The following is a 225,323-nucleotide window of genomic DNA, read 5'->3' on the forward strand; positions in this document are numbered from 1 at the left end:
CCACTCCAAAGCCATGAGCCTTGAGGAACTGGGGCAGGTGGAGCGGGAAGTGAACGCCTATATCCGTCAGAACTCTGCGGTGGATACGCGGATCATGACACCTGATGAAGCCCGCGAATTGGGTGCACAGGCGCTGTTTGGCGAGAAATACGGCGATGAAGTGCGCGTGGTTTCAATGGGCCAGCTTGAAGACAGCGGCAAGGGCAGTGACAAGCGCACCTATTCGCTGGAGCTTTGCGGGGGAACCCATGTGCGGCGCACTGGCGACATCGGCGCGTTTGTATTGCTGGGGGACAGTGCCAGCAGTTCCGGTGTGCGCCGGATCGAGGCGCTGACCGGACAGGCGGCGGAGGACTATCTGCGCGGGCAGGATCACCTGCTGGCCGAAGCTGCTCTGGCGCTGAAGGTACCGGCGAGCGATGTGCCTGCACGGATCAAAGCGTTGCAGGACGAACGCAAGGCGCTGCAGAACGAAGTGGCGGAACTGCGCAAACAGGCCGCTATGGGCGGTGCCGGTGGCGGATCGGACGCTCAGGAGGTGAACGGCGTTCCCTTCCTTGGACAGATACTGGCGGATGTTCCGGGCAAGGATTTGCGTGGCTTGATCGACGAACACAAGAAACGCCTTGGCAGTGGGGCAATCCTGCTGATCTCTGGCGCAGGGGGCAAGGCGGCGGTGGCTGCGGGGGTTACGGACGACTTGACGGACCGTGTGTCAGCGGTTGATCTGGTCAAGGCGGCTGCGGCGGCCTTGGGCGGCAAGGGCGGCGGTGGCCGTCCCGATATGGCACAGGCCGGTGGTCCGTCCGCTGACAATGCGGAGGCGGCGATCAAGGCGGCCAAAGAAATACTGGAGGATTAAATGACTGTTTACACAATGGCGCATATCGATGTGCATGACGAAGAAGAGTACGCACGCTACGCCGAACTGGCCGGTCCTGCGGTAAAACAATACGGCGGTGTCTTTCTGGCTCGCGGCGGGGAAACCGTTGTGATGGAAGGTCAGGCACGGTCGCGCAACGTAATTATCCAGTGGCCGGATATGGACACAGCCAAGGCGTTCTACAACGGCCCGGAATACCAGCGGGCGCTGAGCCACGGCCTGCCAGCGGCGGATCGCGACTATATCTTTGTTGAGGGCGTGTAATGGCGGCTTATGTGATCGCCCAGATCGAGGTTACGAACCTTGACGGCTATATGGAATATGCCAGCCAGACGGTGGCTTGTGCGGAAAAATTCGGCGGGCGCTTTCTGGTAAAGGGCGGTGCCGCGGAATGGATCGAAGGCGACGGGCCTGCGCGCAATGTGGTTATCGAATTTGACAGCACAGAGGCGGCAAAGACTTTCTATTATTCTGACGAATACCAGAAAATCCTGCCTCTCGCGCTGAATAATTCCAACCGCACGATGGTTCTGGTTGAAGGCGTTTAGGTCTTTAATCTTGAAACGGTTTAGGGAAGGCGGCTCTGAAAGGGCCGCCTTTCTTGATCTTCGGCCCCTCTCAGCGTAACAGGCAAGCCAGCACACACAGGAGTCCTTACATGTCCGGTACAGACCACGCCAAAGCCGCTGAATGGGGCGGCCCCCAACCAGCAATCGTTCTCGTAGAACCCCAGATGGGTGAGAATATCGGTGCGGCGGCGCGGGCGATGTGGAATTTCGGGCTGGAGCGGATGCGGATTGTGAACCCACGGGACGGTTGGCCGAACCAGAAGGCAGTGACCATGTCGAGCGGCGCGGCAAGGGTGATTGACGCGGTGCAGGTAACACAGACCACAGAGGAAGCGGTGCAGGACCTGAACTATGTTTTTGCCACCACCGCGCGAGGGCGGGATCTGACCAAACCTGTCGTGACACCGGAACGCGCTATGGAACAGGCCCGCGCTATGGTGGCCGAGGGGCAGAATGTGGGTATTCTGTTCGGGCCTGAACGCTCGGGCCTTGAAAACCCCGATATTGCGCGGGCGAATGCGATTATTTCCGTGCCGGTCAATCCGGCGTTTGCCTCTCTCAATCTGGCGCAATGCGTGCTGCTGCTGGCCTATGAATGGCACCGCCAGCAAGGCGATGCCGCCCCCGAGGTGCTGGAACTGGCGGGAACAAAACACGCCGAAGCCATCGAAATCCAGAAGCTGAGCGAAACTCTGGAGGCGCGGCTGGAGTCGGTTGGCTTTTTCTGGCCGGATCACAAGGCCGAAAGCATGGTAACGAACCTGCGCAACATGATCTCGCGCATGCCGCTGACACAGGCGGATGTGCGCATGTTCCACGGCGTCATCAAGTCGCTGGCTGACAAGCATCCGAAGTCCCGTTAACCATTGATCGCCCCTGCGCCACGTCCTAGATAAAGGCGAGCATTTTGAAAGGCGCGGCCCATGAGCAAGACACGCAGCATCTTTGAAGAGGTTTCCGGCGAGAAACCCGCAGGAGACCTTCCCAAAGGCGGATTGATCGACGCAGGCAAGACCGGTGCCAGACGGGCCATTGCGGTCTGGCTGATGGTCCTGTTTGCTATGGTGGCACTGATGATCCTTGTGGGTGGCATGACCCGCCTGACGGACAGCGGATTGTCCATCACCGAATGGAAACCAGTCACCGGCGCAATCCCTCCGATGGATGCAACTGTCTGGGAAGAAGAATTCACAAAATACAAGGCAACGCCGGAATACCAGCTTCAGAACAAGGGCATGAGCCTTTCGGAATTCAAAACGATTTACTGGTGGGAATGGGGCCACCGCCAGCTTGGCCGGCTTGTCGGGCTGGTCTGGGCGCTAGGCTTCTTTTACTTCCTCTTGCGCCGCCAAATTCCAAAAGGCTGGACCGGACGTTTGCTATTCGTCGGCGCTCTGGGCGGCTTGCAAGGAGCGATCGGCTGGTGGATGGTATCTTCGGGTCTGACAGGGCGTATGGTAGATGTGGCCTCGTACCGGTTGGCGACCCATCTGGGGTTGGCCTTTGTTATCCTAGGCGTTCTGGTCTGGTACGCATGGCAGCTTCAGCGCAGCGAAATGGAGCTGTTCCAGTCCCGCCGCACACAGGAAAAGCCGCTGGTGACACTGTCGACTGTAATGTTGGTACTGGTGTTCGGCCAGATCCTGCTGGGCGCACTGGTTGCCGGTATAGATGCGGGGCGCGGGTACATCGACTGGCCGATGATGAACGGGGAATTCCTGCCGTCGGAGTCCTTTGATTATGTTCCCTTCTGGACGAACTTTTTTGAGAACCCTGCGCTGGTGCAGTTCAATCACCGGATGCTGGGCTATCTGGTTCTTCTGGGGTCACTCTACCTCTGGTATTCAGCGCGCGGCTCGGCTATCGTGGCGACACGGCGCGCGGCTTTGATTGCTCTGGGCATGGTGGTAGCGCAGATGGTTATGGGGATCGTGACTGTGATGCATGCAGCCCCTGTCCATCTTGCGATTTTCCATCAGGTGGGCGCCGTGATTGTTATTGTAAGTATTTTGAACGTCCGGTTTTCAGCGCTCTATCCAAAGGCGCAAAAGCTTAGATAATTGAGGTGATTGAATGAATTCCAAGACAGCTTACACGGCGCTGGCCGACCATTTTCGGGATGTGGTCGCCTTGGGGCAGGTTTCCGGATTGCTCGGCTGGGATCAGGAAACCATCATGCCCAAAGGGGCCGCCGCGCAGCGGTCCGAATGGATGAGCGCCCTTGAAAAGCTGAGCCACAGCCAGCGCACCGATCCGCGTATTGCCGAATGGCTGGACGCAGTGGACGGGGCCGATCTGAACGCGGTGGAGGCGGCCAATGTGCGTCTAATTCGCCGCCAGTTTGAACGTCAGTCCAAAGTACCAGCGGCGCTGGCCAGCCAGATTGCGCGGGTCACATCGCAGGCCCAAGGGGTTTGGGCCAAAGCGCGGGAAGCGGGAGATTTTTCGGCTTTTCAGGATGTGTTGACCGAGGTTCTGGCGCTACGCCGCGAAGAAGCGGCGGCGCTGGCAGAAGGCGGGAACCTTTATGATGCGTTGCTGGAAGATTATGAACCCGGCATGAAGGAACCGGAACTTGCCGAACTTCTGGGCGGCTTGCGCGACGGGCTGGTGGACCTGCGGGGCAGGGTGGCCGAAAGCGCCGAGGTGATCCCAGATATTCAAGGCAGTTTCTCCCATGCGCAGCAAACCATGGTCGCCCATGAACTCGCCACGGCGTTCGGGTATGACTGGTCCCGTGGGCGGCTCGATTTCAGCGTTCATCCGTTTTCCAGCGGCAGCTTTAATGACGTGCGCATCACCACTCGCGTGTCCGAAACAGACCCGTTCAACTGTTTTTACTCCACCATTCACGAGGTGGGCCATGCCACCTATGAGCAGGGGATTTCACAGGATTACGGGCTGAGCATGCTGGGGCGTGGTGTGTCTATGGGCGTGCATGAAAGCCAGTCCCGTATACTGGAAAACCAGCTTGGCCGCAGTCGCGCCTTTACCGGATATCTCTATAACCGGATGACCGAGGTGTTCGGAGATTTCGGGATCGAGAATGCCGAGATTTTTTACCGCGTGGTGAACAAGCTCCATCGCGGGTTTATCCGGACCGAGGCCGATGAGGTGCAATATAACCTCCACGTGCTGTTGCGCTTTGATCTGGAGCGCAAGCTGATTGCCGGAGAACTGGAAGTTGCCGATCTGGAGGCGGCGTGGAACGAACGGTTCGAGCAGGATTTCGGCTATCCGGTAGACCAGCCCGCAAATGGCGTTTTGCAGGATGTGCACTGGTCGGTCGGGCTGTTCGGCTATTTCCCGACCTACTCTCTGGGCAATATCTATGCCGGAGAGCTGTTTGCCGCGATGTCCGGTGATCTGCCGGAGTTGCAGGCGGATCTGGGCAAGGGCGATACCAAGGCGGCGCTGGCGTGGCTGGGGGATAAAATCCACCGCTTTGGTGCCCTTTACGAACCCCGCGAGACTATCGCCCGTGCGGTCGGTCACGCGCCAACGGCCGAACCGCTTCTGGCCTATCTGAACGCAAAATTCGGCGAGATTTACAAGCTGTAGTACCGGCAGCCGGACAGGACGTTTATGTCTGCGACCAGTCCGGTTCGCGTTTTTCCAGAAAGGCCGCGATGCCTTCTTCGGTGTCGCGGTAGAGCATGTTTTGCGCCATGACATCGCCCGTATAGGCATAGGCCTGATCAAGCGGCATCTGTATCTGCTCGTAAAACGCCTGCTTCCCGATCGCAACCGCCGCGCCAAGCTTGGTGGCAATCTGTTCGGCCAGTGCCTGGGTTTCCTGTTCCACATCTGCAGGCGCCACGACACGGTTCACAAGGCCCAGTTCGCAAGCTTTATCGGCAGGGATGAACTGACCGGTTGTCAGCATTTCGAATGCGTGTTTGCGCGGTATGTTGCGGGACAGGGCCACCATTGGGGTGGAGCAGAACAGCCCGATATTCACCCCGTTCACACCGAACTTTGTCTCTGTATCCGTCACTGCCAGATCGCAGCTTGCCACCAGCTGGCAACCGGCTGCGGTGGCCAGACCGTGGGGTTGGCAGATCACCGGTTGAGGCAGTTTCGGGATAGTGGTCATCATCTTTGTGCATTTGGCAAACAGGTTAAGGAAATACTGTTTGCCACCATCCTCCGCCTGACGCGCAACGGTCATTTCCTTGAGGTTATGACCCGCGCAAAACGCCTTGCCGTTGCCTTTCAGGATTACAACACGAATGGATTTGTCCTGCATCAGCGCGTCAAACTGGCTCTGTAACGCGTCCAGCATGTCATCAGACAACGCATTCAGGGTTTGCGGCGTGTTTAGCGTCAGCGTGGCAATTGCGCCGGAGTCGTTGCGTAACAGGATGTCGGAATTCATGGTTTCCCCTTGTTTGGCGGTGCCCTTTGACCCAAACCTTAGACAAGACAAAAGGCCGAGGAAAGACCATGCCCCTGAAAATGACCATAGACGAACTGCGCGAATTCTTTGAAGAGGTTTTTCCGCAGGTCAAAGATGATTTTCTTATCGAAGAGATGAGCGATGACGAAATTACCGTGCGTCTGAAAGTAACGGAAAAACACCTGCGCCCGGGTGGCACGGTTTCCGGGCCGTCCATGTTCGGGCTGGCGGATGTGTGTTTCTATCTGATCATCATGGGGAACATCGGGCCCAAAGCCCTGACGGTAACAACCAACTGTTCCATCGATTTCATGCGCAAACCCGAACCGCGCGACATGATCGCCAAGGCGCGCCTGCTCAAGCTCGGGAAGGCTTTGGCTGTCGGGGATGTAATGCTGTATTCCGAAGGCATGGACAAACCTGTTGCCCATGCCAATGTGACGTATTCCATTCCGCCACGGGATGAATTCGTGCGTTAGAACAGACTGTCGGTGATGTAATCTCCGTCCTTGAAATCCGACAGATCGGCGCCCACCACCAGAACCGAGTGGTCTGCGTTTACTTTGAACAGAACGCCTGCGTCATTGTCGATGACCTTGATCGCAGGGGCTCCGGCTGTTTTCAGATTGTAGGCCGTGATGCTCATGTCCAGAACGTCTGTCCCGAATTCGAAGTCAAGGATCTTGTCCTTGCCGAAATCGGAATCCTGAAAGACGAAACTGTCTGCACCGTCACCGCCAAACAATTGGTCGTTGCCGTCGCTGTCATAGATCGTATCGTTTCCGGCGCCGCCATATTCCTTGTCATTGCCGCCGCCGGAATAAATATTATCGTTGCCCGCATCGCCATAGACTTTGTCGTTTCCTTCGCCGCCTTGAACAAAGTCGTTCCCGCCGCCACCGAAAATCTTGTCTTTTCCTTCGCCGCCGTAAATGTAGTCGTCGCCGTTTCCGGCTTTCAGAACATCGTTGCCGTCCTCGCTATTCAGCGTGTCAGAGCCACCTCCACCCAGCAGCACATCGCGGTCATTGCCACCAAACAGTGAGTCACCGCCACCGCCGCCTGTCAGTCGGTCTTTGCCGTCGCCACCATAAAGCTGGTCGCCGCCGCCATTGCCAAGCAGTTTGTCGTTGCCTTCGCCGCCATACAGAAAGTCTCCGCCACCGCCGCCGCGCAGGGTGTCATTGTCCTGACCGCCGTAAAGCGTATCATTGCCGGCATCGCCTGAAAGCACGTCATCTCCGGCTTCACCATACAGCAGGTCGCTTCCGTCACCGCCGGAGACAGCATCATCGCCGCTGCCCCCCTTGATGTAGTCGGCTTTCTTGCCGCCGGACAAATCATCATTTCCGGCCAGCCCCAGAAGAATATCCTCGCCTTCTGTGCCGGACTTCTTGTTGTCCTTGCCGTCGCCTTCCCAGAAGTAATCCGGTTCGGTCAGGTCCACCCCTTGCAGGGAATCCCCGTAGCTCAGCCATTTGAAGGTGCTGTCGTGCAGGGTTATAAAGAACTGACCGGTCTTGAGTTCATGGAAAGCTGCGTTGGACTGGTCTTCGATTTCGGGGTCTTCGTGGATCACCGCAGGGCCAAAGACAAGCTTGCCCGAAGGGGAGATAACCGAGAGATAGACATCGGAATCCGATTCATAGATTGAAATTTTCCGATAGCCGGTGAAAGTAACGGCCAAAAGGCCGCTTTCGGTTTCGGCGACTGCGAATTCGTTCGGTGTGACACTCTCACCGTCGATCTTGGAATCAAAGGTGACGGGCTTACCCTGGGCAACGCCGTTCTTGTTATACTTCTGAATGTGGACCAGATCCGTATCGGCGGTATGAGGATAGACGCCTACGATGGAATAGACCGCCAGAAAACCGCCGTCTTTGGTGGCGTGGATCGCCGGATCGGCGGCATAGTTTTCAATGTCGGAGTTATGGGGCATTTCAAACCGCGCGCCATCCGGTTTGCCTTTGCTGTTAAAGAACTGGCCGTATCGCGCACTTTCGCTGCCAAGGTGCCAGGTGGCCAGAAAACGTCCGTCTTCCATCTCTGTTAAAACCGGATTGGCGCGTGCAAATTCACCGGTGCCGCGGCCTTCGTCAAAGTTGTAAGTGGAAACCAGTTTACCCTTGTCGTTGAAGAACCGGCCAACGTATTCCAGTTCTGCTTCGGGTGCGCGGTCGCGATAGGCGACAAAAAAGCCGTCCTTGGTTTTGATGGCCGATTTCATTTCCATCAAATAGCCGCTGTCCAGAATCTTGGCATCCCCAATTTGGGTGCCATTTGCCTTGTAATCCATCAATACGATCCGGTTGTGATTGATGGTTTCGGCGTCTTCTTCCATTATGATGGAAAACTTTCCCTTATCCCCGGCCATTATCGTTGGAACTTTGTAGCCGAGAGCAAAAGTGCCCTGTGTAAACAGTTCTTCTGAAACTCCGGTTTTCGGGTTATAAAGGCTGACCCGTAAAAGGCCGCTGCTGCTGCCAAGATAGGCGCTTGCTACTTTGCCATTGCTGAGCACTGTACTGGTGTATGTTTCTTCAACCGAAACGCCTAGGCCGTCGCCAGAAAGGAGATGCTGATCTCCGATAAAACCAACCATGGAAATTCCCTCTGAAATAGGTGGTGTATTAAATGAGTTATTGGTGCACGATTTTTTCGCAAATCCACATTATTGAGGCTTTTAACAACTTCAAGAAATTTTTGAGGTTCCTATAGCCCGAAAAACCGTCTTTTGACCCGTTTTTGATGGGGTAAAATAATACCATAATTTTAAGTGTCTGTTTTTGTTGTGTTTTGCTGCGCTTTTTGCAATTGACTGCTGCGCTCAGGCGAGTAGAACAGGCGCAGAATTCGACAGGGCCTTTCGGCCTTGTTTTCACTTCCAGCAATTGGACTTAAAACCATGAAAACTTTCTCAGCAACGCCTGCTGATATCGACAAGAAATGGATCCTGATCGACGCTGAAGGCGTTGTTCTGGGCCGTTTGGCGTCGATCGTTGCCATGCGCCTGCGTGGCAAGCACAAGGCTTCTTTCACACCGTCAATGGACATGGGCGATAATGTTATCATTATCAACGCCGACAAGATCCAGATGACCGGTAAAAAACGCACCGACAAGATTCACTACTGGCACACCGGTTATCCGGGGGGGATCAAATCCCGCACAGCCGGTCAGATCCTTGAAGGCAAGCACCCTGAGCGTCTGGTTACACAGGCTGTCAAACGGATGCTGCCAGGTGGCCCACTGTCCCGTCAGCAAATGACAAACCTGCGCGTTTACGCAAGCGCAGAGCACCCCCACGAGGCGCAAAACCCCGAAGTGCTGGATGTCAAAGCGATGAACCCTAAAAACACGCGGAGCCAGTCATGAGCGACGAAATCAAATCCCTGGACGATCTGAAAGACGCTGTAGAAGCTTCTGACATGGTGATCGAAGACGCTGCTGGCGAATCTGCTGCTGTCACTCGCGAAGCTGTGCGCGACGAACTGGGCCGCTCCTATGCGACAGGCAAACGGAAAGACGCGGTAGCCCGCGTTTGGATCAAGCCTGGTTCCGGTAAAGTGACCATCAACGGCAAAGAGCAAAACAAATATTTTGCCCGTCCGGTTCTGCAAATGATCCTGGCACAGCCTTTCGAAATCGCTGGTGTTGTTGGCGAATTCGACGTGATGGCAACTGTTAAGGGCGGTGGCCTGTCCGGTCAGGCTGGCGCTGTTAAGCACGGTATTTCCAAAGCGCTGCAACTTTACGAACCATCCCTGCGCGCTCCTCTGAAAGCCGCTGGCTTCCTGACACGTGACTCCCGCGTTGTGGAACGTAAGAAATACGGTAAGCGCAAGGCGCGCCGGAGCTTCCAGTTCTCCAAGCGTTAAGCTTTACGAACAGATTATCGAAAAGGGGCGGTGTTTCACTGCCCCTTTTTTGTTGCAGCCGGTTCATTGTTACAATGCTGTCGTGCTGTTGTTATGCACTTGGGCTATCCGTCCGAGCAAAACGTTAAGACAGAGGCACAGATGAACCAGCAGATCAGCGGTGCGCAGGATATTTCCTATGCAACCTCGGTTCCAAGCAAAGCCGGACAAGTGGTAATCCGCACGGTGGAAACCCTTACAGGGCGCAACCGGCTCCTTCGCATGGCGCAGGGCTATGACAGTGCGGTGCAGCAGGGAGAGGATTTCTGGCAGGTCATCGCACGAAGCTACGGGCTGCGGCTCGATGTAATTGGTGGAAGTCTGGAGAATATTCCCAAGACAGGACCGCTGATCCTGATCGCCAACCACCCTTACGGTATCCTTGACGGGCTGGTGCTGGGGAATATCCTGTCCCGCACTCGGGGTGATTTCCGGTTTATGGCCCATCGTGTATTTTGCAAATCGGCAGAGTTGGACCGTGTGATCCTGCCAATCAATTTCGATGGCACCAGAGAGGCCGTGCAGGAGAACCTTGCAACGCGTAAGACCGCGCTTTCCTATCTGGGGCAGGGCGGTGCGATCGGCATATTTCCGGGGGGCACGGTTTCCACCGCGCCGCGCCCATTTGCGCGTCCGCTTGATCCGCGCTGGCGTTCCTTTACGGCCAAACTGATCGCCAAGACGAATGCCACAGTGGTTCCGGTCTATTTTGACGGTGCAAACAGCCGGTTGTTCCAGATAGCCAGCCATTTGAACTATACCCTGCGGATGTCGCTTTTGATCAACGAATTCAGGCGTGCGCGCAAGGAACCTGTGCGACTGGTGGTCGGAGAGCCACTAAAACGCAGCGATTTGGATGTATATTCCAAAGATGCGCGCGGGATGATGGATTTCCTGCGTGAATCAACCTATAGCCTGTCCCCGAAGCCTGTACCGCGTGGCGGTTACGGTTTCGAGTTTGAGGACAACCATCGGTAAAATCCATGCCTGTAGGCGTTTTTGATAGTGGACTGGGCGGCCTGACCGTCTTTGAAGCGATCCGCTCGCGGATGCCGGAGCAGCCTTTGGTCTATTTCGGTGACAATGCGATTGCTCCCATCGGGGTGCGCGATGCGGATGACATCTACGGGATTACCACGCGGGCTTGTGACCGTTTGTTCGATGAAGGCTGTAATCTGGTAATTCTGGCCTGCAACACGGCTTCGGCTGTGGCCTTGAAGCGGATGCAGGAAAATTGGGTGCCCAAGGACAAGCGGGTGCTGGGTGTCTTCGTGCCGATGATTGAGGCGATGACCGAGCGTATGTGGGGCGATACTTCCCCGCCGCGGGAGGTTGCGGTCAAACAGGTTGCCCTGTTTGCCACACCAGCCACCGTCGCCAGCCGCGCCTTCCAGCGGGAACTGGCGTTTCGCGCGGTCGGAGTCGATGTAGAAGCACAGCCCTGCGGTGGTCTGGTGGATGCGCTGGAAGACAACGATCTGGAACTGGCAGAGGCTTTGGCCCGCAGCCACGTGGCAGCACTAAAACGGCGGATGCCGAACCCGCAGGCTGCGGTTTTGGGCTGTACCCATTATCCGATACTGGAAAAGGTTTTTCAGGATGCTCTGGGGCCTGAAGTGTCCGTTTATTCCCAAGGGCGTCTGACCGCGGCCAGTCTTGAGGATTACCTGCAACGGCATCCCGATATGGTTGGCGCAGCAGGAGAGACCCGCTGTCTGACATCCGGTGATCCGGAGCGTGTCGGTACGGCCGCTACCCGGTTTATCGGGCGAAGAATGGTGTTTGAGGGCGTCTGAGCGCCCCGAACACCTGACCCACACAGTTTTCAAACCTTCAGGCAGATTGCGCAGGGATGCAATTTGTCTTAGTTGTTTCACCGAATTCCAAGGAGATGGCCTATGACCACGCATGTAGACACGCCGAAAAATATCGCGATTTTGGGGGCGTCCGGTTACACCGGCGCAGAACTGGTGCGATTGATCGCAACTCACCCCGGTATGGTTGTGCGTGCGATGACAGCGGACCGGAAGGCCGGCATGACTTACGGCGCAGTATTCCCCCATTTGCGGCATCTGGAGCTGCCTGAACTGTGCACAATCGAAGAAGTGAACTTTGACGAGATTGATCTCGTGTTCTGCGCACTTCCACACGCCACCAGCCAGAGCGTGATCCGTGAATTGCCCGAGACAGTGAAGGTGGTCGATCTCTCCGCCGATTTCCGGCTGCGCGATCCTGAGACCTATGCAAAATGGTACGGCGGCCCCCATACAGCACTTGAGTTGCAAAAAGAGGCGGTTTACGGGCTGACAGAATACTACCGCGAGCAGATCAAATCTGCCCGTCTGGTTGCGGGCACAGGCTGTAACGCCATGACCGGCCTGATGCCTATCCTGCCGTTGCTGGAAGCAGGGGTGATTGACAGCGACGACATCATCATTGATCTGGCAACCGGAGTCAGCGGGGCAGGGCGTTCACCTAAAGAAGGCATGCTGCATTCCGAAGTGTCCGAAGGATACCGCGCCTATAATGTTGCCGCGCACCGGCATCTGGCAGAGTTCGATCAGGAAATGTCCCTGATTGCCGGAAAGCCTGTAGAAGTGACCTTCACGCCCCATCTTCTACCTCAGAACCGTGGTATTCTCGCGACGATCTATGTGAAGGGCGAGGCACAGGCGATCTATGATGTGCTACGGGCAAAATACGACGACGAACCCTTCGTCTATGTGCTGCCCTTCGGGGAAGCACCGGCAACGCAACATGTGCGTGGTTCGAACTATTGCCATCTCGGGGTGATCCCGGATCGCAAGCCCGGTCGTGTAATGGTGTTCTCTACGCTCGACAACCTGACCAAAGGCTCCAGCGGTCAGGCGATCCAGAATGCCAACCTGATGCTGGGTCTGCCGGAAACCATGGGGCTTGAACTGGCACCCATGTTCCCGTGATTCATTCACCGTTCATTGCTGTCCCGCGTGATGCAGTGAATTCTTTCATCGCGCGTGGCGGGGATATGCAGGCGGGTTACATCGCCTATTCCCTGCTGCTCGCGATTTTTCCGTTTCTGATTTTTTGCGTGTCTTTGACCGGTATTTTTATCGGCGTGGACCGCAGCGCCGAAGCGGTTGGCGTTTTGTTTGATTTTGCGCCGCCCTATCTTGCCAAAGTGCTGGAACCGGCGGTTGTGGATGTGCTGTCACGAACGCATAGCCTGTTCACCCTGTTCATTCTGGTGGCGATTTGGGCAGCCATGCGTGGGGTTGAGGCAATAAACCGCGCCTTTGACAGCATCTACGGAGAGCGGGACGGAGGTGTCTGGCTGCTACGCAAAACCAAGGCGCTGGTGACTGTTTTCCTGTCAGCTATTTCGGCAGTCGTTCTGGGGTTGTCGATCCTTCTCGCTCCCGGATTGATCGTCGTAATAGAAGAGTTCACCCAGATTGAAATTCCGACCAACATTACTTTGATGCGATACGCTGTTGGTATCATTGTATTTTACTGCCTCATATGGAGCCTGCACTGGTTCCTGCCAAGCAATCACGCAGAGGGGTTTACCCGCTGGCCGGGTGCGGTGTTCACCACCATAAGCTGGCTCGGCATGGCGACCGGTCTGTCAATTTTCCTTGCAAACTGGGGGCGATATTCTGTCACTTACGGTGCATTGGCGGGCATTGTGATCACCATGTTGTTTCTGTACTTTTCCGCTGCAATCATATTGTTGGGGGCGGAACTGAACGCTGCGCTGCAACGCTATAAGAAAGAGCACACCTGATGGCCGGACTGAAGAAACAACGTCGTATCCAGCTTATCATCGCCGGATTTTCCTGCCTGTTTGCAGGGTTTGTTGTAATCTATCTCGCGGCGGGTGATGCGTTCCAATACTTCTACAGCCCGTCCGATCTGGCTGCCAAACCACCGGCGGAAGGTCAGATCATCCGTATCGGTGGATTGGTCGAGGTTGGTTCCATTGAAAAAACGGGCCAGACTGTTCGGTTCAGTGTAACCGATGGAGGTGCCACTGTTCCTGTGGTGTTTACGGGTATCCTGCCTGATCTGTTCACAGAGGAACAGGGCATGATTGCGACCGGCGTCCTGTCGGACGGGGTGTTCGAGGCGCAGGAAATCCTTGCCAAACACGACGAGGAATACATGCCCAAAGAGGTCATGGACGCCCTGAAGGAACAGGGTGTGTATAAAGACACGAGCGAGTAGCGTACGCCGGTGACACCGGACATTAGGGGATCTTCCCTGATGATTTCCGCCGATTGTAACAGACCGGCAGGAAGTCATGAAAACAGTAGATCAGATTGCCCGAGACATTGTGCGTCGTGAAGGCGGTTATGTGGATGATCCGGACGATCCGGGCGGAGCGACAAAATACGGCGTGACGATTCATACGATGCGCCGGTTGGGGCTGGATCTGAACGGGGACGGGCGGGTGGATGCGCAGGACGTGCGCGCGCTGAGCGAAGCAGAAGCCGTCGAGATTTTCAAATCCCATTATTTTGCGAAACCCGGTATCGGGGGGCTGCCCGCAGCTTTGCAGCCGAGTGTTTTTGACATGTATGTGAATGCGGGAAGCCACGGGGTGAGGATATTGCAGCGGTGCCTCGGCCAATTCGGCCAGAGCGTTGCAGTAGATGGCCTGATTGGCCCGCAAACACGCAAAGCAGCAGTGGCAGCTTGGGAAAAGGCGCCGGATTATCTGGTGGATGCCTACGGGATTGCACGCAGGAATTACTATTACGCTTTGGCGGACAAGCGGCCGGCCTCTCGCAAATACGCGCGCAGCCGTTCCGGCGGTAAGGGCGGCTGGATCCGGCGCGCCGAAGAATTTATCTCACCAAAGTACCACCTCAGCCTTGCGGAGCATAAACGGAGGTGCGCGTCATGGGGATAATCGGCGATCTGCTGGGGGTCGGACGCGCTGTGCGTGATGTGGCTGAAGTTTTCGTGCCGAACAGGACAGCAACAGCAGAGTTCGAGCATCTTGAACACAAGGCTTCGGTCGCCCAGTTCGGCGCGGAATTTACGCGGGAACGGGGCGGTTGGTTTAACAATTTTGTAGACGGGTTAAACCGATTACCACGGCCGGTTTTTGCGCTTGGGACTGTGGGTTTGTTTGTCTTTGCTATGTGGAACCCGGTTGCATTTTCCCAGCGGATGGCCGGTCTTGATGCTGTGCCCAGAGAGTTGTGGTGGCTGTTGGGCGCGGTTGTATCGTTCTACTTTGGTGCGCGGGAATTGCACTATGCACGCAGTCGGTTGGAAAAACGGACGGAAGCAGCGCAGATGTTCACGCCGCAGACTACGGAGAATGCCGCTGTGCGGGATTGGCAGGCGAAGCAGTAGAACGAAACGAGGGTTGGCGTTTAAGTGACTTAATAAAAACGATAAATTCAATTAACATACTGAGTATATGAAGCTTCTTAAATGAAGCTTCATATAACAAGCTTCATTTAAGAAGCTTCAAGGTTAGGGAAATCTTTACGAATTACCGCCAAAATTTGTGCAGATACCGTTCCCAACTTTAAAGGCGCATGATGCAAACCTACCGCCCCGACAAGTTTAAAACCACCTATGACACCATGCAGGGAGAGGCGCTTTGGAAATTCCTCAATGAAGCATCCACCATCGCTATTATGGAAACCGCCAGCTATCTCCGGCGTCCCGCGATCGAGCCCCTCTCGCCATTTCTGCAACACCGCTTTCCCAAGGTCCGCCGCTCTGCGCAGATGCGCCGTATGATTGGTCATATGGTCCGCCAAATTCTTGAGGAGCGTGGATTTGGCCTTTACCGCAGTAACCTGAGAATAAACAATCCGAGCAATATTTTTGCTTTCGGGTCGGCTTACTACCAACCGGAATCTGCCCTGTGACATTTCACGCAACTGTCTCAAGCTTAATTGAATTGTGACAGTAGCCGAGCGTGCTATAACCGTGCGGAGCAATAAGGGGCAGCACCATGTTCGCAGAGATCGGCCACTTTACAGTCCTTCTGGCCTTCACCGTATCCATTGTGCAATCCGTCGTGCCTCTGATCGGAGCACAAAAGAACTGGGCCGGCTGGATGCGTCTGGCTGACACGACCGCACTGGCGCAATTTATTCTGATCGGGATAAGCTTTGTTGCCCTGACTTACAGCTTTGTGGTTTCGGATTTTTCTCTCGCCATAGTTGCTGCGAACTCCCACTCTGCCAAACCGATGTTGTATAAGATAACAGGGGTGTGGGGGAACCACGAGGGGTCGATGTTACTCTGGATCCTGATCCTCGTGTTTTATGGCGCGCTGGTGGCCCTGTTTGGCCGCAACCTCCCAAGCGCACTGAAAGCACGGGTTCTTTCGGTGCAAGCGATGATCTCGGCGGCCTTTCTGGCCTTTCTGATCTTTACCTCCAACCCGTTCCTGCGCATTTCCGTGCCTCCGGCGGATGGCAATGATCTCAATCCCTTGCTGCAGGACCCCGGACTCGCCTTTCATCCGCCGTTTTTGTATCTGGGTTATGTTGGGCTTTCGATGTCCTTCTCTTTCGCCGTCGCGGCTTTGATCGAAGGGCGCGTGGATGCCGCTTGGGCCCGTTGGGTCCGGCCCTGGACCCTGCTGGCTTGGGTCACGCTGACAATCGGCATCGCGCTCGGGTCTTGGTGGGCCTATTACGAATTGGGCTGGGGCGGCTGGTGGTTCTGGGATCCGGTTGAAAACGCGAGCTTCATGCCGTGGCTGATTGCCGCCGCACTGCTGCATTCTGCGATTGTGGTCGAAAAGCGGGATGCACTCAAAAGCTGGACGGTCCTGCTTGCGATCCTTGCGTTCTCATTTTCCCTGATCGGAACCTTCATCGTGCGTTCAGGCGTCATTACTTCTGTCCACGCCTTTGCCAATGATCCCGAACGGGGCGTCTTCATCCTAGCCATCCTGACGGTTGCCATCGGCGGTGCGCTTACGCTTTACGCCGCACGGGCCGGTCAGTTGCGCACAACTGCGGTCTTCGGGCTGATCAGTCGAGAGAGTGGTCTCGTGCTGAACAACCTGTTGCTGGTCGTGGCGACGGCTGTCGTTTTCTTCGGAACCATCTGGCCATTGGTGGCAGAGCTGACAACAGGGCGCAAACTCTCGGTTGGGGCGCCGTTTTTTGATGCTGCTTTCACCCCGTTTATGATCGTGTTGGTGGCGATCCTCCCCCTTGGGGCGATCCTGCCCTGGAAACGGGCGCAGGTGGGAAAATCCTTCAAGAACCTGCGCGGGGCATTGGCGCTTTCTATTGCCCTTGGTGTATTGGTCTGGAGCCTGCAAACCGGCGGACGGATGCTCGCGCCCTTTGGTCTGGCACTGGCTGCGTGGCTGGTGCTTGGGGCTATTCTGGATTTGCTGGTACGGGCGCGGTATCGGGAGAACCCTATCGGCACCACGTTGCGCCGCTTGCGCAACCTGCCGCGGTCCGATTGGGGTAAGGCTGTGGCTCACGCAGGGCTTGGGCTTACCGTCTTCGGCATTGCGGCCATTACCGCCTGGGAACAAGAGGACATCCGCGTGGTAGAGCTGAACGAACGCTTCGTCGTGGGGGCTTATGAGTTCCAGTTGAACAAAGTCGTGAACCAGAAAGGCAAAAACTACTCCGCGCAGATTGGGTCTGTCACAGCGTACAAGAACAACCGCGAAGTTGCTGAACTGCGACCTGAAAAGCGGTTCTATCCGGTACAACAAATGCCAACCACCGAAGCGGCGATTGATATCGGGCTGACACGGGATCTCTACGTTGTTTTGGGGGATAAACAGGGCGACAGCGGATGGACGATCCGAACCTATATCAAGCCGTTTTCCAACTGGATCTGGATTGGTTCACTGGTCATGGCGCTTGGCGGCTGTCTTAGCCTGACGGACCGGCGTTACCGTGTGGCAGGGGCTGCACGACCTTCAGCGCGCCGTGTCGCGCAACCGGCGGAGTAGTGATGCGAAATCTGTTTCTGATACTGGTACTTCTGTTCGCCACGCCTCTTTTTGCGGTGGAGCCGGATGAGATACTGGATGATCCGGTGCTGGAACAGCGGGCGCGGGATATTTCCAAAGGTTTGCGCTGTCTGGTGTGCCGCAATGAAAACATCGACAGTTCCAATGCGGGGATCGCCAAAGATTTGCGTCTGCTGGTCCGCGAACGTCTGGTTGCAGGGGACAGCAACACGGAGGCCGTGGATTTTATCGTAGACCGCTACGGTGAATATGTGCTGCTGAAACCCCGTATGTCACGGGAAAACGCGGTGCTTTACCTGACCGGTCCGGTGCTTCTTGTGCTCGGAGCAATCGGAGCGTTTCTATACCTGCGGCGGCGCTCCCGCCGTCCTTCTCAGCCGCAGGGGGAATTGTCCCGCGAAGAAGCAGAACGTCTGGCACAACTGCTGAAAGACTGAGCCGAGTTTGTGCTTTCTGCTACCTGTCCTGCGCGATAGGATAACGCCAAACAGCGGAGCTTTACCCTATGGACTATGAAACCCTTCTCTACGACCTGTCCGAAAATATTGCGACAATAACGCTTAACCGGCCTGACGTGCTGAACGGTCTCACATCGCAGATGCGTGCTGAACTGCTGGATGCGGTCAAGCGTGGAGAATCCGAGGCTCGCGTGCTCGTCCTGACCGGTGCAGGACGCGGTTTTTGCGCGGGACAGGATCTTGGAGACGCCGCCAAAGTTTCCGACATAGATATGGAAGGCACCCTTCGGGATGAATACGAACCCATGTTGCGGGCCATATTTGATTGTCGCATCCCGACGATTAGTGCGGTGAACGGAATGGCCGCCGGGGCGGGGGCCAATCTGGCGCTGGCTGCGGATGTGGTGATTGCGGCGGAAAGCGCTACTTTTCTACAGGCGTTTTCGCGCATAGGGCTGATCCCTGATGCGGGTGGTACTTACTGGCTGCCAAGACAGGTTGGCTTTGCCCGAGCCATGGGCGCGGCCCTGTTTGCCGAGCCTGTTCCGGCCCTGAAAGCGGCGGAATGGGGCATGATCTGGGAGGCCGTTCCGGACGGCAGTTTTGCTGCAGTGGTACGCACCCGCGCTTTGCATCTCGCAAACGGACCGACCGAGGCCTACCGCCTTATCAAACGGGCCATGCGCATGAGCGTGGATCAAACGCTCGACGAACAATTGGAAACAGAGGCACATCTTCAGGGCAAGGCCGGTCGCACGGCCGATTTCAAAGAAGGGGTCATGGCCTTCCTTGAAAAGCGCAAAGCCCAGTTTGAAGGGCGTTAAACACGCGATCCGTCAAACATCACTACCCATGAAAAAACCGCCCCGAGGGGCGGTTTTCTTTTTGTCAGTGACAAAGGTCGGATTTACCGGTCTTCGACGTTCACGTAATCGCGCAGCGGCTCGCCTTTGTAGAGCTGACGTGGACGGCCGATTTTCTGGGTCGGATCGCCAATCATCTCTTTCCACTGGGAAATCCAACCCACTGTACGGGACAGGGCAAAGATCGGAGTGAACATGGAAGTCGGGAAACCCATCGCTTCCAGAATGATACCGGAATAGAAATCCACGTTCGGGAACAGCTTTTTGGAGGCGAAATAATCGTCTTCCAGAGCAATACGTTCCAGTTCCTTGGCAACCTGAAGCTTCGGGTTGTTTTCCACACCCAGCAGGCTCAGCACTTCGTCTGCGGATTCCTTCATCACCGTCGCGCGGGGATCAAAGTTCTTGTAAACGCGGTGGCCAAAGCCCATCAGACGGAACGGATCGTCCTTGTCTTTTGCGCGAGCGATGAATTCCGGAATACGATCGACAGAGCCGATTTCTTCCAGCATTTCCAGACACGCCTGATTTGCGCCGCCGTGGGCAGGGCCCCAAAGACAAGCAATACCGGCTGCGATACAGGCGAACGGGTTTGCACCCGAAGAACCGGCCAGACGCACAGTCGAGGTAGAGGCGTTTTGCTCGTGATCGGCATGCAGAGTGAAAATACGGTCCATCGCGCGGCTGAGGATCGGGTTCACTTCGTAATCTTCCGCAGGAACCGCAAAACACATGCGCAGGAAGTTGGATGCGTAATCCAGATCATTGCGCGGGTAAACAAACGGCTGGCCGATGGAATATTTATACGCATAAGCCGCGATAGTTGGCATCTTGGCGATCAGGCGGATAGAGGCCACTTCGCGCTGCCATTCGTCGTTGATGTCAGTGCTGTCGTGGTAGAAAGCAGACATGGCACCAACCACGCCGGTCATAACAGCCATAGGGTGCGCATCGCGACGGAAACCACGGAAGAAATTCATCATCTGCTCGTGCAGCATGGTGTGGTTCGTTACGCGGTTTTCGAAATCTTCCAGCGCTTCAGCACTTGGCAGATCACCGTAAAGCAGAAGGTAACACACTTCGAGATAGTGGGATTCACTGGCAAGCTGGTCGATCGGGTAACCGCGGTGCAGCAGCTCGCCCTTGTCACCGTCAATAAAGGTGATTGTGCTGTCACAAGCAGCGGTGGATGTAAAACCGGGATCGTAGGTGAAAACCTGCCCCTCCGCATAAAGACGACGGATATCAATCACATCCGGTCCGGCTGTTGCGGAATACATTGGCAGGTCCAGCTCTTTATCGCCAAAAGTAAGTTTTGCTGTTTTTGGACTATCTGTCATGCGACCTCTCTATCATTATTGGCAGGGCGGGGCCTGCGCATATTTATCCTCGGGACTAGCGTAGGCTTCAGGCTGGCGACGTCGCATCCTGAAGGCGGCCGAGGGTTTCCTCCTTGCCCAACGCAGCCATCATGTCAAAAACCGACGGCGACACTGTGCGCCCGGTTAAGGCCGCGCGTAACGGTTGCGCAATCTTTCCGAGTTTTAGATCTCTGGCTTGAGAAAACTCCTTCAAACAGGTCTCAAGTCCTTCGTGCGACCATGTAGCATGCTGCAATGCAGCGGTCAATTCTTTCAGTATGCCAAGGGATACCGAATCGAGCAGCTTTGCCGCTGCGGCATCCGGCGAAAACGGGCGAGAGCCGAGCACAAAGTAGGCTTTCTCCAGTACATCCGTCAGTTTTTTCGACCGGTCCCGCAGCAAAGGAAGCACTTCTTTAACACGGGCCAGTGAATCGGCGTCCAATTCGCCCTGTCCGGTGGCCTGCAGATAAGTTTGCAAATCCCCCAGCAAAACGTCATCCGGTGCGATTCCGATCTGATAGCCGCCGACATGATCCAGCTTTTTAAGGTCCAGACGGGCAGGGGATTTACCCAAACCCTTGAAATCAAACCATTCAACGGCCTGTTCGGTGGTGAACAGCTCGTCGTTGCCGTGGCTCCAGCCCAGTCGAGTCAGATAATTGCGCATGGTCGCAGGGGTATAGCCCATCTCGCGGTAGGCTTCCGCCCCGAGCGCGCCGTGCCGTTTGGACAGTTTCTTGCCATCATCCCCGTGGATCAGCGGGATATGGGCAAAAACGGGGATTTTCCAGCCCATCGCACGGTAGATCAGGCTTTGGCGGCCTGCGTTGATCAGGTGATCATCCCCGCGGATGATGTGGGTCACACCCATGTCGTGGTCATCAACAACCACGGCCAGCATGTAGGTCGGTGTCCCGTCAGAGCGCAGCAGCACCATATCGTCGAGCGTATCGGCCTGCCATTTCACATCTTTTTGAACCTTGTCCTTGATCCGGACCTCGCCCTCGCGAGGGGCTTTCAGGCGTACCACAGAAGGAAGATCCGGTGCATCCGCAGGATCGGCATCCCGCCACGGGCTTTTGAATAGCGTTGATTCCCCTTTGGCGCGGGCAGCTTCGCGGAAGGCTTCGATTTCGTCCTGTGTGGCATAGCAGCGATAGGCTGTGCCATTGTCGAGCATCGATTGCGTTACTTCTGCGTGACGGTCGCGGCGTTCAAACTGGCTGATCGCTTCGCCATCCCAATCCAGCCCAAGCCATTTCAGCCCGTCGTAAATTGCAGCCGTTGCCTCGGGAGTCGAACGTTCGCGGTCCGTGTCTTCAATGCGCAGCAAAAATTTTCCGCCCTGATTACGGGCGTAAAGCCAGTTGAACAGCGCGGTACGTGCGCCACCGATATGCAGGAATCCGGTGGGGGACGGGGCGAAACGGGTAACTACGGGAGTGTCGGACATCAGCAATCTTAACCTTTTGGAAACCAAGCGGGTGCAGGGTTGGCACTACTTATTCCATAACGGCGGTAAAGGACAAGGCAACGATGGGCGGCGATGGGGATTGATCATCTTTCAGAGGCATTGTTTGCGCAACGTCACCGTTTTGGCCTATGGGTTCCGGTGTGGTTGGGATTAGGGGTTTCTTGCTATTTCTCTCAACGATTTGAACCGGATATCTGGTTTCTTTCAAGTTTATCCGGTTGTGTTCTGTTGGCCGTTTTTTTCAGCCGGATGGGGCCGGATCTATTGCGCATTCTTGTTTGGGTGCCTGCTCTGATTGCGCTGGGATTTCTGGTAACAGCAGGGCGAGCCCGTCAGGTTGCTGCCCCGAAACTCGGCTGGCATTACTACGGCGCGGTAGAAGGAACGATCGTTCATCTGGACCGGTCCGGCTCTGACAAACCGCGGGTAACACTGGCGGACCCCGTGCTGGAGCGGATGAACCCGCAACGGATGCCAAAACGGGTGCGGGTATCACTACATTCCGAACTTGCGGGAACGGCGTTGAGACCGGGGGCGCGTATAATGCTCACGGCCAGCCTGTCACCCCCAGCCGGTCCGGTAGAGCCGGGTGGTTTTGATTTCCAGCGCATGGCGTGGTTCAACCGGCTTGGCGCCGTCGGGTATGCCCGCGCGCCGCCTGTGCTGGCTGTTCCACCTAACAACCGCGCCTTTGACCTGCGGGTCTTTGCGCTTCGGATGAAAATATCCGCACATATACGGCAAAAAATCCCCGGTCGGACCGGTGCATTTGCCGCTGCGATAATCACCGGAGACCGGTCGCAGATTGATCCAGTGTTGCTGGCGGATCTTCGACGATCCAATCTGGCACATCTGCTTGCGATTTCTGGCTTGCATATGGGGCTGTTGACGGGGTTTGTCTTTGCGCTGATCCGCTTTGGCATTGCGGCGGTTCCCTACCTGTCCGTGCGCTTGCAAGCCAAGAAAATCGGTGCCGTTGTGGCATTGGTTGCCGGTGCCGGATACCTTCTGGTGTCAGGCGCGAATATTGCCACACAGCGCGCCTTTGTGATGGTGGCGGTTATGCTTGTGGCAGTGTTGCTGGAAAGGCCGGCGATTACCCTGCGCGCGGTTGCCATTGCTGCAACCCTGATCCTTTTGTTCCGCCCTGAAAGCCTGACAGGACCGGGTTTCCAGATGTCCTTTGCCGCAACCACTGCGCTGGTGGGCACCTTTGAAGTGCTGAACAGGACACATGGATGGCATGCGCTGCGCCAAAGCAGGTTCCGGTTGCTTGCACCCTTTGCCTCCCTGTTTATCGCCTCTGCGGTGGCTGGCGCTGCCACCGCACCATTTTCTGCGTTCCATTTCAACCAGATGGCACAATACGGACTGCTTGCCAATCTGGCTTCGGTTCCGGTGATGAGCCTGATCGTAATGCCTGCCGCCGTAATTGCAGCTGTATCGTCGCTGATCGGTTTGGAAGGCGGCGCATTTTGGGTTATGGGGCAGGGAATTGACTGGATTCTCGGCGTTGCACATTTTGTGGCGGTGCAGGAGGGCTCGGTTCTGCGAATAAAATCAGGGCCGGTCTGGGCGTTGGGGCTGGTAACAATCGGCGGATTGTTCGTGATCATTTGGCAGGGAGCGTGGCGCTGGTTCGGGTGTCCCGTGGCCGTTTTGGGGGTCGTATGCTGGGCGCTATCCGTGCGACCGGACCTGTTGCTGACCCATAACGGGCGCTTGGCCGGGGTGCTTGCAGATCAGGGACGGGCTGTATCACGGGCCAAAGGCAACGGGTTTGCAGCTCTGAACTGGTTGGAAAATGACGGGGACGGGGCGGATCAGAATCAAGCCGCAGCGCGGTTTGAACAGGACGAGGACGACTGGCGACTAAGGCTTGAAGGTGGAACTGTCGCTTACCTTTGGGGAAAGACACGGACCAGAGCCGAGCTTCAATCCATTTGCGAGACCGCAGAAGTACTTATTGTGCCGCTATGGAGCGAGGATGTCACAGGCCCGTGCCGGGCGTTCAATGCCGCAGATTTGCGCGCAAGCGGGGCGCTGGCTATCTGGTCCGGACCGGAAGGTCTGAAAATACAAACCGCGCGACAGGCTTCCGGCGCGCGGTTGTGGAACATGCAATAAACGACCCCGCGTTCAGTAGGTGCGGATCAATCCAACCAGCTTTCCCTGAACCTTGACCTGATCGTCCCTGTAAACGCGGGTTTCATAGGCCGGGTTGGCCGCTTCCAGTGCAATGGCCGAGCCTTTTTTGCGCAGGCGTTTCAGGGTGGCCTCCTGATCTTCGACCAGTGCTACGACGATATCCCCGTTTTCTGCATCGGACTGTTCATGGATTACGACGATATCGCCCTCATTGATGCCAGCTTCAATCATTGAGTCGCCCTTGACCTCCAACGCGTAGTGGGAGCCTTGGTTATGCATCATCCCGCCGGGCACAGCCACATGGCTGGTCACGTGCTGGATCGCCTCAATCGGGGTACCCGCAGCGATCAGGCCCATAATCGGCAGTGAATGGGAATCCGTCTTGGAAACAGGAAGGGCTTCGCGGGGCGGCGGTGGTGGCGCAGAACCTTCGATCACACGGGGGTTGAAGCCGCCAGCGTCAATCGAATCCGGCAAACGCACGATTTCGATAGCACGGGCGCGATGGGCCAGCCGTCGGATGAAGCCCCGTTCTTCCAGCGCGGTAATCAGGCGGTGAATGCCAGACTTGGAACGTAGGTCGAGTGCTTCCTTCATCTCGTCAAAAGAGGGCGGAACACCGTCTTTTTGCATCCGCTTGTGAATGAATTCCAGCAAATCCATCTGCTTGCGAGTGAGCATGATACCCTCCTGTTTCGCGCGTTTGTTCGCTTCTGTTCCCGTCTGTTCTACAAGCGTTCCCGTTTTGTGTCAAAACCTATTTTTGTGACAGAATCGCCGGATGAGCAGGGAAGCAAGTCTAGAGGCGAATAATGGGAACGGTTTCACCTGCCTTGCGCGGGGGATCATTTGCATCGCGCACCAGAAGGGCGTTTGCCCGCGACAGGACTGACAAAAGGGAACTGTCCTGCCGTGTTTCAGGTGTGCAGGTCAGCACACCGTCCATGATTGAAAGTTGCGCGCGCATGTAATGGCTGCGCGGGCCGTTCTGTCCCATATCAGCCCCCAGACGTGCAAGCTCGCGAGGCATTGCGTGTTTGCCAAGGCCAAGCATGGCCCTGAGAGCAGGGACAAGAAACACGGTACCACAGACCATGGAACTGACAGGATTTCCAGGCAGACCGATCATGGCGGTCTTGCCAAGCCGCCCTGCCATGAGCGGCTTACCCGGACGCATGGCGACCTTGTAAAAGGCTTGTTCCATTCCGGCCTCTGACGCGACCTGACGGACCAGATCATGATCCCCGACAGATGCACCGCCAAGGGTTACAATTGCATCAGCGTCCGAACCAAGATCCAGCACAGCGCGCAGGGCTTGGGGATCGTCTTTAGCAATCGGTAGAATGCGGGCGATTCCGCCATTCGCTTCAATAAGGGCTTTCAAGCCGAAATTGTTGCTGGAAATAATCTGGCTGGGACCGGGCGTTTCACCGGGCATGACCAGTTCATCGCCTGTTGCAACCAGTGCGATTACGGGTTTGCGCCGAACAACGACAGTTGCGCAGTTCATCGAGGCGAGCAGGGCAATATCACCAGCGGACAGGACACGGGGCGCGGCCATTACATCACCGGCTTTGAAATCACCCCCAGCAGAACGGATGTAAAAGCTCGGGTCCAGATTATCGCCCACTGTGATGGTGTCGCCTTCGCGGGTGCAATCTTCCTGAATAAGGATACGGTCTACACCTTCAGGAACCGGTGCGCCGGTAAAAATCCGAACGGCCTGACCGCTGTTGACGGTGCCGTTAAATCCGCCACCTGCAGCGCTCTCTCCGATGACAGTCAACTGTGCGCCGGTCACCAGATCATTTGACTGCACCCCGTACCCGTCCATCGCGGACGAGGGAAACGGCGGTTGACTGAATGCGGCGACGGCATCCTTCGCCAAAACCCGACCGGAGGCGGCGCGCAGTGGGACAGTTTCACTTTCCAATGGCTCAAAAAGGTTGAGAACCTTCTCAAGTGCCTGTTCAACGCTGATCATTCGGATTCAAACCGGCCGGACTTGCCGCCATCTTTAAGAACAACCCGTACATCACTGATTTGCATTGTTTTATCAACAGCCTTCACCATGTCGTAGACGGTTAAGGCGGCCACGTTCACGGCTGTCAGAGCTTCCATTTCAACGCCGGTCTGTCCGGTGGTTTTGACCGTTGCCTCTATCATGACTCCATCGTCTGTCACCTCCAGATCCAAGGAAACCTTGGATATGGCCAGAGGATGGCACAGCGGGATCAGATCAGAGGTTTTCTTGGCCCCCATAATGCCTGCGAGCCGCGCAACCGCAAGAACGTCGCCTTTTTTGGCACGGCCTTCTTCAATCATGGCGCGGGTTTCGGCATTCATGATGACACGGCCTTTGGCCACGGCAACGCGGCTGGTAACAGGCTTTTCCGATACGTCCACCATATGGGCGGCGCCGGAATCGTCAAAGTGGGTCAGTTTCGCCATGATCCGCCCGTTACATTGCCTGCGGAGCCCAAGGGCTGCCGATCAGGTCGCGGGTGGCCATGGCAACATCGTCCTGCCGCATCAGGGATTCCCCGATCAGGAAGCAGCGCACGCCAAATTTGGCGAGGTTTGCGAGGTCGTCCTTGGTATTCAACCCGCTTTCAGAGATCAGCAAACGCTCTGCAGGTGCGTAACGCGCCAGTGTTGTTGATGTCTCTAGCGAGGTTTCGAATGTCTTCAAGTCGCGGTTGTTGATCCCCAGCAGGGGCGAGCGCAGGTGCGCGGCACGATCCAGTTCAGCACGGTCGTGGATTTCCACCAGAACGTCCATCCCGTAATCAAAGGCAGCGTTCTCCAGTTCCAGCGCCTGAGCGTCTGAAACACTTGCCATGACGATCAAGATACAATCCGCACCCCAAGCCCGCGCCTGGGCAACCTGATAGGTGTCATACATGAAATCCTTGCGTAAGCAGGGCAGATCGCAGGCTTCGCGGGCCTGTGTCAGAAACTCCGGTGCGCCTTGAAACGATGGTGTGTCGGTCAGCACGGACAGGCAGGTTGCGCCGCCATCGGCGTAGGCTTTGGCCAGCGTAGCCGGATCGAAATCCTCGCGGATCACGCCTTTGGACGGGCTGGCCTTCTTCACTTCCGCGATCAGGCCGTAACCTCCTGACTGCGCAGCAGATTTCAATGCATCGGCAAAACCGCGCGGCGCGGTCTGGTCTGCGGCCAAGGATTCAAGCTCGCCAAGAGAGATCTCTTCTTTGGCGGCTTCGATCTCTTCCAGTTTGTAGGCTTTGATCTTTTCGAGAATATCAGTCATCTGCTGCCTCTGTCGTTATTTTTGCCAGCGCGTCCAGCTTGGCGGCTGCTGCGCCACTGTCTATGCTTTGAGCCGCGACTTCAACGCCTTCACGCAGATTTTCTACCTTATCTGCAACGACTAACGCGGCGGCAGTGTTGAAAAGCACTGCATCCCGATAGGCAGAGGTTTCCCCCGCCAGCAAAGCCTTCAGTGCAGCGGCATTTTCCGCAGGTTCTCCGCCGACAATGGATTCAAACGGATGAACTGGCAGCCCTGCATCTTCGGGCGAGATTTCTGTTTCAGTAACCGTGCCGTTCTCGAGTTTGGCTACCCATGTGGGCCCCGCGATTGAAATCTCGTCAGTTCCATCGGACCCGTGGACCAGCCACGCCTTTTCAGAGCCGAGTTGCAGCAGAACTTCGGCCATCGGCCGGATCATTTCGCGGGAAAATGCTCCGGTCAACTGACGTTTTACACCGGCTGGATTGGTTAACGGGCCAAGGATATTGAAAATCGTACGTGTTCCAAGGGCTTGGCGCGCGGGCATCACATGTCGGGTCGCAGGGTGGTGCATCGGCGCCATCATAAAGCCGATTCCGACGGTGTTAATTGCTCTTTCTACCACTTTCGGGCCGACCATGACTTCTACGCCCAAATGCCCGAGCGCATCCGCCGTACCGGATTTGGAGGACAGGTTCCGGTTGCCGTGTTTGGCAACGATCACCCCGGCACCTGCGGTCACAATTGCGGTGGCAGTCGAGATATTCAGTGTGGATTTGCCATCACCACCGGTTCCAACGATGTCGATCGCGCCTTCGGGGGCGCTTACTTTCAGACATTTGGCGCGCATGACTGCGGCAGCTGCGGCATATTCTTCTACGGTTTCACCACGCGTGCGCAACACCATAAGAAGCCCGCCGATCTGTTCAGGCGTCGCGTCGCCTTCCATAATGGTGGTAAATGCGGCTTCTGCGTCTGTACGGCTGAGAGGGGCGTCGATGGCTTTTGCAATCAGGGTCTTTAGCGGCGTGCTCATGCGGGTTCCATTGCAGTCTTCAGAAAATTGTTCAACAGCGCGTGCCCGTGTTCCGAGGCAATGCTCTCGGGATGGAACTGAACGCCGTGGATGGGCAGGGTTTTATGGGCAAGTCCCATAATGGTGCCGTCTTCCAGCCAGGCGGTGACTTCCAGTTCATCCGGCAGGCTGTCCCGCTCCACCACCAGAGAGTGATAGCGCGTGGCTTCGAAGGGGGCGGGCAAACCGGCAAAGACCGAGCGGCCTTCGTGATGCATCCTGCCCATTTTACCGTGAACGATTTCATGACAGCGGATTACCTTGCCGCCAAAAGCCTGACCGATCACCTGATGGCCAAGGCACACCCCCATCAGCGGGGTTTCGGTTTCGGCCGCGGCTTTCACCAGATCAAGACAGATTCCAGCCTGATCCGGATCACAAGGCCCCGGAGAAAGCAGGATCATGTCAGGTTGCATGTCCATTGCATCCTGCACAGTGATCTCGTCGTTGCGTTTGACCACGGTTTGCGCCCCCAGTTCCCCCACATAATGCACCAGATTATAGGTGAAACTGTCGTAATTATCGATCAAAAGCAGCATTTTGCCCGTCCTCAACATCGGTGATTTAGGGGGATGATCCCTGTTGCGAATTGCGCTATACATTGCTCACGGGCGTGCGCAGAGGTCAAGAGCAGCGAGCCAAGAAAAGACGCGCATGATTGCGGACAAATGAGAGAACAGGCGCAAGAGGCTAATAATGGCAAACTGGGGTAAAACCGCAGGAGTTCTGTCCGGTTTGGCGGTCGGGGTTACATCAGGCGTCTTTCTGGCCGCGCTAAATCCGATCCTGCCAAAAACAGATACAACAACCGTACCAAATGCGCCCACACAAGCCGGTGGGGTGCCCACTTCTCCTTCCGACACGTCGCAAGGGCCGGTGGCACAGGGGGAGGTCTCTCGTGGCACTACCGCCGGAGCAGATCAATCTCCGACGCAGGCTTTGGAAAAGGTTGGCGAAACCGATCAAATATTGCCCGACCAAACTCCCAGCGAAATTGTGACCGCAGATGCGCGTGATAGTGCGCCTTCCAGTGTAGATGCAGCACGGCAGCGTCCCGTGAACACCGAAGTTGCAGTTCTGACTACAAAGACACAGGTTCCGCCCGAAACCGAACTTTCCATTGCGATGCCGATCGAAGCCGATACGCCTCTCACGTCGCGTCTTGCACTGATCAATCCCGACGACGGGGCTGAAATTCGTCCTTCGGTGTCATCCGATCCTGCAGAACCCGTTGTGATGCAGCGTCCTTCGGCGGAAACGTTAGGACCGGATGCGCTGGTTCCCGATGCAGCGGATGGCGATGCCGCCATGCCCAGTTTGAACGCGGACGGAACGGTTGAACGTCAAGACGCCAGCAGCGAGCGCACCATCGGAGTACTTGACGATACTGACAACCGGTTGCCCCGCCTTGATACGGAACCGGACGTTGTTATCGCAACAAGACCGGCACGCAATGCAGCGGAAAAGCCGTTGCGCATCCTGCCTGTTCTGCCGGAACCCGAAAACAAAAATGAAGCAGCCGAGCCGCAACCCCGCGGTGACGGGGTGCGCAGCGCGGCCTTCAGCCCTGCAACCCAACCCAATACCTCGGGCACTTTCGCCACGCTTGGATCCCGTTTGCCAACGATCGGGGACAGTGGCGAAAACGGCATTTCGACTTTAGGGAAATCAGCGATTAGCAAACGGATCCCGACGATCGGGGACGACGAACCGGTGCTGTCAGGTCAGATTGCAACGCCGGCGGTAGGGGCATTGCGGGCAAATGCCAATGATTTCACGTCGACCGGAAAACCGCTGGTATCGGTTGTACTGTTGGATAACGGTCAGATTGAGGGAAATCTTTCAAAATTCTCTAGGCTTGGCCTGCCAATGGCAATCGCTATTCCGGTTGACCAGCCCAATGTTTCAGCAAAGGCGCGGGCATACCGGAACGCCGGATTTGAAGTGCTCGCGCTCAGCCCGCGTGATGTAAAACTGTCGTTACCCGGGGGGCAAACTGATGAACAGGTTGCCGAGCTGTTGGACCGGTTCTTTACGCTCATGCCCGAAGCGATCGGGTTGATCGACCGTCCCGAAGCCCTGATGCAGCGTGACCAGCGGTTGGTGCGCTCGGTCGTCGGGTATTTTGCGCAGTCCGGCCACGGGATCATCACCTATGCAGGCGGCCTGAACGCAGCGCCCCGTCTGGCCGATCAACAGGATGTAGCCTTTGGTCTGGTCAGTCATATTCTGGATGGTGCGGAAGATACGGAAACAGTGGTTTCGGGGTATCTGAACCGTGCAGCGCGAACTGCGCGCAGCAAGGGGAGTTCGATTGTGCTGGCGATGCCGAATGATGAAACTCTGGCTGCACTTCTGAACTGGTCCTTGGGGATCAACGCGCGCACTGTCAGTTTTGCGCCGGTGTCTGCAGCACTGATGGCGGGCAACCCTTAGGGGTGCGCCGCCTTTTCAAAATCTGAGTCGCTTTAGTAGTTGCCGTTGGACTTTACAAAAGTCACGGCATCCTTGGCTGCCTTGCGTAATGCGTTGGATTTATTGACTGTTTCCTGAAGCTCGGCTTCCGGATCGCTGTCATATACAACCCCGCCGCCAGCTTGGATGTGCAGTTTCTGGTCCTTCAGAACGGCCGTTCGCAGGGCAATACAAATGTCCATCTCGCCTGTAGCGCTGAAATAGCCGACACCGCCGCCATAAACGCCGCGTTTCTCTTTTTCCAACTCGTCAATGATCTGCATCGCACGGACCTTGGGCGCACCGGACACAGTGCCCGCAGGTAATCCGGCGAGCAGGGCCGACAGGGCGTCCTGATCCTCTGCCAGTTCGCCAACCACATTGGACACGATGTGCATCACATGGGAATAACGCTCGATAATGAACTGTTCGTTCGGATTCACTGTGCCGATTTTGGAAACACGGCCCACATCATTGCGCCCCAGATCCAGCAGCATCAGGTGCTCGGCCATTTCTTTCGGATCGCCCAGCAGATCGGCTTCGAGCGCACGGTCTTCGGCCTCGTTCGCGCCGCGATGGCGGGTGCCTGCGATAGGGCGGATGGTGACTTCCTTGTCTTTCACCCGCACCAGAATCTCGGGGCTGGCACCGATGACCTGAAAGCCGCCGAAGTTGAAGAAAAACATGTAGGGCGACGGATTGGTGCGACGCAACGCGCGATACAATGCGAAGGGCGGCAGTTTAAAATCCTGCGTCCAGCGCTGGCTTGGGACCACCTGAAAGATGTCACCGGCACGGATGTATTCCTTGGCCTTTTCCACAAAGCCGAAATATTCCTCGCGGCTGGTGTTGGAGACAGGTTCGCCCACGGCGGTTTCCGGATCCGCCACAGGCGTGGCCATAGGGGCAGGGCGTTCAAGATCGCGCACCGCATCCATTACCCGTTCCGCAGCCTGATTATAGGCCGCACGGGCCGACAGGCCACCAGTGGCCCAAACCGGAGAGACAACGGTGATTTCATCCTTCACGCCGTCCACGACCACAACCACCGAAGGACGCATCATCACAGCATCCGGCAGGCCGAGCGGATCGGGATTCACGTCGGGCAGCTTTTCCACCAGACGGATCATGTCATAGCCGAGATAACCGAACAGACCCGCTGCAATCGCCGGCAGGTCTTCGGGTAGGTCGATATGGCTTTCTTCCAGTACAGCCCGCAGGCTGGTCAGCGGATCGGCCTTCATGGGTTCGAACGCATTGGCGTCGAAACGCGCCTGACGGTTGATCCGCGCGCTATCCCCGTGGCACTGCCAGATCAGATCGGGCTTCATTCCGATACAGGAATAGCGACCACGGTTTTCGCCCCCTGTCACGCTTTCCAGCATGAAACTGTCTTTTTGTGCCTGTGCCAGTTTCAGCATCAAGGACACAGGGGTGTCGAGATCGGCCACAAGACGGGTGTACACCACCTGATTGTGGCCGTCTTTATGAGCCTCTTCAAAGGCTTCGTAGGAGGGTATTAAGGTGCTCAAAATCCGGTAACCTGTGTATTGACCTGACTGATGATCGGGCGGTTCAACTGCACACCGGCCTGCGATTGCACGGCATCAGTGTAATAGCTCAGCAGGTCGAGCGAGATCTGCGCGTTCAGTTGGCCGTTGATCTGCTCCAGAAGCTGGTCGTTGTTGCCAAGATCGGGGTCGAAAGCGGTAATGTTGGTCAAACGGGCCAGCACCACGCGGTCGCCTCCGTCAACAATCGCAACACCACCGTCTTCCAGTTGGTAAACCTCCGGAACCGTCGTCGGGGGCAATTGTTCCAGATAGGTGTTGCGCTTGATACCATCTACGGCGGTCATTTCCAGACCGAGTTCGCTGACATCCACGCCTTCTTCCAGCTCTGCCTTCAGGGTTTCTGCAAGAGCCTTCAGTGCGGTGTTCACCTGATCGGCGCGCCAGTCTGCGGCAACTTTTTCGCGGACTTCTTCAAGAGGTATGGCTTGGGGCTGGTCGATACTGTCAAGACGCAGAGCAAAGACGCCACCGTCAGACAGGTCGATCACTTCGGGGAAATCCCCTTGTTCTGCAGCCAGTGCAGCTTCGCGGAACGCATCGTATCCGGCAATTTCTTCCGTGGAACCGGCTGAGAAGGCAATCGTGCCAAGGGTCATTTCGGTTTCATTTGCCAGAGCTTCCAGCTCTGCACCACCGGCGAGCATATCGTCGATATCCGTCACACGATCGGAAACCAGACGGCGCGCGGCTTCGCCTGCAAGTTCGTTACGCAGTTCGTCGCGAACTTCCTCAAACGGTGTGCTGTCTGCATCCAGTACAGCATTGATGCGGAACAGGGCAGGGCCGAGATCGGAATTCACCGGACCCACGATGCCAGGCTCTTTGGAAGCAAAGAGCAGTTCTGCTGCCTCGGAAGATACATCGCTGCGGCTGATTTCGCCTATATCCACGTCGGCTTCTTCCAGCCCCCGTTCTCCGACGATTTCACCGAAGGTGGCTTCCTGTGCGTCAATACGGTCGCGGGCGGCTTGAGCGTCTTCCATCGAGGAGAACACGAGGCGGTCGACCGCACGTTGCTCTACCTTGTTGAAACGGTCGCTTTGTAGTTCATAGCTCTCACGGATTTCGGCTTCATCCACATCCACCGCATCCAGCAGCGCTGAAGGGTTCAGCCATGCATAAGTGATGTTGCGGGTTAGGGGCGACATGTAGTTTGAGGCTTGTTCCTCGTAATAGGCTTGCAAGTCCTCGTCGCTCGGTTCCGGAATAGTGGTGTCCAGATCATCCTCGCTCAGCGCGACCCATTCAAAGGAACGTTCCTGTTGTGCAAACTCCATCAGTGCAGTGGGAACGGTCAGATCGCTTTTGACGCCGGTCACGATGGTGTTTTCCAGAAGGGCGCGGGCGTTTTCCTTGCGGATCAGGGTTTCAAATTCTGTTGCGGTGATCCCAAGCTGGCGTTCCAGATAGAAATCATAGCCCTCGCGGTCGAATGTGCCGTCAAGACCTTGAAACTGCGGGCTCTCCAGAATTGCATTGCGAACTGTTTCGTCACCTACAGACAGGCCCCGTTCCGTAGTTTCGTTGCTGAGTGCAGCCTGTCCGACAACAGCATCAAGAACCTGATCCTGCACGCCGAATTGTTCCAGTTCTGCTGCTGTCAGAGTGCGACCGGCCTGTTGGTTGATCCGGCTGGCAGCATTTTGATAGGCTCGGGCGTAAGTGTTGACCGGAATGGGTTCGTCACCCACCTTACCGATAGAGCGCACAGTGCCGCCGCCAAGGCCGCCGATGCCAAACCCCGTCAGACCGAGCATAAGCAGCCCCATGATTACCCACATGACCTTGCTTTGGCCTTTTCCGCGCATTGAATCGAGCATTTACCGGACCTTTTTTTCCCTTGTCTGAAGGCTGGTTTTAGGCAGCAAAAGGCCGAAGGGCAAGCGTCAACACGGGGCAGGACGGCCTCGGATGCGCTCTGGGGCGATAATAAAGGTGTTATCCCATCGAAAATGCTGCAAGGCGGGTGAAAAGCGTGGCGATCCCTTTGCGGTCTGCGTTGGCAAAGGCGATCCGGATATGGCGCTCTGCATGACCGTTGCCACCTTCGGATTTACGGGGGCTGAACATGGTGCCGGGCAGGGCAAGGACGGCGGATCTTTCGACGAGCGCTTTGGCCACCTGATCGGAAGGCGCTTCAAAGGGGTGGGACACATAGGCGAAATAAGCGCCGCAGCCTTTCAATTCCCATCCGTCCAGTTGTGGAAAGCCTTCTCGCATGGCACTTGCCCGGTCAAGAATCTCGGCCCGTTCCCGCGCCAGCCAGCTTCCCAGATTGCGCATTCCAAACAGGGCGCCGCGCTGGCCAAGCTGGTTCGGGCAGATGGTTAAAGTGTCGAGGAACTTCTCAATCTGGACCATGCGCTGCTCTGAGCAGACAACAGCTCCAACCCGGTGGCCGGTCAAACGATAGGCTTTCGAGAAAGAGTAAAGCTGGATTACTGTTTCCTGCCACTCCGGATCGGTAAAAAGGCTGTGGGGCGCGCCATTGACGGAATGAAAATCACGATAGGTTTCATCGATCACCAGTGAAATCCGGTTTTGCTGTGCCAGTTTGTAAAAAGCTGTAATCAACCCGTCGGGATATTCCATGCCGGTCGGGTTGTTCGGCGTCACAAGAATGATTGCCTTCACCCGATCGTCGATCATCGAAGCCGCCTGTTGCGGGTCGGGCAGCATATCGTCACCGCACATAAGGACGCGGCATTCGATTCCCGCCATATCCAGCCACATCTTATGGTTAAAATACCACGGAGCCGGCAGAATCACCGCATCCCCCGGACCGGCGAGCGAGGAAATCGCAGCGCAGAATGCTTGGTTGCAGCCGGATGTAATACCCACATTGCCTGTCGAAACATTGCCGCCATAGGTCATGGTACAGTGGCGGGCCACAGATTCGCGCAATTCCGGCAAGCCAAGCACGGGGCCGTAAAGATGGGCGCTTACATCATTTAAAACCGACTCGGCCAATGCCTGACGCATCGGGGCCGGAGGGGGATCAACTGGCGCGGCCTGACTGACATTGATCAACGGCAGGTCTTCGGAAAACGTAACATTCTCGACCCAACTGCGGGATTCCACGATAGGAGATGTAATGGTCCCTGTCAGAAGCGGGTTCATCGGGCTGGACTTGGCTGCCGTCATAATAGTTTTCCTTTTGAATTCGGGGGACCCTAGCAAGCGCCCCTTGACGGCGCAATCCGCATAACCGATAGGGGCTGCATGGCTAATCCTCCTGTACTGACCCTCTCCGATATCATGCTCACCTTTGGCGGCAACCCGTTGTTTGACGGCGTTGGGCTGACTGTTCACGAAGGCGCGCGCATTTGCCTTGTGGGGCGCAACGGCTCTGGCAAGTCCACGCTGCTTAAAGTGATCGCCGGTCTGGTGGAGCCCGACGCGGGAAACCGCTTTGTGCAACCCGGTGTTTCTGTCGGTTATATGGACCAGCATCCGGATCTGTCCGGTTTTGCGACACTGGGCGACTTCGCCATGTCAGGCCTGCAACAGGGTGAGGAATATAAGGTCGAGATGGCTGCCGAAGGGTTGAAGCTGAACCTTGAACAGGCACCTTCTGCCGCATCAGGCGGGGAACGCCGCCGTGCCGCACTTGCCAAAATTCTGGCCGAGGCGCCGGATTTGATGCTGTTGGACGAGCCGACCAACCACCTTGATATCGAAGCGATCAAATGGCTCGAGGATCACCTGCGCCAGACCCGCGACGCCTTTATTCTGATCTCTCACGACCGCGCGTTTTTGCGCTCGCTCACGCGGGATACCATGTGGGTGGACCGCGGTATCGTCCGCCAGCACCCTAAAGGTTTCGAAGCCTTTGAAGAATGGCGCGACAAGACCTTTGAAGAAGAAGACCAGCAACGCCACAAGCTGAACCGGCTGATCAAGGCCGAGGCCCGCTGGGCCGTGGAAGGCATATCCGCGCGGCGCAAACGCAATCAGGGACGTGTACGGCGTCTTGCGGATTTGCGTGCAGAACGGGGCGCGCAAATCAAACGGGCAGGGGCAGCGGCAATGGCTTTTGACAGTGGTCAGAAGTCTGGCAAACGCGTGATAGAAGCGACGGGAATTTCCAAAACCTTCGGAGAGAAAACCATCGTTCGGGATTTCTCCATCCGCGTCGCACGCGGGGAGCGGATCGCGATGATCGGGCCGAATGGTGTCGGTAAAACCACGTTGTTAAACATGCTCACCGGAGCATTGGAACCTGACACCGGATCGGTCAAGCTCGGCACCAATCTTTTGCCTGCGATTTTCGATCAGAACCGCGCCGTGCTCGACCCGAAAGTCTCGCTCTGGGATACGCTGACCGAGGATAAGGAACTGGGGGTTTCAGGCCAGAACGACCAGATCATGGTGCGTGGCACGCCCAAACATGTCGTGGGCTATCTCAAAGAATTCCTGTTTTCCGAAAATCAGGCCCGTGGTCCGGTTTCGGCATTGTCAGGCGGGGAAAAAGCACGGCTGCTTCTGGCGCGTCTTATGGCAAAAGAAAGCAATCTTCTGGTGCTCGACGAACCGACCAATGATCTGGACGTTGAAACACTGGACTTGTTGCAGGAAATTCTGGACGATTATGAAGGCACCGTTCTTCTGGTCAGCCACGACCGTGACTTTCTGGACCGCGTCGCCACCACTTCCATCGTGATGGAAGGCGATGGCGAGGCCACGATCTATGCCGGCGGCTGGTCGGATTATCAGGCCCAGCGCAAGGAAAACAGCAAGACAGAAAAGGTTGACCGGGAATCTCGGAAACCTGCATCCAAAGCGCAACCGACGGAAAAGCCCAAAGCTGCATCCAAAAAGATGAGCTTCAAGGATGAACACAGGTTGAAAGAACTTCCACAAGTGATTGAACGGCTGGAAGCGGAAATCGCCAAGCTGCACGAGTATCTGTCCGATCCCGAGCTCTATACAACGGCCCCTGTGAAATTCCAGAAAGCAACCGAAGCTTTGACCGAACGGGAGACCGCTCTGGAAGCGGCAGAAATGGAGTGGCTTGAGCTGGAAGAACAGGCTCAACAATCCTAAGTTGCTGACTCCGTTTCGCTTTTTGCAAGTAAACTTTGTTTCTGTTCCATTTTATTGTTTCCATTTCGTGAACGGAATTGTTGAAATGTGTTAACGATTTCTTAATCTTGCCCAATTTCAAACTTATTTTGAGACCAATTCCCCGTGAGAAGGATTACACGTTATGAGTGAAATCCCCCCTTATCGGGACCATCTAGGGGGAGCTACCTAGAGTGGAGAGGTATGAAAATGAGAGCATTGGCCGTAGATGACGATCCCCTGATCCTCGAAGTCCTGAAGAACAATTTCGAAGAAATGGGTATCAAGTCCCTAACTTGTGCTGAATCCGGTGCCGTTGCACTTGCGATTCTGAAAAAGGCGTCCACTCCCTTTGACGTCATCCTTCTGGATATAGAGATGCCGGGTATGGACGGGATCGAGGTTTGCCGGAAAATCCGGACGATACCGGAATACAACTCCACTCCGATCCTGATGGTGACGACTGTGACCAAGGAAGACAGCGTTCGCGAGGCTTTCACCGCAGGGGCCACCGATTATGTCTGCAAGCCGGTCAAGCCACTGGATCTGGCCGCGCGTATCCAGTCCGTTACCCATCTGCTACGGGAACGCCGCCGCGCGGAAAGCAATTTCGAAGCGGCGCAGTCGCTTAAGGTCCAGATCGAACAGGACATGAAGCTCACCCGTGAAAAAGGACTGAAGGTCGATTTCGTTCCAAACATGATCGACAAGCTGGAGATGGAAAATTACATACTCCAACTCTCTCGTCTGCAAATTTCGCGTACGCAGGTCTATGCTTTCGGAATTAAGGAATTCAACGAGATTTACGACAGGACCACGGCTTTTGATCTCTATTATACAATCGGGGATGTCGCATCAGCCTTGCAGAGCTGTTTCTCTAGCGAGAAATCTTTGCTGTCCTATTGCGGCGCAGGCCGGTTTGTTGTGGTGTCCCGCGAAAGTGACAAGGAAAACCGCTATAACATTGCGCAGATTGTCCAGAAGGCAGTGAACGAGCTGGAACTGGTCTATAACAATGGCAGCCCGTGTAAGGTCACCATGGTGACGGGGGAGCCGGTTCAGGCATCCTTCTGGTCTATGGGCAGTTCGCTGCGGCTGATGGAACGTGCGCTAAACTCGCTCGATATGGCACGAGGCGGGCACGACACCTATGCCGAAACCCGCAAGTACAAATCCCTGTTGCGGGAATGCCTTGACGTTGCCTGAGCTTGCAACCTCGGAATTTCAGAACGGCGCCTTCGGGCGCCGTTTCTTTTTGGTGAACTAGAACAAATCCATATCGCGGCGCAGGAATTTCGCAGTTTCCAGTGCAAAATAGCTTAGGATTCCGTCACAGCCGGCCCGTTTGAACGCCATCAGGCTTTCCAGCATGGCTTTGTCGCGGTCAATCCAGCCCTGATCGCCTGCGCCCGCTATCATCGCGTATTCGCCGGATACTTGATAGGCATAGGTCGGCACGGAAAACTCCTGCTTCACCCGCTGACAAACATCAAGGTAAGGCATACCGGGTTTGACCATGACCATATCGGCCCCTTCGTCGAGATCCCGCGCCACCATGCGCAAGGCCTCGTCCGAATTGGCCGGATCAAGCTGGTAGGTTTTCTTGTCGCCTTTCAAAGCGCCCGATGCGCCAACCGCATCGCGGAAAGGTCCGTAGAAAGCCGAAGCGAATTTTGCGGAATAGGCCATGATTGCAGTGTCGGGGAAATCGTTCTGTTCCAACGCACGACGAATTATGCCAATGCGTCCGTCCATCATGTCAGATGGGCCAAGAATATCCGCGCCTGCTTCGGCCTGCGTCAGCGCCTGTTGTTCCAAAGCGCCAAGGGTTTCGTCGTTCATGACGACGCCGTCGCGGACGATCCCGTCATGGCCGTCCGAATTGTAGGGATCAAGAGCCACGTCGAGCATGATACCGATGTCAGGCACTTGCGCCTTGATCGCGCGGGTCGCTGAATTGACCAGATTCTCCGGATTCCACGCCTCTGCGGCATCAGGAGTTTTCTTGTCCGGATCCGTATAGGGAAACAGCGCAATCAGCGGGATACCGTAGTTGGCCGCCTCATTTGCGGCCTCGACCGCGCGGGAAACGCTCAGGCGGTTCACACCGGGCATGCTGTCAATCGGTTCTACCACATCATCACCTTCGCGCACGAAGATCGGCCAGATCAGATCAGAGACCGACAGGCTGTTCTCCCGCGTCAAATCGCGCATCCAGTCGGTGCGGCGGTTGCGGCGGGGGCGGGAAACCGGAAACGGCGGCGGTGTGTGTACCATAAGTTGATCCTTTTGACGGGTTCCTCCAAATGCGCCATAAAAGCCCCAAACTGCAATTGGAATTTTTGACGCAATAGGCTAACACCGCGCCCAGACCAGACAGAAGGGCCGGTGATGGAAGGCTTTTATCAGGAAGTAATCGGCTCTCGCAGTTTTGCCAGTATCTGGTACTGGATTGTATTTGCTGTTGTCTGGACCCGAACAACCCATTGGACACTCGGCGTACCGTATGAAGACGCACGCAACGCCAAACGCTTTGGCGGGCAGTACCAGATGGACTTTGAAACCCAGATTGAAATCAACATCCGCAAGACGCTGGAAGTATTCGAGGGTCATTCCGTTGCCCTGACAGGGCTGGCTGCGTTCTTTCTGGCTACGATTTTCATGCTCGGCTTTTCCTTTAATATCCAGTTTATGCAGGCGGGGTTTTTGCTGATCTTTCCGCTGACCATTGTGTCCGGCCTGTCGATCCATCTGGCCCGGAAACTCCGTGACGAAAAGCTGGAGGGCGAAGCCCTTTATTCGGCCTATGTTTGGCATCGCCGGATCAAGCAGGGAATCGGGGCGTTTTCGATCTTTTTCGCAGCTTTCTGGGGCGTGTCGCAAATTCTGTTTTCCCCTTACGCGGGCACCTTCTAGGCTGGCTGGGTTTTCCGCCTTGTCCGAAGTCACCCGCTGCGCTAAATCCGCCTGATGGCACAGCAGTACAACGAAAAACACCGCACGATCGGGGGCGCCCCCGAAGGATTTGACGCACATCTGCTGGCCAAAGCGCTTGCAGAGGGCAAAGGCCCTGTGATGCATATCGCGCGCGATGATGCCCGACTTGCAGCAACGCGCACCGCTCTGGGTTTGTTTGCGCCCGAGATTCCCGTGTTTGTCTTTCCGGCGTGGGACTGTCTGCCTTATGACCGTGTTTCCCCCAACGCCGAGATCTCTGCTGCACGAATGGCGGTTCTTGCTGCACTTGCGGCGGGGTTCGACCGTCCCTTTATTCTGCTGACAACCGTTGCCGCCATTACGCAACGGGTGCCTGCGCGTGAAACCCTGCAATCGGCAAGTTTTGTAGCCGAAGTGGGGCGCCGAGTGGACGAAAAGGCGCTGCGGGATTTCTTTGCCCGTATGGGATTTGTTCAGGCGCCTACCGTGACCGAACCGGGCGATTTCGCGATCCGTGGCGGTTTGATTGACGTCTATCCACCGGGGGAAAGCGGGCCTGTCCGTCTCGATCTGTTTGGCGATGTTCTGGACGGGGCACGACGGTTCGATCCTGTTACCCAGCGTACAACAGAATCCCTGCAACGGCTCGAATTGGCCCCGGTCTCTGAGGTTATTCTTGATGAACCTTCAATCCAGCGGTTCCGCCAGAATTATCGCATCGAATTCGGGGCAGCGGGTACGGATGATCCGCTTTATGAAGCCGTAAGTGCGGGGCGCAAGCATCAGGGTATCGAACATTGGGCACCGTTCTTTCACGATAAGATGGAAACACTGTTCGATTATCTTCCGAACGCACAGGTCTTTCTGGATGACCGCACCACGCAGGCGCGTTTGTCGCGCTGGGAAAGCATTGCAGATCAGTATGATGCCCGCAAAGAGGCGCTGAGCAACAAATCCCGCATGGACAGCGTGTATAAACCCTGTCCGCCCCAACTGCTCTATCTGGATGACGCCGCATTCGAAGTGGAAATTTCCGATCTGACGGTAAAACAGTTCTCGGTCCTTCCCCAAGGCACCGGACCGAATGTCACAGATGCGGGCGGGAGACTGGGGCGCAGTTTTGCGCCGGAACGCCAGCAGGAAACCATCAGCCTGTTCGGGGCGTTGGCTGATCATATCAGGGAGCGCCAGAAGAGGGGCAATGTTGTGATTGCCAGCTACTCTGAAGGCGCACGGGAGCGTCTGGGCGGCTTGCTAGCGGATCAGGATATTAACGGCGCGGTAGAGATTGCCAAACTGGGCGATCTCAAAGGCTCCGGTACTGTTGCGCTCGCTGTTTGGCCGTTAGAGCAAGGGTTCGAAGTCAAAGACCTGACGGTTATCTCTGAACAGGACGTGCTGGGGGATCGTTTGATCCGCAGCCCGCGGCGCAAACGGCGGGCGGAAAACTTCCTGACCGAAGCTCAGAGCCTGACACCGGGGGATCTGGTGGTGCATCTGGATCACGGGGTCGGCCGGTATCGCGGTCTGGAGACAGTATCGGCGGCGGGTGCGCCCCATGATTGTATCCTGCTGGAATACGCCAATAACGACCGTCTGTATCTGCCGGTCGAAAACATCGAACTGCTGTCCCGCTTCGGCCACGAAGAAGGTATGCTTGACCGACTGGGGGGCGGCGCATGGCAGGCCAAGAAGGCGAAGCTGAAGGAACGCATCCGCGAAATGGCGGACAAGCTGATCCGGATTGCAGCAGAACGGGCCTTGCGCAAGGCCGAGGTGATGGAACCGCCGGTCGAGGCCTGGGATAAATTCTGTGCCCGTTTCCCCTATGCGGAAACCGACGACCAGCTGCACGCCATTGAGGATGTTCTGGCGGATATGGCTTCCGGTTCACCGATGGACCGTCTGATCTGCGGCGATGTGGGCTTTGGCAAGACCGAGGTTGCCTTGCGTGCGGCCTTTGTAGCGGCCTCTGCGGGCACACAGGTGGCGATCATCGCGCCAACCACATTGCTGGCGCGCCAGCACTATAAATCCTTTGCCGAACGGTTCCGTAATACCGGCATCCGGGTGCGCCAGCTTTCGCGCTTTGTCAGCGCCAAGGACGCAGAGGCGACCCGTCAGGGCATGGCCGACGGCGGTGTAGAGATCGTGATCGGCACCCATGCTCTGTTGGCAAAAGGCATCAAATTCGCCAACCTCGGCCTGCTTGTGATCGACGAAGAGCAGCATTTCGGCGTGACACACAAAGAGCGGCTGAAACAGTTGCGTTCCGACGTGCATGTGCTGACCCTGACCGCAACACCGATCCCGCGCACTTTGCAGATGTCCCTGTCCGGCGTGCGCGAACTGTCGATTATCGGCACGCCGCCGGTGGACCGTCTGGCGATCCGCACCTATGTCTCCGAATTTGATACGATCACCATCCGCGAGGCCTTGTTGCGCGAACACTATCGCGGCGGGCAGTCCTTCTTTGTGGTGCCCCGCGTGTCCGATCTGCCCGAGCTTGAGGAGTTCCTGAAAACGCAGGTGCCAGAGGTCAGCTTTATCACTGCGAACGGCCAGATGGCCGCCGGAGAGCTGGACGACCGGATGAACGCTTTTTACGACGGCAAATACGATGTGTTGCTGGCAACCACGATTGTGGAGTCGGGGCTGGATATTCCCACAGCCAATACGATGATCATCCACCGCGCCGATATGTTCGGCCTGTCGCAGCTCTACCAGATTCGCGGGCGGGTGGGCCGCTCCAAAACCCGCGCCTATGCCTATCTCACCACCAAGCCGCGCAAGCCTCTGACGCCGAATGCTGAAAAGAGGCTGCGGGTGCTTGGGAGTCTGGATTCGCTGGGCGCGGGCTTTACGCTGGCGTCACAGGATCTCGATATTCGCGGGGCAGGGAACCTTCTGGGGGACGAACAGTCGGGGCATGTGCGCGAAGTGGGGTTCGAGCTGTATCAGGAGATGCTGGAAGAGGCGATTGCCAAGATGAAGGCGGGCGAGATGGAAGGGCTTTCTGATGACGGTGGCACATGGTCGCCGCAGATCAATCTGGGCGTGCCGGTTCTGATCCCCGAGAGCTTTGTTACCGATCTGGACGTACGGCTTGGCCTGTACCGCCGCCTGTCCTCCCTGACCACCAAGGTGGAACTGGAAGGCTTCGCGGCCGAACTGATCGACCGGTTTGGCAAGCTGCCTTCCGAGGTGAACACGCTGTTACGGATTGTGCGGGTGAAATCCATGTGCAAACGGGCCGGTATTGCCAAGCTGGACGGCGGGCCGAAAGGCGCTGTGATCCAGTTCCACAACGACAAATTTGCCAATCCGGCAGGGCTTGTGGAGTTTTTGCAAAAACAGAACGGCACTGCGAAGGTGAAGGACAACAAGATCATCGTGCGCCGTGACTGGTCCAAGGATGATACAAAGATTAAAGGGGCGTATATCCTCGCCCGCGACCTCGCCGCCCAAGCCAAAGCATAATTCCACCGTAGGTCGGGCTTTAGCCCGACCAAAACCGCCCGCTTAGACCGTGCGTTTAAACCGTGCGCGGATTAACCAAATTCAACAGGAACCCAATTGCAGCGCAGATACCGACCCCGAACATCAGGGGCAGACCGGTGCCGTCAAACATTTGCCCGATCGGAACTGCGATCAAGATGCTCGCCAATGTGGACAGTGAACCGATAATTGCGCTGGCAGTGCCCGCAATATGGCCCATCGGTTCCATCGCGAAGGCGTTTACGTTGGAAAACACCAGCCCGCTGAGAAAGAACAGCATCATCGACCAGCCGATCACCACGTAAAGCAAAGCATCGCCGGAAATCACTCCCGACGCGATGAGGGTTCCGACGCTGATCGACCCGACCGCAAGCAGGGCCAGTCCGATCGTGCTAAGCAACCACATGCCCAGACGCACCACCAAGGCCGCGTTCAACGCACTGGCAGAGCCGGACACCAGCGCGATGATGGCAAAGTAGAACGGAAAGCGTGCGCCCGCATCAAGCCAGACCACAAAAAGCTGTTGGGCGCTGGAAATGTACGAAAACACAATGGCATAGGACATGCACAAGACCAGAAGGGACACCACAACACGTCTGGATCGTGCCATTTCCTTGGCTGCCGAAACCAGTGTGGACACCTTCATCGGGCGGCGTCTCTCGGGAATATGTGTTTCTTCCTGACGAAGCCACAACCAAAGCCCCGCACCACAGCCCAGAACGACAAAAGACATGAAAATTGCCCGCCAGCCAAAAGCCAGCATGATGCCCTGTCCGATCAGCGGCGCAACGGCGGGCACCAGTACGAACATCATCATCGCCAGTGATACAACGCGGGCCATCTGGCGGCCGGTATAAAGGTCACGCACCATAGCCATACCGACGGTACGGGGCGCGGAAATGCCCAACCCCTGAATAAAGCGGGCCAGTAACAGCATTTCGAGGGACTGGCTGCCCCAAGCCCAGAAGCTGGTGAGGATAAAAACACCGATCCCGCCAAGCAGCACCGGTTTGCGCCCGATGGCATCTGACAGGGGGCCGCTGATCAACTGTCCGCAGCCTGTACCAAGAACGAAAGCTGCCACAACAAGTTGCACGCGGTTGGCGTTGCTTGTGTTCAGGTCTGCTGCCATCTCGCCAAAAGCGGGCAGCATTGCATCCGTCCCAAAGGCGATGAGCGAGAAGAGCAACGCGGTCAGCAGGATGAATTCAGGCAACGCGAGGCGTTTTCCCATGAGAGGACTCCAACAAACGGGGCAGGCAAGGCTACCCCGTGATACCGATTAACAATTTACGGAGACCGCCTGCTTTAGGAAGCGGCCTTGTCGTGGGCATCACTGATTTCTTTAATCACTTTTTCCCATAATTCGGTGGGCTGTGCGCCCTGAACTACATAATGCTTGCCGATAATGAAACAGGGAACGCCGCTGATACCCCGCTCGCGGGCGGAGGCATCCCGTTCCTGAATTTCTTTTGCGTCCTGATCCCCGTTCAGCAGGCGGCGCACCATTTCGCCGTCCATGCCGACACCGGAAGCGATTCCGACCAGCACATCCATGTCGGAAATATCCTGACCGTCCTTAAAGTAGGCTTTGAACAAACGGTCCACCACAGCGTTCTGGTGGCCTTCCAGAGCGGCCCAATGCAACAGGCGGTGTGCGTTCAGCGTGCTGGGTGTGCGTTTGATGCCTTCGAAATTGATGTCGATTCCCGCGTCTTCTGCGGCCTGAGCAATCGCGCCGTAGGTTCTGACCGCTCCTTCCTTGCCACCGAATTTGGTTTCCAGATATTCGCGGCGGTCCATACCTTCGGCAGGCATCGTAGGGTTCAACTGGAAAGGATGCCATTCGATCACCAGATCATGATCCGGATGTTTCTCCAGTGCGCGATCCAGTTTGGTTTTGCCGATAAAGCACCAAGGGCAAATCGGATCAGAGATAATGTCGAGTTTGGTCATGTCTTTTCAATCATCTGAGTGCGGCGGGCCGGTTCAGTTCCGACAGGCCGCGATGTTTCGCATTTTAAGGTTTGCGCTGAAAGGTACCGCCGGGCGCCTAAGCCTTCCAGTCGCGCAACGCCTTGCGCTGCACCTTGTTGTTTGCCCCCGTAGGAAGCGTTTCCATTCGCACAAACATACGCGGCTGTTTGTATTTTGCCAGCGCTTGCGCGCAATTTTCTGCGAGCTTTGAGTCCAGATCACTGGCGGCGACATAGAAACCGGCGATCACGCGGACACCGGCACGGACCTCAACCTCTGCGGCAGCGGCCTGTTCGACCCCGTCACAAGAGAGCATGGCTGCTTCAACTTCAAGCGGGGAAACACGATAGCCGCCTGCATTCATCATGTCGTCGTCCCGCCCGAGATAGGTAATATAGCCGTCCTGATCCATCGATACTGTATCACCGGTGACAAACCAGTCGCCCTGAAACTTGGCAGCTGTTTCTTCGGGTTGCCCCATATAGCCCAGCATCAACCCCGGATCGGAACGATGCACTGCAAGGACACCGGGTTGCCCGAATTCAACCGGACCATCAGCGCCCATCACTGCTACGCGGCGCCCGGTTTGCACCCGACCGGACGTGCCGGTCTTCGGGGGGACATTCGGGCTGGAAGACACAAATGTGGACACCTCGCTCATGCCTAAGGCTTCGTAGACCTGTTTACCCGTCTGTTCCTGCCACGCGGCAAGAACCGCGGCAGGCATCTTTTCCCCAGCGCTCAGCCCGTGGCGCAGACCGTCGAACCCTTGTGCACCGGATTCAACAATCTGGCGGTACACTCCGGGGGCGGCGGCAAAGATTGTAGCGTGATGCTCGGCCACCAGTTTCCCCCAGATACTGCGATCCGGCGGACCGGTGTAGACCATTGCGGTTGCACCGATGGCCCAGGGGTCCAGCAGGCCGGTGCCCAGCGTGTACGTCCAGTTGAACGCACCCGCGTGTAGCATTCTGTCGTCCGGCCGCAGCCCGTACCAGCCCTCCCACATCATTCGCCGCGCCCAAACCGCGCGATGGGCGTGCATCACGGCGCGGGGTTTTCCGGAAGTGCCGGAGGTGTAAATCATATAGGCCAGCCGGTTCGGATCACCGGTGACAGGGGCCGCAGGATCGGCGCTGCGCAACCGCGCAACTCCGGCGGCATTAAGTGTTGGGGCACCAAGATTTGCAATTGGCTCCAGCCCGCCAGCAAAAGCCACAAGATCCGGTTTCAGTTCTGCAACGATGCTACGCACTTCGGGTTCTGTCAGAAGGGCAGAGGTCGGCACAGGGACGATCCCGACAGCAATTGCAGCAAGAAACAAAACAGGAAAGGCTGCATCATTGCCAACGCGCAGCAACAACCGGTCGCCTTCCTTCAAACCGGTATCAAGCAAGCCCCCAGCCGTACGCCAGACTGCATCCCGCAGATCGGCGTAACGCCAGCGGGTGGTGGTATCGCCAATAATTTCAAGCGCAATGGCATCATCCGCTCCCGCTGTTAGTACATATTGTGCGAGATTGAAGGGCGTGGGGCAGGGGGAAGGCGATCCTTCGTCGAAAATTGCAGCATGGGACATGGAACCGGCCTGTGTGAAAGGAAGTTAGACGGAACGGGAATAAGGCCAGCGCGGAACATGTTCAAGCGGATCGCCAGATCCGCTCATGGTGTAGCGGATTCCCATAGTTCGGAAGAACGGGAGTGTTCCGGAATGGGGGAGCTTCCACTCAGCCCTTTAAGACTCTGTTAACCAAAGAAAACAGTTCGAAATTTCACGAATTTCAACCATAGGTATTTACGAAAAATTCTTTCAAAATTTTGTGAATCAGATCTATCAGCCAACCGTTGACGAGAGAGAATCGATTCTCCAAAAGGCGATCTGGCGGGGATTTTATCCGGTTTTGGTTAACCCGCGCATGGGGGTAGGTGCTGACCAGAAAAGTTTCCAAAGCCGACTTTACGTCAATGTAATAAGGGCGATTCCTGTGTGGACCTTCGTTTCTGTCTGAAAAACGGACCAAAAAAAACGCCCTCACGAGGAGGGCGTTAAGTTATTGAGGCAGGTTTCATACAGGCAAGAAACCTATCGAGCAGTAAGGATGTTATACAAAATCCCAATCCCTGCGCCAAGCAAAATTTTGAAGTATTTCCCCGACAGGCTTGATACATATGGAAAAACGCCAAACCGAGAGTGTATTGTTGCGCCGATGTCACGTCTGATCTGTAGAACCCGTAGAATTGTTTCCATTATGGCAGGACTTGCCTTGGTTACACCGCATTTGGCCATGTCAGCGCCCCAACATGGCCTTGCCATGTACGGTGAACCAGCCCTTCCAGCGGGGTATGAGTCGCTGCCATACGCGAATCCCGACGCGCCGCAGGGCGGAACCATCGTTCTGGCCGAACCTGGCAGCTTTGACTCCCTAAATCCGTACATTCTGAAAGGGCAGGCCCCTTGGGGGATTCGCACCCATGTGGTCGAGAGCCTGCTGGGGCAGAGCTATGACGAACCCTTCACGCTTTATGGTTTGCTCGCTGAAACGGTAGAAACCGATGATGCGCGTTCTTGGGTCGAATTTACCTTGCGCGAGGAAGCGCGGTTTTCCAACGGGGATCCGGTTACGCCGCAGGATGTGATCTGGTCTTTTGAAACCTTGGGCGAAAAAGGGCATCCCCGTTATCTGAACAGTTGGGGTAAGGTCGCGAAGTCAGAGATCACCGGCCCGCGCAGTGTTAAGTTCACGTTCAACACGCCGGATCGGGAACTGCCAATGATCCTTGGTCTGCGCCCTGTGCTACGCAAGGCGGATTGGGACGATCGCCCATTTGATGAAAGTGGTCTGGTGCCAATCACCGGAACCGGGCCTTATGTTATCGGTGATTTTGAGGCTGGACGCTATATCAGCTTCCAAAGGAATCCAGATTACTGGGGCAATGATCTGGGGTTCAATGCGGGCAAGCACAATCTGGATGTGGTGAAATACGACTATTACACAGACCAGAGCGTGATTTTCGAAGCGTTCAAAGCCGGTGAACTCTCGGCGTTTCGAGAAGGCAATGCGCTACGCTGGGCCGAGGAATACAACTTTCCCGCAGCGACCTCCGGCGAGATCGTAAAGTCCGAGATTCCCCATGCAAGACCCACAGGCATGACCGGTTTCGTTATGAACACGCGGCGGGAGATTTTTTCGGATATTCGCGTGCGCGATGCGATGATGCATGCGTTTAACTTTGAATTCATAAATCAGGCGCTTAATGGCGGTGGCTTGCCACGGATTACCAGTTACTTTGCCAACAGCCAGCTTTCCATGAAGGACGGCGCGGCGGATGAAATGGTCAGCGGGTTACTGGAACCGTTCAGGGACAGCCTGCCTGCGGATGCGTTGACGGGATATCAACTGCCAAAGTCTGACGGTTCGGGGCGCAATCGTGCGAACCTGCGCAAAGCCGGAAAGCTGCTGGAGCAGGCGGGCTGGCAGGTGAAGAACGGGGTATTGGTGAATGATGCCGGGAAACCTTTTACATTTGAAATCCTCTTGAAAAACACCGCTACCGAAAACGAAGCCATTATGGGAATCTTTGTAGATGCACTTAAACGGCTCGGCATTGATGCGCGGCTGAAGCTGATCGATCCTGTGCAACACCGCGAGCGGTTGAAAGACTATGATTACGATATGGTCTATTTCACGCGTTACATGTCCCTGTCACCGGGCAACGAGCAGCGGCTGTATTGGGGGCGGGACGGGGTGACGACTCCGGGCACTCGGAACTATATGGGGATGGACAGCGAGGCGGCGGAAGCGATGATTGACACCATGCTCGAAACCCGCGACGCCGAGGAGTTCAATGCGGCTGTGCGGGCTTTAGATCGCGTGTTGACCGCCGGGCGTTATGTGATCCCTATCTGGTACAACCCCGTGAGCTTTCTGGCTCATGACGCGAATTTGCACTACCCCGAACGATTGCCCATCTACGGGGACTGGACCGGTTTTCTGCCGGACGTCTGGTGGTACGAGGAATAGGTAGCAGGATTGCTGTCCCAACAAAAAAGCCCGCCGGTTTAAGAACCTTGCGGGCTTTTCGCTGATTTTGTGCCGAATGTATTTTAGGGGATGATCCGGTTGTACTTGGAACCTTCGATCGAAAGCCCGAGCAGGATACCTGCCTGATTGAAGACAACCGCATAAACAGCATCATCGATGGTGTTGTTGTCCACACCGGCTGCGCCTGCGTTGTCGATCAATGTGTATTCAACATCTGCGCCAAGGGTCCAGCCCGGCCGTTCCCGGAATTTGCGCAGGTGATCGGAATCCATGAAGAACAGAGCCGAGGAATACTGCTGAGCACCTGCCTGCAATCCGTAGCTTGCCGCAAACACTTCGTAATAATCGACAGGGGCCTGACCGATCAGAAGGGAGCCTTTACCATAGGCGCCGCCTACGATCAGACCGGCTTTGGTGACGGTCGGCATCATCAAAACGCCTGCCGCATTGTCCATAAGGGACCGTGTAAAGGGAAGCTCACTTTGCATCTGCTGTACGGCAGCGCTGACATTATCGTCGATTTCAAACCGTGCGTTGCTGCGTGTTCCGCCTGAACAGGCGCTCAATCCGCCTGCGGTTGCACCCATCAAAAAGGTGCGCCTGCTCCATCCTGTCATTGGATGTCTCCTGATTACTGCTCAACCGGTCTGTTGCCGGCCCTGCGGCGAATTATACCCGCTTTTCACAGCCCTGTCATCCCAATGAACCGTAAGCCGCAACGTTAATAGCAGGAAACTGCTTTTAACTGGCTGGTGTCGGGTAAAAGAGCTATCGAATCGAAGATCAGAAGGAAGAAAACGATGTCGAACGGTCCATTACACGGAGTAAGAATTGTAGAGTTTGCGGGACTGGGACCAACGCCTTTTGCAGCGATGACGCTGGCAGATATGGGGGCAGAGGTCATCCGCATTCAGCGGCCCGGTCTGAAACACCTGATGGGGCTGGAATACGACATTCTGGATCGGGGGCGCGGTTTTGTAGAACTAGATCTTAAGAATGGAGATGACATTCAAACAGTTAAGGCGCTGCTGTCAGAGGCGGACGCCCTGATTGAAGGGATGCGCCCGGGTGTGATGGAACGCCTCGGGCTTGGGCCGGACGAGATTGCTGCAATCAACCCGCGGCTGGTCTACGGGCGGATGACTGGCTGGGGGCAGAGCGGACCACTGGCCAATGCAGCAGGGCATGACATCAATTATATCGCGCTGTCCGGAGCGCTCCACGCCATCGGACCGGATGATACGCCGGTTATCCCTTTGAATCTGATCGGAGATTTTGGCGGCGGCGGGATGTACATGGCCTATGGTATCGTCTGCGCTTTGCTGGAAGCCACGCGCTCCGGACTGGGGCAGGTGGTGGATACAGCGATCACGGACGGCACTGCGCATTTGATGTCGATGATCTACGCCTTGCAACAAGGAAACGCTTGGGCCGACCGGCGCGAATCCAACATTCTCGACGGGGCCGCGCCCTTCTATGGCGTGTATAAATGTGCCTGCGGAGGGCACGCCGCAGTTGGCGCGATCGAGCCGAAGTTCTATGCAGAACTGCTTCAGCGGATCGGGGCAGATATAGAACTGGCGAAAACACAGATGGATCGTAGTACATGGCCCGCCGTGCGCGAGATCTTTGCAAAGATTTTCGCAACGAAAACCCGTGATGAATGGAGCGATCTGCTGCTGGGAACGGACTGTTGTTACGCGCCGGTGCTATCCATCGCGGAAGCCTACAAAGCCCCGCACAATACGGCGCGCGGGCATTTCGACGCAACAAGCGGAATTGCCGAGCCTGCCCCCACACCCAAGCTTTCGCGTACCCCCGGTTCTGTGCAAGACTGCTCGCAGAGTGTTCCATTAAACGTGAAGGACGTGGTGACGAAATGGCAGGAAACGCGCAAAAACTAACCGTTTCGCTGGGCGAGATCGAAGCCACGGCGAAACGGGCAATGGTTGCTCATGGTGCTGTGGATTGGATCGCAGCGGAGGTGGCCAAAGCAGTGCGAAAGGCCGAGGCGACAGGTAATCTGATTTGCGGATTGTACTATCTGGAAAGCTATTGCACGCAGTTGCGCTCCGGTCGTGTGAACGGGAGTGTGGAGCCACAGGTCTCGAAACCTAAACCTGCAAATGTCAAAGTGGATGCGGGGTTGGGTTTTGCCCAACCCGCTTTTGCGCGCGGGCTGCCGGTTGCAATTGAAACAGCGAAAGGCATGGGAACGGCGAGTCTTGCGATCTGTCATTCCCATACCTGCACATCGCTTGGCTATTTCACAGAGCAGATTGCACAGGCCGGACTGATCGGGATCGGGTTCACCAACGCGTCAGCGGTTGTCTCTCCGCCCGGCGGAAATGCAGCGGTGCTCGGGACCAACCCGATGGCTCTGGCGGTTCCAGCCAAGGGCGGCGGTGTCGCCTTTCAGTTCGATCAATCAACTTCGGCGGTGGCTTTGGGCAAGATCACTATGGCGGCAAGTGCAGGGGAACAGATTCCGCTCGGCTGGGCGGTGGATGCGGAAGGCAATCCGACGCAGGACCCAAATGCTGCGCTTAAAGGTTCGCTGGTGTCTACCGGCGGATATAAGGGCTGGGGCTTCGGGCTGATGGTGGAAGTTCTGGCAGCAGCAGTAACCGGATCGGTAAATTCGCTTGATGTCAAAGGTCTGAAAGCTGCCGACGGTCCGCCCCATGATTTGGGACAATTCTATTTGCTGATTGATCCGACAGGCTATTCCGGCGATGCCTTTTATGACCGGCTTGCCCGTGTAGCCGATGCGGTTGAGGCCCAACCCGGGGCCCGTTTGCCAGGCACGCGACGGGCTCTGCTCGAGGAGGTCTCAATAGATGCGGCGTTATGGGAAAATTGTCAGGCGCTGGCGCAGTAAGCGACAAGGCGACAGGGATCAGTTGCGCTCTGCGTTCCGTTTGGCGATGCGGCAGGTTTCCACCACAGGGCTTAGCGCCTTGCTGGATCCGCGCAGCGGGAAACGTTCTGTCGTGCCATAGGCCAACAATTTGATATCGGCGTAATTGCCTGAAATCAGGCGGCTGAATACCGGGGAAAGGGGTTCTTTTTCCTCAATCTCCCAGTCTTCCAATGCCGGATCGTAATGGGCGACGCCTGTGTAGCCGAAAGAGCTGAAATCCATAAAGACCATTTCTGCCGGTCCGTCATCCGTGCCGGAGGGGATGGTTTTGATCCCGCTGTCTTCGTAAGGAATTGCAGCAACTATTCGGGCCGCTTCCTGATCTTCCGGGCTCAACAGATCGCCAGCCTGTCCGCCGGTATTTTCGTCTTCTTCCAGCTTAGGCGGCGTGTAGTCAAATCCCGGACGGTAGCGCACCACCATGCGGACATTTTCCACATCGCATTCGATCCGCATGGCGAGCCATTTTTTGTCTTCACGGTTGCAAAACAGAAGGGCTGTAGGGGCGGTGCCAAGTGTGTCAGAAGCGGGAATATGTTCCCAGACGTCGCATTCGTCGCGACGGTTGACGATGTCGGCTTGCACAGAGGTGGCCGTCATAACGGCAAGGCATCCGGCACTCAGCAGCGTTTTCATAGATCAGTCCTTCTTCAACCCTGTCGCAGATCACTCAATTCTGCGGCAGCGCAAAAGCTAGGCTGTATAGCGCCGGAGATAAAGGGGTTATTGCCAACTATACCGTAGCAGAGGCCGAGTCGTTGTTTTTGTGCCGCGCCAGTCGCGTTAACCGGCAGGGGGCGGCAGCATTTTGTAGCAGCCGGTGCCTGAGAGGGTGCTCGACACCACACGGTTGTTTTGCAGATCGGCCACGTAGAGACATTTCTGGTTCACGATCTGGTTGTCGTATCCCACCAGCAGCATAACGCCACCAATCCGTTCATATTCCGGATGACGCACCACATAGCTGTCCGTCCGCTCCCACACTGCCTGTGTCGGTGTGCGGCTGACCGGTGTACCAAGGGAGGCAATGACTTGTTCCACCGTCTTGCCGTTGTGCTGGGTCAGGCGTTGCTGTTTTTCCGCCGGGGTTTCACAGGCCGCCAGCGCCAGTGCAATCAGACCAAACAGAGCAGGTTTTAGGATATTTGTCATAGGAGGTTCCGTTTTAGCACAACTGTCCCTGATATAGGTCGTATCAGAGGCAGGGCAATCCGGCTGCCCTGCACATTGTTTAAAGGTCGAGTTCTTCCACGAATTGCGCATTCTGTTGAATGTACTCAAACCGCAATTCGGGTTTTTTACCCATCAGTCTTTCTACCAGATCCGAAGTTTCCCCGGGTTCGTCATCATCCACGGAAACGCGGATCAATTGGCGGGTTTTCGGGTTCATCGTAGTTTCCTTCAGGTCGATGGCGTTCATCTCGCCCAGACCTTTAAACCGCGACACGTCAATCTTGCCGCGTCCACCCAGACCTTTTTCCAGCAGCCGATCCCGTTCGGCCTCGTCCAGCACGTAAACTGTTTTTGCCCCTTGGGTCAGTTTGAACAGAGGCGGACAGGCAAGGTAAAGATGCCCGCCATCAACCAGCGGGCGCATCTGGGTGAAGAAGAATGTCATCAGCAGGGCGGCGATATGGGCTCCGTCCACATCCGCATCGGTCATAATGATGATTTTTTCGTAGCGCAGGTCTTCGATATTGAAACGCGGTCCCATGCCAACCCCGAGAGATTCGCACAGGTCGCTGATCTCCTGATTGGACGTCAGTTTGCTGCTGGCCGCGCCCAGAACGTTCAGGATCTTACCTTTCAGTGGCAAGAGAGCTTGTGTTTTGCGGTCCCGCGCACCTTTGCCGGATCCCCCCGCAGAGTCGCCCTCTACGATGAACAGTTCAGTGCCGCTGCGGTCTTTGTTGGTGCAATCCACCAGTTTGCCCGGAAGGCGCAGTTTCTTGGTGGCCGACTTGCGTTGCGTTTCTTTCTCCGCGCGGCGGCGCATCCGCTCTTCGGCTTTCAGCACCATATAATCGAGAATGGCACCGGCTGCTTTGGTATCGGCCGCGAGCCAGTTGTCGAAGTGGTCCCGAACCGAGTTTTCAACAAGTTTCTGGGCTTCGACCGTGGCCAGCCGGTCCTTGGTCTGGCCGACGAATTTCGGTTCACGAATAAACACAGAAACCAGCGCACAGCCGCCGCCCATCACATCGTCTCGGTTGATCTGGGTGGCCTTCTTGTTGCCGACCAACTCGCCATAGGCTTTGATGCCTTTCAGAACTGCGGCCCAGAAACCGGCCTCATGGGTGCCCCCTTCAGGGGTGGGAACGGTGTTACAATAGGACTGCGTGAAAGCGTCCCGCGCCGGTGTCCAGTTGATCGCCCAGTCCACATTGCCAACTTCGCCCGCGCCGAACTTTTCGGAAAAGTTCACATGACCGGCAAAAGGACGTTCGGAATAGGTAGATGATCCTTCAAGGCGCTCTGCCAGATAATCGGCAAGCCCGTTCGGGAAGTGGAAACTGTCGCTCGTCGGAGTGGTGTCATCCTTGCCAAGGCAAGCCGGATCGCATTTCCAGCGGATTTCAACGCCGGAAAACAGATAGGCCTTGGATTTCGCCATATCGTACAGCCGCTTGGGCTTGAATCTGGCAGCGGCACCAAAAATCTGGGCGTCGGGGTGGAAGGTCACAGAAGTGCCGCGGCGGTTTTGAGTCGGACCCAGTTTTTCCAGCGGGCCTTTGGGCACACCCCGGCTGAATTCGATTGCAAAGAGTTCGCGGTTGCGCGCGACCTCGACACGGACGTGATCGCTCAGTGCGTTCACGACCGAACTGCCGACCCCGTGCAGACCGCCCGAGGTTTCATAGTTGTCGCCGTTGAATTTACCGCCCGCATTCAGGGTGCAGAAAATAATTTCCAGCGCGGATTTGCTTGGGTCTTTGGGGTGGGGATCAATCGGAATACCACGCCCGTTGTCCCGCACTGTAACCGAAAAATCCGCGTTCAGTTCAACTTCGATCCAGTTGGCGTGGCCGGCAACCGCCTCATCCATGGAGTTATCCACGATTTCGGCAACCATGTGATGAAGCGCGCGGTCGTCCGTGCCACCGATATACATGCCCGGACGCAGGCGTACGTGCTCCATGTCTTCCAGCACCTGAATGCTGGAGGCGTCGTAAGCTTGTTCCGCTTTTTCGCGAAAGAGATCATCTGCGGCCATAATTGCTCGATTCCTGCTGGCTCTTTGGTTGCGTGCATTAGACCAAAGAGGGCGGGGCGGCGCAAGATGCAGAGTGAGACGTCAGAGGGTGATTAGAACTCTGCCACCAGATCCCGACCAACAGAGCGATAGGCAATTGCGCCGATCCATCCGGCCAGTGCCAGTGCGCTCAGACCAAGGCAGAGGTAAACCAGCGGGTAGCTGTCATTAAATTCTTTCAGAACAAGTACACCGACCAGATGCAAACCGGCCCACAGAAAAGCAGTGGTGGTAAAAATCGGTGCAAGCCACGCTTCCAGTTCTTCGGATTCAGTCGTGGCAGTGCGCATTGCTTCCCCAAGACGCCCGGGAACGAACCCGACAAGAATGACAATCACGGCGCAGCAGTAGGACGGCAGCAGCATCAGGCGTACCAGAAGGTTGAGCGGATTGCTTTCGTCGCCCCAAGGCATCAAAACCAATACGGGCAACATCAAAGACATGGCAAAAAAAGCGTAGTATCTAAAGAACAGGCTCATACTAACCTCGGGTACGTGAATTAACTTAATCGCTAAATTTGTATTGAATGTGTGGCGCCTTTTAAGGGCCAGACTGTGGCAATTATAAGAAACCATTGCACCTTTTTTCCAGTTGCGCCAAGACACCCTGATGAAAAAAGCTGCTGTGTGTATCTTCTTTGTTCCTCCGCTCTTGCTGGCTGCAAGTGCAGGTGGTGCTGTGCATCCGCTCGGGGACAGCCTTGCGGTGTTCCGTTTGCACCTTGGCATTTTCTCTCTTGTTTGTGGTATCGGGCTGTTTCTTCTGGAATGGCGTCGCAGCGGTATTGCCGCTGTCCTTATGGCGTTTGCAGCCAGTGGCGCAATTCTGTGGAGCTATCACGCACCGCAGCCGGACGGTGATCTGCCCTATACTCACTACCAGAAAAACCTGCTGTATGTACTTTACGATCCCGCTGAAATAATCGCGGACATCCAGAAGCAAGATCCTGATTTTATTACGATTCAGGAAATGACACCGCGCTCCAACGGGCTGATGGTAGCACTGGAAGAGGACTATCCGACGCGAAGCGTCTGTCTTGGTGAGAACGGTCGGGGGATCGCCCTTGCGAGCAAGTTTGACACGATCCGCGACAGCCGGATCTGCATGCCCGGCCACGGTTTGCTGGCGGTTCAGGTCAGCGCGCCAGATGGTCCGGTCTGGCTGGTGACACTACATCTGCGCTGGCCGTTCCCGCTGGAACAGGCCGAACAGGTGACACGAATCCTGCCGGTGCTTGAAGGGCTTAAAGGGCCGGTGGTGCTGGGGGGCGATTTTAACATGGTGCCATGGTCGGACACGATGACACGGATCGAAACTGCAACGCGTACAAATCGGGTTGGTCGGACTGTCGATACTTTTCTGGTTGAAGGACAAGTGATGGTGCCCATTGATCACGTGCTTGCCCCGAAGGGATGCAAGGGACGGGTTTCAACTCTTGATCTTCTGGGGTCCGATCACCATGGTGTGCTGGCACACTATCCGATAGGTGCCTGTCCCTAGCCGCAGTCGGGAATATTCTTCCGACGGGCCGGTTACAAATACGAAACCAAAACAGAGCCAGCCCTATGAACACGACTCCCCCCATGACATGGCGAGCCCATATCCGCGCATCTCTACTGCTCGGGTTGCCACTGGTCGGGAGCCATATTGCACAGATGCTGACCCATATCACCGACGTGGCAATGCTTGGCTGGTATTCGGTTGATGCGCTTGCTGCGGTGGTGCTGGCAACGCAGGCTTATTTTGTGGTGTTTATCGTCGGCGCGGGTTTTGCCTTTGCCGTTATGCCGCTCTGTGCCGCAGCCATTGGGGCAGGAAACGACAGACAGGTCCGCCGCTCCGTCCGGATGGGGGCGTGGCTGGTCACGATTTACGGCCTGCTGCTGGCCGTGCCTCTCTGGAACATTGAGACGATCCTCCTGTTTCTGGGGCAGCAGGAGAATCTCGCGCAGATCGCGTCGGACTATATGCGAATCGCGGTCTTCGGATTGTTTCCGTCCTTATGGATCATGGTATTCAAAAGTTACCTTTCAGCCCTGGAGCGGGCGCAGGTTGTTTTGATCGCGACACTTGTGGCTGCAGGGGCAAATGTGGTCTTTAACTATGCCTTCATCTTCGGAAATTTCGGATTTCCGGAAATGGGCGCACGCGGGGCAGCTTGGGCCTCTATCCTCACCATCACAATCGATTTCCTGTACCTGCTGTTTTACTGCTGGGCCCTTCCTGCGCTGAAAAAATATGATTTGTTCCTGAACCCGTTCCGCTTTGATCGAGAGGCCTTTGTCGAAACGTTCAAGCTTGGCTGGCCCATCTCGCTGACCCTGCTGGCGGAAACAGGGCTTTTCTCTGCAGCTACTGTTATGATCGGCTGGTCTGGTACTGTCGCACTGGCGGCCCATGCTGTGGTGCTGCAAATCACTTCTGTCGGCTTTATGGTGCCACTTGGAATTTCTAACGTGGGTACAATCCGCGCCGGGCGTGCGCTGGGGCGCAAGGACAAATTGGGGCTTTCCCGTGCAGCCGCTGTGGTAATCTGGGGGGCGTTCCTGTTTTCGCTGGTGACGATGACGCTTTATCTGACCATTCCGCGCACGTTGATGCGGCTGTTTCTTGATCCGTCCGAACCCAATCTTCCCGCGATCATCGAAATGGGTGTCCTGCTGTTGATGATATCGGCTGCCTTTCAAATCGTTGACGCCACGCAAGTGGCAGCGCTTGGCATGTTGCGGGGGATCAAGGACACCACGGTGCCGATGGTGCTGGCCGTAATCAGCTATTGGTGTGTTGGCGCGCCAATGGCCTATATCCTCGGGTTTCCGATGGGATACGGCGCTCAGGGCGTCTGGGGGGGGCTTGTGATCGGCCTTACACTGGCGGCCACCACGATGTTGGCGCGGTATTACAAACTCCAGCGGGAACTGGATTTCTGAAAAAGAAAACGCGCCACAGCTATTCCCTGTCGCGCGTCTCTTTTTGGTTCAAATATCCCCGCGCGGAGCGCAGAGAAATCACTTTACGGGATCATTCCCATTCAATTGTGCCCGGAGGTTTCGACGTGATGTCATAGGTCACACGGTTGATTCCTTCGACTTCATTGATAATGCGCGTCGCTGTTTCACCAAGGAATTCATGGCTGAACGGATAATAATCCGCAGTCATCCCGTCCACGGAAGTTACGGCGCGAAGCGCACAGGCGTAATCATAAGTCCGCCCGTCGCCCATAACCCCAACGGTTTTCACCGGAAGGATGGCGACAAAGGCCTGCCAGATTTCGTCGTAGAGCCCGTGTTTGCGGATCTGGTTAATGTAAACCGCATCCGCTTTTCGCAGGATTTCCAGTTTCGGGCGGGTGATTTCACCGGGGCAGCGAATTGCAAGACCGGGTCCGGGGAAAGGGTGGCGGCCGATAAAGCTTGTTGGAAGGCCCAGTTCTTGGCCCAGCGCGCGGACTTCGTCCTTGAACAATTCGCGCAAGGGTTCCACCAGTTTCAGACCCATTTTTTCGGGCAGACCACCCACGTTGTGGTGGCTCTTGATGGTAACGGAAGGACCGCCCGAGAAAGATACGCTTTCAATAACATCGGGGTAGAGCGTGCCCTGCGCCAGAAACTTTGCGCCGCCCACTTCGCTGGCGTGTTTCTGGAAGACGTCAATGAACAATTTGCCAATGATCTTGCGCTTGGTTTCCGGATCGGACTGGCCTTCCAACTCGCCAAGAAACAGCTCCTGTTCGTCGGCGTGGATCAGCGGCATATTATAGTTGTCGCGGAACATTTTTACGACTTCTTCAGCCTCGCCCTGACGCAATAGGCCGTGGTCTACGAACACACAGGTCAGTTGGTCGCCAATGGCTTCGTGGATCAGTACCGCTGCAACCGAGCTGTCAACGCCGCCCGAAAGCCCACAGATTACCTTTGCATCTCCCACCTGTTCGCGGATCGTCGCAATGGCCTGTTCGCGGTAAGCTTCCATTGTCCAGTCACCGCTAAATCCGGCGAGCTTGACGAAGTTTTCATACAAAGTTGCACCATTGGGCGTGTGGTGTACCTCGGGGTGGAATTGCACCGCAAAAAAGTTCCGCTCCAGATCGGCCGTAATCGCGAAGGGCGCATTAGGGGAGGTGCCATAAACCTGAAAACCCGGGGCAATCGCGCTGACGTGATCGCCGTGGCTCATCCAGACCTGTTCGCGCTCTTCCAGGAACCAGCCGTTCAGAAGATCAATCCGCTCCTCGCTTGGCGTGACATAGGCTCGTCCGAATTCGGCTGTGCCGTGACCGCGTTCCACCGTGCCGCCGAGCATATGCATCATAACCTGTTGGCCGTAACAGATGCCAAGGATCGGGACGCCCAGATCAAAAACCTTTTGCGGCGGACGGGGCGAACCTTCGGTCATCACTGAGGCCGGCCCGCCCGAAAAGATCACCGCCTTGGGAGCGAACTCTTCCAGAAATTCATCCGTCACATTCTGGAACGGGTGGATTTCACAATAGACGTTAAGCTCGCGCAGGCGGCGGGCAATTAGTTGCGTGACCTGAGAGCCGAAATCAATAATCAGCAGCTTCTCGTGGTCAAAGGTTTCGGCGGGGAGGGGGGCATGATCTGTCATGGCAAGCCCATAGTAAATAGCTGGGATTCGCGCAAGGTCACATTCGTCGCGGGCAGGCTGCAATAGGGGCGAAATGACAGGATTTTTACGCGCCGGAGCCTAAATCCGACCCGCCATGTCGCTTTGTGCCAGAAACGGGCGAATTTACACCTTATCGCCCGCAAGAAAACGCTAAACCAGCGTTTAATGATGTGAACAGAAGGTGATCCCAGATGTCAGAAGCTGCGCCAGCAACCCGTCGTAGAACCCGTGGTGGTGGAGGCGGCGCGGCCCGTCGCGCCGATCGCACTGCTGTGCGGCTTGAGGTGGCAAAATATATAGAGCGCAATATCCCGAACTTCGAAGTTCTGACCGAAGAAGCGTTGGAAATTATCGAAAACAACGCGGAAATCATCCTTGAAGAAATCGGCGTTCAGTTCCCCGACAATCCGGCGGCGTTGAAACGCTGGGCGGATGCCGGTGCCGATGTGGATGGCGAACGGGTACGTATTCCGCGCGGTCTGGCGCGTGAGCTGATCAAAACCGCCCCGTCCGAGTACATCCAGCACGCCAGAAATCCCGATCGGAATGTTCGGGTCGGTGGCAACTCTATGGTGCTTGCCCCTGTATATGGTCCGCCTTTTGTGCGCGATGTGAACGGCGGGCGCCGGTATGCAACCTTGGCAGATTTCCAGAAGATGGTGAAACTGACCTATATGTCGAAATGGTTGCACCACTCCGGCGGAACTGTCTGCGAGCCGACCGACGTGGCGGTGAACAAACGGCATCTGGACATGCTATACGCCCATATGACCCTTTCAGACAAACCGTATATGGGGTCGGTGACTGCGCCGGAACGGGCGGAAGATTCGGTCAGAATGTCGGAAATCCTGTTCGGTCAAAGCCTTCAGGACAAGACGGTTATGACATCACTGATCAACATCAACTCTCCGCTGGTGTTTGATGACATCATGATGGGTGCGATGGAGGTTTATGCCAAAAACAACCAAGCCTGTATCGTTTCGCCCTTCATCGTAGGCGGTGCAATGGCGCCGGTTTCTGTGGCCGGAACGCTTGCACAGGTTCTTGCCGAAGGTCTGGCCGGTGTCGCCTATAACCAGCTTTGCAATCCGGGCGCACCGGTGATTTTCGGTGCTTTCGTGGCATCGATTGACATGAACTCCGGTGCGCCCACTTTCGGAACGCCCGAAGCTTCGAAAATTCTCTACGGTGCAGGCCAGCTGGCCCGTCGTCTGGGGTTGCCGTTCCGCTCCGGCGGGGCGCTGTGCGGCTCCAAACTGCCGGATGCGCAGGCGGCTTATGAAACTGCTAACACATTGAACGCGGCTTTGCTGGGCGGCGTGAATTTCTGTCTGCATGCAGCCGGTTGGCTGGAAGGCGGCCTTGTCACTTCGTTTGAGAAATTTGTGATGGACGCGGACCAGCTTGGCGTGCTGCATTCTCTGGCGAATGGTGTGGATATGTCCGAAAACGGGCAGGCGCTTGATGCCGTGCGCGAGGTTGGACCGGGCGGGCATTATCTTGGCTGTGCCCATACGCAGGCGAACTTTAAGGACAGTTTCTGGAAATCACAGCTTCTGGATTACAAACCGTTTGAGACATGGTCCGATGAAGGTTCCAAAGACACCATGCAACTGGCAAGCGAGCGGGTCGAGCGCATGATGAGCGAATACACCCAGCCCCCGATTGACCCTGCCGTTGATGAAGCGCTGCAAGCCTATATGGCAGAGCGGAAAGCCTCTGAACCGGATTCCTTTATCTAAGTGACTGTCGTGGCGGCGGGTGTTCAGTGAAAGACGCCCGCTGCAACTTCGTGCCGTGCCCTAAAAATGCGATACTGGAACTGCGTGAAGCCATTCACGCAGGCTGTACTATACTTACGGCGGTAAGGATTGCTCTGCCTTGCGCTGTAGGGTTTCGGACAGGGTGCGGATCAACACGCTTTTGTTCAACGGTTTGGAAAGATGGCCGTCCATGCCCCCGTCAAGATATTCTGCAATCTGATAGGCCATGGCATTGGCTGTCAGCGCGAGGATCGGGGTGCGTGGGCGCGCGGTTTTATCTTCCCATTGCCGGATTTTTTCTGTTGCTTCCATCCCGCCAAGCACCGGCATGTTGATGTCCATCAAAATCAGATCGAATGGGCGTGCCATTGTAATTTCAACCGCTTCTGTTCCGTTTGCGACCAGAACCAGATCAAGGTCCAGATTTTTCAGCTGTTTTTCCAGAACCAGCCGGTTTGTCCGGTTGTCTTCCGCGACAAGGATGCGCCAGTTCCGAGACGCCAAAAACTTGAACGCTTCATCGTCGTGCTGCGGCACCGGCTGAATTGAACGGACAGCGGGGTCAACTTTAATCCGTGCCGTAAATTCCGACCCTGCGCCAAAGGTGCTGCGAACAGTCAGATCGCCGTCCATCAGACGACAGATCTGGCGAGAGATCACGAGCCCGAGCCCGCTGCCGCCGAAGTTTCGGGATATACTGGCATCCGCCTGTCTGAAAGGCTGGAAAAGCTGCTTCACTCTGTCCTGACGGATGCCGATCCCCGTATCAATCACGCGGGTTGTCAGGAACGTTCCGGTTTTCGACTCTTCCAGTTCCACACGAACACAAACCTTTCCTTCGCTCGTGAATTTAAGGGCATTTGAAACCAGATTCCCTACAATCTGGCGCAGCCGGACCGGATCGCTTTTGATCCAGCCCCGCGCGGAAGGGGCGAGCTTAATGTCAAACAGCAGGTTTTGTTTGACAGCTTTCATACGGTAGAGTTGCTTGGCAGCATTGAAATGGGCAACAAGATCAAACGGGATTTTTTCTATCGTCAGTTCACCCGCCTCGATCTTTGACACATCCAGAATGTCGCTCAGCACCGAAAGAAGCAAACCGCCACTTTCAAGAATAGTGTTGGTCATTTCCTGTTGTTCAGCCGTCAGGTTTGTATCCGTCAGCGATTCCGCCATACCAAGAACCCCGTTCAGGGGGGTGCGGATTTCATGGCTCATATTGGCGAGAAAGACGCTTTTGGCCCTGTTGCTCGCCTCGGCAGCCTCCATTGCATTATGCAATTCGGTGGTGCGTGCTGCTACCATTTTTTCAAGCTCGTTCGCCTGTCTTGTCAGCCTTTGGTTGGCTTCCCAAAGAGCACGGCTTTTCACATCAAGCAGGGATTCCGCCTCCAGCCGTGCAGCCTTTTCCCGTTCATAGCGCTGTCGCGACACGGTGTCTTTTACGAACGGTGGAGTCATTAAGTCCATTAGGCAGCCAGTTGCGTTGTCAGGCGGATGGTAAAAGTTGCACCGGAGCCTTCTGCGGTGGAGAGCGGTGAGCGGGATATGAACGCGGTTTCCCCGAAATGTTCGATGCAGGCCTCAATCATGCCCTGGCAAAAATCCACAAGGGGGCGTTCGGAAAGATAAACCATTTCGAAACTTTGCGCCGATAGGTAACGGGTGGCAAACGTCGGCAGTTCCGCATCGGGATAGAGTTTGCGCACCTCTACGTGGACTTCACCTTCAATTGAGTCCAGCATCTGAAATGCGGTCGTTTTCCCTTCCATAAAAGTGAAATGGGTCTGGGCGAAACGGCGGAATATCCATTTTCCAAAATTTGTTTGTAAATTCTCGGGTGTTGTACCGGCGTGATGTGAAAGCGCGTCGAGTAACGCCATTAGTTCACGACAGGGGTAGTTTCCCACAGCGGAATAGGCACCACCTGATGCCAGTTTTGTAGAATTTAGCACGTCGTCAACGGCATCTTCCCCGATCAGGGAGTCGGCCAATGACAACAGTTCAACAAAAACGACACCTTTCATCCGGTCCTCTCAAGCTGCGGCAAGCACAGCTTAGGAAGCAGATGTTAACATGTACCTAATTGTGAAAGATTTAATAGCCGCGCCAGATCCAGCCGCCGCCCCAGATACGGGTACCTTCGGTTTCGTAGAAAACGCAGGCCTGACCGGGGGCCACGCCCTCTTCCGGGGAAAGCAGTTCTACCTCGGCTTCTGTAGCTGACAGCGGCCGCACGATTGCCTCTTTGGGGGCACGGGTGGAGCGTACCCGCACGGAAACGTGCCATTCCTCGCGGCTTTCAAAAGGTTCGTCGCCAAGCCAGTTGATTTCGCGCACCGGTACCTTGCGCGTTGCAAGGGCCTCTTTCGGGCCAACAATGACGTGTTTCTTGTCCACGTCCAGCTTGACCACGTAAAGCGGTTCACGCCCGCCGATGCCAAGTCCGCGTCGTTGGCCGACTGTGTAGTGGATCACACCTTTGTGTTCACCCAGTACTTCACCATTCAGATGGACAATCTGGCCCGGATCCGCCGCGCCCGGGCGCAGTTTCTCGATCACTGCGGCGTAAGATCCGTTTGGAACAAAGCAGATGTCCTGACTGTCCGGTTTGTCCGCTACAGGCAGGCCGAACTTGCGCGCGAGTTCACGGGTTTCTGCCTTGCTGCGCAGGTGGCCAAGCGGGAAACGCAGATAATCCAGTTGTTCCTGTTTTGTCGAAAACAGGAAATAGCTTTGATCGCGATCACCATCAGCAGCCTTGTGAAGTTCGGCTTTGGTTTCGCCCATAAAGCGTTGGATATAGTGGCCTGTCGCCATGCAATCGGCGTCCAGATCCTTGGCGGTTTCCAGAAGGTCGCGGAATTTCACCCGCTCGTTGCACCGGATGCAAGGCACGGGTGTAGCACCCGCAAGGTAGCTGTCGGCAAATTCGTCGATCACGCTTTCGCGGAATTTGTTTTCGTAATCCAGCACATAATGGGGAAAGCCCATTTCTTCGGCCACGCGGCGGGCATCATGAATATCCCGACCGGCACAACAGGCCCCTTTCTTGGCTAGGGCCGCGCCGTGATCATACAGTTGGAGAGTGATCCCAACCACATCATAGCCTTCCGACGCGAGTTGCGCGGCCACCACAGAGCTGTCAACGCCGCCCGACATGGCAACGAGCACACGGGTGTCTTTCGGCTCTTTGGCAAAGCCCATCGAATTCAGTTCGGTTTTTGGAGTGTCGAGTGCCATTGCATCGCCGGAGTTTTGGAGCTGGTCCTCAGGGCCAAACCGCAGTGCCGGCCCGATAGATCAGGTTTGATATGGAATATAGTAAAACCCTAAGCGTTCTCAAGGGGCAGGGTTCACCGGTTATTAGGGGTTTGCGCAGAGTTTGGCCACAGTGAAAATAGTCAGAAGGTGCGCCATGTACATAAGAAAGGACGCAGGACCCGTATTCGTGACACTGCCGGATGGAAGTCGTCTGAGCAGGTCTGATCTTCCGCCGAAGAATACATCTCGATGGGTGGCGCGGCGTAAGGCGATAATTGTGTCCGCAGTGGAAGGCGGATTGATCACCGCGAGGGAAGCCTGTCAGACATATGATCTTACGCAGGACGAGCTGACCAGCTGGATTAGCGCGGTGAAAAGCCATGGTCCGGCGGCCCTGCGCGTCACCGCAATCCAGAAGTACCGGAGCTGACGGATTTCTGACAAGGGTTACATTATATGGACAACCTTAACGTGTATTGATATGTTTCTTCAGAGCGTAACGCATATTTAACTAAGTTGTGGAACACTGAGCTTACAAAAAAAACTGAACGATCTGGAGACTGTTATGCGTGTTCTACTAGTTGAAGATGATCCTACGACCTCCCGAAGTATCGAATTTATGCTCTCTAATGCCAACCTGAATGTCTACGCTACAGATCTGGGCGAAGAAGGCATCGACCTTGCGAAACTCTACGACTACGATCTTATTCTGTTGGATTTGAACCTGCCTGACATCAACGGCCATGAAGTGTTACGCCAGCTACGTGTTGCCAAGATCCAGACGCCGATTCTTATACTGTCCGGAAATGACGACGCTTCGGAAAAGGTGAAAGGTCTCGGTTTTGGCGCCGATGACTATCTTACCAAGCCGTTCCACCGCGAAGAACTTGTGGCCCGTATTCATGCAATTGTGCGCCGCTCGAAGGGGCATGCACAATCTGTGATTGAAACAGGCAAGATTGTTGTGAACCTTGATACCAAAACCGTGTCTGTGGGACAGGACACAGTTCACCTGACAGGGAAGGAGTATCAAATGCTGGAACTGCTTTCCCTGCGCAAGGGAACCACGCTTACCAAGGAAATGTTTCTGAACCATCTTTACGGGGGCATGGATGAACCTGAACTTAAGATCATTGACGTGTTTATTTGCAAGCTCCGCAAGAAATTGGCCGAAGCCACGGGTGGCGAAAACCTTATCGAAACGGTCTGGGGGCGGGGTTATGTTTTGCGGGATCCAGATGAGGCACCGGATTCAGTTAAGATGGTCGCATCAGCCTGACGGGGTGGTATTCCATCTCAAAATCTGAAACCTCAATCCGTTCTGACCATGCTCTGATTGGGGCTTTGAAGTTTTTCCTGCAAAATACCAATTGGCCCAAATGCCCACTGGACCCGACACAGACAGCCAAATAGAACGGTTCGGTATCATCAGGTATTGGGGATTATCGGATCATGGCAGTCGAACGCTTGGTATCGCAGTTATCTGCTGAAGAAGCTGAACAGGAACTGGCCCGTCTGGCCGGGATTCTGGCAGAAGCAAACACCGATTATCATACCAATGACGCGCCGAAACTTAGCGATGCGGAGTATGACCGGCTTCGTCTACGTAATGCAGAAATCGAATCTCGTTTTCCGGAATTGAAGCGAAAAGACAGCCCGTCCGATCAGGTCGGTGCGCCTGTTTCAGAGGCCTTTGCAAAGGTAAAACACAGCCAGCGTATGTTGTCGTTGGGAAATGCATTCTCGGATGAAGATGTAGAGGATTTTACCCAACGGGTGCGAAAGTATCTCGGGCTGCGCGACAATGATGCAATCGCTTTTACTGCCGAACCCAAGATCGACGGATTGTCGCTGTCCTTAAGGTATGAGGACGGTGTACTGGTACAGGCCGCAACGCGGGGAGATGGTGAGGTTGGTGAAAATGTAACCAACAACGCGCGCACCATTGCAAATATTCCCCAAAGGCTGAAGGGCGCGCCTGCCATTCTGGAGGTGCGCGGCGAAGTTTACATGAGCCATCAGGATTTTGAAAAGCTGAACGAAAGTCAGCTCGAAAAAGGGGCAAAAACCTTTGCCAACCCCCGCAACGCCGCGGCGGGATCCTTGCGACAGCTTGATGCAAATATCACAAGGCAACGCCCGCTACTTTTCTTCGCCTATGCATGGGGCGAAGTTTCCGAACCACTTGCAGAGACGCAGTTTGATGCCATCAAGCGGCTGGAAGGGTTGGGATTTTCAACCAATCCACTTACAAGACGCTTGGAAAATACCGCCGCGATGTTGGCGCATTATCACGACATCGAAGAACAGCGGGCCACGCTTGGCTATGATATTGACGGGGTGGTTTACAAGGTGGACGATCTTACCTTGCAATCCCGATTGGGCTATCGGGCAACGACACCCCGCTGGGCCATTGCCCATAAATTTCCCGCCGAGATTGCCCACACTATTCTTGAGGCGATCGAGATTCAGGTTGGTCGGACTGGCGCATTGTCCCCTGTGGCGCGGTTGCATCCCGTAACAGTGGGCGGAGTTGTTGTGTCCAATGCAACTCTTCACAACGGGGATTACATTTCAGGGCGGGATAGCAAAGGAGAGCCGATCCGTGAAGGCCGTGACCTGAGAGTCGGGGATTGGGTCGAGGTATACCGTGCGGGGGATGTTATTCCCAAGATCCGCGATGTGGACCTGTCCAAACGCCCCGAAGAAGCCGTTCCTTTTGAGTTCCCGACACAGTGCCCGGAATGCGGCTCTGACGTGGTGCGCGAAGAGGGAGACAGCGTTGCCTATTGCTCCGGTGGGTTGATTTGTCCCGCGCAAGCTGTTGAAAAACTGAAACATTTCGTATCACGCTCGGCCTTTGATATTGATGGTCTTGGTGCGAAACAGGTAGAGATGTTCTTTAACGACCCCAGCCTGCCAATAAAGGAACCAGCGGATATCTTTACGCTGGCAAAGCGGGATGCCGCCAATCTGGCCAAGTTGAAAAACCGTGACGGGTTTGGTGAAAAATCCGCGAGCAAACTGTTTGCCGCGATTGAAGAAAAGCGGGTGATACCGCTGAACCGGCTTATTTTCGCCCTTGGTATTCGCCATGTGGGGGAAACCAGTGCTGCAATGCTTGCGCGGCATTACACAAGCTGGGACAATTTCTTTAACGCGATGACCAAGGCGCGGGAAAAGACGGGCGAAGCCTGGGACGATCTGTTGAACATTGACGGCGTTGGCACTGTCATGGCCGAGGCATTGGTGGATGCCTTTCACACGGAAACAACGCGCGAGGCAATGGCAAGGCTGGTTGGTGAACTAGACGTGCAGGACGTTTCTGCGCCTGACACCTCGGGCAGTGCGGTTGCTGGAAAAACAGTGGTTTTTACCGGAACGCTGGAAAAGATGACCCGTGCGGAAGCAAAAGCACGGGCGGAAGCTTTGGGGGCCAAAGTGTCCGGTTCTGTCTCAGCCAAAACCGATTTGGTGATCGCCGGGCCCGGCGCGGGCAGCAAAGCAAAGAAGGCCGAATCCCTCGGGGTTGAAATGATTTCCGAAGATGATTGGCTCGAACTGATCGGCGCGACAGGATAGGGTGGCAGGATGAGCCGCCGTCCCGAAATTCTTTTCCCGCTTTTTGCGGATCTGACCGTTCTTGACGGGATCGGTCCCAAGACTGCGCAAAATTATGCTAAAATTGATATCACCCGTCCTCGGGATCTGCTGTTCCTGCTTCCTCATAGTCTGGTGAACCGGCAGTTACAGTCCAGCATTCTGAACGTAGAGCCTCCTGCGGTGGTGACGGTTGAGGTTGTCGTGGGTATTCACACGCCGAACGCGGTGAAGGGACGGCCGTATCGGGTGACGGTGCAAGACAGTCAAACCAGCTTTCAACTGGTGTTTTTCCACGCACGTTCCGACTGGTTGCGCGAACAACTTCCAAGCGGGCAGAAGCGGGTGGTCTCCGGCAAGGTTGAAATGTTCGACAGCATCGCACAGATGGTCCACCCCGACTATATTTTGCCTGTGGATGCGGCGGGAACGATCCCCGCGAACGAACCTCTCTATCCGCTGACAGCAGGGGTCAACCAGAAGCAGGTTTATCGCGCTGCCCGCTCTGCCTTGCGTATTTTACCGGACCTTGCCGAGTGGATTTCGCCTTCGGTTGTTACCAAATTTAATTGGCCCGCTTGGAAAGACGCAGTTGAAGCCGCCCATGCTCCGGAGTCACAAAATGATGTTCAGACCACTTCGCCCCCTCGCGCACGCTTGGCCTATGATGAAATGTTCGCCCATCAAATCACATTGGCGCTGGCCCGGAATTCGCAGCGGCGCGCCAAGGGGTTGGAAACCAAAGGAACTGGGGTTCTGCGGAACAAGGTTCTGAAATCACTGCCTTATGCACCTACCAATGCACAATTGCGGGCCTTTACGGAAATTACCGAGGACATGGCAAGCAAACGCAAGATGAACCGCCTTTTGCAGGGGGATGTCGGGTCCGGTAAAACGCTCGTTGCCTTGATTGCCCTTCTGGCTGCGGTGGAATCCGGCGGGCAGGGCGTTTTGATGGCCCCGACCGAAATTCTTGCGCGTCAGCATGTGGAGGGTTTGCAACCGCTGGCGTCCGAGGCCGGCGTGGTGCTCGAACTCCTGACGGGGCGGGATAGCGGGGCAGAGCGGCGCAAAAAGCTGGAAGCTCTGGCAAAGGGCAATATCCAGATTCTCGTCGGAACCCATGCGGTGTTTCAAAAGGATGTTCAATTTAAGGATCTCCGGCTTGCGGTAATCGACGAGCAGCATCGCTTCGGGGTGCGCCAGCGTCTTGATCTCGGGGAAAAGGGGGCTGCCGTTGATGTTCTGGTTATGACAGCCACGCCGATTCCGCGCTCTCTGGAGCTGGCGAATTACGGGGATATGGACGTATCTGTGTTGGATGAAAAACCCGCCGGGCGCAAACCGATTGAAACGGTTCTGGTGTCCAACAAACGGCTTGAAGAAGTGGTGTCCCACTTGCGAAACGCGATTGCAGAGGGACGGCAGGCGTATTGGGTGTGTCCCCTTGTCGGGGAAAGTGAAACCAAGGACTGGGCCGCCACCGAAGAACGGTATCGTTTGTTGCGACTTGCATTGGGTGACGGGAATGTCGGCATGGTTCACGGTCAGATGCCACCGGCGGACAAAGACGCGGCTATGGCGGATTTCGTCGCCGGACGTACGAAGGTACTGGTCGCGACAACGGTGATCGAAGTGGGCGTGAACGTCCCAACGGCAAGCATCATGGTCATCGAGCAGGCCGAGAGCTTTGGTCTGGCGCAACTGCACCAGTTGCGCGGGCGGGTCGGCCGTGGGTCCGAGGCTTCGACCTGTCTGCTGATGTACGGAACGCTTGGCAAGACCGCTGAACGCAGGTTGAAAACGATGCGGGACACCAACGACGGATTCCGTATTGCCGATGAGGATTTGAAGATTAGGGGAGCGGGCGACGTTCTGGGAGTTGCCCAATCGGGGTTGCCACGTTTCAGGATAGCGGATCTTGAACGACAATCCGAGTTGATGAAAACAGCGCAGGATGACGCGCGTCTGTTGCTGGCGGAAGACCCGGATCTGACATCAGAGCGCGGGAAGGCTGCGCGTGTTCTCCTGTATCTGATGGAGCAGGAAAAATCTTTTCGTTATATTTCAGTCGGTTGATGCCATTAAAGTTTGAGACACTTTAAATGTTCTCATTTAGTTCTTGCAATGATGGAACATTTGCGGAACATTACAGGAACTGACGAGAACATAACCACTGAGGTCTCCTGATGATCCGCGAAATGATCCGAATTCTGAATGCAAACTCCGCAACTGTACTGGAAGACGTTGTCGGGCTTTCCGCAATTTTTGTGATGCTGGTCGTTGTGTTGCACCTCCCCGGTTACAACCTCTGAACTCTGTCCGCGGTCGCTCGGCTGCACATGGGTATCCGGATGCCTCGTCCCTGCGATACCTGCCGTTTTTTAAACGGCCCCGAAACGTTGCCCCGTTTCCGATGTGCCCGAATTTCGACACCGCACACCTTTAACGCCGCGCCCTTACAGGTTGCGGCGTTTTTTTGTTTCGTGATTACACGGATTTTATGCCGCCTGGGACAGGCTCTCTAAAGCTGCGACAGTCGCGTCGAAGGCAAGAAGGATCGAAGCGTGGCGGTTTTTATAGGCTTTGGCAGGTTGTAGAACTTCCAGCCCATCAAATGGCGCATCCGGTACGGGGCCATCGGATTTAAGCATTGCGGCCAACTGGTCCCGTCCGGTTCTGATCGTGTCCAGCGACTGCCCCAGAACTGCGCCGCCCAGTACACTGGCCGAAGCCTGTCCCAATGCGCAGGCCTTCACATCCTGACCAAAGTCGGAAACCACACCGTCTTTGACGCAGACATCCACCGTTACAGTAGAACCACATAAGGGTGACCGTTTCATCTCGCTCGCCTGAGGAGAGGCCAGCCGGTCGGCATGGGGAATATCTGCCGCCAGTGCCAGAATCCGGTTCGAGTAGAGTTTTACCATATCGGATGCGTCAGTCATCGCGCAGCCCTTCTATTTCTTGTGTTACCTCTATAACTAGGCCCCAACCCCTGTTTTGAAAAGAGGAACCGGCCCGAGATGGAAAAATTTGATCCAGCCACACTAAAATTTGACGATCGTGGATTGCTGCCCGTGATCGCCCAGCAGCACGATACCGGAGAGGTTTTGATGCTGGCTTGGATGAATAAACAAGCAGTGGAGAAAACCCTGGAAACCGGTCGCGTCACCTACTGGTCGCGCTCGCGTTCATCGTTCTGGATCAAGGGGGAAACATCAGGACATACGCAAAAGCTGATGGACATGCGGATCGATTGTGACAGGGATTGCATCCTAGTGTTGGTCGATCAGGAAGGACCGGCCTGCCACACCAACCGGCGCAGTTGTTTTTATACCAGTGTGACCGAAGGTGAAGTAGAGCTTTCAAAACCTATGGTTTGACCGCCTCTCGGACATCATCTGGTGTCCAGCCTGATCCCCGCAGCGTGCGGAGCGCGAGCGCGTCATGGCGTTTTGCCAGCCGTTTTCCGGTGTCGTCGCGGATCAGGCGGTGATGCCGGTAATTGGGTGTCGGCAGGGACAACAGGTTCTGAAGCAAGACATGTATCGGGGTTGCCGGAGCCATATCCGCGCCCCGTGTTACATGGGTCACGGCTTGGGCCGCGTCATCTACCACGACAGCCAGATGGTAGGAGGTTCCAATGTCCCGCCGCGCCAATACGATATCGCCGCATCGCTCCACAAGGTAATCAGACGACAGTGATTTCCAACCGACATTTTCACCCAGTTCGGTATAGCCCGTTCCGGACAAAACACCGAGCGCTGCAACCGCTTTGCGCATGTCCAACCGAACAGCGTCCGTATCGGATTTCTGCGCCATCGAGCGGGTGCAGCAGGTTCGGGGGTAGATCGCTCCGTCCGGACCAAACTGCTGTTCCGAACCCTCCTGCGGAGCGGAAAGCGCCTCTATAATATCACGTCTGGTGCAGGAACAGGGGTAACACAGCCCCATATCCGTCAGTCTTTCCAGTGCAGCGTTGTAATGGTCCATCCGCTCCGACTGGCGTAGGACCGGTTCTTCCCATTTTATGCCAAGCCAGCGCAGATCTTCATAAATCGCGTCTTCGTATTCCGGTTTGGAACGCGCGGTATCGATATCCTCTATGCGCAAGAGGAAACGGCCCTCCTGCGCGATTGCAGCGTCATACGCTGTTAACGCAGAAAAACCGTGGCCCAAGTGCAGGTACCCGGTGGGCGAGGGGGCGAATCTTTCAACAACCATATTCTCCACCCGCATTTGAAGTGCAGAACCCTTCGGATCAGGTTCCCGTGCCAAGCCATCCCTGCCAGTCCGCTTTTGCCCGATCTGTATAGGCCTTGTAGCGGTCTTTGCGGTTCCGCCGACCGCCTTTAACATTGTCTACGGGCGGGAACAGGCCGAAGTTTACATTCATCGGCTGGAAGGTTTTGGCATCCGCACCGCCGGTAATATGGGTGACGAGCGCCCCCATTGCCGTTGTTTGCGGGACCGGATCTAGAGGCACGCCTTTGGCTTCGGCTACAGCGAGGCGGCCTGCCAGCAGCCCCATGGCGGCACTTTCTACATAGCCTTCCACACCCGAAATCTGCCCTGCAAAGCGGATGTCCGGCCGGTTCTTCAAGCGCATCTGATGATCGAGCAGACGTGGTGAGTTGATAAACGTATTCCGGTGGATGCCGCCCAAACGCGCAAACCGCGCATTTTCAAGGCCGGGTATCAGGGCAAATGCCGCGGCTTGCTCGCCGTATTTCATCTTTGTCTGGAAGCCGACGATATTGAACAGCGTCCCCAACGCATTATCGCGCCGCAATTGCACGACCGCGTAGGGTTTTACATCCGGTTGATGCGGATTGGTCAGGCCCACCGGCTTCATCGGTCCGAAGCGCAGGGTTTCGCGCCCGCGTTCGGCCATAACCTCGATGGGCAGGCAGCCGTCGAAATAAGGAGTGTCCTTTTCCCAATCTTTGAATTCCGTTTTTCCCGAATTCAAAAGCGCGTCGATAAACGCCTCATAGGTCTCTTTATCCATCGGACAGTTGAGATAGGCCGTGCGTTCTTCTTCGGTTTCCCCTTTGTCATAGCGAGATTGGAACCACGCTTTGGACATGTCGATGCTATCGGCATAGACAATCGGTGCGATGGCATCAAAGAAGGCAAGCGAGCTTTCGTCTGTGACCGACAGGATGGATTGTGCAAGCGATGAAGATGTCAGGGGACCGGTCGCTATGATCGTCTGCCCCCAGTCCTGAGGTGGAATTTCAGTTACTTCGCCTCGTTCCAGCGTGACCAGCGGATGGTTCAGCAAACGTTCGGTAACGGCTTGTGCAAAGGGTTCGCGGTCCACCGCAAGGGCGCCACCGGCGGGGAGTTTGTGTTTCTCTGCCATCTCCATGATCAGGCTGCCCGCAGCGCGCATTTCCCAATGCAACAGGCCAACCGCGTTGGCTTCGTGATCGTCGGAGCGGAAAGAGTTGGAACAGACCAGCTCTGCCAGATTGTCGGTTTGATGCGCGAAGGTGCCAACCTTGGGGCGCATTTCATGGATGACGACGGGCTGTCCCGCCTGAACGGCTTGCCAGGCTGCTTCGCTGCCGGCCATACCGCCGCCGATGATGTGAATAGGTTTGCTCATGCTTGGCATTTAGGACAGGCCGGCGGGAATGGAAAGGGGTTAGTGTTCCCACTGCGGTAGGGGTTCGCAGTGGGAACGGGTAAACTGCCCTAAAAGGCAGATTTGGACCCAATAGATGGGTAGCGGGTCCAATTACCCTCCTAACAAGACGGGATACTGACGCAAGGGTAAAGCGCTAAAAATGCAAAGGCGGGTTTGCATTTGTCGCTGTTGCGCACACGAAGCTAAATTCTTCGTTTTAAAGCGTAGGGAAACCGGAACAGCCTGTCAAATAGTTCAATACTTCGTTTCTATTCAAATACGGATGCAAAAGAGTCTTCCAACCAACGGCAGGTACTGCGCAATACGGCATCTTCCTTACGGGTTTCATGATACAGAAGCCAGAGTTCCCGAAGGCGCATTTCCTCATGGGGCTGGAGGCATTGAAGGTCCGGTTGGTCTTTTGCCATGATCTCCGGCAGAATGCCGGGTTGGCCGGTAGAGCGGATGGCTTGTAATATCCCTTGGAACGAAGATGTCCGCAGCTTTGGTTCCCGTGAAAAGAACGCCAGACCGTTTTTCATTTCGGGCGTCCAGTCGAGATCGAATGTCAGGCCGATCCAGTCTTTTGATGTGCAATTCTTAGGTCCGTAGATCCCCATACGAATGTCGGCGATGCGATGTGCCACCAGACGGCCTTCGGTTGGGCGGGTCAGGCGCAGGGCAATATCTGCTTCGCCATAAGCAAGGCTGACGCGGTTGTTGCTGCCGCTAAGTTCCAGAGTGACATTAGGATGCCGCGTTGTGAACGCGTTAAGGGATTTGCTCAACACTGTAGAAATCAGAAAATCGAGTGCGGTGACGCGGAGCGTTTGGGTTGTTTGCAAGCCCGAAGGGGTGGTTGCGTGGAAGGATCGCAAGTCGTCGCTGAAACCGGCCGCCATTTCAAACAGTCTGCGGCCTTCGGTGGTCAGTTCCCACTCGGAACCGGACTTCTGGAACAAAAGTGTGTTTGTGGTTTCGTGCAGCCGTTTGATCCGACGGGATACCGTAGCTGTGTTGGTCCTGAGATAGAGAGCGGCTTTGGACATGGTTCCGTAACGCGCCAAAGCCACCACGAACCGCAAATCATCCCAATTTTCCATAACGCAACCGCCACACACACGAGTACCGCCAAACCGAGGATACACATCTTAGGGCTCGTCCGGCAGCCCGAACCTAGGCGGGGATCGTGAAACGGTCAAGAAAAGGAGCCGGTTTCAGCCCCTTTTCTTCATTTTTGCAAGTATTACTGCACTTATTCTTCCGAGGAAGCAGCAGAATCCCCGTTTGTGTCGTCCGTTTGACCATCTGGTCCGGCAGTCTCTTCGTCGCCCTGTTCGGCAATATAAGCAACCGATACGACCTTTTCGCCTTCGGCCGTGTTGAAGACTTTCACGCCGGAGGAGGTACGTCCCTGTCGGGAGATACCAGAGACCGGGCAGCGGATCGACTGGCCGGTCGAGGTGGCGAGCATGATCTGGTCGTCTTCATCCACCGTGAAGCTGGCAATGATCCGGTCGTTGCGCCGGCCAAGATTAGCCGCAGCAATACCCTGACCGCCCCGACCGGCGACACGGTATTCATGGGCGGAGGAACGTTTGCCATAGCCGCCGGATGTGACCGTCAGGATCCATTGTTCCAGCGCACCAAGTTCAGCGTAGCGTTCCTGTGAAATATCGCCTTCAGTTGCGTCTTCTGCACTTCCTGCTTCTTCGCCGGTTACGGCGCGTCGCATTTTGAAGTATCCGGCACGCTCTTCGGCGCTGGCATCCACGTGGCGGATCACAGCCATGGAGACAACGGAATCGCCTTCTGCAAGACGGATACCTCTGACGCCCGTACTGTCGCGGCCTTTAAAGACGCGCACATCGGTGACGGGGAAGCGGATTGCCTTGCCAAGCTCGGTCGTGAGCAGGAAGTCGTCGCTTTCTGTGGCGATGTTCACATTCACGATGGACACATCTTCGGGCAGTTTCATTGCAATCTTGCCGTTGGACTTCACGTTGGTGAAATCGCTCAGCGCGTTGCGACGAACATCTCCTGCGGTGGTGGCAAAGACGATGTGGAGGTTGTCCCATTCGTCCTCTGGCACATCTACAGGCATGATCGCTGCGATGGATACACCTGTCGGGATTGGCAGAATATTGACGATCGCCTTGCCGCGGGAATTGCGCCCGCCCGGAGGCAGACGCCAGGTCTTGATCTTGTAGACCATTCCGTCCGAGGTGAAAAACAGCAGCGGAGTGTGGGTGTTGGCAACGAAGAGATTGGTAACAAAATCCTCGTCCTTGGTATTCATTCCCTGCAAACCTTTGCCGCCGCGTTTCTGAGCACGGTAATCTGCAAGAATGGTGCGTTTGATATAGCCGGAATTGGTGATGGTCACGACCATATCTTCCCGCTCGATAAGGTCTTCGTCTTCCATGTTGTCCACATGTTCGACAATTTCTGAACGGCGCGGCACGGCGAACATCTCGCGAACTTCGGTCAGTTCTTCTGTGATGATCCCCATGATCCGTTCCCGCGAGCGCAGGATTTCAAGATAATCTGTAATTTTGGCAGCGAGTTCTTCCAGCTCGTCCGTGACTTCCTTCACACCGATTGCCGTCAACCGTTGCAGCCGCAGGTCCAGAATGGCGCGAGCCTGAACTTCCGACAGATGATAAGTACCATCTTCGTTTATCGTGTGGCTCGGATCGTCGATAAGCTTGATATAAGCGGCGATATCCTGCGCTGGCCATGCGCGGGTCATCAGTTTTTCCCGCGCTTCGGCGGGGTCGGCAGAACTGCGGATCGTTGCGACCACTTCATCCACGTTGGAGACAGCCACGGCAAGGCCACACAGGATGTGAGAGCGTTCACGGGCTTTGCGCAATTCAAATGCGGTTCTGCGTGCGACGACTTCTTCGCGGAACTTGATAAAGCTCGAAAGGAAACCGTGCAGGGTCAACTGCTCCGGCCGCCCGCCGTTCAGCGCCAGCATGTTGCAGCCGAAAGAGGTTTGCAGGGACGTAAAGCGGAACAGTTGGTTCAGTACCACCTCGGGCGTTGCATCCCGTTTCAGTTCGATCACCACGCGCACGCCGATCCGGTCGGATTCGTCTTGTACGTGGGCGATTCCCTCGATCTTTTTGTCCCGCGCCAGTTCCGCGATTTTTTCGATCATTGTGGCTTTGTTCACCTGATAGGGAACTTCGTCCACGACAATGGCGTAGCGGTCCTTGCGGATTTCCTCGATCCGGGTTTTCGCACGGATGATAACGGAACCGCGCCCTTCGGTATAAGCCTTGCGCGCACCGGACCGGCCCAGAATGATGCCACCGGTCGGGAAATCAGGGGCAGGGACGTGTTCCATCAACTGCACGCTGTCCATGTCAGGGTCTTTCATCAACGCAAGGGTTGCGTCGATCACTTCGCCCAGATTGTGCGGCGGAATATTAGTGGCCATACCCACGGCGATACCACCTGCACCGTTGACCAGCATGTTGGGATAGCGGGCCGGCAGAACTGTCGGTTCGCGGTCTTTGCCATCATAGTTGTCCTGAAAATCGACTGTATCCTTGTCGATATCCGCCAGCAGGCTGGCAGCCGGCTTATCCATGCGGACTTCGGTGTAACGCATCGCAGCCGCGCTGTCGCCGTCCATAGAGCCGAAGTTGCCTTGACCGTCCAGCAACGGCAGCGACATGGAGAAATCCTGCGCCATCCGCACCAATGCGTCATAGATCGCGGAATCGCCGTGGGGGTGGTATTTCCCCATCACGTCGCCAACAGGGCGGGCCGATTTGCGATAAGACTTATCGTGCGTGTTACCCGTCTCGTTCATGGCGTAGAGAATCCGGCGGTGCACCGGTTTCAAACCGTCGCGCAGGTCGGGGATCGCGCGACTGACAATCACGCTCATGGCGTAATCGAGATAGGAGGTTTTCATCTCCTCCTCGATAGAGATTGTCGGGCCGTCGTGGACCGGGCGTTCTGGTGGGGTTATCGGCTGATCTTCGGTCTCGTCGCTCACGTCTGGCCGCCTTGCTTCTTTACACAATATCTAGTGGGCCATCTATAAACCAGCCTCAGCATAAGGGCAATCTTTCTGCCCCGATTTCACACGATTTCGGCAAAAAATTCACCCTGTTTCGCTGTCATTGACCCTGTCTTCAGCGCTGGTTTGGGGTCTGTGTTACATTGGGGGCCAAGACCGCCTGTTCTGGCGTGACGGAAACTTCGGAAGCGCAAAAAAAATGGTCCCGCAAAGGGGACCATTTCGTGTTGTTTCTCGATTGGCTTTGACCGTAAATCAGAACGGGATTTCGTCGTCCAGATCGGAGTTGCCGCCCCCTTGGGAACCGCCGCCCTGAGAGCCGCCGCCATAGCCGCCACCCTGATCGTAACCGCCACCGTAGCCGCCGCTACCACCGCCCTGATCGTAGCCGCCGCCCTGTGATCCGCCACCGCCGGCGCCATCGCGTCCGTCCAGCATGGTCAATGTGCCGTTAAACCCTTGCAGAACCACTTCGGTCGAATACCGGTCGTTCCCGCTCTGGTCCTGCCATTTGCGCGTTTGCAATTGGCCTTCGACAAATACTTTCGAGCCCTTACGCAGGTATTGTTCACATACGCGGATCAGACCTTCGCTGAAAATGGAAACCTGATGCCATTCCGTGCGCTCGCGGTTTTCACCGGTGTTCTTGTCGCGCCAGCGTTCAGAAGTTGCGATGCGCAGGTTGCACACCTTACCGCCATTTGGAAAGCTGCGCACTTCCGGATCACGGCCCAGATTGCCGATCAACATAACCTTGTTCAAACTGCCAGCCATAGGCGTTTCTCCCTAAACTCGAATCTTTTGTCGTTTCTTGCGTGCGTGGTAGTTAACCATCTTCTCTGTGCCCTGCAACCAATGAACAAACCACTAACACGCCTCCGGTTTGGGGGATATCTTTTCAAAACTCTAAAAACCCTGTAAAGGCTGTGCTGGAGTTTTATCGGGCAGGGGCACGAGAATGAGGAAACTACTTGCAGGAAGTCTTGCGCTGGCGTTGGGGTTCGCACCCGTTGCTACCGTCGCGGACGTGACGAAATCGTCCAAATCCCGTCTTGGTATATCCTCCAGCCACTCCAAGCTGATCGACAAAAGACTGTCCAGCCAATACTCCAGCTCGGCCCGTCTGCTGCCCAAAGAAAACCGGCTGGATCTCATCCCGCGCTACACCGGTTCCTATAAAGGTGTCTACAAACCGATGGCAGAAGCCGCAGCGCGCAGGCATGGCATACCGGTGGACCTGTTCAACCGTCTGGTGCAGCAGGAAAGCAACTGGAACCCCAAAGCCAAAAGCCACGCAGGTGCAATCGGTCTGGCACAACTGATGCCGTTCACAGCGCGTCTGCTGGGGGTAAATCCCCATGATCCCGCACAGAACCTTGAAGGCGGTGCACGCTACCTGAAAGAGCAATACGCAAAATTCCGCAGCTGGCGTCTGGCACTGGCGGCCTATAACGCAGGTCCGGCAGCCGTTGAGAAATACAATGGCGTGCCGCCCTACAAGGAAACGCGGAATTACGTAAAAGTCATTCTGGGCAAATAAACGGCAGCTCTGTCTGCTCTCCTGCCGCTTCCTGTCAGTAGAACATCGCGTTCCCTTGGTGTTCACATAATGTTCCTGCTTTTCTGTTGGCAATCCATTGCGGATGACCTAGATATTGACGGGTCTGATCGGCAAGTTAGGGCAGAGCATTGGCTGAACTGAAAAATATCGAAATCCGTGGCGCGCGAGAGCATAACCTCAAGTCCATTGACGTGGATATTCCGCGTGACCAGTTGGTTGTTATCACGGGTCTTTCCGGCTCGGGGAAATCTTCTCTGGCCTTTGACACGATCTATGCAGAAGGCCAGCGCCGGTATGTAGAATCGCTTTCGGCTTATGCGCGGCAATTTCTGGATATGATGCAGAAACCGGATGTGGATCACATCTCCGGTCTGTCTCCTGCCATTTCCATCGAACAGAAAACCACGTCCAAGAACCCGCGCTCCACCGTGGGTACCGTGACAGAGATTTACGACTATATGCGGCTGCTGTTTGCCCGCGTCGGCACACCTTATTCACCAGCCACCGGTTTGCCGATTGAGGCACAACAAGTGTCTGAAATGGTGGACCGGGTGATGCTGATGGAAGAGGGCACGCGGGCCTATTTGCTGGCGCCGATTGTGCGGGATCGCAAGGGTGAATACCGCAAGGAGTTTGCCGAGCTGAAGAAAACCGGCTTCCAGCGGGTCAAGGTAAATGGTGAATTCCACGATCTGGATTCGCCGCCCGTGCTGGATAAGAAGTTCCGCCACAACATTGACGTGGTGGTCGACCGGATCGTTGTGAAGGAAGGGCTGGAAACGCGGCTTGCGGACAGTTTGCGCACTGCACTGGATCTGGCAGACGGTATCGCAATTCTCGAAACGGCCCCGAAAGAAGGAGAGCCGGAGCGTTACACGTTCTCTGAAAAATTCGCCTGTCCTGTCAGCGGCTTCACTATCCCTGAGATCGAACCGCGGCTGTTCTCTTTCAACGCGCCTTTCGGCGCTTGTCCGGAATGTGACGGGCTGGGTGTGGAATTGTTCTTTGATGAACGTTTGGTCGTGCCGGACCCGTCTTTGTCTCTGTATAAAGGGGCGCTTGCGCCTTGGGCGAAGGGGAAATCCCCCTATTTCCGCCAGACGATCGAGGCCATTGCGCGGCATTACGAATTTGACAAGGACCTGCCCTGGCGTGAACTGCCAGCCCATGTGCAACAGCTTATGCTGCATGGTTCAGGGGATGAGGAAATCAAATTCCGCTATGACGAAGGCGGCCGTGTGTATGAAGTGTCCCGCGCTTTCGAAGGCGTGATTCCCAATATGGAACGCCGCTACCGCGAGACGGACAGCAACTGGATCCGCGAAGAGTTCGAACGCTATCAGAACAATCGCCATTGTGGTGTTTGTGACGGTTACCGTTTGCGCCCCGAAGCGCTGGCGGTGAAAATCGGCGGGCTGCATGTGGGGCAGGTGGTGGAAATGTCCATTGCCGAGGCGCATGACTGGGTGGATGGAATCCCTGCGGAACTTTCAGCTCAGAAAAACGAGATCGCCCGTGCCATTCTCAAGGAAATCCGCGAGCGGTTGGGCTTTCTGGTGAATGTGGGTCTGAACTATCTGACCCTGTCACGCAATTCTGGCACGCTCTCGGGCGGCGAAAGCCAGCGCATCCGGCTGGCGAGCCAGATCGGCTCCGGCCTGACGGGGGTGCTCTATGTGCTTGATGAACCGTCGATTGGTCTGCACCAGCGGGATAATGACCGGCTGTTGACCACGCTGAAAAACCTTCGGGATCAAGGCAATACAGTGATTGTCGTCGAACATGACGAGGAAGCCATCCGAGAGGCGGACTATGTTCTGGATATCGGTCCCGGTGCTGGCGTGCATGGCGGGGAAATTATCGCCAAGGGAACGCCCGCCCAAATTGCGAAAAATAAAAAATCCATCACCGGCCAGTATCTTACCGGGAAGCGCAGCATTCCTGTTCCTGCCGAACGGCGCAAGGGCAACGGCAAGTCATTGGTGGTGGAAGGGGCGACGGGCAACAACCTGAAGAATGTTACCGCCAGCTATCCGCTGGGCACTTTTTGCTGCGTAACCGGCGTTTCAGGCGGCGGGAAATCCACGCTAACCATCGAAACCCTGTTCAAAACCGCCTCCATGCGCCTGAACGGCGCGAAACAGACACCGGCCCCCTGTGAGGCGATCAAGGGATTGCAATATCTCGACAAGGTGATCGACATCGACCAGCGGGCCATCGGGCGCACACCACGCTCCAACCCTGCGACTTATACGGGGGCCTTTACCCCGATCCGTGAATGGTTTGCCGGATTGCCCGAAGCCAAAGCGCGGGGATACAAGCCGGGGCGGTTTTCCTTCAACGTGAAGGGGGGGCGCTGTGAAGCCTGTCAGGGTGACGGAGTGATCAAGATCGAAATGCACTTCCTGCCGGATGTCTATGTGACCTGCGAAAGCTGCAACGGAAAACGCTACAACCGCGAAACGCTGGAAGTCCTGTTCAAGGGCAAAAGCATTGCTGACGTTCTTGATATGACCGTCGAGGATGCTGAAACTTTTTTCCAAGCGGTGCCTGCCATTCGCGACAAGATGACAGCACTGCTGCGGGTCGGGCTGGGCTATATCAAAGTGGGCCAGCAGGCGACGACCCTATCGGGTGGTGAAGCGCAGCGGGTGAAACTGTCCAAGGAACTGTCAAAACGGTCAACCGGACGGACGCTTTATATTCTGGACGAACCCACCACAGGCCTGCATTTCGAAGATGTGCGCAAGCTGCTGGAAGTGCTGCATGAACTGGTGGATCAGGGGAATTCGGTGCTGGTAATCGAACACAACCTCGACGTGATCAAAACGGCGGATCACATCATCGACATCGGCCCCGAAGGTGGCGACGGCGGTGGCGAGATTGTCGCCACAGGTACGCCGGAAGAGGTCGCGCAGGTAGAGGCAAGCCACACGGGTCGGTATCTTGCAGATATGCTGGGGATCAGTCGCGTCGCGGCGGAATAACGCCTCCGGCGGGAGTGTTTTGGGAACATTGAAACGGGGGCTTCGCGGTGGAAGCCCCCGTTTTACTTAAAAAGCCCGGCTATCAGTTCAGAAGGTCGGCGGCCAAGCCGATCATAGCCACCACCTTAAGTGTGTCAGGGTCCATCCGGTAGATGCGGTCACCGGCGAGGTAGTAAGGAAAGTTCGGGTTCAAACCATATATTTCAGGGTTTCTGACCCGTTCGTAGTTGCTCTGGATCAGGTCGCCGTCACGGTAGACGTGCTGGTGTACAGTCGTTTTTTCGATCACTTTTGTACGTGGGACAGTGGTCACATAGACGTGGTCTCTGTCGCCATGGGCCTTACGCCATTCCTTGTTGGCTTTTGCCTGTGCTTTATAGGCTTTTTCCTGAGCCTTGTGAGCTTTCTTATGAGCCTTTTGGTGCTCTTTATGGGCCTTTTCGATCCGTTTCTCGACCTTTTTGTGGTCGTCTTTTTTCGCTTCGGCAATGACCGGCATCATCGCAACGGCGGCGGCAATCAGGGTGGTTGTCGTTTTACGCATCGGATTTCCTTTCGCTTGTGCGGTCTATCGGGAGTTCAACGCGGAGCCGAGGGATAAAGTTCGCAATCTTTTTCTGCTTGGCGGACTATTGCCGAAACACCGGTGCATCGGCGGGACCCTGCCAGGTGGTCCGCCGTACTTTCCAGAAGGCCATTCAGCGATGCTGCAGGCCTATTGCTGCAAGAACTGCTATGGCAGAAATCGCGATGAGTTCCGGCTGGAGACCACCACGCCGGTCGGGGCCGACATTTCCGTGACGGGCATGGCCCTGTGAAACGATCTGCTTGTTTTGACCCTTTTTCTGAACAACTTCGACAACGGGTCTGTCGTTCTGGGTGTAGCGGGATTGCGCGGTCGCAGTTAGGGGCAGGCTCAGTCCGGCAGCGAGCAAGGCAATCATTGAGAGTTTACGCATGGTTTTTCCTTTCGGGGGCGTTTGTACAGATGATACGTCCCCGAAAGATTTTTCAGTCGCAGGATGTGCGACTTATTTTATTTAACCGCGTCCGCGTTTTTCAAAGCGGGGCAGCATGGCAGAGAAATCCTTGCCGTTTCCGTCTTCTTCTTCAACGAACTTCTGGTAAAGCTCCATCGCGTGCTGGCCGAGCGGAGTATCAGCATTCGAGGATTCAGCCGCCTGTTGGGAGAGCCGCAAATCCTTGAGCATCAGTTCCGAGGCAAAGCCCGGACGATAGCCGCGATCCGCAGGAGATTCCGGTCCGACACCGGGGGCGGGGCAATAGGCGTTCATGCTCCAGCTGTAGCCGGAGGATGTGGACACAACATCAAACATTTTCTGGCGGTCGAGGCCGAGCTTGTCGGCAAGGGCAAAGGCTTCGCAGGTGCCGATCATGGTGATCCCAAGGATCATATTGTTGCAGATTTTCGCGGCTTGTCCGGCGCCACTGTCCCCGCAATGCACGGCTTTCTGTCCCATGATTTCGAACAGGGGTTCGGCCTTGGCGAAAGCTTCGGCAGAGCCGCCGGCCATAAAGGTCAGCGTACCATCCGTTGCACCACCAACGCCCCCTGATACTGGCGCGTCCACGGCCAGCAGGCCAAAAGCCGTAGCGGCCTCGGCCACCTGACGGGCAGAATCCACGTCTACGGTGGAACAGTCGATAAACGCGGTGCCTTTGCCCATTACCTCGATAATCTCGCTGGCAACATCGCTAAGGATCTTGCCATTGGGCAGCATGGTGATCACCGCGTCCTTGTCCTGTGCTGCCGCTGTCGCGCTGTCCGCTTTGGTCACGCCTTCGGGCATCTCCGCTGCCAGATCAAAGCCCTGGACCTGATGGCCCGCCGCTGCAAGATTGGCTGCCATCGGGCCACCCATATTGCCCAGTCCGATAAATCCGATTTTCATTGCTTCCTCCTACAGCTGTTCTGTGTTGAGCGGTTTGAGCATACGCTCCACATCCGCTTCCGTCACCGATTCCAGATCGGGGCGGGTCCAGACCGGGGTATGTGACCGGTCAATAATCGTGCCTTTGATGCCTTCAACAAAATCCCCGTGTTCGGCGGCGCGGAATGTGAACTGGAATTCCTCTTTCAGCGCGCGTTCGATCGTGTTTCCGGTGCGTACCCTCTGGACAATGATCGGGGTGCAGCAAACGGAGATCGGGCTTTTCTTGCGAAGGGTGGCGATGGTGTTCTGCGCAAATTCCGAACCATCCCGATTGAGGGAGTCCAGAATATCTGTCACAGCTTCCCATGCGAAATGATGGTCAATCTCTGCCTGTTTCCCTTGCAAGGACGGGGACGGGGCAGGGCGAGCGGCCCGTTCAATCGCGCCTACATCGCCGGAGTTGGCAAGTTTTTCGATAAGCGCGGGCCAGTCGTCACGCGGGATGAAACTGTCGGCAAAGCCAGCATAAATGGCGTTGCCCGCGTCCATGCGCTCTCCGGTCGTTCCAAGATATTCGCCAAGCCGTCCGGGGGCGCGGGCGAGGATCAGGGAGCCACCCACATCAGGCACGAGCCCGATGCCGCATTCGGGCATGGCAATCTGGCTGTTTTCACACACGATCCGGTGGGAGCCGTGACAGGAGACGCCAACACCGCCGCCCATAGTGAAGCCTTGCATGAAGGCGATATAGGGTTTGGGGTAGTTGAAAATCTTCTCGTTCAGGCGGTATTCATCGCGCCAGAACTGGCGGCCATAGTCGTGATCACCCGCGCTTGCGGTGTCGTAGAGTTTCTGGATGTCACCACCGGCACAAAAGGCCTTGTCGCCCTCCGCGTCGATGATCACCAGAGAGACGTCGCTGTCATCCCGCCAGTCGTCCAGCGCGGCTTCGATATCCAGACACATCTGATAGGTTAGCGCGTTCAGAGCTTTCGGACGCTGCAGTGTGATGCGACCGGCCTGACCTTCCTTGCGAATATGAATATCCATTAGTCGCGCTCCGCCAGAAGGTGACGGGCGGTGATCAGGCGCATGATTTCGTTGGTGCCTTCAAGGATCTGATGTACCCGCAAGTCACGGACCAGTTTCTCCATCCCGTAATCCGCCAGATAGCCGTAGCCGCCGTGCAATTGCAGAGCGTCATTGGCGACTTTGAAGGCGGTGTCGGTGACAAACCGTTTGGCCATAGCGCAGTGTTTGGAAGCATCCGGAGCACTGTTATCGAGCTTCCATGCAGCCTGACGCAGGAAAACGCGGGCGGCCTGAAGTTCGATTTCCATATCCGCCAGTTTGAACTGCAGGGCCTGAAACTGGTCGATGGTCTTTCCGAAGGCCTTGCGCTCTCCGGTGTAGTTCAATGCCGCAGTCAGTGCAGCCTGCGCGCCCCCGAGCGCCCCTGCGGAGATGTTCAATCGTCCGCCGTCCAATCCGTTCATAGCATAAGCAAAGCCGCGGCCTTCCTCGCCGATCAGATTGTCCGCGGCGATCTTGCAATCGTCAAACTGGACTTCGCTGGTGGGTTGCGCGCGCCAGCCCATTTTATCCTCAAGGGCGCCAAAAGACAGACCTTCCGCCCCGTTTTCCACGACAACTGCCGAAATACCCTTGGGGCCATCCTCGCCGGTGCGGCACATCACGATATAGGCGTCCGAATAGCCGCCGCCGGAGATAAACGCCTTGGTACCGTTCAGCGTGTAGCCTTCGTTGGTGCGTACTGCTTTGGTGCGCAGGGCGCTGGCGTCGGAACCGGAACCGGGTTCGGTCAGGCAGTAGGAAAACACCTTGTTGAGCGATGTCAGGTCGGGTAGCCATTTGGCTTTCTGCTCGGCCGTGCCGAACTTGTCGATCATGCCGCCAACCATGTTGTGGATCGACAAGAACGATCCGACAGAGGGGCAGGCCATGGCCAGTGCCTCAAACACGAGCGTCGCATCAAGACGGGTCAGACCGGCGCCACCGGAGTCTTCCGAGACATAAAGCCCGCCAAAGCCGAGCTCGCCGACCTCGCGCCAGAGATCTTTAGGGATTGTACCGTCTTTTTCCCATTGCTGGGCATAAGGGGCGATCTTTTCCTGCCCGAAGGCATAGGCCATATCAAAAATTGCGGTTTGTTCTTCGCTCAGGGCAAAATCCATGAAAGGCTCCGGTTTTGGGGAATTGAACGTGCGTTAACTTTCAATTGTTACAAAAGTTTTGCAAGGGGAAAGAAACCGGAAATTTCTTGAATTTCCTGACGTTATTTCGCGGCCCAGTGCCGGCTCCCCCCGTGCTCTGCACAAAAAGGGCGGGGAATAACCCCGCCCGATTTTAGTCTGTTTATTCCATAGTCGGGATAGAGAAATCCGCCCCTTCTTTGGTGCCCGAAGGCCAGCGGGAGGTTACGGTTTTGGTGCGTGTGTAGAATTTGAACGCATCCGGTCCGTGCTGGTTCAGGTCGCCAAAGGCAGATTTCTTCCAGCCGCCAAAGGTGTGATAGGCCAAAGGCACGGGGATTGGCACGTTCACGCCAACCATGCCGATGTTGATCCGGTTGGCAAAGTCACGCGCTGTGTCACCGTCACGGGTGAAAATCGCGGTGCCGTTGCCGTATTCGTGGTCCATCGCAATGCCAAGGGCCTCTTCATAGGATTGCGCCCGTACGGTGGACAGAACCGGACCGAAGATCTCTTTCTTGTAGATGTCCATATCTGTTGTGACATTGTCAAACAGGCAGGCACCCACAAAGAATCCATCCTCATAACCTTGCAGGCTGAAGTTGCGGCCATCAACCACCAGATCGGCCCCGTCTTTCACGCCGGTTTCCACCAGCCCGAGGATGTTCTCTTTTGCAGCAGCCGTGACAACCGGACCGAAGTCTACGTCGTCGCCTGCTGTATAAGGCCCGATTTTTAGCGCTTCGACCCGTGGGGCCAGTTTCTCAATCAGACGGTCGGCCGTTTCATCGCCAACAGGAACAGCAACGGAAATCGCCATGCAGCGTTCGCCGGCAGCGCCGTAACCGGCACCGATCAACGCATCAACCGCCTGATCCATGTCGGCATCCGGCATGATGATCATGTGGTTTTTTGCGCCGCCAAAGCACTGGACCCGTTTGCCGTTGGAACACCCGCGACCGTAGATGTATTCGGCAATCGGGGTGGAGCCAACAAAGCCCACGGACTGGATTACGTCATTGTCAAGGATCGCATCAACCGCTTCCTTGTCGCCGTTCACCACCTGAATGATGCCCTTGGGCAGACCGGCTTCTTCCATCAGGGCCGCCAGCATCATCGGAACAGAAGGATCACGTTCGGACGGCTTCAGGATAAAGGCGTTGCCGCAGGCAATTGCAGGCGCAAACATCCACATGGGGATCATGGCAGGGAAGTTGAACGGGGTGATACCCGCCGTTACGCCCAGAGCCTGTTTCATGGAATACATGTCAATGCCCGGACCTGCGCCGTCGGTGAATTCACCCTTAAGCAGTTGCGGCGCGCCAATACAGTATTCCACAACTTCCAGACCACGGATCACGTCACCTTTGGCATCGGGGAAGGTTTTGCCGTGCTCACGGGACAGGGTTTCGGCCAGTTTGTCCATGTCGCGGTGCAGCAGGGAAACCATTTTCATCATCACACGGGCGCGAACCTGCGGGTTCTTGGCAGCCCATGCGGGTTGCGCGGCTTTTGCGATTTCGACAGCTTTCGCCATCTCATCGTTGCTGGCCAGTGCGACCTGCGCCTGAACTTCACCTGTGGCGGGGTTGTAAACATCTGCGGTACGACCGCTGGTGCCTGCAACATGCTCGCCGTTGATGTAGTGTCCGATCTGTTCCATATTCGATCTCCCGTAAGTGTTTCAAAACAGTTGCGCAGAGATTAACCCCGCAAAATTGCACGGTCTATAGGTTAATCACCAAGACCATTTTGCATTTTTGCAAAATGATCAGGCCTGTGCTACGTCTTTGCCGTGATGCGAAAAAGGGAAACACGCCGTGGCAAAAGATACGAACTGGGACGATTTGAAAGTGTTCTTTCACGTAGCGCAGGCCGAAAGCCTGACCGCCGGTGCAAAGGTTCTGCGAATGGACCCTGCAACCCTGTCCCGCCGGATTGCACGGCTGGAAGAAGGCATGGGCGCGCGGCTGTTCGCCAGAAGCCCGCAAGGCTATCATCTGACGGAGCGGGGGCAGCGCCTGCTGGCACATGTCGAGCAGATGGAACTGGCCGTTCGCTCTGCTCAAGGGGAGGTGGAAGATCAGGACGACACCCTGTCCGGTTCTATCCGGATCGGTGCACCGGACGGGGCGGCAAATTTTCTGTTGCCACAGGTTTGCGCCGAGATTTGTGACGAGAACCCCGGGCTCGACATGCAAATTCTTGCGGTTCCGCGTGTGCTAAACCTGTCAAAGCGGGAGGCTGACATGGCGATTACTGTCTCGCCTCCAAAAACAGGGCGGTTGAGCGTCCAGAAGATTTCGGACTACACACTTCACCTAGCGGCGACGAAAGACTACCTCGCCAGTCACTCGCAAATCAGGGACAAAGCCGATCTGAAAGATCACCGGCTTATCGGCTATATTAACGATCTGATTTTCGACGATGAACTCGACTATATGGGCGAAATGGGCGAGGCCATTCGTGCACCGCTGACGTCAAACAGCTTTTCGGTGCAGATGAACTGGGCGCGGCGCGGCGCCGGTGTTTGTATTGTACACGATTTCGCCATCCCCACATTCCCCGAGGTCGAGCGTATCCTGACGGACCAGATTTCCCTGACCCGTTCATTCTATCTGGTGCGTCACAGTGATGACCGGCGGGTGGAACGGTTGAACCGTGTCGCGCAGCTGCTAACGGGAAAAATCCGGCAGGAGATCAAGCGATTGCAAGCTGCGGCTTGACAGAACGAGCCTGCGCAACGCACGATTGAATTCTGAGTTAAGAGGAGGTTACGCCCATGTTGATCAAACAGATCCTTGCCGGAAAATCTGCGGGAAAGATTGCCACTGTGAAACCCGATGACAAGGTAAGCGAGGCGGCAAACCTGCTGTCCACTTACGGAATCGGGGCATTGGTGGTGTCCAAAACCGGATCGGATGTGTTGGGAATTCTGTCAGAACGGGACATCGTTCGGGAACTGGGTAAACGGGGCGGCAGCTGCATGTCTGATGTGGTGGGCGATCTGATGACCTCGGACATTATAACCACAACGCCTGCGGAAACAGCCGAGAGCGTTCTGCAAACCATGACAGACAAGCGCTTCCGCCACATGCCTGTGATGGAGGATAATGCGATGGTGGGGATCGTTTCTATCGGGGATATTGTCAGCGCCCGCCTTGCAGAGGTCAGTTCTGAAAAGAACGCCATGCAAGACATGATCATGGGCCGCTAAAGCGCAGCCTGACATTCAAACAGGCCAGTCCGGCGGGCTGGCCGCCTGTTCACTGGCGCAACTTTGTAACGCCACGTTTTATCTTGCATTTTTCAGGACCACAGATCATCCAATGTGGGACTAACGCGAAAAAAGGCCTAATCCATGCGCACAGGACTCTATCCCGGCACCTTCGATCCCGTCACTCACGGCCATCTGGATATTTTCAGACGGTCCTGCTCTCTGGTTGACCGGCTTGTGATCGGGGTTGCCATCAACCGCGACAAGGGCCCTTTGTTTACGTTGGAAGAGCGGGTTGCAATGGTAGAAGCCACCTGCGGAGACATTGCACGGGATATGGGTGTGGAGATTGTCGTCCATCCGTTCGAAAACCTGCTGATCCACTGCGCGCAGGAAGTTGGAGCCTCGGTAATTATTCGCGGATTGCGGGCGGTTTCGGATTTCGAATATGAATTCCAGATGGTCGGTATGAACCGCGCTATGAACGACGACATCGAAACCGTGTTTCTTATGGCCGAGGCGCAGCACCAGTCTATTGCCTCGAAACTTGTCAAGGAAATCGCCCGTCTCGGCGGCGATATCGATGGTTTCGTCCCCAAAGATGTGGCTGCCGCTGTGCGCGAAAAATACGCGTGATCCTGCCAATTTAACGGGCAGGGGGTGAAACCGCTCTTTCCCTTGGGATTTTCATCTATTAGGGTGCCGCAAAATCAAACTGCGGAGGCCCGAATGGCTGATTTCAAAGATCCCGAAAACGGTATCATCATCAAACTGAAAGACGGCGATGTAAAAATCGACTTGCTCCCCGATGTTGCACCCCAACACGTTGCACGCATGAAAGAGCTCGCCCGCAGCGGCCAGTATGACGGCGTTGTATTTCACCGCGTGATCGACGGCTTCATGGCGCAAACCGGCGACGTGAAAAACGGCAATGCAAATAACGACTTCAACCTGCGCATGGCAGGGACCGGTGGTTCTGACCTGCCAAACGTTCCGGCTGAATTCTCCAAGGTTCCTCACGCACGCGGTTCTATCGGTGCTGCCCGCAGCCAGAACCCTGACAGTGCGAACTCCCAATTCTTTATCAACTTCAGCGACAATGACTTCCTGAACGGTCAGTACACCGTTTACGGTCAGGTCATTGAAGGCATGGAACATGTTGACGCGATCACACGGGGCGAGCCACCTGCGCAGCCGGATCAGATGATTTCCGTCAAAGTGGCGGCAGACGTATAATGCGGCTGTTTAAAACGCTTCTGGCGGTGGCAACCCTTGCCGCCGCACCGCTGTTCGCCGCCGAGGATGAGAATATCCTCGTCATCGAAGTTGCGGGCGAGACCAGCGGCACAGTCGAGATCGAACTGTTGCCAGAGGTTGCCCCGCGCCATGTAGAGCGGATCAAACGGCTGACCCGTGACGGTCTCTATGACGATGTGGTGTTCCACCGTGTGATTCCCGATTTCATGGCCCAAACCGGCGATGTTGAGCACGGCCAGCGTGAAGGCTTCAACCTGCGCTATGCCGGCATTGGTGGTTCGGCGTTCCCCGACCTTCCGGCAGAGTTTTCGGACATCGAGTATGAAACCGGTGTGGTTGGCATGGCCCGTTCGCAAGACCCGAACTCGGCTAACTCCCAGTTCTTCATCATGTTTGCACCGGCTCCTTTCCTGAACGGCCAGTATACGGTTGTTGGTAAAGTGCTTTCGGGGCAGGACGTGGTAGACAGCATCAAAAAAGGCGATCAATCCGCCAATGGTGCCGTGGCAGAGCCCGACTATATGGAAACGGTCCGCATCAAGGCCGATATCGAATAATTCCGGTGCGCCCCTTTTATGGGGCGCCCGCTACACTAGGTGGCTGTGTGATCTGCCTGAATACACACAGAAACAGCCTTCACTTCTCCACGTAGAACCCGTTTTTATACAATGCCGCGCAGAGGGGTTGCAGTACCCCCGCCTGTGTTACCCAATCCGCACGGTCAGGCACCAGAACCGATCCCATACACTCGGCTTTAATGCGCAAGGCATCCGCCTGCTGCTGGGATGTTCCCGAAAGCCAGATCCGGCCGCTGACATAGCCGCAGTTATAATCTTTGTATCGTTGGAGAAAACCTTCGTAGGGGGCGATCAGAACTGTTCCCGGCCGCGCCGTGCTACAGATATGGCGTTCCAGTTCTATCAGGAGTTCCGGATTGGCGATGGGCTGGTAGAAGTAGATTACATCATAATCGTTGTAACGTTCAAAGGTTAGCGCATCGCCCCGATGGATATTGCAGGACGGCGGCGCAACCGACTGCATCAGCTTGCGAGCGGCAGCTTCGTAATTCGGGTCGTATTCCAGCCCATCGGCACAGCCGAAATATTCCCGCGCAAGCAAAACCTTGGTGCCACCCCCACAGCCCACATCTAGAAACCGGACCGGCGCAGACAGGTCTTTTGCCAGACACACACGATAGGCGGCGTGGAGGTGCGCACCAAAGACAGAAACCGGCAACGGGATGTCCTTGAACAGACCCATACTTTCAGAGGTTTCGTCCTGCTGGTCGCGTGGGCTAACAAATTCGTGCATCCGCACCAGAAAACCGTCCAGCGCAGCCAGTCGTTGCGCTAGGGCAGAACCGTCTGGCAGGGGTTCCCCGTAAAGCGGGCTTGGGGCAGTTTCGGCACAAAGCCGCGTTGCCCGCATGATCCGGTTCCAGACCTCAAGCATCCGTTTGGGGTCCGCCCCGAAAACTGCCGTGTCTTTTGCCGCCCTGCGCTCGGCAAGCGGTAACTTTTTGAAGTCTTCCGATCCAAGGAACAACGCCCTGTCCCGAACCAGTCGGACCAGCTCTGCACGCAGTTTGGCCAGCGCCGCAAAACGGGATTCGATTATTTCGGGGTTACGGTCGCTGGCGGGTTTTTGCAACTCGTCGCCAAGACCCTGCGCATGCCCCCGTGCCGCCGTGCAGGCCCGCTCCGTTTTCCGGTGCAGGTCCTGCGGGCGTTCTGTCGGGGGCATGGCCTTCTCCTGATGCTGGCCCGTTAGTCCTTGAGGCGGGCCAGTGCGTGACGTTTCTTTCCGGCAGAAAGCTTAACAGACCCGCGCAATTTGTCAGCGGAAATGACAAGACCCGCATCGCTCAGCGCTTCATCGTCCAGCTTTGCCCCACCATCCGCGATCAGGCGTTTGGCTTCCTTGCCCGAACCGCTCAGGCCGGATTTGACCAGCAGTTGCACAATAGAGATACCGTCCCCGACATCCGCCGCTGAGAATGTGACGGTTGGCAGGTCGTCCCCGACACCGCCTTTTTCGAACACTTCCCGCGCCGTTGCTTCCGCTGTCGCAGCCGCGTCCGCACCGTGCGCCAGTGTGGTTACGGCATTGGCCAGAATCGACTTCGCCTCGTTGATCTCGCTGCCTTGCAGCGCGCCCAGACGGTCGCATTCATCCAGAGGCATTTCGGTGTAGAGCTTCAGGAACCGTCCCACATCCGCATCCGTGGTATTGCGCCAGAACTGCCAGAATTCATAAGGGGAGCGCATCGCAGGATTGAGCCAGATCGCCCCGTCAGCAGTTTTCCCCATCTTCTTACCATCAGATGTGGTCAGAAGCGGGGTGGTTAACCCGTAAACCTCGTTCGAGATCACACGACGGGTCAGGTCGATACCGTTCACGATATTACCCCACTGGTCCGAACCGCCCATTTGCAGAACACACCCGTAGCGCCGGTTCAGTTCCATAAAGTCATAAGCTTGCAGAATCATGTAGTTGAACTCGAGGAACGAGAGGCTCTGCTCCCGGTCAATCCGGCTTTTCACGCTTTCAAAAGACAGCATCCGGTTCACCGAGAAATGCCGCCCGATGTCGCGCAGGAATTCAAGGTAATTCAACCCGTCCAGCCATTCCGCATTGTTCAGCATCATCGCATCGGTGTCGCCGTCCCCGAAGGTCACATAAGACGAAAACACCTGTTTGATTCCCGCAATGTTGGCGTCGATCTGATCATCCGTCAGCAAAGGGCGCTCGTCCGCACGGAAAGACGGATCGCCCACTTTCGTGGTGCCGCCGCCCATCAGGACAAGGGGTTTGTTGCCGGTTTTTTGCAACCAGCGGAACATCATGATCTGGATCAGACTGCCAACATGCAGGGATTTTGCAGTGGCATCAAAGCCGATATAGGCCGGCACGATACCTTTGAGCAGGCGGTCGTCGAGCCCCTCCAGGTCTGTGCAGTCCTGTAAGAAGCCCCGGCTCTGCATCACGTGCAGAAACTCTGATTTGGGCTTGTAAGTCATCGGTCTTTGTCTTTCTTTGCTAGGAAATTGAGCGGCCACGTATAACGGTTGGCCGGGGAAAGGAAAGACCATTGGCAGATTTTAAACCGATCCGTGCGCTTGGGTTGATGTCGGGCACCTCTATGGATGGTGTGGACGGGGCGGTTCTGACCACTGACGGCGTCGGGATACAGGACTTCGGAGAAAGCGCCTTTCGCCCGTTCACCGAGACCGAAGCCGATACTTTGCGCGCCGCGCAAGGGTTGTGGCCGGGGGAACAGCCCGAGGTGTTACAGGCTGCGCTGGAGGTCATCCAGACCGCACACGCCGATCTGATAGGGGAATTCGAAGATATTGATCTGGTGGGTTTTCATGGTCAGACGCTTAACCATGATCCCGAAAACGGACGCACGTTCCAGCTTGGCGACGGGGATGATCTGGCGCAGCGCAGCGGTATCCCGACAGTTTGGGATTTTCGCAGCAACGATATGGTCATGGGCGGGCAGGGCGCACCGCTGGCGCCTTTTTTCCACTTCGCCTGTGCGAAATGGGCCGGACTTACCGCGTCTGCGGCGTTTCTTAATCTTGGCGGGGTGGGCAACGTCACGGTGGTTGATCCCTCCAAACCATCGCCTGAGACAACAGGCGCGTTGATGGCCTTTGACACCGGCCCTGCAAATGCGCCGTTGAACGATCTGATGACTGCGCGGCTGGGGCAGGGTTTCGACGAAGACGGGGCGCTGGCTGCCGCCGGCAACGTTGACGAAACTGTTCTCACGCGCGTATTCCAGCGGTCTTTTTTCGCACAAAAACCGCCCAAGTCACTGGATCGACACGATTTTCACGATGTGCTGGAGCTTGTAGACAGGCTGGGTGACGCGGATGCAGCGGCAACGCTCACGGCTCTGCCCGCTGCCTGTGTTGCTGCAAACCAGAGCCATCTGACCCTGCAACCGCAAAACTGGTACGTCTGCGGTGGTGGTGCGTCCAATCCGGTGATGATGCAGGAGCTGTCCAAGCGACTTACCGGACAGGTAGACTCTATCGGAGAACTCGGGCTCGACGGCGATATGCTTGAGGCACAGGCCTTTGCCTATCTCGCAGTCCGGAGCAAAAGGGGACTGCCTCTTTCAGCACCCGCCACAACGGGTTGCACGGCTCCGGCCACTGGCGGACGGTACAGCCAACCCTAAACCTGCATCTCTTTTTGGGAAAAATATCCCCCGAGCGGAGCGGGGCATCCTAAAGCCGCAAAGGCAGCGGCTTTAGGGAAATCTCTAGGTGACGCGCGGTTTAACGGGTTGTCTCTGTCAGGCGACGGCGGACATAGCCGTCAACTGTGTTGATCATCGTATCCATATGATCGTTTTCAAAGAAGTGACCCGCACCTTCCAGAACCTCGTGGGTGATGGTGATGCCTTTTTGCTCGTGCAGTTTTTCCACCAGATCCACCGTATCGGCAGGTGGTGCCACACGATCGCCCGATCCGTTGATAATCAGACCGGAGGCAGGGCAGGGTGCGAGGAATGAGAAATCATACATATTCGCAGGAGGTGATACGCTGATAAATCCCGAGATTTCGGGGCGACGCATCAGCAGTTGCATGCCGATCCATGCGCCGAAAGAGAATCCGGCGACCCAGCAATGTTTGGCATTGGGGTTCATTGCTTGCAGGTAGTCGAGCGCGGAAGCTGCATCTGACAGTTCCCCAACGCCTTGATCGTATTCACCCTGACTTTTGCCAACACCGCGGAAATTGAACCGCAGGACCGTAAAGCCCATTTTGTGGAATGCGTAATGCAGGTTGTAGACAACCTTGTTATTCATCGTGCCGCCAAACTGGGGATGCGGATGCAGGATGATCGCAATCGGCGCATCTTTTTGCTTCTGCGGATGGTAGCGGCCTTCCAAACGACCGTCTGGTCCGGGAAAAATTACTTCAGGCATAGGTGCAAACAGGCTCCGTTGGGGCAGGGTTTTCCGTATGATGGTGTTGTCTTTTACATGCCAGAGACATGGTTGACTATTCCCCTCGGAAAACCTAGAACAATTCTAAATTGGGCGCGGTGGCCGCACTCCAAGCTGAACAGGAGTTAAGGCCTCATATCCCGCGCGTCAACACTTGCAATGGTGGAACGGCCGTGAAACTCAGTACAAAAGGCAGATATGCCCTGATTGCCTTGGTTGACTTGGCTCTGGAATCCAAGGGCGGGCTGGTCTCGCTCGGGGAAATCGCGGGCCGCCAGGACATCTCACTGGCCTATCTGGAACAGTTGTTCGTAAAACTGCGCCGTGCTGGCATTGTCGAGAGCGTGCGCGGTCCCGGTGGCGGCTATCGTCTGGCAGAATCGGCTGATGCGATCCGCGTGACGACAATCCTAGAAGCTGTAGATGAATCAATGGATGCGCTGAGCAAAGGTGCCGGCGCCTCCGGTGCATCATCCGGATCGAGAGCGCAAAGCCTGTCGAACAGGTTCTGGGAGAGCCTGTCAGCACATGTCTATGTCTTTTTGCATCAGGCCCGTCTGAGCGATATCATCACCAACCAGATGGCTCCCTGTCCGGCGGTTCCATCCCTGTTCCAACTCGTCGACGAGAATTTGGAGCCGGAAAGTCAGGTCGAAGCAAAATGACCCGGGTGTATCTGGACTGGAATGCGACGGCCCCATTGAGGGACGAAGCCCGCAGCGCAATGCTCGCGGCGATGGATGCTGTGGGAAACCCGTCAAGCGTCCACGCCGAAGGGCGCAAGGCGCTGGCTATTGTTGAGCGTGCGCGGGTGCAGATTAAAGCCGCTTTTGGCGTCGGGTCCGGTGATCTGGTGTTTACCTCCGGTGCCACCGAAGGGGCTGCGCTGGTTCTGAACGGCCGCGAGATCAGCTGCGGCGCCACAGAACATGATGCGGTTCATGCCTGGTGTGATCCGAACCTGCCGGTCGACGGGCAAGGCAGGATTGCGGTTGAATCGCCGGAAAATTCAGCCCTTCAGGCCGCCAACAGCGAAACCGGTATCCTGCAGGGCGGGTTCGAAAATATTGCGCTATGTGATGCGGTTCAGGCCTTTGGCAAGATACCCTTTGCCTTTGAATGGTCCGGCGCGCAAGCGGCGCTGCTGTCAGCCCACAAGATCGGCGGCCCGAAGGGCATCGGCGCGGTCGTGCTGCAACAGGGGCAGGAGGTTCCGGCGTTGATCAAGGGCGGCGGTCAGGAGCAGGGGCGGCGTTCAGGCACGGAGAATGTGATCGGTATCGCCGGTTTCGGTGCAGCGGCGGAAGCGGCGCAGCGGGATCTGGACAGTGGTTTGTGGGAACAGGTCGCAATTCTGCGTGATGAATTGGAAGCCCGTCTTGCCGATGAAGCGCCCGATGCCGATATCATCGGAAGAACCACGCAGCGGCTGCCGAACACCAGTTGTATCGCTGTTGCGGGCTGGAAGGGTGAAACGCAGGTCATGCAGATGGATCTGGCAGGATATGCCATTTCTGCGGGATCAGCCTGTTCCAGTGGCAAGGTAAAGCAAAGTCGGGTGTTGAAGGCCATGGGCTTTGACGATACGACCGCAAGTTCTGCGATCAGGGTCAGCTTTGGCCCCGCCACCACCCGCGACGAAGTGATGGGGTTTGCCGAAGCTTGGCTGGCCCAATACAGGAAATTCAAAGCCCGCGCAGCCTAGCGGCGGGCAAAAAACAATGAGGACAGCAACATGGCTGCTTTAGACGACGTACAAGTCAAAGAAGGTGTCGATCAGGAAACCGTAGATGCGGTTCAATCCGTGGGTGGAAAATACAAATACGGTTTTGAGACAGACATTGAAATCGAATACGCCCCGAAAGGGTTGAACGAAGACATCGTGCGCCTGATTTCGGAGAAGAACAAAGAGCCGGAATGGATGCTGGAATGGCGTCTGGCCGCCTATCGCCGCTGGTTGCAGATGGAAGAACCCGATTGGGCGATGGTGGATTACCCTGAAATCGATTTTCAGGACCAGTACTACTACGCCCGCCCGAAATCCATGGCCGAGAAGCCGAAGTCTCTGGACGATGTTGACCCCAAGCTATTGGAAACCTACGCAAAACTGGGCATTCCATTGAAAGAGCAAGCGCTTCTCGCAGGTGTGGAAGCGCCCGAAGGCGACCGTCGCGTGGCTGTGGATGCGGTGTTTGATAGCGTTTCCGTCGGCACGACCTTCAAGGATGAACTGGCCAAGGCCGGTGTGATCTTCTGTTCGATTTCAGAAGCCATTCAGGATCACCCCGAACTGGTGAAGAAATACCTCGGTTCTGTGGTGCCGCAATCTGACAACTACTACGCCACGCTGAACTCTGCCGTATTCTCGGACGGGTCTTTTGTATACATCCCCGAAGGCACCAAATGCCCGATGGAACTGTCCACCTATTTCCGCATCAACGCTGAAAACACCGGCCAGTTCGAACGCACGCTGATCATCGCGGAAAAGGGCGCTTATGTGTCCTACCTCGAAGGCTGTACTGCACCCCAACGGGACATCGCCCAGTTGCACGCAGCTGTTGTAGAACTGGTGCTGCTGGAAGATGCAGAAATCAAATATTCCACCGTTCAGAACTGGTTCCCCGGTGATGAAGAAGGCAAGGGCGGTATCTACAACTTTGTGACCAAACGGGCCGATTGCCGTGGCGACCGTTCTAAAGTGATGTGGACCCAAGTCGAAACAGGTTCTGCCGTGACGTGGAAATATCCGTCCTGCATCCTGCGGGGCGACGACAGTCAGGGTGAGTTCTATTCCATCGCCATCGCAAACAACATGCAGCAGGCCGATACCGGCACGAAAATGATCCATCTGGGTAAAAACACCAAGAGCCGGATTGTCTCCAAAGGGATCAGCGCAGGCAAGGCGCAAAATACCTATCGCGGGCTGGTCTCCATGCATCCCAAGGCACAGAACGCGCGGAACTATACCCAGTGTGACAGCCTTCTGATCGGGGACAAATGTGGTGCGCATACAGTGCCCTACATTGAAGTGAAGAATAACTCCGCGCGGGTCGAGCACGAAGCGACCACCTCCAAAGTTGACGACGAACAACTGTTCTACTGCCGCCAGCGGGGCATGGACGAAGAAGAAGCCGTGGCGCTGGTTGTCAACGGGTTCTGTAAGGACGTGTTGCAGGCCCTGCCTATGGAATTTGCCATGGAAGCACAGGCGCTGGTTGCCATCTCTCTGGAAGGATCGGTGGGCTAAACAGCCTGCCAACCCCACGAAATTCGCCGTACCTGCGGGGCGGCACTGCTACAATCAAGGATAATAAAATGTTGGAAATCAAAAACCTGCACGTCGGTCTTGAAGAAGAAGACAAGCAAATCCTCAAAGGTGTGAACCTGACTGTGGAAACCGGCAAGGTTCATGCGATCATGGGGCCGAACGGCTCTGGCAAATCGACTCTGTCTTATGTTCTCTCCGGTAAGGACGGGTACGAAGTGACCGACGGTTCAGCGGAACTGGAAGGCGTGGACATTCTGGATATGGAACCGGAAGAACGCGCGGCAGCCGGTTTGTTTCTGGCCTTCCAATACCCTGTTGAAATTCCCGGCGTCGGAAACATGACCTTCCTGCGGACGGCCGTGAATGCACAGCGCAAGGCCCGTGGCGAAGAAGAACTGAGCGCGGCAGAGTTTCTAAAAGTGGTTCGTGAAAAAGCAAAATCCCTGAAAATCGACGCGGATATGCTGAAACGCCCCGTTAATGTCGGCTTCTCGGGTGGTGAGAAGAAGCGCAACGAGATCCTGCAAATGGCGATGCTGGAACCGAAGATGTGCATTCTCGACGAAACCGACTCCGGTCTAGATGTGGACGCGATGAAGCTCGTGGCGGAAGGTGTGAACGCCCTGCGTGATGCCGGTCGCTCTTTCCTTGTGATCACTCACTACCAACGGCTGCTGGACCACATCAAACCGGATGTGGTGCACATTATGGCAGACGGCAAGATCGTGAAGACGGGCGGTCCGGAGCTGGCACTGGAAGTTGAAAACAACGGTTACGCCGACATTCTGGCAGAGGTGGCCTAAATGTCTGCCAAGCTGAAAAACAAGGGCGTTGTGCCCTCTATTACTGTGCCGGATGGCGGTAAATGGGCCACCACGGCCCGTCAGACCGCCGCTGATCTGCTGTCGGAAACAGGTTTGCCCCATCGTCGGGATGAATACTGGAAGTATACCGACCCGACAACGCTGACCGCACCGGAAGCAACTCCTGCTGCGATTTTCAAAAGCGACGAAGCCCTGCCGTTTGACGGGGTGGATGCGGTAAAGATCGTGTTTGTGGATGGCGTCTATGACGCGGCGCAATCAGACGCGCTCGAACTGGCCGGTGTTGAAATCGAAACGCTGGCAGATGCAGCGCAGAAGGATATTCACTGGGCCGGTTCGGTCTACGGCGTGCTTGAGGGCAGGGGCCAGAACCCTGTGTCCCGTCCGCTGGCGTCCTATAATACTGCCGTGTCCGAACAGGGTTTCGTGATCCGTGCGACAGGTAAAGCGGCCAAGCCGATCAGCTTTATCTATCTGCACGAAAGCGAAACATCCGACGCGGTGATCCATCACACGATCAAGCTCGACGAAGGGGCGGATCTGACGGTGCTGGAAAACGGCCCTGCTGCGGCGCGGATCAATGCGGTTATGGAAGTCGAAGTTGCGGATAGCGCAGCGTTTCATCATGTGCGCGCCCAAGGGCGGGATCACGAACGCCGCACCGCCACCCATATCTTCGCGCGCCTTGGTACTGAAAGCAGCTTTAAGTCTTTCACTCTTACTGTGAACGGCATCCTGACACGAAATGATGCGATCATCGAATTTACCGGCGACAATGCCCATGCCACAGTGGCCGGTGCCTGTGCGGGGGATGGGGCGTTCCATCACGATGACACCGTTTTCATCACCCATGATGCGGTGAACTGTGAAAGCCGTCAGGTGTTCAAGAAGGTTCTGCGCAACGGTGCAGTCGGAGTATTTCAGGGCAAGATTCTGGTGAAACCGGATGCCCAGAAAACCGACGGCTACCAGATCAGCCAAGGTTTGTTACTGGACGAAAATTCCACCTTTCAGGCCAAACCGGAGCTGGAAATCTACGCCGATGATGTGGCCTGTTCCCACGGTTCTACCGTTGGAGCGATCGACGACACAGCCTTGTTTTACCTCACCTCCCGCGGGATTCCCCATAAAGAGGCGCAGGACATGCTGACTCTTGCCTTCCTTGGTGAAGCCATCGACGAAGTGGAAGACGAGGCACTGGCCGACGACCTGCGCAGCCTGCTTCAGGGCTGGATGGCGCGGCGGCACAGCTGATGTCGCTGCTGGCAGATATTGGCGCGGCCTATCGCGGGCCGCGCCGCGAAATGGCCCATCAGGTGTCCATTATGACGGAACCCCGTATTCTTATGCTGGGGTTTACCGCCTGCCTGTTGAATTACGTGTCCCGGATGCCGGATCTGGCCGCGATTTCCTTTCTGGCAGAGGATGATCCGGCAATGATGCGGGCACGCTTTGCAACGTTGTTTGTGTCATCCGTGATCATGGGGCCGCTGTTCCTTTATATCATTGCCGCCTTGTCCCATCTGGTTTTGCGCCTGTTTGGCGGGCAGGCGACATGGCAGGAAGCGCGTCTTGCATTGATGTGGGCGGCGCTGGTTGCATCACCACTGGTGCTAATCAGCGGCGCTTCCAAAGTCTTTGCCCCCCCTTCGGTTTTTTTGGTTGCCACACTGCTGACGGCTGTGGTCTTCTGCTGGCAATGGGCCTTATGTCTTGCAACAATTGAATTTCCCCGCAGGGTCACGGCCTGATTAAGTGTTGATAAACAACATAAAAAGCAGAGCGGGCACATGACACATTCAGAAGACGAATTCGAAGCCGGTCACGGCGTTTTCCAACTTGACCGCAATGGACTGGTTGATCGCGTAAGCGATGGCTGGCGCGACATGCGTGCCTCTACGCGACGTTTGTTGCGTGAAAAGCCCAGCGAAGGGCGGTTGATTTTCTACGTTCTCGTTTCTGATATGGTGTTCTTTGCCAGTTGGTCCCTGAAAACTCTGGTGGCACCGGCTTCCATCGCCGGTGGGATTATTTCCGCAGATAAAATCGGCCTTCTGATGATGGCTGCCCTGATGTTGCGCACCGCATTGATGTATCTGTTTTCGCTGCTGGTGCAAGTTGTCGCCAAAATCTTCAAAGGTGCTGCCAACTGGAAGGATACCCGTACAGCGGTTTTCTGGGGCGCATTTGTCTCTGCACCCTTCGGTTTGGCGGCGGCTGTGATTGCGGCCGTCATGGGGATGTACGAACCCGTGATGCCATTTCTGGGCAACAAATGGCTGGCTTTGCCGGTCTATTGGCTCGGTCTGATCCCTTTCGTGTGGTATATTGCAGCAGGTACCGCAGAAGCGCATAAATTCCGGATGACAAGCCCGACATTCATGGCTATGTCGTTGTTCGCACTCGTTTTAACCGTGGCAACATTGCTGGTCGGTGCAGGAGATATGATCGGATGACCCCACAGCGACTGATTGACTTTGTGCCATTGGCAATCCAGTCGCTGACCCAACCGAGGGCCACGTTGCGCCAGATTCTTGCGATTCCGGCCAACCGGAACGAAGTCGTCCTTGCGGGCTGGTTTGTAATCGTTCTGAACTTGATGTTTTCCCTGCTTGCGGGGCTCCTGATTTATCCCGAAGCGGTCGCGCAGGCCGAATCCCTTCCCCTTGGAAGCAGCGTTGTCATGCTTGCCCTGACATTGTTCGGCGGGGCGTTCTTGATGTACCGCGTCGGACGCGCATTTGGCGGCACCGGTGATTTCGACAGCAGTTTGAAGACCGTGATCTGGCTGAACTTTATCCTGTTTCTCGTTCAGATTCCGGTCCCGTTTGCCACACTTCACAGTGCTGAAACCTCCGGGCTCGTCATGCTTCTGGTGCTGGTTGTTGCGATGATACAAATTACCGCACAGGTTATGGAGCTTCACGGCTTTACCAAAGTCATGCCCGTGTTACTTGGCATTATCGGGGTGCAACTTGCGCTCGGGTTCGTGATGCTGGTGGTGTTCAGCATCATGGGCGCCACTCTTCCAATGCAAACGGTGAAATGACCATGTACGACGTCCAGAAAATCCGCGCCGACTTTCCTATCCTGAAGCGGGAGGTCAATGGCAAGCCGCTGGTCTATCTCGACAACGGTGCATCCGCCCAGAAGCCGCAAGCGGTGATTGATGCGGTGACGCGGGGCTATGCCGAAGATTACGCAAACGTACACCGTGGCCTGCATTACCTGTCGAACCTGTCGACCGAGAAATACGAGGCAGTGCGCGGAACGGTTAAGACCTTCCTGAACGCAGCCCATGAAGATGAAATCCTTTTTAATTCCGGCACAACCGAGGGGATCAATCTGGTCAGCTACGGTTGGGCAGCACCCCGTTTGCAGGCTGGTGACGAAATTATCCTGTCGGTGATGGAACATCACGCGAATATCGTGCCTTGGCACTTTCTACGCGAACGGCAGGGCGTGGTTCTGAAATGGGTAGATACCGACGTTAACGGTGATCTGGATCCGCAGGCGGTGATTGACGCAATCACGCCGAAAACCAAACTGATTGCGATCACCCAGATGTCTAATGTGATGGGCACGGTGGTAGATGTGAAAACCATCACAAGGGCCGCCCGTGAAAAAGGTGTTCCTGTGCTGGTAGACGGATCACAGTCTGCTGTGCATATGCCGGTTGACGTACAAGACATCGGCGCGGATTTCTTCGCGATTACCGGTCACAAGCTTTATGGCCCGTCTTCTTCCGGTGCGATCTACATCAACCGCGCGCGTCAGGCCGAAATGCGTCCCTTCTTTGGCGGCGGTGATATGATCCGCACGGTGGCCAAAGATGCTGTGACCTATAATGATCCACCTCACAAATTTGAGGCCGGTACGCCCGGGATCGTCCAGATGATCGGCCTCGGGGCCGCGCTTGAATATATGATGGGTGTGGGGATGGAGAATATTTCCGCCCATGAGACCGCCCTCCGGGATTACGCGCAGGAAAAGCTGAGCGGGCTGAACTGGCTGAACATCCAAGGCAATTCAAAGACCAAGGGCGCGATTTTTTCGTTCACTCTGGAAGGTGCGGCCCATCCCCATGACATTTCAACTGTTGTGGACCAGCGGGGGATCGCGGTGCGGGCAGGGCACCATTGTGCGCAGCCATTGATGGAGCATCTTGGCGTGTCAGCCACCTGTCGCGCCTCTTTCGGGATGTATAACACCACCGAGGAAGTGGACAAACTGGTGAGTGCGCTGGAACTCTGCAACGAGCTTTTCAACTGATCAGACTGTTTTCGCTGCGTGTGCCTGATTTGGATGTTTGAACCAAAAAGAGACTCCGTCAATCCTTAACGTTAAGCGACTTGCGTGACGTGTTTCTAACGGTGTAATGCTGTTAAAAGTATTACACGTTAGGACAGATCATGGCGCGCAGGCCGACCCTCAAAGATATTTCAGAGCTCGCAAATGTAAGCGAAATGACGGCCAGCCGTGTTTTGCGGGGCAAGGGGGAAGCCTCTGCTGTTACACGGGAGCGTGTTCTTGCGGCGGCAAAATCAGTTGGTTACGTGCCAAACCGGATCGCCGGCTCTTTGAGTTCCAAATCGGTGGATCTTGTCGGAGTAGTGGTTCCCTCTATCAGCAGCTTTGTTTTTGCCGAAGTGTTAACAGGTCTGTCTAACGTACTGAAAACCACAACGATGCAACCGGTGTTTGGTGTTTCGGATTATGATCTGGAAACCGAAGAAACCGTTATCCGTGAGATGCTGAGCTGGCAGCCGAAGGGGCTGGTCGTGGCCGGGTTGGAACATACGGATGCAGCGCGCAAAATGATGCAGAATGCCGGTATTCCTGTCGTTGAAATCATGGACGTGGACGGAGAGCCGGTGGACCTGAATGTCGGGGTTTCCCACAGGCGGGCCGGATACGAGACGGGTAAGGCCATTCTGGAGCGCGGATATAAGAAGCTTGGCTTTATCGGAACGAAATATCCGCTGGATCATCGGGCGGCTAAACGGTTTCAGGGGTTTCAGCAGGCTCTTGCCGAAGCAAATGTTATGCTGGCGGATCAGGAGCTTTATACCGGCGGGTCTACCCTGTTACTCGGGCGGCAGCTTACCGAAAAGCTGCTGGAGCGGACACCGGATCTGGATATGATCTATTATTCCTCTGACACTATGTCCTGTGGGGGATTGATGCACTGCATCATGAATAATATTTCCGTGCCCGACCAGTTGGGGCTGGCCGGATTCAACGGGCTGGACCTGCGGCACGGAATGCCGATGCTGACCGCCACGATGAATGCATATCGCTTTGAAATCGGGAAACGGGCGGCGCAACTGATCCTTGAACATGAACAGGCTGACTATCGCGCGGTGCGTCAGGTGATCGAGTTCAAGCCGGATGTGGAGCTTGGCGACACGCTCTGACCTTATCCCACAAAAAAAGGCGCCCCGATGGAGCGCCTTTTCTTTTAATGTCAGCAGATTAGCAGCTGTAGTACATACCGAACTCAACAGGGTGCGGAGTGTGCTCGTAGTTGTAAACTTCTTCCCATTTCAGCGCGATATAACCATCGATCTGGTCGCGGGTGAAGACGCCGCCTTCCAGCAGGAAGTCCATGTCTTTTTCCAGCTCTTCCAGAGCTTCACGCAGGGATGCGCAAACTGTCGGGATTTCGGCCAGTTCTTCAGGTGGCAGATCATAGAGGTCTTTGTCTTGCGCTTCGCCCGGGTTGATCTTGTTTTTGATACCGTCAAGGCCGGCCATCAGCAGGGCAGAGAAGCAGAGGTACGGGTTTGCGGCCGGATCAGGGAAGCGGGCTTCAACACGTTTCGCTTTAGGGGATTCTGTCCATGGGATCCGCACACAACCGGAACGGTTGCTTGCAGAGTAGGCGCGCAGAACAGGGGCTTCAAAGCCCGGGATCAGACGCTTGTAGCTGTTGGTGGACGGGTTGGTGAAGGCGTTCAGCGCTTTGGCGTGCTTCAGGATACCACCAATGAACCACAGGGCCTCATCAGACAGGTCGGCGTATTTGTCGCCTGCAAACAGAGGCTTGCCATCTTTCCAGATGGACATGTTCACGTGCATGCCTGTACCGTTATCGCCGGAAATCGGCTTTGGCATGAAGGTTGCGGATTTTCCGTAGGCGTGTGCCACGTTGTGAACGATGTATTTGTACTTCTGCAGTTCGTCCGCTTGCTTGGTAAGCGTGCCGAATACAAGGCCGAGCTCGTGCTGACAGGATGCAACTTCGTGGTGGTGCTTGTCCACTTTCATCCCGATGGATTTCATGGTGGACAGCATTTCGGAGCGCAGATCATGGGAACTGTCGGTCGGGTTCACAGGGAAGTAGCCGCCTTTGATGCCCGGGCGGTGGCCCATGTTGCCCATCTCGTAGGATGTGTCGGTGTTCCAGGACGCATCAGCCGCATCAACTTCGTAGGATACTTTGTTGATTGTGTTGGAGAAACGCACATCATCAAACAGGAAGAATTCAGCTTCCGGTCCGAAGAAGGACTGATCACCAATGCCGGATGCTACAAGGTAAGCTTCTGCACGTTCAGCAGTGGAACGCGGGTCGCGGCCGTAGGATGCGCCAGTGTCAGGCTCGACAATGGAGCAGTGGATGCAAAGTGTTTTTTCTGCGTAGAACGGATCGATATACGCGGAAGTCGTGTCCGGCATCAGTTTCATGTCGGAATCATCGATGGATTTCCAGCCAGCGATGGAAGAGCCGTCAAACATGAAGCCTTCTTCGAACCATTCTTCGTCAATTTCGTCAATGATCACAGTGACGTGCTGCAGTTTACCGCGCGGATCGGTAAAGCGGACGTCGACGTAGGCCACGTCTTCGTCTGCGATCAATTTCATGACGTCGTTTACACTCATTTTAACATTCCTCGTTAGTGTTGTTCGTGTTGGATGGATCAAAGCCTCTGTCAGAGGGCTTCTGGTCCTTCCTCGCCTGTCCGGATACGGATGGCTTGTTCGACTGATGAGACGAAGATTTTGCCGTCGCCGATTTTTTCGGTCCGTGCTGCCGCGATAATCGCTTCAATGGCAGTTTCGACCTGATCTTCGGCGATAACCACTTCGATCTTAACTTTTGGCAGAAAGTCCACAACGTATTCGGCGCCACGGTAAAGCTCGGTATGACCTTTTTGGCGGCCGAAACCTTTGGCTTCAATTACGCTCAGCCCCTGAACGCCCACTTCCTGAAGCGCCTCTTTGACTTCATCAAGCTTGAACGGTTTGATGATCGCTTCGATCTTCTTCATAGAGCGGCCTCCTCAGTGCGTTTGTCTCAACTAGGGTACAAATAGGGTTTGCCCAGTCTTGGCAATTGAACGGGAATGGCGTGTAGTGGCATGGGAAATGAAACCTTGGTTGATGCCTATAAATTAGGCGAAGCGATTAAAATGTGTGCAGGTTTGGAAGGTGTATGCAGGAATTGGTAAGCGCTGCGCAAATGCGTGCGATCGAGAGGAAAGCAATCTCCGGCGGGGCCGTAACCGGACAGGAACTGATGGAGCGTGCGGGGGAAGGGCTGGTTTCTGCTGTGCTGGAATGCTGGCCGGTATTTACCAGCGGTAAACATAGGGCCGTGGTTTTATGTGGACCGGGTAACAATGGCGGCGACGGGTTTGTGATTGCACGTCTGCTGGCCGCGTTGAATTGGACGGTGGAGGTGTATTTCGAAGACGCGCCGGACAAAATGCAACCCGAAGCGCGTCGCAATCTGGAGCGGTGGTCCGAAATTGGACCTGTGTTGCCTTTGTCCGGATTAGACCAAAGCGCGTTACTGACGGATCACTCAGATCAGGGGCCAACTTTGATCGTGGACGCCATATTTGGCACTGGCCTGGCCAGGCCTGTAGGTGCTCCTTGGGCCGAAGCCTTTGAGTTCTTAACCTCTGCAGAATGGAGGTCGAACGTGCATGTGGTTGCTGTCGATATATCATCCGGCATCTGCTCTGACAGCGGCAGGGTTCTTGGGGCGGGCCTTCCTTCGGATCTAACCGTTACATTCCACGGGGCGAAGATCGGGCATTACCTTGCTGACGGACCGGACTATTGCGGGCGGGTCGACATTCGGTCTATCGGGCTTGACGATCGGACAGGTGAAGCGTCCAGTGGAATGACCGCTTTGGTTTCATACCCACGCGAGACACGTCTGTTTGAAAAGGGGTATGACGCCAGACAATGCGGAACAGCGGGGCAGGGACGGTCCCGTCACAAATTTGACTACGGTCATGCCCTTATATGCTCCGGTCCTGCCACCAAAACCGGAGCGGCCCGCCTTTCCGCACGGGCAGCCCTGCGCATCGGGGCAGGGTTGGTCACAATAGCAAGCCCGCAAGATGCTTTGACAGAGAATAGCGCCCAACTTACGGCAGTAATGCTGAAGCAGGCCGACACAGCTGAGGAAATCGAAAATTTGCTATCGGATGATCGGATCTCCTCTGTCTGTATAGGGCCCGGATTTTCCCGCCTGTCCGATGGTGGTGCGCTTGATCACGAACATACCAGGCAAGTCGTTAAAACTGTGTTATGCGCCAAGCGGAAAACTGTCCTTGATGCGGACGCGCTTTCCGCTTTTGCGGAGGACCCGCAAGACCTGTTTGCCGCCCTGCACGACCTTTGTGTTATGACGCCCCACGAAGGGGAATTCAGGCGGTTGTTTCCGGATATTCACGGGCAATTGCATTCACCCGCACAGAACGGGCCGGCCTATAGCAAGATTGATGCAGCCAGACAGGCAGCTTCAAGGGCGGGCTGCGTCGTTCTGTTCAAAGGGCCGGATACTGTCATCGCAGAACCAACAGGCAAAACAGCGATTCATGCAGCACATTATGACCGCGCCGCACCCTGGTTGGCCACTGCCGGGTCCGGCGATGTTCTTGCCGGATTTATCTGCGGCTTGCTGGCCCGCGGCCGTAGCGTATTTGAAGCTGCACAACAGGCAGCTTGGCTGCACACGGAATGCGCAAGATTTTTTGGGCCGGGACTGATTGCAGAAGACCTGTCAGAAGTCTTGCCCGACGTCCTGCGCAGGATCGGGGGCTATCAGCCAAAGAGCAGCGGTGATTCCCTTTAAAGATTCTTCGAGTTTGCTTGCGAAAGGTTAAAATTCTGCAAATTCTCGCCGCCCGTTGTTTTACAGGCTGTAATTGGCGGCCACCCGCCCGTTTTTGCGCATTTTCCACTCGCCAAGGGCAGAAACACTTGTTAGAAGGGCGCCGGAATTGCGGGCAGTCCTTGGGCTGCCCTTGAGTTTTGCGGGTGTGGCGGAATTGGTAGACGCACCAGATTTAGGTTCTGGCGCCGCAAGGCGTGGGGGTTCAAGTCCCTTCACCCGCACCAAAAGATACCCCGTTCCGCGGGTGTCAGACTATGGCTGACTGGCCCATGACCAGCACGTTGAAGGATGAAAAATGCAGGTAACAGAGACACTTAACGAAGGCCTGAAGCGCGGCTATTCGATCACCGTCACAGCGGCAGAGCTGGAAGAGAAAGTGAACGCAAAACTGGCCGAAGCGCAGCCAACCATCGAAATGAAGGGCTTCCGTAAGGGTAAAGTTCCGATGGCTCTGCTTAAAAAGCAGTTCGGCAAGTCTGTTCTCGGCGAAGCCATGCAAGAAAGCATCGACGGCGCGATGAACGACCACTTCGAAGCTTCCGGTGACAAGCCTGCAATGCAGCCTGACGTGAAGATGACCAACGAAGATTGGGTTGAAGGTAACGACGTAGAAGTTTCCCTGAACTACGAGTGCCTTCCTGAAGTTCCGGAAACCGATTTCTCCAAAATCAAACTGGAGAAACTGGTCGCGAAAATCGAGGACGCTGACGTAGACGAAGCGCTCGGCAATCTGGCAGAAAGCGCTCAGAACTTCGAAGACCGCAAAGAAGGTGAAAAAGCCGAAGACGGTGATCAGGTTGTGATCAACTTCCTTGGTAAAGTTGACGGTGAAGCCTTCGAAGGCGGAGCTGCTGACGATTACCCGTTGGTTCTGGGCTCCAACTCCTTCATTCCGGGCTTTGAAGAACAACTCGTCGGTGCAAAAGCCGGTGATGACGTTGAAGTGAACGTTAAGTTCCCTGACGAATACGGCGCAGAGCATCTGGCAGGTAAAGACGCTGTTTTTGAATGCAAAATCAACGCTGTAAAAGCACCTGCTGCTGCTGAGATCAACGATGAACTGGCGCAGAAGTTCGGTGCGGAAGATCTTGCCGATCTGCGCAAGCAAATTTCCGATCGTCTGGAAGCCGAATACGGCAACGCTGCACGTATGGTTATGAAGCGCAAGCTGATGGACGAACTGGCTGCCGCTGTTTCCTTCGAATTGCCACCAACTCTGGTGGAAAACGAAGCCAAACAGATCGCGCACCAGCTGTGGCACGAAGAAAACCCTGACGTTCAGGGCCATGATCACCCTGAAATCGAAACAACAGACGAGCATAAAGAACTGGCAGAGCGCCGCGTTCGTCTTGGTCTGTTGCTTGCAGAAGTTGGCCAGAAACAGGAAATCACTGTTACCGATCAGGAACTGCAACAAGCTGCGATGCAACAAGCCCAGCAGTACCCGGGCCAAGAGCGTCAGTTCTTCGAATTCCTTCAGCAAAACGAACAGATGCAGCAACAAATGCGCGCGCCGATCTTTGAAGACAAAGTGGTGGACTACATTATCGCCCAGTCAGATGTTTCTGAAAAAGAGACAACCAAAGAAGGCCTGCAAAAAGCTGTTGAAGAGCTGGAAGCCGAATAGTCCCATCCCTTACGGGGTGTTAGGAAAGGGCGCCAGCGGCGCCCTTTTTTGCTTTGGACCGTACAAAGTTTTCGTTAACGGAGTCTCAACTTCGCGGTGCTAGAGTAGCTTTCACAGGCTTGTGTCTTTCGTGTGTTTGCCAACCGGCTTGACCGCGGGGAATACGCATTTCACACCTTGAAGCCCCTCAATCCCCGAACTACAGTCACCCGAACCCAAGACACACAAGATACAGGCCTTCATAAAATGAGAGATCCCCTCGAAGTTTACGCAAATACGCTCGTCCCTATGGTGGTGGAGCAAACGTCCCGTGGTGAACGGGCCTACGATATCTTCTCGCGCCTGCTGAAAGAACGGATCATTTTCGTATCCGGTCCGGTGCACGACGGTATGTCCACATTGATCGTGGCGCAATTGCTGTTTCTCGAAGCAGAAAACCCCAAAAAAGATATCGCCATGTATATCAACAGCCCGGGTGGTGTCGTTACCTCCGGTCTTTCGATCTATGACACGATGCAATATATCCGCCCCAAAGTTTCAACACTTTGTGTGGGGCAGGCGGCTTCCATGGGGTCTCTGCTGATGGCAGCGGGTGAACCGGGCATGCGTTTCTCGCTGCCAAACTCGCGCATCATGGTGCACCAGCCTTCCGGCGGTTTTCAGGGGCAGGCTTCCGACATTGCCCTGCACGCCAAAGAGATTCTGGAACTGAAGGACCGTCTGAACAAGATCTACGTCAAACACTGTAACCAGGATATTGAAACGGTTGAGAAAGCGCTTGACCGGGACAATTTCATGACCGCCGAAGAGGCGAAAGACTGGGGTCTGATCGACGAAATCGTTCAGAAACGTGAAAACGAACCCGATGCGCCATAAGGCAGTCTAAGGTATTTATTCACACTTTCCTGTTATCCCTGCGGCGTGGCATAGCGTCATGTCGCAGGGTGTGCGACCAAATTTCAGTGCGGAATATTGGCATTGTACACAGGTAAATTCTGCCATACGGTGGGAAAAAGCCAGGGTGAACGCTGGTAAATTGTGCCAACTGGCGCGACGTTCGGGCAAAAATAGCGGAGTATAAAGATGGCAAATTCAGGCGGCGGAGACGCAAAAAACACGCTGTATTGCTCTTTTTGCGGCAAAAGCCAGCATGAAGTGCGTAAACTGATCGCGGGACCGACTGTATTTATATGTGATGAATGCGTCGAACTTTGCATGGATATCATCCGCGAAGAAGCGAAATCCGGTTTGGTGAAATCCGGTGAAGGTGTTCCGACACCACAAGAAATCTGCAAGGTGCTGGACGATTACGTAATCGGTCAGGCGACCGCAAAACGCGTGTTGTCGGTGGCGGTTCACAACCATTACAAACGGCTGAATCACGCTGAAAAGAATTCCGAGATCGAGTTGGCGAAATCCAACATCCTTCTGATCGGCCCGACAGGTTGTGGTAAAACACTGCTGGCCCAAACTCTTGCACGTATTCTGGATGTGCCTTTCACGATGGCCGATGCGACGACGCTGACCGAAGCCGGCTACGTGGGCGAGGATGTTGAAAACATCATTCTCAAACTGCTGCAAGCATCCGAATACAATGTAGAACGCGCCCAACGGGGCATCGTCTATATCGACGAAGTGGACAAAATCACGCGCAAGTCTGACAATCCGTCGATCACCCGTGATGTCAGTGGTGAAGGTGTGCAGCAGGCCTTGCTGAAAATTATGGAAGGCACTGTAGCTTCTGTTCCTCCGCAAGGTGGCCGCAAACATCCGCAGCAGGAATTCCTGCAGGTGGATACGACAAACATCCTTTTTGTCTGCGGTGGTGCTTTTGCCGGGCTTGAAAAGATTATCGGCCAACGGGGTAAAGGCTCTGCCATCGGTTTTGGCGCTGATGTGAAAGAGGAAGAATCCCGTGGTGTTGGCGAAGTGTTTACTGAGCTGGAACCGGAAGACCTGTTGAAATTCGGTCTCATTCCGGAATTCGTTGGCCGCCTGCCTGTCATCGCGACACTCACCGATCTGGACGAAGACGCCTTGGTAACGATCCTTTCCGAACCGAAAAACGCACTGGTAAAGCAGTACCAGCGCCTGTTCGAGCTGGAAGATGCGGAACTGACTTTCACACCGGATGCGCTCTCTGCAATTGCCAAACGGGCGATCGAGCGCAAGACAGGCGCACGGGGGCTGCGTTCCATCATGGAAGACATCCTGTTGAACACCATGTTCGAACTTCCCGGCCTTGAAAATGTTCGTGAGGTTGTCGTTAACGAAGAAGCTGTACGCCGTGAGGCAGAGCCTCTTATCGTTTACGCAGACGCAGAGGGTGAAGCCGCCACGGCGAGCTAACTCCCAATTAGAATTAAATGGCTAACGGCGGGGTTTTCCCCGCCGTTTTCGTTTCTGTGATAGAAAAAACATCAATTTCAATGCGTTCCTGTTTGCATAACGCCGTTATTTTTGATCACTCTCGTCCTGTGTCGAAGTGATTGAAAGTACCCCCATGCCACGCCATCTGGAAACCATCACCCAATCCAAGCTCTTTGTAGAACCGTGGTTAAAGCCTGCCACAAGCCGGCTGCCCGGTGTGAACCTGCTAAATTGGGACGACTGGTTATTGGTGGATGATGCGTTTGACCGGCAGATGGAGTATCGCGATCACCTGCTTTCCGAAAAACGGGCCGAAGTGTTCGGCTCCAATCCCAAAGCCGACAGCGCCAAGAAGGAGCTTCTCCGTAAAATCTGTGAGAACCTGAGTTCGAAGCAGGGGTACACCATGGAAACCGGCCGTGTTACCCGGCCAGACGGTATCACCGTGCCACTGAACGATGATGACCCGCTTGTTACAGCCGGAAGGCTCGTCCAACAGGATTTTTGCCTTCTGGAGCGGGGGGAGCACGAACATATCCTTCGCGCTGCGGTTCTGTGCTTTCCATCCAGCTGGCGATTGGCCGAGAAGATCGACAAACCTATGTCCGCAATCCATGTTCCGGTTCAAAGCTACAGCGCTGAACTGGCGAAACGGGTCCAGAGGATTTTCGACAATATCGGTGAAAATAATCCGGTGTGGCGTGCAAACTATCTCTATTACGCCACTGCGAATCTGTTTCAGCCCGAACGGGAAACGGGCATCGATTCCACGACAGGAAATTGGGTGAGGGTAGAGCGCCAGTCGCTCGTTTACCTGCCAGATAGTAAGTATCTGGCCTTTGGCATCCACACCCATGTCGTCCCGATTTCCTCTTTCAGCGCGGAAGAGAAAAAGGTCTTCCTAGAGGCTTGGGGCAACCACAAACATTACGCCGTCAGCGGGTCAGCATAGAGCCTAGCCGGAATTTTACCTTCGGCGCTTCGGCCATATGCCTGTTCAGGCGTTTGCTGACCAAGCCGAAAAAGCCGACGATCAACAGTGTGAAGAACACAAAATAGACTGCGATAATCGGGTAGGGCACGAACGGGTTGAACGTGGCTTCAGCGAAATAGCTTGCATAATAAAGCCCGTCCGCTTCCCTGCGCCATGCAGGGAAACCGGAAAAGAACACCAGCGCGGTGGAGTGAAACAGGAAGATGGCTTCGTTTGAATAGGATGGCCATGCCAGCCGGAGCATGGTTGGAAAGACAATGCGGCGGAACTTTTTGAATCCGGCCATGCCGAAAGCATCTGCTGCTTCTATATCGCCACGTGGAATGGATTTCAGGGCACCGGTGAAAATCTCGGCGCTGTAGGCAGACGTGTTCAGGAACAGCACCACCGTTGCGCCGAGCCATGCCTTGGTTAACCAACTGGTGCTGGCCGTCAATGTGGCAAAGCCCAAGGGGATTTCAACGCCGACACGGGGAAGTTGGACAAACAGTTCGTAGGCAAAGAAAAACTGGATAAACAGTGGCGAACCGCGGAAGACGAACACAAAAAAATCCGCAGGTAACCGTAGATAAGCTGGGCCGTTGACGCGCGCGAATGCCAGCATGGTTGCAAACACGAAACCGAACAGTATTGCGACCACAGCAAAGTATACGTTCCACATCATCCCGCTTCCGATGAGGATGATCTGATCGCAGAGGGTTATGTCTGATTTTGGCAATAGTCGCTCGCCAAAACCTATGGAACGAAAGGCATAGGAGGAGAAGGATTCTGCACAGCTCATTTTGCAACCGCCATTCCACGGGACGCACGCGCGAATACCCTGTCAAACACCCTCTGGCTGATCCAGGTCAGAAGAAGGTAAAACACCATAAGGGCTGCGAAATACCAGATACGCCAGTCCGGATGGGGGTAGGAATATGCCTGCGTTTTCATACCGCCCAGTTCTTTGGCCCAATACACGATGTCCTTGATCCCGAGCAGAAACAGCAAGGGTGTTGCTTTGATTAAAATCATCCAGAGATTGGAAAGGCCGGGCAGGGCATAGACCCACATCTGTGGCATGTGAACGCGCCAGAATGTCTGCCGTTCGGTCATCCCGAATGCACGGGCGGTTTCAAGTTGCCCTTTGGGAACCGCTGCCAGCGCTCCGTGGAGCGTATTTGCTGTGAAGGCCCCGAATACAATGGCGAAAGTAATGACGGCGAGCGTGAAGCCCCAAGCTTCGTGCATCCATTGAGGCGACGGACCAAGGGGCATTTTGGCCGCCTGACAGACAACGAAATCATTGCCCTGATAAATCGGGCCGACAACCTCCGGACATTTTACCTTGTGACGGAGAACCTCGACCGCTTGATCCAGCGCGATCGGGAAGAACAGGAAGAACACAATATCGGGCACACCGCGCACAATCGAGGTATAGCCAAGTCCAATCCAGCGGAACGGGGCGAACCCCGAACGTCGGGCAAGGGCGCCGGCAAAGCCGAGAAACAAGATTGGTGGCACCGCTGCTGCGAGCAAGGCAAGCACGGTCAGGATGCTGTAATACATCGCAGCGTGCTTAGGTGTGGTCAGATAACACGACAGCCATTTCAGGCCCTCAATCGCCTTGGGATCGGCGCAAAATTCAAACATCTTTCGCGGCCCCGTGCACCTGAAGGAAAGAAAAAGGGTAGGGTGGACAATGACTTGTCCACCCTGAAGGGTTTACCACTGAGGCGCGTCGCCTTCGAACCATTTCGCCAGCATGGTGTTAAGCGTACCGTCGGCTTTCATCGAGTCGATTGCCTTGTTCAGCGTGGCTTTCAGTTCTGTATCGCTCTCGCGAAGGCCGATACCGATGCCGCCGCCAATGGCTACATCCTCACCGATGAATTCCAGCATACCGTTGCTCTCGGCCACGATCGGCGCGAGATAGTCCTTATCTGCCAGAACAGCATCGGCTTCACCGTTGCGCACTGCGGCAACGGTTTCATCTGGCGTTGCGAATTCTACCAGAGTTGCGCCCATTTCCGACACATGGCCTGCCTGAATGGTGTTGGTTTGCGCGGCGATAATCGCGCCGGACAGGTCAACGTCCATTCCTGCCGCGCCAACAAAGGCAGACGGGGAAGGCGGGTAATATTCGTTTGAGAAATCAATGACTTCGTCACGCTCTGGAGTAACAGACATGCCAGCTATGATTGTGTCATAGTTGCCGGAAACGAGATTTGGAATGATGCTGTCCCAATCATTGGTAACCCATGTGCATTCCAGTTCGGCACGTTTGCAGATCTCATCTCCCAACTCCCGCTCGAAGCCGTCGACTTCGCCGGCATCGTTGATGAAGTTATACGGAGGGTAGGCGCCCTCGGTTCCCATACGGATCGGATCCGCTACAGCGGTTCCGGCTGCCAGTGCAGATAATGCGGCTGCAAGTACTAGTTTTTTCATCGTTTTCTCCTTGTTGGGCTGCGACCCGTTTAGTGAGTTGAGCTTAAGAATTGCTGCAACCTCGTTGATTTTGTATTTCCGAATACCTCATCCGGAGGGCCTTGCTCTTCGATAACCCCCTGATGCAGGAAAACTACGTGGCTCGCAACATCACGGGCCATCTTCATATCATGGGTAACCAATAGCATTGTGCGGCCTTCCGCGGCGAGATCTTTGATGACGTTAACAACTTCCGCCTCTGTTTCCGGATCAAGTGCGGAGGTCGGTTCATCAAATAGCATGGCCGTGGGTTCCATCGCCAGCGCGCGGGCAATGGCAGCACGCTGTTGTTGCCCCCCTGAAAGCTGGGAAGGATAACGATCCGATTTATCCCCGATACCAACCTTGTCGAGCAGGCGCTGCCCGAGTTCGATTGCCGCATTTTTCTCGGCACCAAGCACAGTTACGGGCGCCTCGATCACGTTCTCAAGTATTGTGAGATGGGACCAGAGGTTAAACTGTTGAAAAACCATAGAAAGATTGGTTCTGAACCGCCGCACCTGATCTTTGTCGGCGGGCATCCGGTTGTGAGAGGAATTTTTCCAACTGACAGGTTCACCCGCGATGACAATGTCACCTTGCTGGGCCGTTTCCAGCAGATTAACGCAGCGCAGGAGTGTGCTTTTACCAGAACCGGAAGAACCGATCAGGACAATGACATCCCCCTTGCAGGCGGTTAAGTCGACCCCTTTGATTACTTCAAGATCACCGTAACTTTTGTGGATATTCCGTAGCTCGATCACGGGCGCGGCAGAATCTGTCAAGACGAAGGTCCATTTTAACCAGTTTTAAGCGCCCCAAATTGTTATATGAGGCACAATAAGTCAATTGGTAGAAGCAGGTTTCCTTCTGGTCAATCAGCAGATTTTTCGTCTTTAAGCCAGCTATTTTCCTGCGGGTGTTCGTCCCGTTGGAAATCCGGCTTGAGTAAGGGCATGCAGGATCGAATGGCGTAGTTGCCGTTTGTCGACTTTTCTTTTCGCAATATAGTCTACGCATCCGGCTTTGAACGCCGAAGCCACCACATCGCCATCCAGATCACCGGCGATAAGAATAGGCGACGCATTTGCATTGTTTTCGTATTTTTCCAAGATCTTCAACGCTTCCAACCCGTTGCCTTCCGGAAGCCGGTAATCAATGAAAACAATATGAAATTTCGACTCTTGGATGAGTTTTTCAAATGCAATCAGGGAAGCACAACTCGTAAACTCAATAGGAAGACCGGTATGTTTGGCAATCCGGCGCAGCCGTTTTCGATCAAAATTACTGTCATCCAGAATCAAAGCCTGAACAATTGCTTCATTTTTGTAAATCAGGGGAGCTTGGTCTTCCGATTTAAGGGCGAAATCGTCTGCTGGCATTAATAGATCTCCGTTTGGGCAAGTAACGCAATATTGCTCGCAGATCTCTAAGAATTTATTAATCCGCTTGCTGCGTTCTTAACTTTTAGTCCTGAACCGATCGCGGGGTCCTTAAGGCAGGCCTTGACGCGCAGGCCCCGGCCGGTCTCCGGGAATGCAGTTTCCAGTAGCAGCGTGCCACGATAGGATTCCGCAATCTTCAGGGCAAGCGCCAAGCCGATGCCGCTTCCTTCAACTTCATCTTTGGATCGCAGCGAGGTCAAAAGCTGGGTGGCTTTCTCTCGCAGATGGATCGGGATGCCCGGACCATCGTCTACCATCACAACCTCAATCCGGTGATCCGTAGAAACGATTTTCAGTTCCAGGCACCTTGTTTTCTGATCGCTGTGCTTTACTGCATTTTCCAGCAGCACAAGACATAGGTTTGAAAAGTCCGGTTCGAAGGCTAGCAGCTGGTTTGTGTTATGGTGTGTTGTAAGCTTGATTGAGGACGGCAGGGCTACTGCCTGACGAAGTTCCTTCATTTTGGCGGGCAAGTTGATCACAGAGAGCTTCTGGTAAAGACCCACGCGGGAGTAGGTTTGAAGGCCGTTTATCAACTGTTCAAGCCGCGTGCCATTGACGATCAGTGCATTCAGATTCTCCTGAACCTCGGCAGATACTTCTGTTTGGGCCTCTGCAAGATCTTCGAAGATCCATTTCGGAAGCTCTACAAGAGCGCGGATGGTTTCCGATAAATCGTGCGTGACCTTATACAAGAGTTGGTCAGCCGACGATGCGCGCGTGTGTAACACAGTAATCTCATCCGTTTGGTTACCGGAGTTTGACCACGTAACATTTAATTTTTTACTAAGCAGGGACAAAATTTTTACGCGTGAAATAATCGCATAATGAATATTATGTTAATTTTACTATTGAGTAATATTGACCGTCTCCCCGAAACACCCGTTTCAGAGAAACGATAAATTAAGGAATAGCGCTTATGACTTCAGGATCACGTTCGGCGCAATATCATCAGGATCGATCATCAATTCGATCAAGGCGCCGTTGGTCTTCGTCTTTGCTGCCGCGAAAGCGTCGGCGAAGTCTTCCGTTTTCTCTACGCGCTGGCTCCAGAAGCCATAGGCTTTGGCAAGTTGCGTGAAATCGGGATTTATGATCTCTGTGCCACTGGGCCGCCCTTCGTAGCGGCGCTCCTGATGCAGCCGGATTGTGCCGTACATCCCGTTGTTCAGCAGCAGGATAATCGGTTGCAAACCGTATTGCAGCATGGTGCCAAGTTCTTGGGAAGACATCTGAAAATCGCCATCGCCCGCAAAGCAGACGACCTGACGTTTCGGATCCGCAGCCTTGGCCGCCAGTGCTGCCGGAAGACCTGCACCCATAGCGCCGGATTGCGGCCCAAGCAACCGCTTGTCACCGTGATACTGGATGTAGCGACCGGACCAGATTGCAAAGTTTCCAGCGCCGTTGGTCAGGATCACATCATCGTCCAGAACCGCACGCAGGTGTTCGCAAACCTTGGCCATATCCACCGGGCCTTTGGCCGGCTTGGGTGTCAGAGTTGCAAGGTATTTGGGTTGAATTTGGCTTAAATGATCGTTGTAATTTGCTGTTATCAATGGGTTTAATGCGTTAATGAATGCGTGTGGCGCAGATTGGATTGCAACGTCAGGCTGGTAAACCTTGCCGATCTCATCCGCCGAGATATGGCTGTGAATGATCTTCTGCTTTGCATTGGGAACATCCAACAAGGTCCAACCGTCTGTCACGGTTTCGCCAAAACGGATGTTAACGGCTAGAATAACATCCGCGTTTGAAATGGCCTCGCGGATATGGGGAGCCATACCGAACCCCGCATCACCGATGAAGTTCGGCCCGCGGTTGTCGATCAGGTCCTGACTGCGAAAAACAGAGGCGACGGGAATAGAAGTTTTCTGCGCAAATTCGGACAAGGCGTCCCTGCCCTGTTGTGTCCAGCCGCCACCGCCAACGATCATTAGTGGCGTTTTGGCGTTGTTCAACACGTCCGCCGCAGCCTGAACTGCAGCAGGATCAGGCGCAGGATGGAAGGGTTTTATTGGCTTGCACGGCTCTGCGTCGGTCATATCCGTCAGCATGTCTTCGGGCAGAGCCACCACAACCGGACCCGGACGCCCCGATGTGGCCATCTGGAATGCACGCGCCACGATTTCGGGAATTCGGTCCGCATTGTCTACCTCGGTCGCCCATTTGGCGATCGGCCCAAAGAACGCACGGTAATCCACTTCCTGAAAAGCTTCCCTGTCGCGCATGTCACGTCCGATTTGCCCGACGAACAGGATCATGGGGGTGCTATCCTGCATGGCGGTGTGCACCCCGATAGAGGCATTTGTCGCGCCCGGTCCGCGTGTGACAAAACAGATGCCGGGCTTGTTCGTCAGTTTGCCGTAAGCTTCTGCTGCGAAAGACGCGCCGCTTTCGTGGCGTGTTGTGATCAGGCGCATCTGGTTTTGCACATCGTAAAGCGCATCCAACACGGCAAGATAGCTTTCGCCCGGGACTCCGAAAGCCGTATCAACGCCTTGTTCCAAAAGACATTTAATCAACAGTTCTCCGCCAGTCCGTGCCATGCCAGCCTACCCTTTTTCCGTTTGCTGCAAATTTATGCGGAATGTGTGACAGAACTCACTTATTTTACAATCGAAAAATGGGACAGTTGTTTCAGCCAAACGCGAAAGCAGTTTGACTTGCAGGTTCGGAGGGTCGTTCTTCCCGGTTCAATACGCTTCGAACCTGCTTTAAATCCTTCCGCATTTCCCAAAAAAAAGCCCCGCCGGATGGCAGGGCTTTCAAGAACTAACAGTGTCGCGGGTTTAGCCGCCCATTGTCTTTGCAACTTCCGCTGCAAAATCTTCTTCTTTTTTCTCAATGCCTTCGCCTACTTCCAGACGTACAAAAGATACGATTTCCGCACCGGCGTCTTTGGCAGCCTGACCAACTGTTACGTCAGGGTTGATGACGAATGCCTGGTTGTTCAGGGTCACTTCGGAGTAGAACTTCTTCATCCGGCCTTTGATCATGTTTTCAATGATGTTCTCAGGCTTGCCGGATTCACGGGCTTGCTCGGTCAGAACGTTTTTCTCACGCTCGATTACGGCAGGGTCCAGATCTTCTTCGGACAGGGAGGCAGGGTTGGTCGCTGCAACGTGCATGGCAACCTGCTTGGCAAACGCTTCGTCGCCGCCTTTCAGCGCAACCAGAACACCGATCTTGCCCAGACCGTCAGCAGCCGCTGCGTGGATGTAAGAGCCGACAACATCGCCGGTTACTTTGGCCATGCGGCGCACGGACATGTTTTCACCGATTGTGGCGATCGCATCGGTCACAACGTCAGTGACTGTCTTGCCACCCATATCAGCAGTTTTCAGCGCTTCAACGTCATCCACGGAAACAGCAGCGGCAACGATGCCGTTTACCATTTTCTGGAAGTCGGCGTTTTTGCCAACAAAATCGGTTTCCGCGTTCACTTCAACGGCAACACCAACGCCGCCTTCAACTTTAACGCCGACCAGACCTTCAGCCGCTGTACGACCGGATTTCTTCGCCGCTGTTGCCAGACCTTTGGTGCGCAGCCAGTCCATTGCGGCTTCCATGTCGCCGTCGGTTTCTGTCAGGGCTTTTTTGGCGTCCATCATGCCTGCGCCGGATTTTTCGCGCAGTTCTTTAACGAGTGCAGCTGTGATAGCCATCTTCATCTCTCCTAAATGCGGTAAGAGTCGGGGATGCGTTTACACCCCCGAGGTATCAGTAATGTGAAAGCCGATCAGGCTTCTGCAACAGCTTCTTCAGCTGGCGCTTCTTCCAGGGACCCGATGTCGATACCTGCAGAACCCATAGCAGCTGCCATACCGTCCAGTGCCGCACGGGCGATCAGGTCGGTGTAAAGCGCAATCGCACGAGCCGCATCGTCGTTGCCCGGGATCGGGTAGTCGATGTTCTCTGGTGCAGAGTTGGAGTCCAGAACAGCAATCACAGGGATGCCCAGCTTGTTGGCTTCCTGAACTGCAAGGGATTCTTTGTTGGTGTCGATGACAACGATCAGGTCGGGAACACCGCCCATTTCGCGAACACCACCCAAGGATGCTTGCAGTTTAGCCTGCTCGCGTTCCATACCAAGACGTTCTTTCTTGGTCAGGCCTTCAGCGCCGCTTGCCAGTTTCTCGTCGATGTCTTTGAGGTGCGCAATACGCTTGGAAACTGTCTGCCAGTTTGTAAGCGTGCCACCCAGCCAGCGGTGGTTCATGTAGTATTGCGCGGAACGCTCGGCAGCTTCTGCAACTGCGTTTGCAGCCTGACGCTTGGTGCCTACGAACAGGATACGGCCGCCTTTGGCAACAGTTTCGCGTGTCACTTGCAGGGCCTGATCCAGCAGAGGAACTGTCTGTGTCAGGTCGAGAATGTGGATGCCGTTGCGCTGGCCATAGATGTACTGACCCATACGTGGGTTCCAGCGGTGTGTCTGGTGGCCGAAGTGTACGCCTGCTTCAAGCAGTTGACGCAATGTGAACTCGGGAAGAGCCATTGGATTTTCCTTTTCCGGTTTAGCCTCAGCGGGAGAAGGAATGGCACCTGCCGTTCCAACCGGTTGGAGCTTTGGGGATGTCTCCCCCAAAACCCGCAGACCCCGCCTGTGGATTTAAGTGAGGTCGCTATAGGGGGCATATCTGTGCTTGGCAAGGGCTTTCGCACATAAATCGCCGCCTTTAGCGGGCGAAAGGGTGTGATTTGCGCGGGACAGCGGGATTAGTAACTGTAGAAGCTGATAAACGGGGTTGTTTAAGTGTATAACAGCATTATTCCCCCTTGCCAGCCCGCGCCGCACAGATCAAAAGGACGCCATGACACCCCCTGCCCCCATCCTCTGTATCGGTTCCGTTCTCTGGGACATTGTTGGCCGCTCCGAACGCGCTATGAAAGCAGGGCACGATGTGCCCGGCCGGATCATCCGCATTCCCGGCGGCGTTGCCATGAATATCGCAATGGCCCTGCGCGCCCATGACGTGCCAGTCTCGCTTCTCACTGCCTTGGGCGATGATGCAGCGGGACGGGAATTGCTGATGGAAGCCACCGCACGGGGCATGGAAACGGCTTTTGTGCATGTGTCCAAATCCTATCCGACAGACCAGTATATGGCGATTGAGGGCAGCAACGGTCTGATCGCGGCGATTGCTGATGCCCACTCCCTTGAAGAACAGGCCGACGCGGTGATCGCACCACTCGGCGACGGGCGGTTGGGCACGGCGGGCGATCCGTTTGACGGGCTTGTTGTGTGTGAAGGCAACCTGCCCCGCGACACACTGGATTACATCAGCAGCGCTGCCGAGTTCCGCGTCGCTGACATCCGTCTAGCACCCGCATCACCCGGCAAGGCAGAACGGCTGAAACCTTTTGTCGGTCACGGCCATGCGACGGCCTATGTCAACCTGATTGAAGCCAATATCCTCCTGAACACCAAACTCGACAGCGCCGCCGAGGCCGCCCGCCAACTGGCCGCCACCGGACTTTACCGCGCTGTCGTAACGGATGGTCCGAACGCAGCCGCTGTGGCGGATGCCAACGGGGTTTTGTCCCAAACGCCGCCCGTTGTTAAAGTCCTGCGTGTCACCGGTGCGGGTGACGTGTTCATGGCCAGCCATATCGTTGCCGAAAGCCGCGGTTTAACCGGCGCAGAAGCGCTGGATTTCGCGCTCGACTACACTTCTAAATACATATCCACGGAGACCCCGCTTTGACCCTTCCTCTCGTCTATTCCGCAGAAGTCAGCAAAGCCATGGCCGAGGGCGCCCCTGTCGTGGCGCTGGAAAGCACAATTATCACCCATGGCATGCCCTATCCGGCCAATCTGGAGACCGCTCGGGAGGTGGAACAGGTAGTGCGCGACAATGGTGGGGTACCGGCTACAATCGCGATTATCGATCACAAGATCCATATCGGTCTGGAAGCAGACACGCTGGAAAGCCTCGCACAAGCCAAAGACGTCATGAAACTCTCCCGCGCGGATCTGGCAGTGGCGGTTTCCAACGGGCGCACGGGTGCAACAACTGTGGCGGCAACGATGATCTGCGCTGAACTGGCCGGCATTGATGTCTTCGCAACCGGTGGGATCGGTGGCGTTCACAAAGGGGCAGAAACCAGCTTTGACGTTAGCGCCGATCTGACAGAACTGTCCCAAACCGCCGTCACTGTTGTTTGCGCCGGTGCCAAGGCGATCCTTGATCTGCCCAAAACACTGGAAGTGCTGGAAACCAACGGGGTTCCGGTCATCGGCTATCAAAGCGACGATTTTCCCGCCTTCTGGTCCCGCGTCTCCGGCCTTGCCGCGCCACTGCGCATGGATTCCCCCGAAGAAATCGCCAAAGCCCATAAAATGCGCGCAACCCTTGGCCTTGAGGGTGGACAACTCGTCGCCAACCCGATCCCTGAAGAGTCAGAAATCGACGCGGATTACCTGAACCCGATCATTGCTCAGGCCGTGGCCGAGGCCGACGCCCAGAATATCGGCGCAAAACAGGTCACGCCTTTCCTGCTGGGTCGTATTGTTGAACTGACCGAAGGCAAGTCGCTGAAATCCAACATTGCGCTGGTGAAGAATAACGCAGCGCTTGGTGCGAAAATCGCCCGCGCTCTGAAAGATCTGTAATGACGTCTCCGCTGATCACCCGTATCGAGGCTGCGCTGGAAGAGGGTAAACTTTCTGCCGACCTGCTGCGCAAGGCGCAGGCGAGCAAGGATATCTCGGAACGCGCACTCGCCTATATGGTGCTCAGCGAACCGCATCTGCGCGAAAGCCTTGGCAATTTCAAGCCCCGCAAAGCTGACGCGCAGGCCATTCTTGCCTATCTGCTGGACTGTATAAAACTCGATCTCGACTGGGATGAGGATTACGCCAACTCCCGCGAGGATGCGCTCTACGAACTGACCGCGCCACTGGATCCGTACTGGCACAAAAACGGTGCCGGTATCAGCGAAGACGCGTTCTGGGACCGGATTGAAACCTTTCTGAAGAACGATCTTACGGAATATTGCGAAGATTTCGCGCCGGAATTCCTGCAGGAACAGGCTGACTCCCCGGCCTTCAAGGCCCGTATCTCCCGCTGGAAACAGGACCCGAAGCTCAATCCCTACATTGACGCACTGGAAACAGAGGAGCGCTGAGTTCACCCGACGCTTCAATGTTCCCGAAATACTCACCCAACAGAGCGGGATTGCACCCCCGTAGCAGAAGTCTTAGATATTCTTCTGTATTATAGAGCGAACGAACCATGGCCCGAAAACCAAACACTCCAAGGCGCAAACGCCCCGGCCTTCTGGTTCGGGTGCGCGGCAATTTTCTGACCGGACTGGCCATTGTGCTGCCCGTGGCGCTGACCATCTGGATGATCTGGGCCTTTGTCGGGTTTGTGGACAGCCGCGTACTGCCTCTGGTGCCGGAGGCTTATAAGCCTTCAACGGAATGGCGCGGGTATGGTGTCATCGTGTTTCTGGCTTTCACCACCGTTGTCGGGGCCAGCTTCAAAGGGCTGTTTGGCCGCCAGCTTCTGAAATACATCGAAAGCCTTGTGGACCGGATGCCGATCGTGCGCACGATCTATAACGGCGTGAAACAGATCGTTGAAACCATCCTGAACCAGTCCAACGCCAGCTTTGAAAAAGCCTGTCTGGTGGAATACCCCCGCAAGGGCATCTGGGCCATTGCCTTTGTCTCGACTTCCTCCAAAGGTGAAATCTTGACCAAGACAGGACAGGAGTCGATGATGTCGGTCTTTCTGCCCACCACCCCGAATCCGACATCGGGCTTTTTGCTTTTCGTCCCGAGTGAAGATGTAATTTACCTTGATATGGACGTGGAAGCCGCCGCGAAACTTGTGATCTCTGCCGGGCTGGTCATGCCGCCCAGCAAAGAGGAAATTGCCGCGGGGCGTGCGCAATCCGTCAAGGTTAGACACAGTTAATGCTCTCCGCTGCTCTGACCGGATATTTCACTGCATTTTCCCTGATTCTTGCTATTGGTGCGCAAAATGCTTTTGTGCTGCGTCAGGGGCTGTTGCGCAGCCATGTCTTCCTCATCTGCCTGTTTTGTGCAGTGTCCGACGCACTTCTGATTACAGCAGGTGTAGCAGGTTTTGGTGCGATGGTCGGTTATTTTCCCCGCCTGCCCTTTTATCTGTCCCTTTTCGGCGCCGCCTTCCTGCTGTTCTACGGCGCTACCCGTTTTCTTGCCGCATGGCGCGGGGATTACACGATGGAACTATCCGGCAAAGGGCTGGACCTGTGGCCTGCCCTTGGGGTGGTCTTTGCCTGCACATGGCTGAACCCTCACGTCTATCTCGACACGCTCGGCCTGATCGGTGCGGTCAGCACGCAGTTTGAACCGGCAGCCGAAAAATGGGCCTTCGGCATTGCGGCGGCGTTGGCATCGTTCAGCTTCTTCTTCGGACTGGGCTATGGTGCGCGTCTTCTGGCGCCGGTCATGCAGACCACTGCAACCTGGCGGGTGCTCGACATTGGAATTGGTATCGTGATGTGGCTGATCGCCTTCGGACTGATCGCCAGCCTTGGCACATATTAAAAAAGGCGCGTAAACCGCGCCTTTTCAGCTTATTACCCGTTAAACCTAAAGCGGTTTATCCACAGGATTTGCGGATCGCCGCGATATTCTCGCCATAATGCTGTGGCGTACCGCCTTTGAACACGGCAGACCCCGCAACCATCGCATCTACTCCGGCCGCGCGAGCCAGAGGCGCTGTTTCCGGCGTAACGCCGCCGTCAATCTCCAGCCAGATCGGACGGTCCCCGATCATCTTGCGCACCCGTTCCATCTTGGGCAACTGGCTGTGCAGGAACTTCTGCCCGCCAAAACCGGGGTTTACCGTCATCACTAGGATCAGATCGATCTTGTCGAGACAGTATTCGATCACGCTCTCCGGCGTGGATGGATTTAGCGCAACGCCAGCCTTACATCCAAGCGAGCGGATATACTGCAAGGAGCGGTCCAAATGGGGTCCGGCCTCGGCATGGATGGTGATAATATCCGCACCCGCCTTGGCAAAGGCCTCAAGATAGGGATCGGCGGGTGATATCATCAGATGGCAATCCATCACCGTTTTGCAATGGGGGCGCAGCGCGGCGACAACATCAGGTCCGATGGTGATGTTGGGCACGAAATGTCCGTCCATAACGTCAATATGTACCCAGTCACAGCCCTGTTCCTCAATCGCGCGGACCTCTTCACCCAATCGGGCGAAATCCGCAGAAAGGATCGAGGGCGCAATTTTCAGGTCACGGGCAGGGTCAAATTCCACAGGCATGGCAGCAGTCCTTCGGTTAAGCAGCTCGCCTTCTGATACGCAGAAAAGGCCAGCTGTAAAAGACCCGACGCGAGGTTTTTATACAAACTTCTGGACGGGCGGGCATCCCCACCCCAAGCTTAACCTGTGTGTTAGGAGACGTGTAATAAACAGTACATAAACCGCGCGTATAAAGCGGACACATTTTGGGAGAAGACAATGAAAATGAACAAGACAAGCCTCGGCGTGGTGCTTGCCACTGCTGCGGTCGTAACAGGAGCCCCGTTGATGGCGGAAAACCGGATTGACACCCAAAGGCCGGACGCGCCTGCTCTTGCTGCTTACGGCAGCCATAAAGTTGGTGTGCGCCAGATCGAAATGACCAATCCTAACCAGATCAATATTCTGGCCATTGATCCGGCGGCCGACAAACCGGGTGAAATGCCCCGCTATGATCGCGACCTGACCGTCGAAGTCTGGTATCCCGCCGCCGATGATGCCAGCGGCGATACTGTCCTGAAGGCAGAAATCCGCGATGGTAAAACTGTGGTGGACCTTCACGGACAGGCCATGCGGGATGCAGCGCCGAAGGACGGTAAATATCCGTTTGTCCTGATCAGCCACGGCTATCCGGGGAACCGGTTTCTGCTGTCCCATCTGGCAGAAAACATTGCGTCTAAAGGCTATGTCGTCGCCTCTGTCGATCACACCGACAGCACCTATTCGGATAAAGCCGCATTTGGATCGACACTGGTTAACCGCTCGCTGGATCAAAAGTTCGTTCTGAATCAGATTGCAGCCCTGTCTGAAGGGGGGGACGGCTTCCTCTCCGGTCTGGCGGATACGGACAACAGCGCATTGATCGGATATTCCATGGGCGGCTACGGCGCGGTGATTTCTGCGGGTGGCGGGGTCACACAGGCAGCGGTGGATTACGCTTGGGGCGGTCCGCACGGAACGCTCGGTGTACATCTGTCAGGGTCCGAAACCCACAATGCCCTGCCCGACCCGCGCTTTAAAACCGCGGTGGCTTTTGCCCCATGGGGGCTGACCTACGGCTTCTGGGATGCAGAGACCCTGAAAGGCGTGCAAATCCCGATGTTGTTTATCGCCGGTTCGATTGATGATGTATCAGGCTATGATCCGGGCGTGCGCTCTATCTGGCAGGGAGCTGTGAATGTAGACCGCGCGCTTTTGACCTTCGAGAATGCCAATCACAATGCCGCCGCCCCTTATCCCGCCCCGCAAGAAGGCCGCGAGGTGGATGTGGAACTCGGATTTGCAGCCTTTGACCACTACGCAGATCCGGTCTGGGATACAGCGCGGATGAACAATATCGCGCAGCATTTCGTCACCGCATGGCTTGGCAAATATCTCGGGAATGATGGGGATATGGAGCCGTTTCTGTCGCTGGAGCCAAACGCCAAGGATGGCGTCTGGTCCGCAAATGAAGATGGCAGCTTCAAGGAAGACCATACCTATTGGGCAGGTTTCCCCAATCGCACAGCCGCAGGGCTGCGCTATGAGGTTCTGCCAAAGGCCGAGTAAATCCCGGCCCTTTTATCAGGAGGCTGCCTGCGCCCCGGATGCTTTGCTGCGTCTGGGGCGTTTGCCTTTCGGTGCGGCTGCACCTTCGCTATTGGCGCTGCGCCGCTTGTGCCAGGGGCGTTTGTTTGGGTTACCACCCTCCCCCGCCGCATCACCGGATTTCGCAGGACCACGGCCCCGACCGCCGCCATTGCCGCGACGGGCACCGCCCGCAGGTTTACCCCGTGGCGCATCCATCACCGGCGCAGGAGATCCGTCCGCCATGCTCGCTGGAATGGACTTCTTGATGATCTTCTCGATGCCGCGCAGCAGCTTTTGTTCTTCCGGCGAACAGAATGTCACGGCAAAGCCGGAAGCACCGGCCCGCGCTGTGCGCCCGATCCGGTGAACATAGGCTTCGGGAACCTGTGGCAGATCATAGTTCACAACCAGTTCGACGTCGCGGATATCAATACCGCGTGCCGCAATGTCTGTGGCGATCAGAACCGGTTTATCGCCCTTGCGGAAGGCATCCAGCGCACGTTGGCGCTGGCCTTGGGATTTGTTCCCGTGGATCGCATCCGCGCCAATTCCCTCAGCTCCGAGCTTTTTGGCGACTTTATCCGCACCGCGTTTGGTCCGTGTAAAAACGATGACCCGTTTGCCCGGATGTTTCTGGATCAGCTTGAAAATCGCAGTCGGCTTGGCCGAAGCATCCATATGCACAACTGATTGCTCAATCCGCTCTGCTGTGGAAGACACCGGTGTAACTGATACTTCGACCGGATCGGAAAGGTGATCTTCAGCCAGTGCCGCAATTTCTTTTGGCATGGTTGCCGAAAACAGCAAGGTCTGACGGGACTTTGGTGTCAGGGACAGAATCCGGCGGATCGCGGGCATGAACCCGATGTCGAGCATCTGGTCTGCCTCATCAAGTACAACCGTTTCGATGTGCTTCAGCGTAACGGATTTCTGCGCGATAAGATCTTCAAGCCGGCCCGGTGTGGCTACAAGGATATCAATCCCCTGAGCCAGCTGGCGCTGCTGCTTGCGGATCGGAACACCGCCGATCACAAAGGCGCTTTTCAGCCCGAGACCTTTGGAATAGGTCCAGATCGCATCATTGATCTGTGTCGCGAGTTCACGCGTCGGCGCAAGGATCAGCGCGCGCAGTTTGCGCGGCTCGGACGGTTTGGTGGCAGACAGACGGTGCAGAACCGGCAATGAAAACGCTGCGGTTTTGCCGGTGCCGGTCTGCGCCAGACCGATAAGGTCCTTGCCGTCCATGACGGGCGGAATGGCCTGTGCCTGAATAGGAGTGGGGGTGGAATAGTTGCTGTTAGACAACGTTTTAAGGATCGGCGTTGACAAGCCGAGGTCGGTGAAATTCACGCAATTCTCTTTTCATGTGATGCGCTGGGGCGATCAAATGAAAGTCCGGCGCGGTTGCGAGCATAAGAGCCCATTCGCGCCCTTATGCACAGAAAGCATAGCAAAGGTCAAACCCTATCGCTGCATTGCAGCAAACCGGCTCTTTTTGGCGCAACTATCTCGGGGTCCGGGGCAGCGCCCCGGCCTGACCTATTTCAGACGCCGCATCAGGCTTGAGGTATCCCAGCGCCCGCCGCCCATTTTCTGGACATCGTGATAAAACTGGTCAACAAGAGCCGTGACCGGCAGGCTCGCATCATTTGCATTCGCTTCTTCCAGCACGATTCCAAGATCCTTTCGCATCCAGTCCACCGCGAAACCGAATTCGAATTCATCCTTCAGCATGGTCTTGCCACGGTTTTCCATCTGCCAGCTTCCTGCCGCGCCCTTGGAAATCACGTCTAGTACCGCCTCTCCGTCAAGACCGGCTTTCTGCGCAAAATGCATCCCCTCGCTCAGCCCCTGAACAAGGCCGGCAATACAAATCTGGTTCACCATTTTGGTCAGTTGCCCTGCCCCCTGTTCGCCCATCAGACGGCAGGATCTGGCAAAACAGGCAATATATTCTTCAACACGGGCGAAGGTATCCGCATCGCCTCCGCACATTACTGTCAGCACACCGTTTTCCGCACCGGCCTGTCCGCCCGACACAGGCCCGTCGATAAAGCCGATTTTTTGACCGGCGGCGGTTTCAGCCAGTTCCCGCGCGACTTTGGCGGATGTGGTTGTGTGATCGACAAACACCGTACCTTCGGCCATTCCGGCCAGCGCGCCATCTTCCCCCAAAACCACCGAACGCAAATCATCATCGTTTCCGACACAGGCAAAAACCACCTCAGCACCTTCTGCGGCGGCGCGGGGGGTATCGGCAGAACGGCCACCGTGTTCTTCAACCCAGGCTTCGGCTTTCGCGGCTGTCCGGTTGTACACCGTTACCTCGTGCCCCTTGGCCGCAAGATGCCCCGCCATCGGGTAACCCATTACACCCATTCCCAGAAACGCCAGTTTTGCCATAATCCATTCTCCCGTTACTCTTTCGTCGCCGGACAGCAACGAAGCTGTTGAATTCCGCCGGTTCTCGGGCGGCTTATATTGTCAGTTCGGGTTTGGACTGTTACGTCCAACGGGTCAAGATACGAGGATTGTATGGCTGTTGCGTTTCGCTGGTTGCTGCGGGGATTTCTGGGGCTCGTCCTGATCATCGCGCTTGTTCTCTCGCTTATTTACTATTTTGCGACCCGCTCTTTACCCGATTACGATGCAAGTTTCCGCTTGCGCGGGCTGGACGGGCCTGTGGAAATCGTGCGTGACACCAATAATGTCCCCCATATTTTCGCAGATCAGGCCGAAGACGTGTATTTCGGTCTCGGATTTGCCCATGCGCAGGACAGGTTGTGGCAGATGACAATGCTCCGGCGTACGGCGCAGGGCCGTTTGAGCGAACTTTTCGGGGCCGAGACAGCCAAAATTGACGATTTCGTAAGGCGCCTAGATCTGGCTGAATTGTCCCGCGCTTCTTTTGAGTACCAGACCGAAGAGGTAAAAGCGGCACTACGGGCCTATGCTGCGGGTGTGAATGCCTGGCTTGGCGTTGTGCAAAAGGATGCTCTGGGCCGTGGCGCGCCGGAGTTTTTCCTGTTTTCGCCTGAAATAGAACCCTGGACGCCGGCGGACAGTCTTTCGATCCTGCGGGTCATGGCCTTGCAGTTGTCAGGCCATCTGCGAAATGAAGTCGTGCGGGCACAGGTTACTCTTGCAGTGGGTAAAAACCGGGTGCGCGACATCCTTCCCGATGCCCCGGGCCAAGGGCGGGTCGCATTGCCGGAGTATGCCGATCTGTTTAAAAATCCCCCGACGGAATTTGCTGCCCTTACGCCACAACACCCGCTGGACCCTGTCGCGCCGTTTGATATGGCCGGAGCCAGCAACGCCTGGGCCGCGGCGAGCACGCGATCTGCCACAGGGGAACCGATCCTTGCCAATGATCCTCATCTTGCGCTCTCGGCGCCTTCGATCTGGATGCTAGCACGGATGGAGTTTCCGGACGGTGGTGTGATCGGTGGCTCTATACCGGGAATGCCGCTGATCCTGTCGGGACGCTCGGCTGCTCTCGGCTGGGGGCTGACCACCAGCAATCTGGATGATCTGGATGTCTATGTTGAAAAACTGAACCCCGACAATCCAAATGAATATCTGACACCAGACGGCTACAAACCGTTCCGCACCCAGCAGGTTCTGATGCGGATCAAGGATCAGCCGCCCCGTACAATTCAAATGCGCTGGACCGAAAACGGGCCTGTGATCCCGCCTAGCCACTATGATCTCGGCACGATTACACCGCCCGACCATGTGACCAGCATCCACTGGGCCGCGCTTGATGCGAATGACCAGTCGATGACCGCTGCAATTAATCTGATGCGTGCAAAGTCTATCCCCGCTGCACGGGCTGCCCTGTCGTTTTTCAAATCACCAAGCCAGAATGTTACCCTTGCAGACAGGAACGGCGTCATGTTGCAAATGATTGGCAAGCAACCGGCCCGCGATCCGGGCCACCGCAGTCAGGGACGCTATCCGTCACAAGGCTGGCTGCCGGAAAACCGCTGGAACAGCTATCTGCCGTTTGAAGACAACCCGAGCGTGCGCGATCCGGCCAGCGGCATTGTGGCGAATACCAACAACAAGATTACAGATGAACCTTTCCCGCGCCATGTGTCCCACAGCTGGGGCGATACCTACCGCTTCTTGCGGCTGTCCTCGCTTATGAACGACCGCGAGGTCCACACACGGGACAGTTTCATTGAGGCACAGTTGGACACGGGTTCTTTCGCGGCTGTGTCCCTGTTGCCGCTGGTGGCCAAGGAACTGTGGTTCACGGGCGAATCCGCCCCAGCGGGTACGCCGGAACGTCAACGACAGATCGCGCTTGAGATGCTGGCTGCGTGGAATGGCCAGATGGACGAACATATTCCCGAACCGCTGATCTATGCGGCCTGGATGCGCCAGTTGCAGAACCGTTTGATCCGCGATGAACTGTCAAACCTCGCCGATCATTTCCCCCGCCCCGATCCTGTGTTTCTTGAACGGGTCTATCGCAATGTGGAAGGCGCAGGTGTCTGGTGTGATATCCGGCAATCGACCAAAGTAGAAACCTGTGCAGATATCGCGCGGATGTCCCTTGATGCTTCCATTTTGGAACTGACCGAGAAATACGGAAGCCATATTGACAGTTGGCGTTGGGGACAGGCCCATCAGGCCCGGCATGATCATCAGGTATTGGGTGAAGTGCCGATCCTGTCGTGGTTTGCAAACATCCGGCAGGAAACTTCGGGCGGCGACCAGACACTGATGCGGGCGCGTACCAACGGCACCGGCTCCGAGCCTTATGCAAATGTGCATGCTGCCGGCTTCCGGTCAGTCATTGATTTTTCCGATCCGGACAGTTCGGTCTATGTGATTTCCACCGGTCAGTCTGGGCATTTCCTGTCCCGCCATTATGACGATCTGGCCGGATTGTGGCGGCGGGGAGAGTACATCCTGATGTCCCTTGATCCCGATCTTGCGCGCGGCGGTGCTGTGGGGATCAACCACTTGCTGCCGGTTGAATAGCAAGCCATTTGTACGTTGGGATCGAGCACCGTCATCGGGCGGAATTGTGCCGGTTTGCCACATTATGCCAGCGGATCTTCGGCCCGTTGAAGTGTGATCACCCTTCATTTTCGACGCTTCATATATGAAGCTTCATTTATGAAGCGTGTTATATGAGGCGTCTTGTATGAAGCTTCATATTTGCAGGGTGATAAACGGGAAAATCATTGGACTTCAGGATAATACTGTCCTGCACATTTACTGCTCGTATGTTGCGGCCCAACAAGACAGCCCCCTTACAGCGTGGACAAAAGAAAACCACCGGACCTTCCGGTCCGGTGGCGGCTCGTCTTGTTCAAACAGGGCGGTCAGACCGCCCTGCCGTTTAGAAGTTCAGGGAGATATCCCGATGCTCTGCCGAACAGGACGCAAGATAAAGCGCCTGTTCGCGGTTCAGTTTCGGTTGGACGCGGGTGCCAAGCGTACCCCTGATCGCGTCAAGGTAGCTCGCCAGACCTACACGCAACTCGGCTTCAGCCGCATCGCGCCATGCCTTGCCCTCGTCGTAAGCCACGAGCGCATCTGCATATTCCTCAAGCGCTCCGTCCACGTCCGGTGTGCGGGATTTCAGCTTGCGCCGTGTCTTGCTGAGCGCAGAGCGTACCTCGTCTGTTCCACCAATCTCGGAGAACTTGCGGGACAGATCGTTGACCTGTTCCTCTGTTTCCTCGGGCGCGCCGTTGGCGATGATGGTTTGCAGATCCCGCAACTCTTGTTCCAGCGCCAGATAGGCTTCTGTGCCGTTCATCGCTTCCAGCGCTTCTGCTGCCGTTTCATAGGCTGCATCGGCTTTCCGACGATACGTGTTGCGTGCATCGGTTTCCGCTTTCGTAAGCTTGGCAAAAGTATTGTGGGTCTCTTCCCAGCTTGCGGGAATACTGGCTTGCAGTTCAGCGATATTTGCCTCGGCTTGTGCGATCTCTGCTTCCAGTTCCGCCCGCCGCGTGTCGTTGTCTTCTTGCAAACGACCAAGCAGCTTTCGTGCTTCCTGAAGGATTTCATCCTCGTGGCGGATCTTCTTCTCGATGCTGCGAACCAGTCGGAGGTTCGGGCGGTAGTCCTCGCTCGCCACCTGAACCGATTGTTCCGCTACGAAAGCAGCTTGCAGTGAATCCAGAGCCTCTTGCGCACCAGCGACATCGCTTTCCAGGGACGACGCCATCTTCTCCGGCAGGATAGAGAAGTTAAGCCCCTGTGCCGTTTGAACAGCTTGCTCGACCGCTCCGTTGCTGCTGGCGATCACACCACCCACGTATTCCTCCATGCAATATTGCAGTTTCGGGTTGCGGGGCGGCGGCGATGTCTCGGACAGATAGCTCACACGATTGGGCAGGTAGTTCACCAGTGGCGGATAGAACCCGACGATACCCAGCGCAATCAATTGCAGTGTGATGAAGGCAATAACCCCTTTGTACATCTGAACGGTTTTCACAGCTGCCGGAGCAACCCCGCGCAGATAAAACAAAGCAAACCCGAAAGGAGGTGTAAGGAACGAAGTCTGGATGTTCAGACCGATCATTACCCCGAGCCAGACTGCAGTGATGTTTGCTTCCGGATCAGCCAGCAAGATCGGTGCCACGATGGGCACAACCACAACTGCGATTTCGATGAAGTCGAGGAAGAACCCCAGAACAAAGATCACCGCCATCACGATGATGAACTGGGTCCAGAACCCACCCGGCAGGGAGTTCAGGAACTCGCGTACCAGTTCCTCGCCGCCAAAGGCGCGGAAGGCAGCTGTCAGCATCGCAGCGCCCAGAAGGATGATGAACACCAGCGATGTGGTTTTTGCCGTTTCCAGCATCACGCCGTGCAGCGTGTTGTCAATTTTCAGGGTGCGCCAGCCGGACCAGATCAGCGAAACGATCAACGCAGCAGAGGCCGCCAAACCGATCATCACACCAAGACGGTCGTTGGCTGTCTGCACACCTTTGATGTTCATTTCAAAGTTGGACAGGCAGAAGGCTATTACACCAAGCGACACCAGCGCGATAATCGCTGGAACATAGGTCGTCTTGCGCCCCGCTGCCAGACGATACCCCGCCATGATCATCGCACCGGCGGCACCGATGGCGCCTGCCTGATTCACCGTGGCAATACCGGCAATGATCGAACCGAGCACCAGAAAAATCAGCGCGAGTGGCGGGATCAATGTCAGGGCCACATTGCCCCAGAATGCCGCGTTGAACTTGCCTGCGTATTTCACTGCGGGGGCCGAAGCTGGACGCAGGATTGCATAGACAAGGATATACAGCATATAAAGCGCGACCAGCACCAGACCGGGAATAAACGCCCCAAGGAACATTTCACCGGCAGAGGTTGAAGCCACATCAAAAACGGATGGCATCGACAGTTCGCCGGTTGCCTCTTTATACAGCGCCTTACGCGCCGTGGAGGCTTGGTCGGTGGCGCTGGCAAGCTGGTCTGCCAGAATAATCAGAACGATCGAAGGCGGAATGATCTGCCCCAAGGTTCCGGATGCCGCAATCGTCCCTGTTGCCAGTGATGGTGAATAGTTGTTGCGCAGCATGGCTGGAAGGGAAATCAGCCCCATTGCCACCACAGTCGCGCCGACAATCCCTGTTGTCGCGGCCAGCAGTGCGCCCACAAAGACAACCGAAATCCCCAGACCACCCGGAACTGGACCAAACAGTTGGGCCATCGTCACCAGAAGGTCTTCGGCGATTTTGGAGCGCTGCAGCATGATGCCCATGAAGATGAACAGCGGAATCGCAATCAGCGTATCCCGTTCTACCTCCCAATAGACGCCGCGAAGGTTCGTGACCCCTGCGGACAACCACTGTTGCGGCCCGCCGGAGTGGAAATAGGCATCGGTACTGCCATCAAACAGATAACCGGCACCGGCAGCCAGTCCGATGGTTATAATTGCGGCGCCGGGCAGTGCAAAGGCCACCGGATAGCCCGAGCCAAGGGCCGTGGCCATGATAAGGACCAGTATGGCGAGAAAGAGAATTTCCATGATATTCGGTCCTTAGTGGGCCACAGGCGCGAGTTCTCGCTTGCCCGGTTCGCTGCGGTAGTCAGCGACTGCTTCGAAAAAATAGCTTACAAACTGGATCAGCATCGTGATCGCAAACATCCCGAGGAAACCGGCCATCTGATATTTCACAAACATGCCAACGCCCCCTGTCTGGGTGATTTCAAAGTTCATAAGCGGTGCGTTAATGATGGACTGTTTTCCGTTCAATCCGATGTAAAGGATGACCCATGCAGTCGCCGCCCCGAGGAACAATGATCCGAAGGCATTTACAAAGCCACGCGTCCGGTCGGTAAAGCCCGCATATAGCACATCAACCCGAACATGGCCTTCTTCATAAAGCGTATAGGCCGAAGCAAAGAGAAACAGCGCGGCATACCAGTAGCGCACCAGATCCCCCATCAGCGCCTGTTCGTAAGAAAAGACAAAACGGGAAATCACGATCAGAAGCTCTGATGCAACGATCATGAGCGTTAACCACGTAAAGCCGAGTGTGCGTGTGAACAGCGCGATGATGAAGCTCAGCCCGATGAGGGGAAGGTGAACATAGCTGCCAACATAGCGTGACAGTCCGAGAGAACGGACCGTATCTTCGCTAAAGAAGAAATCCAGCCCCTTTTCAACACGCAAAATCGCAATAAGCGAATCCGCGATACCGACCAGAAGGACCGACCAGAAACAGACGCGAATGATATAGAGGTTGAACCGGTGTATCCGGTCCGCATCCCAGCGCAGAGCCACATCTTTGGTCATCAGGACGAAGATGACCGCACAGGCGATGAAGGCAGCATACATGCCAACAGCCAGTGCACCGCCCTGCCCCTGGATGAAATCCATCACCCGGGCATAGCCGAAGCCTACGTTCAATATGTTGTTAATCAGGAAAGCAGCAAGACAGGCAAGAACCGTCCAGCCGATGATACGCACCAGCGGTGCTGGCGTTCCATATTTTCTAAGTACGACGGGTTGTTCTGCGTCGGCCATATGTCCCCCCCGGGATCAAGTATTAGTGTTGCCTGTATCCGGTCATTCCGCCCGCATCTGATGTGCGGTGTCGGAGAAAGCGTTTGAATACGGGAAAAGAGCGGGGCCGTTAAGCCCCGCCCCTGATCGCCTGTGTCGCACCCTTAAATCAGGCCGAGCACACGGTTGCGTTGGTTGATGAACGTCCCTTCGAAGGCCGCTAGCATCGCACCTTGTGCGCGCAACGTTTTCTGGAAGTGGTCGTCCACCTCTGTCGCCAGCGAAGAGTGGGCACGCGCGTCCTCGAAGACCTCTGCGGAGGCTTCGCCGAAGGCATCCCAGACATCATCGTTAAACGCACGAACCTGAACGCCGTGGTCATCGACCAGTTTGCCAAGATACTCACCGTTTTTCGCGATGGCTTCTTCGTGGGACAGGGCCAGCTCTTCGGAACAGGCTGCTTCGATGATGGCTTTCTCATAATCGGACAGACCGTCCCACCATGCTTTGTTCATACCAAAGGCAATACCACCGCCCGGCTCGTGCATACCACCGGTATAGTAGTATTTGGCCGCTTCGTAGAACTTCATGAAGTAGTCGTTGTAAGGACCAACCCATTCTGTCGCTTCGATGGAACCGGAAACAAGGTTTTCGTAGATCTGGCCACCAGGCAGGGACACTGTAGAAGCGCCCATTTTGGACAGAACCTGACCACCAAGGCCCGGAATACGCATTTTCAGACCGTTGAAATCATCCGGAGAGTTGATTTCTTTGTTAAACCAACCACCGGCTTGCGTGCCTGTGGAACCACAAGCCAGAGCCTTCAGACCGAATTCACCGGAAAGTTTGTCCCAGAGAGCCTGACCGCCTGCGTGTTTGATCCAGGCGTTCCACTCTGGTGTGGACATCCCGAATGGCACGGAGGTGAAATAGTTGAATGCTGGGTGCTTACCGCCCCAGTAATAGTCCGCACCGATATAAGCTTGGCTGTTGCCGGATGCGACTTCGTCAAAGGAGTCAAACGCACCAACGCGTTCGCCTGCTGCGAAGTATTCCACGTTGAACGCGCCATTGGACAGAACGGCGATCCGTTCGGCAAGACGCTGTGCAGAAGTCCCCAGACCCGGGAAGTCCCGCGGCCAGGTAGATACGATTGTCAGTTGTTTTGCGTGGCTTGCCGCGACTGCAGGGCTGGCCAGCGCCGCAGCACCGGCACCAAGCGCCGCACTCGTTAGAAACTTACGACGTTCCATTTAAAGATTTCCTCCATGTTATTTTTTGCATTTTCTAACGGATCGGTAATCTCTCCCAAGCGATCCGCTGTATGCGGGACCACCATGCAATGGACGCCCTGAAAAAAGCAACAAATAATCAAAGCAACCATAAGAGGTGTAATAAAATAAGGGGAAAGCAGTGGATGGTGACACGTCGGGTGGAAAATTAGTGTCCGACAATGCAAAAAAAATCGGCAATTCCGACAGGCTTCAGGCTCCGAATCTGCATTGGTATGCAAAAACGAATCTCAGGAGATTCTCTCTCCCGCTCTGGACAGGTTTTATTGGGGTGAAAGCTGCTTGGTTTTCCGAATGTTTCAAAAATCGGTTCTAAAACGACATTTTCTTGGCAAAAGCCCTTGACCCTCCCAATCACCGTCCATAATGTCGCCGCCATGAGAACGGAAATGGTATATATTCTAGTCGTGGTGACTTAGCGCATGGCGCGGAAACGGTAACAATCGTTCCTACACCCATGCGCGCCCCCCTGATCGGGGGTTTTTTTATGCCTGATCCTATGATGTGAAGCTGGAGCAAGATTATGACACGTCAGATGAGTGGAGCCCAAATTGTTGTTAAAGCCCTGAAGGATCAGGGTGTGGACACAGTCTTCGGATACCCCGGTGGCGCGGTGCTACCGATTTACGATGAAATCTTCCAGCAAAACGATATTCGCCACGTTCTGGTGCGCCATGAACAGGCAGCCACACACGCGGCGGAAGGCTATGCCCGTTCGACAGGTAAACCCGGCGTGGTTCTTGTAACATCTGGTCCGGGCGCGACAAATGCTGTGACCGGTATGACAGATGCGCTGATGGACAGCATTCCGATGATCGTGCTCACCGGTCAGGTGCCTACCTTCATGATCGGGAACGACGCCTTTCAGGAAGCCGATACAGTTGGCATCACCCGCCCCTGCACCAAGCATAACTGGCTTGTGCGGGACACGAACGAACTGGCAAAGACCATGCATCAGGCGTTCCATGTTGCGACTTCGGGTCGTCCCGGTCCGGTTCTGATCGACATTCCCAAGGATGTGCAGTTTGCCAATGGGACCTATGTTGCACCTGCAAAGGCGGACAAAGGCCATTACAACCCGCGCGTCAAAGGTGACATGGACAGGATCACCGAACTGGCGGCACTGATGGAAACCGCGAAAAAGCCGGTGATCTATTCGGGTGGCGGTGTGATCAACTCCGGCAAGGCAGCATCCATGCTGCTGCGCGAACTAGCCGAAGCGACCAAGTTTCCGGTGACGTCTACCTTGATGGGGCTTGGCGCCTACCCTGCCAGTGGCGACAATTGGATCGGTATGCTGGGGATGCATGGCACCTACGAAGCAAACATGACGATGCACGACTGCGATCTGATGATCTGCATCGGCGCACGGTTTGACGACCGGATCACCGGACGGGTGGACGCCTTCAGCCCGAATTCGAAAAAGGTCCATATCGACATCGACCCGTCTTCCATCAACAAGGTGATCCACGTTGATGTGCCGATCATCGGCGACATCGGCCATGTGCTTGAGGATCTGTTGAAGATCTGGAAATCCCGCGGACGCAAGACCGAGGCCGGGGCGATCTCCAAATGGTGGGGCAAGATCAACGAATGGCGCGCCAAGGATTGCCTTGCCTACAAGCAGGAAGGCAAAATCATCAAGCCGCAATATGCGTTGCAACGGCTTGAGGCGCTGACCAAAGATCACGACCGCTATATCACGACCGAAGTCGGTCAGCACCAGATGTGGGCTGCACAGTTCCTCGGGTTCAACGACCCGAACCGCTGGATGACATCAGGCGGGCTTGGCACCATGGGGTACGGCTTCCCTGCCTCTATCGGTGTTCAGATGGCCCATCCTGAATCACTTGTTATCAACATCGCAGGGGAAGCAAGCTGGCTGATGAATATGCAGGAGATGGGCACTGCCATGCAGTACCGCCTTCCAGTGAAACAGTTCATCCTGAACAACGAACGCCTTGGTATGGTGCGCCAGTGGCAGGAACTGCTCCATGGCGAGCGGTATTCCAGCAGCTGGTCTGAATCCCTGCCCGATTTCGTAAAACTCGCCGAAGCTTTTGGTGCCAAGGGTATTCAGGTGTCTGACCCGGATGATCTGGACGATGCAATTCTTGAGATGATCAATTACGACGGTCCGGTTCTGTTCGACTGTCTGGTTGAAAAACACGAGAACTGTTTCCCGATGATCCCGTCAGGCAAGGCACACAATGAAATGCTACTGGGCAACGCCTCTACCGAAGGTGCGATTGAATCCGGCGGCGCGGTGATGGTTTAACCCGCGCCCTTTGCAAAAAAGGGGATCGGGAAGTAAACTGAACGGTATAGATAAAGGAGGAAAATAATATGACAGTCTATGCATTGACCAGCTATTTTCCGCTGGAAGTTCGTTCGACCGATCCCCATCTTGCCAAATTAGACGACATTTCTTTCGGAGCGGTTTACCTAGGTGAGACTGATAAACTGCCTATTGCGATTGGTACTGCGATAAGTTCGAGCGACCCTGTTTCGGTGTTAATGAGTAACCTAATTCAATATGTGATTTACGATGAAACAATCACCGTGGACTCGATACTTGAAGCCGGTGATCCCAAAAACAACAACTTTACGATCATCAACCGTTACGAAGTGAATGACGATCTTTCTTTGGAGTTTCTGGGGAGCGTGAACACTCATGTCCATTCTGGAAGCGACGGGCGAGACAGGTTGATTGGTTCTCTCGAAGTAGATCTTATGGAAGGTGGCGATGGCCGTGATATCCTCAAAGGCAAAGCGGGCTACGACGAACTGAATGGCGGTCGTGGCAACGACCGCATATTCGGCGGCTCGGACGCAGGAATCTATAAAGGCGGCGCTGGGAACGACATTTTAATTGATGACGGTTCAAGCTGGAGCGAATTTTATGGCGGGGCAGGAAACGACAAGATAACCGGCGGCGGGATGCTATATGGTGGGGGCGGACGCGACAAACTAATCGCCAACCATCTGACAGCTGATCTATACGGCGGGCGGGGAAACGACATTCTGAGAACGGGCGATAGTGCAATTAACATGGACCTGTTCGGAGGCAACGGGCGCGACAAGTTCATAATCGAAATGAAAACGGATTCTCTGCATGTGACTGGCGGCAAAGGTGCTGACAGGTTTGTTGTCGTCGCTCCCGAACATTCCACGAGTTACGATGTCTACATCAAGGATTTCGAAGACGGAAAAGACAAGTTTGACTTCAGTCGATTTGGGGAAGACTTTGACGTATCGGCCCTGAACATCAGAGAATTTCGCGGAGACCACGATATTTCCTATGTAAAGCGAACCGTCGAAGACCTTTTCAGGATTTCGTTTCACTTTTCAACGGAAGATGAAACCGTAGTGATTGACCACAATGATTTCATTCTTTGAAGCTGGAGCGTTCTAAATCTGGTATGCCTACATCCCATCCGACAGTAGCTTTGGAGAACTACAATCCTTGATCTCCAAATGAGTAAATGATCCCTAACGACTAACCCCTCACAACAATAACAGGCCAAAATGAACGCACTACGGATAAAGAAAGGCGCCTCTCGCAAGAGCGCTTATGACCTGAAAAGCACCTATGGTGACGAAATCGAAACCCACACGCTCGCCGTGTTGGTGGACAACGAAGCGGGCGTTCTGGCCCGTGTGATCGGCCTGTTTTCAGGTCGCGGCTATAATATCGAAAGCCTCACCGTGGCGGAAACCGATCATGCAGGGCATCTGTCGCGGATCACGGTTGTCACCACGGGGACACCGCAGGTGATCGAACAGATCAAGGCACAGTTGGGCCGTCTGGTGCCGGTTCACGATGTGCATGACCTGACGGTTGAAGGCCCGAGTGTTGAACGGGAACTGGCGCTGATCAAAGTGGCGGGTGTCGGGGAAAAGCGGGTCGAAGCGATGCGCACATCCGAAGTGTTCCGCGCCAATGTCGTGGACAGCACGCTTGAAAGCTTTGTTTTCGAGATCACCGGTTCTCCGGAAAAAATCGATGCCTTTGTGGAAATGATGCGCCCACTCGGTCTGGTGGAAGTGGCCCGCACGGGTGTTGCTGCGATCATGCGCGGCAACGCGACCTGATCAAATTTGAAGACAAAAAAAACGGGCATGTTACCGACGTGCCCGTTAACCGTTCCAGGTTCCTAGCAAAGGGCGTTCTGGCCCCGCAGCCTGTGAATAGCGGCAACTTTGGTCGAGCTCACACCCTCAAACGCGTTGTAGTCGATCTCTGCACCGCTTGGCACGCCACTCAACCCAAAGGCGTCCAAAGCATCTTTTGGCAAGAACACATCTGCGCCGGTATCTGCCTGACGGATAAAGCCGTAACCACGGCTGGCATCATACCAAAGCACGCGTCCTTTTTTTACTTCTACTCCCATGCGCGCCACTTTGAATCCCCCTCTTAAAAGTTTTGGATACCTGTCAAAATTTGTATTTTCTTCCCACAGGTGATGTTGCAAGCAGCACCTTTCAGTCCCTTATTTATATAGGATGTTCACATTTTTTGATAGAGTCGCGCCAAAAGTATTATCCGTTTAAGTTCAGGAAGTTGACCCAACAACAAAAAATAAAGTTTACGCGCGGAAACGTTTAACGATGCGCTAGACAAGAAAACGAATCACTTTTCTTTCAGAAAAGTTATCAAGGCTCTCAGGGAAGCAGGCATGTTCCTTTTTTGTGGATAAACAACGTTTACGTCGCCTTGCGGGAAGTCGTATGCGGTCAGAACCGCTACCAGTTCTCCGGTCTCAAAGCCGTCACCGATCAGGAAATCCGGCAACACAGAGAGACCGAAACCGGCAACTGTAAGGCGACGGTTATACGCGCCAGAGTTGCTGGAGAACCGCCCTGTAATCCGTTTTCGAACTTCCTGCCCGTCTTTGCGGGCGACCCATTCTGAACCCGAAGTCAGGTTGTTATACCGCAGGCATTCATGGGCAGACAGTTCGTCAAAACTCCGAGGAGCGCCAAATCGTTCGATATAGGATGGTGCGGCACAGCATTGCAGTCGGGTCACGCCCAACTTGGTGGCATACAAGCCACTGTCATCAAGGTGTCCGATCCTTATGGCCGCGTCGAACCCGTCCGAGATCAAGTCCACGCGCTTGTCCGACAGCTGTATCACCAGTTCCACATCTTTGTACCTGCTGGCGAACTCTTCTAGTTTGGGGGCCAGCACTGCTTCGGTGTAGGCAATCGGCAGGGACAGGCGCAATCGCCCGCCCACCGTGGCGCTGCTGCATTTGGCAGCCTCGTTCGCAGCGTCAATCCGCGCCAGAATATCAAGACAACTGTGATAATAGTCCTGCCCCAGATCCGTAGGCACAACCGAACGGGTAGACCGGTTAACCAATTGGGCACCAAGGTCGGTTTCAAGATCAGTAATCCGGCGGGAACAGACAGATTTCGCAATTCCAAGTCGCGCAGCGGCAGCGGTAAAACTGCTTTCTTCGACCACAGCGATCAGGGTTTTCATGTGAATGATGTCCATAGCCGGCCCTCGGGTTCTCCAGACAGAAAAGGGCCTCTGCCAACGCTGGCAAAGGCCCTTTCCGTGATTTAGCAGTTCTTAGCTGTTGTCAACGGCACGCCCTGCCATGACCGACACAAGATGGGCACGATATTCTGCCGATCCGTGAATGTCAGAGAGCATGTCATCCGCATCGGTTGCGACACCCTGCGTGGCATCGGCCGACCAATTCGCCCCCAACGCCTCTTCCAGCGCGTTGTGGCGGAACACACCGTCATTGCCAGCGCCCGTGACCGCAACACGCACGCCATTTCCGGTTTGAGCTGCCATCACACCAACCATCGCGTAACGGGACGCGGGGTTCGGGAATTTGGCATAACCGGCTTTGGTAGGTTTGGGGAATTTAACCGCCGTCACCATTTCGCCTTCATCAAGGGCCGTTTCGAACATTCCAACAAAGAACTCGTCCGCCGGAATTTCCCGCGTATCTGTCACGATGGTTGCCCCAAGGCCCAGACAGGCCGCTGGATAATCCGCCGCCGGGTCATTGTTGGCGATGGACCCGCCGATGGTGCCACGGGCCCGCACGGCGGGATCCCCGATGCCACCCGCAAGACTGGCCAGCGCAGGGATAGCCTGCGCCACCTCGGATGATCCGGCCACCTGCGCATGGGTACAGGCTGCGCCAATTGTCACCACCTCCCCGTCTACGCTGATGTTTTTCAGGGCATCGATCCCCGAAACATCCACCAGATCGGAAGGGGCAGCGAGTCGCTGCTTCATGGTCGGGATAAGAGTCTGGCCGCCAGCCAGAAACATGCCGTCTTCGGTTCCTGCAAGTTTCGATGTCGCATCCGAAACAGAGGACGCACGGTAGTAAGTTGTATCATACATGGTCATTCACTCCTTATTCGGCCGCTTGCGCCGCAGAGACTTGTTGCAGGGCTGCCCAGACCCGCGACGGGGTAGCTGGCATGGACAGGTTGTTGTTGCCGATGGCATCGGTGATGGCGTTGATCACCGCTGGCGGGGACCCGATGGCTCCGGCCTCGCCGCAGCCTTTCATGCCAAGCGGATTGCCCGGACATGTGGTGCTGTGATGGCTGACAGTGTAGTTCGGCACATCGTCGGCGCGGGGCATACAATAGTCCATGTAAGAGCCGGACAAGAGCTGCCCGTCATCGTCATAGACCGCATGTTCCATCATGGCCTGTCCGATCCCCTGCGCAATACCGCCGTGAACCTGACCTTCCACAATCATCGGGTTGATGATGGTACCAAAGTCATCCGAAGCGGTGAATTGCACGATTTCGGTCACACCGGTTTGCGGATCGACTTCCACTTCACAGATGTAACAACCGGCAGGAAAGGTAAAGTTGGTCGGGTCATAGAATGCCCCTTCCTTCAATCCCGGCTCCATGCCTTCGGGCAGGTTGTGCGCGGTATAGGCGGAGAGGCCCACTTCATGCCACCCCATTGCCTTGTCGGTGCCTTTGACTTTTACCTCGCCGCCCTCAATGACAATGTCATCCTCAGAGGCTTCCAGAACATGGGCTGCGATCTTTTTGACCTTGGCTTCAACCTTGTCGAGCGCCTTGGAAATCGCGGACATCCCCACCGCGCCGGAGCGCGAACCGTAGGTGCCCATGCCGAATTGCACTTTATCCGTGTCGCCGTGAACGATCTGGATATTGTCGGTCGGCAGGTCGAACCGTTCTGACACAAGCTGGGCAAAGGTGGTTTCATGCCCCTGCCCGTGGCTGTGCGATCCCGTGAGGATTTCGATGGTGCCTACCGGGTTCACGCGCACTTCCGCGCTTTCCCACAGGCCGACACCGGCGCCAAGTGATCCGACCGCTGCCGAAGGTGCGATGCCACAGGCTTCGATATAGTTGGAATAGCCCAAGCCGCGAAGTTTACCCCGTTTGGCAGCTTCTTCCTTGCGGGCGGGAAATCCGGCCACATCCGCAGCCGCTTTGGCCTGATCGAGGTTTCCGGCAAAATCACCGCTGTCATAAGCCATGATCACCGGCGTCTGATGCGGGAATTCCCGCACAAAGTTCTGACGCCGCAATTCGCCCGGATCAACACCCAGTTCCCGCGCAGCCGTTTCGATCATCCGTTCGATCAGATAGGCCGCTTCCGGCCGCCCTGCCCCGCGATACGCATCGACCGGAACTGTATTGGTGTAATAGGTCTGCACATCGCAATAGACATTGGCGATATTGTACTGACCCGACAGAAGCGTTGCATAAAGATAGGTTGGCACCGAAGAAGAAAACAGGGACATATACGCCCCGAGGTTCGCCTTGGTGTTCACCTTGAAGCCGACGATATTGTTGTCCGCATCAAAGCCCATTGTCGCGGTCGAGACATGATCCCGCCCGTGAGCATCCGTCAGGAAAGCTTCGGAACGGGTTGAGGTCCATTTTACCGAACGGTTGGTCTTCATCGACGCCCAGAGACAGACGATCTCTTCGGGATAGATGTAGATTTTGGCACCAAAACCTCCGCCCACATCTGGTGCGATCACCCGCAGCTTATGCTCTGGCGCTACATTGTAGAAAGCCGAGAGCACAAGCCGCGCGACATGGGGGTTCTGGGAGGTTGTATAAAGTGTGTAGTGATCTTCAGATTCATCGAAAGTCGCCACAGCAGAACGAGGTTCCATCGGGTTCGGCGACAGACGATTGTTGGTGATGTCCATCGTAGTGGTGTGATGGGCAGAGGCGAGCGCCGCATCGGTTTCATCCTTGTTGCCGATCTCCCAATCAAAAATCAGGTTGCCCGGCGCGTTTTCGTGGATTTGCGGGGCACCCTCTTTCATGGAGGCGAGCACGTTGGAGGTAGCGGGCAGAACTTCATACTCCACCATCACCGCTTCGGCAGCGGCCTGTGCCTGCGCCTTGCTGTCGGCAATCACAACGGCGACTGCATCGCCCACGTAGCGCACCTTATCTGTGGCCAGCGCCGACCATGCGCCCATATTCATCGGGCTGCCGTCTTTGGATGTGATCCCCCATCCGCAGATGATGTTTCCGATGCCGTCCCCTGTCAGTTGATGACCGTTCAGTACCGCTTCAACGCCTTCCATTGCTTCGGCGGCGGAGGCGTCAATGCTTTTCACATTCGCATGGGCATGGGGCGAACGCACAAAAGCCGCATAGGCCTGATTGGGTTGGACAATATCGTCCGTATATTTCCCCTTGCCGGTAATAAAACGTTTGTCCTCTTTGCGCAGGACACGGGCGCCAATTCCTTGATCTGTCATGATATTGCCCTCCCTTATGCCATTTTCGATGCGCCGTCGGCGATCGCTTTGACAATGTTATGATACCCAGTGCAGCGGCAGATATTACCTTCCAGTTCCTCGCGGATGGCATGTTCGTCCAGCGTCTTGCCAGCTTCCTTATAGCGCGAGACCATATCGGTGGCGGTCATGATCATGCCGGGCGTACAGAAGCCGCATTGCAGACCGTGGTTTTCCTTGAAGGCGATCTGCATGGGGTGCAGATCGTCCTTGCCTGCTGCGACACCTTCAATGGTTGTTACTTCAGCACCTTCGGCAGAGGCAGCAAGCATGGTGCAGGCTTTGACCGCCTGTCCGTTCACATGAACAACGCAAGCCCCGCATTGGGACGTGTCACAGCCCACATGGGTTCCGGTCAGGCGCAGGTTCTCGCGGATGTAATCCACCAGCAACGTGTTGTCGGGCACCTCGGCGCTGCGCGCCTTCCCGTTCACGGTCATTGTTACTTTTGTCATGATTTCCTCCCAGAATTGACGGGCAAACCGGCCCGGAATATGTAATTTACGTGTTAACTTTCTTCCAGTTCATCCCGCAGGTTGGCAAAGAACTTGTCAGCAAGTTTCGCTGCTGTTGACTGGATCAGCCGAGAACCAAGCTGGGCGATCTTGCCGCCCACCTGCGCTTCGGCCTGATAGGTCAGGATGGTTTCGTTACCGTCTTCGGCCAGTTGCACATCCGCGCCGCCCTTTGCAAATCCGGCGATGCCGCCCTTGCCTTCCCCTTCTATTTTCAGGGAATTTGGCGCGACCAAATCTTTCAGCGCAACCTCGCCTGCGAATTTGGCTTTCACGGGGCCGATTTTCAGGGACACTTTGGCAGACATTTCCGTCTCGCCGGTTTTCTCCAGTTCTTCGCAGCCCGGTATGGCGCCGCGCAAGATTTCAGGGTCCTGAATTGCGTCCCAGACCGTTTGAATGGGGGCAGCAATGCGGTATTCACCTGACATATCCATGTGATGTAATCCTCCCGTATTTTTAAAAATTAGACTGCAGAAGGCTTCATTCTGTCAACGATCGCGCCGTGTCCGGCACGGGCGCAAGGATAGAATACTGTTGCAAACTGTCTCATGTTTGCGACAACCGGCGTCAGGAGGACAACTGGTGCTTTTTCAGAAGGCGGTAAAAGGTTGCCCTGCTGACGCCCAACTGTTTCGCAGCAAGGGTCGCGTTGCCCCGTGCCGCGGCCATGGCGCGGCGGATGGCGGCCCGTTCTGCATCTTTCAGACCCATTGCGGGGGCTTCTTCCGGCAGGATTTCTGTACGTGGCAGGGGAATATCAAAGGTTTCGTGCTGAAGCCCGTACAGCCGCCGCGCCGCGCGGTTCGCCCCGATCACCAGATCATCCCGATCCGACGCCAGCAGCGGCGTGCCAAGGGCCGTAACCTCATCCGCGACGATGATCCGCGCCCCGTCAAAAGACGCACGGAAATATTCGGTTTCGATCCGGTTGGCCGCACTGATGACCAAAGAGGCCATCATCTGGGCAAAACTGTCGTTCATATCATCCCGCGCGCTGGAAATATCCAGAACCGCAATCAGATCGCCGCTGGCATCGAAAATCGGCGCACCGGCGCAGGACATGCCGATGATTTCCTCGAGATAGTGCTGGTCTTTGTAGATCAGCACGGGGCGTTCTTCCAAAGCACAGGTGCCAACCCCATTAGTACCCACGCGCTGCTCGCTCCAGATTGCGCCAGAGCGGGCGCCCAGCACATTCAGCGGACGTTCATCCACGTCATGAATTAGACGGTGCAGCACCACGCTGTCCTTATTGGTCAGCATCACGCAGCAGCCGGTTTTCACCACCGCCGTAAACAGGTTCTCCATGATTGGTTTGGCAATATGCAAGAGCCGGTCAAGCCGCTGTTGCTCAAACCGCAGTTCGGACTGGCTGAGCAGATCCTGCGGCCGGCGCAAATCCGGCTCCAGCCCGTGATGGAACATGGACCGCGCCCAGGACGCGGCAATGGCAGAGCGTGCAGGCGCGCGCCCTTCGACTTGTGCATGTACTTTTTCCACATGGCTGGCGTATTGCTGCGCTGGCATGATGGATCCTCCCACCGCAACCAGACCACGGGTCTGCACAGAAATCAAGCGGTCAGGTAGAGTGCCGACCCGCAAGCCAGTCATCCCAGGCTTCGGGCGTGTCCAGATCGACCAAGACCCCCGCCCCCCGAGGCACCAGATGCAAATTGTCGGATTCCGCTTCGATCAGGGATTTCGCGCCGCTGTCTCCCTCAAGGCTGGCCAGTGATTCAAAATAGCGTTTGTCAAACAGCACCGGATTACCCCGTTTCCCGTTCGGGGCCACTGGTGCCACGATTGCAGCCCCCCGCGCAGGGTCATACCCGTTGATCAGCGCGTCGATGTCACCGGCGGTAACTTCTGGCATATCGGCAAGGGCTATGATTACGGCTCCGGCCTCGGGGGGGAGCGCGTTGATACCGGCCCGCAGGCTTGCCGCAAGTCCGCTTGACGCATCGCGGGCCGGCACCAGTTGCGCCTTGCAGCCCTTCAGAACCTTTTCTACGGCAGCGTTTTGCGGATTGATAACGATGCTGATCCCACCGGCGCGGGACTTGAGCAAGCGTTCAGCTGTGCGCCGAACCAGCGGAACCCCGTCAATTTCGCGCAGCAGTTTGTGCTGCCCCTTCATCCGGCTGGACTGACCTGCGGCCAACAACAGGATATGGGGGGCAGCAGATTTACCTGATCTGCGAATGCGGCGGGGTTGCGGGCGGGCCGGAACCTCTTTCAACAGGCCGCCCACCCCCATCACGGCAATGTCGTCATGGGTCACGGGAAGTCCGGCCATCAACCGTTCCAGCACCCAGTCCACCCCATTCAAGGCGGGGGAACGGCAACATCCGGGCAGTCCGACCACCGGCTTGCCCGCAAGCTCCCCGAGAAACAACAGGTTTCCCGGATCAACCGGCATGCCAAAACGGGTAAGCCTGCCGCCCGCATCTACCAGCCCGGCAGGAGCCACATCATTACTGTCTGACGTAGCAGACGCCCCGAGGATCAGCACCATATCCGCAACACCGGCCCGCCGGATCGCATTTGCGATGTCGTTTTGCGTGTGGGGTACCGTTTCGACGCTCTCAAGCGACAGTCCCAGCGCAACCGCCCGTGCGCGTACAGCCGCTTCACCCTTTTCCAGCAGGGACGGTTTGAAACCGGAGGTGCGCGTCAGGATCAGTCGCGCGGTTTTCGGGCGGAACGGATGCAGCGTCAGACTATCGGCGGACAGCTTCGCTGCAGCTTGTTCCACCTTGCCCCGCGGCACCGCGTAAGGAATGATCTTGATCGTGGCAACCATTGTGCCCTCGCTCACACGGGCATAATCCGGCAGGGTCGCGATGGTGATGGAGGGGTCTACCGTGTTAAACGCCGTGATCGAGCCGGCATCCAGCCGCAGCACTCCGGCCCGCGCTGCGATTAGATTGACCCGTCCGTTCAATGGCTCTGTCACGCGGATCAGCGGCGCGGCGAGCCCCGCAGCCAGTTCTGCCGCCGCAGCATTTTCTTCAACATCGTCAGGCGCGAACTGCGCCACTGTCAGTTCTCCCACCGAAAGCGCGTCCAGTCTTGCTATATCCTCGGCACGGATCACATGGCCCTTGGCCAGCCGCAGCCCGTCCTGATGAAAGGAATGGGCCAGCGTGTGACCGAGCGTGTCGCGCAGGGGAAGCGGTCCGAATTTCATTGCTTGCGCAATGTTTGGGTCATCTCTGCCATAACCGACAGGGCAATTTCTGCCGGAGTGGCCGCGCCGATGTCCAGCCCGACCGGGCCGCTGATCCGGTCGATCTGTTCTGACTCAAAGCCCAGTTCTTCCAGTTGCGCCCGCCGTTTGGCATGGGTGCGACCGGACCCGAGGGCGCCAATGTAAAACGCATCCGATTTCAAACCGGCCGCCAGCGCGGGCGTGTCGAGTTTGGGATCATGGGTCAGTGTGACAAGGGCGGTGCGGGCATCAAGGCCAAGCTGTTCAACGGCAGCATCCGGCCAGTCGTTCAGTATAGTTTCATCCGGAAACCGCGACTGGCTGGCAAAACTGTCCCGCGGGTCCACCAAAAACGGCGCATATCCCGCAATTCTTGCCATCGGCAGCAGGGCTTGGGCGATATGAACCGCCCCGACAACCACCAGCCGTAATGGCGGATTCTGGATCACAGTGAACACATCCCCGTCCATGCCGGATTTATCCGAGGCAAACCGTGTCTGTGCATCCGCAGGCCCGATCAACCTGCGGTGCCAGTTTGTCAGGTTGGTCTGGATGCCCACGGGACGGCGTGCCTTGCGGGCCTGTGCAATCGCTTCAATGTCCGACACATCCGGCCCCTGCCCGATGCCGACAGGTTCTACCAGCACTTTGATTGTCCCCCCGCAAGCAAGCCCAACAGCGAAAACTTCCTCATCCGACACGCCGTATTCCAGCAGACGGCAATCCCCCGCATCAAGCGCCTCCAGCGCCTCGGCTACCACAGCACCTTCGACGCAGCCCCCCGAAACCGAGCCCTGAAATTCACCATCATCGCGGATCGCCAGTTGGGCGCCCACAGGTCGCGGCGCACTGCCCCAGGTTTCAACCACTGTGGCAAGGGCGGCGCGATGGCCCTGATTGATATAGTCGAGCACCACTTCGGGCATATTGTCGGAATTTGTCTGTGTCATAGCATCGCCATCAATCGTTGTTTTTCACCGGATCCGCCCGTGGACAGGGCCTCTGTCAGATCACGCAGAGCATTCAGACTATGACAGGAATGGAAACTGTCAACATGAGGCAAGAGCGCACGGATGCCTGCGGCTTGCGGTGAAAACCCGTCCCAGCGCATCAGCGGGTTGAGCCAGATCACCTGACGGCTGGACAGGCGCAGGCGGCGGGCCTCGCGGGACAGTTCTTCGGGGTCCTGCCGTTCCAGCCCGTCCGTCACCAGCAGCACCACCGCCCCGCGTGAAAGCACACGCCGCGACCAGTTCTTGTTAAAATCCGCAAGGGATTCCCCGATCCGCGTGCCCCCGTCCCAGTCCTTGGCCAGTTGCCCGACCGTTTTCAGTGCAGCATCCGGATCGCGCTGAGACAGGCTGCGGGTAATGTTGGTCAGACGGGTGCCGAAAGTAAAGCTGTGTACCTGCGCCCAACCCTGCCCCTTGGCCAGAGAAACCGAATGCAGAAAGTGCATGAACAATCGCGAATATGTAGACATGGAACCGGAAATATCACAGAGCGCCACGAGATCGGGGTTGCGATGCCCTTGGGTTTTGCGGGGCAGTTTCAAAACCTCCCCCCCTGTGCGCATGGCCCCGCGCAACGTGGCACGGGCATCGATGCGGCTGCCGGAATGGCTTGGCGTCAGGCGTCGACTGCGGATCGGTTTGATCGGCAGCCGCATCTGCGCAATCGCCTGTTTCGCCTCGGCCATTTCCGCGTTGCTCATCTGTTCGAAATCCATGGATTGCAGCTTTTCGTTGGCTGAGAGGCTGAATTCTGCGTCCAGTTCCACTTCCTCTCTGGCATCTTCAACATCCGGCTGTGCAGGAGGCGGTGCGCCCTCCAACATAGCCTCCGCCGCCCGTTGCTCTGCGGTTTTCGGGGCTTTGGGTGCGTTTTGTGTCTGGATCATCGGCAACATGGTCTGGATCATGGTCTCGATAAACTCGGGGTCGCGCCAGAACATGGAAAACACCCGTTCGAACACATCAAGATGTTCGGCGCGGGACACCAGACAGGCCCGCAGTGTAAAGAAGAAATCCCGCCGTTCGCTAAAACCCGCAGCTTCCACAGCGCGGATCGCGCCCAGTGTTTGGGCTGGTCCCACCGGTACACCGGCACGGCGCAGGGTGCGCACGAAATAGATGATGTTGCGCGACAGCCGCCCCTGCGGCGGAAGGTTTCCGTTTGCGCGGTTCATCCCCGGCTCATTGTGTAGACAGGCGCGCGCGGGCCGTATCAAGTATCCGCGTCGCCTCTGATCCGGCCAGTTTCGCAATATCGTCCTGATACTTCAGAACCGCCCCGAGCGTATCGGCAATCACCTCGGGCGAGAGCGCCACAGCGTCCAGCGCCACAAGGCATTTGGCCCAGTCAATGGTCTCCGCAACACCCGGATTTTTGAACAAATCCGCTTCACGCAGGGACTGGACAAAGGCCACAACCTCGCGGCTAAGGGTTTCGCTGGCTTCCGGCGCACGGGCTTGTAGGATTTCAAACTCCCGCTCGAACGACGGGTAATCCACCCAGTGATAGAGACAGCGCCGCTTCAACGCGTCATGCACTTCACGGGTACGGTTGGAGGTGAGGATCACAATCGGTGGCTCGGGCGCCTTGATGGTGCCCAGTTCGGGGATCGTCACCTGATAGTCCGAAAGCGCTTCCAGCAGAAATGCCTCGAACGGTTCGTCGGTACGGTCGATTTCATCAATCAGCAGGATCGGCGGGCCGTTTTCATGGGGCTGCATCGCTTCAAGAAGCGGTCGGCGGATCAGGTACTTGTCGCTGAACAGCGCCTCCTCCGCCAAACCGCCCTCGCCTGCGGCACGCAGGGCAATCATCTGGGCGGCGAAGTTCCATTCGTACACTGCCGAGGCAGCGTCCAACCCTTCGTAACACTGTAAACGGATCAGATCCCGCCCCAGCGCCTTGGCCAGCGTTTTGGCCAGTTCGGTTTTCCCGACACCGGCTTCGCCTTCTAGAAAAACGGGCCGTTTCAGCGTCAGGGCCAGATATACCAGTGTGGCAAGCGACCGGTCGCAAATATAGTTTTCATCCGACAGCATTGCTTGGGTTGCGTCGATGGATTGGGGCAGTGATGGCATTGCGATATCCTTGGTTCAGCAAAATGTAGCAGCTTCCAGCGCAAGGGAAAGAGGCCGCCTGCCTAAAGTCAGCGCACTGACCACGAGTTTACCGGCAAATCTGTTGCAAACCCGAGACTCCTGCCCAGCACCGCAGGTGTTGCGGCCTCCGGCGGGAGTATTTGGGGAACATTGAAAACAGAGACTAGTGGGTTCGTTAAACCTGGCATCCGAATTCTGCGGACCATTCGAAGGGACGAGAGGCCTTGGGACTGGTGCGGGTTTGCACTTGATCAGAGTGCGCTGTGTATCCCGCCCGGCAATCTGTTCGAATTGCCGGACGGTTAACACCATTTTCAGAGTCATACTGGCTGGCGGCCTGCCAGAGTTTGCTTATGTCTCGTTCCAGGCCCGATCCCCGTTAACATCCTTGACGCGTGTGGGCAGGCCGATTGTATCGAGCAAGGTAAACAGCGGCTTGGGATCCAGTTCCTCTACGTTCAGCATTACGCCTTTGTCATAGGTACCATCCGCGATCAGCATGGCCATTGCCACGGGCGGGACACCTGCGGTGTAGGAAATGCCCTGACTGCCCACCTCGTTATAGGCGTCCTTGTGATCGGCCACGTTGTAAACGAAGACTTCGACCTCTTCGCCGTTTCTGGTGCCCTTCACCAGATCACCGATGCAGGTTTTGCCAGTATAGTTAGGGGCAAGGCTGGACGGGTCCGGCAGGACGGCCTTCACTACTTTGAGCGGCACAACTTCGAGCCCTTCGGCAGTTGTCACAGGCTGTTCGGACAGAAGTCCGAGGTTCTGGAGCACCGTGAATACATTGATATAATGATCGCCGAAGCCCATCCAGAAGCGGATGTCTGCCTCCGGATAGTTCGCCGCAAGCGAGTGCACCTCGTCATGGCCCGACATATAGGCTTTCTGTTTGCCAACCACGGGCAGATCCCACTCCCGCCCCACCTCGAACATACGGTTTTCCTGCCACGCGCCCTGTTGCCAGCTGTAAACCGTGCCGGTGAACTCGCGGAAATTGATTTCAGGATCGAAATTTGTAGAGAAATACTTGCCGTGGTTACCGGCGTTGATGTCCACGATGTCGATTGATGTCACCTTGTCCATAAATTCGTCTACCGCGAAACGGGCGAACGCATTCACCATACCGGGATCAAAACCGGCGCCCAAAATCGCCGTAACGCCTGCAGCGGCGCAATCGTCCTTGCGCTTCCATTCGTAATTGGCATACCACGGTGGGGTTTCGCAGATTTTGGCCGGATCTTCGTGAATCGCCGTGTCGATATAGGCCGCACCGGTCTGGATGCAGGCCTCCAGAACTGTCATATTCACAAACGGCGATCCCACATTGATCACAATCTGTGCGCCGGTGTCCTTGATAAGAGCCGCCACAGCACTGGTATCCATTCCGTCAACGGCATGGGCTTTAAATACGGCGTCCTGCTTCATCGCCTTCTTGTCATGCACGGTTTTCAGGATCGCTTCACATTTCGCGATCGTCCTGCTCGCGATATGCAGATCACCCAAAACGTCGTTGTTTTGAGCACATTTATGGGCGACTACCTGTGCAACGCCACCGGCGCCGATGATGAGAACATTGCGTTTCATGTATCCAAGAGACCTCTTTTGACTGTGATTTATGATAATGCCGCAGCAAAATCGTCGTAGTTAAAGTCCCGCACCATGCGGGTCCGACCATCCAGTTCACGGATCGCAATGCTTGGCATCTTCACCCCGTTAAACCAGTTTTTCTTGACCATCGTGTAGCCTGCTGCATCCTGAAACGAAAGCCGGTCGCCCGCTTTTAGAGGCGCGTCGAACCGGAACTCGCCGAATATATCTCCGGCAAGGCAGGATTTTCCGCAGATCATCCACTCCTCCTTACCACTGTCCGGCGAAATCTTTGCCGGTTCGCGGTAAATCAGCAAATCAAGCATGTGCGCCTCGATGGAGCTGTCCACGATTGCAAGGTTTTTTCCGTTGTGCATGGTATCCAGAACTGTGACCTCCAGCGTGGCAGCCCCTGTAATGGCTGCTTCGCCGGGTTCGAGATAGACCTGAATCCCGAAGGTTTCGGCAAATGCCTTCAGCCGCGCAGCGAGACGTTCAAGGGGGTAGTCCTGCCCTGTGAAATGAATGCCGCCCCCCAGACTGACCCATTCCATCTTGTGGATCACATTACCGAAACGGTGTTCGATCAGGGTCAGCATTTCATCAAAGCGTTCGAAACTGTCGTTTTCACAGTTGTTATGGAACATCAGGCCGCTGATCTGGTCCGAAACCGCTTCAATCGCGGCAGGATCGTGTTCCCCGAGCCGGCTGAAAGGGCGCGCCGGATCGGCCAGATCAAAACCGGATGTTGAAACCCCGGGGTTGACCCGAAGGCCGCGAATGTGATCGCGCGATTTTTCACGGAATTTGGTGAGCTGTCCGATGGAATTGAAGATAATCTTGTCGGAGCATTCCAGAACCTGATCAATCTCGTGATCCGCATAGGCCACGGAATAGGCATGGGTCTCGCCCGGGAACTTTTCACGCCCCAAGCGCACTTCATAAAGGGATGAAGATGTCGAGCCGTCCATATATTCGGCCATAAAGTCGAAAACGGACCAGGTTGCAAAACACTTGAGCGCCAGCAGGCATTTGACCCCGGACTCCGCCCGCAGCCATGCGATCTTTTCAAGATTGGGAAGAAGGCGGGACTTGTCGATAAGATAATAGGGAGTTTGCACAGCAAGATCTTTCTGCGGGTCCGTAACAACGGCTTGATCCATGGGCAGGGGAAAGACTTTGCCCCTTCGTTTTCAAGGCGCTCCATTGCATACTCTGTGCGGTTCGCACAACCACAAAGGTGAAGAAATTCCGGTTGGGCGCCGGTTGGCAAGGAAATGAACAGCAGCATTTTGCCGGTTTCCCATTCCGGCTTTTGCGGGTTAGAATTTTCGGAGGATCACAGGGCTAGGGCGCAATCGCTTAAAACTTTTCATTTCCGCCTCCGGCGGGAGTATTTGGGGAACATTGAAAGCCTTGGCGGCACCCAAGGCTTTGATCTGTTCAGCTTCCGTATTTTTCAAACTGGGCAGCTTGTTTAGCGGTCCATGTTACGGTGATTTCATAGCCCTGATCCCAGAGCTCTTCCCTATCGATGACATTCTGTTCGAAAAGCCATGCGCGGCGGGCACCTTCGGAGAAGGCCAGCTTCAGGGTTTGTGTGGTTTTCGGATCGTCGAGCGCTTTGGCGACACTCTCTAACAGGGTGTCGATGCCCTGCCCTGTTACCGCCGAGAGAATTTCGATGTTGTCTGTACGCTCCGCTGTGTTGCGGGCGGTCTCATAGGCCTCTGGTGGCAGAAGGTCTACTTTGTTCCAGACCTCTATCATCGTATCACTGGCGGTTTGGCTGATCCCGAGATCCGCTAGAATATCCTTCACGTCCTCGGCCTGCGCTTCGGTTTCGGGATGGGCAATATCGCGCACGTGAAGGATCAGGTCCGCATCCAGCACTTCTTCCAGTGTGGCGCGGAAGGCGGCGACCAGTTGGGTTGGAAGTTCCGAAATGAACCCCACCGTATCCGAAAGAATGATCTTGCGCCCCTCGGGCAGTTCGAGTTCCCGCATGGTCGGGTCAAGCGTGGCAAAGAGCATGTCTTTGGCCATCACATCCGCGCCGGTCAGTTTGTTGAACAAGGTAGACTTGCCCGCGTTAGTATAGCCTACAAGCGCGACAATCGGATAGGGAACCTTGGCGCGGGCCGCACGGTGCAATTCACGCGTCTTGACGACTTTAGAGAGCTGCTTCTTCAGCCGCACGATCGCATCGTCAATGGCGCGGCGGTCAGCCTCGATCTGGGTTTCCCCCGCTCCGCCGACAAAGCCCAGTCCACCGCGCTGGCGTTCAAGGTGGGTCCATGCGCGGACCAGACGGGTTTTGGAATAGCTCAGCGCAGCGAGATCAACCTGCAAAACACCCTCACGGGTGGCTGCGCGATCCGAGAATATTTCAAGAATCAGACCAGTGCGGTCCAGTACCTTTACCTTCCAGTGCCGTTCGAGGTTGCGTTGCTGGATCGGCGTTACCGGACCGTCGATGATGACAAGTGTCACCTCTTCGGCCTTGATCCGTGCCTCAAGCTCTTCCAGTTTGCCTTTACCGAACAGCAAACCGGCCTGCGGTTTTCGCAGGTTTACAACTTCGCCGTAAGCCACATCCAGTCGCAAGGCATGGGCCAGAGACACGGCCTCTGCCAGAGCATGCTCTGGCGCGCGGCGTGTTTCCTGATTGGCAATATCGGGGTGAAGGACGCAGGCGCGTTCCAAGGATCAGCTTTCCTCGCCGTCGTACAACTGCACGGCCTGCGCCGGCATGATGGTCGAAATGGCGTGTTTGTACACAAGCTGGCTCTGGCCATCACGACGCAACAAAACACAGAAGTTGTCAAACCAGGTGATCATGCCCTGAAGTTTAACTCCGTTAATCAGAAAGATCGTAACCGATACTTTCTGTTTGCGAACATTGTTGAGGAATGCGTCCTGCAGATTCTGTTTGTCGCCAGCCATTTTTGTCAGCTTTCAGTTTTATGCCCCGCATTGATTGGCGCGGGATATTGTTTTCGTTCCGAGGGAGACTAAGAGACAAGGGCGGGGTTTGACCAGCAGAAAATTCCGCTTTTTGGCCAGTTGTGGTAATTTATCGCCAGTAGTTGGGGTTTAGAACCGCGATCACGGCCAAAGCCTCCAAACGGCCGAGAATCATGGCCACACAGAGGATCAATTTGCCTAAATCCGAGATATTGGCGTAGCCGGTAAAGCTCTCACCGGCGGCATGGGCCAGCGGTCCGGTGTTGGACATTCCCGCAGTGGCAAAAAGAAGGCTGTCAGCAAAGCTGATTCCCGTAGCCGAGAGCGCCAGTGCCACCAGCCCGAGCGAAATGACAAACAGCATCAGGAAGATCCAGGCGATTTGTGCCCCTTCCCGACGGATCAACCGGACCCTGCGGGACGAACCGGCGATGGAATTCGGATGGTTAAGCCGCTGGATTTCCCGCTGGCTGTGTTTGTAGAGCGCATAAACCCGCAGCAGCTTCACCCCGCCAGCCGTGGTGGCGATCCCTCCGCCCATGACAGAGAGGCTCATTAGGATCAGACCGGTTGTCCCCAGACCGGACCAGTTGCGCGCCCCTTCCCAAGCCGCGCTTTCAAAGCCGGTGGTTGTCAGGAAAGACATCACCATGAACATCGCTCCCCAAATTGCTGCGATGACACTTGGCACCTCTGCCCCTGCCGAAACCTCGTAGGCTGCGGTCCAGTGGCGTAAAAACAGTAGGAACGGAATAATGATCAAACAGGCCAGCGTCAGGTTGATTTCCTTGTCGAGCTTGATGTTTTGAAGGAACTCCCGGTCGCTTGCAAAAAAGAAAGAGTGGCGGGACACGGCGAAAAACAGGAACAGGAACATCAGGACTTCCCCGACATAGCCGCTGGAGCCTCCTTTCAGTCCACCGACCGGAGAAATCCCACTGGTCGAGACAATCGACATCGCATGGGAGACGGCCACAAGGGTGCGATCGCCTGCAACCAGCAAAGCCAGCGTCAAAGCCGCCGTGATCGCAAGATAGATCGGGAAAATCTGCTCCCCGTAGCGGGTCAGGCGCTGTTTCGCATCCGCGCTTGCAATCTGGTTGCTCGATTTCTGCAAACCCTTACCGGCTGCAAATATCTCAAACCCGCCGATGTTCAGCGGCGCAAAAATGGCCATAGCCACCACAAGGATGAAGAACCCACCGATCCAGCCTGCAATCGCCCGCATCAGATGCAAGGGAGCGGGTACAATTGACGGATCGTCAAAGAGCGTCGCACCTGTCGTGGTAAGGCTGCTCAGCATCTCGAAATAGGCCTGAAAATAGGTGATCGAGTTGACAAGATAGTTGAAAGGCAAAGCCAGCAGCGCCGGTATCACCAGAAATGACGCGAAAACTGTCACAAGATAGTTGCGCGCTGTATTCGGCGGAGAATACCCTGACACCGCAATCCCCACGAGCGACAGCAGGACCAGCAGGAACGTGGTGTAGTAGAAAAACGTCCGCGCGACGTCCCAGTCTTCCAGCCGGATGGCAAAGGCCATCGGCAGGTACATCATCGCAACCGCAAAGCCGAGCAGCTGAACGAAAAGAGGAAGGGAGCGCAGCCAGGTCATGGGGCTAGAAAAAGTCTATCTGAACTTGCAGCAGCCGTTCCACGTCTTCGATGTAGCGGGCCAGAGAGAAGATCACCACCACATCACCATCTTCAATGCGGGTGTTTCCGTCCGGCCGAATGACCTTATCCCCTTTTTTCACCGCCGCAATAATGGCCCCTTCGGGGATATTGATATCACGGATCGCACTGCCTGAGATCGGCGACGTGGACATGACCTGCGCTTCGATCACCTCGGCCTCGGCATCGCCGATGGAGTAAACCTGCCGCACGCGGCCGTGCCGGATGTGACGCAGGATAGAGGAAACAGTTGTTGCGCGTGGATGAATAAACGCATCGATATTCAGTGGACGCATCAGCGGTGCCAAACCGTTGTCGTTTACAAGGGCCACCACTTGTGGGCAGCCTTCAGCCTTGGCGCGGGTGGCGGTCAGGAGGTTGGTTTTATCATCATCTGTTACCGCCAGAAGCGCATCCGCCTTATCAAGATTCGCCTCCATCAACATATCCATATCCAGCCCGTCGCCGTGCAGGACAATGGTCCGTTCCAACGCCTCGGCGGCCCGTTCCGCAACGGGGCGGGATTTCTCGATCACCTTGGCACGTACCCGATCCGAGCGTTTTTCAAGCTCGCTCGCCACGGCAAGGCCAACGTTTCCGCCGCCAATAATGATGACCCGTTCCCGTTTCTTCGTGGCTTTGCCAAAGATTTCAAGCGCACGGCCCACGTCTTCCTTATGGGTAAAGAGATAAACCTGATCGCCGACAAACAGTTGGTCCTCTGAAGTGGCTGTAAACAGACGATTGTCACGGCGCACGCCGCAGACCAGTGCCCGCAAGGTAGAGAACAGCTCTGACAACTGGCGCAGCGGTGTGTTCACAACTGCGCAATCCTCGGCGAGCGTTATGCCAAGCATCTCGACCTCCCCCATCAGGAAAGGCTCGTTGTCGAAAGTCGAAGGCGCTGCAAGCTGTCGCAAGGCGGCGGCGGCCACTTCCTTTTCGGGCGAGATCACCACGTCGATGGGCAAGTGGTCCCGTTGGTAAAGGTCGGTATAGATCACATCGAGGTAGGACTGCGCCCGCAGGCGGGCAATCTTGCGCGGGATCGAAAAAACCGAATGGGCCACCTGACATGTGACCATATTCACTTCGTCCGAATGGGTCGCAGCGATGATCATATCCGCATCCCGCGCCCCAGCGCGGCGCAACACGTCCGGATAGCTGGCAAATCCGGCGATACCGGAAACGTCTAGGGAATCCGTGGCCTGATTCACCAGGCCGGGATTGTTGTCCACGATGGTAACTTCATTGTTTTCCGCAGCAAGGTGGCGGGCAATCTGCCAGCCCACCTGTCCTGCGCCACATACGATAACCTTCATGTCAGGCTCCTGTCGCTATGGGCCTGTGCTACCAGTTTGGACGGCTGCGTCAATCGCCAAGGGACTCCGCTGCCGCTTCTTCGATTTCAGCAATGCGGGTTCCGGCCTTGTTTGTAGTCACTACGTTGAGGGTTTTGAGCTTGCGATGCAGTGCGCTGCGCTCCATCCCGACGAAATTAGCAGTGCGCGAGATATTCCCGCCGAAACGGTTAATCTGCGCCATCAGATACTCCCGTTCGAACATCTCGCGGGCCTCACGCAGGGGCAACATGGCATAGGTATTGGACAGCCCTGCCCCGTCCCCGTTGCCACCGCTATCGTTTCCGGGGATTTCCGAGGGTTCGATTTCCCCCTTGTCCGGCCCGAGGATCAGAACCCTTTCGATCACGTTGCGCAACTGGCGCACGTTTCCGGGCCATGTCATCGTCTGCAATAAAGCTTCGGTTTCTTCGCCCAGAGGCCGGACCGGCAGGCCCTGAGCGGCGTTTAGTTCTTCCATGAAATGTTGGGCCAGCAATGCGATATCCTCGCGGCGTGCTTCCAGCGACGGAACATTGATCGGCACAACGTTCAGACGGTGGTACAGTTCCTCGCGGAACCGTCCGGCGGCGATTTCCTGTGTCAGATCGCGGTTGGTGGCCGAAAGGACGCGAATGTCCACGCGAACCTTGTCCGAACCGCCTACACGGGTGAAGGATTGTTCAACCAGAACCCGCAGGATTTTCGACTGCGTGCCAAGGGGCATATCCGCAACTTCATCAAAAAAAACAATGCCCCCGTGGGCCTGTTCCAGAAGGCCCGGTTCAAAGCCCCGTTCACCCCCTTCGCGGCCGAAAAGCACTTCTTCCATCCGGTCCGGCTCGATACTGGCAGAGTTGACCGAAACGAAGGGCGCTTTGGAACGGTCAGATTTTGAATGAATGTAGCGGGCAGCCACTTCCTTGCCACAACCCGATGGCCCGGTCAGCATCACGCGCCCGTTGGTTTTCGTCACTTTATCCAGCTGGCTTTGCAGGTTGCGGAACGCCGTTGACTGGCCGACCATAACCGAAGACGTCACGTCCTTGACCTTCAGTTGCGCATTCTCGCGGCGTAAGCGCGACGTTTCCATCGCCCGTGCAATCACCACCATCAACTGGTCAATATTGAACGGTTTTTCGATGAAATCGTAGGCACCCTGCTTTACTGCTGCCACAGCGATTTCGATATTGCCGTGACCCGAAATAATCACCACCGGAATATCGGGGTTATCACGCCGTACGGTTTTCAGAATATCGATCCCGTCCAGACGGCTGTCTTTCAGCCAGATATCCAGAATAATCAGATCCGGCGCATCTTTATTAATCTCGGCAAATGTTTCGTCTGAATTTGCCGCCTTGCGGGTCGTATACCCCTCGTCCACCAGAATGTCGGACACAAGTTCGCGAATATCTTTTTCATCATCAACGACGAGAATATCACCCATTTTACCACTCCTGACGATCGCCTTTGATCAGGCCACCTTTATATTTTCGGTTACGTTACTCAATTCATTTCCAAATGGCAAAACGATACGTGCCATTGCGCCCACCCTTCCTGTTTCATCAAAAGCAGGTGCATCCAGCAGTTCTAGCGTGCCGCCATGTTCTTCTATAATTTTCTTCACAATCGGCAGCCCAAGCCCTGTCCCGCTATCGCGATGTGTCACATAGGGTTCAAACAGACGGGAGCGGTTTTCCGAGGGAAGCCCCATGCCGTTGTCCTGAATTTCAATTTGTGTCGCCCCGTTCTCGCAGCGCACGATAACGCGAATCTCCGGCACAAATCCGTCCGGCTTTTCTTCCATTCCTTCAATGGCTTCGCCCGCGTTCTTAATCAGATTGGTCAGCGCCTGATTGAACATGGTGGCATCAATCACTGCCTGAATGCTTTCAGCTTCTATATCAAGGCTGACCTTCGTCGGGCTAAGCGCTGACTGCTGGAGCACAACAACATCGCGGATCAGTTTTGCCAGATCGTGATCGCGCCTTTCAGGCTCCGGCATTCGGGCGAATTTTGAAAACTCGTCAACGATCCGCCGCAAGTCATTGGTTTGGCGGATAATCACGTCAGCGTACTGCCCCAGATCATCCGCTTCGTCGCCCAGTTTGGGACCGAATTTCCGCTTCATGCGTTCAGCCGATAGCTGGATCGGAGTCAGCGGGTTTTTGATCTCGTGGGCGATCCGGCGGGCAACGTCCCCCCAGGCCGCCATGCGCTGGGCTGAAACAAGCGAGGTCACATCGTCAAAGGTTACAACATAGCCTTCGAGTTCCCCGTCCTCGGCCGCCCGCTTTGCCACCCGAACCAGAAGAATTTCCGGACTTCCGGTGCGGGTAAGCCGGATTTCTTCCTGCGCAACGCCGCTGGATTTCTCTTCAAGTTTGGCAAACAGCCCCGAAAATTCGGGCACTGCAGCGATCAGGTTTACGTTTACATCCCGCTCTTCATCAAGGTTGAGAAGCCGCGCAGCAGCGGTGTTCATCATGGCAATCTGGCCGTGTTCGTTCAGGCCGATCACACCTGCAGTCACCCCCGACAGAACACTATCGAACAGGCGGCGGCGGCGTTCAGTGCGTTCATTCGCTTCAATCAAATCGTCGTGCTGACGTTTGACCTGCTGGGTCATCCGGTTGAATATCCGGCCTAGCATGGCGATTTCGTCGTCGCCGTCTTCCTCGCGGACCTGCACACCCAAATCCCCTGCCCCCACACGTTCCACAGCACCAGCAAGACGGGCGACGGGGCGCGACAGCCGCTCGGCAAACCACAAGCCAAGCCAGATGGCGGCCAAAATCACAATAAGGGCAAAGGCCATGTAAATAAGAGCCAGATCAAACAGAAGCTGGTCGCGCTCCTGCTCTCCCTGATTGTAGAGCGCGACGGTTTCCTTGGTTTCATCCAGCAGGTTCAGGATTTCTCCATCCACACGGCGGGATACATAAATGTAGCGGTCCGGATAAGTGGTAAGCCGCACCAGTGCGCGGAACTCATTGTTGTTCCAATCCTGAATGACCACCGTTTTGCCGGCCTCAGCCTCTCGCAGGCTGTTCTCGGAGGGTGGTTCGAAATCAAAGAGATAGCTGCGCTCACCGCGGGCTTTCAGGTTGGCTGCCCCATCGATCACGTAGGCTTCCTTGAGGCCGCGCTGGATACGCTGCTGTCCAAGCGTCAGAGAAGAGCGTAGTTCCTGCTCTGCATTGATTCCAAGGATTCGCCGCTGCTGGTTCAGGAATTGCGCCAGCAACCGTGCATCTGCCACCAGATCGTTACGCTGCTCGTTTTCATAGGCTTGGGCCGCCGCAAGTGAATTCCCCACCACGTTCTGTACGCGGGTAGAAAACCAGTTCTCGAAACCGAAATTCAGCAGGATGGTGGAAATCACAGCAACCATAACGGTTGGCACCAGCGCCACAAAAGCAAACACGCCGGAAAGACGCATGTGCAACCGCGAACCTGCCGTTTTTCGGTTACGGGCAGTAACAATGCGCAGGATTCGCTGGCTGACCAACGCGGCCACCACCAGAACGTAGACAAAATCGCAAAGCAAAACAAAACGGATCAGGTCGTTAGAGACTGATCCGTTTGTAGCGCGCAGTACAAAATAGGTGGTAAAAACCAGTATAGGCGCCAGTAAAGCCAGTGAAATTGCAAACACTGTCTGCACCCGCCGCTTCTTGCGCCAGGCGTTTACACGCCGCCAAAGAATACCAAGATGCATATTATACTGCTCTACCGTTTCAGAAGTGCATCACTTACTGTTGCGGTTTTACGTCAATTTCTTGGTCCTTGTCACCTGAATATCGAGCTCGCGGATCTTTTTGCGCAACGTATTCCGGTTAATGCCCAGCAATTCAGCTGTCCGAATCTGGTTCCCCCGTGTCGCGCTCAACGACAGGGCGAGCAGTGGCAGCTCCACCTCGCGCAGGATGCGGTTGTAAAGTCCCGGAGGCGGGAGCGCATCGCCGTGCAGATCGAAATACCGTTTGATATGTGCTTCAACTGAGGCAGACAGCCGGTCTGCCACAACCGGTGTGCCGCTTTGTTCCTGCTCGGCCATTTCCTTTAGCGCCTTGCTCACAAAATCGCTGGAGATCTCGTCTTCTGGGCAAAGAATAACAAGACGCTGGATGAAATTCTGCAATCCACGCACGTTGCCCGGCCATTTGGCCAGTCTCATCTGGTCCATGGCGGATTTTGTCAAAGTCTTGCGCGGCATCCCCTTAGAAGCACACACCTGAAGGAAATGCTGGCTGAGTTCGGGGATGTCTTCAATCCGGTCACGCAGCGGTGGCAACACGATCGGCATTACGTTCAGACGGTAGAAAAGATCCTCGCGGAACAGGCCGTCGTTGATCAAAGGCAGCATCGGCCGGTTGGTGGATGATACAAACCGAAGGCCCTGTGCCTGCACAGCATCCGATTGGGTCAGTCCCAGCAGATGCAGCTGGCTTTCCGGTGAAAGCTCGCTCACTTCGTCCAGATAGACCGTGCCACCCTGTCCCGCATCCCCGAGAACCGCATGATCCAGTTGCTCCGGCGTGGCGGTGCCACAGTTGATGCGCACATATCCGGCCTGCGCACGGTTGCCCAGATTGTGCAACGCACGGGCCAGAAGATCCTTGCCCGTTCCGCTTTCGCCCTGAACCAGCACGTTGAGATCCGTGTTCACGACCCGCGCGACAATCCGGTAAACCTCCTGCATTGCAGGGCTTCCCCCTACCAAGGGCAAGGCCGGATCCGCCGCCACAAGTGTATCCTGTTTTATCGGCTCCGGCTGGTTCGCATGGCCCGGGCGGCTTAGCGCCTTGGAGACTTTGGACAGCAAATCCCGCAGGTCAAAGGGCTTTGGCACATAATCGAACGCTCCGGCTTCAGAAGCACGGATCGCTGTCACCACCGTATTCTGTGCAGAGATCACGATCACCGGTAGATTGGGACGGCGCTTCATGATGGCGGGCAGCAGATCAAGTCCGTTACCATCCGGCATCATCACGTCAGAAACGACGGCATCCCCTTCCCCTTCTTCCACCCATCGCCACAAAGTGGCTGTGTTGCTGGTGGCACGAACCTTACATCCGGCCCGTGTCAGTGCCTGAGTAAGAACGGTGCGTATGGTGCGGTCGTCATCTGCAACGAGAACAGTTCCATCCATCAATGAATTCCTTTTTTGGTGCGCCAGACAGGCAGGCGTAGGGTAAACGTCGTGCGGCCCGGTATGCTGTCACAATCGATCAGCCCGCCGTGCCCCATGACGATTTTGGAAACCAAAGGCAGCCCCAGACCACTGCCGTTGGATTTGCTGGTGACAAAAGGATCGAAAATTTCGGAAATCAGTGTATCCGGAATCCCGTGCCCGTTGTCGGTAATGTCAATCTGAAGCGGCAGGGTTTCGGTACGCCTGCCTGCTACGGCGAATTTCACGCCGGAATTATAAGAAGTGCGCAATTTGATTTTGCCATGCGGCTGATCAACTGCTTCGGCTGCATTTTTGATGAGGTTCTGAAACACCTGAAGCAACTGGTCTGCATCACCGGCTGCATCCGGCAAAGACGGATCATAATCCACCGAAAACGTAACGTGTTTTGCAAATCCCGCCTGCGCTGCGCGCACAGCGCGGTCCAGTACATCGTGGATATTCACTGCAGAACGTTGTGTAGGTCTGTCATCCCCGAAATGTTCAACTTTATCAATAAGCTTCCCGATTCTCTTGGTTTCCTGCTCGATCAAATCGGTTAGCTCGCGGTCTTCGTCCGAACCGTTCATCGCCAGCAATTGTGCCGCTCCGGAAATACCGGCAAGCGGATTGCGCAGTTCATGAGCAAGCATGGCGGACATGGCCACCACCGAGCGCGCCGCTGCCATGTGCGTCAAAGAGCGGCTCATCTTCTGCGCGACGCCCGTTGGCTGGATAATCAGCAACAAATCGTCAGAATCACTGCCAACCGGCCCCACATGCACATTGCAGCGCACAGGATGCAGGCCGCTTAGGGCTACATCCACGTTATACTGCATGAGCGAACCGGACTTGATCCGCGCTTGCGCAACTGTCTCGGCAATCACCGAAGTTTCTCCGAACAGGCTTTCAACGCTGCGATTGCGCAGGATCTTGGCAGAGATTTTCACCATTTGCTCCCCTGCACTATTGCTCAGGCGGAGGCAGTTATCGGGGTCAACTACGAAGGCGGGAAAGGGCAGATTGGCCCAGATCTGTTCGAAATTGTCAGGCGCAAGCCCGTGGGGTATTGTTTCTGCGCGGTTCATGCGGCCTCGTCCTGACGGAACCCCATCGGCAACAGTTGAAGCAGCTGCAAAACACGGGCGTTGTCGGTTTCAGTGTAAATCTGCTTGCGCAGGTCGGCAGGCGTGGGCAGCACATCCATGTACCACCCCAGATGCTTGCGGGCGACACGATTGCCCAGCTCCGGCCCGTAGAAGGTGAGCATCGCTTCGTAATGCTCTGAAATAAAATCAATAAAATCCCGACCTTGCGGAATGTCAGGTGCATCGGCGCCAAACATTTCAGCAGCGATCAGTGCTGGCATCCAGGGCCGTCCCTGCGCCCCCCGTCCCACCATCACACCATCAGCACCGGACAGTTCCATCGCGCGGCGTGCCGTTGCCACATCAACAATGTCGCCATTGGCAACGACAGGTACAGACACCGCCTGCTTTACCCCCGAGATTGCCGCCCAATCGGCGCTGCCCTTGTAGAACTGGCAACGGGTTCGGCCGTGGATGGTAATCATCTGCACCCCGGCCTGTTCCGCACGAGCAGCCAGTTCAGGCGCGTTGAGCAGATCGTCGTTCCAACCGAGCCGCGTTTTCAGCGTGACGGGCACATCCACGGCAGCGATGACCGCTTCGATCAGGGAAACCGCATGATCGAGATCTTTCATCAGCGCCGAACCGGAATAACCGTTTGTCACCTTTTTGGCCGGACAGCCCATATTTATGTCGATAATCTGCGCCCCGTTGCCTGCACAAAGCTTTGCGCATTCGGACATCCAGTAAGCGTCCTTGCCAGCGATCTGAACAGAGGTATTGGCCGCGTGGAAACCAAGTTCAGCCCTAGCCTGTGCAGAAGGGCGCTTTTCAATCATTTCCTGACTGGCGACCATTTCGGACACAACAAGACCCGCACCAAAACGGCTCACAAGATTGCGGAAAGGCAAATCCGTGATTCCGGCCAGCGGTGCGAGAAGGACAGGAGGCGTTATTGCCTTATTTCCGATCAGAATTTGGGTCATGCCTCTTTCTTGTGCATCTGAACGGAGAATGCAAGTGCAACCGCAGGAAATCTCACCATTGTGACCAAAGGCCCCTTTGGGTATTGGAGTGCAGTGAGGCGCCGGAGGCGCAAGGCAACAGGCAGGCATAGCGGATTTGTCAGATATAACAGCAGAATTCCTAATCGTCGCAGCAGGCCGTGGAACCCGTGCCGGCAGTGGTATTCCCAAGCAATACCGGCCTCTGCGGGGCAAGCCGGTGCTCTATCATACCATTTCGGCCTGTTTGGCAAGTAAGGCGATCACACGGCTACGCGTGGTGATTCATCCGGACGACCTGCACCTGTATAACGACACGATCGCTTTAATTTCCGATCCCCGACTGGAACCACCCGTCTTCGGCGGGTCAAGCCGGAGCGAAAGCGTGCGCCGCGGGCTTGCCGCTTGTGACGGTAGCCACGTATTGATTCACGATGGCGCCCGCCCCCTGCTTGAATGCAGAAATATTGACGCGCTGCTAGAGTCACTCCGCCATGAACGGGCAGCTTTCCTTGCGGTGCCTGTGGTGGATGCGCTTTGGAAGGCGGAAAACGGCACAGCGCAATCGCCTGTGTCGCGGGACGGCTTGTGGCGCGCCCAGACACCGCAGGCATTCCGGCTCGACGACATCCGCACCGCCCATGCAGCCACCAGCGACGATCTGCCCGATGACGTGGAAACCGCAAAGGCCTACGGGCTTGAGGTGAGCATTGTTGAGGGCAGCCAGACCAACATCAAAATAACACAAGCCGGCGACTTTGCACTGGCAGAGCAACTTATGGGGGCAGAAATGGACATTCGGACGGGCAACGGTTTTGACGTTCACAAATTCGGACCGGGCGATCATGTCACGCTGAACGGTATCAGGATCCCCCATGATCGGGGGCTGGTCGGGCATTCCGACGCGGATGTGGCGATGCACACCCTGACAGATGCGATCTTCGGGGCACTGGCGGAAGGCGATATTGGTCAGTGGTTCCCGCCAAGTGAAGCAGAATGGAAGGGCGCTGCCAGCGATATTTTCTTGCGCAAAGCTGTAGAACGCACGGCAGAGCGTGGTTTCACCATCACCCACATGGACTGCACGATTATTTGCGAGGAACCCAAGATCGGCCCGCACACGACAGCCATGCGACAAAAACTGGCACAGATTACCGGCGTCGATGTTGATAGGATCAGTGTGAAGGCAACCACGACAGAACAGCTCGGCTTTGCAGGGCGTAAGGAAGGGATTGCTGCACAAGCAACAGCAACATTGGTGAAACTATGACAAGACTTCTGGCGACTTGGTTCTATTCGGGGCTTTTGCCCCTTGTTCCGGGCACTTGGGGGTCTGCTGCGGCCCTGCCCTTCGCCGTTGCCCTCCACGCGCAGGGCAGCTTTCCCCTGCTGCTGCTGGCCACGGTTGTTGTGTTCTTCACCGGTTGGTGGGCAACCACCGTAGAAACCCGCGGTAGGGAGAACCATGATCCCGGAGAGATCGTCATCGACGAAGTTGCGGGCCAGTGGCTGACGCTGATGCCTTTGTCATTCGTGCTCTGGTCCCACGGTAGCGCTGTGACAATCCTGCCGTGGCCTGGGCTTGTGGGGGGCTTTATCCTGTTTCGCCTGTTTGACATCCTTAAACCCTGGCCGGTCAGCTGGGCCGACCGCAAATCCACCCCTTTCGGCGTGATGTTTGATGACATTCTTGCCGGTATTTACGCCGCTCTGGTGCTGAGTGTCGGTGGCTATCTCGCCCATGGCGGTTTTTCGTGATGCTTCCGGTTGATCTCGCCCGAGACACGCTGGCGGCCTGTCGTGCCCGTGGCCAGATGGTGGCAACAGCGGAAAGCTGCACGGGCGGGCTGGTTACGGCCAGCCTGACCGCAGTGGCGGGGTCGTCGGATGTGGTGGATCGCGGCTTTGTCACCTACACCAATGACGCTAAAATGCAGATGCTGGGCGTGACTAAGGCTTCACTTGACGCGTTTGGCGCAGTTTCAGAACAGGTTGCGGCGGAAATGGCGCAAGGGGCGCTTGCGCATTCAAAGGCGTTGATTGCTGTCAGCATCACCGGAATCGCCGGCCCGGGCGGATCAGAGCATAAACCCGAAGGCCGCGTCTGTTTCGGTCTTGCAACTCCGTCGGATTGCATAACCATAACAAGGGAGTTTGGTGCTTTAGGACGTGCCGAAGTCCGCCTTGCTGCCACCGAATTTGCCTTGAAAGCCTTGCGGGACCAGACGTTCTGATCAGCCGTAAAGCTCTTTCGCACGGCTCTCAAACGCACCAACGATCCGGCGCATCGCCTCGTTGAAGACAACCCCGATCACTGCTTGCAACATCGCGGATTTGAATTCGAAATCCACAAAGAAATCCACCTCGCAGCCGCCATTGTCCAGCGGTGTGAAAGACCAGTGGTTGTTCAGATAGCGGAAAGGCCCATCGATATATTCCACATCAATCTTCAGATCGTCGGGATGAAGTGTCACGCGGCTGCCAAACTGTTCGCGGAACACCTTGAAGGAAATCACCAGATCCGCGTCGATTATTTCGGTTTCTCCAACCTGTTTGCGGTCGCGTATACGCGCACCGGCACACCAGGGCAGGAATTTGGGGTAGGCCCCGATATCCGCAATCAGATCATACATCTGTTGCGCGCTATAGGGCATCTGGCGGGTTTCACTGTGCTTGGGCATAGGCGGACTTCTACGATGGTGCGACGACAGGGTCACTAAGATTGTTTGTCGCGGGTACTGACATTTTGTGCACGACAAGTAAATTGGCGCCCTAACCAGATCAAACGGGGAATCGCCTGATGGACCACAACAATTACGTCATCGACCAACTGATTTCGGCCAAATCCATCGCCGCACGGGTCGAGGCGCTGGCCGATACCATTTCCGAGCATTTCCGCGATACGGACAAGCTGGTGGTTGTGGGGTTGCTGCGGGGCAGTTTCGTATTCATCGCCGATCTGGTCCGTGAACTTGACCTGCCCTGCGAAGTGGATTTTCTGGAAACTTCCTCTTACGGAAATGAAATGCAATCTTCCAGAGAAGTCCGCATTCTCAAAGATTTGCGCGGTGAAATTGAAGGGCGCGACATTCTGGTGGTTGAAGATATTGTGGACACCGGCCACACGTTGAAACACGTAATCGGTCTGCTGAAATCGCGAAATCCGGCCCGTCTGGAAGTCTGCGCCTTGCTTGACAAACCTTCCCGCCGGGAGGTGGATGTGAAAGCCACATGGACCGGTTTTGAAATTCCGGACGAATTTGTTGTCGGCTATGGCATTGACTATGCTCAGCGAAACCGGAACCTCGGCTATATCGGTTCGGTGCGTTTTATTCAGGACTGATCTAACCGGCGAGCAACGCGCCGTGACCTGCGATACGTTCCTCCAGAAACGCCCGACAGGCAACAATACGGGGAACGGCATCCAGATCTTTATGATTGGCGACCCAAATTCCGGTGTCCATGCGTTCAAAATAACCCGGCACCTGTCTCAGGGCCGGGAACTCCTTCGTTAGAAAACACGGCAAGAGCGTCACCCCAAGCCCCGCCAAGCAAAGCCCCCGCAGGGTGATGAAACTGTCAGCCGCACCGACGACAGAGCTGTCGTCAATATGGGATTGCTGCCACTGACCGGCACGCGCGCGCAGCAAAGGCCCCGACATCGACAGCCACGGGGGACTGGCCGGATCGAATTGCAAATCGACATGGGCATATACACCGAATCCAAGCCGTGCTACTTCGGTTCCGACCAGCCTGTCGGGAAGTTTGTCCGCAGGGCGCACTGTCACTTCCGCGTCCAGTTGTTCAAAGTTCAGAGGTTGGTTAGAGGCCAGCAGGTCCAGTCTCAGCTCCGGATGGGTTGCCTGTAGTCCGGCTATCATATCGGGCAGAATAGTTGCACACAGCGAATCTGTTGAGGTGATACGCACAGGTCCGCGCACGCCTGCGCCCTGCCCTGACACCGCACGATCCGCAGTCTCCATAGCGCCGCGCAGGTCTTTCAGTGCCTCTATCAGACCGGTCTGATCCGCGCGGAGACGATAACCGTTACGGGCACGATCGAATATCCGGATGGCGTGGCGGTCCTGAAAACCGGTCACACGGCGCAAAACCGTTGCATGGTTCACCCCAAGCACCCGCGCAGCAGCATTTAACGAGCCCTGCTCTGCCACTGCGAGAATAAAACGGTAGTCATCCCAATTTTCGTGATCCATTCGGACAGTCTAGTGCAAATTTGCACAATGAGCCGTCAATTATTTGTGAGTATCTTTTGAAAATGCACAAGCTAGACTGTCAGAGAAATCAACCTAAGGGAGCCAGACATGAAAACCATCCTCGCCACCACCGCTACCGCGCTTGTCCTTTCTGCAGGGGTTTTCAGCCCTGCTGTCGCCAATGAAGCCGCCATCAAGGCACGTCAGTCCCTGATGCAGCTTTATGCGTTCAATCTGGGACAACTGGGCGCTATGGCCAAGGGTACAATGGAATACGATTCCGGCGCTGCGCAGGCCGCAGCAGACAACCTGTTGGCTGCTGCGAGCATGAACCAGATGGCGATGTGGCCGGAAGGGTCTGACAATGTGGCCATGGCTGGTAAGACAGCTGCACTTCCGGAAATCTGGACCACTTTCCCGAAAATCACCGAAAGCAGCCAGGCGCTTGTTGCTGCTGCCGAATCCATGGCGTCAGTTGCAGGAAACGATCTTGATTCCCTGCGTGGTGCGATGGGTGAAATCGGTAAATCATGTGGTGGCTGTCACAAAAGCTTCCGCGCTTCCAACGATTGATCCCCAGTAAAACGAACGGGATCAAGTAAACAGCACGGCCTCAGGCAACAGCAGCTTTTGTTGCCTCGGCCAGCCTTCCGGCGAACCAGTCCTGATAGGTCCGGATCAGGATATGGGGAATTAGCAGGCTCCCCGCGCCAAGAGAGATCACGGCCAACATTTGTGCAAAACTGCCATGCCCCGATTCTATCGCCAGCATTTGCACTGCACTGAATGCGGCCAGCGGGAAACAGAAGTTTCCCCAATCCGCCGACCACCCGCCCCGCGCCATCCACGGGATCAGCGGCAGGAGCACAAGGCCGGTCAGATTCGTGACAATCCAGAACGTTGAGAACCACGGCGCACCGTCCAGTTGGTGAACCCCGAGCGCAACAAGGGCCGGTGGCACCAGAAAAACGGCATAACTGCTGCGATGATGATGGGGTACGGTGGCCCGCCAACCATTCCAGACGCTTACGGCTAGGATTATCGCCCACAGGGGCACAGACAGCAGCAGAACCGCGCGGCTGAAACCGATGTGGCCCAATTCCGGTCCAGCCAGTGTCGCGACTAAAACCCCTACAGCAGGCAACAGGAACACCGGTGTCACTTGTGACAGAGTGCTGTGGTGGCGCAGCAGGATCAACACCACAGAGATGAAATAGATCAGATGCAATCCAAGCGCCATCCACCACACCAGAAATGCCCCGAGGCTGGTGTAAGGAAGCAAAAACGCCGCCATTGCCATAGCGCACATAGATCCTGCCGAAACCGAACCGCGCGCCGGATCAATCATCAGGTCATCCCAAAGTACACTTGGCCTGATGCAGAGTTTAGCGACATAGCTGCTGAGCGTGACAAGCAGGATCAGCGTCGCCCCGAGCCCGAGCCATTCCCCGACATCCGCCGGCACCTCCCAGATACGGGCCGCAGCACGCCAGGCCAGTGACAGACCAAACAGCCCGAGAAGGCTGGGGAACAAGGCAGGTGGCGTGCGGCGCCAGAAGTGATTGAACATGGCCATAATGTTTTTATTGCAGTGAATGCTGTCATAGGCCAACCATGATTTCAGATTTCGCGACGATAAGGAGCATGGGGATGGCAGAACACGGGTATAACAGCGGGCGGTTGAACCTGCCATTCGTCGGCATTGCGACCTTTAACAAGAAGGACTATCTGGCCGATTGGGATGCACTGGATGCCGATGTAGCGATCATCGGCGCACCTTATGATTTCGGCGCTCAGTTCCGCGCCGGTGCCCGTTTCGGCCCCCGTGCAGTGCGCGAAGCCTCTACCCTGTTTTCTTTCGGACATGCCGGTGCATATGATCATGAAGACGACGTCACATATCTGGGGCCGGATGTGCATATTGTGGATATGGGGGATGCGGATATCATCCACACCGACACCATCCAAAGCCACGCAAACATCGAATATGCCGTGCGCAAGGCGCTGGCCGCCAATGCCCTTCCGGTGACGATCGGCGGCGATCATTCGATCAACATCCCCTGTATCAACGCTTTTGACGGGGAAGATGACATTCACATTCTACAAATAGACGCCCATCTCGACTTTGTGGATGAACGGCACGGGGTACGCTTCGGCCACGGCAATCCCATGCGGCGCGCAGCAGAAAAGCCTTATGTCAGCGGCTTGTCCCAGTTCGGCATCCGAAATGTCAGTTCCACCGCCAAGGAAGGCTATGACGCGGCGCGTGGGATGGGATCGGATATCCTTTCGGTGCGGCAAATCCGCAAGATGGGTGTAGAGGCTGCGGCCGCGCGAATCCCTGCGGGTGCGCGGGTCTATGTGACAATCGACATAGACGGTTTCGATCCGTCAATCGCGCCAGGCACAGGCACGCCGAGCCATGGCGGTTTTCTGTACTACGAAGTTTTGGAGTTGTTACAATGCGTTGCCCAAAACCACGAGATTGCCGGTATTGATCTGGTCGAAGTAGCACCCGACTATGATCATACCGGCGGTACAGCAATTCTGGCGGCCCAGATATTGCTGAATTTCCTCGGCTTTATCTTTCACGCCCGAAAATCATTTGATGCGGAGTGAATAATTACTCCGGGCGGGACGCTCCGCGGGGAGTATTTTTAGAACATTGAAGCCAGTCGCTATCCGCGAAAACCGGTTGCGATTACGAACTTTTCGGAACTGTCAGACCGGCTTGCAGGCGGCTTCACGTGGGCAACTTTGGTGAATTTCTGCTTCAGAATCTGTTGGAGATCACCTTCGGCCCCGCCGGCGAGCACTTTGGCAACAAAGGTTCCGCCCTCTTCCAGCACATCAAAAGCGAAATAGGCCGCGGCTTCACAAAGTGCCATGATCCGCAAGTGATCGGTCTGTTTATGGCCGGAACTGGCCGCCGCCATATCGGACATAACAACATCCGCCTTGCCGCCCAGCCAGTCCTTGACCTTGTCGTCCGCGCCGTCTTCGAGGAAGTCGAGCACGTGGATTTCACAGCCCGGCACCGGATCGACTTCTTGCAGGTCAACACCAACAATGCGGCCCTGTTTTTTGCCGCGTCTTTCTCCGTGGGCATTGGTGCGTTCTGCAGCAACCTGACACCAGCCACCGGGTGCACAGCCCAGATCCACCACCCGCGCTCCGGGCACGAGAAAGCGGAACTTGTCGTCCAGTTCGAGGATTTTATAGGCTGCGCGGCCCCGATAGCCGTCCTTTTGTGCTTTTTGCACATAAGGATCGTTCAACTGCCGTTCCAGCCAGAGCTTGGAGGACAGACGTCGCCCCTTTGCCGTTTTAACACGCACGCGAAGGTCGCGTTGACCGCGACCTGATGATTTCTTTTCGTTCGACATAATTAATGTGGCCTGTTGCCTAGCACGCCAGCGGCGCTCATTTGACTGTAAAGCAATCCCTCGCGCAGACCTCGGTCCGCCACAGTGAGCCGGCTTGATGGCCAGACCCGCAGGATTGCCTGAAGGATGGCAGCGCCGGACATGATCAGTTCATGCCGGTCGGTGCCGATGCAAGGGGCCTTGCGGCGCCCTTCCGGACCGATGTTCAGATATTTCTGAACCACCTGGTCGATTTCCTGACGGCACATGGACACGCCGTCTACCTTGCAGCGTTCATAGCGTGACAACCCCAGATGGGACGCCGCCACAGTTGTCACGGTGCCGGAGGTGCCGATGATCTGGCAGTTCGCGCCATCCCCGATTTCCGGCGGTACAAATTCGTCAATCTGTTCTTCAAAGCAGCAGGACATCAGCGCGAATTTGGCGCAATCGTCATCCACATCGTGAAACATATCCTTAAGCGTTGCCACGCCGAGCGGTACTGATTTCCAGTCCATCACACGGGCTGTGCGGGTGCAGGTGCCCCCGCCCCGTTTGGTCAGGTCCAGTTCCACCAGCGCCTTAGCGCGGTTTCGCGCGGAGACGCCGCTCAGGTCCAGCCAGACCAGTTCGGTCGAACCGCCGCCAATATCAACGATCAGCAGTTGTTCGGCATCCTCCCCAAGATGGGGCGCACAGCTTACCACAGCCAGTCGCGCCTCTTCTGCGGGATCGATGATTTCAAGGTCCAGACCGGTTTCCCGGCGCACAAGGTTCACAAAGCTGGTGCCGTTGGTAGCACGACGGCAGGCTTCGGTCGCCACAAGACGTGAATGCTTCACCCCGTGCTGGCGCAGTTTTTTGCTGCAAATCCGTAACGCGCCGAGCGTGCGCTTGATAGCTGCCGGTGCCAGCGTACCGTATTCTGCAAGCCCCGCGCCCAGATGCACCGGCTTGGAGAAGGCATCGACCACTTCGAATTCCGTACCGTGCGGACGTGCGATCAGCATCCGGCAGCTGTTTGTACCAAGGTCCAGCGCAGCAAAAAGACCCCCGTCGGCTGATGGGGTTCCTTTGTTTTTCTGTCCTGTTCGACCGCTCTGGCGGAGCGGTTGCATATTGTTGGCTCGCATGAGCTTGCACCAAATTCTGTTACTTTCAACCTATGGCGCTCTGCGGGTATTTACAAGTTTGTTATTTTTGTGTGCCGAAGCGTCACGGGTGTCGCTAAATTAACGGTCGCAGTCGAAAATGACCGACTTATAATGGCGCGAACACAATAGAGCTTTCTACAAGCATGAGAATAAGGATTCTAGGAAATGCCTGACGTCACAATCGTTTACTGGCGCGATATTCCAGCACAAGTCATCGTCGGCAAGGGCCGTCGCGGTGCCAAGGTTCAACTGCCAGAGCGGTTTGAACAGGCCATTGACCGCTGTGCCATGAAAATCGATGCCAAGGACACCGACAGCTATCTGGCGGAGTGGCGCAAGGCTGACCCTTATTTGGTGGAGGGAGAGCAAGGCGAAATTGCAGCCGCCGAAGCCGCCCGACTGGATGCGGAATACGACAAGGATCGCATAAAAACCCTGATCAACAACGACGGCTGGGATTGACCCTGCCCCTTTTGAAAGCACTGCGCATGGCACTTTTGAAGTTCAGTTCGAAAACCGATATCCGGGATGAAGTAAATCCCGACATGGAAGCCTTCCTGAAAGGTTATTCTATCGAGGTGATGCCACGAACCGCCGAAAAGATCGACGATTTCCGCGCTTTGCTGCCAAAAGGCACGCGGGTTTACATCGCCCATATCGAAGGCACCCCTATCGAGGACATGGTGGCCACGGCAAAGCGCCTGCGGGCAGAAGGCTATGATCCGATGCCGCATTTTCCGGCCCGTATCATCAAGGACGAGGCAACGCTTGCAGACTGGATTGCGCGCTATCAGGGAGAAGCCGGTGTCGATCAGGCTCTGGTCCTTGCCGGTGGTCTGGCCAAGCCTTACGGCGATTTTCACTGTTCCATGCAGCTTCTTGAGACAGGGCTGTTTGACAAGGCAGGGTTCAAACGGCTGCACACAGCCGGCCACCCGGAGCCCAACACAGACATCGATCCTGATGGCGGGCGCAAGAACGTGAATGAGGCGTTGAGCTGGAAACAGGCGTTTTCAGAACGAACAGATGCACAGATGGCCTTGGCCACCCAGTTTTGTTTTGACAGCAAGCCGGTGATCGAATGGGCAAACGACCTGAAGTCGCAAGGTATTGATATTCCGGTACATATCGGGATCGCAGGACCGGCCAAACTGCAAACCATGATCAAATTCGCCATTGCCTGCGGCGTTGGGCCCTCGTTGAAGGTCTTGCAAAAACGGGCTAAGGACGTCACCAAGCTGCTGATGCCGTTCGAACCGACCGGCATTGTGTCCGAACTGGCTGCGCATAAAGCCGCCAACCCGGAATTCAACATCGAGCAGGTGCACTTCTTCCCGCTCGGAGGGATCAAAACCAACGCAACTTGGGCGATGGAGCATGGTGGTACCTCCGCCCTGCCCGCTGCACAACAAAACTAAGGCCGAATTGAATGACCCGTACTGTCGTCGAATCCAAAACAAAAACTGCCATTATCGGCTTTGACCAACCGTTCTGCGTCATCGGAGAGCGGATTAACCCCACTGGGCGCAAGAAACTTGCTGCCGAACTGGAAGCAGGCGATTTCTCAACCGTTGAAAAAGATGCCATCGCGCAAGTGGCGGCGGGGGCAAACATCCTCGATATCAATGCTGGCGTAGTCTACAATTCCAACCCGAACCCGAACGAGACCGAGCCACCGCTGATGCGTTCCATTGTAGATATGGTTCAGGGGCTGGTGGATGTACCTCTGTGTATCGACAGTTCCGTTCCCGGTGCGCTTCAGGCGGGTCTGGAAGCTGCCGAAGGCCGTCCGTTGCTGAACTCTGTCACCGGTGAGGAAGACCGTCTTGAGATGGTCCTGCCATTGGTGAAGAAATACAATGTTCCGGTTGTTGCCATTTCAAATGATGACACTGGGATTTCCGAAGACCCGGACGTGCGTTTCGAAGTGGCCAAAAAGATCGTGGAACGTGCAGCCGATTTCGGCATTCCGGCCCATGACATTGTTGTTGACCCGCTGGTAATGCCGATTGGCGCAATGGCAACTGCCGGTTTGCAGGTCTTTGCACTGGTACGCCGCCTGCGCGAGGAACTGGGCGTGAATACCACCTGTGGTGCGTCGAACGTGTCTTTCGGTCTGCCAAACCGTCACGGTGTAAATAATGCGTTTTTGCCTATGGCGATTGCAGCGGGCATGACATCCGCCATTATGAACCCCGTGGCCGTTCCGGTGAATCAGACCAAGCTGGACGCGAAAAAAGCGGAACTGGCTGAAGCAGGAATCATTGTTCCGGACGACATGGATATGGAGCTGTTCGCACAGATCACCGGACTCGGCTCTACCAAATTCGGTCCGGGCAGCGAAATGACAGCAATTCGTGCTGCAAATCTTCTGATGAACAACGATGCCCACGGGGGCGAGTGGATCAACTTTAACAAAGCCCCTGTAAAAGCGGGCGAACAGGAAGCCGGCGCACGGGGCCGGCGCACCGGCGGGCGCCGCCGCCGCGGGTAAAACCACCTCCGGCCAGCGCACATTTGTTCCGCTGGCCGGAACACTCTCTTCTTGCTTCGCTTGTTCCCTATTCCGCGCTGTGCAACTAGGTTTCTTGCGAAAGTGAGACGATAATGACCAATTCCTATACAGCACCGGCCGGCACCTCTGTGGGCCACATCCATTTGAAAGTATCTGATCTCGACCGCGCATTAGATTTCTATTGCGGCGTTTTGGGATTCGAACTGACACAGCGGTACGGCTCAGAGGCCGCATTTGTTGCAGCCGGTGGCTACCACCACCATATCGGGCTGAACACATGGCATTCCAAAGGCCAACCCCCCGCGCCGCAAAATACAGCCGGATTGTACCACCTTGCCCTGCTTTATCCGACACGCGCCGATTTGGGCAGGGTGCTCTTGCAACTGGACAAGCACGGCGTCCGTCTTGACGGGGCAGCGGATCACGGGGTCAGTCAGGCACTCTATCTACGTGATCCCGATGAAAACGGGATAGAGCTCTACTGGGATCGCCCGCAGCCGGAATGGCCGCGCAATAGCGACGGTGAACTGGCGATGGACAACAGCCGGCTGGACCTGAACGCCCTAAGGGAAGCCGCGGGCTGACAAGGGGCAGCGGCCTGTCTCCTTGGCACGGGTTGCCGTTACCTGTAGACCGGAGGCTGAGAAGTGGAACCCCTTTTGACAGAACCGATCCCACGATCCCGCCTCAACCGCGCCGCACATCTGGTGGTGCGGCTTGGGGTTATACTGCTGCTGGCGCTGGTGTTGCACTGGGCGCTGGACTGGCTCGGGGCGGAAGTGAAACGGGTCGAAACCGGCGGCAAGAAAGTTATGCTTACGGGCATGTTGGTCCTGATCCTGCTGGTCTATGCGCTCGTGATTGCAGTGCCTTTCGTTCCGGGAGTGGAGATCGGGTTCGCCTTGATGGCGATGCAAGGGGCAAAGATCGCCCCTTTTGTTTTTATCTTCACCTTCATGGGGTTGGCGCTTGCCTTTCTGGTGGGGCATCTTCTGCCCTATCCGGTACTCTCGAGGTTTCTCGAGAGTTGGGGGCTGCGTAAGGCGGCCCGGATGGTCAGGGACACGCAATCCCTTGATCTGGAACAACGCACCAGTTTGATGAAATCCCGGCTACCTGGGTTTCTTGGGCCGTTGTTTGTGAACTGGCGCTATGTGTTTCTGGCGATTCTGATCAACATTCCCGGCAATATGGTGCTTGGCGGTGGTGGCGGCATCTGCTTTTCCGCAGGGCTTAGCCGTTTGTTCCGTCCGGCTTGGGCACTGATTACACTGGCGTTGGCAGTGGCCCCGGTGCCCGCTCTGTTCTACTTTGCAGGCATAACACTGTTCTGACCGGAAATTTCCGGAATTTATGCCGCAAATAGCCCAAAACTGACGCGGGCTGGCTTCCCATTTCCTGCCACCTGCCTATTGTCGCCCTGTTGGTTCCTCCCAAGTAGAACAGGCCGATTGACATGAACACTCCGAACGATCCACTGGTAATTTTCACCCCTTCCGGCAAAAGGGGGCGCTTTGCTGTTGGCACACCGATTTTGACCGCTGCACGCCAGCTTGGGGTGGATCTGGACAGTGTCTGCGGAGGCCGCGGGATTTGTTCGAAATGCCAGATACAACCGTCGTATGGCGAGTTTTCCAAACATGGTGTGACCGTCGCGGATGACGCCCTGTCCGAATGGAATTCGGTAGAGGAGCGCTATAAATCCAAGCGGGGCATGATCGACGGGCGCAGGCTCGGCTGTCAGGCACAAGTTCAGGGCGATGTCGTGATTGACGTGCCGCCCGAAAGTCAGGTCCACAAGCAAGTAGTGCGCAAACGGGCGGAGGCGCGGGACATCGTCATGGACCCGTCCACAAAACTGTTCTTTGTCGAGGTACAACAGCCCGACATGCATGACCCAACCGGCGATCTGGAACGGCTGGTCAAAGCGCTGCGCGAACAATGGGACCTGCCCCATCTGGAGGCCGATCTTGGCATTCTCCAGACAATGCAGCCAATCCTGCGCAAGGGCGAATGGAAGGTCACTTGTGCGGTACATCTGGGCGACGACATGTTCAGCCCGCGTATCATGCACATCTGGCCCGGTTTTTACGAAGGCTCCATCTACGGGCTGGCGGTTGATCTTGGTTCGACTACTATCGCAGGGCATCTGTGTGATCTGCAAACCGGCGAAGTGGTGGCCTCTAGCGGGTTGATGAACCCGCAGATCCGCTTTGGCGAGGATTTGATGAGCCGTGTCAGCTATTCCATGATGAACGAGAGCGGCGCACAGGAAATGACCCGCGCCGTGCGGGATGGCATGAACACCCTGTTCACCAATATCGCGGCCGAAGCGGGCATCGACCAGTCTCTGATCGTGGACGCAGTGTTTGTGTGCAATCCGGTGATGCACCACCTGTTCCTTGGGATTGATCCGTTTGAACTGGGTCAGGCCCCTTTCGCGCTGGCGAGTTCGGACAGCATTTCCCTGCGTGCGCTGGAATTGGGCCTTAACCTGCATCCGGCGGCGCGGGTGTATCTGCTGCCGTGTATCGCAGGCCATGTAGGGGCGGATGCGGCGGCTGTGGCCCTGTCCGAAGCACCAGACAAATCCGAAGACCTCGTGCTTGTGGTAGATGTGGGCACCAATGCGGAAATTCTGCTGGGGAACAAGAAAAAGGTGCTCGCCTGTTCCTCCCCCACGGGTCCTGCTTTTGAAGGGGCGCAGATTTCATCCGGCCAGCGCGCGGCCCCCGGTGCGATTGAACGGGTGGAGATCGACCCCGTCACCAAAGAACCCCGCTTCCGCGTCATCGGCTCTGACCTGTGGTCCGACGAGGAAGGATTTGCCGAGAGCATCCTGTCGAGCGGAATCACCGGCATTTGCGGGTCCGGCATCATTGAAATGGTCGCGGAAATGCGGCTGGCAGGGATTGTGGACGGTCCGGGGCTGATCGGCTCCCCTGCGCAAGTGGGCACCGACCGCTGTTTCCTTGACGGGCGCACCCATTCCTATCTGGTCTGGGACGGTACTGCCGACGGCGGGCCGCGCATTACGGTCACAAACCGCGACATCCGCGAAATCCAGATGGCCAAAGCAGCGCTGTATTCCGGTGCGCGGTTGCTGATGGATAAGTTTGGTGTGGATACGGTTGACCGCATCGTGCTGGCGGGCGCATTCGGGGCCCATATCTCGCCCAAACACGCGATGGTGCTGGGCATGATCCCCGATTGCATCTTGGATAAAGTCACTAGTGCTGGCAACGCCGCTGGAACGGGCGCACGAATTGCGTTGCTGAATGTGGGCTCCCGACGGGAGATCGAGCAAACGGTGAAAGCAATCCACAAGATCGAAACCGCAATCGAACCCCGCTTTCAAGAGCATTTCGTCAACGCCAGCGCCATTCCGAATAGTGTTGAACCCTTCCCGATCCTTGAAACACACGTCACCCTGCCGGATGTGAACTTCAACACCGGCGGCGAAGGTGACAGCGCATCAGGCGGTGGTGGCGGCAGACGCCGCCGCAGACGCGGCTAGGGTCACATATTTCAACCCTGCACCCTTTTAAAACAGGCTGCAGGGTTTCCCGCGTCAAGCCCCCTATCCGCGATTGACGGCAATCTGCAAAGCCGCTAAATCACCCCGACAGAGCGGGTATGGTGAAAAGGTATCACGGCAGCTTCCCAAGCTTTAGTTACGAGTTCGATTCTCGTTACCCGCTCCAAGGTTTCCGCTGAAAATTTGGAAAATATTTAATGGGGGGCTTGTAACCGCAATATGAGCCCCTAAGTGGTAGGATGCCCCGGGGCAAAGGACCCGGATGACCAGTGTTAAGGCCCGCAAGCGCTATCCGCGCCCGGGTCAGGCGGGTCGGCGTGATCCAGGTCATGTCGCATCCTTCCATGCACAACGTGGTTACAACATACCACGCTAGGTTTTCTCGTACCAAAAGCCGCTAAAGCGGCGGATGGGAGCTAGGTCAAATAGCCCGGGCATTTGAAGAACGGAGTTCATTGATGCCCGGGTTTTACCTACATTCCGAAAACGAGTTTGACCCCTCGACCGACGATTTCATTCTCAAGTCGGTATCGAAGGAGCGCAAATACAAGCACTTCGACTTACCGGTACCCGAAGATCAACGAGAGCAGACCATCGACTTCGGTTCGAATATAAAGCCGCACCGCTTCTTGCCCCTACTCGGTTTCAACGACGTGACCCGACGGCTAGTTCGCGTCAAAGATGATGCTGGAAATTGGCTCCGGGACGACGGCGGGGAGTTCGTCCGAAGGGAGAAAGTCAAAACCCGACCGATCCGCTTTGCAGGTCATGAGGACGCCGCGTACTTGCAGGGCTATGCCGCTCACCTTAACGGTTACTACGAGAGCGCCCTTGCCTCCGATGGGAGTTCAGGCTCCGTCCTGGCTTACCGAAAGGGTGGCGGAACCAATATTCACCATGCGAAATCGTTGTTCGACGAGATCCTAGACAGGCAAGAATGCTCGGTCTTCGCAATGGACATTTCTGGATTCTTCGATTGCCTGGATCACAAGCTGCTTCGGGATGAGATCGCCGGACTACTAGGTGTCAGCCGCCTAGATTCCCATCATGGCCGTGTCTGGCAGAACATTACAAAGTACTCTTGGGTCGAAACCGACGACCTGGACAAGTTGCTCGGGCGAAGACGCAACGGGCATGGTCGGGTTTGTTCACCACAGGATTTCATTGCACATGTGCAAGGCCGGAAGAATGGCCTGATCCGGCGCCACGAGCTGGATTATGGCATCCCACAAGGCACGCCTGTCTCCGGTCTCTATGCCAACATATACCTGCGCTCCTTTGACCGGGAGATGATCGCCCTCTGCTCGAAATATGGTGGCTCTTACCGACGATATTCGGATGACATTGCAGTCGTACTGCCCTTGGGCGCGAAAGCCAGTCACGTGGTTGCGGTGGTTGAAAAGATGCTGGCCGACTCCGGCCTCGCAATATCGGTTGAGAAGACCGAGACCGCCGACTTCTCAGGCGGGCTTCTGATCTCGACGAAGCCAATCCAGTACCTTGGCTTCACCTTTGACGGGCGCCACACTCTGATCCGGTCCTCTTCCATCGACGCCTATCTCAGGAAAATGCGGCGCGGGATTCATGCGAAGTTGGTTGCTGCTAAGTCGAAAGAGGTACCGTCGTTTCAGGTCTATGAGCGGGAAATGCGGAGCCGATACACTCACGCAGGGAAACGCCGAAACTTCATCCGCTACGCGCACAAGGCGGCCAAGATCATGGGAAGCCGTGAGATCAAGCAGCAGGTCAAGAACCACATCAAATGGTTCGACCGCGCCTGGAGAGATGAGGTAACTCGTGTCTATGGCGGCCTCGTGACCACCGATCCTTAACATTTTTTGGCACATCGCCATCGCCTACAAACTGCCTACAATCATGGTTGGAATTCACCGCCAACCACTTGATGTAGAAAAAGTTAAAGGCGACTTCTCTCTCAGCTTCCCAAACTTTAGTTACGAGTTCGATTCTCGTTACCCGCTCCAGTCCCCTCCGAATTGATCCGTGTTAAACCGCTGGGTTTACGCCCGTTTCCTGTGATTGCACTGCGGCTGCGCTACGTGATCACGCAACCACACGAACTTGTGACTTACAAAACCAATCCGCGTCTGCCTGACCGCCGTATCCCTTGCACAACACGCCGATAGATGGCGTTTCAATCTAGGGAGAACAATCGTGAAAAATATACTGGTAGGTGCAGTGGTCGCAGGTCTTTTGGCTGGGGGCGCCGCGTTTGCGGAAAGCCATGGCATGAAAAATCCGATGGTTGGTGGCGCAGAAATGTTTGCGGACAAAAACATCGTTGAGAATGCTGTAAATTCCGCCGATCACACCACGCTCGTCGCCGCTGTCAAAGCTGCCGGTCTGGTGGATACGCTGGCAGGCGAAGGTCCCTTCACAGTCTTTGCACCAACAAATGACGCTTTTGCCGCCCTGCCCGATGGCACTGTGGACATGCTGCTGAAACCGGAAAACAAAGAGATGCTGACCAAAATTCTGACAGCGCATGTTGTTTCCGGCAAATGGACGGCGTCGGACATCGTGGCAGCCACGAAGAAAAGCAAAGACGGGTTTTTTCACTTTAACGCGGTATCCGGCGATGCCTTGTCGGCAAAACTGACCCCGGGTGGTCAGGTGTTCATCTATGACGAAAGCGGCAATGCCTATAAGGTTACAACCGCAGATGTGATGCAGTCGAACGGCGTCATCCATGTGGTGAATGGAGTGCTTGTGCCGAAATAATCCAAGACGATAAACAGGCACGCATGACGGGCAGTCTGGCGGAGGCTCCGGTTGGTAACAGCCGGAGCCTTTGCCGTATTAAAGAGTTGCGAGCAACCCGCGGGTGGAGCCGTCCTTATCCTCGGACGTGGCCTCGCCTTCGATCAGGGGCAGCATCCGCGTGGCGAGCACCTTGCCCAGTTCCACACCCCATTGATCAAAGCTGTTGATGCCCCAGATCACCCCTTCCACAAACACACGGTGTTCATAGAGCGCGATGATCTTGCCGAGCGTTTTCGGGTCAAGGATGTTGTACATCATGGTCACGCTGGGACGGTTGCCCGGAAACACGCGGTGGGCGGCCTGTTTTTCCAGTTCTGCCCCTTCAAACCCCTGTTCGCGCATTAATTCACGGGCTTCATCCATGCTGCGCCCGATCATCAATGCCTCGGACTGGGCGAGGCAATTGGCCAGCAGCAATCGATGCTGGTGGGCCAGTTCGCTTTCATGGCCACGCCGTGCGACCAGAAACTCGCAAGGAACAACGCGGGTGCCCTGGTGGATTAACTGATAGAAAGCGTGCTGGCCGTTTGTGCCCGGCTCTCCCCAGACAATCGGGCCGGAGTGACGGGGCAGCGGATTGCCCTCCATATCAACGCCTTTGCCGTTGCTCTCCATATCAAGCTGCTGGAGATAGGCCGGAAGCCGCAATAGCCGCTGGTCATAGGGCAGCACCGCGCGGGTGGCGTAGCCGCAGATATTGCTGTGCCAGATCCCTACAAGCGCAAGCAGGACCGGAAGGTTCTCTTCCAACGGTGTTTCGCGGAAGTGCGTGTCCATTTCCTCTGCGCCCTGAAGGAAGTCTGTGAAGTTCTCGGGGCCAATGGACAGCATGACCGAAAGACCGATCGGTCCCCAGACCGAATAGCGCCCGCCAACCCAGTCGGCAAAGCCGAACACATGGTTTTCGGGGATGCCAAATTCCGCAGTTTTATCCCGCGCTGTAGACAGTGCCGCCAGATGGTCGCCGATCCGTTCTTCCGATACCGCTTGCAACAGCCACTTCTTACCGGTTTCGGCGTTTGTCATCGTCTCTATGGTTGTAAACGTTTTGGACGCAATGATCAGCAGGGTTGTGGCCGGATCAAGCCCCTTCAGCGTGTCGTGGATGTCTGCCCCGTCCACGTTGGACACAAAATGTACACGCGGGCCGTCGTGATACGGCGACAAGGCAATATTTGCCATGACAGGGCCCAGATCCGAACCGCCGATCCCGATATTCACCACATCAGTAAACGGCGCGCCGCTGGCAGAGGCCAGTTCACCTGAACGTACCCGAGCCGAGAAGGTTTTCATCGCCTCTAGCGTTTCCAGAACATCCGGCATCACATCGACCCCGTCCACCAGCACAGGCCGCCCCGACAGGTTTCGCAGGGCGGTATGCAACACGGCCCGATTTTCGGTCTGGTTTATTGCGTTACCTGCAAACATGGCGTCCCGTTTGGCTTCAACACCACAGGACCGCGCAAGGTCCAGAAGTAGGCTTTTTGCCTCGGCATCCAGATTGGTCTTGGAATAATCCAGCAGATAATCCCCGCATCTGGCAGAGAATGATGCGAAACGTTCGGGATCGTCAAACAGTCCCAAAATGGAACGCGACGCATTGGTTTCAAAGTTTCCAGACAGGGACTGCCAAATGCTCATTTTAAAATTCCTTAATCCGCGTAATGGGTTATGGCCTGTTCCTGAACGATCCGGACCGGCGCTTCAAGGGGGGATCGGGCCGACTGTGCCTGTGCAAGGGCGGTTTTCTTAACAGATCCCGCGATCAGGATATGAACCGCTTTGGCCGCCTGCAACACGGGCGCTGTCAGTGTCAGGCGGGGTTCGGGCGCGTTTGGCGCACGCATGGGTAAAAGAACCGGCGCTTGCGGGTCCAGCGCCTCTGCCAGCAGATCCGCTTCGGGGAAGATACTTGCGGTATGCATATCCGCGCCCATACCCAGAACACAAACATCCAGCGGGAGGGCGGATTCAATCCCTTCGCGCAGACTTTCAAGCACATCTTCCGGTGCCTCCGCTGCCTTATAGAAGGGTATTAGCGTTGCAGCGGCTGCATTGTCCTGCAACAGATTTTCGCGCAGAAGCCGTGTGTTGGAACGCTCGGACGCTTCCGGCACGAACCTTTCATCCGTCAGCATCACCTTGACCTTGGACCAGTCCAGATCCGCTGTGCGCAGCCGATGGAAAAACGGCGCCGGTGTGGTCCCGCCCGGAACCGCAAGTGTTGCAGTTCCGTTTGCCTCTAGAGCGGCGTGCAATTGTTTCTCTACGATGTCGGCCAAACCTTCAAACAGGGCGTCGCGGTTGTCGTATTCGATAAACTCGCTCATGGTTTGATCTCCCGCCAGCGGCGTCCGTCCTTATGCAGCAGCATCAGACTGTCATCCGGTCCCGAACCGCCCGGATCGTAAGGTACAGGGCGGCTGCCCGCCTCCTGCCAAGCCTCGATGATGGGATCGACCCAAGCCCATGCAGCCTCGACCTCGTCGCCGCGCATGAACAGGGTCTGGTCGCCCCGGATCACATCCATGATCAACCGCTCGTAAGCGTCCGGCATGACAGAGACCTGATCGCCAAGCGCATCTGCAAAGGACATATCAAGGGGCACTTCGGTCAGGCGCATACCGCCGGGTCCCGGCTCCTTGATGGTTACACGCATGGTGATTCCCTCATCCGGTTGCAGCCGGATCACCAGAACGTTGCCCTTGCGGTTGAAATCCCCTTCAAAGATAGAATGAGGCGGATCCTTGAACACGATGGCGATCTCGGACATCCGCCCGCGCAGGCGTTTACCGGTACGCAGATAGAACGGCGTACTGGCCCACCGCCAGTTCGCCACTTTCACCTTCATCGCAATGAAGCTTTCGGTTTTGGATTCTGGATCTTCCGCGTGTTCGACATAGCTGGCCATATCACGACCGGCAGAATACTGGCCGCGGACCACTTCGGACGGGGCCACAGGTTCCAGCGCGCGGATCACTTTCAGCTTTTCATCGCGCACCGCATCGGCCCCGTATTTGCTGGGCGGTTCCATCGCAGACAGACACAACAATTGCATCAGATGGTTCTGAACCATATCGCGCATGGCGCCGGATTTGTCATAGTATCCCCCCCGCCCCTCTACGCTGACGGTTTCAGCAACAGTGATCTGCACATGATCCACATGTTGAGCGTTCCACAAAGGTTCGAACAACGCATTACCAAACCGCACCGCCATCAGGTTCTGCACGGTTTCCTTACCAAGGTAATGGTCGATCCGGTAAATCTGGTGTTCGTCAAAACAGGCCCGCAGCTCCGCGTTCAGTGCTTTTGCAGTCTCCAGATCGTGGCCAAACGGTTTTTCCACGACGATCCGGCTGTGTTCGTCGGTAATACCATGCCCTGATAGCTTGCGGGCGATTTCGCCAAACAGGCTCGGCCCGACCGAAAAATAAACCGCATGGATCATATCGGGGCGCAGTTTTGATTTCAGTTCCTTCCAGCCGGTATCTCCGAACACATCCAGAGACACGTACTCCAGCATTTCCAGAAACTGGGCCACCGATTTGCTGTCTTTGGCTGTATCGCCCGCAAATTCCTTCAGCGCATCCTTTACGAAGTCGCGAAACCCTGCGTCGTCAAGCTCCCCCCGCGAGGCGCCAATGACTTTGGCCGTTTCGGGCATCTGCCCTGCGCACATCCGACGGAACAGGCCGGGCAGGATCTTGCGCCGGGCCAGATCGCCTGTTGCGCCTATGATGATCAAGTCGAATGGATCAACCGGTATAGTTTTAGCGACCATCTGGGCACCTCTGAACTGTTAATGTTAGCGATAACGTAGTTGCGTCGCATACAGTCACAACTACGTGGGTTTTGCAAGCTTTCCTTTGAAAACTAACATACAATCGGATAGCGATCAGGCAAGCAATGACAGGCAGACCGTATGAACCACCAGAAATTCGACCTTCCCGACCCGCAACCTTTGGGGAAATTCGAGCATCCTGACATCACCGCCAAAGGGGAACAGCGTGCGTCCGTTGCGTTGAACGGGGCAACCACCCTGTGGTTCAACACCGGTACCTTGTGTAACATTGAATGCGAGAACTGTTATATTTTCAGTTCACCCACCAATGACAGGCTGGTCTACATCACCCGTGCCGAAGTCGAAGATTATCTTGACCAGATAGAGGCCCGTGGCTGGCCCACGAAAGAAATCGCTTTCACCGGCGGCGAGCCTTTCATGAATCCTGAAATGGTTGAAATAACGGCCGCTTGTCTGGAACGGGGCTATGAAGTCCTGATCCTGACCAACGCCATGCGTCCGATGATGCGCAAGCGGGTACAGACCGGTATACTGGACCTCCACAAGGCCCATCCGGGCAAGCTGACCATGCGGATCTCAGTGGACCATTACGACCGTGCAAACCACGACAAGGAACGGGGAGAAGGCAGTTTTGACCTGACCCTAAAAGGCATGGAATGGTTGCGGGACGCGGGTATTCCGATGCATGTGGCGGGACGCACGATCTGGGGTGATACCGACGCTGAAAGCCGCGCGGGATACGCCGCGCTCTATAAACAATACGGGTTTGATATTGATCCGGCCCATCCAGCCCAAACCATGTTGTTTCCGGAAATGGATGAAATGGCCGAGGTCCCCGAGATCACCACAGCCTGTTGGGGTATTCTGAACAAATCCCCAAATGATGTAATGTGCGCGTCATCCCGCATGGTGGTAAAGTACAAAGGCGACGGCCATCTTTCTGTTCTGGCCTGCACGCTTCTGCCTTATGATCCGGAATTCAATCTGGGTCGAACCCTTGAAGAAGCAGAAAAACCCGTGAAGCTGAACCATCCCCACTGCTCTAAATTCTGCGTCCTTGGCGGCGCGTCCTGTTCTGTCTGATGCGCCGATTCATTCTGTCCTGGGGCGCTCTCGCGGTGACGGTCTTCGTCTGGGGCAGTTATCTGGTGTCCACAAGGGCGGCCATGACACAGCAGCTTTCCCCGATCGATATGGGCGTGCTGCGCTCTGTTCCGGCAGCAATCGCAGTTCTGCCATTTATCCTGAAACGGGGCATTAAACCGAAGTCGGCAAACTGGCTTGATATTCTGGTTATCGGCGGCGGAGGTGGCACCCTGTTCACGATTCTTCTCGCCTCTGGCTATCAATATGCGCCCACGGTTGACGGCGGTTTGTTTACCCCGTCCATGCTGCCGGTTTTTGTTGCAGCTCTGAGCCTGATCTTTCTGGGGCGGGCCTACGCGGGCATTCAATATGCCGGTATCGCGCTGATCCTGATCGGGGCTTTGGCCGTGGGCGGATTTGAGGCGATCCTCAACACCGCCTCGGGAAGCTGGCGCGGGCATCTGCTGTTTCTGACCGGATCTTGCTGCTGGGCGGCCTATACCGTGCGCTTCAACATCTCGGCGCTGGACCCGATTGACGGCGCTGTGGTTATTCTGGGGTGGTCCTCACTGGCCTTTCTTACGGCAATCGCGTTTTTTGGAACCGGATTGTTTTCTGTGCCGGCACCGATCCTTGCGATTCAGGTGTTTCAGGGGTTCATGGCCGGATTTGTCGCCAACTTTACCTTCCTCTACGCCATCCGCACCCTTGGCTCTGCCATTCCCGCCGCCGCAGCCGCGCTGGTTCCGGTGATCGCGGCAATCGGGGGATGGGTGTTTCTGGACGAGCCGATTTCAGCCTTCAAATGGCTTGGCATCCTGATCGTCACCGCCGGTGTTGCGCTGGCCTCCGGCGTGATCGAAACCCGCCGCACCCGCAAGGCCGAAGCCTCTTAACGGGCGGCGAGCGCCTCGGACAATACGGATTTCACGACAGTCAGGTCCACGTCACGGGTAACGAATGCCTCTCCCAAACCGCGGGCCATGATAAAGCCGATTACACCGTCGCTGACCTTTTTATCCTGTCCCATCAGGTCGATCAGTCCTTCGGCATCGGGCAGCGGACCATCGATTTCCGACAGGTCGCATTTCATACCCATCGCCTTGAAATGAGCCCGAACGCGGCTCGGTGCTTCCTGCGAACAAAACCCGAGCCTCTGGGACACTTCATAAGCCAGTGCACAACCGATGGACACGCCTTCACCGTGGAGCAAGCGGTCCGAATAGCCTGTGGCTGCCTCTAGCGCATGTCCGAAGGTATGGCCGAGGTTCAGCAAGGCGCGATCCCCCCGTTCCTGTTCGTCCCGCGCCACGATTTCGGCCTTCATCTCGCAAGAGCGTTTCACCGCGTAGATGCGTTTGGCCACATCCCCTGCAGCCGCAGCCGCAGCGTTTTCCTCCAGCCAGTCCCAGAAATCCGCATCCCCGAGCAAGCCGTATTTCGCGACTTCCCCGTAGCCTGCCAGATAATCCCGTTTCTCCAGCGTATCGAGCAATGACACATCGGCGAGAACCAGTTGCGGCTGATAAAATGCACCCACGAGGTTCTTGCCGTGAGGTGAGTTGATCCCCGTCTTGCCGCCCACGGAGCTGTCTACCTGAGCCAGCAATGTCGTGGGCATTTGCACGAAACGGATACCACGGCGCACAATGGCCGCTGCAAACCCTGCAAGATCACCGATCACGCCACCGCCAAAAGCAATCAGGATGTCGTCCCGTTCGATCTTTTCGGACAGCAACCATTCAACGGTACGCTGCAACTGGTCCCAGCTTTTGGTGGCTTCACCCGCCGGAAGCTGAAGCGTGACGGCCTCTATACCTGCAGTTTCCAGCCCTGACAGCAGCGCAGGTAAATGCTTCGAAGCGACAGTTTCATCCGTGATGACTGCTACTTTGTTGCGGCGCAGGAACGGCGCAACATAAGCGCCGGATTCCGCCAGCAGGCCAGTGCCTATTTCAATGTTATAGGAGCGATGCCCCAGATCCACGACTACCTGTTCGCGCATTAGCGTGCTCCTTTTGTGACGCCGCTGTTGGAGTCGGCCAACAGGGTTTGGATTACCCGCTGTGCCATATCTTCAAGGGAAAGCCCTTCTTCGCTGTCCACTACAATCTCGGCGTTCTGGTAAATTGGTGTGCGCGCAGTGTGAAGCCCTGCCAGCGTTTCGCGCGGGTTGTCGGTACGCAACAGTGGGCGCGTGCTTTTATGCCGGACCCGCGACCACAGCAGCTCCAGATCGGCCCGCAGCCACAAAGCCACCCCGTGTTTTGCAATCAGCGCGCGGTTGCCTTCAGCCAGATATGCCCCGCCGCCCGTGGACAGGATGCAAGGTTTTCCAAGCAAGAGCCGCTCTAGCACCTGACTTTCCTTGGCGCGAAAAAACGCCTCTCCGTCACGGGTAAATATCTCGGCCACCGTCATATTGGCAGCCCGTTCGATCTCGTGATCCGAATCAAGAAATGGCACGCCCAGCTTTTGCGCAACTAGCGTACCTACCGCGGTTTTGCCAGCCCCCATCAGCCCGACCAGCACAACCGTTTTTTTCAAGTGATAGCCCAATCCAGCCCGTCCCTAAGCCCGGGGTCCGTCAGGAAAATACGCAAGTTCCTGCCGATGCCCCATTATCAAATTCCAATTTGGGTGATAACATTGTCTAAACTTCATACAACCCCCAGAGGCCCGATCCGGGGTCTTTCTTGATGGCAGCATCAAGGGGCAAAGTAAGAAAAGAAGGCAATAGAGGCAAAATCAATGGGCAGGATCATCCGTTTTCTCATTTTAGTACTGATCCTCGCATTTCTGGCGGTTTTGGGGTATTCTTTCGTGGGCGATCTTTCTGCCCCCAAAACAGAGGTGACAGTCCCTGTTACGCTTGACGACACATAGAATCTGTAGCGTCGTATTCTTAAGCTGTACGCCGTTTTCTGCACAGGCGCAGGGGATCGTCGGGGGCATTACCACCGAAGCAATCCGCACAAGCCAGTTGGATACGGTCCAGACCGACGCTGTGGGCATTCTGAGCCCCTCTCAATCCGGTATTCCACAGGAGTTCTGGGGCAATAGCGATGTGGCTACGCTTGCCCGTCTGGTTGCTCCTTTTCACGAAGGTGCCTTGCCACAGATCAATGCGCTGTGGCAGCGGATTGTTCTGAGCGAGGTTGATCCCCCGCAATATATCTCGCAGAAGGGTGCCCTGCTGCTGGCTCGGGTGGATTATCTCATGAATGCCGGTGCGCTCGAACAGGCAGAGGCCTTGCTGGACCGTGTCGGCGCACAAACCCCCGAGTTGTTTCGCCGGACGTTCGATGTCGGGCTACTGGCCGGTCGGGCCCAGTCCGCCTGTAACATGATGCTGCGCAACCCGAGCCTGACGCCGGATTTCAAGGCCCGCGTTTTTTGTCTGGCCCGTGCAAATGACTGGTCCGCTGCAGCGTTGACGCTGACCACGGCCAAAGCACTTGGCCAGATCAGTGATCCTGACGAACACCTGCTTGCCCGTTTTCTTGATCCCGAATTGTTCGAGGAAAGCGCCGCGCCGCCGCCGCCTTCTCCGCTAACGGCTTTGGATTTTGTCATGCGCGAAGCACTGGCCCTGCCCCGCAGCGGACGCGCACTGCCACTGGCCTTTCTCCACGGCGATTTGCAAAGCCAGACCGGATGGCGCAATCAGGTACTGGCGACCGAAAGGCTTGTTCGGTCCGGCGCAATCCCGCCCGATCGGCTGATCTCTTTGTATCAAGACGGAGAGCCGGCCGCCTCCGGTGGTATCTGGGTCCGGATTTCTGCTGTTCAGAACCTGATCGAAGCAATTGACAGAAATGACGCAGAGGCGATCTCCAAAGCGCTGCCAGATGCCTATCGCACCCTGCGAGCGGTTGGACTGGAGTTTATTCTTGCCGATCTGGCAGCAGATGATCTGCGGGATATGGAGCTTTCGCCAAAAGCCGCGTCGATCCGATACCGGCTTTGGTTGACCCAAACCGATTACGCAGACCTGACATTTGAATATACACCACAGCACGACACGGAAGCATTTTTGCAGGCCATCGCTCAGGGTCAGGCTTTGCCAAATCCGCAGAACGATATTGAAGCAGCTGTAAAAGCCGCTTTTGATGGAACGACACTGGATGTTTCAGCGGTTACGGATGCACGGCAGGGCCGGTTCGGCGAGGCGATCCTGCGCTCCACGACTGACCTGATTGCATCACGTTACGCCGATCCGCTGGCGGTAGAGGCCAGCCTGTCAGCGCTGGTGCTGGCGGGCATGGAAGACGACGCCCGACAGATTGCATTGGCGGTTCTGTTGCAAAAAGCCCGTCAGATATGATGCAAAACTGGATCGAAACCTTTCTCGAAGCCATGTACGCCGAACATGATGCTTCTGAAAACACACTAAAGGCCTATGCCGCCGATCTACGGGAATTTGGCGAATTTCTGAGCCATGCCGGCACGGATTTTTCACGGGCAACCCGAGACGATGTGGAAGGTTACCTGATATCGCTCGATCAGAGGGGAATGGCACAAGCGACGCGGGCGCGTCGGCTCTCTTCCTTGCGCCAATTGTTTCGGTTTGCCTTTGAAGAGGGCTGGCGGGAGGATGATCCTGCAACGCAAATCAGAGGCCCCCGCAAGAAGCGTCATCTGCCCAAAACCCTGAGCGAGGAAGAAGTGGACCGTCTGCTTGAGGCCGCTCAAACCACGGGGCGAAGCGAAACCGACCGGTTACGCAACAGCTGCCTGATCCAACTTCTCTATGCAACGGGGATGCGCGTCAGCGAGCTGGTTTCGCTGCCGGTCGCGGCTGTAAGGGGCAATCCAGAGATGTTGCTGGTGCGCGGTAAGGGCGACAAGGAACGGCTGGTACCGCTTTCCCCCCCGGCAAAGATGGCAGTTGCCGTATGGTTGGAGCGACGCGACAGGGATGAGGAGACCGCGCGCCTAAAGGGGAAACAACCCTCGCGGTTCCTGTTTCCTTCCAATGGCAAGCTCGGACACCTGACGCGCATCCGGTTTTATACACTGGTGAAGGAATTTGCTGTCAACGGCGGGGTTAGCCCCGAGTCTGTCACCCCGCACACGCTGCGCCATGCTTTTGCCACCCATCTTCTGGCAGGCGGCGCTGATTTGCGCGTGATCCAGATGCTGCTTGGCCACGCGGATGTGGCCACGACGGAGATCTACACCCATGTGCTGGACGATAACCTCAAGAAACTGGTTATGGAGCACCATCCGCTTGCAGAGAAATAACTGCCCGCGCCACACTCCTTGTATTTGACGCCAAACTGACGCGGATGATTGATCCCCCGCCCTATTCCGGTTTATTTGCTAGCAGGTTAAGATCGCAACAACACAGCCTTTTGTAAGGATAATACCGGATGGATACGGCGCAAACCGCAACCGCGACTATGGACATTAGTGCCTGGCTGACGATCGGGGGCATTATCTGCCTGCTGGCGATCTCGGCCTTCTTTTCTGGCAGCGAGACTGCCCTGACGGCGGCTTCGCGGGGCAAGCTGCATTCCCTTGCGGACCGCGGCTCTGCAGGCGCGAGTCGTGCGCTGCGCCTGACTGAAAACTCCGAAAGCCTGATCGGGGCCGTTCTGCTGGGCAACAACCTTGTGAATATCCTTGCCGCTTCGCTGGCGACAAGCCTGTTTATGCGGCTGTTCGGAGAAAGCGGCGTGGCCCTTGCGACGCTGATCATGACCATTCTGGTACTGGTTTTTGCAGAAGTATTGCCGAAAACCTACGCGATCCTTCAATCGGAGAAGGCTGCGACCCATGTCTCTCTTCCGATCACCATAGTCGTGGCGGTTCTGGCACCGGTCGTAAATCTGGTGCAACTGATCGTGCGGGGCATCCTGCGCGCGCTGGGCGTCAGTGCAGAAGCCGAAAGCGAAGCCTCTGCCGCACAGGCCGAAATCGCAGGGACCATCTCCCTTGGCCACGTGGAAGGAACTGTAGACCGCGACGACCGTGACCGTCTTCTTGGCGCGCTGGACCTGAAAGACCGCGAGGTCGAGGAGATCATGTTGCACCGTTCCGATATGGAAATGGTAGACGCCTCCAATTCACCGCAGGACATTATCAACCAGTGTCTTACATCGCCCCATACCCGCCTGCCCGTCTGGCAGGACGATCCCGAGAACATTATCGGCGTTCTTCATGCCAAAGACTTGCTGCGGGCTGTGAACAAGATCCTGCGGGGCGAACAGGATGCCGCGAGCGATCTGGACGGGTTCAATGTGCTTGATGTGGCCATGACCCCGTATTTTGTCCCCGAAACCACCACACTTGACGACCAGTTACGCGAATTCCTGCGCCGTAAAACCCACTTTGCACTGGTGGTGGACGAATATGGCGCGCTGCAGGGATTGATTACGCTGGAAGATATCATCGAAGAAATTATCGGCGAGATTTCGGACGAACATGATGTGGACGACCAGCCGACACCCGAGATCGACACGCTCGGCCATTATCTGATTGATGGGGCCATGACGATCCGGGATCTGAACCGCGCGCTGGACTGGTCCCTTCCCGATGACGAAGCCAATACCGTCGCCGGGCTGGTGATCCACGAAGCCCAGATGATCCCCGATGCCGGACAGGTTTTCGCCTTCCACGGCTTCCGGTTTGAAATCATCGAACGCGAGCAGAACAAGATCACCCAGTTACGGATCAAACCCCTTTAGGATCATCAAAGCCGCCCCCGTAAAGCCTGTTCTTCTTTCGGGGGCGGGATATGGATATTTGTTCCAAAAAGAGCGCCTATCGTCCCTTAAACAGGCTGCCAAGAATACCGCGCACCAGTGTCTGGCCGGTTTTCGTACCAAGTTGTCGCGCAAGCGATTTGGCAAAAGTCGTACCCACACTGTCACTGCGGGATCTACGAGTCGTGGTGCTCTTGGTGCGGCTTGATCCACCATCATAACGCCGTGCGCGCTGGAATTCACGGGCGCGGTCTTCCTCGGCTTTTTCAGCTTCTCCAGCCTGTTGTGCGGCCTGTTCCTGCTTTTCGGCTTCAGCGGCAGCATTGGCTGCCCGTTCGCGCAGGATTTCAAAGGCGCTTTCCCGATCAACGGCGGCCTCGTAAAGGCCTGCAACGGGGGAAGCGGCAATAACATCCTTGCGCTCCTGCGCAGTGATCGGTCCGAGTTGCGAGGATGGTGGCCGGATCAACGTACGCTCCACCACGGAAGGCATGCCTTTTTTCTCAAGCGTAGAGACCAACGCTTCGCCGACGCCGACCTGTGTAATCGCCTCCCGCGTGTCAAACGCGGGATTGGCACGAAAGGTTTCGGCTGCGAGACGCAGCGCTTTCTGGTCTTTTGGTGTAAAGGCCCGCAGCGCGTGTTGTATCCGGTTTCCCAACTGCCCCAAAATATCGTCAGGCACATCCGCCGGATTTTGCGTTACGAAATACACGCCCACGCCTTTGGAGCGGATCAGCCGCGCAACCTGCTCCACCTTGTCAAGCAGAGCCTTCGGGGCATCGTCAAACAGCAGATGGGCCTCGTCAAAGAAGAATACCAGTTTGGGTTTGTCCGGATCGCCGACTTCGGGAAGGGTTTCAAACAGTTCTGAAAGCATCCACAACAGGAAGGTCGCGTAAAGCCGCGGGGATTGCATCAGCTTGTCTGCCGCAAGAATGTTGATGCGCCCCTGCCCGCCCTGCGTGGTCGAGATCATATGGTTCAGATCGAGCGCCGGCTCCCCGAAAAAGGCATCGGCTCCCTGATTTTCCAACACCAGAAGCCGCCGCTGGATCGCACCGATCGAACTGCGCGCCACGTTTCCGTATTCCAGCGAGACCGCGTCTTCGTTCTCTCCAAGCCACACGAGCATTGCGCGGAGATCTTTCATGTCGAGAAGCGCAAGCCCCTGTTCGTCTGCCACGTGGAAAGCGATATTGAGAACCCCTTCCTGCGCCTCGGTCAGTTCCATCAGGCGGGAAAGCAACAACGGCCCCATCTCGGATATTGTAGTGCGCACGGGATGGCCCTGTTCGCCGAACAAATCCCAGAAAGTGACCGGAAATGCGTCATAACCGTAATCGTCAAAACCGATTTTTTCCGCACGGCTGGTGAAGGCTTCATGCAATTTGAAATGCGGCGATCCGGAACCTGCAAGCCCGGAAAGATCCCCTTTTACGTCCGACAGAATGACCGGAACACCTGCTTGAGAGAAACTTTCTGCCAGAATTTGCAATGTTACGGTTTTGCCCGTACCGGTCGCCCCCGCAATGAGCCCGTGCCGGTTTGCATATTTTAAAATGAGTGATTGGGGATCAGCATAATCGGGGCCTCCGCCACCGATAAAAAGGGATTTTCCGTCTTGCATAAAGTGAGCTCCTGCCTGTTTGTCGGCAGAATAGCCATTTATCCTCTCGGTGCCACTGCTGAATCGGGCGCAAATTTTGACCATCCGATAAAGAAATCGAAGATTAGTTTATACCTAACAGATTACAAACTTTACAAAGCAAGCCACTGTTGACGCGGGGAAAATTCTGTCTTAGCGTGCCTTTACAAATGATCGGCTAGTCCGACGGGGAGAACTGCAAACGCAGAATTGAAGACGCTTAGGAGAACACTCCAAGCGTCTTCTTCGCTCTTGATCCTTTGCCCATTGCAGCTGCAAAACAAGAAACAACAGCAGCACCAGACAAAGACACCAGCCCCCGATCGAACAGGTCTTTAATGAGCAAGGCCCCGCGGATCACAAAATTTTTCCTGACATTCCGACTAAATCGTTTTATGTAGCACCGAATGATTTGAAACAGCCAAGAGGCATCCTGATGAAGACTACTCTGATCCCCTTTGCACTCGCCGCGTTAATGGCCGCTCCGCTGGCTTACGCCCAAGAGACAACTGCCGAAACAGATGCGGCGCAAACCCAGACAGAGGCGCCTGCTGCAGAAGAAAGCACCTCTCTTGATAACGAATACAAGGTTGCCGAAGAAAACGCTGCCCCGGAAGAGGGTCAGGGTTACCTCCGTGAGGAACACGGCGAATGGCAGGTTCGTTGCATCAAGGCTGTTGAGGGTGAAGAAGAAGAGTGCCGCCTGTTCAACCTGCTGAAGGATGAAGATGGCAATACGATTGCCCAGCTGGACATGCAGGCTTTGCCTAAAGGTGGCAAGGCAGTCGCCGGTGTTGATCTGGCGACACCTCTCGGCTCTCTGCTGACAGCGCAAGTGGTGATGAAAGTCGATTCCGCCAAGGCAAAACGCTATCCCTATACATGGTGTGACAATCTCGGCTGTTATGCCCGTTTCGGCATGACCGCAGCAGAGATTAACGCGTTGAAAGCGGGCAACAAAGCAGTTGTGACCATTGCATCTGTAACGGCACCAGACCAGCCGCTTGGATTGGATCTTTCCCTTAGCGGATTTACCGCCGCTTGGAATGCGATTGCACCCAAGTAAGAAAAACTTACACTTGTAAAGTTTCGTAAAAAACCCGCTCCGGCGGGTTTTTTCATGCGATGATCAAGCGAACCGTTTCAGCGCCAGAACCGCATTCAAGCCCCCGAAAGCGAAGGCGTTACTGATCGCTACCTTAACGAAGGTTTCACGCGCATCGTTTGCTACAATATCAAGATCACATTCCGGATCAGGCGTGTTGTAGTTTACCGTAGGCGCTAGAACGCCATCCTTGACCGCCGCTATGCAGGACAGAAGCTCTACCGCACCGGTGCCGCCCATAATATGGCCGTGCATGGATTTTGTGGAAGACACGGCAACTTCTTCTGCTGCCGGCCCGAGGGCTGCACGCAGGGCGGCAACTTCGGTCCGGTCATTCACCGCTGTTGCTGTGCCGTGCGCGTTCACATAGCCGACCTGCGCCGCAGAAAGGCCGCCGTCCGCCAAAGCCCCGCTTATGGCCCGTGCTGCGCCGTCCTGATTGGGGACGACGATATCACCTGCGTCTGCGGTCATGGAAAACCCTGCCACTTCAGCCAGAATATCGGCACCACGGGCGCGGGCGTGTTCCAGTTCTTCAAATACGAAAACCGCCGCGCCTTCGCCCTGAACCATGCCGTTGCGCGTAGCACAGAACGGCCGGCATCCATCTGAAGACATAACCCGCAAGCCTTCCCAGGCTTTCAACCCGCCAAAGCACAACATGGAATCGCTTCCTCCGGTCAGCATTACATCTGCCGAACCGCCGCGGATCGCATGAAACGCCTGCCCCATTGCGTGATTGGACGACGCGCAGGCCGTGGCAATGGTATAGCATGCCCCACGCAGCCCGAAGATCATCGACAGTTGGCTAGATCCTGCATTCATCATCAGGCGTGGTACAACAAACGGATGGACGCGGTTTTTGCCTTCTTCGTAAACCAGACGATAGTTTTCGTCCTGCGTCTGCAGCCCGCCACCGGCAGAACCGAGAATTACACCGCTGCGCAGGCTGAGCGCATCATCGAAAGCCAGCCCCGATTGGGCCACAGCCTCGCGGGCTGACAGTACGGCAAACTGGGTGAAGGGGTCAAACAGGGCCAGTTCCGCGCGGGTGAAATGCTCTGAAGGGTCGTAGCCTTTGATCTGTCCGCCTATCCCGACCGAAAGCCTGTCAGCATTCGGAAACTCCAGCGCGGAAATGGCACATCGCCCTTCCAACATCCCGTCAATGGTGGTTTTGGCGGTTGCTCCCAGCGCAGAGATCGCGCCCTGTCCGGTGATCACAACACGTCTGGTCACGGTCTATCCTGCTGCTTTCTGCTCGGCGATCAACTGGTTGACCGCAGCCGTTATCGCCGCAACTGAAGAGACATCAAACGCAGAGGCTTGGGGATCATTGGCGTTAAAAGGCACCTCAATAGAAAAGGCTTCCTCGATGGCGAAGATCACCTCGACGACGCCCATGCTGTCGATGCCGATATCTTCAAGACTGGCATCAGCAGAGATATCAGACGGAGACAGCAAAGCCTGTTCGGCCAGAATTTCGCGGATCTTTTCGCTGACGGACATGGTGCACTCTTCTCGTCTTCGGTCTTGGCCCTTTGATTACCCAGTTTCGTCGGACTTGAAAACAGTCTTTTCCAGTCTGGCAACCTTTGCGACCAGTCGCGGCAGACGCCGCAACGCCTTGTAGGATTCAATGTTCAGATCCATTTTCATCGCCGGATTGCCCATCATCAGGCGACCGGAGGGCACATTACTGGAAATACCAGACTTGCCCGCAGCGATGACGTCGGACCCGATCGTGATATGATCCGCCACGCCGACCTGACCGCCCAGCACCACGCGGTCCCCGATTTTGGTGCTGCCTGCAACGCCGACCTGACCGCACAGCAGACAGTTCTGCCCGACACTTACGTTATGGCCCACATGCACCAGATTATCGAGTTTGGTGCCATCCCCGATCACTGTATTGGCAATTGTACCACGGTCTATCGTGGCATTGGCGCCGACTTCCACCCGATCGCCAAGAATGACCGAGCCTAGCGAGTTGATCCGCGCAAACCCTTCGGTCTGGCTTGCCTGCGTGATCTGCCCCGTTGCGCGGGCCTCTTCCACTGCGCCGGGTTTCGGGGTGACATAAGAAAAACCGTCGACACCGATGGCCGCCCCTTGCTGAGCGTAAAAACTGTGGCCGATCACCACCCGCGCACCGATGTGGGCGCCTTGATAGATCGTTGCATTATCCCCGATCCGCGCGTCCCGTCCGATGGACACATGGCTGGCAATCCGCGCGTTCGCACCAATCACAGCCCCCGAACCGATCACCACAAATGGACCGACAGAGGCATTCTCGCCGATCTGCGCGCTCGGGTCGATCAAGGCGGTCGGGTGGATACCTTCGGGAATGTCAGGCACATGTTCAAACACCCTTGTGACACCTGACAACACATAGCGTGAACGGGGCGCAAAAATGGCTGCCTTCAGCCCCAACGCCTGCCAGTCGGCCCCTTCCCACAGGATCGCAGCCTGCGCATTCCCCGCTTGTAGCGGCTCTGCATAGCTGGGTTCCATCGCAAGGGCCAGTTGGTCCGCCTGTGCATTGGCCGGTTCCGCCACTGAAACCACCTGAAGGGCCGTGTCGCCAACAGCCTCTGCGCCGAGTTCCGATGCGATCTGCTTAATAGTAAATCTGGCCACATTGCCCCCGAAGTTTGCGTTGTATTGCGGTCTTTTAACGAAAACGGGCGCCTGTTCCGGCGCCCGTCCTTCCGAAATCTGAAGCGGTTCTAGCCTTGAACGGGGTCCAAGGCTACCCCGGCCTTGCTCAGCGCTTCAAAGATGGTTTTATCGCGGCCGTAAATGTCATTGCGATAGTTCATCTTGCCGGTTTCGCCCTGAAACGCGGTCCGGTAGTCCAGATATACCGGAACCGGTGTCTCAAGGTTCACGTATTGCTCGCGACCGGTGTTCAGCCAGGACTGGAACGCCCCCTTGGGATTCGCTGTCTGACGTTCCAGCAGTTTGTAGGCAAACTCGAACGGCTTTTCGACGCGCACACAACCGTGGCTGAACGCCCGCACATCGCGGTTGAACAGGCTTTTGGACGGCGTGTCGTGCAGGTAGATATTGTATTTGTTCGGGAACATGAACTTCACCAGTCCCAACGCGTTCCGCTTGGAGGGCCGCTGCTTGATATTGAACGGAAAATTTCGCGCGTTATAGCGGGAGAAGTTGACATTATGGGGATTAACGGCCCGGCCGTTGCTTCCGACCATCACCATGTTCCGGCGTGCCAGAAAGCCCGGGTCTTTCTTCAGCAGCGGCAGATATTCCTTACCGGTGATGGAGCGTGGTACATGCCAAGTGGGGTTCACCACCATATGGGTCATTTCGTCGTGGAATTCGGGTGTACGGTCCTTGGAAATCTTGCCGATGACCGTATTGGACGAAAACGAAACACGATTGTTGTCATAAAGGTTAAAGCTGAAGTTGGCGAGGTTCACCACGATATGGCGGCGGCCCCGTTCGCGGTTCATCCAGCGCTCGCGTTCCAGATTGACCAGAACCTGTTTCAGGCGGGTTTTTACCGGCGTGTTTAAAACCTTGAGAGTACCCGGTCCGACAACACCATCAACTTTGATACCGTATTCTTCCTGAAAGGCTTTGACCGCGTTAATTACGCTTTCGTCATAAGCGGGATCCGTCCCGAGATCACCAAAGCCCATACGGCTCAGGCGCGAACGCAACGCAACAACGTGCTTGCTTGATGTGCCGGGTTTCATCGTTACGGATGGCACCAGCTCTCCGAACCCGCCCTGCCCGATCAGACGTTCCAGACGTGCTTTCTCGTTTAGCAGATGGGTGTATTCGGGGTGTTTGGGGACAAGGGCACGGAAGAAACCGGAAGGTGAACTTTTGGCAATTGCTTCTAACAGCGCCAGTTCGGAACGGCGCGGAGGTTTCACCGCAATCTCTCGGTCCACCTTGATCGGCTCCAGAACGCCTGACGACAGATCCTGCGTGTAGTCCAGAAAAATTCGCGTCGCCATAAGTTCCGTCGCAGATCCGTCCCCGCCCCGCGCCTTGCGGAGTGCCGCTTCCAGCTCGGCGATGCGGTACTTCACTGTAGGAAGCCCCTGCTCGGGCGAATTGCGCAATGCTTCAATAAGCGCGCTGGCCCGGGAGGTGTTTGCATCCCCGACCCAAATCGGTTCGTAGTTGCGGTTGAGGTAGAACTGACGGGCATCTGCCGCAATGCTTGTATCCGCAAGAATAGCCGCGGAAAGATCGACTTTTGTGGTATTGGCCAGCACCGATGATCCGGCAAGCCCCCCTGCCAATGTGATTGCTGCGGCAGCCGCTACGCCAAGTAATCCGGTACGTAAAAAGTACATATATCCCTCATAAACACTATCGGTTCTTTATATCCCGTTTACCGTAAACACGTTGATCGGCCTAGTTTAAACGGGGGTGTGACAAATTTTTGCCCAAAATGCTGTGTAACTACCACTCTCAAGCAATGTGATGAGTGATAAGGGTCACGCATTCTGAGAAAACGGGCAGCTCTGGCAGGAATAAGCAGGAAAACGCTCATTAAAAATGCAGAACTTGGCGTACGAATCGGAATGTGCAATAAAACGGCATCAAATGTTACCGGGACACAAATGAGCCACGAAAAAGAGTGGCCGCAGAGACGAGACAGAGAAATATCCATGATGGGCACTTCCACCGATATCTTATCGCGCCGCAAACTGCTGGGCGCTTTCGCAGCAGTTACCATGATCCCTGCAGCACCGCATTTCGCCAAGGCTGCCAGCTACAACAGAGGCGCTGGCAACATTCGCAAAGTGAACCTGCGGAACCAGCGCACCGGGGAATCGCTCAACACGATTTACTGGATCGAAGGTAAATACGTTGAACCGGCGCTGGAAGAGATCAACTACTTCATGCGCGACTGGCGCCAGAATGCGGTTCGCAACATGGACCGCCGCAACGTGGATCTGATCGCAGCGACTCACAACCTTCTGGACACTGACGAACCGTTCCTTGTTCTTTCCGGATACCGCACGGCGCGCACCAACAACATGCTGCGCGGCCGTTCCAGCGGCGTTGCGAAGTCCAGCTATCACATTAAAGGCATGGCCGCGGATCTTCGTCTTGGCTCCCGCTCGGTCTCGCAGATTGCCAAAGCCGGTCTTGCCTGTAATGCAGGTGGCGTTGGTAAATACTATCGCTCGAACTTTGTGCATCTTGACTGTGGTCCTGTTCGCACTTGGGGCGGTTAATATTGCGTTTCTAATAAGTTAACGCGCGAGGCTTACAAAAGTTCCCGTTAAACACAAAAAAACCCGCTTTCAGCGGGTTTTTCTTTTTGCGGTGGTGTAAGCATAAACTTTAACAGCTAATCACATGTTTTTAATGGGTTTTTGGAACCGCTTAGCTCCGCACGGTTCCGTCACCACGCACCAGATATTTAAAGCTGGTAAGCTGTTCCGCCCCAACCGGCCCACGTGCGTGCATTTTTCCGGTTGCAATACCGATCTCTGCGCCCATGCCAAATTCCCCCCCATCTGCAAACTGGGTGGACGCGTTATGCATCAGGATCGCGCTGTCCAGTCGCGAGAAGAAACGCTCTACCGGAACACCAGCTTCGGCCATGATACAATCGGTGTGATTGGATCCGTATTGCTGAATATGCTCGATCGCCCCGTCTACGCCATCCACCAGCTTTGCCGCGATGATCATATCAAGAAACTCGTGCCCGAAATCCTCGGAGCTGGCTTTCGAAACACCGGCAATGCCCTGCAAACTCTCATCCGCCCGCACCTCAACTCCGGCGTTGAGCAAATCCTCAACGAAGGGAGCGCCGTGCGCTTCGAAAAAGGCGCGATCGACCAGAAGGCATTCTGCCGAACCGCAAATTCCTGTGCGGCGGGTCTTGGCGTTCATTACAACAGAGCGGGTTTTCTCTATGTCCGCGCTTGCATCCACATAGATGTGACAAATCCCTTCCAGATGGGCAAAAACCGGTACACGGGCATCCGCCTGAACACGGCCGACCAGCCCCTTGCCGCCACGCGGAACAATCACGTCAATATAGTCGGTCATTGTCAGCATTTCCCCGACAGCCGCGCGGTCCCGCGTTGGAACCAACTGGATAGCTGTCTCAGGCAGACCGGCTGAAACCAGTCCCGCTTTCAGGCATTCGTGGATCAAAGTCGAGCTGTGGAAGCTTTCCGAACCGCCCCGCAAGATGGCCGCATTGCCAGCTTTCAGGCAAAGCGCGCCAGCATCCGCAGTCACATTCGGGCGGCTTTCATAGATTACGCCGATCACGCCCAGCGGGGTACGAACCCGTTCAATCCGCAATCCGGTAGGTTGGGTCCATTCCGCGATCACTTTGCCCACGGGATCGGCCTGATCGGCAACCGAACGCACCCCATCTGCCATGCCGCGAATGCGATCCTCATCCAGCATCAGACGGTCCATCATCGCAGGAGACAGGCCCTTTTCGCGACCGAACTCCAGATCCTTAGCATTGGCCGCGATAATATCAGGCATCCGCTCCTGCATCGCATCGGCCGCCGTGTTCAAGGCGGCTTCTTTTTGCCGCGGCGTGGCATAGGCCAGCACCTTGCTGGCGGCCTTGGCTTCTGCGCCGATGCGCTGCATCTCTGCCTGAATATCCATCTCGTCCCTCGACTTTTCCTAAACCTTTAAATCACCATATCGTCACGGTGAACCAGCGCAGCGCGTCCGGCATAGCCAAGCACGCTGGCAATTTCAGCGCTATGACAGCCGGAAATCGCTTTGGATTCACTTGAACTGTAACCGACAAGTCCTCGCGCACACTCATTATTTTGCGCATCCGCAATGCGCACAGGATCACCCCGTTCAAACGTGCCCGTCACAGAGACCACTCCGGCTGACAGCAGTGATTTACCCGATTGCAGCGCAGCCACCGCGCCAGCATCAACAATAATGGTGCCACGCGGCTTCATACCTGCAATCCATTGCTTGCGCGCGGCTTGCGGGTTGGTTGCTGCAAGGAACCACGAACAGGCCGTTCCGGCCTGCAACGCCGCAAGCGGTTCGTGCTGGTTACCCTCCATAATCGCCATCGCGCATCCCGCACGCATCGCTGTCTTTGCGGCCATCAGCTTGGTTTTCATCCCGCCTTTGGCAGCAGCCGTACCGGCGTCGCCAGCCATCGCTTCAAGCTCTGGTGTGATTTTCATAACGGTCTCGAACTTCCGCGCGGTCGGGTCGGTTTTCGGATTCGCGGAATAAAACCCGTCCACATCCGACAGAAGAACCAGAACATCCGCACCGGCCATAGAGGCCACTTGCGCTGCCAGACGGTCGTTATCTCCGAACCGGATTTCATCTGTCGCTACCGTATCGTTTTCGTTCACAATCGGCACGACGCCATGGCTGAGCAAAGCCCCGAATGTTGCGCGGGAGTTCAGGTATCGCCTCCGGTTCGCACTATCGTCGAGCGTCAGAAGAACCTGCGCGGTGTTGATGCCATAAGGCGCCAGAAATTCCTCGTAGGCACGGGCCAGACGGATCTGCCCGACAGCCGCCGCAGCCTGCGCCTGATCCAGCGGTAGTGACCCGTCCGACAGGCCAAGAACCCGCCGCCCCAACGCAATAGAGCCGGAACTGACGACAACAACATCGCGCCCCTGCCGCTTTTGCGCCGCTATATCCTTGGCCAGAGATTTCAGCCAGTCGTTCCGCAATTGTCCGGTCTCGGCGTCAACAAGAAGCGCCGAACCGATTTTAATCACAACCCTTTGGGCTGTTTGCAGCGGATTGTCCTTAACGAGCTTGGACACGGTATTTACGGACGCCATCCGGTGTCCTCCGGTTCCGCCTCCGCTTTGTCACGGGTGATGATCTGAGACCGAACAGCGCGCAAAACTTCCGTCAGGCCTTCGCGGGCCACACCGGAGATTTGCAAAACCTTGCCGCCCGACGCCTGTTCCAGCGCATTGTGTTTCTCGGCCTGCTCTACTTCATCCAACGCATCAATTTTGTTGAGCGCAGTCACGCGGGGTTTGTGGGCCAACTCACCACCGTATTGTTCCAGCTCGTTAATAATCGTGTGGTAATCCGCCACAACATCATCGCTGGTGCCATCAATCAGGTGCAGCAGAACCGCGCAGCGCTCCACGTGGCCAAGGAAACGGTCCCCGATACCCTTCCCTTCATGGGCGCCTGCAATCAGTCCGGGAATATCGGCGATCACAAATTCCGCATTATCCACGCCGACAACCCCGAGGTTCGGGTGCAATGTGGTGAAAGGATAATCCGCTATCTTGGGGCGTGCATTGGACGTTGCCGCCAGAAAGGTGGATTTTCCGGCATTGGGCAACCCCAGCAGGCCGGCATCCGCAATTAGCTTCAATCGCAGCCAGACGGTGCGCTCCACAATCGGCTGGCCGGAGTTCGCACGCCGTGGCGCCTGATTGGTAGAGGATTTGAAGTGCAGGTTGCCAAAACCGCCGTTGCCCCCCGCCGCAAGCAGAACCCGCTGGCCCACTTCGGTCAGATCGGCAATCACCGTTTCTTCATCTTCTTCCAGAATTTCGGTGCCAACCGGAACCCGCAGCACCACATCCTCGCCATCCTTGCCAGACCGTTGCTTGCCCATACCGGGCCGCCCGTTTTGCGCGAAAAAATGCTGTTGGTAGCGGAAATCGATCAGCGTGTTCAGTCCGTCAACAGCTTCGGCCCAGACGTCACCGCCCTGCCCGCCGTTCCCACCGTCCGGCCCGCCGTATTCTTCATGGGCTGCCCGCCGGAAGGACACGCAGCCGTTGCCGCCTGCGCCGGATTTCAGGTGTACTTTGGCGAGATCGAGGAATTTCATAGTCTCTGGCTTTCTGTCAGGTTGCGCCACGGATATATCAAGGAAAGAAGCGGCTCAACCCGACTGTTGTCTATTCTTTGAGCCGCAGCACATAATCCCATGTATTCACCATACCGTTGCGGGCAAGGCAAAACACTTCGCTTTCACCGATCAGTGCAAAACCGGCGTTTGTGACAACCTTGGCCGAAGCCGGATTGTCCTGAAAGATACTGGCAACCATAGAGGTATCATCCAGCGGGTTTGCGGCAACCAGCGCATTGAGCGCCTCGCTCGCCAGTCCGGTGTTCCAGAACTGCGGTGCAATCCAGTAGCTGACCTCGGACTGGCCTTCTGTCACCTGTTCCAACTCCATCAGCCCCAACAGCTCGCCTGCGTCCTGACTGGTGCCATCAATAGCCCAGACCTTTTCGGCACTATCCGGTTTGCTCACCCGGTCCAGAAACACTGAAACGGCCCCCGGAGGCAGCGGATGGGCAATATTACGGGTCATACGGGCAAGACGTTCGTCCCCGGCAAACAGTTCAATAAGACCGAGATCGGACTTGCGCACAGGGCGCAATGTGAACCGTTCTGTCGGTATGACCATCTGGCCGGAAATTTTAGACTGCATCATGGATTAACCTCCCTGAACCAATACAAATAACACACTTAAAACTGTAAGCGCAGCAAGCGCCCACATAAGCCAACGTTCCGCAGGTTTGCCTGCGACCGTCGCCGCCAGTCTGTCTCCTCCCCAGCACCACAAAGGATGCAGGATCATCTGGCAGGCGAACAGACAGGCCGCGATGATCGCGGTTGCCTGCAACGTTGGTGTGCCGGGTTCCACAAAATTTGTAAAACCGGCGGTAATCATGGCCCATGCTTTGGGGTTCAGTGGATGGACCACCAGGCCCGCAGCAAAACCGGGCGCATCATCTTCGGCCCGTCCGGGCGAGAGTTTCAGGTTTGCAACCTTCCACGCCAGCCAGAAGATATAGGCCGCAGAGGCAAATTTCAGCGTTGTGAACAACCACGGCAATTGTGTCGCCAGCCCCATCAATCCGAACCCGATCGGCCAGATGATCAACTGTTTACCAAAGGCCACACCAGCCACAAACGGAAGGGAATTGCGCAACCCGTAGCGGGCACCCGTCGCCAGCAACGCCATGTTTGCCGGACCCGGTGTACCCACCTGACTGGCTGCAAAAGCCAGAAATGTTGCCACTGCAACGCCCATTGAAAATAACCTCTGAAAACGAAAAAGGGCCGGTTTTTCAACCGACCCTTTAGAATTTTGAAATTCCGATTTTGGTTCGGCTTATTCTGCGGCCTCGGCTTGAGGGAGGACAGAAATAAAGGTGCGGTTTTTGAATCCCTTACGGAATGTCACGGCGCCTTCGACTGTTGCATAGATCGTGTGATCTTTGCCTTGGCCTACGCCTTCACCCGGCCACCATTTGTTGCCGCGCTGACGCGCGATGATGTTACCCGGAATGACAGCTTCGCCACCGAACTTTTTGATACCAAGACGACGACCTGCGGAGTCGCGACCGTTACGGGATGAACCGCCTGCTTTTTTATGTGCCATGAGTTCTCTCCTTAGCCTTTAGCCAGATCTTTAGCTTGGTCTACCCAACCTTCGCGCTCGATGCGACCCTTAAACGACAATTTCTCGTCGAATTCAGCGATATCATCAGCACCCCAGGCAGAAATCTGTGCGAAAGTTGTCACGCCGGCAGCGTGCAGTTTCTTTTCGAGCGCTGGACCAACACCGGACAGTTTTTTCAGATCGTCAGCACCTTCGGCTGCTGGTGCAGCTTTCTCGGCTTTCGCTTCGGATTTTTTCGCAGCTTTAGGGGCTGCTTTCTTTTCTGCCTTGGCTTTTTTCGGGGCAGCCGCCTCTGCAACAGCAGCAGTGGCTACAAAGCCCGCACCGTTTACAGCAGCGGTTACGCCGGATTTGTCAGCGCCGGAAGCCAGAATGTCAGTAATCCGCAGAACGGTCAGTTGCTGACGGTGGCCTTTTTTACGCTGGGACGAGTGTTTCCGACGACGCTTGACGTAGTTGATAACCTTGGGGCCTTTGCCCTGCTCAAGGATCTCAGCCTGAACACCGGCACCTTCTACGGTGGGTGTGCCAACAGTGGTTTTATCACCACCAAGCATCAGAACTTCGTTGAATTGAACGGTTTCACCAGCGTTGCCTGCGATCTTCTCGATCTTCAGCACATCGCCAGAAGCAACTTTATACTGCTTGCCACCAGTTTTTACGACTGCGAACATATGTTCGACCTTCTTATCTACCGCGTCCTGCGGCCCCCTGTGATCTGATCCCTAGGTCAGAACCGGCGGTGTTTGTAGGGTCAGACCCTGCCTCGGACGGCGCGTCTTTGTAAGACGACATTAAAAGAACCCAACGGACGGATGTCGGTCAGGTGGGCGGGGTATCCTGTATCAGCGCCCCGTTGTCAACCCGTTCCCGCGATTTTCACTGCACAAAGGCATCCGCCCATAAATCTGCATCCAGACCGTTGAACAGTTCTTGCAGGAAGCGTTCGTAATTCTGCCAGGATTTAACCGAAGAGCGGTAAATCTTCTGACGGACCTGATTGACACTGGCAGTACGCACAGCCCGCTTTGTCTTGTGAAATTCAAGAACACTGTCTTCCCAAGGCAGACCGAGATACTCCAGCAGCTTGCGGCTCTCGGCTTCCTGATCCGCGACCAGTGCTTCATAACGGATGTGGTAAACTGCATCAGGAAACAATTCGTCCCAGCGGTTCATCATGGTTTTATACCGGTTGGCAAAATGCGCAAGTTCGCCCTGATCATAGGCGTATTGATGGGCGTAGGTATCAAAGAAGTTCTTGTAGATTGAAAAACAATTGTCCCGCGGATCACGCACGGTATTCACAATCTTTGCATTCGGGAACAACGTGCGGATCAGCCCCACATTAAAGAAATTCCCCGGCATTTTATCAACTACATGGCGTGCATCACCCGCATTCCGCATCAGATCCCGCAAGTAGCCTTGCGTAAACTGTTGCGCCTCTGCCTGTCCTGCCTTTGCCCCCATGGCGTAGATCGGTTTCGCCAGATCGGTCGCTGTATTCAGTTCTCCCGCACCAAAAACCGCAGTATGAGTCGCGATAATCTGTTCCACCAGCGACGTTCCCGATCGCATCATCCCCAACACAAAGACAGGGGCCACTCTGGGATCCGCAAATTCTTCGAGAGCTTTGAGTGCGCCCGTATCAAAGAGTTCCGTAATCCGGTCGAACTTTTCATCGTCAGACTGTGGCAGCGGCGGCAGGACTGCGCGGTACAAACGGTTGGCCTGATCGAGACAGGTATAACTGCGTTCAAAGGCAGCCTGCTTTTCATAGTAGTGCCCCAAAGCAAAGCCTAACTGCACCTTGTCCAGTTCCGGTGTATCCGGATCATCAAACAATTGCTGGATATGCTCCACAAGCTCCGGACGCTCCTCTGCGGGCACAATATCCAGTACCAGCCTTAAGGTTTTGGCGTGGTTGGGATCAATCGCCAGAACCTTCTGGAAGGATGCAAGGGCGGCATCGTTCTGGCCGGATTCATTCCGTACAATGCCAAGCTGCATCAACGTATCTGTATTTCGCGGATCAAGGACGGCTGCTTTTTGCAGAATTTCAATCGCTTCGGCACTTTTACCATCGGCGGACAGGACGCCGCCCAGATTAACCATCGCGCCGGTATCTTTTGAAGCAATCTCCAGAGCCGCACGGAAATCCGCCTCCGCTCCTACCCGATCGTTCAGAGACGCCTTCAAAGTTCCCCGACTGTTCAGCGCATTGGCATAGCGCGGAGCATGGCGCAGGGCCAGATTGTAATGTTGCATGGCATTTTCAGGCTGCTCTGCTGCTGCATAGGCGACACCCAGATTGTGATGTCCCTCGGCGTAGTCGGGCTTTTTGGCAACCGCCTTTTGCAACACTGACACAGCTTCCGCCGGTCGGCCGATCTGTACCAGATAAGACCCGTAGTTTGACATCGCCTCGACAAAATTCGGGTTCAGTTTGATCGCCCATTTATAGGCGTCAACCGCCGCTTTCTGGTCGCCGAGCGAGCCGCAGGCATATCCCAGAATGTTGAACACGAAAGGCTCGTTCGGAAAAGCGCGGGACATCTCCTCGGCCAGCTGACGGGCCCGCGCGAAATTGCCCGAGTTCAGAACCTGGACCAGTGCATTCGCATCTGCTTGTGTCATTGCGCGGCTGGCAGCCCCGCCTTGTTTTTGCAGCCGCGCCAGTGCCTTCTTGGCTTTGGAATGCTTGGGCGCTTTGGTCAGAACCTGCCGGTAGAGCGCAACCGCACGGGCCGCATCTCCGGCTTTTGCCGCCTGCTCTGCTGCATCAAGAACCTGTTTGATCGTTGCGCCCGCGCCCGCCATAACTCACCCGATTTCCGTTTTCCTGCGCTTTTGACAAGCCAACTTGTCCCTGTCCAGTGCTTTCAGCCTTGCGCAGCGTCCCAACCCTAGCTAAGAAGCGCCCGTTGCGACCAGCAACACCCCGCGGAGAGGTGCCGGAGTGGTCGAACGGGGCGGTCTCGAAAACCGTTGTCCCTTCTGGGGACCCAGGGTTCGAATCCCTGTCTCTCCGCCATTTACGTTTAGCTTCTCCACCGAAACTTGTTTCTAAAAAAACCATGGATTATCTGCCAACTGCAGAAGAAAGATGTGGATATTGGGTTAAAATATTCTTTGACTTTTTGCATTTCGTCCGCTTCGATAGCTACCATAAATTGCATTTTTATCGGAGAATTTTATATGAAACCACGCATAATTATTATCCTAGGTTGCATTTCGTTGTTTGGGGGCTGCACAGATTGGGATACCTCCAGTGTTTCCACCTCTGAAACGGTAAACCAAGAAAATGCGTTCAGTGCGCAGAATGTTCGCCTAACAGCCGGGGCCTTCGATCCGAACAAATACAGCAGGGTTACTGATCTCAAAGTCTCGGTGAACAAAACCACCGTTTTCAATCCGGATCCTGACGTGCAAGCTGTTGAAGCAAAATTGAAAGAAGAAGCTTACAAAGTTGGCGCTACAGACGTATTTGAAGTTCGCATTACAGATGTTGGAATCTCTCTGTGGAGCTACGGAACACGCAAGGGATTTGGGGTAGCTGCTAAGCCCAAATAGCACTCTGATTGTTTGGCAACAAAATTACACATTTTTGAATAATCGACTGCCCTGACTAGGCGGTCCTATGTGCATACCCTCTTGACTCGACTCGCGCCCTCCCAAATACTGACTGAGTGACCAGTTAATTTCTGCAACACGGGAAATTCAGCAACGGTTACAGGCTTGGGAGGGCTTCAATTTGGGACAGAAGAGCGCGAAAACGGCCGGAGTGGAATCTCTTTCCAGCGCCAAGGAATCCCGTTTTGATGCCATTCTGGATTCTGCTGAAACCGTCTTTGCCCGTTCCGGTTACGAAGGCGCCACCATGCGGGAGATTGCAGAGCGTGCAGGCGTGGCGCAGGGGTTGATCCACTACCATTTCAAAACCAAGGAAGTCCTGTTCGAGGCAATGGTTTCACGCCGGTCCCAACAGATCAACGAGGGTAGAGCCGCCCTTCTGGACGGAATTCTGAAACAGGACCAGACGCCTGATCTCGAACCCATAGTTGAGGCCCTGTTCCGCCCCACCATCGAGGCCGGTATCTCACAGGCCAGCAACGGCGGGGCTTTTGCGCAGATTCTGGTGTCTACAGCCAACTCTGCATCCGAACGAGAACAACTGCTGACCGAGAAATACTACGACCCCATCGCGCAGAAATTCATCAGTGCTTTCATGCAGGTCGAACCCGGTCTGACCCGCGCCAATGCGGTCTGGGCCTATATGTTCGCGATTGGTGTCGGCATGACCATGATGGCCAAAACCGGACGCCCTGCACGCCTGTCCGACGGATTGTGCGACGACGGGGACGCAGATGAAATGCTGACAAAAATTGTGCCGTTTATCTGTTCGGGAATACGCGCACTGACCTGATTACACATCATATTTTAATTCACTTCTGGGAGGAAAAGAATGAAACATCTAATTAAAAACGGCGCCTTTGCGGCGGCTTTGATGGCCGGAACAACCACAATCGCGCCCCCTGTTGCTGCCGAAGACATCAGCGCCACGGTCGTCGCCGGACACCCGCCTGTTTTTCGCTGGGTGAAACACGTCAGCGAGACATTCATCCCCGCAGTCAACGCGGCATTGGAAGGCACTGAACATTCCATTACCTGGAGTGAACAATACGGCGGCTCTCTGGCCAAAGTGGGCGACGAACTGGAAGCAACGGAAGAAGGGCTTGCTGAAATCGGGCTGGTGTCGAGCCTGTTCGATCCTGCCAAGCTCGCGGTGCAGAATGTCACCTATTTCACGCCGTTTGTATCCAGCGATTCAACTGTTGTTGCCGAATGGATGGACAAACTGCAGGCCACGGATGCGGATATGAAAGCGTCCTGGGAAGCCAACGGTCTGGAATACTTGGGCGGCGCGACCGGCATTGATGATTACCTGTTGATGACAAACTTTCCGGTGAACGAAATTTCCGATCTCGAAGGCAAAAAGATTGGCGCACCCGGTCCGGCTGTAAACTGGCTGAAGGGAACCGGCGCTGTTGGCGTTTCAGGTAACCTGACCACTTATTACAACGAAATCAAAACCGGAGTTTATGACGGTGTTATCGTATTTGCCTCTGCTGCGGTGCCCGGCAAACTTTACGAAGTTGCGCCCCATGTGACCCGCATCGGTTTCGGCGCGCAATACGCCGGAGGCATTGCTGCCAACAAGGACTGGTTTGATGCCCTGCCCGCAGAAGTGCAAACAGCCCTCAAGGACGCAGCCGTCACCAACCGTATAGCCTATCACAAGGATCTGGACGCCACGGTTGGCAAATTCCTCTCCATCATGGAAGAGAACGGCGCAACGGTCAAAAAGGTGGATGACTCCTTCCGCAAGGAATGGGCCGACGGAATGGACAATGTTGCAAAGATCTGGGCCGAAAAACTGGATGCAGACGGTGTTGGCGGTTCCCGCGTGTTGAAATCCTACATGGACACCATGCGCGAGGCCGGTGCCACGCCAGTGCGCAACTGGGATCAAGAGTAATCTCCCTGACTGGGGCGGGCCAACTGCTCGCCCCCTTTTTTCCAAGCTGATTGGACCCATTCGTTATGACTGATTTCCATGCCGACTCCGGGCAGGCGTTTCTGCCGCCGTGGTTTCAGGCCATTCGCCGGATCGCAGACTTTATGACCCTGATTTTGAATGTGATCGGCACGCTTCTTATTTTCGCGGTGATGGTGCTGGTGAATGCCGATGTGATCGGACGTGTTGCGTTCAACACTCCGGTCTCCGGCGTCCCCGAGATTGTTTCCATGTCCATCGTGGCCATCGTATTCCTGCAAGTGGCGCAAGCCTTTCGCAAAGGCCGGATGACCCGCACTGACGCGGTACTGGATTACATCCAAAAGAAGGCGCCACGGGTACGCAGCCTGTTGGAACTGGTCTTCACTCTGGCCGCCATCGCATTGATCTGGCAGCTTTTTTCCGCAAGCGAACCCTTGTTCGTCAAGGCCTGGGTACGGGGCACTTATGAGGGAACAGTTGGTGACTTCACGGCTCCGATCTGGCCCGTCAAGCTTATCATTCTAATCGGCTGCGCGGCCCTTCTGGTGCAACTTGTCCTGCACGCAGTCACCAGCCTGTTTGCCTTGACCTCCAAGAAAGGGATCACCCTATGAGCCCGTTTGAAATCGGCCTGACATCCTTTGGCGCCATGGTCGTTATGGTTTATCTCGGGTTCTGGGTGCCCTTCGCCCTGATGCTTTCGTCCTTTGTTGGCGTCTGGGTGATTAAGGGATCGCCTGTACTGGCTGGCAAACTGCTGGCGCTGGCTGCCTCCGAAACCATATCGAGCTATTTCTTCGGCGTTGTACCACTATTTATCATGATGGGGTTCATCGTTTCGGTCACGGGCATGGGACGCGATGCTTTTGATGTGGCAAACCACATGTTCCGCCGGGTACGCGGCGGACTTGGGTTTGGCACCGTCGGGGCCAATGCAATCTTTGCAGCTATTACAGGAATTTCAATTGCTTCTGCGGCAGTCTTCACGCGGATTGCTGTGCCCGAAATGCGGCGCCATGGCTATTCCAAACGGTTTTCCGTCGGGGTTGTCGCCGGTTCGTCGGTGCTCGGGATGTTGATCCCGCCAAGCCTGCTGCTGATCCTCTACGGCCTGCTGACGGAACAATCCGTCGGCGATCTGTTCATCGCGGGCGTCTTGCCCGGTCTGCTGCTGGCCTTTGTGTTCTGTCTTGCGATTTTTCTGGTTGCCCTGTTCAAACCCAAACTGATTGGTGAGGGTATTACTGATCCTTATGACGACACGGATGCGCTGACCACGCGGGAGGTACTGGCCAAGGGACTGCCGATAGCCACGCTGATCGGTCTGGTTCTGGGCGGAATTTACGGCGGCTTCTTCACCCCGATCGAGGCTGGCGCCATCGGGTGTTCCGGCGCCATCATCATCGGTTTGCTGCGCCGCGCTCTTACCCTGAAGGAATTTTGGGAGGTTCTGACCGATACCGGCCTGATTACCGCCTCGATTTCCTTCCTGATCATTGCCGCACAAATGTATTCGCGGATGCTGGCCCTGTCCGGCGTACCTGCGGGATTTGGCAATTTCGTCGCTACCGCTGAAATCGGCTATTGGGGCGTCATCCTTGCCTATGTGCTGCTGGTGATCCTGATGGGCACTATTCTGGACAGCTCTTCTATCATGCTGATCCTTGTACCTTTGATGCTGCCTGTTCTGTCCCTGTTGCAGGTGGATCTGATCTGGTTCGGCATCATCACCATCATCGCCGTTGAGATCGGTCTCCTGACGCCGCCCTTCGGCATATCGGTCTTTGTGATCAAATCTTCTCTGGATGATCCGAGCATCACGCTCGGGGATATTTTTTACGGCGCAGCGCCTTTTGCGGTGCTGATGCTGGTGGTGCTTGGCCTTGTGATGGCCTTCCCCCAGCTCGCCACGGCATTGCTTTAAGAAAGGACAGTTTATGCCCCGTCGTTTTGTAGATCTTTCTGTTCCGCTGGAAACCGGAATCGCTTCCGATCCGCCGATCATGTTGCCCCAGATCGAGTATCTGACCCACGATCAGACAGCCGAACAGGTGATGTCCTTCTTTCCCGGTCTGAAAAAGGAAGACCTGCCAGGTGGTGAAGGCTGGGCGGTAGAACAACTGACCATTGCCAGCCATTGCGGCACCCATCTGGACGCGCCCTATCACCACCACTCCACCATGAGCAACGGAGAGCGTGCGATCACCATCGACGAAGTACCGCTGGAATGGTGCATGAATCCGGGCGTCAAGCTGGACTTCCGCCACTTTGAAGACGGCTATCTGGTCACGGCGCAGGACGTGGAAGCGGAGCTGGAACGCATCGGCCACGAGTTGCAACCTCTTGATATTGTTGTTGTTAACACATCAGCCGGCGCAGCCTACGGGCAGCCGGAATACCTGATGAAAGGCTGCGGCATGGGCCGCGAGGCGACTTTGTATCTGACAGAACGCGGCGTGCGCGTAACCGGTACCGATGCGTGGAGTTGGGACGCCCCTTTTGCCCTGACCGCGAAAGTTTACGCTGAAACCAAAGATCCTTCGATCATCTGGGAAGGCCACCGCGCCAGTATGGACATCGGCTATTGCCATATGGAGAAGCTCAGCAATCTGGAAAGCCTGCCCGCGACCGGATTTGAAATTTCCTGTTTCCCTTTCAAAATCAAGGCAGCCTCCGCCGGTTTCACCCGCGCTGTTGCCATTTTCACGGAGTAATTCTGATGCGTCTAGCAACTGTTTCCTACAAGGACCGCCCGCTTCTGGTGGCCGCAATTGATGATGATCGCCTTCTCGACTTGCGCGCAGCAGCAAACCACGCCGGACAGGACGAAGCGGATTTCACATCCATGCAAAGCCTGATCGACGCCGGTCAAAAAGGGCTCGACATTGCGCGCGGGCTGGTGAAGCACCCCCAGCAATCCGCCACGATTGCGCAGGCGGATGTTTCCTTCCTGCCGCCCATTATGCCGGTCCAGTATCGTGACTGTCTGGTGTTCGAAGATCACCTGACCAATTGTTTCAAGGTGATGGAAGAAGCCACAGGCCGCAAACACGAGGTGCCGGATGTCTGGTACCAGCAGCCGATCTATTACAAAGGCAATCGCATGTCCTTTATCGGCCATGGCACAGACGTCCAGTGGCCGGACTATGCCGAACATCTGGATATCGAACTGGAACTGGCTATCGTTGTCGGCAAGACCGGCAAGAACATCGAAGCCGCAGACGGGATCGACCACATTTTCGGCTATACCATCCTGAATGATGTGTCCGCGCGGGATGCGCAGATGGCCGAAATGCCCGGCCAGCTTGGCCCTTGTAAAGGCAAGGATTTTGACACGGGTAACATCCTTGGTCCATTTATCCTGACGGCGGATGAAGTCCCACATCCCGTTGCTCTTGATATGGAGGCACGAGTAAACGGCGAACGCTGGGGCGGTGGCAACAGCCGCCAGATGCAACATGACTTCGGCGCAATTCTGGCCCATATCTCCGCATCCGAAACCGTCTATGCGGGGGAAGTCATCGGCTCCGGCACGGTCGGCACGGGCTGTGGTCTGGAACTGGGCAAACGCCTGTCGGACGGCGACAGGTTTGAACTGGAGATCGAGAAGATTGGCATTCTCGCCAACCGGATCGTCAAAGGAGCCTGAGCCATGGGAAATCCCATCGACGGCTTTGCGATCGACCTGGGCAGCCTGAAAACCGTCGGCACGGACCTGCAACGCCCCGAATGTATTCTGGCCGAACCGGACGGCTCGCTCTGGTCAGCGGATGCGCGGGGCGGTGTGGTGCACATCCGCCCAGACGGAACCCAGACCCTGATCGCGCAAGAAGTTGAGACCGGCTTTGCCCAAGCCAATGATGACGCCAGCCGCTTCACCACCGGCACCTTGCCAAACGGGCTGGCATTTGCCCGCAGTGGCGACATCCTGATTTCGAACTTCGGAACAGACCGGCTGGAGCTGATGAAGCGCACTGGCGACAGCGAGGTGCTGTACGACAGCATCAACGGCAAGCCCATTGGCAAGGTCAACTTTGTGCTGCGCGACAGCAAGGACCGCCTGTGGCTGACGGTTTCCACCACGATCCCGAACTGGATGGAGGCCTGTAGTCCGAACATCATCGACGGCTTTATCGCTATGGCCGATGACAAGGGCCTGCGGATCATGGCGGACGGGCTGCATTTCACCAATGAAATCCGCTTAGATGCGGATGAAAGCCACCTTTACGCTGTGGAAACCTGCGGCATGAAAATCACCCGTTTTCAGGTGGCCGATAACGGAGACCTTAGCGGTCGCGAAACATTTGGCCCCGAAAGCCACAACGCCTTTATCGACGGGATCGCCTTTGACGCCTATGGCAACCTCTGGGGCACCCATGTGATGACTGATCGCATTTTTGCGATCACGCCGGATGGCGATCTGCGTATCCTTCTCGATGACGACAACGGCTCCACAGAAGGTAAGGCGCTGCTGAAGGCTTTTGCTCAAGACAAGGTCACACCTGATCTGCAACTGGCCTGTGGCGGCAGCATCGCCAACTGGATGGCCAGCATCACTTTCGGCGGACCCGATCTGACGAACGTCTATATTGGCAGCCTGCGCGGCACCACTATCCCCTATTTCAAATCCCCCGTGGCCGGCTTGCCGATGATCCACTGGAACGAAAGGTAATTCCCATGAGCAATACACAAGACCAACCCCAACAGGCGCTGGTGCAGTTTGACTGCAAGGGCCACGCGACCGGAAAGATGCGCAACGATCTGGAAGTGACCATGTCACAGCCCTTTGCCGAAGGTCCGTTCCATATGGCCACGGATGAGGGCAGCTTCCATGGCGGTGATGCCTCTGCTCCGCCGCCGCTGGCCCTGTTTGTAGGCGGATTGACCGGCTGTATCATGACCCAGATCCGCGCCTTTGCAAAACGGCTAAAAGTTACAGTGAAGGATCTGGACGTGGAAACCCGCGTGGTCTGGAACTGGGAAGCCAAGGGCCGCGTTTATGAAACCTTGCCGAAGTCCTTTGAAATAGACGTATTGATTGACAGCGACGATCCGCAGGACAAGGTTATCGAACTGATCGAAGCTGCCAAAAAAGGCTGTTTTCTGGAACAGACGCTGGGTCAGCAGAATACCATTCGCCACCGGATGAAGACGCCCGACGGCTGGGTTGACGTTTAAACCGGATTTGTCCTGTCAGGGTTTTACCAGCCCTGACAGCACCTCTGCTGCAATCTCGAAAGACCGCAGCCGCGCCTGATGGTTGTGGATCATCGCCGTGACGATCAGCTCGTCCGGATTATAGCGGTCCAGAATGATCTTTAGCTGGGTGTTCACAGTTGCAGCCGATCCCACTGCCGAAACCGAAAGCGCGTGTTCAACACCTTCCATTACAGCAGGCGGAATTTGCGATTTCGCATCATCTACCGGCAGGGGCAGCTTGCCCGGCTTGCCCGTGCGCAACCGCGCAAAGGCCAGCAGTTGTGAGGAGCGCAAATATTCGGCTTGCGCATCCGTATCCGCTGCACAGACTCCCGCAGCCATCACCACATAAGGTTCGGACAACATGGAAGACGGCTTGAAAGAGCGCCGGTATACATCAAGCGCCTGATCCAGCATCGCAGGGGCAAAATGGCTGGCAAAAGCATAAGGCAACCCCAGCATCGCCGCCAGTTGCGCGCCATAAAGGCTAGACCCGAGGATATAGACCGGCACCTTGGTGCCTACACCCGGTATTGCGCGCACAGGAGCGTTGTCCGGCATATCATCGAAATAGGCCATCAGCTCCTGCACATCCTGCACAAAGGTATCTTCGGGCGACATATGCCGCCGCAAGGCCCGCGCCGTTGCCATATCCGTCCCCGGTGCCCGCCCGAGCCCGAGATCAATCCGGTCGGGATAAAGCGTGGCCAGCGTCCCGAACGCCTCGGCCACCATTAAAGGCGCGTGGTTGGGCAGCATGATACCCCCTGCCCCGATCCGCATGGTCGAGGTTGCCCCCGCCACATGGCCGATCACCACAGCCGTCGCCGCGCTGGCGATGCCGGGCATGTTGTGATGTTCCGCCAGCCAATAGCGGTGATACCCCGCCTTTTCCGCCAGTTGCGCCAGTTCAACCGTGTTTTGCAAAGCCTGCCCCGTGGTCTGGCCTTCGGGGACAGGTGAGAGATCGAGAAGAGAGTAATGTTTCATATCAGCCCATGTAAGCTTTTGTTTCTGTTCCCCAAGGGGATTGCCCACAGATCAACCGGAGTTTGACAGAGAGCACAAGGGGAACGGTGGGTCGCGCGGGGGGAGGAGGAAGCTATTATTTAACTTTTTACAATATTGCGCACTACTTCTTGGACAAGTAATGTTAAAACACTCAAATTTTGTTAATTTTCTTTATTTACAGGTGAACAACAATGCAAGCTAAGATAAAATCCAATTTTGTGAACAATATTAAAATCGATCCCGCAAATAGCTTTGGGAGCGCAGATACCTTACAGTTCAAATTCAAAGCAGAATTAGGCAAACTTAAAGACTTAGGCGATGGCAATTGGCTGAGCTGCTCCCCATTTGTCGGACAGGATCTGGCGTAAATTAAGCTACTCTCTGCTCCTGCTGATC

Annotated in this window: 207 protein-coding genes and 3 tRNA genes (1 of these 210 only partly in view); 106 read left to right on the forward strand and 104 right to left on the reverse strand. The window is 55.8% G+C overall.

Going from position 1 to position 225,323, the window contains the following annotated elements:
• The 6 genes from alaS to C0U40_RS15485 all read left to right on the forward strand — a co-directional run.
• Window positions 1-862, forward strand: the 3' end of a protein-coding gene (alaS, locus tag C0U40_RS15460; RefSeq protein WP_101656712.1) for an alanine--tRNA ligase. 1,790 nt of this gene lie to the left of the window's left edge; 862 of the gene's 2,652 nt are visible here — the last part of the coding sequence; the start codon falls outside the window, past its left edge; it ends in the stop codon at window positions 860-862.
• The gene (locus tag C0U40_RS15465) at window positions 863-1,147 is read left to right on the forward strand and encodes a DUF1330 domain-containing protein (protein WP_101656713.1); all 285 of its coding nucleotides are present in this window, start codon (window positions 863-865) and stop codon (window positions 1,145-1,147) included. It abuts the gene before it with no gap.
• Complete coding sequence (locus tag C0U40_RS15470; RefSeq protein WP_101656714.1) at window positions 1,147-1,431, forward strand: DUF1330 domain-containing protein; 285 nt, start codon at window positions 1,147-1,149, stop codon at window positions 1,429-1,431. Before C0U40_RS15465 ends, C0U40_RS15470 begins: the two co-directional genes overlap by 1 nt.
• Before the next feature lie 110 nt (window positions 1,432-1,541).
• Window positions 1,542-2,315, forward strand: a complete 774-nt coding sequence (locus C0U40_RS15475) for an RNA methyltransferase (RefSeq protein ID WP_101656715.1) — start codon at window positions 1,542-1,544, stop codon at window positions 2,313-2,315.
• A gap of 60 nt (window positions 2,316-2,375) precedes the next feature.
• Complete coding sequence (gene ctaA, locus C0U40_RS15480) at window positions 2,376-3,512, forward strand: heme A synthase (RefSeq protein WP_101656716.1); 1,137 nt, start codon at window positions 2,376-2,378, stop codon at window positions 3,510-3,512.
• Window positions 3,513-3,525: 13 nt separating this feature from the next.
• Window positions 3,526-5,013, forward strand: a complete 1,488-nt coding sequence (locus tag C0U40_RS15485) for a carboxypeptidase M32 (RefSeq protein WP_101656717.1) — start codon at window positions 3,526-3,528, stop codon at window positions 5,011-5,013.
• A 22-nt stretch (window positions 5,014-5,035) separates the two neighbouring features.
• On the opposite strand, the gene C0U40_RS15490 is transcribed toward C0U40_RS15485, so the two are convergent.
• A complete protein-coding gene (locus C0U40_RS15490; protein ID WP_101656718.1) occupies window positions 5,036-5,830 on the reverse strand; it encodes an enoyl-CoA hydratase in 795 nt (264 codons plus the stop codon).
• Between the two features lie 68 nt (window positions 5,831-5,898).
• Between C0U40_RS15490 and C0U40_RS15495 the strand changes: the two genes are divergently transcribed.
• On the forward strand, window positions 5,899-6,330 hold the full coding sequence (locus C0U40_RS15495; protein WP_101656719.1) for a PaaI family thioesterase: 432 nt from the start codon (window positions 5,899-5,901) through the stop codon (window positions 6,328-6,330).
• Here the strand turns inward: C0U40_RS15495 and C0U40_RS15500 are convergent.
• Window positions 6,327-8,453: a calcium-binding protein gene (locus tag C0U40_RS15500; protein ID WP_101656720.1), complete on the reverse strand. Its 2,127-nt coding sequence runs from the start codon at window positions 8,451-8,453 to the stop codon at window positions 6,327-6,329. The genes C0U40_RS15495 and C0U40_RS15500 overlap by 4 nt on opposite strands.
• Window positions 8,454-8,756: 303 nt before the next feature.
• Here C0U40_RS15500 and rplM point away from each other — a divergent pair, with 303 nt between their 5' ends.
• From rplM to C0U40_RS15565, 13 genes are all read left to right on the forward strand, one after another.
• Entirely contained in the window at window positions 8,757-9,224 is a 468-nt protein-coding gene (gene rplM, locus C0U40_RS15505) for a 50S ribosomal protein L13 (RefSeq protein ID WP_069299151.1), read from the forward strand.
• On the forward strand, window positions 9,221-9,727 hold the full coding sequence (rpsI, locus tag C0U40_RS15510) for a 30S ribosomal protein S9 (RefSeq protein ID WP_101656721.1): 507 nt from the start codon (window positions 9,221-9,223) through the stop codon (window positions 9,725-9,727). The genes rplM and rpsI overlap by 4 nt, the downstream gene beginning before the upstream one ends.
• Before the next feature lie 141 nt (window positions 9,728-9,868).
• Window positions 9,869-10,744 (forward strand): lysophospholipid acyltransferase family protein, encoded by an 876-nt coding sequence (locus C0U40_RS15515; protein ID WP_101656722.1) that lies wholly within the window; start codon window positions 9,869-9,871, stop codon window positions 10,742-10,744.
• Between the two features lie 5 nt (window positions 10,745-10,749).
• Window positions 10,750-11,562 (forward strand): glutamate racemase, encoded by an 813-nt coding sequence (locus C0U40_RS15520; RefSeq protein WP_101656723.1) that lies wholly within the window; start codon window positions 10,750-10,752, stop codon window positions 11,560-11,562.
• Between the two features lie 102 nt (window positions 11,563-11,664).
• Entirely contained in the window at window positions 11,665-12,708 is a 1,044-nt protein-coding gene (gene argC / locus C0U40_RS15525; RefSeq protein ID WP_101656724.1) for an N-acetyl-gamma-glutamyl-phosphate reductase, read from the forward strand.
• Entirely contained in the window at window positions 12,705-13,532 is an 828-nt protein-coding gene (locus C0U40_RS15530) for a YihY/virulence factor BrkB family protein (protein WP_101656725.1), read from the forward strand. Before argC ends, C0U40_RS15530 begins: the two co-directional genes overlap by 4 nt.
• Window positions 13,532-13,972: a cytochrome c maturation protein CcmE gene (gene ccmE, locus C0U40_RS15535; protein ID WP_101656726.1), complete on the forward strand. Its 441-nt coding sequence runs from the start codon at window positions 13,532-13,534 to the stop codon at window positions 13,970-13,972. Before C0U40_RS15530 ends, ccmE begins: the two co-directional genes overlap by 1 nt.
• Before the next feature lie 76 nt (window positions 13,973-14,048).
• The gene (locus C0U40_RS15540; RefSeq protein ID WP_101656727.1) at window positions 14,049-14,660 is read left to right on the forward strand and encodes a holin-associated N-acetylmuramidase; all 612 of its coding nucleotides are present in this window, start codon (window positions 14,049-14,051) and stop codon (window positions 14,658-14,660) included.
• Entirely contained in the window at window positions 14,651-15,112 is a 462-nt protein-coding gene (locus C0U40_RS15545) for a holin family protein (RefSeq protein ID WP_101656728.1), read from the forward strand. Before C0U40_RS15540 ends, C0U40_RS15545 begins: the two co-directional genes overlap by 10 nt.
• 188 nt (window positions 15,113-15,300) lie before the next feature.
• Window positions 15,301-15,639: a hypothetical protein gene (locus C0U40_RS15550; RefSeq protein WP_145991949.1), complete on the forward strand. Its 339-nt coding sequence runs from the start codon at window positions 15,301-15,303 to the stop codon at window positions 15,637-15,639.
• A gap of 86 nt (window positions 15,640-15,725) precedes the next feature.
• The gene (locus C0U40_RS15555) at window positions 15,726-17,708 is read left to right on the forward strand and encodes a heme lyase CcmF/NrfE family subunit (protein WP_101656730.1); all 1,983 of its coding nucleotides are present in this window, start codon (window positions 15,726-15,728) and stop codon (window positions 17,706-17,708) included.
• 2 nt (window positions 17,709-17,710) lie between these two features.
• Window positions 17,711-18,166: a cytochrome c-type biogenesis protein gene (locus C0U40_RS15560; protein ID WP_101656731.1), complete on the forward strand. Its 456-nt coding sequence runs from the start codon at window positions 17,711-17,713 to the stop codon at window positions 18,164-18,166.
• 68 nt (window positions 18,167-18,234) lie between these two features.
• Entirely contained in the window at window positions 18,235-19,011 is a 777-nt protein-coding gene (locus C0U40_RS15565; RefSeq protein WP_101656732.1) for an enoyl-CoA hydratase-related protein, read from the forward strand.
• 83 nt (window positions 19,012-19,094) lie between these two features.
• On the opposite strand, the gene gltA is transcribed toward C0U40_RS15565, so the two are convergent.
• Window positions 19,095-20,390, reverse strand: coding sequence for a citrate synthase (gltA, locus tag C0U40_RS15570; RefSeq protein WP_101656733.1), 1,296 nt, complete (start codon window positions 20,388-20,390; stop codon window positions 19,095-19,097).
• Between the two features lie 67 nt (window positions 20,391-20,457).
• Entirely contained in the window at window positions 20,458-21,867 is a 1,410-nt protein-coding gene (gene gltX / locus C0U40_RS15575) for a glutamate--tRNA ligase (RefSeq protein WP_101656734.1), read from the reverse strand.
• A gap of 93 nt (window positions 21,868-21,960) precedes the next feature.
• On the opposite strand from gltX, the gene C0U40_RS15580 reads away from it, so the two are divergent.
• Window positions 21,961-24,015: a ComEC/Rec2 family competence protein gene (locus C0U40_RS15580; RefSeq protein WP_101656735.1), complete on the forward strand. Its 2,055-nt coding sequence runs from the start codon at window positions 21,961-21,963 to the stop codon at window positions 24,013-24,015.
• A 12-nt stretch (window positions 24,016-24,027) separates the two neighbouring features.
• Here C0U40_RS15580 and lexA read toward each other — a convergent pair whose 3' ends face one another.
• The 6 genes from lexA to C0U40_RS15610 form a co-directional block, all read right to left on the reverse strand.
• A complete protein-coding gene (lexA, locus tag C0U40_RS15585; protein WP_101656736.1) occupies window positions 24,028-24,717 on the reverse strand; it encodes a transcriptional repressor LexA in 690 nt (229 codons plus the stop codon).
• A 118-nt stretch (window positions 24,718-24,835) separates the two neighbouring features.
• Window positions 24,836-26,020, reverse strand: coding sequence for a molybdopterin molybdotransferase MoeA (locus C0U40_RS15590; protein ID WP_101656737.1), 1,185 nt, complete (start codon window positions 26,018-26,020; stop codon window positions 24,836-24,838).
• Window positions 26,017-26,487, reverse strand: a complete 471-nt coding sequence (gene moaC / locus C0U40_RS15595) for a cyclic pyranopterin monophosphate synthase MoaC (RefSeq protein WP_101656738.1) — start codon at window positions 26,485-26,487, stop codon at window positions 26,017-26,019. Before moaC ends, C0U40_RS15590 begins: the two co-directional genes overlap by 4 nt.
• 10 nt (window positions 26,488-26,497) lie before the next feature.
• Window positions 26,498-27,310, reverse strand: coding sequence for an indole-3-glycerol phosphate synthase TrpC (gene trpC, locus C0U40_RS15600; protein ID WP_101656739.1), 813 nt, complete (start codon window positions 27,308-27,310; stop codon window positions 26,498-26,500).
• A complete protein-coding gene (gene trpD, locus C0U40_RS15605) occupies window positions 27,303-28,328 on the reverse strand; it encodes an anthranilate phosphoribosyltransferase (RefSeq protein ID WP_101656740.1) in 1,026 nt (341 codons plus the stop codon). Before trpD ends, trpC begins: the two co-directional genes overlap by 8 nt.
• Window positions 28,325-28,906, reverse strand: coding sequence for an anthranilate synthase component II (locus tag C0U40_RS15610; protein WP_101656741.1), 582 nt, complete (start codon window positions 28,904-28,906; stop codon window positions 28,325-28,327). Before C0U40_RS15610 ends, trpD begins: the two co-directional genes overlap by 4 nt.
• 157 nt (window positions 28,907-29,063) lie before the next feature.
• Between C0U40_RS15610 and C0U40_RS15615 the strand changes: the two genes are divergently transcribed.
• Window positions 29,064-30,803 carry a divergent polysaccharide deacetylase family protein gene (locus C0U40_RS15615; protein ID WP_101656742.1) on the forward strand — a complete coding sequence of 580 codons (1,740 nt, stop codon included), beginning with the start codon at window positions 29,064-29,066 and terminating at the stop codon, window positions 30,801-30,803.
• A gap of 32 nt (window positions 30,804-30,835) precedes the next feature.
• Here C0U40_RS15615 and trpE read toward each other — a convergent pair whose 3' ends face one another.
• The 3 genes from trpE to C0U40_RS15630 all read right to left on the reverse strand — a co-directional run bounded on the left by trpE (window position 30,836) and on the right by C0U40_RS15630 (window position 35,539).
• The gene (gene trpE / locus C0U40_RS15620; RefSeq protein ID WP_101656743.1) at window positions 30,836-32,353 is read right to left on the reverse strand and encodes an anthranilate synthase component I; all 1,518 of its coding nucleotides are present in this window, start codon (window positions 32,351-32,353) and stop codon (window positions 30,836-30,838) included.
• Window positions 32,350-34,215 (reverse strand): SurA N-terminal domain-containing protein, encoded by a 1,866-nt coding sequence (locus C0U40_RS15625; protein WP_101656744.1) that lies wholly within the window; start codon window positions 34,213-34,215, stop codon window positions 32,350-32,352. Before C0U40_RS15625 ends, trpE begins: the two co-directional genes overlap by 4 nt.
• Before the next feature lie 118 nt (window positions 34,216-34,333).
• Window positions 34,334-35,539, reverse strand: coding sequence for an aminotransferase (locus tag C0U40_RS15630; RefSeq protein ID WP_101656745.1), 1,206 nt, complete (start codon window positions 35,537-35,539; stop codon window positions 34,334-34,336).
• Window positions 35,540-35,617: 78 nt separating this feature from the next.
• On the opposite strand from C0U40_RS15630, the gene C0U40_RS15635 reads away from it, so the two are divergent.
• Both C0U40_RS15635 and C0U40_RS15640 read left to right on the forward strand, forming a co-directional pair.
• Window positions 35,618-37,441: an ABC-F family ATP-binding cassette domain-containing protein gene (locus tag C0U40_RS15635; protein WP_101656746.1), complete on the forward strand. Its 1,824-nt coding sequence runs from the start codon at window positions 35,618-35,620 to the stop codon at window positions 37,439-37,441.
• 228 nt (window positions 37,442-37,669) lie between these two features.
• Window positions 37,670-38,665 carry a response regulator gene (locus C0U40_RS15640; RefSeq protein WP_180957725.1) on the forward strand — a complete coding sequence of 332 codons (996 nt, stop codon included), beginning with the start codon at window positions 37,670-37,672 and terminating at the stop codon, window positions 38,663-38,665.
• A 57-nt stretch (window positions 38,666-38,722) separates the two neighbouring features.
• Here the strand turns inward: C0U40_RS15640 and hemB are convergent, their stop codons facing one another.
• Window positions 38,723-39,736, reverse strand: a complete 1,014-nt coding sequence (gene hemB / locus C0U40_RS15645; protein ID WP_101656748.1) for a porphobilinogen synthase — start codon at window positions 39,734-39,736, stop codon at window positions 38,723-38,725.
• 114 nt (window positions 39,737-39,850) lie between these two features.
• Between hemB and C0U40_RS15650 the strand changes: the two genes are divergently transcribed.
• A complete protein-coding gene (locus C0U40_RS15650; protein WP_101656749.1) occupies window positions 39,851-40,375 on the forward strand; it encodes a component of SufBCD complex in 525 nt (174 codons plus the stop codon).
• A 54-nt stretch (window positions 40,376-40,429) separates the two neighbouring features.
• Window positions 40,430-43,876: a transcription-repair coupling factor gene (gene mfd / locus C0U40_RS15655; RefSeq protein ID WP_101656750.1), complete on the forward strand. Its 3,447-nt coding sequence runs from the start codon at window positions 40,430-40,432 to the stop codon at window positions 43,874-43,876.
• A 55-nt stretch (window positions 43,877-43,931) separates the two neighbouring features.
• Here mfd and C0U40_RS15660 read toward each other — a convergent pair whose 3' ends face one another.
• The 3 genes from C0U40_RS15660 to C0U40_RS15670 form a co-directional block, all read right to left on the reverse strand.
• Window positions 43,932-45,128 carry a multidrug effflux MFS transporter gene (locus C0U40_RS15660; protein WP_101656751.1) on the reverse strand — a complete coding sequence of 399 codons (1,197 nt, stop codon included), beginning with the start codon at window positions 45,126-45,128 and terminating at the stop codon, window positions 43,932-43,934.
• A gap of 74 nt (window positions 45,129-45,202) precedes the next feature.
• On the reverse strand, window positions 45,203-45,850 hold the full coding sequence (locus tag C0U40_RS15665; RefSeq protein ID WP_101656752.1) for a DsbA family oxidoreductase: 648 nt from the start codon (window positions 45,848-45,850) through the stop codon (window positions 45,203-45,205).
• A gap of 97 nt (window positions 45,851-45,947) precedes the next feature.
• Window positions 45,948-47,450: a class I adenylate-forming enzyme family protein gene (locus C0U40_RS15670; RefSeq protein WP_101656753.1), complete on the reverse strand. Its 1,503-nt coding sequence runs from the start codon at window positions 47,448-47,450 to the stop codon at window positions 45,948-45,950.
• A 706-nt stretch (window positions 47,451-48,156) separates the two neighbouring features.
• On the opposite strand from C0U40_RS15670, the gene C0U40_RS15675 reads away from it, so the two are divergent.
• The gene (locus tag C0U40_RS15675) at window positions 48,157-49,893 is read left to right on the forward strand and encodes an extracellular solute-binding protein (protein ID WP_286135033.1); all 1,737 of its coding nucleotides are present in this window, start codon (window positions 48,157-48,159) and stop codon (window positions 49,891-49,893) included.
• An 83-nt stretch (window positions 49,894-49,976) separates the two neighbouring features.
• Here the strand turns inward: C0U40_RS15675 and C0U40_RS15680 are convergent, their stop codons facing one another.
• Window positions 49,977-50,531 (reverse strand): YSC84-related protein, encoded by a 555-nt coding sequence (locus tag C0U40_RS15680; RefSeq protein ID WP_101656755.1) that lies wholly within the window; start codon window positions 50,529-50,531, stop codon window positions 49,977-49,979.
• A 183-nt stretch (window positions 50,532-50,714) separates the two neighbouring features.
• Here C0U40_RS15680 and C0U40_RS15685 point away from each other — a divergent pair, with 183 nt between their 5' ends.
• Together C0U40_RS15685 and C0U40_RS15690 are read left to right on the forward strand one after the other, a co-directional pair.
• Complete coding sequence (locus C0U40_RS15685; protein ID WP_101656756.1) at window positions 50,715-51,818, forward strand: CaiB/BaiF CoA transferase family protein; 1,104 nt, start codon at window positions 50,715-50,717, stop codon at window positions 51,816-51,818.
• A complete protein-coding gene (locus C0U40_RS15690) occupies window positions 51,794-52,795 on the forward strand; it encodes an Ldh family oxidoreductase (protein WP_101656757.1) in 1,002 nt (333 codons plus the stop codon). Before C0U40_RS15685 ends, C0U40_RS15690 begins: the two co-directional genes overlap by 25 nt.
• Before the next feature lie 18 nt (window positions 52,796-52,813).
• Here C0U40_RS15690 and C0U40_RS15695 read toward each other — a convergent pair whose 3' ends face one another.
• The 4 genes from C0U40_RS15695 to C0U40_RS15710 form a co-directional block, all read right to left on the reverse strand.
• Window positions 52,814-53,473, reverse strand: coding sequence for a hypothetical protein (locus tag C0U40_RS15695; RefSeq protein WP_101656758.1), 660 nt, complete (start codon window positions 53,471-53,473; stop codon window positions 52,814-52,816).
• A gap of 147 nt (window positions 53,474-53,620) precedes the next feature.
• Entirely contained in the window at window positions 53,621-53,989 is a 369-nt protein-coding gene (locus C0U40_RS15700; protein ID WP_101656759.1) for a hypothetical protein, read from the reverse strand.
• Window positions 53,990-54,068: 79 nt separating this feature from the next.
• The gene (gene parE, locus C0U40_RS15705; RefSeq protein ID WP_101656760.1) at window positions 54,069-56,051 is read right to left on the reverse strand and encodes a DNA topoisomerase IV subunit B; all 1,983 of its coding nucleotides are present in this window, start codon (window positions 56,049-56,051) and stop codon (window positions 54,069-54,071) included.
• A gap of 92 nt (window positions 56,052-56,143) precedes the next feature.
• The gene (locus tag C0U40_RS15710) at window positions 56,144-56,569 is read right to left on the reverse strand and encodes a hypothetical protein (protein WP_101656761.1); all 426 of its coding nucleotides are present in this window, start codon (window positions 56,567-56,569) and stop codon (window positions 56,144-56,146) included.
• Between the two features lie 130 nt (window positions 56,570-56,699).
• On the opposite strand from C0U40_RS15710, the gene C0U40_RS15715 reads away from it, so the two are divergent.
• Together C0U40_RS15715 and C0U40_RS15720 are read left to right on the forward strand one after the other, a co-directional pair.
• Window positions 56,700-57,590 carry an endonuclease/exonuclease/phosphatase family protein gene (locus C0U40_RS15715; protein WP_101656762.1) on the forward strand — a complete coding sequence of 297 codons (891 nt, stop codon included), beginning with the start codon at window positions 56,700-56,702 and terminating at the stop codon, window positions 57,588-57,590.
• Window positions 57,591-57,655: 65 nt separating this feature from the next.
• The gene (locus C0U40_RS15720; protein ID WP_286135037.1) at window positions 57,656-59,020 is read left to right on the forward strand and encodes an MATE family efflux transporter; all 1,365 of its coding nucleotides are present in this window, start codon (window positions 57,656-57,658) and stop codon (window positions 59,018-59,020) included.
• A 91-nt stretch (window positions 59,021-59,111) separates the two neighbouring features.
• On the opposite strand, the gene guaA is transcribed toward C0U40_RS15720, so the two are convergent.
• Window positions 59,112-60,698, reverse strand: a complete 1,587-nt coding sequence (guaA, locus tag C0U40_RS15725; protein ID WP_101656764.1) for a glutamine-hydrolyzing GMP synthase — start codon at window positions 60,696-60,698, stop codon at window positions 59,112-59,114.
• 212 nt (window positions 60,699-60,910) lie between these two features.
• Between guaA and C0U40_RS15730 the strand changes: the two genes are divergently transcribed.
• Window positions 60,911-62,461 (forward strand): trimethylamine methyltransferase family protein, encoded by a 1,551-nt coding sequence (locus C0U40_RS15730; protein WP_101656765.1) that lies wholly within the window; start codon window positions 60,911-60,913, stop codon window positions 62,459-62,461.
• Between the two features lie 114 nt (window positions 62,462-62,575).
• On the opposite strand, the gene C0U40_RS15735 is transcribed toward C0U40_RS15730, so the two are convergent.
• The 3 genes from C0U40_RS15735 to mnmA form a co-directional block, all read right to left on the reverse strand.
• Window positions 62,576-63,943 carry an ATP-binding protein gene (locus C0U40_RS15735; RefSeq protein WP_219619808.1) on the reverse strand — a complete coding sequence of 456 codons (1,368 nt, stop codon included), beginning with the start codon at window positions 63,941-63,943 and terminating at the stop codon, window positions 62,576-62,578.
• A gap of 8 nt (window positions 63,944-63,951) precedes the next feature.
• On the reverse strand, window positions 63,952-64,509 hold the full coding sequence (locus C0U40_RS15740; protein WP_101656767.1) for a heme NO-binding domain-containing protein: 558 nt from the start codon (window positions 64,507-64,509) through the stop codon (window positions 63,952-63,954).
• Window positions 64,510-64,579: 70 nt separating this feature from the next.
• Window positions 64,580-65,725, reverse strand: coding sequence for a tRNA 2-thiouridine(34) synthase MnmA (gene mnmA / locus C0U40_RS15745; protein WP_101656768.1), 1,146 nt, complete (start codon window positions 65,723-65,725; stop codon window positions 64,580-64,582).
• Window positions 65,726-65,900: 175 nt separating this feature from the next.
• Here mnmA and sciP point away from each other — a divergent pair, with 175 nt between their 5' ends.
• From sciP to C0U40_RS20325, 5 genes are all read left to right on the forward strand, one after another.
• A complete protein-coding gene (gene sciP, locus C0U40_RS15750; protein ID WP_101656769.1) occupies window positions 65,901-66,176 on the forward strand; it encodes a CtrA inhibitor SciP in 276 nt (91 codons plus the stop codon).
• A 135-nt stretch (window positions 66,177-66,311) separates the two neighbouring features.
• Entirely contained in the window at window positions 66,312-67,025 is a 714-nt protein-coding gene (gene ctrA / locus C0U40_RS15755; RefSeq protein WP_101656770.1) for a response regulator transcription factor CtrA, read from the forward strand.
• Between the two features lie 173 nt (window positions 67,026-67,198).
• A complete protein-coding gene (gene ligA, locus C0U40_RS15760) occupies window positions 67,199-69,328 on the forward strand; it encodes an NAD-dependent DNA ligase LigA (RefSeq protein WP_101656771.1) in 2,130 nt (709 codons plus the stop codon).
• A gap of 9 nt (window positions 69,329-69,337) precedes the next feature.
• Entirely contained in the window at window positions 69,338-71,425 is a 2,088-nt protein-coding gene (recG, locus tag C0U40_RS15765; RefSeq protein WP_101656772.1) for an ATP-dependent DNA helicase RecG, read from the forward strand.
• Between the two features lie 110 nt (window positions 71,426-71,535).
• Window positions 71,536-71,661, forward strand: coding sequence for a hypothetical protein (locus C0U40_RS20325; RefSeq protein ID WP_286135038.1), 126 nt, complete (start codon window positions 71,536-71,538; stop codon window positions 71,659-71,661).
• Between the two features lie 186 nt (window positions 71,662-71,847).
• Here the strand turns inward: C0U40_RS20325 and C0U40_RS15770 are convergent, their stop codons facing one another.
• Window positions 71,848-72,294, reverse strand: a complete 447-nt coding sequence (locus tag C0U40_RS15770) for an iron-sulfur cluster assembly scaffold protein (RefSeq protein WP_101656773.1) — start codon at window positions 72,292-72,294, stop codon at window positions 71,848-71,850.
• A gap of 78 nt (window positions 72,295-72,372) precedes the next feature.
• Between C0U40_RS15770 and hisI the strand changes: the two genes are divergently transcribed.
• Window positions 72,373-72,732, forward strand: a complete 360-nt coding sequence (hisI, locus tag C0U40_RS15775) for a phosphoribosyl-AMP cyclohydrolase (protein WP_101656774.1) — start codon at window positions 72,373-72,375, stop codon at window positions 72,730-72,732.
• Here the strand turns inward: hisI and gluQRS are convergent.
• The 5 genes from gluQRS to ssb form a co-directional block, all read right to left on the reverse strand.
• Entirely contained in the window at window positions 72,722-73,573 is an 852-nt protein-coding gene (gluQRS, locus tag C0U40_RS15780) for a tRNA glutamyl-Q(34) synthetase GluQRS (RefSeq protein WP_101656907.1), read from the reverse strand. The genes hisI and gluQRS overlap by 11 nt on opposite strands.
• Before the next feature lie 37 nt (window positions 73,574-73,610).
• Window positions 73,611-74,963, reverse strand: a complete 1,353-nt coding sequence (gene trmFO / locus C0U40_RS15785; RefSeq protein ID WP_101656908.1) for a methylenetetrahydrofolate--tRNA-(uracil(54)-C(5))-methyltransferase (FADH(2)-oxidizing) TrmFO — start codon at window positions 74,961-74,963, stop codon at window positions 73,611-73,613.
• 290 nt (window positions 74,964-75,253) lie between these two features.
• Entirely contained in the window at window positions 75,254-76,087 is an 834-nt protein-coding gene (locus tag C0U40_RS15790) for a LysR family transcriptional regulator (protein ID WP_101656775.1), read from the reverse strand.
• A gap of 152 nt (window positions 76,088-76,239) precedes the next feature.
• Window positions 76,240-78,915: a DNA gyrase subunit A gene (gene gyrA / locus C0U40_RS15795; protein WP_435673800.1), complete on the reverse strand. Its 2,676-nt coding sequence runs from the start codon at window positions 78,913-78,915 to the stop codon at window positions 76,240-76,242.
• A gap of 363 nt (window positions 78,916-79,278) precedes the next feature.
• Window positions 79,279-79,797 (reverse strand): single-stranded DNA-binding protein, encoded by a 519-nt coding sequence (gene ssb, locus C0U40_RS15800; protein ID WP_101656777.1) that lies wholly within the window; start codon window positions 79,795-79,797, stop codon window positions 79,279-79,281.
• Between the two features lie 184 nt (window positions 79,798-79,981).
• Here ssb and C0U40_RS15805 point away from each other — a divergent pair, with 184 nt between their 5' ends.
• Window positions 79,982-80,563: a lytic transglycosylase domain-containing protein gene (locus C0U40_RS15805; protein ID WP_101656778.1), complete on the forward strand. Its 582-nt coding sequence runs from the start codon at window positions 79,982-79,984 to the stop codon at window positions 80,561-80,563.
• Between the two features lie 149 nt (window positions 80,564-80,712).
• Complete coding sequence (uvrA, locus tag C0U40_RS15810; protein WP_101656779.1) at window positions 80,713-83,571, forward strand: excinuclease ABC subunit UvrA; 2,859 nt, start codon at window positions 80,713-80,715, stop codon at window positions 83,569-83,571.
• 82 nt (window positions 83,572-83,653) lie between these two features.
• On the opposite strand, the gene C0U40_RS15815 is transcribed toward uvrA, so the two are convergent.
• From C0U40_RS15815 to C0U40_RS15840, 6 genes are all read right to left on the reverse strand, one after another.
• Window positions 83,654-84,115 carry a hypothetical protein gene (locus C0U40_RS15815; protein ID WP_101656780.1) on the reverse strand — a complete coding sequence of 154 codons (462 nt, stop codon included), beginning with the start codon at window positions 84,113-84,115 and terminating at the stop codon, window positions 83,654-83,656.
• A gap of 154 nt (window positions 84,116-84,269) precedes the next feature.
• On the reverse strand, window positions 84,270-84,530 hold the full coding sequence (locus tag C0U40_RS15820; protein WP_101656781.1) for a hypothetical protein: 261 nt from the start codon (window positions 84,528-84,530) through the stop codon (window positions 84,270-84,272).
• A gap of 81 nt (window positions 84,531-84,611) precedes the next feature.
• A complete protein-coding gene (gene mmsB / locus C0U40_RS15825; protein ID WP_101656782.1) occupies window positions 84,612-85,484 on the reverse strand; it encodes a 3-hydroxyisobutyrate dehydrogenase in 873 nt (290 codons plus the stop codon).
• Between the two features lie 9 nt (window positions 85,485-85,493).
• Window positions 85,494-86,516 (reverse strand): enoyl-CoA hydratase/isomerase family protein, encoded by a 1,023-nt coding sequence (locus C0U40_RS15830; protein ID WP_101656783.1) that lies wholly within the window; start codon window positions 86,514-86,516, stop codon window positions 85,494-85,496.
• Window positions 86,516-87,661, reverse strand: a complete 1,146-nt coding sequence (locus tag C0U40_RS15835) for an acyl-CoA dehydrogenase family protein (RefSeq protein ID WP_101656784.1) — start codon at window positions 87,659-87,661, stop codon at window positions 86,516-86,518. The genes C0U40_RS15830 and C0U40_RS15835 overlap by 1 nt, the downstream gene beginning before the upstream one ends.
• Window positions 87,662-87,842: 181 nt before the next feature.
• The gene (locus C0U40_RS15840; RefSeq protein WP_101656785.1) at window positions 87,843-89,342 is read right to left on the reverse strand and encodes a CoA-acylating methylmalonate-semialdehyde dehydrogenase; all 1,500 of its coding nucleotides are present in this window, start codon (window positions 89,340-89,342) and stop codon (window positions 87,843-87,845) included.
• 157 nt (window positions 89,343-89,499) lie between these two features.
• On the opposite strand from C0U40_RS15840, the gene C0U40_RS15845 reads away from it, so the two are divergent.
• The 5 genes from C0U40_RS15845 to C0U40_RS15865 all read left to right on the forward strand — a co-directional run bounded on the left by C0U40_RS15845 (window position 89,500) and on the right by C0U40_RS15865 (window position 92,710).
• Window positions 89,500-90,405 carry a LysR family transcriptional regulator gene (locus C0U40_RS15845; RefSeq protein ID WP_286135041.1) on the forward strand — a complete coding sequence of 302 codons (906 nt, stop codon included), beginning with the start codon at window positions 89,500-89,502 and terminating at the stop codon, window positions 90,403-90,405.
• Between the two features lie 56 nt (window positions 90,406-90,461).
• Window positions 90,462-90,896 (forward strand): CBS domain-containing protein, encoded by a 435-nt coding sequence (locus C0U40_RS15850; protein ID WP_101656786.1) that lies wholly within the window; start codon window positions 90,462-90,464, stop codon window positions 90,894-90,896.
• A gap of 144 nt (window positions 90,897-91,040) precedes the next feature.
• Window positions 91,041-91,532: a pantetheine-phosphate adenylyltransferase gene (gene coaD / locus C0U40_RS15855; RefSeq protein WP_101656787.1), complete on the forward strand. Its 492-nt coding sequence runs from the start codon at window positions 91,041-91,043 to the stop codon at window positions 91,530-91,532.
• Between the two features lie 93 nt (window positions 91,533-91,625).
• Window positions 91,626-92,132, forward strand: coding sequence for a peptidylprolyl isomerase (locus C0U40_RS15860; protein ID WP_069301654.1), 507 nt, complete (start codon window positions 91,626-91,628; stop codon window positions 92,130-92,132).
• Window positions 92,132-92,710 (forward strand): peptidylprolyl isomerase, encoded by a 579-nt coding sequence (locus tag C0U40_RS15865; RefSeq protein WP_101656788.1) that lies wholly within the window; start codon window positions 92,132-92,134, stop codon window positions 92,708-92,710. Before C0U40_RS15860 ends, C0U40_RS15865 begins: the two co-directional genes overlap by 1 nt.
• A 79-nt stretch (window positions 92,711-92,789) precedes the next feature.
• Here the strand turns inward: C0U40_RS15865 and C0U40_RS15870 are convergent, their stop codons facing one another.
• Both C0U40_RS15870 and tyrS read right to left on the reverse strand, forming a co-directional pair.
• Entirely contained in the window at window positions 92,790-93,896 is a 1,107-nt protein-coding gene (locus C0U40_RS15870; RefSeq protein WP_101656789.1) for a class I SAM-dependent methyltransferase, read from the reverse strand.
• A 23-nt stretch (window positions 93,897-93,919) separates the two neighbouring features.
• Window positions 93,920-95,173 carry a tyrosine--tRNA ligase gene (gene tyrS / locus C0U40_RS15875; protein ID WP_101656790.1) on the reverse strand — a complete coding sequence of 418 codons (1,254 nt, stop codon included), beginning with the start codon at window positions 95,171-95,173 and terminating at the stop codon, window positions 93,920-93,922.
• Between the two features lie 71 nt (window positions 95,174-95,244).
• On the opposite strand from tyrS, the gene C0U40_RS15880 reads away from it, so the two are divergent.
• A complete protein-coding gene (locus C0U40_RS15880) occupies window positions 95,245-96,345 on the forward strand; it encodes an anhydro-N-acetylmuramic acid kinase (RefSeq protein ID WP_286135042.1) in 1,101 nt (366 codons plus the stop codon).
• 100 nt (window positions 96,346-96,445) lie between these two features.
• On the opposite strand, the gene C0U40_RS15885 is transcribed toward C0U40_RS15880, so the two are convergent.
• The gene (locus C0U40_RS15885) at window positions 96,446-97,099 is read right to left on the reverse strand and encodes an alpha/beta hydrolase (protein ID WP_101656791.1); all 654 of its coding nucleotides are present in this window, start codon (window positions 97,097-97,099) and stop codon (window positions 96,446-96,448) included.
• 194 nt (window positions 97,100-97,293) lie between these two features.
• Between C0U40_RS15885 and C0U40_RS15890 the strand changes: the two genes are divergently transcribed.
• The 10 genes from C0U40_RS15890 (at window position 97,294) to C0U40_RS15935 (ending at window position 106,629) form a co-directional block, all read left to right on the forward strand.
• Complete coding sequence (locus C0U40_RS15890; protein WP_101656792.1) at window positions 97,294-97,785, forward strand: Rrf2 family transcriptional regulator; 492 nt, start codon at window positions 97,294-97,296, stop codon at window positions 97,783-97,785.
• Entirely contained in the window at window positions 97,782-98,825 is a 1,044-nt protein-coding gene (locus C0U40_RS15895) for a cysteine desulfurase family protein (protein ID WP_101656793.1), read from the forward strand. Before C0U40_RS15890 ends, C0U40_RS15895 begins: the two co-directional genes overlap by 4 nt.
• Before the next feature lie 30 nt (window positions 98,826-98,855).
• Window positions 98,856-100,367 carry a Fe-S cluster assembly protein SufB gene (sufB, locus tag C0U40_RS15900; RefSeq protein ID WP_101656794.1) on the forward strand — a complete coding sequence of 504 codons (1,512 nt, stop codon included), beginning with the start codon at window positions 98,856-98,858 and terminating at the stop codon, window positions 100,365-100,367.
• Window positions 100,368-100,435: 68 nt separating this feature from the next.
• The gene (gene sufC, locus C0U40_RS15905) at window positions 100,436-101,191 is read left to right on the forward strand and encodes a Fe-S cluster assembly ATPase SufC (RefSeq protein ID WP_101656795.1); all 756 of its coding nucleotides are present in this window, start codon (window positions 100,436-100,438) and stop codon (window positions 101,189-101,191) included.
• Window positions 101,192-102,466 (forward strand): SufB/SufD family protein, encoded by a 1,275-nt coding sequence (locus tag C0U40_RS15910; protein ID WP_101656796.1) that lies wholly within the window; start codon window positions 101,192-101,194, stop codon window positions 102,464-102,466.
• Window positions 102,466-102,963, forward strand: a complete 498-nt coding sequence (locus C0U40_RS15915) for a YIP1 family protein (protein ID WP_101656797.1) — start codon at window positions 102,466-102,468, stop codon at window positions 102,961-102,963. Before C0U40_RS15910 ends, C0U40_RS15915 begins: the two co-directional genes overlap by 1 nt.
• 39 nt (window positions 102,964-103,002) lie before the next feature.
• Entirely contained in the window at window positions 103,003-103,668 is a 666-nt protein-coding gene (locus C0U40_RS15920) for a YIP1 family protein (RefSeq protein WP_101656798.1), read from the forward strand.
• Entirely contained in the window at window positions 103,665-104,261 is a 597-nt protein-coding gene (locus C0U40_RS15925; RefSeq protein ID WP_101656799.1) for a YIP1 family protein, read from the forward strand. The genes C0U40_RS15920 and C0U40_RS15925 overlap by 4 nt, the downstream gene beginning before the upstream one ends.
• A 2-nt stretch (window positions 104,262-104,263) precedes the next feature.
• Window positions 104,264-105,484 carry a cysteine desulfurase gene (locus tag C0U40_RS15930; protein ID WP_101656800.1) on the forward strand — a complete coding sequence of 407 codons (1,221 nt, stop codon included), beginning with the start codon at window positions 104,264-104,266 and terminating at the stop codon, window positions 105,482-105,484.
• A gap of 140 nt (window positions 105,485-105,624) precedes the next feature.
• Window positions 105,625-106,629 (forward strand): LacI family DNA-binding transcriptional regulator, encoded by a 1,005-nt coding sequence (locus C0U40_RS15935; RefSeq protein ID WP_101656801.1) that lies wholly within the window; start codon window positions 105,625-105,627, stop codon window positions 106,627-106,629.
• Between the two features lie 58 nt (window positions 106,630-106,687).
• Here C0U40_RS15935 and glnA read toward each other — a convergent pair whose 3' ends face one another.
• Both glnA and C0U40_RS15945 read right to left on the reverse strand, forming a co-directional pair.
• Complete coding sequence (gene glnA, locus C0U40_RS15940; RefSeq protein WP_101656802.1) at window positions 106,688-108,094, reverse strand: type I glutamate--ammonia ligase; 1,407 nt, start codon at window positions 108,092-108,094, stop codon at window positions 106,688-106,690.
• Between the two features lie 50 nt (window positions 108,095-108,144).
• Entirely contained in the window at window positions 108,145-108,483 is a 339-nt protein-coding gene (locus C0U40_RS15945) for a P-II family nitrogen regulator (protein ID WP_101656803.1), read from the reverse strand.
• A 164-nt stretch (window positions 108,484-108,647) separates the two neighbouring features.
• Here C0U40_RS15945 and C0U40_RS15950 point away from each other — a divergent pair, with 164 nt between their 5' ends.
• The 6 genes from C0U40_RS15950 (at window position 108,648) to C0U40_RS15975 (ending at window position 115,294) form a co-directional block, all read left to right on the forward strand.
• Window positions 108,648-110,303, forward strand: a complete 1,656-nt coding sequence (locus C0U40_RS15950; RefSeq protein ID WP_101656804.1) for an NAD(P)H-hydrate dehydratase — start codon at window positions 108,648-108,650, stop codon at window positions 110,301-110,303.
• A 181-nt stretch (window positions 110,304-110,484) separates the two neighbouring features.
• Window positions 110,485-110,569, forward strand: a tRNA-Leu gene (locus C0U40_RS15955).
• A 71-nt stretch (window positions 110,570-110,640) separates the two neighbouring features.
• The gene (gene tig / locus C0U40_RS15960; RefSeq protein WP_101656805.1) at window positions 110,641-111,972 is read left to right on the forward strand and encodes a trigger factor; all 1,332 of its coding nucleotides are present in this window, start codon (window positions 110,641-110,643) and stop codon (window positions 111,970-111,972) included.
• 246 nt (window positions 111,973-112,218) lie between these two features.
• Window positions 112,219-112,848, forward strand: coding sequence for an ATP-dependent Clp endopeptidase proteolytic subunit ClpP (clpP, locus tag C0U40_RS15965; RefSeq protein ID WP_101656806.1), 630 nt, complete (start codon window positions 112,219-112,221; stop codon window positions 112,846-112,848).
• Between the two features lie 207 nt (window positions 112,849-113,055).
• Entirely contained in the window at window positions 113,056-114,321 is a 1,266-nt protein-coding gene (gene clpX, locus C0U40_RS15970) for an ATP-dependent Clp protease ATP-binding subunit ClpX (RefSeq protein ID WP_101656807.1), read from the forward strand.
• Between the two features lie 154 nt (window positions 114,322-114,475).
• Window positions 114,476-115,294 (forward strand): heme-dependent oxidative N-demethylase family protein, encoded by an 819-nt coding sequence (locus C0U40_RS15975; protein ID WP_101656808.1) that lies wholly within the window; start codon window positions 114,476-114,478, stop codon window positions 115,292-115,294.
• Here C0U40_RS15975 and C0U40_RS15980 read toward each other — a convergent pair.
• From C0U40_RS15980 to rpsB, 9 genes are all read right to left on the reverse strand, one after another.
• Window positions 115,278-116,117: an ABC transporter permease gene (locus C0U40_RS15980; RefSeq protein ID WP_101656809.1), complete on the reverse strand. Its 840-nt coding sequence runs from the start codon at window positions 116,115-116,117 to the stop codon at window positions 115,278-115,280. The genes C0U40_RS15975 and C0U40_RS15980 overlap by 17 nt on opposite strands.
• Window positions 116,114-116,968, reverse strand: a complete 855-nt coding sequence (locus tag C0U40_RS15985) for an ABC transporter permease (RefSeq protein WP_101656810.1) — start codon at window positions 116,966-116,968, stop codon at window positions 116,114-116,116. Before C0U40_RS15985 ends, C0U40_RS15980 begins: the two co-directional genes overlap by 4 nt.
• Before the next feature lie 72 nt (window positions 116,969-117,040).
• Window positions 117,041-117,766: a transporter substrate-binding domain-containing protein gene (locus C0U40_RS15990; RefSeq protein WP_101656811.1), complete on the reverse strand. Its 726-nt coding sequence runs from the start codon at window positions 117,764-117,766 to the stop codon at window positions 117,041-117,043.
• A 29-nt stretch (window positions 117,767-117,795) separates the two neighbouring features.
• On the reverse strand, window positions 117,796-118,569 hold the full coding sequence (locus C0U40_RS15995) for an ABC transporter ATP-binding protein (RefSeq protein ID WP_101656812.1): 774 nt from the start codon (window positions 118,567-118,569) through the stop codon (window positions 117,796-117,798).
• A gap of 120 nt (window positions 118,570-118,689) precedes the next feature.
• Window positions 118,690-119,166 (reverse strand): response regulator, encoded by a 477-nt coding sequence (locus C0U40_RS16000; protein ID WP_101656813.1) that lies wholly within the window; start codon window positions 119,164-119,166, stop codon window positions 118,690-118,692.
• Window positions 119,167-119,213: 47 nt separating this feature from the next.
• A complete protein-coding gene (locus tag C0U40_RS16005; protein WP_145991950.1) occupies window positions 119,214-120,029 on the reverse strand; it encodes an ATP-binding protein in 816 nt (271 codons plus the stop codon).
• A gap of 117 nt (window positions 120,030-120,146) precedes the next feature.
• Window positions 120,147-121,778, reverse strand: coding sequence for a thiamine pyrophosphate-binding protein (locus tag C0U40_RS16010; protein WP_101656815.1), 1,632 nt, complete (start codon window positions 121,776-121,778; stop codon window positions 120,147-120,149).
• 243 nt (window positions 121,779-122,021) lie between these two features.
• Window positions 122,022-122,897: a translation elongation factor Ts gene (gene tsf / locus C0U40_RS16015; RefSeq protein WP_101656816.1), complete on the reverse strand. Its 876-nt coding sequence runs from the start codon at window positions 122,895-122,897 to the stop codon at window positions 122,022-122,024.
• Window positions 122,898-122,971: 74 nt separating this feature from the next.
• Window positions 122,972-123,730, reverse strand: a complete 759-nt coding sequence (gene rpsB / locus C0U40_RS16020) for a 30S ribosomal protein S2 (protein WP_101656817.1) — start codon at window positions 123,728-123,730, stop codon at window positions 122,972-122,974.
• 316 nt (window positions 123,731-124,046) lie between these two features.
• Here rpsB and C0U40_RS16025 point away from each other — a divergent pair, with 316 nt between their 5' ends.
• The 5 genes from C0U40_RS16025 (at window position 124,047) to C0U40_RS16045 (ending at window position 127,777) form a co-directional block, all read left to right on the forward strand.
• Window positions 124,047-124,940 carry a PfkB family carbohydrate kinase gene (locus tag C0U40_RS16025; RefSeq protein WP_101656818.1) on the forward strand — a complete coding sequence of 298 codons (894 nt, stop codon included), beginning with the start codon at window positions 124,047-124,049 and terminating at the stop codon, window positions 124,938-124,940.
• Window positions 124,937-125,848 carry a pseudouridine-5'-phosphate glycosidase gene (locus tag C0U40_RS16030; RefSeq protein ID WP_286135045.1) on the forward strand — a complete coding sequence of 304 codons (912 nt, stop codon included), beginning with the start codon at window positions 124,937-124,939 and terminating at the stop codon, window positions 125,846-125,848. Before C0U40_RS16025 ends, C0U40_RS16030 begins: the two co-directional genes overlap by 4 nt.
• Window positions 125,848-126,363, forward strand: a complete 516-nt coding sequence (locus C0U40_RS16035) for a hypothetical protein (protein ID WP_101656820.1) — start codon at window positions 125,848-125,850, stop codon at window positions 126,361-126,363. The genes C0U40_RS16030 and C0U40_RS16035 overlap by 1 nt, the downstream gene beginning before the upstream one ends.
• A 107-nt stretch (window positions 126,364-126,470) precedes the next feature.
• On the forward strand, window positions 126,471-127,160 hold the full coding sequence (locus C0U40_RS16040; RefSeq protein WP_101656821.1) for a DUF502 domain-containing protein: 690 nt from the start codon (window positions 126,471-126,473) through the stop codon (window positions 127,158-127,160).
• On the forward strand, window positions 127,160-127,777 hold the full coding sequence (locus C0U40_RS16045) for a LysE/ArgO family amino acid transporter (protein ID WP_101656822.1): 618 nt from the start codon (window positions 127,160-127,162) through the stop codon (window positions 127,775-127,777). The genes C0U40_RS16040 and C0U40_RS16045 overlap by 1 nt, the downstream gene beginning before the upstream one ends.
• A gap of 55 nt (window positions 127,778-127,832) precedes the next feature.
• Here C0U40_RS16045 and rpe read toward each other — a convergent pair whose 3' ends face one another.
• Complete coding sequence (gene rpe, locus C0U40_RS16050) at window positions 127,833-128,516, reverse strand: ribulose-phosphate 3-epimerase (RefSeq protein WP_180957726.1); 684 nt, start codon at window positions 128,514-128,516, stop codon at window positions 127,833-127,835.
• Window positions 128,517-128,714: 198 nt separating this feature from the next.
• Between rpe and C0U40_RS16055 the strand changes: the two genes are divergently transcribed.
• On the forward strand, window positions 128,715-130,043 hold the full coding sequence (locus tag C0U40_RS16055; protein WP_101656823.1) for an alpha/beta hydrolase family protein: 1,329 nt from the start codon (window positions 128,715-128,717) through the stop codon (window positions 130,041-130,043).
• Between the two features lie 15 nt (window positions 130,044-130,058).
• On the opposite strand, the gene C0U40_RS16060 is transcribed toward C0U40_RS16055, so the two are convergent.
• Together C0U40_RS16060 and C0U40_RS16065 are read right to left on the reverse strand one after the other, a co-directional pair.
• A complete protein-coding gene (locus C0U40_RS16060; RefSeq protein ID WP_101656824.1) occupies window positions 130,059-131,414 on the reverse strand; it encodes a DEAD/DEAH box helicase in 1,356 nt (451 codons plus the stop codon).
• A 189-nt stretch (window positions 131,415-131,603) separates the two neighbouring features.
• Window positions 131,604-132,470 carry an NAD(P)-dependent oxidoreductase gene (locus C0U40_RS16065; protein WP_286135054.1) on the reverse strand — a complete coding sequence of 289 codons (867 nt, stop codon included), beginning with the start codon at window positions 132,468-132,470 and terminating at the stop codon, window positions 131,604-131,606.
• A 129-nt stretch (window positions 132,471-132,599) separates the two neighbouring features.
• Between C0U40_RS16065 and C0U40_RS16070 the strand changes: the two genes are divergently transcribed.
• Entirely contained in the window at window positions 132,600-135,059 is a 2,460-nt protein-coding gene (locus tag C0U40_RS16070; protein WP_101656826.1) for a penicillin acylase family protein, read from the forward strand.
• A gap of 364 nt (window positions 135,060-135,423) precedes the next feature.
• Here C0U40_RS16070 and C0U40_RS16075 read toward each other — a convergent pair whose 3' ends face one another.
• The 3 genes from C0U40_RS16075 to C0U40_RS16085 all read right to left on the reverse strand — a co-directional run bounded on the left by C0U40_RS16075 (window position 135,424) and on the right by C0U40_RS16085 (window position 140,312).
• On the reverse strand, window positions 135,424-138,078 hold the full coding sequence (locus C0U40_RS16075; RefSeq protein WP_101656827.1) for an SLC13 family permease: 2,655 nt from the start codon (window positions 138,076-138,078) through the stop codon (window positions 135,424-135,426).
• Window positions 138,079-138,090: 12 nt separating this feature from the next.
• Window positions 138,091-139,080, reverse strand: coding sequence for a TRAP transporter small permease subunit (locus C0U40_RS16080; RefSeq protein WP_101656828.1), 990 nt, complete (start codon window positions 139,078-139,080; stop codon window positions 138,091-138,093).
• 143 nt (window positions 139,081-139,223) lie between these two features.
• A complete protein-coding gene (locus C0U40_RS16085) occupies window positions 139,224-140,312 on the reverse strand; it encodes a TRAP transporter substrate-binding protein (RefSeq protein WP_101656829.1) in 1,089 nt (362 codons plus the stop codon).
• Window positions 140,313-140,874: 562 nt separating this feature from the next.
• Here C0U40_RS16085 and C0U40_RS16090 point away from each other — a divergent pair.
• The 3 genes from C0U40_RS16090 (at window position 140,875) to ilvN (ending at window position 144,446) form a co-directional block, all read left to right on the forward strand.
• Window positions 140,875-142,629, forward strand: a complete 1,755-nt coding sequence (locus C0U40_RS16090) for an acetolactate synthase 3 large subunit (protein WP_101656830.1) — start codon at window positions 140,875-140,877, stop codon at window positions 142,627-142,629.
• Between the two features lie 68 nt (window positions 142,630-142,697).
• The gene (locus C0U40_RS16095; protein ID WP_101656831.1) at window positions 142,698-143,750 is read left to right on the forward strand and encodes a calcium-binding protein; all 1,053 of its coding nucleotides are present in this window, start codon (window positions 142,698-142,700) and stop codon (window positions 143,748-143,750) included.
• A gap of 129 nt (window positions 143,751-143,879) precedes the next feature.
• Window positions 143,880-144,446 carry an acetolactate synthase small subunit gene (gene ilvN / locus C0U40_RS16100; protein ID WP_101656832.1) on the forward strand — a complete coding sequence of 189 codons (567 nt, stop codon included), beginning with the start codon at window positions 143,880-143,882 and terminating at the stop codon, window positions 144,444-144,446.
• 62 nt (window positions 144,447-144,508) lie between these two features.
• Here ilvN and C0U40_RS16105 read toward each other — a convergent pair whose 3' ends face one another.
• The 22 genes from C0U40_RS16105 to dusB all read right to left on the reverse strand — a co-directional run bounded on the left by C0U40_RS16105 (window position 144,509) and on the right by dusB (window position 170,815).
• A complete protein-coding gene (locus tag C0U40_RS16105; protein WP_101656833.1) occupies window positions 144,509-144,745 on the reverse strand; it encodes a cold shock domain-containing protein in 237 nt (78 codons plus the stop codon).
• A gap of 239 nt (window positions 144,746-144,984) precedes the next feature.
• Window positions 144,985-145,857 carry a LysR family transcriptional regulator gene (locus tag C0U40_RS16110; RefSeq protein ID WP_101656834.1) on the reverse strand — a complete coding sequence of 291 codons (873 nt, stop codon included), beginning with the start codon at window positions 145,855-145,857 and terminating at the stop codon, window positions 144,985-144,987.
• A gap of 78 nt (window positions 145,858-145,935) precedes the next feature.
• Window positions 145,936-146,730 (reverse strand): FAD binding domain-containing protein, encoded by a 795-nt coding sequence (locus tag C0U40_RS16115; protein WP_101656835.1) that lies wholly within the window; start codon window positions 146,728-146,730, stop codon window positions 145,936-145,938.
• Window positions 146,731-146,743: 13 nt separating this feature from the next.
• Entirely contained in the window at window positions 146,744-149,107 is a 2,364-nt protein-coding gene (locus C0U40_RS16120; RefSeq protein ID WP_101656836.1) for a xanthine dehydrogenase family protein molybdopterin-binding subunit, read from the reverse strand.
• A gap of 14 nt (window positions 149,108-149,121) precedes the next feature.
• A complete protein-coding gene (locus tag C0U40_RS16125) occupies window positions 149,122-149,601 on the reverse strand; it encodes a (2Fe-2S)-binding protein (protein ID WP_101656837.1) in 480 nt (159 codons plus the stop codon).
• Window positions 149,602-149,654: 53 nt separating this feature from the next.
• Entirely contained in the window at window positions 149,655-150,098 is a 444-nt protein-coding gene (locus tag C0U40_RS16130; RefSeq protein WP_101656838.1) for a CoxG family protein, read from the reverse strand.
• Between the two features lie 133 nt (window positions 150,099-150,231).
• Window positions 150,232-151,191: a GAF domain-containing protein gene (locus C0U40_RS16135; protein ID WP_180957727.1), complete on the reverse strand. Its 960-nt coding sequence runs from the start codon at window positions 151,189-151,191 to the stop codon at window positions 150,232-150,234.
• Between the two features lie 52 nt (window positions 151,192-151,243).
• Complete coding sequence (locus tag C0U40_RS20430) at window positions 151,244-152,854, reverse strand: NTP transferase domain-containing protein (protein ID WP_101656840.1); 1,611 nt, start codon at window positions 152,852-152,854, stop codon at window positions 151,244-151,246.
• A complete protein-coding gene (locus C0U40_RS16145) occupies window positions 152,851-153,825 on the reverse strand; it encodes an XdhC family protein (protein ID WP_101656841.1) in 975 nt (324 codons plus the stop codon). Before C0U40_RS16145 ends, C0U40_RS20430 begins: the two co-directional genes overlap by 4 nt.
• Window positions 153,822-155,063, reverse strand: a complete 1,242-nt coding sequence (locus tag C0U40_RS16150; RefSeq protein WP_101656842.1) for a vWA domain-containing protein — start codon at window positions 155,061-155,063, stop codon at window positions 153,822-153,824. Before C0U40_RS16150 ends, C0U40_RS16145 begins: the two co-directional genes overlap by 4 nt.
• Window positions 155,064-155,070: 7 nt before the next feature.
• Window positions 155,071-155,967, reverse strand: coding sequence for an AAA family ATPase (locus tag C0U40_RS16155; protein ID WP_101656843.1), 897 nt, complete (start codon window positions 155,965-155,967; stop codon window positions 155,071-155,073).
• A 372-nt stretch (window positions 155,968-156,339) separates the two neighbouring features.
• Window positions 156,340-157,581 carry a saccharopine dehydrogenase family protein gene (locus tag C0U40_RS16160; protein ID WP_101656844.1) on the reverse strand — a complete coding sequence of 414 codons (1,242 nt, stop codon included), beginning with the start codon at window positions 157,579-157,581 and terminating at the stop codon, window positions 156,340-156,342.
• A gap of 29 nt (window positions 157,582-157,610) precedes the next feature.
• Window positions 157,611-158,705, reverse strand: coding sequence for a carboxynorspermidine decarboxylase (nspC, locus tag C0U40_RS16165; protein WP_101656911.1), 1,095 nt, complete (start codon window positions 158,703-158,705; stop codon window positions 157,611-157,613).
• Window positions 158,706-159,027: 322 nt separating this feature from the next.
• A complete protein-coding gene (gene hflX, locus C0U40_RS16170) occupies window positions 159,028-160,290 on the reverse strand; it encodes a GTPase HflX (protein WP_101656845.1) in 1,263 nt (420 codons plus the stop codon).
• A gap of 3 nt (window positions 160,291-160,293) precedes the next feature.
• Window positions 160,294-160,530, reverse strand: a complete 237-nt coding sequence (gene hfq / locus C0U40_RS16175; protein WP_069299985.1) for an RNA chaperone Hfq — start codon at window positions 160,528-160,530, stop codon at window positions 160,294-160,296.
• Window positions 160,531-160,660: 130 nt separating this feature from the next.
• Window positions 160,661-162,166, reverse strand: coding sequence for a TrkH family potassium uptake protein (locus tag C0U40_RS16180; protein WP_101656846.1), 1,506 nt, complete (start codon window positions 162,164-162,166; stop codon window positions 160,661-160,663).
• Between the two features lie 4 nt (window positions 162,167-162,170).
• Window positions 162,171-163,547 carry a Trk system potassium transporter TrkA gene (gene trkA / locus C0U40_RS16185; RefSeq protein ID WP_101656847.1) on the reverse strand — a complete coding sequence of 459 codons (1,377 nt, stop codon included), beginning with the start codon at window positions 163,545-163,547 and terminating at the stop codon, window positions 162,171-162,173.
• A gap of 49 nt (window positions 163,548-163,596) precedes the next feature.
• Window positions 163,597-165,012: a nitrogen assimilation response regulator NtrX gene (gene ntrX / locus C0U40_RS16190; RefSeq protein WP_101656848.1), complete on the reverse strand. Its 1,416-nt coding sequence runs from the start codon at window positions 165,010-165,012 to the stop codon at window positions 163,597-163,599.
• 27 nt (window positions 165,013-165,039) lie between these two features.
• Entirely contained in the window at window positions 165,040-167,286 is a 2,247-nt protein-coding gene (locus tag C0U40_RS16195; RefSeq protein WP_101656849.1) for a sensor histidine kinase NtrY-like, read from the reverse strand.
• Between the two features lie 48 nt (window positions 167,287-167,334).
• Entirely contained in the window at window positions 167,335-168,720 is a 1,386-nt protein-coding gene (locus tag C0U40_RS16200) for a sigma 54-interacting transcriptional regulator (RefSeq protein WP_180957728.1), read from the reverse strand.
• The gene (locus C0U40_RS16205; protein ID WP_101656851.1) at window positions 168,720-169,829 is read right to left on the reverse strand and encodes a two-component system sensor histidine kinase NtrB; all 1,110 of its coding nucleotides are present in this window, start codon (window positions 169,827-169,829) and stop codon (window positions 168,720-168,722) included. The genes C0U40_RS16200 and C0U40_RS16205 overlap by 1 nt, the downstream gene beginning before the upstream one ends.
• Entirely contained in the window at window positions 169,826-170,815 is a 990-nt protein-coding gene (dusB, locus tag C0U40_RS16210; RefSeq protein ID WP_101656852.1) for a tRNA dihydrouridine synthase DusB, read from the reverse strand. The genes C0U40_RS16205 and dusB overlap by 4 nt, the downstream gene beginning before the upstream one ends.
• 136 nt (window positions 170,816-170,951) lie before the next feature.
• Here dusB and C0U40_RS16215 point away from each other — a divergent pair, with 136 nt between their 5' ends.
• The 3 genes from C0U40_RS16215 to C0U40_RS16225 are packed head-to-tail and all read left to right on the forward strand — an operon-like array spanning window position 170,952 to window position 173,067.
• Window positions 170,952-172,103 (forward strand): bifunctional 2-C-methyl-D-erythritol 4-phosphate cytidylyltransferase/2-C-methyl-D-erythritol 2,4-cyclodiphosphate synthase, encoded by a 1,152-nt coding sequence (locus tag C0U40_RS16215; protein WP_353616047.1) that lies wholly within the window; start codon window positions 170,952-170,954, stop codon window positions 172,101-172,103.
• On the forward strand, window positions 172,100-172,591 hold the full coding sequence (locus C0U40_RS16220; protein WP_101656853.1) for a phosphatidylglycerophosphatase A family protein: 492 nt from the start codon (window positions 172,100-172,102) through the stop codon (window positions 172,589-172,591). The genes C0U40_RS16215 and C0U40_RS16220 overlap by 4 nt, the downstream gene beginning before the upstream one ends.
• Entirely contained in the window at window positions 172,591-173,067 is a 477-nt protein-coding gene (locus C0U40_RS16225) for a CinA family protein (protein ID WP_101656854.1), read from the forward strand. Before C0U40_RS16220 ends, C0U40_RS16225 begins: the two co-directional genes overlap by 1 nt.
• On the opposite strand, the gene C0U40_RS16230 is transcribed toward C0U40_RS16225, so the two are convergent.
• The gene (locus C0U40_RS16230) at window positions 173,068-173,514 is read right to left on the reverse strand and encodes a type II toxin-antitoxin system RatA family toxin (RefSeq protein ID WP_101656855.1); all 447 of its coding nucleotides are present in this window, start codon (window positions 173,512-173,514) and stop codon (window positions 173,068-173,070) included.
• Between the two features lie 119 nt (window positions 173,515-173,633).
• On the opposite strand from C0U40_RS16230, the gene hpt reads away from it, so the two are divergent.
• Window positions 173,634-174,176 (forward strand): hypoxanthine phosphoribosyltransferase, encoded by a 543-nt coding sequence (gene hpt / locus C0U40_RS16235; protein ID WP_101656856.1) that lies wholly within the window; start codon window positions 173,634-173,636, stop codon window positions 174,174-174,176.
• Window position 174,177: 1 nt separating this feature from the next.
• Here hpt and C0U40_RS16240 read toward each other — a convergent pair whose 3' ends face one another.
• A complete protein-coding gene (locus C0U40_RS16240; protein WP_101656857.1) occupies window positions 174,178-175,047 on the reverse strand; it encodes a LysR family transcriptional regulator in 870 nt (289 codons plus the stop codon).
• A gap of 108 nt (window positions 175,048-175,155) precedes the next feature.
• Here C0U40_RS16240 and C0U40_RS16245 point away from each other — a divergent pair, with 108 nt between their 5' ends.
• Window positions 175,156-175,620 carry a c-type cytochrome gene (locus tag C0U40_RS16245; RefSeq protein ID WP_101656858.1) on the forward strand — a complete coding sequence of 155 codons (465 nt, stop codon included), beginning with the start codon at window positions 175,156-175,158 and terminating at the stop codon, window positions 175,618-175,620.
• Window positions 175,621-175,660: 40 nt separating this feature from the next.
• Here the strand turns inward: C0U40_RS16245 and C0U40_RS16250 are convergent, their stop codons facing one another.
• Window positions 175,661-176,623, reverse strand: a complete 963-nt coding sequence (locus C0U40_RS16250; protein WP_180957729.1) for a hypothetical protein — start codon at window positions 176,621-176,623, stop codon at window positions 175,661-175,663.
• Window positions 176,624-176,697: 74 nt separating this feature from the next.
• Between C0U40_RS16250 and speB the strand changes: the two genes are divergently transcribed.
• Window positions 176,698-177,666: an agmatinase gene (speB, locus tag C0U40_RS16255; protein WP_101656860.1), complete on the forward strand. Its 969-nt coding sequence runs from the start codon at window positions 176,698-176,700 to the stop codon at window positions 177,664-177,666.
• Window positions 177,667-177,725: 59 nt separating this feature from the next.
• Here the strand turns inward: speB and C0U40_RS16260 are convergent, their stop codons facing one another.
• Entirely contained in the window at window positions 177,726-178,433 is a 708-nt protein-coding gene (locus tag C0U40_RS16260; RefSeq protein ID WP_101656861.1) for an RlmE family RNA methyltransferase, read from the reverse strand.
• A 2-nt stretch (window positions 178,434-178,435) separates the two neighbouring features.
• On the reverse strand, window positions 178,436-179,530 hold the full coding sequence (locus C0U40_RS16265) for a Ppx/GppA phosphatase family protein (RefSeq protein WP_435673801.1): 1,095 nt from the start codon (window positions 179,528-179,530) through the stop codon (window positions 178,436-178,438).
• 201 nt (window positions 179,531-179,731) lie between these two features.
• Here C0U40_RS16265 and C0U40_RS16270 point away from each other — a divergent pair, with 201 nt between their 5' ends.
• From C0U40_RS16270 to C0U40_RS16310, 9 genes are all read left to right on the forward strand, one after another.
• A complete protein-coding gene (locus C0U40_RS16270) occupies window positions 179,732-180,028 on the forward strand; it encodes a virulence factor (protein WP_101656863.1) in 297 nt (98 codons plus the stop codon).
• A 26-nt stretch (window positions 180,029-180,054) separates the two neighbouring features.
• The gene (locus C0U40_RS16275; protein WP_101656864.1) at window positions 180,055-180,984 is read left to right on the forward strand and encodes a 5,10-methylenetetrahydrofolate reductase; all 930 of its coding nucleotides are present in this window, start codon (window positions 180,055-180,057) and stop codon (window positions 180,982-180,984) included.
• 11 nt (window positions 180,985-180,995) lie between these two features.
• The gene (locus C0U40_RS16280) at window positions 180,996-182,060 is read left to right on the forward strand and encodes a methyltetrahydrofolate cobalamin methyltransferase (RefSeq protein ID WP_101656865.1); all 1,065 of its coding nucleotides are present in this window, start codon (window positions 180,996-180,998) and stop codon (window positions 182,058-182,060) included.
• Window positions 182,061-182,173: 113 nt separating this feature from the next.
• Window positions 182,174-182,665, forward strand: coding sequence for a VOC family protein (locus tag C0U40_RS16285; RefSeq protein ID WP_101656866.1), 492 nt, complete (start codon window positions 182,174-182,176; stop codon window positions 182,663-182,665).
• Between the two features lie 75 nt (window positions 182,666-182,740).
• Window positions 182,741-183,415 (forward strand): hypothetical protein, encoded by a 675-nt coding sequence (locus tag C0U40_RS16290; protein WP_145991951.1) that lies wholly within the window; start codon window positions 182,741-182,743, stop codon window positions 183,413-183,415.
• 122 nt (window positions 183,416-183,537) lie between these two features.
• On the forward strand, window positions 183,538-185,598 hold the full coding sequence (locus tag C0U40_RS16295) for an ASKHA domain-containing protein (RefSeq protein ID WP_101656868.1): 2,061 nt from the start codon (window positions 183,538-183,540) through the stop codon (window positions 185,596-185,598).
• 113 nt (window positions 185,599-185,711) lie between these two features.
• Window positions 185,712-185,785 (forward strand) — tRNA-Gly (locus tag C0U40_RS16300).
• Between the two features lie 292 nt (window positions 185,786-186,077).
• Entirely contained in the window at window positions 186,078-187,451 is a 1,374-nt protein-coding gene (drt2, locus tag C0U40_RS16305; RefSeq protein ID WP_101656869.1) for an antiviral reverse transcriptase Drt2, read from the forward strand.
• A 415-nt stretch (window positions 187,452-187,866) separates the two neighbouring features.
• Window positions 187,867-188,358 (forward strand): fasciclin domain-containing protein, encoded by a 492-nt coding sequence (locus tag C0U40_RS16310; protein WP_101656913.1) that lies wholly within the window; start codon window positions 187,867-187,869, stop codon window positions 188,356-188,358.
• Window positions 188,359-188,436: 78 nt separating this feature from the next.
• On the opposite strand, the gene pgi is transcribed toward C0U40_RS16310, so the two are convergent.
• From pgi to zwf, 3 genes are read right to left on the reverse strand one after another with little or no spacing between them, the layout of a single operon-like run.
• Window positions 188,437-190,041, reverse strand: a complete 1,605-nt coding sequence (pgi, locus tag C0U40_RS16315) for a glucose-6-phosphate isomerase (protein WP_101656870.1) — start codon at window positions 190,039-190,041, stop codon at window positions 188,437-188,439.
• An 11-nt stretch (window positions 190,042-190,052) separates the two neighbouring features.
• The gene (gene pgl, locus C0U40_RS16320) at window positions 190,053-190,730 is read right to left on the reverse strand and encodes a 6-phosphogluconolactonase (protein ID WP_101656871.1); all 678 of its coding nucleotides are present in this window, start codon (window positions 190,728-190,730) and stop codon (window positions 190,053-190,055) included.
• Window positions 190,727-192,181, reverse strand: coding sequence for a glucose-6-phosphate dehydrogenase (zwf, locus tag C0U40_RS16325; protein ID WP_101656872.1), 1,455 nt, complete (start codon window positions 192,179-192,181; stop codon window positions 190,727-190,729). Before zwf ends, pgl begins: the two co-directional genes overlap by 4 nt.
• Before the next feature lie 141 nt (window positions 192,182-192,322).
• On the opposite strand from zwf, the gene C0U40_RS16330 reads away from it, so the two are divergent.
• Both C0U40_RS16330 and C0U40_RS16335 read left to right on the forward strand, forming a co-directional pair.
• Entirely contained in the window at window positions 192,323-193,285 is a 963-nt protein-coding gene (locus tag C0U40_RS16330) for a radical SAM protein (RefSeq protein WP_101656873.1), read from the forward strand.
• Window positions 193,285-194,184 carry a DMT family transporter gene (locus C0U40_RS16335; RefSeq protein ID WP_101656874.1) on the forward strand — a complete coding sequence of 300 codons (900 nt, stop codon included), beginning with the start codon at window positions 193,285-193,287 and terminating at the stop codon, window positions 194,182-194,184. The genes C0U40_RS16330 and C0U40_RS16335 overlap by 1 nt, the downstream gene beginning before the upstream one ends.
• On the opposite strand, the gene aroB is transcribed toward C0U40_RS16335, so the two are convergent.
• Window positions 194,181-195,293: a 3-dehydroquinate synthase gene (gene aroB, locus C0U40_RS16340; protein ID WP_101656875.1), complete on the reverse strand. Its 1,113-nt coding sequence runs from the start codon at window positions 195,291-195,293 to the stop codon at window positions 194,181-194,183. The two genes, C0U40_RS16335 and aroB, sit on opposite strands and share 4 nt — an antisense overlap.
• On the reverse strand, window positions 195,293-195,835 hold the full coding sequence (locus C0U40_RS16345) for a shikimate kinase (RefSeq protein ID WP_435673799.1): 543 nt from the start codon (window positions 195,833-195,835) through the stop codon (window positions 195,293-195,295). The genes aroB and C0U40_RS16345 overlap by 1 nt, the downstream gene beginning before the upstream one ends.
• A 204-nt stretch (window positions 195,836-196,039) precedes the next feature.
• Between C0U40_RS16345 and C0U40_RS20340 the strand changes: the two genes are divergently transcribed.
• The 4 genes from C0U40_RS20340 to C0U40_RS16360 all read left to right on the forward strand — a co-directional run bounded on the left by C0U40_RS20340 (window position 196,040) and on the right by C0U40_RS16360 (window position 199,980).
• Complete coding sequence (locus C0U40_RS20340) at window positions 196,040-196,174, forward strand: hypothetical protein (RefSeq protein ID WP_268237044.1); 135 nt, start codon at window positions 196,040-196,042, stop codon at window positions 196,172-196,174.
• The gene (locus tag C0U40_RS16350) at window positions 196,161-197,615 is read left to right on the forward strand and encodes a hypothetical protein (RefSeq protein ID WP_145991952.1); all 1,455 of its coding nucleotides are present in this window, start codon (window positions 196,161-196,163) and stop codon (window positions 197,613-197,615) included. Before C0U40_RS20340 ends, C0U40_RS16350 begins: the two co-directional genes overlap by 14 nt.
• Window positions 197,612-198,535, forward strand: coding sequence for a site-specific tyrosine recombinase XerD (locus tag C0U40_RS16355; protein WP_101656878.1), 924 nt, complete (start codon window positions 197,612-197,614; stop codon window positions 198,533-198,535). Before C0U40_RS16350 ends, C0U40_RS16355 begins: the two co-directional genes overlap by 4 nt.
• A 128-nt stretch (window positions 198,536-198,663) precedes the next feature.
• Window positions 198,664-199,980: an HlyC/CorC family transporter gene (locus C0U40_RS16360; RefSeq protein WP_101656879.1), complete on the forward strand. Its 1,317-nt coding sequence runs from the start codon at window positions 198,664-198,666 to the stop codon at window positions 199,978-199,980.
• A gap of 76 nt (window positions 199,981-200,056) precedes the next feature.
• Here the strand turns inward: C0U40_RS16360 and C0U40_RS16365 are convergent, their stop codons facing one another.
• Window positions 200,057-201,628 (reverse strand): helicase HerA-like domain-containing protein, encoded by a 1,572-nt coding sequence (locus C0U40_RS16365; protein ID WP_101656880.1) that lies wholly within the window; start codon window positions 201,626-201,628, stop codon window positions 200,057-200,059.
• Window positions 201,629-202,082: 454 nt separating this feature from the next.
• On the opposite strand from C0U40_RS16365, the gene C0U40_RS16370 reads away from it, so the two are divergent.
• A complete protein-coding gene (locus tag C0U40_RS16370; protein WP_101656881.1) occupies window positions 202,083-202,712 on the forward strand; it encodes an invasion associated locus B family protein in 630 nt (209 codons plus the stop codon).
• A 63-nt stretch (window positions 202,713-202,775) separates the two neighbouring features.
• Here the strand turns inward: C0U40_RS16370 and C0U40_RS16375 are convergent, their stop codons facing one another.
• The 4 genes from C0U40_RS16375 to C0U40_RS16390 all read right to left on the reverse strand — a co-directional run bounded on the left by C0U40_RS16375 (window position 202,776) and on the right by C0U40_RS16390 (window position 207,088).
• Window positions 202,776-203,990 carry a beta-ketoacyl-[acyl-carrier-protein] synthase family protein gene (locus C0U40_RS16375; RefSeq protein ID WP_101656882.1) on the reverse strand — a complete coding sequence of 405 codons (1,215 nt, stop codon included), beginning with the start codon at window positions 203,988-203,990 and terminating at the stop codon, window positions 202,776-202,778.
• Window positions 203,991-203,993: 3 nt separating this feature from the next.
• Window positions 203,994-204,260, reverse strand: a complete 267-nt coding sequence (locus C0U40_RS16380) for an acyl carrier protein (protein ID WP_101656883.1) — start codon at window positions 204,258-204,260, stop codon at window positions 203,994-203,996.
• A gap of 36 nt (window positions 204,261-204,296) precedes the next feature.
• Entirely contained in the window at window positions 204,297-205,391 is a 1,095-nt protein-coding gene (gene lpxD / locus C0U40_RS16385) for a UDP-3-O-(3-hydroxymyristoyl)glucosamine N-acyltransferase (RefSeq protein ID WP_101656884.1), read from the reverse strand.
• Window positions 205,392-205,480: 89 nt separating this feature from the next.
• Window positions 205,481-207,088, reverse strand: a complete 1,608-nt coding sequence (locus C0U40_RS16390) for a L,D-transpeptidase family protein (protein WP_101656885.1) — start codon at window positions 207,086-207,088, stop codon at window positions 205,481-205,483.
• Window positions 207,089-207,406: 318 nt separating this feature from the next.
• Between C0U40_RS16390 and C0U40_RS16395 the strand changes: the two genes are divergently transcribed.
• Window positions 207,407-207,979, forward strand: a complete 573-nt coding sequence (locus C0U40_RS16395) for a YcbK family protein (protein WP_101656886.1) — start codon at window positions 207,407-207,409, stop codon at window positions 207,977-207,979.
• A gap of 151 nt (window positions 207,980-208,130) precedes the next feature.
• On the opposite strand, the gene C0U40_RS16400 is transcribed toward C0U40_RS16395, so the two are convergent.
• The 8 genes from C0U40_RS16400 to C0U40_RS16435 form a co-directional block, all read right to left on the reverse strand.
• On the reverse strand, window positions 208,131-209,384 hold the full coding sequence (locus C0U40_RS16400) for a glutamate-5-semialdehyde dehydrogenase (protein WP_101656887.1): 1,254 nt from the start codon (window positions 209,382-209,384) through the stop codon (window positions 208,131-208,133).
• 26 nt (window positions 209,385-209,410) lie between these two features.
• Complete coding sequence (proB, locus tag C0U40_RS16405; protein ID WP_101656888.1) at window positions 209,411-210,553, reverse strand: glutamate 5-kinase; 1,143 nt, start codon at window positions 210,551-210,553, stop codon at window positions 209,411-209,413.
• Window positions 210,541-211,572, reverse strand: coding sequence for a GTPase ObgE (gene obgE, locus C0U40_RS16410; RefSeq protein WP_101656889.1), 1,032 nt, complete (start codon window positions 211,570-211,572; stop codon window positions 210,541-210,543). Before obgE ends, proB begins: the two co-directional genes overlap by 13 nt.
• Before the next feature lie 70 nt (window positions 211,573-211,642).
• Window positions 211,643-212,185, reverse strand: coding sequence for a GNAT family N-acetyltransferase (locus C0U40_RS16415; RefSeq protein ID WP_101656890.1), 543 nt, complete (start codon window positions 212,183-212,185; stop codon window positions 211,643-211,645).
• A gap of 3 nt (window positions 212,186-212,188) precedes the next feature.
• Complete coding sequence (locus C0U40_RS16420; protein WP_101656891.1) at window positions 212,189-212,788, reverse strand: LysE family translocator; 600 nt, start codon at window positions 212,786-212,788, stop codon at window positions 212,189-212,191.
• An 81-nt stretch (window positions 212,789-212,869) separates the two neighbouring features.
• Window positions 212,870-213,139, reverse strand: a complete 270-nt coding sequence (gene rpmA, locus C0U40_RS16425) for a 50S ribosomal protein L27 (protein WP_101656892.1) — start codon at window positions 213,137-213,139, stop codon at window positions 212,870-212,872.
• Window positions 213,140-213,150: 11 nt separating this feature from the next.
• Window positions 213,151-213,834, reverse strand: a complete 684-nt coding sequence (locus C0U40_RS16430; RefSeq protein ID WP_101656893.1) for a 50S ribosomal protein L21 — start codon at window positions 213,832-213,834, stop codon at window positions 213,151-213,153.
• Window positions 213,835-214,039: 205 nt separating this feature from the next.
• Window positions 214,040-215,977 carry a tetratricopeptide repeat-containing sulfotransferase family protein gene (locus C0U40_RS16435; protein WP_101656894.1) on the reverse strand — a complete coding sequence of 646 codons (1,938 nt, stop codon included), beginning with the start codon at window positions 215,975-215,977 and terminating at the stop codon, window positions 214,040-214,042.
• A gap of 125 nt (window positions 215,978-216,102) precedes the next feature.
• On the opposite strand from C0U40_RS16435, the gene C0U40_RS16440 reads away from it, so the two are divergent.
• The 10 genes from C0U40_RS16440 (at window position 216,103) to C0U40_RS16485 (ending at window position 223,895) form a co-directional block, all read left to right on the forward strand.
• Window positions 216,103-216,191, forward strand: a tRNA-Ser gene (locus C0U40_RS16440).
• Between the two features lie 164 nt (window positions 216,192-216,355).
• Window positions 216,356-216,730, forward strand: a complete 375-nt coding sequence (locus tag C0U40_RS16445) for a hypothetical protein (protein WP_101656895.1) — start codon at window positions 216,356-216,358, stop codon at window positions 216,728-216,730.
• A gap of 181 nt (window positions 216,731-216,911) precedes the next feature.
• A complete protein-coding gene (locus C0U40_RS16450; protein ID WP_219619809.1) occupies window positions 216,912-217,583 on the forward strand; it encodes a TetR/AcrR family transcriptional regulator in 672 nt (223 codons plus the stop codon).
• A 39-nt stretch (window positions 217,584-217,622) separates the two neighbouring features.
• Complete coding sequence (locus C0U40_RS16455) at window positions 217,623-218,696, forward strand: C4-dicarboxylate TRAP transporter substrate-binding protein (protein WP_219619810.1); 1,074 nt, start codon at window positions 217,623-217,625, stop codon at window positions 218,694-218,696.
• A gap of 65 nt (window positions 218,697-218,761) precedes the next feature.
• The gene (locus C0U40_RS16460) at window positions 218,762-219,331 is read left to right on the forward strand and encodes a TRAP transporter small permease subunit (protein WP_101656896.1); all 570 of its coding nucleotides are present in this window, start codon (window positions 218,762-218,764) and stop codon (window positions 219,329-219,331) included.
• Window positions 219,328-220,641, forward strand: coding sequence for a TRAP transporter large permease (locus C0U40_RS16465; protein WP_101656897.1), 1,314 nt, complete (start codon window positions 219,328-219,330; stop codon window positions 220,639-220,641). Before C0U40_RS16460 ends, C0U40_RS16465 begins: the two co-directional genes overlap by 4 nt.
• 13 nt (window positions 220,642-220,654) lie before the next feature.
• Window positions 220,655-221,431, forward strand: coding sequence for a cyclase family protein (locus C0U40_RS16470; RefSeq protein WP_101656898.1), 777 nt, complete (start codon window positions 220,655-220,657; stop codon window positions 221,429-221,431).
• Window positions 221,432-221,436: 5 nt separating this feature from the next.
• Complete coding sequence (locus C0U40_RS16475; RefSeq protein ID WP_101656899.1) at window positions 221,437-222,366, forward strand: fumarylacetoacetate hydrolase family protein; 930 nt, start codon at window positions 221,437-221,439, stop codon at window positions 222,364-222,366.
• 3 nt (window positions 222,367-222,369) lie between these two features.
• The gene (locus tag C0U40_RS16480) at window positions 222,370-223,389 is read left to right on the forward strand and encodes an SMP-30/gluconolactonase/LRE family protein (protein ID WP_101656900.1); all 1,020 of its coding nucleotides are present in this window, start codon (window positions 222,370-222,372) and stop codon (window positions 223,387-223,389) included.
• A gap of 5 nt (window positions 223,390-223,394) precedes the next feature.
• Complete coding sequence (locus C0U40_RS16485) at window positions 223,395-223,895, forward strand: OsmC family protein (RefSeq protein WP_101656901.1); 501 nt, start codon at window positions 223,395-223,397, stop codon at window positions 223,893-223,895.
• A gap of 15 nt (window positions 223,896-223,910) precedes the next feature.
• On the opposite strand, the gene C0U40_RS16490 is transcribed toward C0U40_RS16485, so the two are convergent.
• Entirely contained in the window at window positions 223,911-224,906 is a 996-nt protein-coding gene (locus C0U40_RS16490; RefSeq protein WP_101656902.1) for an LLM class flavin-dependent oxidoreductase, read from the reverse strand.
• 212 nt (window positions 224,907-225,118) lie between these two features.
• Here C0U40_RS16490 and C0U40_RS20235 point away from each other — a divergent pair, with 212 nt between their 5' ends.
• A complete protein-coding gene (locus C0U40_RS20235; protein ID WP_180957730.1) occupies window positions 225,119-225,295 on the forward strand; it encodes a hypothetical protein in 177 nt (58 codons plus the stop codon).
• The last annotated feature ends 28 nt before the right edge of the window (window positions 225,296-225,323 follow it).

This window comes from Neptunicoccus cionae (genome assembly GCF_002860325.1).
In the GTDB taxonomy this organism is placed as follows: domain Bacteria; phylum Pseudomonadota; class Alphaproteobacteria; order Rhodobacterales; family Rhodobacteraceae; genus Amylibacter; species Amylibacter lutimaris.

What these genes read in the sequence shown, in the direction of transcription:
- C0U40_RS15465 (WP_101656713.1), top strand. Translation starts at nt 863, where the DNA reads ATGACTGTTTACACAATGGCGCATATCGATGTGCATGACGAAGAAGAG.
- C0U40_RS15470 (WP_101656714.1), top strand. Translation starts at nt 1,147, where the DNA reads ATGGCGGCTTATGTGATCGCCCAGATCGAGGTTACGAACCTTGACGGC.
- C0U40_RS15475 (WP_101656715.1), top strand. Translation starts at nt 1,542, where the DNA reads ATGTCCGGTACAGACCACGCCAAAGCCGCTGAATGGGGCGGCCCCCAA.
- ctaA (WP_101656716.1), top strand. Translation starts at nt 2,376, where the DNA reads ATGAGCAAGACACGCAGCATCTTTGAAGAGGTTTCCGGCGAGAAACCC.
- C0U40_RS15485 (WP_101656717.1), top strand. Translation starts at nt 3,526, where the DNA reads ATGAATTCCAAGACAGCTTACACGGCGCTGGCCGACCATTTTCGGGAT.
- C0U40_RS15490 (WP_101656718.1), bottom strand. Translation starts at nt 5,830, where the DNA reads ATGAATTCCGACATCCTGTTACGCAACGACTCCGGCGCAATTGCCACG.
- C0U40_RS15495 (WP_101656719.1), top strand. Translation starts at nt 5,899, where the DNA reads ATGCCCCTGAAAATGACCATAGACGAACTGCGCGAATTCTTTGAAGAG.
- C0U40_RS15500 (WP_101656720.1), bottom strand. Translation starts at nt 8,453, where the DNA reads ATGGTTGGTTTTATCGGAGATCAGCATCTCCTTTCTGGCGACGGCCTA.
- rplM (WP_069299151.1), top strand. Translation starts at nt 8,757, where the DNA reads ATGAAAACTTTCTCAGCAACGCCTGCTGATATCGACAAGAAATGGATC.
- rpsI (WP_101656721.1), top strand. Translation starts at nt 9,221, where the DNA reads ATGAGCGACGAAATCAAATCCCTGGACGATCTGAAAGACGCTGTAGAA.
- C0U40_RS15515 (WP_101656722.1), top strand. Translation starts at nt 9,869, where the DNA reads ATGAACCAGCAGATCAGCGGTGCGCAGGATATTTCCTATGCAACCTCG.
- C0U40_RS15520 (WP_101656723.1), top strand. Translation starts at nt 10,750, where the DNA reads ATGCCTGTAGGCGTTTTTGATAGTGGACTGGGCGGCCTGACCGTCTTT.
- argC (WP_101656724.1), top strand. Translation starts at nt 11,665, where the DNA reads ATGACCACGCATGTAGACACGCCGAAAAATATCGCGATTTTGGGGGCG.
- ccmE (WP_101656726.1), top strand. Translation starts at nt 13,532, where the DNA reads ATGGCCGGACTGAAGAAACAACGTCGTATCCAGCTTATCATCGCCGGA.
- C0U40_RS15540 (WP_101656727.1), top strand. Translation starts at nt 14,049, where the DNA reads ATGAAAACAGTAGATCAGATTGCCCGAGACATTGTGCGTCGTGAAGGC.
- C0U40_RS15545 (WP_101656728.1), top strand. Translation starts at nt 14,651, where the DNA reads ATGGGGATAATCGGCGATCTGCTGGGGGTCGGACGCGCTGTGCGTGAT.
- C0U40_RS15550 (WP_145991949.1), top strand. Translation starts at nt 15,301, where the DNA reads ATGATGCAAACCTACCGCCCCGACAAGTTTAAAACCACCTATGACACC.
- C0U40_RS15555 (WP_101656730.1), top strand. Translation starts at nt 15,726, where the DNA reads ATGTTCGCAGAGATCGGCCACTTTACAGTCCTTCTGGCCTTCACCGTA.
- C0U40_RS15560 (WP_101656731.1), top strand. Translation starts at nt 17,711, where the DNA reads ATGCGAAATCTGTTTCTGATACTGGTACTTCTGTTCGCCACGCCTCTT.
- C0U40_RS15565 (WP_101656732.1), top strand. Translation starts at nt 18,235, where the DNA reads ATGGACTATGAAACCCTTCTCTACGACCTGTCCGAAAATATTGCGACA.
- gltA (WP_101656733.1), bottom strand. Translation starts at nt 20,390, where the DNA reads ATGACAGATAGTCCAAAAACAGCAAAACTTACTTTTGGCGATAAAGAG.
- gltX (WP_101656734.1), bottom strand. Translation starts at nt 21,867, where the DNA reads ATGTCCGACACTCCCGTAGTTACCCGTTTCGCCCCGTCCCCCACCGGA.
- C0U40_RS15580 (WP_101656735.1), top strand. Translation starts at nt 21,961, where the DNA reads ATGGGGATTGATCATCTTTCAGAGGCATTGTTTGCGCAACGTCACCGT.
- lexA (WP_101656736.1), bottom strand. Translation starts at nt 24,717, where the DNA reads ATGCTCACTCGCAAGCAGATGGATTTGCTGGAATTCATTCACAAGCGG.
- C0U40_RS15590 (WP_101656737.1), bottom strand. Translation starts at nt 26,020, where the DNA reads ATGATCAGCGTTGAACAGGCACTTGAGAAGGTTCTCAACCTTTTTGAG.
- moaC (WP_101656738.1), bottom strand. Translation starts at nt 26,487, where the DNA reads ATGGCGAAACTGACCCACTTTGACGATTCCGGCGCCGCCCATATGGTG.
- trpC (WP_101656739.1), bottom strand. Translation starts at nt 27,310, where the DNA reads ATGACTGATATTCTCGAAAAGATCAAAGCCTACAAACTGGAAGAGATC.
- trpD (WP_101656740.1), bottom strand. Translation starts at nt 28,328, where the DNA reads ATGAGCACGCCGCTAAAGACCCTGATTGCAAAAGCCATCGACGCCCCT.
- C0U40_RS15610 (WP_101656741.1), bottom strand. Translation starts at nt 28,906, where the DNA reads ATGCTGCTTTTGATCGATAATTACGACAGTTTCACCTATAATCTGGTG.
- C0U40_RS15615 (WP_101656742.1), top strand. Translation starts at nt 29,064, where the DNA reads ATGGCAAACTGGGGTAAAACCGCAGGAGTTCTGTCCGGTTTGGCGGTC.
- C0U40_RS15625 (WP_101656744.1), bottom strand. Translation starts at nt 34,215, where the DNA reads ATGCTCGATTCAATGCGCGGAAAAGGCCAAAGCAAGGTCATGTGGGTA.
- C0U40_RS15630 (WP_101656745.1), bottom strand. Translation starts at nt 35,539, where the DNA reads ATGACGGCAGCCAAGTCCAGCCCGATGAACCCGCTTCTGACAGGGACC.
- C0U40_RS15635 (WP_101656746.1), top strand. Translation starts at nt 35,618, where the DNA reads ATGGCTAATCCTCCTGTACTGACCCTCTCCGATATCATGCTCACCTTT.
- C0U40_RS15640 (WP_180957725.1), top strand. Translation starts at nt 37,670, where the DNA reads ATGAGAGCATTGGCCGTAGATGACGATCCCCTGATCCTCGAAGTCCTG.
- hemB (WP_101656748.1), bottom strand. Translation starts at nt 39,736, where the DNA reads ATGGTACACACACCGCCGCCGTTTCCGGTTTCCCGCCCCCGCCGCAAC.
- C0U40_RS15650 (WP_101656749.1), top strand. Translation starts at nt 39,851, where the DNA reads ATGGAAGGCTTTTATCAGGAAGTAATCGGCTCTCGCAGTTTTGCCAGT.
- mfd (WP_101656750.1), top strand. Translation starts at nt 40,430, where the DNA reads ATGGCACAGCAGTACAACGAAAAACACCGCACGATCGGGGGCGCCCCC.
- C0U40_RS15660 (WP_101656751.1), bottom strand. Translation starts at nt 45,128, where the DNA reads ATGGGAAAACGCCTCGCGTTGCCTGAATTCATCCTGCTGACCGCGTTG.
- C0U40_RS15665 (WP_101656752.1), bottom strand. Translation starts at nt 45,850, where the DNA reads ATGACCAAACTCGACATTATCTCTGATCCGATTTGCCCTTGGTGCTTT.
- C0U40_RS15670 (WP_101656753.1), bottom strand. Translation starts at nt 47,450, where the DNA reads ATGTCCCATGCTGCAATTTTCGACGAAGGATCGCCTTCCCCCTGCCCC.
- C0U40_RS15675 (WP_286135033.1), top strand. Translation starts at nt 48,157, where the DNA reads ATGTCAGCGCCCCAACATGGCCTTGCCATGTACGGTGAACCAGCCCTT.
- C0U40_RS15680 (WP_101656755.1), bottom strand. Translation starts at nt 50,531, where the DNA reads ATGACAGGATGGAGCAGGCGCACCTTTTTGATGGGTGCAACCGCAGGC.
- C0U40_RS15685 (WP_101656756.1), top strand. Translation starts at nt 50,715, where the DNA reads ATGTCGAACGGTCCATTACACGGAGTAAGAATTGTAGAGTTTGCGGGA.
- C0U40_RS15690 (WP_101656757.1), top strand. Translation starts at nt 51,794, where the DNA reads ATGGCAGGAAACGCGCAAAAACTAACCGTTTCGCTGGGCGAGATCGAA.
- C0U40_RS15695 (WP_101656758.1), bottom strand. Translation starts at nt 53,473, where the DNA reads ATGAAAACGCTGCTGAGTGCCGGATGCCTTGCCGTTATGACGGCCACC.
- C0U40_RS15700 (WP_101656759.1), bottom strand. Translation starts at nt 53,989, where the DNA reads ATGACAAATATCCTAAAACCTGCTCTGTTTGGTCTGATTGCACTGGCG.
- parE (WP_101656760.1), bottom strand. Translation starts at nt 56,051, where the DNA reads ATGGCCGCAGATGATCTCTTTCGCGAAAAAGCGGAACAAGCTTACGAC.
- C0U40_RS15710 (WP_101656761.1), bottom strand. Translation starts at nt 56,569, where the DNA reads ATGAGCCTGTTCTTTAGATACTACGCTTTTTTTGCCATGTCTTTGATG.
- C0U40_RS15715 (WP_101656762.1), top strand. Translation starts at nt 56,700, where the DNA reads ATGAAAAAAGCTGCTGTGTGTATCTTCTTTGTTCCTCCGCTCTTGCTG.
- C0U40_RS15720 (WP_286135037.1), top strand. Translation starts at nt 57,656, where the DNA reads ATGAACACGACTCCCCCCATGACATGGCGAGCCCATATCCGCGCATCT.
- guaA (WP_101656764.1), bottom strand. Translation starts at nt 60,698, where the DNA reads ATGACAGATCATGCCCCCCTCCCCGCCGAAACCTTTGACCACGAGAAG.
- C0U40_RS15730 (WP_101656765.1), top strand. Translation starts at nt 60,911, where the DNA reads ATGTCAGAAGCTGCGCCAGCAACCCGTCGTAGAACCCGTGGTGGTGGA.
- C0U40_RS15735 (WP_219619808.1), bottom strand. Translation starts at nt 63,943, where the DNA reads ATGACTCCACCGTTCGTAAAAGACACCGTGTCGCGACAGCGCTATGAA.
- C0U40_RS15740 (WP_101656767.1), bottom strand. Translation starts at nt 64,509, where the DNA reads ATGAAAGGTGTCGTTTTTGTTGAACTGTTGTCATTGGCCGACTCCCTG.
- mnmA (WP_101656768.1), bottom strand. Translation starts at nt 65,725, where the DNA reads ATGGCACTCGACACTCCAAAAACCGAACTGAATTCGATGGGCTTTGCC.
- sciP (WP_101656769.1), top strand. Translation starts at nt 65,901, where the DNA reads ATGTACATAAGAAAGGACGCAGGACCCGTATTCGTGACACTGCCGGAT.
- ctrA (WP_101656770.1), top strand. Translation starts at nt 66,312, where the DNA reads ATGCGTGTTCTACTAGTTGAAGATGATCCTACGACCTCCCGAAGTATC.
- ligA (WP_101656771.1), top strand. Translation starts at nt 67,199, where the DNA reads ATGGCAGTCGAACGCTTGGTATCGCAGTTATCTGCTGAAGAAGCTGAA.
- recG (WP_101656772.1), top strand. Translation starts at nt 69,338, where the DNA reads ATGAGCCGCCGTCCCGAAATTCTTTTCCCGCTTTTTGCGGATCTGACC.
- C0U40_RS20325 (WP_286135038.1), top strand. Translation starts at nt 71,536, where the DNA reads ATGATCCGCGAAATGATCCGAATTCTGAATGCAAACTCCGCAACTGTA.
- C0U40_RS15770 (WP_101656773.1), bottom strand. Translation starts at nt 72,294, where the DNA reads ATGACTGACGCATCCGATATGGTAAAACTCTACTCGAACCGGATTCTG.
- hisI (WP_101656774.1), top strand. Translation starts at nt 72,373, where the DNA reads ATGGAAAAATTTGATCCAGCCACACTAAAATTTGACGATCGTGGATTG.
- gluQRS (WP_101656907.1), bottom strand. Translation starts at nt 73,573, where the DNA reads ATGGTTGTTGAAAGATTCGCCCCCTCGCCCACCGGGTACCTGCACTTG.
- trmFO (WP_101656908.1), bottom strand. Translation starts at nt 74,963, where the DNA reads ATGAGCAAACCTATTCACATCATCGGCGGCGGTATGGCCGGCAGCGAA.
- C0U40_RS15790 (WP_101656775.1), bottom strand. Translation starts at nt 76,087, where the DNA reads ATGGAAAATTGGGATGATTTGCGGTTCGTGGTGGCTTTGGCGCGTTAC.
- gyrA (WP_435673800.1), bottom strand. Translation starts at nt 78,915, where the DNA reads ATGAAAACCTCCTATCTCGATTACGCCATGAGCGTGATTGTCAGTCGC.
- ssb (WP_101656777.1), bottom strand. Translation starts at nt 79,797, where the DNA reads ATGGCTGGCAGTTTGAACAAGGTTATGTTGATCGGCAATCTGGGCCGT.
- C0U40_RS15805 (WP_101656778.1), top strand. Translation starts at nt 79,982, where the DNA reads ATGAGGAAACTACTTGCAGGAAGTCTTGCGCTGGCGTTGGGGTTCGCA.
- C0U40_RS15815 (WP_101656780.1), bottom strand. Translation starts at nt 84,115, where the DNA reads ATGCGTAAAACGACAACCACCCTGATTGCCGCCGCCGTTGCGATGATG.
- C0U40_RS15820 (WP_101656781.1), bottom strand. Translation starts at nt 84,530, where the DNA reads ATGCGTAAACTCTCAATGATTGCCTTGCTCGCTGCCGGACTGAGCCTG.
- mmsB (WP_101656782.1), bottom strand. Translation starts at nt 85,484, where the DNA reads ATGAAAATCGGATTTATCGGACTGGGCAATATGGGTGGCCCGATGGCA.
- C0U40_RS15830 (WP_101656783.1), bottom strand. Translation starts at nt 86,516, where the DNA reads ATGGATATTCATATTCGCAAGGAAGGTCAGGCCGGTCGCATCACACTG.
- C0U40_RS15835 (WP_101656784.1), bottom strand. Translation starts at nt 87,661, where the DNA reads ATGGATTTTGCCCTGAGCGAAGAACAAACCGCAATTTTTGATATGGCC.
- C0U40_RS15840 (WP_101656785.1), bottom strand. Translation starts at nt 89,342, where the DNA reads ATGGAACAGATCGGACACTACATCAACGGCGAGCATGTTGCAGGCACC.
- C0U40_RS15850 (WP_101656786.1), top strand. Translation starts at nt 90,462, where the DNA reads ATGTTGATCAAACAGATCCTTGCCGGAAAATCTGCGGGAAAGATTGCC.
- coaD (WP_101656787.1), top strand. Translation starts at nt 91,041, where the DNA reads ATGCGCACAGGACTCTATCCCGGCACCTTCGATCCCGTCACTCACGGC.
- C0U40_RS15860 (WP_069301654.1), top strand. Translation starts at nt 91,626, where the DNA reads ATGGCTGATTTCAAAGATCCCGAAAACGGTATCATCATCAAACTGAAA.
- C0U40_RS15865 (WP_101656788.1), top strand. Translation starts at nt 92,132, where the DNA reads ATGCGGCTGTTTAAAACGCTTCTGGCGGTGGCAACCCTTGCCGCCGCA.
- C0U40_RS15870 (WP_101656789.1), bottom strand. Translation starts at nt 93,896, where the DNA reads ATGCCCCCGACAGAACGCCCGCAGGACCTGCACCGGAAAACGGAGCGG.
- tyrS (WP_101656790.1), bottom strand. Translation starts at nt 95,173, where the DNA reads ATGACTTACAAGCCCAAATCAGAGTTTCTGCACGTGATGCAGAGCCGG.
- C0U40_RS15885 (WP_101656791.1), bottom strand. Translation starts at nt 97,099, where the DNA reads ATGCCTGAAGTAATTTTTCCCGGACCAGACGGTCGTTTGGAAGGCCGC.
- C0U40_RS15895 (WP_101656793.1), top strand. Translation starts at nt 97,782, where the DNA reads ATGACCCGGGTGTATCTGGACTGGAATGCGACGGCCCCATTGAGGGAC.
- sufB (WP_101656794.1), top strand. Translation starts at nt 98,856, where the DNA reads ATGGCTGCTTTAGACGACGTACAAGTCAAAGAAGGTGTCGATCAGGAA.
- sufC (WP_101656795.1), top strand. Translation starts at nt 100,436, where the DNA reads ATGTTGGAAATCAAAAACCTGCACGTCGGTCTTGAAGAAGAAGACAAG.
- C0U40_RS15910 (WP_101656796.1), top strand. Translation starts at nt 101,192, where the DNA reads ATGTCTGCCAAGCTGAAAAACAAGGGCGTTGTGCCCTCTATTACTGTG.
- C0U40_RS15915 (WP_101656797.1), top strand. Translation starts at nt 102,466, where the DNA reads ATGTCGCTGCTGGCAGATATTGGCGCGGCCTATCGCGGGCCGCGCCGC.
- C0U40_RS15920 (WP_101656798.1), top strand. Translation starts at nt 103,003, where the DNA reads ATGACACATTCAGAAGACGAATTCGAAGCCGGTCACGGCGTTTTCCAA.
- C0U40_RS15925 (WP_101656799.1), top strand. Translation starts at nt 103,665, where the DNA reads ATGACCCCACAGCGACTGATTGACTTTGTGCCATTGGCAATCCAGTCG.
- C0U40_RS15930 (WP_101656800.1), top strand. Translation starts at nt 104,264, where the DNA reads ATGTACGACGTCCAGAAAATCCGCGCCGACTTTCCTATCCTGAAGCGG.
- C0U40_RS15935 (WP_101656801.1), top strand. Translation starts at nt 105,625, where the DNA reads ATGGCGCGCAGGCCGACCCTCAAAGATATTTCAGAGCTCGCAAATGTA.
- glnA (WP_101656802.1), bottom strand. Translation starts at nt 108,094, where the DNA reads ATGAGTGTAAACGACGTCATGAAATTGATCGCAGACGAAGACGTGGCC.
- C0U40_RS15945 (WP_101656803.1), bottom strand. Translation starts at nt 108,483, where the DNA reads ATGAAGAAGATCGAAGCGATCATCAAACCGTTCAAGCTTGATGAAGTC.
- C0U40_RS15950 (WP_101656804.1), top strand. Translation starts at nt 108,648, where the DNA reads ATGCAGGAATTGGTAAGCGCTGCGCAAATGCGTGCGATCGAGAGGAAA.
- tig (WP_101656805.1), top strand. Translation starts at nt 110,641, where the DNA reads ATGCAGGTAACAGAGACACTTAACGAAGGCCTGAAGCGCGGCTATTCG.
- clpP (WP_101656806.1), top strand. Translation starts at nt 112,219, where the DNA reads ATGAGAGATCCCCTCGAAGTTTACGCAAATACGCTCGTCCCTATGGTG.
- clpX (WP_101656807.1), top strand. Translation starts at nt 113,056, where the DNA reads ATGGCAAATTCAGGCGGCGGAGACGCAAAAAACACGCTGTATTGCTCT.
- C0U40_RS15975 (WP_101656808.1), top strand. Translation starts at nt 114,476, where the DNA reads ATGCCACGCCATCTGGAAACCATCACCCAATCCAAGCTCTTTGTAGAA.
- C0U40_RS15980 (WP_101656809.1), bottom strand. Translation starts at nt 116,117, where the DNA reads ATGAGCTGTGCAGAATCCTTCTCCTCCTATGCCTTTCGTTCCATAGGT.
- C0U40_RS15985 (WP_101656810.1), bottom strand. Translation starts at nt 116,968, where the DNA reads ATGTTTGAATTTTGCGCCGATCCCAAGGCGATTGAGGGCCTGAAATGG.
- C0U40_RS15990 (WP_101656811.1), bottom strand. Translation starts at nt 117,766, where the DNA reads ATGAAAAAACTAGTACTTGCAGCCGCATTATCTGCACTGGCAGCCGGA.
- C0U40_RS16000 (WP_101656813.1), bottom strand. Translation starts at nt 119,166, where the DNA reads ATGCCAGCAGACGATTTCGCCCTTAAATCGGAAGACCAAGCTCCCCTG.
- C0U40_RS16010 (WP_101656815.1), bottom strand. Translation starts at nt 121,778, where the DNA reads ATGGCACGGACTGGCGGAGAACTGTTGATTAAATGTCTTTTGGAACAA.
- tsf (WP_101656816.1), bottom strand. Translation starts at nt 122,897, where the DNA reads ATGGCTATCACAGCTGCACTCGTTAAAGAACTGCGCGAAAAATCCGGC.
- rpsB (WP_101656817.1), bottom strand. Translation starts at nt 123,730, where the DNA reads ATGGCTCTTCCCGAGTTCACATTGCGTCAACTGCTTGAAGCAGGCGTA.
- C0U40_RS16025 (WP_101656818.1), top strand. Translation starts at nt 124,047, where the DNA reads ATGACACCCCCTGCCCCCATCCTCTGTATCGGTTCCGTTCTCTGGGAC.
- C0U40_RS16035 (WP_101656820.1), top strand. Translation starts at nt 125,848, where the DNA reads ATGACGTCTCCGCTGATCACCCGTATCGAGGCTGCGCTGGAAGAGGGT.
- C0U40_RS16040 (WP_101656821.1), top strand. Translation starts at nt 126,471, where the DNA reads ATGGCCCGAAAACCAAACACTCCAAGGCGCAAACGCCCCGGCCTTCTG.
- C0U40_RS16045 (WP_101656822.1), top strand. Translation starts at nt 127,160, where the DNA reads ATGCTCTCCGCTGCTCTGACCGGATATTTCACTGCATTTTCCCTGATT.
- rpe (WP_180957726.1), bottom strand. Translation starts at nt 128,516, where the DNA reads ATGCCTGTGGAATTTGACCCTGCCCGTGACCTGAAAATTGCGCCCTCG.
- C0U40_RS16055 (WP_101656823.1), top strand. Translation starts at nt 128,715, where the DNA reads ATGAAAATGAACAAGACAAGCCTCGGCGTGGTGCTTGCCACTGCTGCG.
- C0U40_RS16070 (WP_101656826.1), top strand. Translation starts at nt 132,600, where the DNA reads ATGGCTGTTGCGTTTCGCTGGTTGCTGCGGGGATTTCTGGGGCTCGTC.
- C0U40_RS16075 (WP_101656827.1), bottom strand. Translation starts at nt 138,078, where the DNA reads ATGGAAATTCTCTTTCTCGCCATACTGGTCCTTATCATGGCCACGGCC.
- C0U40_RS16080 (WP_101656828.1), bottom strand. Translation starts at nt 139,080, where the DNA reads ATGGCCGACGCAGAACAACCCGTCGTACTTAGAAAATATGGAACGCCA.
- C0U40_RS16085 (WP_101656829.1), bottom strand. Translation starts at nt 140,312, where the DNA reads ATGGAACGTCGTAAGTTTCTAACGAGTGCGGCGCTTGGTGCCGGTGCT.
- C0U40_RS16090 (WP_101656830.1), top strand. Translation starts at nt 140,875, where the DNA reads ATGACACGTCAGATGAGTGGAGCCCAAATTGTTGTTAAAGCCCTGAAG.
- C0U40_RS16095 (WP_101656831.1), top strand. Translation starts at nt 142,698, where the DNA reads ATGACAGTCTATGCATTGACCAGCTATTTTCCGCTGGAAGTTCGTTCG.
- ilvN (WP_101656832.1), top strand. Translation starts at nt 143,880, where the DNA reads ATGAACGCACTACGGATAAAGAAAGGCGCCTCTCGCAAGAGCGCTTAT.
- C0U40_RS16105 (WP_101656833.1), bottom strand. Translation starts at nt 144,745, where the DNA reads ATGGGAGTAGAAGTAAAAAAAGGACGCGTGCTTTGGTATGATGCCAGC.
- C0U40_RS16110 (WP_101656834.1), bottom strand. Translation starts at nt 145,857, where the DNA reads ATGGACATCATTCACATGAAAACCCTGATCGCTGTGGTCGAAGAAAGC.
- C0U40_RS16115 (WP_101656835.1), bottom strand. Translation starts at nt 146,730, where the DNA reads ATGTATGATACAACTTACTACCGTGCGTCCTCTGTTTCGGATGCGACA.
- C0U40_RS16120 (WP_101656836.1), bottom strand. Translation starts at nt 149,107, where the DNA reads ATGACAGATCAAGGAATTGGCGCCCGTGTCCTGCGCAAAGAGGACAAA.
- C0U40_RS16125 (WP_101656837.1), bottom strand. Translation starts at nt 149,601, where the DNA reads ATGACAAAAGTAACAATGACCGTGAACGGGAAGGCGCGCAGCGCCGAG.
- C0U40_RS16130 (WP_101656838.1), bottom strand. Translation starts at nt 150,098, where the DNA reads ATGGATATGTCAGGTGAATACCGCATTGCTGCCCCCATTCAAACGGTC.
- C0U40_RS16135 (WP_180957727.1), bottom strand. Translation starts at nt 151,191, where the DNA reads ATGCCAGCGCAGCAATACGCCAGCCATGTGGAAAAAGTACATGCACAA.
- C0U40_RS20430 (WP_101656840.1), bottom strand. Translation starts at nt 152,854, where the DNA reads ATGAAATTCGGACCGCTTCCCCTGCGCGACACGCTCGGTCACACGCTG.
- C0U40_RS16145 (WP_101656841.1), bottom strand. Translation starts at nt 153,825, where the DNA reads ATGACACAGACAAATTCCGACAATATGCCCGAAGTGGTGCTCGACTAT.
- C0U40_RS16150 (WP_101656842.1), bottom strand. Translation starts at nt 155,063, where the DNA reads ATGAACCGCGCAAACGGAAACCTTCCGCCGCAGGGGCGGCTGTCGCGC.
- C0U40_RS16155 (WP_101656843.1), bottom strand. Translation starts at nt 155,967, where the DNA reads ATGCCATCACTGCCCCAATCCATCGACGCAACCCAAGCAATGCTGTCG.
- C0U40_RS16160 (WP_101656844.1), bottom strand. Translation starts at nt 157,581, where the DNA reads ATGAAACGCAATGTTCTCATCATCGGCGCCGGTGGCGTTGCACAGGTA.
- hfq (WP_069299985.1), bottom strand. Translation starts at nt 160,530, where the DNA reads ATGGCTGGCGACAAACAGAATCTGCAGGACGCATTCCTCAACAATGTT.
- C0U40_RS16180 (WP_101656846.1), bottom strand. Translation starts at nt 162,166, where the DNA reads ATGACCTGGCTGCGCTCCCTTCCTCTTTTCGTTCAGCTGCTCGGCTTT.
- trkA (WP_101656847.1), bottom strand. Translation starts at nt 163,547, where the DNA reads ATGAAGGTTATCGTATGTGGCGCAGGACAGGTGGGCTGGCAGATTGCC.
- ntrX (WP_101656848.1), bottom strand. Translation starts at nt 165,012, where the DNA reads ATGGGTGATATTCTCGTCGTTGATGATGAAAAAGATATTCGCGAACTT.
- C0U40_RS16195 (WP_101656849.1), bottom strand. Translation starts at nt 167,286, where the DNA reads ATGCATCTTGGTATTCTTTGGCGGCGTGTAAACGCCTGGCGCAAGAAG.
- C0U40_RS16200 (WP_180957728.1), bottom strand. Translation starts at nt 168,720, where the DNA reads ATGGATGGAACTGTTCTCGTTGCAGATGACGACCGCACCATACGCACC.
- C0U40_RS16205 (WP_101656851.1), bottom strand. Translation starts at nt 169,829, where the DNA reads ATGAACCGCGCAGAAACAATACCCCACGGGCTTGCGCCTGACAATTTC.
- dusB (WP_101656852.1), bottom strand. Translation starts at nt 170,815, where the DNA reads ATGACCCAAATTCTGATCGGAAATAAGGCAATAACGCCTCCTGTCCTT.
- C0U40_RS16220 (WP_101656853.1), top strand. Translation starts at nt 172,100, where the DNA reads ATGACAAGACTTCTGGCGACTTGGTTCTATTCGGGGCTTTTGCCCCTT.
- C0U40_RS16225 (WP_101656854.1), top strand. Translation starts at nt 172,591, where the DNA reads ATGCTTCCGGTTGATCTCGCCCGAGACACGCTGGCGGCCTGTCGTGCC.
- C0U40_RS16230 (WP_101656855.1), bottom strand. Translation starts at nt 173,514, where the DNA reads ATGCCCAAGCACAGTGAAACCCGCCAGATGCCCTATAGCGCGCAACAG.
- hpt (WP_101656856.1), top strand. Translation starts at nt 173,634, where the DNA reads ATGGACCACAACAATTACGTCATCGACCAACTGATTTCGGCCAAATCC.
- C0U40_RS16240 (WP_101656857.1), bottom strand. Translation starts at nt 175,047, where the DNA reads ATGGATCACGAAAATTGGGATGACTACCGTTTTATTCTCGCAGTGGCA.
- C0U40_RS16245 (WP_101656858.1), top strand. Translation starts at nt 175,156, where the DNA reads ATGAAAACCATCCTCGCCACCACCGCTACCGCGCTTGTCCTTTCTGCA.
- C0U40_RS16250 (WP_180957729.1), bottom strand. Translation starts at nt 176,623, where the DNA reads ATGGCCATGTTCAATCACTTCTGGCGCCGCACGCCACCTGCCTTGTTC.
- speB (WP_101656860.1), top strand. Translation starts at nt 176,698, where the DNA reads ATGGCAGAACACGGGTATAACAGCGGGCGGTTGAACCTGCCATTCGTC.
- C0U40_RS16260 (WP_101656861.1), bottom strand. Translation starts at nt 178,433, where the DNA reads ATGTCGAACGAAAAGAAATCATCAGGTCGCGGTCAACGCGACCTTCGC.
- C0U40_RS16265 (WP_435673801.1), bottom strand. Translation starts at nt 179,530, where the DNA reads ATGCAACCGCTCCGCCAGAGCGGTCGAACAGGACAGAAAAACAAAGGA.
- C0U40_RS16270 (WP_101656863.1), top strand. Translation starts at nt 179,732, where the DNA reads ATGCCTGACGTCACAATCGTTTACTGGCGCGATATTCCAGCACAAGTC.
- C0U40_RS16275 (WP_101656864.1), top strand. Translation starts at nt 180,055, where the DNA reads ATGGCACTTTTGAAGTTCAGTTCGAAAACCGATATCCGGGATGAAGTA.
- C0U40_RS16280 (WP_101656865.1), top strand. Translation starts at nt 180,996, where the DNA reads ATGACCCGTACTGTCGTCGAATCCAAAACAAAAACTGCCATTATCGGC.
- C0U40_RS16285 (WP_101656866.1), top strand. Translation starts at nt 182,174, where the DNA reads ATGACCAATTCCTATACAGCACCGGCCGGCACCTCTGTGGGCCACATC.
- C0U40_RS16295 (WP_101656868.1), top strand. Translation starts at nt 183,538, where the DNA reads ATGAACACTCCGAACGATCCACTGGTAATTTTCACCCCTTCCGGCAAA.
- drt2 (WP_101656869.1), top strand. Translation starts at nt 186,078, where the DNA reads ATGCCCGGGTTTTACCTACATTCCGAAAACGAGTTTGACCCCTCGACC.
- C0U40_RS16310 (WP_101656913.1), top strand. Translation starts at nt 187,867, where the DNA reads ATGAAAAATCCGATGGTTGGTGGCGCAGAAATGTTTGCGGACAAAAAC.
- pgi (WP_101656870.1), bottom strand. Translation starts at nt 190,041, where the DNA reads ATGAGCATTTGGCAGTCCCTGTCTGGAAACTTTGAAACCAATGCGTCG.
- pgl (WP_101656871.1), bottom strand. Translation starts at nt 190,730, where the DNA reads ATGAGCGAGTTTATCGAATACGACAACCGCGACGCCCTGTTTGAAGGT.
- zwf (WP_101656872.1), bottom strand. Translation starts at nt 192,181, where the DNA reads ATGGTCGCTAAAACTATACCGGTTGATCCATTCGACTTGATCATCATA.
- C0U40_RS16330 (WP_101656873.1), top strand. Translation starts at nt 192,323, where the DNA reads ATGAACCACCAGAAATTCGACCTTCCCGACCCGCAACCTTTGGGGAAA.
- C0U40_RS16335 (WP_101656874.1), top strand. Translation starts at nt 193,285, where the DNA reads ATGCGCCGATTCATTCTGTCCTGGGGCGCTCTCGCGGTGACGGTCTTC.
- aroB (WP_101656875.1), bottom strand. Translation starts at nt 195,293, where the DNA reads ATGCGCGAACAGGTAGTCGTGGATCTGGGGCATCGCTCCTATAACATT.
- C0U40_RS20340 (WP_268237044.1), top strand. Translation starts at nt 196,040, where the DNA reads ATGGGCAGGATCATCCGTTTTCTCATTTTAGTACTGATCCTCGCATTT.
- C0U40_RS16355 (WP_101656878.1), top strand. Translation starts at nt 197,612, where the DNA reads ATGATGCAAAACTGGATCGAAACCTTTCTCGAAGCCATGTACGCCGAA.
- C0U40_RS16360 (WP_101656879.1), top strand. Translation starts at nt 198,664, where the DNA reads ATGGATACGGCGCAAACCGCAACCGCGACTATGGACATTAGTGCCTGG.
- C0U40_RS16365 (WP_101656880.1), bottom strand. Translation starts at nt 201,628, where the DNA reads ATGCAAGACGGAAAATCCCTTTTTATCGGTGGCGGAGGCCCCGATTAT.
- C0U40_RS16370 (WP_101656881.1), top strand. Translation starts at nt 202,083, where the DNA reads ATGAAGACTACTCTGATCCCCTTTGCACTCGCCGCGTTAATGGCCGCT.
- C0U40_RS16380 (WP_101656883.1), bottom strand. Translation starts at nt 204,260, where the DNA reads ATGTCCGTCAGCGAAAAGATCCGCGAAATTCTGGCCGAACAGGCTTTG.
- C0U40_RS16390 (WP_101656885.1), bottom strand. Translation starts at nt 207,088, where the DNA reads ATGTACTTTTTACGTACCGGATTACTTGGCGTAGCGGCTGCCGCAGCA.
- C0U40_RS16395 (WP_101656886.1), top strand. Translation starts at nt 207,407, where the DNA reads ATGATGGGCACTTCCACCGATATCTTATCGCGCCGCAAACTGCTGGGC.
- C0U40_RS16400 (WP_101656887.1), bottom strand. Translation starts at nt 209,384, where the DNA reads ATGGATATTCAGGCAGAGATGCAGCGCATCGGCGCAGAAGCCAAGGCC.
- proB (WP_101656888.1), bottom strand. Translation starts at nt 210,553, where the DNA reads ATGGCGTCCGTAAATACCGTGTCCAAGCTCGTTAAGGACAATCCGCTG.
- obgE (WP_101656889.1), bottom strand. Translation starts at nt 211,572, where the DNA reads ATGAAATTCCTCGATCTCGCCAAAGTACACCTGAAATCCGGCGCAGGC.
- C0U40_RS16415 (WP_101656890.1), bottom strand. Translation starts at nt 212,185, where the DNA reads ATGATGCAGTCTAAAATTTCCGGCCAGATGGTCATACCGACAGAACGG.
- C0U40_RS16420 (WP_101656891.1), bottom strand. Translation starts at nt 212,788, where the DNA reads ATGGGCGTTGCAGTGGCAACATTTCTGGCTTTTGCAGCCAGTCAGGTG.
- rpmA (WP_101656892.1), bottom strand. Translation starts at nt 213,139, where the DNA reads ATGGCACATAAAAAAGCAGGCGGTTCATCCCGTAACGGTCGCGACTCC.
- C0U40_RS16430 (WP_101656893.1), bottom strand. Translation starts at nt 213,834, where the DNA reads ATGTTCGCAGTCGTAAAAACTGGTGGCAAGCAGTATAAAGTTGCTTCT.
- C0U40_RS16435 (WP_101656894.1), bottom strand. Translation starts at nt 215,977, where the DNA reads ATGGCGGGCGCGGGCGCAACGATCAAACAGGTTCTTGATGCAGCAGAG.
- C0U40_RS16445 (WP_101656895.1), top strand. Translation starts at nt 216,356, where the DNA reads ATGAAACCACGCATAATTATTATCCTAGGTTGCATTTCGTTGTTTGGG.
- C0U40_RS16455 (WP_219619810.1), top strand. Translation starts at nt 217,623, where the DNA reads ATGAAACATCTAATTAAAAACGGCGCCTTTGCGGCGGCTTTGATGGCC.
- C0U40_RS16460 (WP_101656896.1), top strand. Translation starts at nt 218,762, where the DNA reads ATGACTGATTTCCATGCCGACTCCGGGCAGGCGTTTCTGCCGCCGTGG.
- C0U40_RS16465 (WP_101656897.1), top strand. Translation starts at nt 219,328, where the DNA reads ATGAGCCCGTTTGAAATCGGCCTGACATCCTTTGGCGCCATGGTCGTT.
- C0U40_RS16470 (WP_101656898.1), top strand. Translation starts at nt 220,655, where the DNA reads ATGCCCCGTCGTTTTGTAGATCTTTCTGTTCCGCTGGAAACCGGAATC.
- C0U40_RS16475 (WP_101656899.1), top strand. Translation starts at nt 221,437, where the DNA reads ATGCGTCTAGCAACTGTTTCCTACAAGGACCGCCCGCTTCTGGTGGCC.
- C0U40_RS16480 (WP_101656900.1), top strand. Translation starts at nt 222,370, where the DNA reads ATGGGAAATCCCATCGACGGCTTTGCGATCGACCTGGGCAGCCTGAAA.
- C0U40_RS16485 (WP_101656901.1), top strand. Translation starts at nt 223,395, where the DNA reads ATGAGCAATACACAAGACCAACCCCAACAGGCGCTGGTGCAGTTTGAC.
- C0U40_RS16490 (WP_101656902.1), bottom strand. Translation starts at nt 224,906, where the DNA reads ATGAAACATTACTCTCTTCTCGATCTCTCACCTGTCCCCGAAGGCCAG.
- C0U40_RS20235 (WP_180957730.1), top strand. Translation starts at nt 225,119, where the DNA reads ATGCAAGCTAAGATAAAATCCAATTTTGTGAACAATATTAAAATCGAT.